The sequence below is a fragment of the Ohtaekwangia kribbensis genome (assembly GCF_042676245.1).
Taxonomy (GTDB): Bacteria; Bacteroidota; Bacteroidia; order Cytophagales; family Cyclobacteriaceae; genus Ohtaekwangia; species Ohtaekwangia kribbensis.
In genome coordinates this window covers 346,029-576,714 of the sequence record NZ_JBHTKA010000001.1, presented here as the reverse complement: position 1 = coordinate 576,714, position 230,686 = coordinate 346,029, and the positions used below count along the sequence as shown (strand labels likewise).

Genomic DNA, 230,686 nt, shown 5'->3' with positions numbered 1-230,686 from the left:
GCTTTTTTAGCAGTCTTTTTTGCAGACTTCTTTGCCGCTTTCTTCGCTGATTTTGCCATAGCGTTTTTAATTTTATGTTTAAACTATACGAAAAGTAGTAACAAAAAATTTATCTGCAAAAATTTTTCGTAAAAAATTTTTCGAAGCAATAATTTTTACCGAGTGATGTAGTGATGTGATGTCATCATCAACACATGTTGATGTGATGATTGATGTAGTGAACGGAGTAAATATTACATCATCAATGCTCATATAACATTTACTTCGGGATGTAGTGTGATGTTGAATTTATCTCGAACACTTGCCTGAATATTCATTGCTAACTCCCATATCTTTTCTCCTTCACCACCTCCGTAATTCACTAATACAAGTGCCTGCAGTTGATGTACACCAATGTTGTTGAAGCGTTTTCCTTTCCATCCACACTGTTCTATCAACCATGCTGCCGGTACTTTTATCATATCGCCTGCAGGATAACTTGGAATAGTTGGATATGTTTTCTTCAAAGCTTCAAATGTATCGGCATGTACTGTCGGATTCTTGAAGAAGCTTCCGGCATTACCGATCACAGCAGGATCTGGTAATTTACTTCTGCGAATGTGGATAACAGAATCACTCACTGCGCGTACAGAAGGTACATCGTGTCCAAGTGCTATCATCGTATCGTGTACAGCACCATAGCTGCAATTGAAGTGATGATCTTTTGTTGTAAGTCTCAACGTAACTCCGGTGATGATAAACTTATCTTTCGCTTCCTGTTTAAAAATACTTTCACGATAACCGAAGCGACATTCAGCATTGGAAAATGTTTTGATGTTGCCCGTGCTGATCTCTACCGCTTCCACTTCTTCAATCACATCTTTGATCTCCACACCATACGCGCCAATGTTTTGCATCGGTGCAGCACCCATGGTGCCGGGTATAAGCGAAAGATTTTCAACACCGCCCCAGTTATTTTCAACGCAATACATCACGAGTTCATGCCAGTTTTCACCTGCACCAACTTTTAATACTACATGCGCGTCATGTTTGTGGATAACTTTTTTTCCGGTGATCGCGATGCGCGCTACCAGACCATCAAAGTTTTTCGTCAGCAGTATATTACTGCCGCCACCGAGCAACAACACGCGTTGTTTTTGAAAAACACCCGATGCAATGAGTGCCTGCGCTTCTTCAACGGAGTGGATGGTGGTAAATTCTTTTGCTGTTGCCTCCAATCCAAATGTATTGAACGATGCAAGGCTTATGTTTTTCTGAATGGTCATGCGTTATGAAGTATGAGGTTCGTTGAAGAAAAGTTTGTTCCCGAAAGGATCGGTCACCGTCATCGTTAAAGAATTCCACGGTGCTTCCTCAAGTCCGGGCCTGTTATAGACGTAATTCTTATCGATGAGTTGCTGATGATACGCGCGAAGACCGCTATAGCGAATCAACGCTTTACTGCCCGGTGTACAATCTCCATGATGTTCGGTGAGGTGAAGTACTATACCATCGCGTGATATTTGCATATAGCGCGGAGCACCGGGTTCGAAGGTATGCTCCCAGTCTATAGAAAAACCAAGCCATTGAATGTAGAATTCAATGGCTTTGGTATAATCAAATATTCTGAAAATGGGAATCACTTGTGATTGCATGAGCAATCTTACACACTACTTCACGTTCGATGCAACTTCTTCCTTCGAAAGTTTAAAGATACAGAGTCGCGCGAAGCGTCCGGCCAGGTAAGTTGTACCGACTACAGCAATGCCTCCGTCTTCGGTGTTGATGAGGTTTCCGATCGTAAACGGATTGGAGAAGCCCAGGTATTTACTGCCGATGAATGCACCGGTTGCTTCATCGTAGAAATATAGTCCGATCTGTCTCGTCTCCGTATCCGCAGCATAGATCAATACATTTTTCTGATTTATGGTGGAGCGCAGGATCTTTACTTTCGTTTCCGAGATCAGCTCGGGTATAGTAAGTCCTCCGAGTTGTGTGCTGGGAATATTCTGACTTGTTGCAACGATGGTTGTACTGGGTAAGAAGTAGTTTTCACCAAAGTTGAATCGTGCTGCTGCATATTTGCTCGAGCTTAACGGAACCAGGGCACTAAAACCTCCGTCATCATTTTGTCCGGCCGTAATGCCGATCGGATCATCACTCGTCATGTTGGTAAAGATCAATGAGAATGAATAATCATAGAACCCGTTGAAGTAATAGACACCTGGTGAAACTACACCAACATCAAACGGAAATTGTTTCCCTTGCTTGAGAAAATGTTCGCTCAAAGGTTTCTCACTGTCATCACCATCACCAAATGTAAATCCTTTATCACGGATTGTACCGCCATCCACACCGATCTGTGCAATGATCGTTTGCTTTGAATCGGTGTTAACACTTAGAAGTAAGAAACCATTTTCGAGTGGTGCAGATGCGGCCGGATTGGTATAGGCTACATCGGCAATTGAAAAATTATCGAGAGTCTCATCGAATGATGCCAGTTTCGCATCGGTATTGTTCATGCAAAAGAAGTAATACTTGTCTGCAATCTTGCTGAGTCGCCCGACAGGATTATTAAGTGTATCGGCTTTAATAAACTTTACAAAGTTACCATACTTATCAGCCTTCAGCAGATATACTCCGGTGAGTTGTGTATCGGGTAATTCACTTTCTGCCAGCACCACATAACCACCATCGGTAGTTTGCTGCATGTCGATGGGATAAAAACCATCGGTGAACTGGTTGCTGTCAAATATAGACGTGAAGTTTTTTGTTTCGGTAACCGGATTGGAATCTTCTCCGCAGGCAAAAACAAAAAGTGCTGTCGATAAAATATAGAGTGAGGTTCGTATTGTTTTAAGCATAGGAGAGGATCATTTTCGGTTTAATGATTTGAAACCACTTTCGAGGAAGCGCAGCGGGAACAGACAACCCAGGGATATATTGATGTTGTCCATATCAAGGTCATCCATAGCATCGCCTACACCTGCTAGACGATCGTTGCTATACCGGTTCTCGGCCGAAACGATGTTACTCATGCCGTGTTTATACTGCACATCGAAGTTTAACCGGACATTGTTGCCTAAATTATAGTATAGACCTGCGCCACCAAGTACACCCCAGTATTTTTTTGCAAACAGATCGCGTGCGCCTACGGTTATCGGTTCATCTTCAAATTGATTTTGTCCACCGGATGCCTGATCTATTCCGGATACAGTAACTTCTTTGGTAGCTCCAATACGGAATGCCTGAAATATACCGATCTGCAAATACGGACGAAGCCTGGTCGTGGCCATGAATTCATATTTCACTACAAGCGGAATGAGGAGGTGATCAACTTTCTGTTCCTGCTTGTAATTCAACTCTACGTTGTTGTTGCTTCCCTCGGCACCATCTGTCCAGCGATACTGGTTGGTATAGGCAAAGCGACTGTGTTGAAATGTAGGTTGCAGACTGAAGGTAAATTGTTTGAAGTAGAACGTTGCTTCCATCGTTATGTGACTTCCTACCAGGCTGAAGTTGTCGTACTTCTTGCCGCTTTCGGATGCATCGTAGTTGGTTGGCGAAAGAACGGAAAATGTAGTGGTAGGATCTACTTTAGTGAGTGTAACACCACCACGTATACCGAGCCACCATTGTTTCTCCAGAAACTTCTCGTTCTCTTTATTTTGTTTGTTATAGGCTGCCGGCGATTTTTTCTTTTTGCTGCTTTGCGCCAATGCTCCATTGGCCGCCAGCAGTAAGCAGAGCAGCATAAGGTATAGGTTTTTCATAAGGGAGGGTTGGTAAACGTCTATTTCACAATGATCAGTTTCTTGGCTTCTTTGTAAAATCCTGTCTTCAATTCGTAAATATAGTTTCCGGCCGGCAATCCGGTAAGATCGGTTTCAACTTTATACTCACCCGGATTATATACCCCGTCTACTATGGCTTTCACTTTTTTACCATCGTTGGTAAACAGATTTATAGTTACCTGGTAAGCACTGTTCACTTTGAAGTGTACGGTAGTTTTATCTTTTGCCGGGTTCGGATAGCAATCTTCCAATGAGAAACGATCGCCTATAAATCCTTCGTTGCCGGTAATCACCTGTTGTGCGAGTGGCAGTTGTTCGAATACAGTTCCATCAGATGTACCAGTGGTCATCAAGCCTTTGCTGGCATCATTGGCATCGCGCGCGTCCGGGAATATTTTATTAAGACGTGTATCATCCACCTGCATCCAGTCGCGCATGATGTTCGCATATACATTTCGGTAATCGTATTGCATCGCGAGGTTGTTACCGGAGTCATTCGTCTTGAATGCTTCACCAAGTACACCAGGCTGTGCACCTTTACCGAAAATAAACATCGGACCAGCCGTGCCATGGTCAGTACCATAGCTTGCGTTGGAATTTACTCTTCGCGAGAATTCAGAAGTGGTAAGGGTTAATACGCGATCTTCCAATCCGCGTGCACGCAAATCATCCTGAAATGCTTTCATGCTGCTTGCCACGTGATACATTAACGCTGCGTGACCACCCATGGTAGGATCATATTTCTCTACCTGGTCTGCATGTGTATCGAAACCTCCGATCTTTACCAGGAATACTTTTGTTTTACAACCACCGGCTAACAAACGCGCTACGAGTTTTAACTGGTTGCGTAATCCGTTGGTAATACTTCCCGAAGGAGCGTTGTACGGATATTTCTCCGGGTAATTTATCGTAGTGGCAGAACTTTTACTCAATACCTCCTGCAGGCGCTTGGTATAGTCTTCTGTTTTATCTTCCAGGTCGAGTATCCATTTCAACTCTTTATAGTATGCGGAATCTTTCAGATACTCCGGAGGTATACCGCGCGGGTCCGTTGCCTGGTCTTCAAAGAATCCTTCAAGATCATCAAGGTTGTCCAATCCTTCCTCCGAGAGGGTAAAGGATGTAGGTATATTTCCTTCCTGGTGGAAGATGAGGGATACATCGCCACCAATTTCAATAGCGAGCGGATCGATCATTTCATTCTCCGGTACATTCGGATTCAAAAAGTCTTCCGGGTATTTATAGGGAGCGTATTCACCTTGCAGGTAACGGCCGATCCAGCCAGACTGCATATAGTCATCATACGATCCGCCCATGAAGGTTATATCTCTTCCACGAAAGTGAGAGCCGTTGTTATTCTTATACGACACACCCTGTACCACCGTCATGCGTCCCTGGTCATACAGGTGTTTCATCGCGATCATATCCGGGTGCAGACCGATCTGGTTGATCTCTGGTAAAGTACTGTCCAGCGGTATATATTTCCGCAGACTGTTCGCAGCCGGTATAGCTATGTTGGGGCGTTTATTATAGTAGTCACCGTATTGAGCTACGGGTATACAGCAGTTCAGTCCATCGTTACCTCCGTGCATCTGCAGAATTACCAGTACACGATCATTCGTGGCGGCAGCGGCCGCCATGCGTGTTAAAGGATTTTGTTGTCCCATTACCCGCATGGATATACCCTCGAGTGTAAAAGGTATACTCATGGCCAACGGAAGTTTCTTTAAAAAATCTCGTCTCGATTTATTCATATATAGCAGGATAGGAGGTTAAGCAAGTTGGTATTCGGGTGATTGCAGTAACGCGTTGAACAAGCGGTTAAGCCATTCACGCAATTCAGATAATTCAGTTCCCTGGTTCCAGGTAGTGGTCCAATAACCTTTCGGATCCATGTTCACATCGGTGAGGAAGCGATTAAGAAAATAATTCAGTCGCTTTACCGTGAGACTGGCATTGAATGTATCCGGATTATCATTCGGATCTATATACGCGAGGAAGTCGTGATGCGGCAGTAGATACGTGATGAGTGTTTTTACCAGCTCTTCTGAATTCGGTGCTACACCGGCAAAATTAGCGCGCACATAATCGTAGCTGTTTACATTGAAGAGCATCGTTCCCTGCGGATCGAGCAACGTGCGCACAAAGTCGTAACGCTTAGACAGTGAGTTGGTGGTAATCCAGAAGCGATGATAAATCGGATACTGGTGATAGGCTTCATATCCGGCAACATCATACGGGTTATAGAAATTCATACCCTGATCAACTATGTGACTAAGTATCTCACCTGTTGCCTCGTAGTATTGATCGGTTTGTGTAGCGAGGTCGGGTAATTGTATATTAAAGAATTTCAATGTTCCGATCACAAGATCAATGGGTGATTTGATCAATCCGCCAAATGCATCATCGGTTACACCTGCGGCTGCATCGTAGAAATGCTGACTGCGTAAGAGGTTCTCAATAACCGGTTGCATCTTGAATCCGCCATCGCGAAATGTTTTCGCCATCTCATCGATGATGTCGGCTTCGATGGGTAATGTCTCTGCGTTGGTATGCGGTGCCCAAACATAGAAGCGGTATAGCTTGCGACATATATTCTTCGCGGTCTCTTCCTGCTCGTATATCAGGTTAATGAGCTTGGTGATTTCATCCAATGCACTCTCGAGGGTTGGTACACCCGCTGGCATGGTTAACGGATCGGGTGTAATGGTATTATCCGGGTAGAGTGTGCTTACAAAGCGATTGCTGAATTTCTTTGGTTTGCTCGCATCGTTATCGTGAGCCGATGCATTGGCATTACTTCCCTTTACTTTACCACGTGGTAAATTTGTGTCGGGATCAATGTTTGAAAACTGATCATCAACGTCCCAGCCGGTTAATATACGTGCGGCTGTTTTTACATCTTCTTCGGTATATACTCCGTAGTCACCTTCTTCACCGGAAGTTGGCGGAGGTGCAGCTTCGAGTCCGCGACCTATACTATATAATTCCAGGAGTTCGCGTGCATAGTTTTCGTTAAAGCTTCCTTTTACATTGAGTCTGCCATCGAGTAATTCGAGCATGGCATTGTCAACGCTGGCTTTAACGGTTAGCATTTTGAAGTTTACATCTGTGTCAGCATTCAAAGCATCGAGTGCAAACTGTCGGAAGAGTTGATTCTGGAAATATAGGGCGCGCGTGTTGTTAACTTTTTCGGTACGCATGGTGAAGTGCGTATGTAAAAAGAGGACAATTTTTTCGCGTGCCGAATAAGACAGTGAGCTGTTCATCATCTGGCCGATGAACCAATTGAGCAGGTATTGCATCAAGTCGCCACCTTCACTGTTGGCACCCGTTATACCCGACACAACCCACTCGGTACCGGTTTTCGGATCGATGGGTAAAACGGGATCAGGTAGTGTTTGCCGGAAGAGTTGCGTAACGGCTTGTGCAGGCGTGAGTCCTGCAAAGGAATCGATTTGTTGCTTGGTAGCCCCGAAGGTTGCTCTGCGCAATAAATGCGCGGCTCGCTTTTGACCCAGGGTTCCTGCATATTCAGGTAATGGCATAGATAGTAGGGTGGTTTTCGTATCACTATATAGTGATGAATGCTATAAATTTATTTAAATGGGTGATAAAGTGCATTAGCTTCCGATAACTGAAACTATTTTACTACGGTCAAGAGTTACTTAAATCAGGTGAGGAGTTGATTTCTCCTCCTAAAATGGTAATCTTGGCACCAATCAGTGATGCCCTGCATCAGGTGCGTTGCACTGGTATACCATTCGATTATTATACTCGCATCTATTATGAAAATCATTGAATGTCCGCGCGATGCCATGCAAGGCCTGGAGCAGTTTATACCGACAGAACATAAGGTTCGCTATATCAATCAACTGTTAAAGGTAGGCTTTGATACGATAGACTTCGGCAGCTTTGTGTCACCGAAAGCGATACCGCAGATGCGCGATACTGCAGATGTACTGGCGCAACTCGATTGGAAAAAAAGTAAATCAAAATTATTGGCTATCGTGGCCAACACACGCGGAGCCGAAGATGCTGCACACTTCGAAGCGATAACGTATCTCGGTTTTCCGCTTTCTATATCGGAAACATTTCAACAGCGCAATACCAATAAATCTATAGCAGAAGCGCTTAGTACGCTGGATGAAATTCAAAACATCTGTGTACGGTCCAATAAAAAACTGGTAACCTATATCAGCATGGGTTTCGGTAATCCATACAATGATCCGTACGATGTGGAGGTAGTTGGTAAATTTGTAAACATACTCAACACGATGGGGTGCGAAATCATTTCGCTTGCTGATACCATTGGCGTGTCTACTCCGGAGAATATCAGTTACCTGTTCACATCATTGTCCAAACTATATCCGGCGCTGGAGTTGGGAGTACATCTACACTCCACGCCGGCAACAGCCTTGGAGAAAATTGAAGCTGCATACCGTGCCGGGTGTAAACGCTTTGATGGTGCTATACGCGGGTATGGTGGATGTCCCATGGCGAAAGACGACCTGGTGGGAAACCTGGCAACGGAGACAGTACTGTTTTTCCTGGGGCAACAGGGAACAAATACGGGGCTCGACAGCGATGCATTTGCCGGTGCGCTGCGACTGGCAGATGAAATTTTCCCAAAGCATTGAAAATATTACTTTGAGGGGCCGGGGCGGTAATAAACGGTTACTTTTGTTTAAATTAGATTATATGAAGAACCTGGTTATAACGGCTTGCTTTATTCTCCTTTCCGGAGCGGCCTTTGCGCAAAGTGCTAAAGAATATACACAGAAGGGGCGCGAGCTATACGAGAAGAACGAGTTCATGGAATCGCTTCTGAATGTAAACAAAGCTATAGAACTTGATCCTAATTACTCAGTTGCATACTACCTGCGTGGCAATATAAAAGATCGCTTTGATGATCGTCACGGTGCGATGAAAGACTATAACACGGCTATTGAAAAGAACGGTAAGTTTGCGGATGCATTCTTCGCGCGCGGCAATGTTAAAATGAAACTGCAGGATTACTACGGTGCTATTGCCGACTTCTCTTCTGCTATTGCTGTGAACGAAAATTATATCGAAGCATACTTCAACCGCGGAAAAGCAAAACAGTTTTTACAGGCGTATGAAGATGCGATCAACGATTGCTCCAAGATCATCCAGATCAATCCTAAAAATGTAGATGCATACTATATGCGCGGCATTCTTCGCATCGACTTCGGTGATGTAAAAAATGGTTGCCTCGACCTCAGCAAAGCCGGTGAACTCGGTGACCTGAAAGCCTACGAGGTAATCAAAGAAAAATGCAACCAGAAGACACAGGACAATGATGGAAGCTATTAGATGTGTTTAGGTGTTTACGTGTGTATGTGTTTAGGTTGAAAAAGCTGTGAGTAGCGCTTTGAGCGATGAGAACGTGATAGCGTATATAGTTGAACCTACACACGTACACACCTAAACACCTGAAAACGTACACACCTAAACACGTAACTTATATATTTTGCCGGGTAATGTTGAGATCATTCCTTTGAATTCCAAGCCGAGAAGGATGGAGGCGAGTTTGCTTACGGATAAACCGGAGCGCCAGCTGAGTTCATCGATCATTAATTGATAGTTGTTGGTTAACAGTGTTTGGAGTACGGTTTGTTCTTCGGGCTCGTACGAGGCTATATCTATAGTTTGTTTTTTCGGAACTGCTTCTTCGTGTGCTGTCCAGCCCATGATATATTCTAAATCTTTTACGGTGCTGATCAGGTGAGCTTTGTTTGCCTTGATCAGGTTGTTGCATCCTTCTGAAAAGCTTTGCCCTATATTTCCCGGAAACGCGAATACATCTTTGTTATAGCTGTTGGCAATCTCGGCTGTAATGAGTGCTCCTCCTTTTTCTGCGGCTTCTACTACAATGAGCGCATCGCATAGTCCTGCGATGATACGGTTGCGTGCCGGGAAGTTATGCGCATCCGGTTTGGTGCCGAATGGATTTTCACTGATCAGTCCTCCGTTCGTTAACATCTTGCGCGCAGTCTCTGCATGTATAGCGGGGTAAATTACATCAATGCCGCTGCCCATGACGCCAACCGTTGGAAGGTTGTGCTTCAGTGCCTGTTTGTGTGCCTGTATATCGATGCCATACGCGAGTCCGCTGATGATGGATGCCTGGTGAGCCACCAGGCTTTCCACGAGTTCTTCAACGCGGTGTTTACCATAGTCGGTTGATTTACGCGTGCCTACAATCGCTACTGATTTTGTATTCTCGAAGTTTACATTTCCTTTTACATACAGGAGCGAGGGCGCATCGTTGATGTGCTTTAATCTATAGGGGTAATCTTTATCAGTATAGAAGATGAGCTTTGTATTCTCCTTCTCAGCAATCTTCAGTTCACGCTCGGCACTTTTAAAGGGAAGTTCGTTCGCGATCGTATCGGCAGTAACTTTTCCAATGCCGGGTATCTTCAATAACTTTCCTTTGGGTGTCTTGAAAACTTTCTCTGCCGAGCCGCAATAGCTCACGAGTTGACGAACTGTATAATCTCCTATACCGGGAATGAAATGCAGCGCGAGAAGCGCCAGCCTGTTTTGATCCATAAAATAACTATCACACAACTTTGCTCAAAAATAAAAAGCCGATGTGAATATCATCGGCTTTTTAACAAAATCTATATTTCTTTTTTTAATGAAGCTTATCGCGCATCTCCAGGAGGAAACTTCGAACACGTCTCAATGAATCGAGCATTTCCATTTTATCTTTCACGGCTTGTGTATCGTTGCGTAACATATCTTTTGCACCCTGCAGGGTAAATCCTTTTTCCTTTACCAGGTGATAGATCGTTCTTACATTATCTATATCTTCTTTGGTAAACTGGCGATTACCTTTCCGGTTTTTTTTGGGTTTGATCAGATCAAACTCAGATTCCCAGAAGCGAATAAGGGAAGGGGCAACGTTGAACATCTCCGCTACTTCTCCAATGGAGAAGTAAAGTTTTTCTATTTCCTTTTCTTTATAAGCCATGTTACTGAGCAATATAAGTAATTAAACCATTATCATCAATGCGCACTTTCGATTCAGGGAGATCTTTTTTGGTAAGTTCCTGTATCTTTTTGATCACTTGTTTCTGCGGATCAATTTTCACGCCCGTGCCATAAGACTGATAGGTAGGCGTAATTTCCGCCTTGAAAAGTTTTCCGGTGCGGTCGGTATACACTTTCATGATCGGAGCCAGACCATTCACGCCTGTTACACTAATACCTCTATACGTACAGAAGTTACCCATGCTATACGCTATAAAACGATCTTTATATACATCTACTGCGCGGGTAACGTGCGGCCCGTGTCCGAAAATTATATCGGCTCCCGCATCAATCATCAGTCGGGAAAATTTATACACATCACCACGATTTTCTCCGTGAAAAAGTTCATTCGTGCGGGGTACATTCTGATACTGTGCACCTTCGGCTCCTCCGTGGAATGATACTATAATTATATCCACCAATGAGTCAAGATGTTTAACCAATGCTATAGCAGCGGCATGATCGTTCAGTTGAACACAGTTACTATTGGGAGCTACTGCGAGCAATCCGTACCTGATACTATCTTTTTCAAAGATCACGGTCTTCTGTTGCATTTGCCCGGCATGAAGAATACCGGCAACATCAAGTGTCTTCATACTGCTGGTGCGACCGGCATCACCAAAATCACCTGCGTGATTGTTCGCCAGGCTCATCATATCAAAACCAGCGCTGATCAGATTCTTTACATAGCGTGTTGGTGTTCTGAACACATAGCACACTTTCGGATCTTTACAATTCTTGGGTGTACCGCCTGCATCGAGTAGTGTACCTTCCAGGTTGCCAAAAGTTACATCGGCATTTCGAAGCACAGGTTCTACATCGCGCATCAGAAACGCTCCGTCATTCGGAGGCAGTTTATCTTCGGGGTAACTTGTACCCATCATAATATCACCAACACCAATAATGGTGAGCGTATCTTTTCTCACGAAGGCAACGGTGTCGCGTTTTGCTACCGTAATTGAGTCTTGAGGTGAAGTAACTGTGTCCTGTACCTGAGCTATTGCAAGAGTAGAAGCAAGGGATAAAATGGAAAGGAATAAAATACGCATCATCAACGATTTATAAAGTGCAAAGAAAAACAGTTTTCACAACCTCACAAAGCTTTATAAAGAGCTTCTTTCTGACATTCATCGAGTATATACCCCATTCCTTTTTATTTTTGCGGCATGAAAAAATTGAAGCGTAGAATGAGGGTGCTGAAGATCGTTATGTATAAGGAAACGCTTATCGATTTTAACGAGCACCTCTGGACTTTTGTTGGTTCGTTTGTAGGTATTGGATTAATCGGATACTTACAGAGCAGATCGTTTTCGGAGTTGGACAATCTTTTTCTGATCGGCTCATTCGGAGCATCTTCGGTGCTCATCTATGGTGTTATTCAATCACCGCTCGCGCAGCCGCGTAACCTGGTAGGAGGTCACCTCATCGCGGCATTTGTTGGGGTAACGATACGGTATCTTATACCGGAAGTATGGCTTGCCTGTGCGTTGGCTGTTTCCATCTCGATCGTGTTAATGCAGATAACCCGCACGTTGCATCCGCCCGGCGGTGCTACGGCACTCATTGCTATTATCGGTTCTCAGAAAATCAGAGACCTCGGGTATATGTACCTGGTGAGTCCGGTGCTTACCGGTGTTACGATCCTGTTGCTCGTTGCATTGTTCTTCAACAACATAACATCACACAGACGCTACCCGGTTAACAGGCATTGGTATAAAGTCTGGAGACGAAAGTATCTTTCGAAATAAAGCTATAGATTAATCCAGCGGGTGTTCCTGCTGACTTCCGATCTCGATCAGCTTTTGGTATTCCTTGTTGCTGAGATCGCGCTGGAAAAAATTAATCGGGTTTACGTGCTCGCCTTTGAACAACACTTCATAGTGCAGGTGCGAAGCAACCGAGTTACCAGTGTTGCCTACATAGCCGATCACCTGTCCGCGTTTTACAGTTTCACCTTCTTTTACAGCAAACGCTGAAAGATGCGCGTAACGTGTTTCGAAACTATAGTGGTGATTGATATATACTACATTTCCGTAAGAACCGGAGAAGTATGCTTTATCTACTTTACCATCGCCAGTCGCATATACCGGGGTTCCTTTTGGTGCAGCAAAGTCAAGTCCTTTGTGCGACATATACTTATGGAAGATCGGATGGAAACGCGATCCGTAGGTGAGGTGTAATTTTGAAAGTTCCTTGTTGCTGATCGGTTGAATGGCCGGCCGCGATGCCCATGCTTCCAGTTTCTCTTCGATCATCGCCTTGAGTTTATCGTACGATTGTACTTCAACATCAAGCTGACGTTTCAATTGCAATACCGAATTATAGTTGTCAAGTACCAATGGAAATTCAGCAAAAGCCTCGGTGTCTAACTTAACACTACCACCGACACCGGCCTGGCGCTCGCTGGGTTGCAGCGGATCAGTATCCAGAATTACTCTGTAATTATGATCATCTTTCTCAATGAGTGTGCGCAATTCTGCATTGGCCTTGCGCGTACGCTCCTGCAATAATTCCCACTCAACTTTCAGGGTATGATTTCTTTGCTTCAGGATAATCTCATCGATCGATCCTACATATTGTGTATAAACACTATAGGCACCGAGTGCGAGTACAAGCGATATACTGAAGAGTACAAGCGTGCGAATGCGAAGCGACTTACCTTTCAAACGCCATGGTTCATAGCGCAGCGTTTCAGGATTATATTGATACTTGATGCGTGCCATTTAATCGAGCGACTGGTTTTGGGTTTTACTGCGTTCGAGTAACTGATGATATTGTTTGCTGGTGATCCCCTCCATAAAGTATGTTACAGGGTCAACATGCTCGCCCTTGTCCATAACTTCATAGTGAAGGTGAGGCGCAACGGAACCACCACTGCTTCCTACGGTGCCGATCACCATACCTTTGGTTATTCTTTGTCCGGGCTTTACTTTAATTTCTTCAAGGTGTGCATAGCGTGTAGACATACCGTGGCCGTGATCAATCACGATGGAGTTGCCATAACCCGCCTGCAGATCGTTGAGATTTATACTGTTAACAGTACCGGGTGCAGTTGCCAGCACTTCGGTGCCGCGTGCAGCAACAAAGTCAACTCCCTCATGCAGATACATACCTTTATGAAAAGGATTTACGCGCTTGCCGAATCCGGATACAAGCTTTTCGGCTTCCAGATTGGCAATAGGTAAAATGGCCGGAAGTGACGCCAGAATGGTTACATCCTCTTTATTAATATGCAGATGTTGACGCGTGCTTTCTTTGCCATGAATTGCTTTTTTCGACAGTTCATCGGAGCGATCTTTCAAAACATCCAGCATGGATTCGAAGCTTGAAGCATCGGCCAGTAAAACTTTTTCTTTGGTAAGTGATGCCTGCGCAGCCGAAGAAGCGGGCGGTTCGGCATTAAAAAGCTTGGTATACAGATCTTTTTCTTCAGCCTGAAGCTTTTGAAGTGTTTCCTCGATCTTGCTCAGGTTTTCTTCCAGCACAGGTTTGTGCTCTTTCAGAAGTTTGTTCTCTGCGCGAAGGGTTTGCTCAAACTCCGTTGTAATGAAGCGGTTATGAAGAAAAACGATACCTATAAATAAGAGTCCGGCAGTAAAAAGTACACCACACGCAGTCACCGCTGCATCACGCCACGTAATGCGCGCACGCTCGTATTGACAGGTTTTAGGGTTGTAGATGTACTTGATGTCCTTCATTAAGTCAGGTCAGGTTCAATTCTTAAAAGATGTTTCAAGCCAGAAAAAAATATCTATTACCTGCTTAATCTCTGTCATCCGCTCTTAATTTTGTGGCTTGCCTGTTATTTTTTGCGGGCTAATATAGTAAAAACCCTTTCCCTGCCAAACCCGGTTACGATTAAACGGAGTTGGACCACAGGTAAGGAAAAGCGCACTTTAAACATTTTATGTAATGGATTCCGGTTCGATCAGACGAAAATTTCTAGAGTTCTTTGAGAAAAAAGGCCACACCATCGTGCCTTCAGCTCCCCTGGTACTGAAGAACGATCCCACACTGCTGTTCACCAACTCAGGTATGGTGCAGTTTAAGGATTTCTTTTTAGGAAACGCCACACCCAAGTCAAGCCGGATAGCCGATACACAAAAGTGTTTACGCGTGAGTGGTAAACATAACGACCTGGAAGAAGTAGGTATCGATACCTATCACCATACCATGTTCGAGATGTTGGGTAACTGGTCGTTTGGAGATTACTTCAAGAAAGAAGCACTTGCATGGGCGTGGGAGTTACTTACCGAAGAGTATAAATTACCGAAAGACAGACTCTATGTGAGTGTGTTCGGTGGCGATAAAGATGATAACCTGCCGTTCGACCAGGAAGCATTCGATATATGGAAGAGCTTTGTAAGCGAAGACCGTATTATACTCGGTAACAAGAAAGATAACTTCTGGGAGATGGCCGACCTCGGTCCATGCGGTCCTTGTTCAGAGATACACGTTGACCTTCGTTCCGAAGAAGAACGTAAAAAGATACCGGGTAAAGATTTAGTGAACAACGATCACCCGCAGGTTATTGAGATCTGGAACAACGTGTTCATGGAATTTGAGCGCTATTGGAATCCGGAAAAAGGTGGAGCCGGTGAACTGGTGAAGTTTGACCTTGAATATAAAGGTGACGATAAAAAAGTAGCGCGTGAGAGATTGCGTTCCAAGCTTACCTTACTGAAGCCACTTCCGAACAAGAATGTGGATACCGGTATGGGCTTCGAGCGTCTTTGCATGGCGATACAGAACAAGACTTCGAATTATGATACCGATGTATTTACGCCATTGCTGGATTTCATCAGCCAGACGTCCGGTATAAAATATAAAGCTGACGAGAAGACAGATATAGCAATGCGTGTTATTGCCGACCACGTGCGTGCAGTAGCCTTTGCAATAGCTGATGGACAGTTGCCATCGAATACCGGTGCAGGGTACGTTATCAGACGTATACTTCGCAGAGCGGTTCGCTATGGATTTACCTTCCTCAATTTTAAAGAGCCATTCATTTATAAACTTGTTCCTGTACTCGCGAACCAGTTGAGAGATGTATTTACAGAACTCAAAGCGCAGGAGGACTATGTTGGTAAAGTAATTTTCGAAGAAGAGGCATCGTTCCTGCGTACACTTGAAAAAGGATTGAAGCGCATGGAAGGTTTGCAAGCTATAACAGGCGAGCAAGCTTTCGAACTATATGATACGTACGGCTTCCCACTGGATCTCACATCACTCATAGCACGCGAACGAGGCTTCTCGGTAGATGAAGAAGGTTTCCGTGTAGAGATGGAGAAACAGAAGTCGCGATCCAAAGCAGCGGCTGCCAAAGAAACCGGCGACTGGGTTATTATCGGGGACGATGTTAAGTCTGAATTTATAGGATACGATCACCTGGAGGCTGAAGTAAAGATCACCAAGTATCGTAAACTGAAACAGAAGAATAAAGAGCTATACCAACTTGTATTTGATCGCACACCATTCTATGCAGAGAGCGGTGGACAGGTAGGTGATACCGGATATATAGCGAGCGCGAACGAGAAAGTATATATTACCGATACAAAGAAAGAAAATGAGTTGATCGTTCACTCAGCTGATCAGCTTCCTGAAAATTTATCAACGGCATTTACTGCGGTGGTCGATAAACACAAGCGTCAGTTGAGCATGGATAACCACTCGGCCACGCACTTGCTGCACGCAGCATTACGCACCGTGCTCGGTAAACATGTAGAGCAGAAAGGTTCATTGGTAAATGATAAGATTCTTCGTTTCGACTTTTCGCACTTTGCTGCCATGACACCGGAAGAAATTCAGAAGGTGGAGGATATGGTAAATGCGAAGATTCGCGAAGATATACACCTCGATGAAAAACGAAATGTGCCGATCGATCAGGCGAAAGCGTTAGGAGCGATGGCGTTGTTCGGTGAAAAATATGGCGACTTTGTCCGCGTGATTACATTCGATCCGAAATATTCCGTTGAACTTTGTGGTGGTACACACGTAAAGTCGACCGGAAATATAGGTTTGTTCAAGATTGTATCCGAGAGTTCAGTGGCTGCGGGTGTTCGCAGGATTGAAGCGATTACCGCGGAGAACGCAGAGCAGTTCGTGCGTACAGAGATAGCGTTGCTCGATGAAGTTCGTGCTCTGCTTAAAAATCCCAAAGACCTGTTGGCCTCGCTGAAGAATCTTTCCGAAGAGAAACACGCGCTGGAGAAAAAGATAGAAGCCTTCAACCAGGAGAAAGCAAACCTGATCAAAGATGAACTTGCACGCAAAGCAGTGAAGTCAAACGGGTATAGTCTTGTGCTTGAAAAAGTATCCGTACCCAATGCAGATGCACTCAAGAATATAGCGTACGCATTGCGCAATCAGTTTGATGATCTGTTACTGATTCTCGCAGCCGATGTAGATGGCAAACCGCAGGTAACGGTAATGATCGGAGAGAAGCTTGCGCAGACCAATAAATACCATGCCGGTAACCTGGTAAAAGAACTGGCGAAGGAAATAGACGGTGGAGGAGGTGGTCAACCTTTCTTTGCTACCGCTGGTGGCAAGAACCTGAATGGATTGGATGCTGTTATAGAAAAAGCACGTAAATTGATTCAGTAAAGATTGCCATCCGGGTGAAGCCGGCTGTAAAGAGTAAGTATAAATTTTGAGTAAGCGTTACGCTTAACTATATGAGTAAATCGAATCGCGATAAGTATACACTGGTAGTAGGGTTGGAGGTGCACGCGCAGCTTCTTACAAAAAGTAAGATATATAATACAGACTCCACTGCGTATGGAAGCGCTCCCAACACCAACGTGAGTGTTATTACCCTCGCGCATCCGGGTACACTGCCGAAGCTGAACAAGAAGGTAGTGGAGTACGCTATTAAAATGGGATTGGCGTGTCACTCGGAAATATCACGCTTTCAGATATTCGATCGTAAAAATTACTTCTATCCTGATCTTCCGAAAGGATACCAGCTTACGCAAGACAGAACTCCGATCTGCAAGGGCGGGTATGTAACCATTACTACAAAAGAAGGCGAGCGTAACGTTCGCCTCAACCGCATACACATTGAAGAAGATGCCGGTAAATCTATACACCTGCCAACGGAAGCAGACACGCTTGTTGACTTTAATCGTTCTGGTGTACCGCTCATCGAGATTGTAACCGAACCGGATATACGCACATCCGATGAAGCGTATGCTATTCTCACCGAGATACGCAAGCTGGTACGTTACCTCGAGATATGCGATGGCAACATGGAAGAAGGTTCACTTCGCTGCGATGCCAATATCTCGGTGATGTTGAAAGATGCTAAAGAATATGGCAAGAAAGTAGAGGTTAAAAACATGAACTCAATCCGGAATGTGCAGCGTGCTATCGAACACGAGTTCGATCGTCAGATTGCATTACTGGAGCAAGGTATCCCCATCATCTCAGAAACGCGTACATTCGATGCCGATGATGGCAAAACGTATGGCATGCGTACAAAAGAAGAGCTGAATGACTATCGTTATTTTCCTGATCCGGATCTGAGTCCGATGGAAGTATCCGAGCAATGGCTCAACGATATTCAAGCATCCATGCCGGCACTGCCACGTGAGTTGTACGAAAAATATATAACGGTATATCAATTACCCGCATACGATGCACAGGTACTTACCGACTCCAAAGATATAGCGCTATATTTCGAAGCAGTATGTAAACTTACCAGTAATCTGAAGGCGGCATCCAACTGGGTAATGGGCCCGGTAAAATCACACCTGAATGATCTCTCGCTTTCGGCTGACGAATTTCCGCTTACACCGAACATCATTGCCGAAATCATCGGTCTTATCGATCAGGGTAAAATAAGCTATACCATTGCTTCGCAGCGAGTGTTCCCCGAGTTATTAAAGAATCCGGGTAAAACTGCCCTGGAGGTGGCACAACAATTGAATGTTATACAAGACAGCAATAAAGATTCAATTCTACCTATTGTGGAAGAAGTGATCAAAGAGTTTCCGCTGAAAGTGGAAGAATATAAGAACGGAAAGAAAGGCATCATCAGCATGTTTATGGGCGAGGTGATGAAACGCAGTAAAGGGAAAGCCGACCCGAAAGTGGCAACTCAATTATTAACCAAGAAACTGGAAGAAGTATGATAGAGCAAACAAAAAATGCAATGCAGAACGCTGCAGGCTTTCGTATCGGTAGTAAGATCAGGGCTTTCAGCTTTATGCTATTAGCGTTAGGCTTCTCGTGTTCTTCTACCAGCCGCGAGGAGGCCAATGACCAGGCTACTGAAAATGCAAGTGTCAATACATGGACTGTAACCGTAAGTGGTAAAGTAGGACATCCGCAGCAGGGAGGACAAATTATTATACAAGAGATCAAGAACGGTTCATTCGGCTGGCAGGACACTGTGAAGCTGAAGAGTAACTATACATATTCCAAGGCTATAAAATTATCAGAGCCGGGATACTATAAAATAAATTTCTTCAACCGCCAGGTGGTTGATTTTATACTGTTCAAGAGTAATGTACAGATCAACGTAGATGGTAATGACCCGCGTGGCTTTGTAGAAGTACTCGGTTCACCGGAAATAGAAGTGATCAAGAAAGCACAGACGATCATGCAGGAAGCGGAGCGCTCTCCGGTGATTGTGAAATTGAATGAAGACTTTGGTAAAGCTGCGCAGGCACGGGATGAAAAGAAGATTGCTGAATTGCAGGCAGCCTATCAGACTGAAATCAAAAAGACACACGATAAACTTGCTGAGTTTCTGAAGAGTCAGCCGGCATCACTGGGCACCATTAACCTGTTACAGGGAAATATACTCGATCGCGATCAGTACTTCGATACCTATTTAGCGGTGTCTGAAAAACTGAAAAAGGAATGGCCTGACTATGCAGTATCGAAAGAATTTGTTTCGTCTGTTGATCGCATGAAGTCGCTCGCGATTGGTCAGCCCGCACCCGAAATATCACTGCCCGATACAACGGGTAAGGTAGTAAAGCTTTCGTCTATGAAAGGTAAATATGTACTGCTTGATTTCTGGGCGAAGTGGTGCGGACCATGCCGTCAGGAAAACCCGAATGTAGTACGTGCTTACCATAAGTATAAAGATAAAGGCTTCACCGTATTTGGTGTGTCACTCGATCGCTCCAAGCAAGACTGGATGAACGCTATCCAACAGGATGGTCTGGTATGGACACATGTGTCTGATCTCAAATACTGGCAATCAGAAGCAGCCAAGACTTATAACATTACCGGTATACCTTTCTCGCTGTTACTCGATCCCAACGGTGTGATCATCGCCAAGAATTTGCGCGGTGCTGCATTGGATAATAAGCTGAACGAGATCTTCAGTAAGAAAACCAACTAGGTATATATGCGCAGCTATATACTGGCAGCCGGAGTTGTGTCATTACTTTTTGCTTCGTGCGGAAAGAAAGACGCACAGCAGGAAGAAAAGCATGAGCCGATACCATTCGAGCTGAAGAACTACAAGTTATATTCTGATAATTGCGCAGGTGACACAGCTAAATGTGCTTCGTATGAAGTAAGCTATCCGGTATTTGCCGGTATAGATTCCGCGGTCAGCAAAGCAATCCGGTATAAAATTGATTCCGTTTTATCCATCGGGTTTTCAGAAGGTATGGTTCAATCCTTCGAGCAGAACGGCAGACTCTTTATTGACCAATACAAGGAGTTTACAGGAGAAGACCCTGAAGCTGCCGGTGCTGCGTGGTACTACTCAGCCAATGTTAACGTAGAGAATAATGCTGATTCATTAATCTCACTATCCATCTATACCGAAGATTACTCCGGTGGAGCACACCCCAATGCAGCCACTATATTTCTGAATATACAGGCACAAACCGGTGCCCGTGTTCAATTGAACAATGTGCTGAAGCCCGGGTATAAAGATGCATTAACAAAGATAGGAGAGCGAATCTTCCGCGAGCAACGACAACTGGCTGATACAGCCTCCTTCAAAAGTAACGCGTTCGATTTCCCGGACGATAAATTTCAGTTGAATAACAACTACGGCTTCACCAAAGAAGGTATACTCTTCTACTATAACAGCTACGAAGTAGCCCCATACGCAGCCGGCCCCACAGAAGTATTGATACCCTATACCGAAATAAAAGACTGGCTACAATAAACCAGTCTTTTATTTTATTTATACTTCTTACTTCTTACTTCTTACTTCTTACTTCTTACTTCTTACTTTATTCCCCCAAAGCAAAATTCACCGGCAACACAAATTGCTGACGTATAGCTTTACCTTTCTGTTTCCCCGGATTCCAGTTCGGCATAGCTTTTACAACCGCTAAGGCAGCATTGTCCAATTGCGTATCGATACCTCTCTTGATTGTAGGATCAGATATAGAGCCATCTTCATTAACAATGAACTGAACAAAGACTTTTCCCTGTATACCTTTTGTACGGGCTTCTTCCGGGTATACCAGGTTCTCACTGATAAATTTGCCAAGACCGTCCATGCCGCCATTAAACATTGCTGATTCTTCCACGATCGTAAACACTTCTCCTGTTCTTGACGACATAGCAACCTGATTGGTAGCCTCGTTGTACTCGATGATGATGAAAGAACGCACATTGCCTTGTTTGTCGGTAATGTTTTTCATTACGTTCATGGTACTAATCTGGGAGCCGTCAATATCCTGGGTTTTCTTTTGAAGATCGGTTAAGCCATTTTCATCTTTCCGGTCAGGCTCAATCACAATAAACTTTTTATCCGGTGCGGCAGCCTTCATTTCATTTAGTTTGTTGGCTACTTCTTCCGGAAGATCAAATGTCATTGTAGCGTTTTGGGCAATAGCACTGGCCTCTTCGCTGAGCTGATCCTGACAGGCCACAACAAAGAAAAATGCAGGAAGTATAGCCGCCACGGCAGCGATCTTCCAGCGTTTTATTTTGGATTTGATAGTTCGCATCATTTCAATTCGTTTTACAGTTAATGAATTACTAAAGTGATTGGCGAGTGTAAAGTCGGCCGACAGTAAAGCAACCTTCGCCAGCAGGCTGCAGTAGTCATTCATATCCCGGTTAGTAACAGCGCGCGCATCTGCTTCAAACTCGTGGAGCTGAACGAATATCTTTTTATATACTTTCATGCAAGGGTTAAACCAGAAGAATATACTCAGCAGGTTAACCACTAAAATATCGATGGAATGAAGTTGTTCGACATGAACACGTTCGTGATCGATGATCTGTTGTTTCTCGTCCGCAGAGAGCTGCTGTACCTGACCTATAAATATGAAGCGGAAGAACGAGAATGCAGACCTGTTTTCTTTCGATTCGATGATGATATACTTTTCATAACGGTACGATGCAGCCGTATAAATCATCCGTAACAACCGAACGAGCTGAATGACGAACAACGCCAGAAACAGAATCACGCCAATGTCATATAGTATATAAGCATAAAGCCACACATCAAAGGTACTCGTTGTGTTTTGTACTGCGGCCGTACCGTTGGCGCCAATGGTTACTTCCGGAAGCCAGCTGGGCGGAACAAAATCCTTGAGTGATGGCACAACATTGCCCGAACTGCTGAAGTGAAACAACGGCAGTATAACCGAAGCTGCAAGAGCTGTAAGCAAGTAACCTCGTTTTAGTTTAAAGTCAGTTTCGTGCTTTAACAGAACGATATATAGCACCAGGAAGAAACATAGTCCGATGTTGGCTTCCAACAGATAATTAAGATATACGTTCATGGCGTTCAGTTTTGTTCTTTATTTATTTAATATACCGGTAGTGCGTGGCGCAAGCGCCATACACGATTACTGCTTTTGATTCTTTATTTCATTCAGCAATTTCTCCAGGTCGTTCGCATCCATTTTATTCTCTTTGGCAAAGAAGGAGACAAGATTTTGAAACGACCCGTTGAAGTAACCTTTAATCATGTTGTTGAGATAAAACTTGGTATACTTCTCTTTGGTAATAGCAGGGAAGTACTCGTGTGTTTTACCATACGCTTTATGATTGACGAATCCTTTTGTCTCGAGTATGCGCACGATCGTTGACACGGTATTATAAGCAGGCTTCGGATTGGGCATCTCCTCAACAATGTCCTTTACAAAAGCTTTTTCTAGTTTCCACAAAATTTGCATGACCTGATCCTCGGCCTTGGTCAGTTCCTTTAAATCTTTCATTGACTATTTGTTTAGGTATAAAACTAAATAATTAGTTATTAAGAAGCAAATTTTTTTTCATCTGTGCTGATGACAATTGTATCGGCACAGATGAAAATTAAATGTAGATTTTGCGCTGGCTTATTGTGGGGGAGCAATGCATATAATCTATACGCTATAACAAAGAGATTTCGAGACAGACTCTTTGGTATAAGTACATCTATAAGGTCAGCTTGAATACTATAAAGCTGATACGAGCGCGTTCTTTTTCAGGATTTCAGATTGAATGGAATTCCATAAGTTAATTCTTGCCAGGAGCGAGTCTTTAACCGACTCTGTTGCTTCCTTCCATTTACCTTCGTCCATTCCACAAAGGTGTATTGTCATTTCCTGTGCGAGGTGCGAATGATGATCTCCGTCTACTTCAATATGACGTTCTAGATAATACTGGAAGATTGAGATGCGATCTTTTGTCTGCTTGTTGATTTCTTTAACAAGCGATATAAACATTCCGGGAATCAGATCTTCCCTTCCAAATGTAAAAACGGCTGCCTGTAAATGAGATTTGCCTGAATTGATGGTATCAAATGTATTCTGAATGAAATCCAATGCAGGCTGCGGTATGGTGCTATCCTGCAAGGCCACAGGAAGCGATAATCCTTTTTGCAGTTTATCAGTTAAACTTGTTATGATTGACGTATTGCAGCCCGCCTGCTTCATCGCCTGAAGGTATAGTTCGAAATGGCTGACCCGGTTTCCCTCCTGATCAACATCGCTTTCCTCTCCCGTTACAATTTCGTTAATGAGATACCGCGTGGCGGCATTGCCTGTGGGTACCCATGGAATGTCAATACAGGTTAACTGGCGTTGCAATGATTTTAACAACGACATGAAATCCCATACGGCAAATACGTGGTGCTCCATAAACACATTCAGGTCATGAAGTGTTTTTATCTGGCTATAGATGCGATGATTAATTAATTGTTGACGTAAAGGCTCAATCTCCTCTTGCAATCTTCTCAGGTTATTGTTCATACTGTTTCGTAGTACTATATGTGACGACCGGGGGCCAAAATTAAGTGTTACTTGTGAAATCCCGATCAAAAAAATGTTACTGGTTTCCGGAAGCCGTTTTCAGCCTGATGGCAGGTAATCAGTTCAGCTTGTTTTTTAGTAACAGGATCGAAGTCTTGTCGCGCATCCATTGTTCCAACAGGGTGCGCGGAACATCGGAATCAAAGTCGAGGGCGCCCAGGAGTATATCTATATCTTTATCCTGATCGATATCGGATGTTTCCATGGTGAGCCAGCGTCCCGTGGTTGCAAGGGGAGTAGTTTGCGCTGTAAAGCCATTGCCCGTATTCTCAAAGTAAAAGAACCCGTTTTCAGGATGATGTTTAAAGTCGGGAAAGAACGATATGGCCGCTATATCTACATCACCATCGTTATCATAATCCGCAGCGCGAACCTGCGAGGCTCCGTACATATCGTGAAACCACGATTGGGTAAAGTGGTTGGTACCATCATTCATATATATACGAATGCCGTGATAGGGTTTGAAGGTAATGGAGTAATCAGCGTTGTCGCCATTGCTATAGAGTATATCCAGTTTACCATCGTTGTTGAAATCGATCAGCTCAAAATAGCTGCTGCCATATACCGGTGGAAATTGCACCAGTGTGTTTAATCTGAAGTTGAAACTTCCCTGGTTCAGCAGCATTACAATCTTCTCATCGCCTTGTGTCATCAGTGCTGCGATATCCGGTAAACCGTTGTTGTCGAAGTCACGCACAATGGTATTGCGCGCGCCCGGCATGCCGAGGAGCACGTGTTTCTTATAGGTATCTTTTCCCACGTTCTCATATACCTGAAGAGCACCGGTATAGTTACCAAAGGCACAGACTATATAATCCGGCAAACCATCGTTGTTCAGGTCAGCCTTTTGAATATGTACCGGACGTTGCAACGATTCAAGAACAGGTTTTTGGGGTTGATGAAGATTTACCAGCTTGCCGTGCGCCTGATCATTCGGATCCATTATACCCATCAGCAGGAGCAGGGCATCGTCCTTTTCAACATGCATGTGCGAAGGCGGACTTTCCAGCTGAAGTGAGTCCTGCAGGATAAAGGCGTTCGTAAAAGTATATAGTTTGCCGTAGCGATTGCCGATATATATCTTCTGGTGTAATGTGTCAGCCTTGATCAGCGTAACCAGCGGTATACCTTGTACTGGTAATTTTAGTGGCGTGATCTCAAACTGCGTAATAGGTTTTGTAACGGGAGGAGGGAGTAGTGTGAGGGAGTCGGGAGCCATCCGCTGGTAATATTTCCGGATGAGTTCGAACTCTTCTTCCGAGAGCATGGGTTGTGGGGGCAGCGTCTGCACAACAATTTCGCGATCGGCATCAGACATTTGCATCAGCATCTGCATGTTGCTGAAGCCCATGCGAAATGCCATCTGCGGAAGCACCTTATCCGTCCATGTTTTTTTGTCGAGTAGGGCAGGGTCCGGAAACGTGTGGCAACTGCCGCAGTATTGTTTGGCAAGCCGTTCTTCTTTTTCAGGTTGAGATTCGCAGCCGGCAAAATATAGTATACCGATACAGGCTATAATGATTACGAGAACAGAGCGCTGCATTTCGGATATATACTTATAGCGAGTTGGTAAAACAATAGGCAATGATGTTAGCCCCCATGCGCAATGCCTGCAGGCGTTTTTCTTCCGGGTCGTTGTGTATGCGCTGATCTTCCCAGCCGTTGCCTAAGTCACATTCAAATGTATAGTATACTACGAGTCGCCCCTGGTATATAAGTCCTAAACCCTGCGAGGGTTTACCATCGTGTTCGTGTATTTTGGGTAAGCCTTTCGGGAAATCGAACTTCTGGTGGTATATCGGGTGGTCGTGGGGTAAATCTACCAGTTCAAGCTCCGGAAATACTTTCTTCAGCTCAATGCGTATAAATTTATCAAGACCGTAGTTATCATCAATGTGCAGAAAACCACCACCTGTCAGGTACTTTCGTAAATTACTTGCATCAGCATCGGTAAATACTACATTGCCGTGGCCGGTCATATATACATAGGGATATAGAAATATATCGCGACTTCCGGTCTCCACTACATCTTCTTCTGCGGCAATAGTCATGTTCAGTTCGCGGTTGCAGAACTCAATCAGGTTGGGCAACGCGGTTTTATTGGCATACCAGTCGCCACCGCCCTGGTATTTCAGTTTGGCGATCTTTACCGGTATCTGTCCAATCGCTACACCCGCCACACATAAAAGGAACAGAAGTATTATAAATCTTACTCGCATAGTTATCCGGCCCGTTTACCAGCCCTTTAGATGTCAAAAATAATTTTTTTTAGGTGTTAAACCTTCACACCCGTACAGAATCTAAGCCTAAACATTCACTTGAAATTCACTATTAAAATGAAAATTGCAAACCACCTTACCCGATTTTCCTCCAGCGGCCTGATGGCAGCAGTTCTGCTCATGGCTTCATGCCAGGACGATGAAAAGAGACTCACCGTACAGGATACGCAGGATATCTCTGAAGAAGCACTCACTGATTCATACTACCAGGATATGGATGATATGGGAAGTGTTGCCATCGGAACACCCAGCGATACCGAGCTGAGTGGCGGACGAAAAGCTTCTACCATTGTTATTGATGACGATCGCTTTGACTGCAATGGCGTAGTGGTAACGATCGATCCGGATGAGACCTCTACAGTGGATATACCGAAAGGTACAATTACCGTTGATTTCGGAACACTCGGCTGTGCCGATGCAAAAGGAAATGTGCGCAAAGGAAAAATTATATTCGCATACTATAAGAGACGTTTTCAGCCTGGTTCCACCGTTGTTGCAACGACTGAGAATTACTATATAAATGGTATCAAGCTGGAAGGTGTTCGTACATCTACCAACATCACCGGCAGCACCGAAGAGGCTCCTAAATTTAACGTGGTGCTTACGGATGGCAAGGCTACCTTTACCGATGGCACTGTTGCCACACGTGAGTCGGACATAACGTGGTCGTGGGAGCGCGGTGCAAGCGCGAGTCTTGATAAACTCGTGATCGACAAAGTAAGTACAGCCTCCGGTACAACGCGTGGCGGAAGAACGTATGAAGTTTCGCTCACCGAAGACCTGGTTTACAACCGTGGTTGTTTCTTTGCTGTAGACGGTGTGAAGCGCTATATCATTGACGGAAGCAAAGAGATTGTGATTGATTATGGTGTTGGTGATTGCAAAACCATTTCGGTAACGGTAAACGGAATTACCCGCAGCCTTACCGTTAACTAAACACAGTCAGAAGGTTATATAAAAGCGACTGCCCGGTTAGCGGGGCAGTCGCTTTTTGTTTTTGTACGATATTCGAACGGTGCACATTATTATCGTTTTAATTATTATTTTGGACGCACCTAGACCGAATCTATGAGTGAAGAACTGCTCAAGGCGATTATACAACTTTTTGCCATCGTTGCTCGCGAGCGTATTACAGAAGATGAGCGTACGAAGATCAAGGAGTTCCTCAGTGTGCACCTGAACCGCGAGGCTACTAATTACTATCTTAAACTTTTTGATGAGTTCTGCCAGACGCATGAGATCAACACCCGGCAGGAACTGAGTTCGCTGGATGAAGATACACAGCAATTTGTAGACGACTGGGCGCGCATCATGCAGATTGTAAAGCAGGTGAACCAGGCGCTCACCATGCAGCAGAAGATGGTGCTCATCATCAAGATCATTGAGCTGCTGTTTGTCGACAACGATATATCCGATCGCCAGGGCAATCTTATCTTTTATATAGGGCAGGCACTCAAGATACCACAGCATGATGTGCACGCACTGCAGAATTTTGTTACCGGTCAGGACATCGATGAACTGTCATCCAAAGATGTACTCGTTATTGATGAAGGTTCCGGTGAGTATGAAGGACCGCGCATCATTGAAAAAGATCTCACAGGCCTCATTGCTATATTACGACTGTCGGATAGCGAAACGTATTTTATAAAGTATCTCGGCATCACTACGGTATACCTCAACAGCATTTTGTTGAAAAGCCGGAAGATCGATGTATTCCCTACGGGAAGTACCATTCGTGGGGACAAGGTAGGACCGATTTACTATAGTGATGTTATTGGCAAGTTCCTAACAAAAGAGCACCAGACCTCGCTGACGTTTACAGCCGATCACCTCTTTTATCATTTCAAAACCGGGCGGGCGGGTATCCAGAACGTTAATATAGCGGAGATGGGAGGTAAACTTATCGGGTTGATGGGCGCCAGTGGTTCGGGTAAATCTACATTGCTCAACGTACTGAACGGAACCGAGAAACCTTCGAGTGGCCGCGTACTCATCAACGGTATAAATATTCATGAGAATCCGAATAAAGTAAGCGGTATAATCGGGTATGTGCCGCAGGATGATCTGCTGATCGAAGAGCTGAGTGTATTCGATAACTTGTATTATGCGGCCAAGCTTTGCTTCGGGCAATACGAAGAGAAGCAGATCATTGAACTTGTGATGCGAACGCTGATGAACCTCGGTCTTACCGAGATCCGTCATTTGAAGGTAGGCACTCCGTTGAATAAAACGATCAGCGGTGGCCAGCGCAAGCGTCTGAATATAGCACTTGAACTCTTACGCGAACCCGCGATCCTGTTTGTGGATGAACCTACTTCCGGTCTGTCATCACGCGATTCGGAAAATATCATGGACTTGCTCAAGGAACTTGCCTTGCGCGGTAAAATGGTATTCGTAGTAATTCACCAGCCGTCATCGGATATCTTCAAGATGTTTGATACGCTCATCATCCTGGATGTAGGCGGATTTCAGATATACTATGGCAACCCGATTGAAGCGGTTATATACTTTCGCGACATCATGCACGCTGCCAATAAAACGCAGGGGGCGTGTCCGGAGTGCGGTAATATAAACCCGGAACAGATCTTCAGTATCATTGAGACCAAGATTGTAAATGAGTACGGGCGCTTAACCAATACGCGTAAAGTATCACCGGGGCAATGGTACCAGTTCTTCAAGCAACGCATCAAGATACCGCGTGTTACCCACGTGCAGGAAAAACTTCCGGTGGCCCAGGAGATCCCCAACTGGTTCAACCAGTTTAAAGTATTTATTACCCGCGATGTGCTGGCTAAACTGGCGAACCGCCAGTACCTGCTGATCAATATACTGGAGGCCCCGCTGCTGGCCTTCTTCATTGCATTTATGGTAAAGTACTATAATGTATTGGAGGGGGATCCGAAATATACTTTCTTCAATAACAATAACATACCGGTATACTTTTTCATGAGTGTAGTGGTAGCGTTGTTTTTCGGACTGACCATGAGTGCCGAAGAAATTTTTCGCGACCGGAAGATTCTGAAGCGCGAACAGTTTCTGCATTTGAGTCGCAGCAGTTACCTCGTATCCAAAGTGGGCGTCATGTTTGGTATATCTGCTTTTCAGACATTGTTGTTTACGCTGATTGGTAATGCGATACTGGAGATTCCCCTCACCGAGATCCGCTACTGGCTTATACTCTTCAGTTGTTCGTGCTTTGCCAATATGCTCGGACTTAATATCTCGGCTTCGTTCAATTCTGCTGTTACCATTTATATACTTATACCGGTATTGCTTATACCGCAGCTTTTGTTGAGCGGTGTGGTGATCAGCTTTGATAAATTCAATCCAAGCGTTGGTAAACCTATCGGTATACCCATAGCCGGAGAGGTGATGGCATCGCGCTGGGCCTTTGAAGCCTATATGGTGACGCAGTTTAAAGACAACCCGTTTGAACGACAGTTCTATAACTTTGACGAAATAGCAGCCGAAGCTGATTACAAACGCGTATACTATATACCGGCCCTTGAATCAAAACTCGCGTATTGCCTGAACAACCGCAGCCAGTGGCGTAACCGTAACAACGAAGAGATGAATAATGCGTTTGCGTTGCTGCAAAATGAAATCCGACACGAACTTGCATGGACCGGTGCCAGTAAATTACCGGAGGTGGAGAAACTCGCTATCGGTAAATTTGACTCCACTGTATTTGCAAAAACAATGGCGTACCTGTCTACTCTGAAGCGCTACTACCGCATGCAGGCCGATGATGCTGCCCGCAGGAAGGAGCGACTCATTGCTACCCTCACGACTACACCGGAACGAGCGCGTGAATTCGAGGCTATGCGACTCGCATACGTTAATAAAGCGGTAAGCGATGCTGTGAAAAATATAGCGACCTCCGAACGCATTGTCGAGTACGATGGCCGGTTGGTTCAGAAGATATACCCGATCTACGAAGACGATCATCAGCCTGCACACTGGTTTGACTTCTCTGCAAACCTGCATCAGCCGTCCAAGTATTTTCTAGGGCGTACGTTTGATACATTGTATTTTAACCTGGCGGTGATCTGGAGCATGACCATCGTGCTGTTCATTACCTTGTACTACGATGTGCTGAAACGCTTTATACGCGTGCTTGAAAATCAGCGCAAATACAGGCGGAAGGAGCGATCGTAAACAAGAGTTTTATATTTTTGCCGGGCCGGTCGCGCATCTTGTAAGTATATACTTTGTGAGATATAAAGTATATGTTACAGCATATAAATATCGAGGCGAACCGGTATAGATCTGAAACTATAAAACAGACATACATGAAAATGAGAATCTTATTGTTTTCAACCTTGCTGGCGGCCGGAGTGTTGGGTGCATGTTCAGGCAAGAAAGATGGTCATGACGAGCACGGCCATGATCATGAACACGAGCATGCCGCTGTCTCAAAAGATGAATGGAAAGAAATGGATGATTTCCACTTACTGATGGCTGACGCATTCCATCCCTATAAGGACAACAAGGATCTGGAGCCCGCCAAAGCCAAGGCAGCAGAATTGGCAGCCGCCGCTGAGAAGTGGGCCAATGCACCGCTGCCGGAGAAAGTAAATAATGAAGAAGTAAAGTCGAAGCTCCAGCAGTTAAAGACGGCTACGGCATCGTTCGTTGAGACCGTGAAGAGCGGTGATGATACGAAGATTGCAGATGAACTCACCAGCCTTCATGATCAGTTCCACGAGATACAGGAAGTTCTATATGTTGGTGGTCATGACGAACATCATCATTAACCGATAGTGACATCACGACAAAGCCGGTCTTGTAAAAAGGACCGGCTTTTTTTATAACAGTCGCTTAATAAGTACCATGCCTGTCCGGTAATTTTAAATTTGTCTGTATAATTTGTGTAACGCTGTTATCCTTTTTGCGACATATTGCGTAATCTAACCCGTATGCCAGAGAAAAGCAGTGTTTTTGATATGATCGGTCCTGTTATGATAGGTCCCTCGAGCTCTCATACAGCGGGTGTTGTGAGGATTGCGCGTGCTGCCTACAAGTTGCTGGGCGGCAGACCGGATGAAGCCGAGATTACATTCTATAATTCTTTTGCCCGCACCTACGAAGGACACGGAAGCGACCGGGCTATAATAGCCGGGTTGCTCGACTTCAAGACTGACGACAAGCGAATAAAGGAGGCGTTGGATATAGCGCGTGCCGAAGGACTTCAGTACAAGTTCAAGTCAGTAGGCAATGCGTCAACGCTGCATCCCAATACTATTCGGCTGAATCTGAAACGTGGTAATGATATCCTGGAAGTAGTAGGCGAGAGTCGGGGCGGAGGGTTGATCAACATCAGTGAAGTAAATGGTTTCAAGGCCGACTTCGGTGCCAACCTGCATACCATTATAGTTACCGCTGAAGATGTAAAGGGAAGTATAGCATTCATTGCCGATGTAGTGGCACACGATGATTGTAATATAGCCACCATGTCGGTATCGCGAAAAGGAAAAAATGATGTGGCATGTCTCGTAATCGAAATGGATTCAGGTATAAAGCCTGTAACATTATCGTACCTGCAGAGTCTTAGCTGGGTTAAACAAGTGATTTACATACCGGATATAGATCGTTGATTCATGAAAAGAGTAATTACAGGAATTTTTATTTTACTAACCGTATCGGTCATCAGCCATGCGCAGATTGATACGTTAAAACAACAGGAGCAGACACCACCTGCTGTAGAAAAATGGTCGCTTCAGAAGTGTATAGATTATGCACTGACTAATAACCTTACTGTACAAAGGAGTACATATGATGTAGCCACCAGTGAAGTAGGATTACGACAAGCGAGGTTTTCAAGATTGCCTAACGTCAGTGCGAATGCGTGGTATGGTTATAACTGGGGACGGAGCCCGGACCCAACCAGTAACGCCTTTATTATAGATCGATATCGCTCTTCGAATCTTTCTGCCAATGCATCGCTTCCAATATTCAATGGTTTCAATATTCATAATACAGTAAGGCAAAATCAAACAGCCGTTAGTGCATCAGAACAGGATTTAGCAAAGGCAAAGAACGATCTGATATTAAATGTAGCAAGTCTCTTCATCAATGTTGTTTTTAACAAAGAGCTTGTTGACAATGCCAGGTTTCAACTTGCATCCAGTCAACAGCAATTGGAAAGAACTCGCAAGCAGGTAGCTGCAGGTGCCCTCCCTAAATCTGAAGAACTCAATTTGGATGCGCAGGCAGCAGGTAATGAAGTAACACTGGTACAACAAGAGAATGCTTTGGCACTCTCTATCCTGCAGTTAAAGCAAGCTCTCCAGATTCCTGCTTCTCAAGGATTAGACGTTGAAGTACCTTCTCTAAATCCTGAAGATCTTATTGTAGATCAATCGCGTGATGAGATATACGAGATCGCGAGACAAGTAATGCCTGAAATAAAAAGCGCAGAGTTGAGAATTCAAAGTAGTTATCATGCGGTGATGGCGTCTCGCGGAAATTTATATCCTCGTCTTAGTTTAACAGCGGGTATAAACTCTACGTATGCCAGCAGAAATGAAGCTGTACTTTATGAGGACGGAACCTTCAGAAACTCGTCTAATCCTATAGCCTTTGTAAATGGAGACTTTGCACAGCCGGTATATACCAAAATTCCGAATGGAGTATATAGAAATACATATGGTTATTTCGATCAGGTGAAGGATAATATATATCGCTCTCTCGGTATTCAATTGGTCATCCCTATATTTAATAACTACACAGCACGCGCTTCTGTACAGCGTAGCGTCATTCAGAATGAGCAAGCAAAGATTACGGCACAACTCACAGCGCAAACGTTACGTCAAAATGTAGAGACTGCGTATAATGATGCCGTTGCAGCGTCTAAAACTTATAACTCGTCTTTGAGACAAGTAAATGCCCGCGAGGAAGCTTTCCGTATGATGGAGCAACGTTATGGAGCAGGCTCTGCCAACTCATTTGAGTTTCAGGTATCACAGAATGATTTGTTCCGCGCCAAGACAGACCTGACGCGTGCTAAATACGATTTCATTTTCAAGAAGAAAGTTCTCGACTTTTATCAAGGTAAACCTCTGGAGTATTAATATCACCGCAATGGCAAAACAAAAACGAAAATCAAACAAACTGATTTATTGGCTTATAGGAATTATAGCCTTTCTGGCCCTCTTCCTGATCGTTGGAAAATCAGCCGGCTGGATTGGCAAGCCCAAAGAAATGGAAGTTGAACTGGCAAAAGCCAAGCGTGTAACCATTGTTGAAAAGGTGAGCGCATCCGGTACTGTACAACCCGTTACCGAAGTAAAAATAGCGCCTGAAGTATCAGGCGAGATCATCGATCTGCTCATTGAAGAAGGTGATTCCGTAAAGAAAGGTGAACGACTGGTAAAGATTCGTCCGGATACATGGGAGAGTCAGCTGGAGCGTGCACAGGCCGGACTGAGTCAGCAACGTGCAAACCTCGAGCAGTCTAATGCAAGTTTATCACGATCACGCGCACAGTTCATTCGTGCAGAAGCAGAGTATAAACGCCAGGAGAAACTCTGGAAAGAGAAAGTTATATCCGAAGCTGACTGGCAACTCGCTCAACAGAATTATGAAGTAGCGAAGAATGATGTTACTTCTGCCGAGCAATCGGTGGAAGCTGCACGCTACGTAATTCGCAGTACAGAAGCATCGCTTCGTGAAGCACAGGAGAACTTCCGCAAGACAACGGTAGATGCTCCGATGACCGGTATAGTATCAAAACTCATTGTAAAGAAAGGTGAACGCGTAGTGGGAACAGCAACGATGGCCGGTACTGAAATGCTTCGTATAGCGGATCTTAACACGATGGAAGTACGCGTGGATGTAAATGAAAATGATATAGTACGTGTACATCTGGGCGATACCGCGATCATTGATGTAGATGCTTACTCAACACAGGGTAAAGAATTCAAAGGCATTGTTACACTCATCGCCAATACAGCAAAAGATAAAACATCAGCCGATGCAATCACTGAATTTGAAGTGCGTATTCTGATCCTGAGTTCTTCGTACCAGGACCTGGTGGCTGCGGGAAAAAAATATCCCTTCTTACCGGGCATGACGGCAAGTGTTGATATACTTACCAATCGCAAGAGCAATGTACTTTCGGTACCGCTGTCGGCTGTGACCACACGTAACCCGGAAGAGAACAAAGCTCCGGCTGAAGGTCAGGATGGTCCGAAGCAAACCAGCAACAATCAGAACAACCAGAATAAACCGGCCGCAAAACCTGAGAACAAAACCGTGGTATTTGTAAACAGCAAAGGCATAGCGAAGATGGTTGAAGTAAAAACCGGCATCAGCGACTTCGATAATATTGAAGTTTTATCCGGAATAAATGATAGCACCGAAATTATAGCAGGTCCGTTTTTGGCTGTATCCAAACGTTTGAAAGACGGTGATATGGTACGTGCAGCTGAAAAGAAGGAGCCAGAGAAGAAAGAAAAGTAACAAAACAGAAATAGCAAACCACAAAAGCCCTGACCGCAAGTCGGGGCTTTTTGCTAATATTGCGGCCGAAATAAAAATTATTGAACGAATTATGGTAAAACATCCGTGGCACGAAGTATCGACTGGATCAAACCCTCCTGATCATGTAAACGCATTTATCGAAATTCCGAAAGGCTCTCGTGCAAAATATGAGATTGATAAAGACAGCGGTCTTATCAAACTTGATCGTGTTATCTATGCATCGATGTACTATCCGCTGAACTATGGTTTTATACCACAGACGCTTGGTGAAGATCATGATCCGCTGGATATAGTTGTATTGACGCAGGTAGCGGTTGTTCCGGGATGTCTCATTCCTTCAAAAGTTATCGGTGTTATGCAGATGATCGACCGTGGCGAGGCTGACGATAAGATCATTGCTGTTGCTGAAGATGATCCAAGCGTAAGTCACATTTCTGATGTAAAAGATTTACCGGATTACCTGCTGGCCGAGCTCAAGCACTTCTTCGAAAACTATAAATCGCTTGAGAACAAGGTTGTAAAAGTAGATGAATTCCTTTCGAAGCCTAAGGCAGAAGAAATCATCAAGGCAAGTATAGATCGTTATAACGAGCACTTTAAAAAATAATGCAGGTTGGGTTCGAGGCCAAACGACTCTTCACCAACTTTACAGGGCTGGGTAACTATTCACGTTTTATAGTCAACGCCCTGAGCGAGTTTGCTCCTGAGAATACATATATACTATATTCTCCGAAGATCAAATCGCATCCTGAAGTAGATCCTATTCTGGCGCGACCCAATACAAAAGCCATCGGTCCAACCGGTGGCTTTACTTTCTTTAAAAGCCTGTGGCGTTCATGGGGTATACGCTATAATAAAAGCGTTGCCGATCTCGCTATATTTCACGGACTAAGCCAGGAGCTTCCGGTTGGTTTACCAAAACACGTTAAGAAAATTGTTACGGTTCACGACCTGATCTATATCCGTTACCCGCAATTTTATAATCCCATCGATGTAGCCATCTACACTGCAAAAGTAAAGTCAGCATGTCGCAGGGCTGATAAGGTTATCGCCATCAGTCAGCAAACGGCTAACGACCTGATCGAATTCATCAAAGTAGATCCCGGTAAAATTGAAGTAGTATACCAGGGCTGTCACCCTATATTTAAAACAAAAGCATCAGCTGATATAAGGGCCGCTGTAAAGGCAAAGTATAACTTGCCCGACAAGTTTATTCTGAATGTAGGAACGATCGAGCAGCGTAAGAATGTAAAGCAACTCGTGGAGGCATTGGCGTTGTTGCCTGCGGATGTACAGCTTCCGGTAGTTATTGTTGGCCGCGCCACCGATTACCTGAAGGAAGTTATAGCCTGTGCACAGGAGAAGAAGGTGATGGACAAGATTACCTTTATACACAAGGCCTCGTTCCAGGACTTACCGGTGATTTATCAACTGGCTACGGTGTTTGTATACCCTTCGTTGTTTGAAGGCTTTGGTATACCGCTGATCGAAGCGATCGAGTCGGGTGTACCTGTGATCACTTCGCAGGGATCATGCTTCCGGGAAGCGGCCGGTCCGGATGCGCTTTATACCGACCCACACAATCCCCAAATGCTTGCGGATGCACTGAACCATGTTTTAACAGACGCCAGCGTTGCTGAACACGTGGTGCGATCATCGGCTGCCTATATCAAACGGTTCGAGCCGGCCGTGATAGCTTCTGATATTATGCAGGTTTACCGGAAAGCATAGCAGTGAAGCGCACGATCATCGCATGAATTATTAGATTTTGATTTCTTCCCGTATTTTGCAAGCCTATGGCGTCAGATTCATTTCACTTTTCCATCATTATTCCTACCTGGAACAACCAGCCTTACCTGGAGCTGTGTATTAATAGCATCCGGAAGAATTCGCACTTCAAAAACAAGATCATCATCTATGTAAATGAAGGTAAAGATGGAACGGCAGACTGGCTGAAAACGCAACCCGATATCGAGTTTTTACACTCCACTAAAAATGAAGGTATATGCGTAGCCATGAACTCGTGCCGGGCGCTGATCCGCACGGAGTATATGGTATACATGAACGATGATATGTATGTGTGCCCGGGCTGGGACCTCGCACTATACAACGAGATGCAACGCATCGGTCATGACAACTTTATGCTTTCTGCTACCTTGATTGAGCCGTATGCTACAACCAACCCCAGCGTGGTATCGATCGTGAAGCATTATGGTGATAGTCTTGAGACATTTAAAGAACAAGAGTTGCTTGCGACCTATAACGATATACCGAAGAAAGACTGGTCGGGTTCATCGTGGCCTCCGAGTGTAATCAGTACACGCGTGTGGGATGTAGCAGGTGGATATAGTATAGAATTTTCTCCCGGTATGTATTCTGATCCTGACTTCTCCATGAAACTGTGGAAATATGGCATACGCATCTTTAAAGGTATAGGAAGCAGCCGGGTATATCATTTTCAATCCAAGTCTACCAAGCGACTGAAGAAGAATAAAGGAGCTGATACATTCCTGGTGAAGTGGGGCATTACTGCACGCACATTCTATCGCTATTACCTGCGGATGGGAGAGGACTATGATGTTGCCGGTGAAGCCCCACAAGCTATACCTTCCATGCAACAAACGCGTGGCAAGCTGAAGCGCGCATTCAAAGTATTGTTTTCATAAAGCGTAATTTTCATTCGCATGACCTTTGCAGCGATTCTTCCTCACACCAAACTCTATGGCGGAGTAAAACGCTTTTTTGAACTGGGCAATGTATTCCTCGAACGCGGCTATATCTTTATTGTATTTACACCCGATGGTGTGGCGCCTGGGTGGTATGTCGGTAAAGTACAGACTGTAAAACTAAGCGAGCTGCCTGCATACGAACTCGAAGCTATATTTATAACCGAAACACAATTTCTGCCGGAAGTTGATAAAGCAAAGGCCAAACATAAAGTACTATACTTTGTAAGGCCTTCCGACAATCTGAAAATACTCAGGCAATACCCCTCTGTGGAATTGTTTGCTAATTCTACCAACGCTTACGAAACTGCTAAGTCGAAGTATAACATCGAAGCGTTCAAGGCGTTCGGTGGTATCAATACAAATACCTTTCAACCCAAGCCATTTGTTAAGAAAGCTCTGGGCGAGCCATTTGTCATCATGACCTACGGACGCCTGGTAGAAAAGAAGAAAGGAACACGTCTGGTTGTAAAAGCCTGCGAACGTCTCTACAAAGCAGGCTTGCCAGTAAAGTTGCTCTTGTTTGATACACCGGTAAATGAAAAGGCACAGAAAGCTATTGATGATTTCAAGACGAATGTTCCGTTTGAGTTTGTGGTGAATCATCCTGTTCATAAAAATCAGGAGTTGTTTCATCGTGCCGATATATATGTGTCCGCAGAGAAGAAGGCAGGTCATTCCAATACTACGGCTGAAGCGATGGCGTGTGGCATTCCTGTTATTGGTACGAACTCTGGCACCCGCGATTTCCTGATTGATTCGGTTACGGGTATTGTAATCTGGCGCTGGTCGTGGAGTATATCAAAAGCAATACGCCTGCTGATGCAGAACGAAGAACTTCGCCAGACGCTGGCTAAGAATGGTCGCAGAAAAATTGAAGAGTTTAGCTGGGAAGCACTGACCGATCGCATCCTGAAACACTTCGGTCACTGATACATCTATACTATATTCTTTTTGCAAGCTCTGTCTTCCTGCTGAAACGTACGGTAATTGATGTACCGTAGAAAATGGAAGAACGATGTGAGTACAGAAATTACAAATCCATAGTATCCATCCAGGATGCCTAGCTGAAGTATATATTTCTTAAAAAAGATTACCCACGGCTTGAATATACCATGCCACAGCAAGTTGTAGCGTTTGCCTTTTTTATAGCGGTTCTCGGCAGTGAGTCGCGCGTACTGCATTACTTTCTTCACGTGACTGTCAACAGTCGGGTAGGAGTAATGGTATAGATCGCCCTGAAGCTTTTCAATTTCAGGTTCACTGGCAAAGACAAGATCTTCGTGTACGGCGCCTTTCCAGTGGGTGCCCTCGCGTTTAAAGATGCGCAGTTTATACTCCGGGTACCAGCCACAGTGGCGTATCCACTGGCCACAATAATTCGTGATACGATTAACCATATAGGCATTAGCCGGATTACGCGCTTTCAGTTGCCGTATGCTCTGCTGTAAAGCAGGCGACAGTTCCTCATCTGCATCGATCGAAAGTATATAATCACCAGTCGCCTTGGCGTTGGCGAAGTTCTTGGCATCCGAGTAATCCGTCCACTCGCGTTGATGGTACGTTAACCCTTTGCCGGTAATGATCTCCAGCGTCTTATCCTTCGAGTACGAATCCAGTATAATAATTTCATCCACCACCGGCAGCAGCGAGTCAATGCACCGCCCGATGTTCTTTTCTTCGTTGAAGGTTATTATTACTGCTGATAAATTCATCGTTATCCGTTAATAAGTGAATCGTTATCCGAAAACAACCACAAGGTTACAAAATGCCAAAGTATGCCACAAATTCCCGCCTTTCTTGTGTTGGTGATGTGGAGCATTTTAAGGGTTTGATCCATTATAGGGTTGTTGTGTTTCTGTCTTATTACATTGAGAGCAAACGCTTCAACCATCATCGCAGAACGACACTGAACCACCTTAAAAACTTTATGGAAGATAGGCCGCTTCCTATCAATCGCGTGACTACGGAATGGATGAAATCATTCGAAACGCATTTATTGAACACGGTTAGTGAAAATACAGCATTAAACTATCTGACCAATATCAATGGTGCCTTAAGTCAATTGGTTCGGGAACAGATCATCCCACGTAATCCCTGGCATGCCGTTCCTAAGCATGAACGAATAAAAAAGAAAGATGTAATGCGCACGGCATGGACACTGGAGCAACTTCAACTGTTGGCTGATACACCGTGCGATATAAATCCTGAATTCAAACAAGCTTACTTCTTTGCCTGCTTTACCGGGCTTCGTTGGAGCGATGTTCATAAGCTGACGTGGTCGAGTATAATTCAAAAGAATATAGGCAATCACGATGATTGGTTTATATACTTTGAGCAACAGAAAACCGCAGCAGTGGAATACTTCCCGTTGTCTGGCTGGAACCAAGTTGTCATCATCTCGTGAGTCCTTCTCAAATCCATCTGCGATATATTGCTGTTTTCCTCCAGTATAGCTGTAAGAGGCAGCTCAGGAAATCTCTCAAGTATATGATCAGGGATCGCTACAAACACAATATGAAGATAGAATCTTTTTAAAGTAATCATACAACTATAGTATGGCTATTTGAATTTCTGAATATTCTATAGTTAGGCCTGATGTCAAGCTATCCGCGAGGCTCTATAGCTGCTTCTTGCTTGAGTGCTTATAAAGAAGCTCAGCGTTTCACCTTTGAGCACAATCTAATGATAGCAGCGCACAATCGCTGCTCGTCATTTTCTCCGCGATAAGCAGAATAAACAATTGATATAATATAATGTTAAAATCACTGTGATACGACATCAAGGTCACCGTTATACAATATTGAATTAAGTGTAATACAGCATGAAGTATAATTATACTACATTAAAGGCAAGCTATATTTCGATAATACTTCATTGATTTTCTTTATTTTTCAGATTACAAAATGATGATTATTAATCAAAAACTATAAGGTTAAACAGATTGTTGGATTATTTTGATTTATACTTTACTATTCCAACCTGAAAAGCTATATTTAATAAGCGGCTAAATTTAGAGCTGCCATTTCGTTATAGGTTATTTGATATTCTAATCCTAACGCTATTCTGCATGAGTCTCCCAAAGTCAACACCGGATTTTAGGAATTTGTTTGAGTCGGCACCCGCGCTATATTTAGTCCTATCGCCGAAGCTGGAAATTGTTTGTGTCAGTAATGCTTATTTGATGGCAACCAAAACAAGCCGGGATGAAATTGTAGGCAGAATTATTTTTGATGTATTTCCGGATAATCCTGACGACCCGACGGCAACGGGTGTAGGCAACCTGAGAGCATCATTAAACCGAGTGCTTGAAAACAAGGTGGCGGATACGATGGCTGTTCAAAAATATGATATACCTATACCGGCTTCGGAAGGTGGTGGATTTGAAGAACGCTATTGGAGTCCTATCAATACGCCTGTGTTCGGGGCATCGAACCAGATAGAATATATTATTCACAAGGTTGAGGACGTTACCGAGTTCATCAAGCTAAAGCAGAGGCGAAACGAGCAGGATCAGCTTACAGAGGAACTCAAATCGAAAGCTGATACGATGGAGACTGAGGTATTCAAGCGCGCTCAGGAAATTCAAGAGGCAAATCAAAAACTGAGAGAAGCTGAGAAGGCAAAAAGCGAATTCTTCGCAAACGTCTCGCATGAACTTCGAACACCACTATCCCTCATACTCGCACCACTTGAATCCATTCAATCCGGTAAGTATGGTGCGGTACCAGAGAAACACCAAAAATTTCTTCAGACTATACACAATAATGCAATTCGCCTTCTACAGCTAGTTAATGGTATACTTGACTTTGCTAAGTATGAAGCGGGTAAAATGAAAGTACGGCTCGAATCTACAAATGCCAAAGTTTTATTAAGAGCAGTGCTTAATGATTTTGAATCGATGCTCCGAGGAAAGAAAATTGAACTGGTATATGATATTGATAGTGTAGACAGACTCATAATGACAGATCGGTATTTGTTGGAGCGAATCATGTTCAATTTACTTTCCAACGCAGCTAAGTTTACGGAAGAAGGTGGAAATGTACGGGTAACAGCGGATTGGCAAAACGATATACTGACCGTGTCGGTACAGGATACCGGCATAGGTATACCTGAAAATGAAACTGCAAATCTCTTTAAAAAATTTAATCAGATAGAAGGTTCATCAACACGAAGGTTTGAAGGTACGGGGCTTGGACTTGCTATGGTTAAGGAATTCTCAGAGCTCCTGGGAGGATCAGTTCACGTTCAGAGTGCCACAGGGGTTGGAAGTACCTTTACATTTACCTGCGCTGCACCGGTAACGATCGATGAACCTCTTGTCCATACAGGAAACAATACCGTCTCCCTTGTTCCAAAATATAAAGTTGAAGCTACCGAAGAAAGCACAATTGCACCTAATGACAGTTCATTTCTTAAAGTATTGGTATGTGAAGACAATGAGGAACTTCGTATATATATAGTTTCGCTATTACAGGATATGTGCCACATAAAAACGGCAAATAATGGAGTGACCGGGCTTCAACTGGTTGCATCGTGGAAGCCTGATCTTGTCATCAGCGATGTAATGATGCCTGAAAAAGATGGAATATCCGTTTGCATTGAAATTAAATCTAATCCCGATACAGCTAAGATAATGGTCGTGTTACTTACTGCTTTAACCCACCGGGATGCAATGCTCAAAGGATGGGAAGCGAAAGCTGATGAATACCTATTCAAGCCATTTCACCCTGAGGAACTACGGACAAGAATTGCCTCTTTACTAACGATAATAAAAGAACGTAGAGAATCTGATTACCAACTTGAACTAAAGAATGATCAATTAACTAAAGCATATTCGGACATGGAGTCATTCAGCTATTCCGTGTCACATGACCTGCGTGCTCCGCTTCGCTCTATAAATGGTTTCGCTCACATATTAAAGGATGATCATATAGATGCTTTTAATGACAAAGGAGAGGCAGCCCTTAACGCTATTTTTCGCAATGTAAGCCGAATGAACGATCTCATTGAAGGACTATTAGCTCTTTCCAGATATGATCGGAAAGTACTTGAAAGATCAGAGGTCAACACCAACCAACTTGTACGAAGTATTATTAATGAAATCAGTCGAACGACTGAACATAAGGCTGTCATTAAAGTGCATGAATTGATGCCAGCTTCTGCAGACCGGACTTTACTGTATCAGGTATGGACTAACTTAATTTCAAATGCAATTAAATATTCTTCAAAAAAACTTTTTCCGGAGATAGAGATCGGTTGCTCGCAAGGGGACGGTGAGGTTATATACTATGTAAAAGATAATGGTTCAGGATTTAATATGGAATATGCCAATAAATTATTTGGCACCTTTCAACGTCTCCACGGTGTCTCAGAATTTGAGGGAACCGGAATAGGACTGGCTATAGTCAAACGAATTATCTCCAAGCATGGTGGGCGAGTTTGGGCAGAAGGAAAAGTAGGCGAAGGAGCTGTTTTTTATTTTTCGTTACCAGTTTGACATCAGTAGTTCAACTGTCGAAGCGACTATTCGGAAAAATATTCGCGTTGTTCGGAAACAAAACTATACCCTTCGGAAAAATTTCGATAAATAAAAGTTCAGTTCGTTTACCTTGTGAATGCAAACATTAAAACCCGTTAGCTCACTAAGATTTGGGCGTTACAGTAGGTATTACAGACTGACAATGCATGTTACATGCATTGTCAGAACTGCTTCTTTACTGAAACTATTCAACTATTTGATCAGTCCTTTACCGCGAAGGTATTTCTCAATTTTACTAACGCTATCACTTTGAAGTGCTCGTTTCGCTCCACCAATTTGCAACCCTGAGACTTTCCACTTCTTCATCCAGAATGGTAGATCTTCGCGTAATACCTTCGTTGTGTTAGGTCCTTTTTTTACTTTCTTTTTTGCCATTATAATTTTATTTAGGCAAAAATATATTCATTTAAAACCAGTATTCAATTTTCCATTCAAAAGAATCCCGTTTTTTAACACACATTGTTCGATAAATGAGTTGGAGCTATATTACAGAAACAATCTCGATACGCTAAACTTTTATCAGGTAAGTGAAACAACCGGGTTGACTGTAGTTCGAAATCTCGGAGGCAAAGAGAATCCTCAAAGTATAAAGATCAATTCAAGTTACCGGAAGGCGAGCGATCAAGCGGATTACGAAGGCGGAGATCAACAGTCTAATTTTATTACCGGAAACATTTCATATAGTTATTCACTGGTGCCATCCAATACAACACTCGCCTTATCAGGAAATATATACAAAAACGATGCTGCCGGTGTAAAAACGATTTATTGGGGGCCGACTTTGAGCGTTACAAAGGGCTTTATGGAAAAGACATTACGCGCAACACTCACGGCCTCTTATAATGAAACATCGGGTGATGTAGCGTCCAGTCCTGTGCTGAATAATCGGTTGAACTTTATCTATACTCCTAAGGGAAGTGAAGGAAGTGCTTCTAAACATAACTTTTCATTTGGGGCTAATTTTCTGCGGAGATTAAAGGGGACTGAACAACAATCCGTGTATTCGGAGTTAACGGGGATGTTTAATTATACATACTCATTTTAATAGACTAGAAGTCACGCAAAGAGCGTATTACAACTCCGCTCTAAACAACGTAGTCCAATCTTTTTGCTTTGATAATACAATGGGCATCTCACTTTTTTTAACACTGTATATTCCTATTCACCGTATTGGATACTGAAAGTAAGGTATATAATACGAGCCTTGTTGTATCTACATAAAAATATACCGTATTCTATTGTGAACTTGTTCAATGCTTCTCTATGTAGCTTTTACTACCATTGTGCTATATCGTATTCAAAATTTAAAACCAAAACGTTAAGAGTAAAATGAAAAAATGTAGACTAAATTCGAAATTGCAAAGGGAAAATGAGCAATCAATCCACAGTGTTGCTACCGTTTTATGTATTATGATAGCCGTATGGTTAATGGTTACAGGCTGTGCGAATCTTGAAAGTGACCTTACAGTGGAACCTTCTGAGGCAAGTACAGAGACCTCGATCGAATCAACTCAAGGGAACAAACCTGCCACTGAAAAATGTGTATCGATAGGGCAGGAAATCACAGATCGGCTCAAAGCTTACAACGCGGCTTTTGTTGCAGAAGATGTGGACCTGCTATATAATGACTTTTGGCCGCTAGATCACCACACGTTTGTTCCCAATTGGGATAAAGATCGGGAGGAGATGCGTGCACAGATGACTTGGTTTTACGAAAGAGGAAATTTATATTCTTATAACCTAAAATCATTAGACCGATATGTGTATAAAGATGTGGTCTATGATTTTGGAGCTGGTAATAGTACTGGTGAAATGAATGGCACGCTGTTTACAAGTTATGATTACTATTTTATACGATGGACAAAGGAGAATGACGGAGTATGGCGCGTTGACAAGAACGTTGGGGGCCCGAGAGGAAACTCTTCTGAAGTTATACCGACAACGAATGAAGGTCCGGTGGTTTGTTTCAATAAGAATCAGTCGGACCAACCTGCAGTCAATAGCGAAATTACGGACAGGTTTAATGCATATATAAATGCGCTTACTACAGGAAATATAAACCAAGCTTATGAATTCTGGTCGCAAGACATCCACTTCTATGGCACAGGACTCAATGCAGATCGCGAAGGGTTGTACGAGCACTATCGTCAATTTTTTGAAACGGGACAGATATTATCGTCAAAGCCGACATTGTTTTACAGGTTTGTCCATGGTAATGTGGCCTACGACATTGGACAATCGGATGATACGATTGTAACGGACGATGTGCAGTCTACAAAAAAGACCAATTATGTTATACGTTGGGAGAAGGGGCATGGCGGAGTATGGCGCATTACCCGGATCATGGAGGTGTTCCGCCGATAGTTTGACCGTGTGGCAATCCATTCGCAGAGAATAAAAAATTAAAGCGTATGGGGGGAATGCCTTTTCAGTGCAGTGATTATGTTCTGAGAAGGCATTTTAACAGCGAGTAATAACTACTCAAAAATGTTTTGTTACTCTCCTTGGGTATAATCTTATGTAATCTTTTATATGGGAATCAAAGTATATTATCTACTTTCAGAATTTATCAAGGAGGCCTATGATTAACATTAACGTGACATTGTCAATTCAATGAACTTCGATACTCAAGCGGAGATATACCCACGTATTGCTTGAATACCCGCGTAAAGTGTTGAGGATACTTAAAACCCAATTCGTAAGCAATTTCGCTCACAGATTTGTTGGTGTCATATATTCTTTGCTTGGCTACGTCAATCAGTTTAAGTTGAATATACTCGTGGGCTGATTTTCCAGTTTCTTTTTTTATCAAGTCTCCGAAATAGTTTACTGAAAGATTAAGTTCATTTGCACAATATGCAACCGAAGGAAGGCCTACTGTCTGCGGTTTCTCTGAAGAAAAGAAATTATTGAGTAAGGCTTCAAACCTCTCCACAATTCCTCGGTGTATAGTTTCACCACGTGTTATAAATTGCCGGTCATAAAATCGCACGCAGTAATTGAGAAATAATTCGATGTTAGATGCGATCAATTTTTTACTATGCTTATCTACGGAATACTCCAATTCAAATTTGATTTTGGAAAAACAATCGAGGATAATTTGCCGCTCGCGCTCCGATAAATGTAGCGCCTCATTCGCTGCATAGGAAAAAAATGAGTAGTCACTGATGTGGCGACCAAGCACAGTGCCAAGTAAAAAGTCTGAGTGAAATACTAATGCCAAACCTTGTGGCTGATAATACTCCTCACCTGTAGATCCAATTACCTGACCTGGCGCTAGAAAAACAAGTGTTCCCTCATCATAATCATAATTACTACAACCATATCGGAGATCTCCACATTTAATCTCTTTTAGAAATATAGTATAAAAACCATAACTCATGCGCCTCAGTCTTCTGGGATCGGCCTTCGAAAGATCAACCACACTAACCAGTGGATGAAGTGTTATATTTTTATTGAAGGCGTTGTATTGATTGATGGTGTCAAACTTTAGTATTTCTTCCATATTTCTCTTTGTTATTATCCCAAAATGAAGGTGTTCTAAGATTCCTCCCCCAAATAGACCTGTGAATCAGTGAATTTGGTAGATAAATCTGTAATCTGTATAAGTGCTAGGCTATAAAATAAAAACACTTTTGTAGCATAAATAGATTCGGATAAATACAATTTGATTTGAAACATAGAGAGTTTAGTGAAAACGGGTTGGGACTTGGTCTAACTAATATGAAGTAGCAATCAAGTTGATAAAAAAAGGTGCATGACTTCGATGTCAATCTTTTCAAACAGGAGGAGCTTGGCAGAAGAAAAAATGATTAAGAGAATCAACCTGATCATATAGATATATACTACATATAAGAATATACTAACCAAAAACAGAAGAAGATGCAGACAGTTAAATTGAATAACGGAATTGAAATGCCGTTGTTGGGCTTTGGTGTATTTCAGGTCCCTGATCCGAAAGAATGCGAGCAAAGTGTATATGAAGCAATACAGTGCGGCTATCGCTTGATCGATACAGCGGCAGCCTATTTTAATGAAGAAGCGGTAGGTAAAGCAATCAAAAAAAGCAGCATTAAAAGAGAAGATTTGTTCATTACAACAAAACTCTGGATTCAGGACGCAGGATATGAAAAAACAAAAAAGGCTTTCGATAATTCGCTAAAAAAACTTAAGCTTGATTACCTCGATTTGTATTTGATTCATCAGCCCTATAGTGATGTTCATGGGGCATGGAGAGCCATGGAAGAGCTATATCGTGAGGGCAGAATAAGAGCCATTGGTGTAAGTAATTTTCATCCCGACAGAGTGATGGATCTGATCTCTTTTAATGAGATTGTTCCGGCAGTGAATCAAATTGAGACGCATCCATTTCATCAGCAGATTGAAATGCAAAAATTTCTTAAGGAGAATGGTGTGCAGCACGAGTCCTGGGCGCCTTTCGCGGAAGGTAAGAATGACCTTTTTAAGAGCGAGTTGCTCGCATCTATAGGTGAAAAATATAGTAAGTCCATTGCACAAATAGTGCTTCGCTGGCTGACACAGCGTGGTATCATTGTTATTCCTAAATCTGTTCGCAAAGAACGGATGGAAGAGAACTTAGACATTTTTGATTTCCTGTTGAACAGCGAAGATATGCAGACTATTCAAACCCTTGATCAGAATACAAGTGCATTCATGGACCACCGTGACCCGAATGTCGTAAAATGGCTCGCCAGCAGGAAACTTGATTTATAGTCTATCGCATATTGCTTATGATATTGACGAATGGAAGAACTATAAAGTTGAATCTTCCTATAGCTTTTGCATACCGTGTCCGACAAGAAGACATTGAGTTAATAGTCATCAATCGATTTACCTGCAAAACTAGGGTGCCTGCTAATTATGCAGGCATCAGCTTTACTCAATGCTGAAGCTCAAATTAGTTACTCATTCTTTAAATGTTTGAATCGCTAAAGCAAAACATCGCCAAACATATATCGATTTCGGATAACGAGATAGAAGACTTTTGCCGTTTGTTTGAAATAAAATTGATAAGAAGAAAAGAGCGTCTTTTAGAGGCAGGACATGTGTGTACTTTTGAGGGATTTGTTGATCAGGGGCTTTTCAGAGTCTATCATATAGATGCCAATGGCTTTGAACAGATTCTTTACTTTGCTGCCGCTGACTGGTGGATTACTGATATTGACAGTTTTACAAACGAAAAGCCATCCAATTTATATATTGAAGCACTTGAAGATAGTAAGGTATATATTATTAAGAAGGAGAAAAAAGAATACGCCTATGAACATTTTCCAAAGATTGAAAGACTTTTCAGGATAATGACTCAGAAGACACACGTTGCTTTGCAACAAAGAGTAATTAATATATTAGGTAAAACTGCTGACGAACGTTATCTGGATTTTCTTCAAAAATACTCTCATCATCAGCACCTGTCCAACAGTATGATTGCTGCCTACTTGGGCATCAGTCGCGAATTTGTAAGTAAAATAAGAAGGAAGCTTTCCCAGAAAAAATAATCCAGATTGCATTTAGTGAACTTGTTCACTACCTTCTCATACCTGAGGATTATAGCTTTGTGGTATTGTTTAATATAGTAGAAGTGAGTCACATTATTTCAATCGTCTTATCAAATTAAAATTTCTAATCTCTATGAATGATGCAGGAGAAATTAGCAAAGAATGTATTTCACGCATTGGAAATAGTTTGGCGCAAAGTGTCGGTAGATTGTTGTCATTCGAACAGTTTGTTGACAGCCAGCAAGAGTGAGATGATATAATATGTGGTAAAATGGTTTTTTAAACTTAGAGACAAACAGCAATGAATAAACAATCCGCAATAACTAGACTACATACACAGGAGTATGGAACACTGGGTTTCGATCCGTCCGTTCCGTGCATTATTGCAACTCATTTTGGATTTGCGACAGATGATGAATTTAAAGATCTTCTCAATCTCGGATTAGATTACGCAGTTGAAAAGAAAAAAGAATATTCAAAAATTGGCTGGCTCGCTGACACTTTGCAAATGGATGGAAATAGCACAGCAGAGTGGGCTGCTTCTCACTGGAACCCAAGACTTCTTGACGAAGGTATATATCATTTATCGTTCGTCTTACCGAACGAGGTATTTGCAAACATGCAAATCAGTGACTACGTTACCCTCAGCCCAAAAATAGAAACAGCATCATTTGAAAATATCGAAACAGCTAAAGGGTGGCTTCGTGAATCTCTGTTGCAAGTTTAACTCCTATTTTCGTAAATACTGGATATGAAAGAAATTCTTTATGCCACTCGAGGTGTATCCACTATCGAGTATGAACCCCGAGTCCCGTGCTTAATAGATACAATCACAGAGTTTTTATATAGTGACGAATTCAGAGAACATTTGAACAATGGACTAAAGTTACTGATAGAGAAACAAAGGATACATGGAGCAATTGGATGGCTTGCGAATACAAAATATCTTGGCGCGATTCCAGAAGATGATACGAAGTGGGTCATTGAAGATTGGATGGTGCGTGCTGCTCAGGCGGGCATTCGATACGTTGCCACGGTTTTGCCTGATGATGAAGTTGTGAGAGTGGGAAATGATTTTTTTGATGGAGATTTCGTGGTTCCTAATACAAATGGACTAATTCTTAAACATTTTCATAACTTGGAATCTGCTTGCGAATGGCTCCAAGGGTCACTGATTAAAAGCTGATTTTGAGATTCAACTATTTGATCAGTCCTTTGCCGCGAAGGTATTTTTTTAATTTTACTACACTATCATTTTGAAGTGGCACGTTTTGTTCCTCCAATATTAAGATCAGTCTAAATCGTTTACTCTAGGTCATTTAATGAATAACAATTGAACGCATTTGCCTTGCTATCTATACACTCTTGCCTTGTATGATGCTATTTTTTTACGACAACACCATATCTCAAACAAAGAATTTTCTGACATTCCGTTTCTTACATTCCAATAGGTATAAATACTTTAAATCCATTCTAAATGCTGATCTAGTAGAGGTTCGGCCTCCTACAAGTCATATTGTAAAAATGTATTGCTACAAGTTTCTTTGTTTTAAAAAATCAAGAACAACGTTAGCATCTATTCTCTTTACAGTGTAAACATCTTTATGGTACAAATTAATACATTTACACTGTAAATATATTATACAGTGTAAATGTATATCTTCACAGCGTCAGACATTCAGTTAAGGGCTAGCCTTGACCCGTTGGGAGAAATTCTAAAGTAATTTTCTTTGCTTGTATTCATTTTTTTTCTTTATCGATATCACCCTAAACCTATATATATGACGGTTGGTAATGTATATAATATATTACAACATGCCACTATTTATACTATATAGTATTAAGCAATTGCGGTAGCACCCCTGATTTATACGGTTGGTGATGTTTATATCACTTTTGCAAACAAAACAAATGTTGAAGATTGCATCTTTGACGCCAGGAGTGCTAGCCTCCTATGTGTTGGTAGTTCTATACCAACATCGAATAATATAATATATTTCTAAGTTCAATTAAACGTTAAAAGCGATGAAAAAATGTAAACAAAATTTGAATCAGGACAACAAAACACAGTATAATATTTGCGTTGCCAAATGCGTCAGTATCGTAATAATGGCTTTTTGGTTAACGATCACGAGCTGTTCAAATTTGGAAAGTGACTTGAGTCTCGAACGTACAGATATAAGTACTGAGACTAACTCAAGTTCATCCACTATAGATGATAAACAGGTTAGTGCAAAATGTGTTTCAATCGGGCAGGAAATTACTGATAGGAACGTCACATATTCAACAGCTTTTATCACTAAAGATCTAGACCTGTTATACAATGACTATTGGACAACAGACCATCATGAGTTTACCCCGAATTTTGATAAGGATCGTGACGGGATGCATCAACAAATGACTTGGTACTATGGAATTGGAGGAACTGTGGATTCATATGACTTGCAATCATTAGAAAAGCATGTATATAACAATGTGGTTTATGACTTTGGCGCCTATGATAATGTTAACCACGTGAATGGAACTCCGTATATTATTAACGGCTATTATTTCATGCGCTGGATAAAAGGACATGACGGATTGTGGCGCGTTGATAAGTCAGTTGGGGGATCACGAGGTAGTACATCTAAAGTTACTCCAACAACTGACGAGGGGCCTGTGATTTGTCACAACAGGCATCTGCCCGACAATCACCAAGTGGGTGATGATGCTATTAGCCAAAAAATTACAGACCGCTTCGAAGCCTATAGAGAAGCACTTATATCAGGTAATCTAGCCACCGCCTCGCACTTTTGGACAACAGACGTTCATCTTTATGGAGAGGGACTTGATGTGAATCGCGAAGGTCTATATGAATACTACCGCGTTTTTTTTGAATCCGGAAGTATAGTCTCGTCTACCATAAAATTGCATGCTCGGTTCGTGCATGACAATGTGGCTTTTGATATTGGACAGTCAGAAAATACAGTGGAGATTAACGGTGTGCAATCTGTAAAGAAAACTAACTATGTTGTTCGTTGGGTGAAGGGACATGACGGAGTTTGGCGTATTAACCGTATTATGGACTTACCTCGCAATTGAATCCTATAGTTATGAAGTAAATATTTCCTATAGAAAATAAGCTCACTTTTGAACCTTATTATCGAGCCCATCCGCAAAAAAGTAGAAGTAAATCTGCTCTTGCCGATGGGCTTTTATATTCAGTCTACGTTTGACTAAGCATCCTATGTGTACTTTGTCTTTGAAGCCTTAAATGGTCTTTGCACTAAATATTCTATACAGTAATCTTGAAATGCATACCACTTGTTATGACATCAATTAAAGGAATGTTCTCATAGATTTAAGAATTTAATTTAAAAAAAAAACACCGTTTCGATGACTGGGCACAAGTATATCCCGGTGTTGTTATATAGTTCCTGCTAATTGTTTCAGAATCCCACAATCATCCTTCTTGTAAAAATATACCATGACATATAGTACATTTTTACCATCACAGATTGATTTCAGTGCGCTACAGCTGCGCTTCATTGTATTTTAGAATGAAAAACATAGCAGAGTTTTCTGCTTCTTGCATGTATAAGTGTTGAATGAACATGTATTGCTCGAAAATAATTTGCGCATGGAATGGACATCCTGTCCATAATAAGAATGATGCTCTAATTGAAACGAACAAAAAAGAGAAATGTAAACTATATGCACTATATATGGTGTGTGAAAGCAAGTAGACTTGCGTTAAGATATATATCTGTCCACTTTCAAATGTATATACCGGTTACGGTTGAGCCACCCGTAATAGTCTAACTTTTTGATTTCAGGATTTTAAATGCTGAGTAGACTGGAGGAGGGCACTATTTCGAGCCTTTTCTTACCAGATTTACTTAAAATTGGCTTTTGGAGTATGGCCTACTCAAAATAATAATCTCTTCATCCACAAAATTCCTCTTTACAAATCGAATAGCAATTCGATTATGTAGGTAAAATCGTGTATATACATGCAAAAAATAAGGGGTTTGTTTTTAGGTACACGATATAGGAATACTATGACTTCTCATTTCGATAGCTACTAAAGAAATCCAGGAAATGAAATTCTTGCTAATCTATTTACCGAAAATCTGTTTTCTATGATTAGCCCCCCAATCTCTTAACGCAAGTATTACTTTCTCCAAAGTTTCAGCGTACGGTGTTAAACTATACTCTATAACGACAGGCGTTTCGTCATACACAGTACGATTAATAAGCCGGTGTTCCTCCAGGTCTTTTAATTCTTTCGCAAGGACTTTGGGAGTTATTTTCGGGGTGTTTCGTTCTATCTCTTTGAACCTCTTGTAGCCGGCCGCAATAGAAATCAATATCAATAACTTCCATTTTCCACTTATTACATCCAAAGCATCACGAACGGGGATGACGCACTCTTGATGATCTATTTTCCTCATAGTTCTAGTGTTTAATGCTTTCCAAAAGGATACCACTTTCCTTTTGGAAACTAGTATACTTTGGAAAGCAAATATAGCTAATTTTGCCAAGTCGAATTAGAAATTCGAAGGTGTATTGATTATTAAAGTAAGCATATATAAATGAAATTTCATGTAGTTATTGGAGCAAGCGCTGTTGGTGTAGCCACGGCTGAATTGTTAGCAGAACGCGGAGAGCAGGTAATTCTTGTAACACGAAGTGGCTCGGGACCAAATCATCCTCGAATTAAAAGAGTGGCAGCAGACGCCACCAATGCTGATGTATTAAGTAAAATTGCCGAAGGCAGTTCTACAATATATAACTGTGCAAGTCCGCCCTACAATACATGGCCGAAAGATTGGCCGCCCCTGGCATCTGCACTCTTGATCGCGGCAGAACGAACTCATGCTGTTCTGGCTACTTATAGCAATCTGTATGGCTACGGTCCTGTAAAAGGTTTGATGTCGGAAGATACACCTCTTGCAGCAACGGATCCGAAGCTTCGTGTTCGAGCCGATATGTGGCGTAATGCTTTGACTCTTCACAACGCAGGTCGAATACGAATGACAGAGATACGCTCCAGTGATCACTTGCAACCAAACTCTATGTTTTCATTGGCATTGTGTAAACCACTTTTGGAGGGTAAGACTGTTATGTCGCCAATACCCCTTGATGTTCCGCGTAGCTGGACTTCGGTGAACGATGCTGCTAAGCTATTAGTAACGGTGGCCGAAGATTCTCGTGCCTGGGGCAAAGCCTGGCATGTTCCAACCAGTAAACCAATGACTGCGCGCGAACTCATTCTTCGTTTCGCTGAAGTGAATGGACTAGAGCGTCCTAAGTTAATAGTAATTCCATACTTTATACTCTGGATTGCCGGACTGTTTGTATCAATGATACGTGAGTTGCGGGCAACACGCTATCAGTTCGATTCTCCGTTTCTAATTGATTCCAATGCAGCAACAGCAACATTTGGTCTCAAGCCAGAACCAATCGATGAAGCACTTCATGACACCGCTCGCCTCCTTAAAGCGAAATCCTAAACTTCATATCTGATATATAAAAAAGAAAAACAAAGCGTATGTCGACATCAACTTTATCAAGCAAAAAAAAAATCAAAGGTCTTAACATTGCATTATGGGCAGTGCAAGTAATTCTTGCTGCCGCCTTTGGAATGGCCGGAATCATGAAATCAACTTCACCGATACCAGACCTTGCAGCGCAATTAGTTTGGCCGGGAGACATCCCAGTTTTATTCGTGAGAATTATCGGCGTTTCAGAATTCTTAGCTGCGATCGGGTTATTACTTCCATCAATACTACGCATTCGGCCTTCCCTTACAGTTGGGGCCGCTCTTGGTTTGATAGTAATGATGATTCTTGCTCTTCTTTTTCACATTTCACGAGGAGAAATGCAAGCGCTACCAATCAATTTGATCTTTGGATTATTGGCAGGCTTTGTAGCGTGGGGAAGATCTAAAAAAATCATAATCCTTCCTAAGCACTTATAATCAAACTATATCTATGATGGTGTGCGCATGACGCTCTTCAATCTCAGACTGCCCTATCAAAAACAAATTAGTCCTAAAACAATATACTTCAAATTATGAGAAAAGGCGTTTTACTATTGAGTTTCCTGTTCACCACTGCAAACCTGTTTGCACAGACTACTTCTGAAATCGACAAAGTATTAGGTGTATGGCTTAATGAAGATAAGGATGCAAAAATGGAAATTTTCAAGTCAGGCAATAAATATTTTGGCAGACTACTTTGGGGCAGCGAGATCTACGAAAAAGATGGTAAGACTCCCCTGAAGGACACTAAAAATCCTGATCCGAAATTGCGAACCAGAACAAGGTTAAATATGGTGTTTATGTCAGACCTTTCTTATGATGACGGAGAATATACGGGGGGAAAATTGTACGATGCACGAAGTGGGAAAACTTACGGTGCAAAATTGACATTGAAGAAGCTGAATAACCTTGAAATGCGAGGATACTTTGGACTTTCCTTGTTTGGACAAACAGTAAAATGGACACGAGTATCAGAATAGAAAATTTATTCCACTGGTGCAAGATACGCTTGTCGTTGTGCGACTGAACTATCTCTCTCTCTATATATATATGCTTGTTTTTATAGTAAGCATGTTAGAGATACAGAGGTTATAATATTTGATAAAATATTATAGCCTCTGTATAATAAAGTAGTAAGAGGAAAAGAACTGCATTAAGTTTTAGATCACCGTAATTTTTAAAATAAATGAATATCACAGTATTTGGCGGAACTGGAGCAACAGGGCTTCTGGTGATAGAGAAAGCATTACAAAGTGGCCATACTATAACCGCGTATGCAAGAACACCAACCAAGATCCCAATTCAACACAAAAATCTTCGCATTCTAAAAGGTGAATTGGTCGAATTCAATAAAATTGAAGAAGCGATGAAAGGTGCTGATGTAGTGATAAGCATCTTGGGGCCGACACAGCATACGAAAGGACTTGTGATTGCTGAGGGAATTAAAAACATTGTGGAGGTCATGAAAAAGGCGGAAGTTAAAAGATTGATAGCGATTGCAACACCAAGCTTTCGGGACAGTAACGATAAATTTCAGTTCGGTTTTTCGCTTAGCGCTTTTATGGTAAAAAACCTGCTTCGGGATAGTTATGATAATATTGTTTTAGCAGGAAAATACATTGCTGAAAGCAATCTTGATTGGACTATAGTTCGAATACCAATGCTGAGCAACAAAACAGCAACTGGAAATGTCAATGTCGGATATCTGGGAGATGGAACGATAAATCTGTTCTCACTTTCACGAGCTGATTTAGCAGACTTCCTATTGCAACAAATCAACAACCGAAAGTATATACATAAAGCCCCTGCGATTAGTAACTGATAAATGTGATCGGGTTGTGTGCCTATATATAGGTACTTTGGAAGTCTCAATAAGGAAGACCTATATTATGGTATTACTTCTTTAAGTATCACGATACTAATTACTCTAGGTGATACTTAAATATAGTTACTTAGTGGTCATAATGATATATATAGTTGAATAATGTTTAAATATACTTGGACGAGCAAGCGGAATCTTGCGGAATTGAATCAAAGGGCTGACAAGGCAGAAGCGGAACTGCGCGCAGCTTTAGAGCAGGTTAATGGTATTAAATCAGGTGACCTTCAAAGCCATAACTATATTGCAGATACCGAGCTTCTCAAGTCTCTGGACGCAATGCGTCAACAGATGCTCAGGCTACGGGTGGAGGAACAACAGCGAACATGGACGAACGAGGGAATCGCGAAGTTCGCGTATCTGATTCGCATTCATCAACACGACAATACGCTGTTCTATGACAGGCTTATCAGTAATCTGGTCAATTACCTACAGGCTAATCAGGGGCAGATTTACGTGAGGCGTAAAGAAGAGTCAACGTACCTCGAACTAGCCGGATGTTACGCCTTTGGCAAGAAGAAATTTATGACAAATAAATTAGAATGTGGTGAGGGACTTGTAGGCCAATGCTTTCTGGAGAAAGAAATTATCATGATGACACAAGTGCCGGAGAATTACGTTCGGATTACTTCTGGCCTAGGAGAAGCTTTGCCGCGATGCATTATTCTTTTCCCGCTCTTATCCGAGAATATACCTGTAGGTGTAATCGAGCTAGCCTCCTTCCGGAAATTTGAAGAGTTCGAAATCCAATTTGTGAGAAAGGTAGCTGAGGGTATTGCATCGGCCGCGGTCAGCATCGGAAATTCTGAAAAAACGAATCAGTTGCTGCGGGAAAGTCAACTTCAGGCAGAGCAGCTGAGAGCGCAAGAAGAGGAGATGCGCCAGAATATGGAAGAGCTCTCTGCAACGCAGGAAGAGATGAAGAGAGTTCAAATGGAGATGCTCGCACAGACAAACATCATTAATAATATAGCCATTGTTTCAAGAACTGATCGGCAAGGGAACATTACCTATATGAATGACGAATTCTGTAAATGGGCAAAATACTCACGCGAGGAATTAATTGGCAAAAATCATCGGATACTCAAATCTGGTCATCAGCGGGACGAGATTTTTAAGGATATGTGGCAAACAATTAACGGAGGAAGCATCTGGCGCGGTGAAATTAAAAACCGGGCGAAAGATGGAACTTTCTATTGGGTCGATGCAATCGTAGCTCCGGTCCTCGGAGATGATGGAATGCCAAAAGAATATCTCGCGCAGCTCTTTGTTATCAACGACAAAAAGGAGCGAGAAGAGCAAATGATACGAAATCAAAAGAAGCTTGAGGAAAGTGAAGAGGCAATAACAACGATTTTAAATAGTAGTCCTTTTGGCATTATTCGGATGAGTCCGGATGGTGTATTTGTTTTTCTGAATAAACAGATGGAGCAGTTATTGGACATTCAATCGGGCAATTCGATTAATTATCAATCGGTATTTAAGGTTTTGCATCTGGATAAGATTAAGCAAGGCGGAAAGAAAAGGACAAAAATATTTCCTACTAATGGAAACCCATTTATGGGCGAAGTGATCGTCATCGGCTTGAAGGGCGATTTTTTGTTGTTCGTGCGTAATGTGACGAGTGAGATTCAGCAGGAGCTGGAACTGGTGAAAAGCCTCGAGCAGGCGGAAATGCTAAAAAATGCGTGGTTGCAAAAGGAAGATGAATACAAAAAGCAACTTGGTCTAGTCTAAACTTTAATCAATTATAACAATGGCACAAGTCAAGGGTAAATTCATAACACTTACAGGAATGCTCGCATTTAACTCAAAGGGATCAATAGAGAAGATTGATGACTATTTAGTAAAGGAAACAGGGTTGACTCATTGGGAACTTGACCCGGAAGAATTTTATGATACCACAACATGGCAGGAGGTACTGACCATCTATTCACAAGACTTTCCAGATCCAAAACAAGCAATATTAGATTTGGGTAAAAGAATCTATCCTACTCTTAAGCGCACTGTGGGGCTTCCCAGCCATCTAAAAACTCCCAAAGACTTCATCCTCTTTGAGGCCGAAGGATTCAAGTTGAATCACAGCTCCGATGTGGAGCCAAGAAAAGTACTTGAAGCTACCGAGACCTCGGTTACGATGTATGTCCCCGCACTCGGTTACGATGAAGCGTTATACATCGGTGTTTGGCTGGGTATACTTGAAATAATTTCTATTCAGACCGGAAAAGTTGAAAATGTTGGAAAAAGCACTTATAAAATAAGTTGGTAGACGTAGAACCCCAGCCTCTAAGTAATTATTTAAGAGGCTGTCTCAAAGAGGCAGCCTCTTGTTCTGTTCGCCCATTTTTCTTACGGTTATAGTATATATAGGGTAATCTCTTCTCTGCAAATCGGCAAAACCGGTCTTGCCATTTTTCAACAGGAAAATAAGAATATGCATCGTCCATTTTCCCGATAGTAATTCCAAAGCGCTCCTAATGGTAGATATATGGATCATCAACGTTTTGAGAAACAGTATTTCATTTATTCCATTGTATTATAATGATCATTGGTATAAAGGCGTTCAGGGGAGTTGACAAGATAATTCAATAGCTAAAGCTCCTGCGAAATAACAGGACAAAAGAATAATCCAATCTCCATTTTTTTTGGAATAGCAAACAGGATGGCGAAAGCAATCAAAGCAAGTCCTAACCCATAGTATATATGACAGGTAAGCCCACATTTTTAAGTACCTCGGTGATTGCCGGATTTCCTGTTATTTCATTGAACCGCTTAGGAGGGGCATTCCAATCGTATTGTGCAAATTATAGTAATTATTTTTGAACTTCATATATTTTTTGAATTGTCTTAAAATAAAAGTCAAGGCTATAGTATATTCGATTATAATATGTTACTTGTCACCTAAAGGTTAGTGACTAGCATTTTGGAAGTATATATATATATATGAAAAGTAAAAACAGGAAAACAACAGTTAATAAAGAATTTACTGACGAGTGCACAAAGATTCTCTCGGCGGTAAGCGATGCTTTATATGCAATTGGCGGCAAATGGAAACTCATGATCATCATCGCGATGGCAAGGGGAAATAATAGATTTACTGAACTTCAAAGACAGGTTAAGGGAATTTCCGCAAGGGTGCTTTCCAATGAATTGAAAGAGCTGGAATTGAATGGCTTTATTGTCAAAAAAGTATCGGTTGGATATCCCGTTACAATTGAGTATGAACTATTACCATATAGTCATACTCTAGAAGAGGTTGTAAAAGCAATGACTAAATGGGGAATCCAGCATCGACAAAAGATCAAGACGGATCTTGCTTCCGCAAGTCATTATGGTAGTAAGAATCTTAAAAAGATATAAAATGCCGCCTCGAATTAAGATGCGGCATTTTAAAGGGTTGATCTAATCAATTATTTATTGGTCTGGCATCTATAATTAGAAAGTAGCCAAAACGCTGTTTTATTAACCACTTCCCATTTTGATAGATGTACTTGTCATCATATTTTACACTATAATCTGTAATGATGTTTTTGCCGCCCGATTCTCTTATCATTTTTAGTTGCGAAAAGGAAACACCTAACGCAGTATCACCATCTATGCTAACAGTATGTTGCCCGTTCATTGTAAAATAAGTCTTCACCTCAGAAGCATGTTTATTAAATTCTTTTTCCAAGCTTTTGGTACCGGAAACATCTGCTGCTAAAAGGTCGCCTATATATACTTTATATATAGCATCTGGTGTAAATAGCTTCATTTGCTCTGCGATATTTTTCGCATCGCCTAAATAGGCATAAGCGTCTATTAAGTTTCTCAATTCTTCTTTAGTGTTCAAAATATCAAGTGTCATAATCTATTGTTAAATGTTTTTTTAATTCTTTGTTGTTGGATATCCAATAGCAAAGTTACAGACACTTTAGTTACATTTTATTAGTAATATTCAAAAGGTTATTCACTAACCTTTTATTACCGATATCATTTTGTTTAGCCTGAATCTATAATTAATTCAGTTGTAATATAAAAGGGTCACGTTAAATGCCAACTGGTGATTACCTATCCGGAACAATTATCTTTATCGTTGCATACTTCGAATACTTTATTTGCTAGTGAATATTGACCTGCCCTTTACCCAAATCGATTTATAGTATACCCGGACTGAGTGGTTCGAACAAGCTTGATTAATCAAGCTAAGAAACCTTGAAATAATGAGAATTTCGAGGTCGTAATGAACCGAACAGGATTTCTTCGAAACCCCTCGGTAAGAAGCCAATGGTTAAATGCAGATTATAGACCTATTGATGGTTATGATTTGATATGGTATATTTGAATCTACTTCTTTGAAATGTTGTCCGGTATGCAAGCGCAGAAAGCGCTATAACCTTCGAAAAGGCATCACATAGTATCTTACGAAATCCTGTCTTGTTACTGATCCTATCTAAAAAGCGGCTTTTTAGCTTCAAATTCCACTATTTTGGCTAGTTTAACGGAACGTGAATCGTTATCCGTTTCTGTATTCACTATTAACTGGTAACTATTAACCGATAACAATCAACGCCTAATGCAATGCAGCCATACCCTCCATCAACCAAGCTATACCCACATGCACAATAATCCCGCCCCATATACTCTTTGTCTCATAGGCTATAACACCTAATATATACCCACCGAAAATGGAACTGATGGCTTCGCCTGCGGGTTTGCCAAAATGTAAAAAGCAATATACAGCAGCCATCGCCAATATAGCGTTTCTGCCGGTATGAGATAGCAAGGCGATGACAAGAAATCCACGGAATACAAATTCCACCGAAACAAAGTCAACGGCATAGGCAAGTTCGTACGAGCACACCGTGATCCATTCCGATATACCCAGGTAGTCTGCAGCCCCGGCCCCGCGGTACATCGGGTATTGTTTCAGGAACGAAGGAAGAAAAGATGCTGCGATGATCAGCGGCAGCATAATGCCCAGCATAGTAAAATAGGGGCGGGTATCAAAGTGCTGCGGTCTTAGTCCATAGATGTGTTTCTCCCGCCGGTCGTATAGAAAATAGTATAGCAACAAGGGTATAATGATGGTGAAGACGCTGATGAGGTTAACGGTTACTTTATATATCCATATATATAGTTCAGGAGCAAACATCTGTGTGATGAGCGGCTTCAGAAAGGGGGCGCTCTTGTCGAGGGCCAGCACAAATAGTACCAGTATGCTTTTGATGTGAAATTTTTTACTGATCCAGAACGACTTTTCTTTTTTGAATATCGAAACAGAGATCAGCACTGTATAGTATGCGAGCGCAAAGAACGCGAAGTATGCGATCAGCTTGTTAATACCCGTAATGTTATCAAGTATACTATCTTCAAAGTCGAATGTATAGTTTGCGAAAAGACAAACAGAAAGAAAGATGGCAACGAACAGGTAATGCTTCCACTCAAAATCATGTTGAACATGATTCGTGAGGTACCTCCATATTTTCTTCATCTACCAGTTCTTTAGATGCTGGTATACTTTGTGAATGGGGAGTCCCATCACGTTAAAGTACGAGCCGGTTATTTTGTCGATGGCTACCATACCAATCCAGTCCTGTGCACCGTATGCACCGGCTTTGTCGTATGGTTTATAGGTATCAACGTAAAATTCAATTTCAGCAGGCGTGAGTTTTACAAAGGTAACTTCGGTGGTATCATCGAAAGTCTCTTCGCGTTCTTTGGAGAGAATGCATACACCGGTCATTACTTTATGTGTTTGTCCGGAAAGATCAGATAACATCTTTATTGCTTCCGCACGATCCTGCGGTTTGTTCATGATCGTGTTGTTCAGTATTACCACTGTATCGGCAGTAACGATAATTTCATCGTGCATCTTCAGGCGAAAGTATTCTGCTTTTTTAGCTGCGAGGTAGCGTGCTACCTGCTCGGCCGGTAACGTAGCGGGGAAGTCTTCTTCCACATCAGGCTTTTCAATCGTAAAGGTAAAGCCCGCTTCTTTCATCAGGTATTGTCTGCGGGGTGAGCTCGATGCCAGGATGATGGAACGTTGTGTAGCCATAACTAAAAGGGAGAATATACCGGTGTTGAAAATTCGTTTTCCTTAATCGTACTGAATAAAAATCCACCAATTACTTTTGGGTAAAAGTATGTGGATTTTTGCGGCATGGTATAGCCACTCGCGCAAACCTTCTTGATATCTTCGATGGATACTTCGTTGGTGATGATGGCCAGCTGCGCTTTACCTTGTATCACTTTATTGAGACAATCCGAGAAGCTTCTGTCGAATGTTATGTTTTCAGATGCCCGTTGGTCTTTGCCCGGTATACCCAATGCTTTTTCAATCACGAAGTAATGCATCACCGTAAGGTCGAGTGCTTTTACGACATCCGGAAAATGCCATTTGATTTTTGGTAATGATTCAGGTTTCAGCCTGATTTTGTAGGCGTTCTCCCGGAAGATCAATCCGAAGGCCCATGGTTTACCAACGATGACCTCGTTAATTGTATCCGCATCGTCAATCGGTTTGATGATGAAGTCTTCTTCGAGTTTTTTAAGTATCGTTTCTTCATCGAAGTTTGCTATACCCTGGATCAACCGGTGTGTTGGTAAAATCTTGAGATCGTCTGCTTCGGTATTGGTGAGATACATCAGGTGATAGTTGTATCCTTCTTTACCCGTATGCAGCGGATTTTGCTCCTGTTGTTTGTGTTTATAGTATAGCGAGCCTTCATAGCGATGATGACCATCTGCCAGAATGATTGTCTTGGGTTCGATAAAATCCAGGAACTGTTGTATAACACCCTTATCGTGTATCGCTGCCAGTACATCGCGCACACCCTGGTAATCTTCTGTTTCGTATAGCGGACTCTGAATAGCTTCATCCATATACTTCTCCAGTGTAAACGAGCCGTCTGTATAAAGCCCATGTGTTGCGCTGGCGTGGAGCTCTATTTTTTCGAGTAGTTCGATACGATCGTTAACGGATTTAGGAATGGTATTCTCATGGCGCAGTATAACGCCTTCGTTCCAGTCGTAGGTGCGTATGTGACAGATAAATCCTTTACGACAAAACTCTTTCGCTATACCCTGTACTTTAAAGTATTGATAGTATACATAGATGGCCGGTAATTTGTCTTGCAGTATAACACCCTTCTGTTTCCATTCTTCCAGCAGCAGACCCGCGCGGTCGGCTGCATACGGTGGCTTTGGTACGGACAGATGTATGCTGTTATAGGGATTTTGATAGAGCGCAGCTCGCTGCTTTTCAGTTACTACGTCAAAAAGCGGAGAAGCAAGTTCATCGATACGTTGTGACAATTCGTGGTTGTAGCGCCAGGGACGAATCGGTATAATTTCTGCCATTCGTTATATATAGTGTCTTGTTTATATGTTGATATATACTGGTGTTCTGTCTTTCTGATTAAAGACGATTTTTCTTCCACTTGCTTACCGGTGTAGCGATCGTGGTTTCTTCAGTTGCTTTACCATTGCCATTCAGCAGGGTAGTGGCGAGCAGTGATGCAATGAGTTCTTCATCCTCGTTTGCTTCCGGAAGAAGCGATGCTGGTGTAAAGTAATTTTCAACAAAGCGTGTATCAAAATTACCGGAGCGGAACGCTTCATGCTGCATTACAAATTTGCAGAAGCCAAGCGTTGTCTCAAGTCCGGTGATTTCGTAGTCATCTATAGCACGAATTGTTTTTTCAATTGCACCGGCACGGTCTTCCGCGTGGCAGATCAGTTTGGCAATCATCGGGTCATAGTAGAATGGTATACTCATGCCTTGTTCAAAACCATCATCCACGCGTATACCATGTCCCTGCGGACGGTTATAGGTTTGCAGTGTACCGATGTCGGGTAAGAAATTGTTCGAAGGGTCTTCCGCATATACCCGTACTTCAACGGCATGTCCGTTTATTTTTAGTTCGTCCTGTTTGAAAGGTATAGGATTACCTTCTGCTATTTTGATTTGCAGTTTAACAAGATCGAGTCCGGTAATTTCTTCTGTTACCGGGTGCTCCACTTGTAAACGCGTATTCATTTCAAGGAAGTAGAAATTCAGTTTGTCATCGAGAATGAATTCTACAGTACCCGCACCATAATAACCGCATGACTTTGCTACGTTGATTGCAGCTTCGCCCATCGCTTTCCGTTTTTCAGGTGTAAGGATAGAGGAGGGGGCTTCTTCTACAACTTTCTGGTGTCTTCGCTGAATAGAACATTCGCGCTCGAAGAGGTGTACTACATTTCCATGCGTGTCACCAAAAATCTGAAATTCGATGTGACGTGGTTTGGTAATATACTTCTCTATAAATACAGAGCCATCGCCAAACGCAGATGTAGCTTCACTGATCGCGCGCTCCATCTGTTCTTCAAAACTTTTTTCGTCTTCAACAATGCGCATACCTTTTCCGCCACCACCGGCACTCGCTTTGATCAGCACCGGGTAGCCAATCTCAGAAGCAATCTTCTTTGCATTGTTAACATCCGTAATTGGTTCACTTGTACCCGGCACCAACGGCACATTGAATTTTGCTACTGCAGCTTTCGCAGCAAGTTTACTTCCCATCAGCTCAATGGCTTTTGCTGACGGTCCTATAAAGATGAGGCCTTCATCTTCCACCAGCTTGGCAAAGTCTTCGTTCTCGGAAAGAAAACCGTAACCGGGATGTATAGCATCCGCTCCTGTTTTACGTGCAGCATCAATGATTTTCTCCATGCGCAGATACGATTCGGCAGAAGGAGGTGGTCCTATAAAAACAGCTTCATCAGCGAAGCGCACGTGCAGTGCGTGGCGATCGGCTTCACTATATACAGCGACAGTTTTTATTCCGAGTTCGCGTGCAGAACGCATTACGCGTAAGGCAATTTCACCACGGTTAGCAACAAGTATTTTCTGAATGGATGGCATACGTTAAAATATAGGATTGAGACTTAGAAGCGTGAACGCGTTTGAGAAAAAGCACTGTAAAAACGTAAGTAGTTGTTATGACAGATGTTAGGGCTGCAACTTCTTTCGGTGCTGTATTTATGGCGAATAGCTTCCATTTGTAAGAATTTAAACAAATCTAAGGCTTTTAAACCAACTTATAAGGGCATTCCTGTAAGTGATGAAGGAAGCATATTTATGAATTTTCCTTATTTTTGCCGGCAATTAACAGATCGAGAAATGGTAGATTTATTTGACAAGCTAAGAATGGAGGCCGGTCCGCTGGCCAAGTACTCTCATCTTCCGGATGATTATTTCTTTTTCCCTAAGCTGGAAGGAGAGATCGGTCCACGCATGAAATTCAATGGTAAGAACGTCCTGAACTGGAGTTTGAATAACTACCTGGGATTAGCGAACCATCCAGAAGTGCGCAAGGCTGATGCAGATGCAGCTGCTCAATACGGTTTAGGTTTACCGATGGGTGCGCGTATGATGTCGGGTAACTCTGTTCACCACCTGGAGTTCGAGCGTCAGCTCGCGGAGTTTATTATGAAAGAAGATGTTATGCTTCTGAACTTCGGCTATCAGGGTGTGGTGTCTATTATCGATGCATTGGTAGATCGTAAAGATGTTATTGTATATGATGCTGAGTCGCATGCATGTATCATCGATGGTGTTCGCCTGCACATGGGTAAACGCTTTGTATATACACACAACGACATGGAAAGCCTGGAAAAACAACTTCAGCGCGCAACAAAACTGGCTGACGAAACCGGAGGTGGTATACTTGTTATCACAGAAGGTGTATTCGGTATGTCAGGTAAACAAGGCGATCTGAAAGGCGTTGTTGAACTGAAGAAGAAATATAATTTCCGTTTGTTTGTTGATGATGCTCACGGCTTTGGTACCATGGGTAAAACCGGTGCCGGTACAGGTGAGGAGCAAGGCATACAAGATGGTATCGATCTGTACTTCTCTACATTTGCCAAGTCGATGGCAAGCATCGGTGCATTTGTAGGTGGCGACAAGAAGATCGTTAAGTATCTGCGTTACAGCGTACGCTCTCAAATATATGCGAAGAGCTTACCGATGCCGTTGGTTATCGGTGGTATCAAACGTCTCGAGTTGTTACGCACAAAACCTGAACTGAAAGACAACCTCTGGAAAATTGTTCATGCTATGCAGAGCGGTTTGAAAGAGCGTGGCTTTAATATAGGAACAACAACTTCACCGGTAACACCTGTATTGTTTAAAGGGGGTGTTGGTGAGGCGGCCAACATGGCGATGGACCTTCGCGAGAACTTTGGTATTTTCTGTTCGGTGGTGATCTATCCGGTTGTGCCTAAGGATGTTATCATGTTCAGAATCATACCAACAGCAGCGCATACATTGGCCGATGTTGAGGAGACTTTGGCTGCATTTTCGCAGCTTAAAACGAAGCTCGACAGTGGATTTTACAAGCAGGAAGTTTTAGTGTCAGTAACCAAATAATCAAAAAAACCGCTTTTTGAGTTGTTTTTTAAGGTTTTTACTTAAATTGGCAGTAAGAAACTAAATTATTAAATCCTAAAACTCCAAGACAATGCAAAAGTTTCAAGAGCTTAAAGATCTCATCGCTTCCTTAGAAGGAGATATCGACAAGTTTTATAACAAAGGAAACAGTGCTGCCGGTACCCGTGTAAGAAAGGGTATGCAAGATCTTAAAAACCTGGCTCAGGCTATTCGCTCTGAGGTTCAGGATATTAAGAACAAGGCATCATAATATTTCCCTCTATATTCTTGACTGAAGAATTTTACGAGACCATTCCGAATGGAGTGGTCTCTTTTCTTTTTTGAGTACGCTTGCGATAGAGTCACTTTACTTTAAAGCCACCTCGAGCGTGCGCTTTTAATTCATATAGCTGAGCGTCCCGCGAGAAGCCCGCTGGTCGGAGCAACGTAAACGTTGAACAAAAAGTGCATTCTATCGGCTTCGTGTTCGTGCATCACATTGAATGAAAATATTGACGAGGGGTTTTCTCGGTAATGCGCATTCCATAGTAAACTTCGCTCGCTCGAAATGACGTTACTTTTTCTTGCGCGCAACCTTCGCCTGGGTTTTCGCAACGGCTTTCTTGGCTACAGCCTTTACGGTTTTCTTCGTAGTTTTTGATACGGCTTTTTTCGCGGGAGTTTTTACGGCAGGTATATCTTTCAATATCTGGCTGGTGTGATTCTTTGTATCAACTTTTGACACGATATCTTCTATAATACCGTTTTCATCTATAATAAAAGTGATGCGCGCGGTGCCCATATACTTTCTCCCATACATGGATTTCTCCACCCACGTGCCGTATAGCTCGTGAAGTTTTTTGTCGGTGTCGGCTAACAAACGGAATGGAAGTTTCTCTTGTGCTATAAATTTCTTGTGAAGCTTTTCGGAGTCTGTGCTTACGCCCAATACTTCGTAGCCTCGTTTTTGCAGCAGGGTATAATTATCGCGCAGGTCGCATGCTTCGGCTGTGCAGCCCGGGGTCATGTCTTTCGGATAAAAATAGAGTACAACTTTTCTGCCTTTGAAGTCGCTTAGCTTTACAGATTTTCCATCCTGATCGTTAACGGTGAAGTCAGGTGCCTTGCTTCCGATTTCTAGTGCTGCCATGGGTCAGGGAATTTTTTGTGTGAATGTACTCGTATTCCCCGCATTATCCTTTACTGTAAGTATAAATGTTCCCCTGATCGGGGCTTTCTTGTCGAGTCGTTCTGACCAGATGGAGGCTGTTTTGCTATCGTAGTGCATGAGCAACCATTCGCCATTAACCGTGGCTTCGAATGAAGATATACCCGACAGGTTATCGCGAATCTTGAAACGAACAGCCTGGTTGTTAATTGTTACGGCACGAATAGAAGGAGCTTCCAAGTCTTGAAGAATGGTAAACTCGCCAAACTCACGCGTGTTAAACTGCAGGCGGCCGTTAATCCATTCGCCTCCTAAAAATGAATGTGCTCTTCCCGTGCTGCGGTATACATTGTATTTACCATCGGCCGGATACGTACGATTGGTCTTTACCGATACGCGAATGCTTTTGTTGAGCGGAACGGTTCGTGTGCCAATGGTAAAGATTTCGTTACCGGTTGTCTTATCAATGGTGTAATCAGTATTGAGGTACAGCGTATCGTATATAGCGTTAAGCGGAAAGTCGATATCCATGATGTCGCTATAGTATTTGTACTCCGTGGCGGAAGGTATGGCAATTTTAATTTTCGGGCGGATCGTCTTGTTGTTTACCAGGATGGAATCGGGGATGCTCTTCCGCAGATCAAACAAATATACTTTCCGGTTAATGTTGTGATAGGTAGGATCAACTTCCTGTGATACACCTTTCGTATATACAAGGGCACGTGCCCCCAGATCTTTACCGGCTTTTGCCGTAATCATCATCGTGTTATCGGTGATGTCGTAAAGCAGGTCGGCTGTGGCGGCCATCGGTTCCAGTGACGTAACTTCTTTAATTACCGGATTCGGTTTCAGCTTGAACGATATACTGCTTACGTTGCTGTAGCTGTCCTTCATCCGGATCTTTACATTCGATATCTTGTTCGGGTTAACCTTAATCCGTCCATCGGTAGGCGACTCGTTGTAAAACTTAAGCTGGTTGCCGTCATCAATATATAGTTTATAAAAGCGAGTGCCTTTACTGCGCATTGTTTTGAAATCCATCAGGGTATAGATGGCGCGTGTTTCGGCAACGTTCAGCTTGTCGATAGATTGCCGGAATACGAGCGCGCTGTCTACATATACTTCGAGGAAATTTACACCGCCATAAAAAGGACTCTTAAAGGCAAGTTTGTCTTTGGCGAGAATCTCAATGCCAATCGATCCGTTGGCCATGATCGGACTGGCGATCACATAATTACTTCCGACTTTATTGCCATAGAATTCAAATCGGCCGAAGCGGTCGTTGATGCGTGAGTCGGTGTTGAGTGTTACGAGTGCTATCTTTTCAGGAGCAGGAGGGAAGTTATCAACGATCTCCGGAAACGCTCCGATCTTGAGCGGATCCAATGCATAGTTATTCGAATCGCGTATATCAAAATGCAGGTGAGGCCCGGTAGAGCCTCCTGAATTTCCGGAGAGTGCAATGGTATCGCCCTGCTTTACCCGGAACAGATCTTTCTCAAAGAATAAATCGATCTCGCCCGATTTCAGTTTGTATTGCTCCTGTAATACATGTTTGGCAACTTCACCTTTAAATTCATCGAGGTGAGCATAGAGCGTGGTGTTGCCATCGGGATGTGTGATATATAGCACATTGCCATAACCAGAACCGCCCATGCTGGCGCGCGAAATATAGCCGCTCTTGGACGCCAGTACCGGAAACCCGATCATGTTGTTAGTACGTATATCTATACCGGAATGGAAGTGCGTGCTACGTAACTCACCCATGGTACCTGCAAGCGAGCCGGGCTGTCCGGGCTTGATCGGGTAAAGATATTTTTCTCCGTTTGATTTTTTTGATACAGTAGCAGCATCCTGCTTGCTGAACTGTGCAAGCGAGGCAAAAGGATGTATAGCTATACAAACTGCAACACCTAGTTTACTTAACTTCGAACTCCAATAGTTTCTCATCTTCTATATATGCCGATAACACATTTCCCACCTTTACCGCGCCTACACCTTTGGGTGTGCCCGTAAATATCAAATCACCTGTTCGCAGCGTAAAAAATTTCGACAGATACGAAATTATAAAATCGAAATTAAAAAGCATAAGACTTGTGTTGCCTTGTTGCTTAAGTTCACCATTAATCGTCAGGCTGAAGTTAATGTTCTTCAGATCGCTGATGGACGTTACCGGAATAAATTTATCGCTGATTGGAGCAGAGCCGTTGAAGCCTTTCGCTATATCCCACGGTAAACCTTTTTCTTTTGCTTTCTGCTGCAGGTCACGGGCCGTAAAATCTATGCCGATACCGATTGCATCGTAATACTTGTTTGCAAATTTCTCCTGTATATTTTTTCCTTCCTTGCAGATGCGAAGTACAAGTTCAACTTCATGATGAATATCGTTGGAAAAATCCGGAAGATAGAACGGAGCGTTGTTTCGTAGTATGGCTGTGTCGGGCTTGGTAAAAATTACAGGCTCGTCTGGGCGCTCGTTGTTAAGTTCCTTAATGTGCTCAGCATAATTTCGTCCGATGGCAAAAATTCTCATAAAGTGCTATCTTTTAATTGATGGTTACAGGGTATATAGTTGTGGAGAAAATGCAGCGATGCTGAAGTGGTGTCTGATGCCTGATCAGAATTACTGTTCATCGTGCAAAATTCATTTCTGCCTCAATATGAATAACTTTTGGCACGAATTTATAAAACAATACACGAGTGGTTTTGTATTTTTGACCAAAATAAATTCACCTAGTATGTGGAAGAAAATATTCATTTTCTCAATTGTTAGTTTAGTAATTTTTGCCTGTGCTAAAGTTGCCGTAACAGGCCGTAATCAGTTAAGTCTTGTATCTAACTCCGAGATCATCCCGATGGCCGACCAGCAGTATGATGAAGTGCTGAAGAAAGGTCCGCTCTCTACCAACCAGGAGCAAACGCAAATGGTAAAACGGGTTGGCGCACGTATACAAAAAGCTGTTGAAGAGTATATGGCGATGAACAATGCATCGTCTGAACTGGCCGGCTTCGCGTGGGAGTTCAACCTCATCGATGATCCTAAAACTGTAAACGCCTGGTGTATGCCGGGTGGTAAAGTTGCTTTTTATACCGGTATTATGCCGATCTGTAAAGATGAAACCGGTATAGCGGTGGTAATGGGGCATGAAGTAGCGCACGCTATAGCAAACCATGGTCGCGAGCGCATGAGCCAACAAATGCTCGCGCAATACGGACTGAGTACATTAGGCGCTGTGATAGGACAAAACCCTACGGCTGGTAAAGAATTACTGATGCAGGCAGTCGGTGCCGGTACAAATATAGGTATGCTGAAATTCAGCCGTGAACACGAGTCTGAAGCCGATCATATAGGTTTGATCTTCATGGCAATGGCTGGTTACGATCCGAATGCAGCACCTAAATTCTGGGAGCGCATGACGGAGGCAAGCGGTGGCCAGGCTCCTCCTGAGTTTCTTTCAACACACCCTTCGCACGCTACGCGTATCAATGATCTGAAAGGATGGATACCGGAGGCGCAGAAGTACTATAAGAAATAGAAAGCAAGAAGTCAGGAGTAAGAAGTAAGAAGCCTGGCGGAGAACGTAACACGTAATTAACTTAAAATAATAGCATGGTATATCGCGCTATAGTAGGGCTGACACTGGTTTTTGCAGTGTCAGCTTTTTCTTTTCAGGTTGTTGCCCAGCAGGCAGATGATGCTGCGTTGAAAGAGATTAACGAGCACCGGAAGAAACAGCAAAGTGAATTTCGCGATCCGGATAAATCTCCGTTGGACAAGAAAGAGCGCAGGAAGTTTAAGGGACTTAATTACTATCCGATCGATCTCAACTTTCGTGTAAAGGCTACATTCGTGAAAAATGAAGCTCCGGTGTTGTTTAAAATGAAAACAACCACTACGCGTTTACCCGACTATGTAAAGTATGGCGATATATACTTTCTGCTGGATGGTGAAGATTATAAGCTGGAAGTATATCAAAGCCAGGATTTACTAAAGCGTCCGGGGTATGAAGACTATCTCTTTATTCCATTTACGGATGAGACCAACGGAAAAGATACTTATGACGTAGGTCGTTACCTCGAGTTTCGTATACCCACGGGTGAAGAGGTGATTATTGATTTTAATAAGGCGTATAACCCGTACTGCAGCTATAGCGACAAGTACTCATGCCCCATACCTCCGGAAGTAAATCATTTGCCGCTGGAGATCAAGGCAGGAGAGAAGAAGTATAAAACTGGTTTACTGCACTGATTATTTTTTGAACGAGCGGAGTTTTATCTCGGTAAGCTTACGCTTGGTGTCCATCGGGAAATCTCCGTTCATCATCCAGTCGTAATAGCTTGGTTCTTCCTTGAACACTTGCGTTACGACTTTATTTTTATGCTTGCCGAAGTTGAAAACTTCCAGACCTTTATCGTTCATCACCATGCGCCCCGCGAGGTCAACCAGATCGGAAACGGTAAGTTTACTCAACGTGTCAACATCGTTTCGGATCTCACCGATCTTGCGCTCCAGACTGTCCGTTACATCTTTACCTTCGTAGCGTTCAATCTGCGCCAGCAATACTTCCATGGTGGCTTCGGTATCGGCTTCAGCCGTGTGTGAATTTACGAGGTCTTTGGTTGTATAGAATTTATAGGCCGCAGAAAGCGTACGCTTCTCCATCAGGTGAAATATTTTCTGCGCGTCAATGATCTTTCTGCGGCTGTAATCAAACTCTACATCGCAGCGCAGAAATTCTTCTACCAGCATCGGTATATCAAACTTCATCACGTTGAAGCCCGCTAGATCAGCACCTTCCATAAAGCGGGCGTAATCTTTTGCTACCTCTTTAAAGGTGGGCTTGTCTTTAACATCTTCATCGCGCAAACCATGAAACACCGTTGACTCTGCGGGTATGGGAATCGTAGGATTCAGTACGTTGGCTTTGCGTAATACTTCACCGTTCGGCATCATCTTGATAACAGCGATCTCCAGTATGCGATCTTGTGTTATGTTCGTGCCGGTGGTTTCAAGATCAAAGATGCAGAGCGGGTTGCGTAGATTTAATTTCATGGTTATACAGGTGAGTGCGTGTTACCACGCACTCCAAAATTTTCAGGTATAGTTTTAAGGAAGCAATCAGGATAAGATTTTTTCCGACAAGGCAGGAATATTAATTCCGCCAAAATTACCGGAGCTCATCATGAGCAGGTTCTTGTTCTTCCAATTTTGTTTTTCCAGGAAGGCCTGAAGTTCATTGGCATCGGTAAATACCTGCATGCCATTGGAAGCAAACGCTGAACGTACATCGTCTACGGATATAGCTTCCAGGTTTTTATCTTTTACTTTATCAGGGTTGAAGTATACCACCTGTGTTTGCGCAGCTTTCATGCTGTCTTTATACTGGGGAAGAAACTTTTTGTTCAGACTGCTATAGGTGTGCAACTCCAGGCAGGCAACGAGGTCGCGCGAAGGATAAAATTCCTTCATCGCTTTTACGGTTGCTTTCACTTTGGAAGGTGCATGTGCAAAGTCTTTGTATACTGTAGACGTTGTGTTGTCGAATACTTTTTGCAGTCGGCCGGCAGCGCCTTCAAAGCTTGCTATAGCTTCAAAGAACTGTTCCTGAGTTATACCAATTTTCTTCAATACCTCCTTAGCTGCGCTGAGGTTCTGGAAGTTATGGTTGCCGAAGACCTTGATCGGTGTACGTTCCTTGCCATTGGTAAGGAAGAAATGACCGTTGTTATCCGAAGCGTGTCCGTGACTTTTATAGGTTATCTCCTGTACATCAGCGCGTTCTTTCTTACCGATCATCAGCGCCATGGAATCCTGCTCGCAATATATCAGAATTCCTCCTTTCGGAGTCTGGTCTGCAAACAGATCGAACTGGCGTACATACTCTTCTTCCGAAGGGAATACATTTACGTGATCCCACGCTATGCCGGTAATAACACCGATGTGATGTTGGTACTTGAGGAATTTAGGAGTAGGATCAAGCGGTGAACACAAATATTCATCGCCTTCAATAATAATAATAGGAGCGTTGGAAAGACGAACGGTGTATTCTATACCCGGCACCTTGGCTCCGATAATATAATCGAACTTACGCTTGAAATAATTGAGTACGTGTATGATAATTGCCGTGGTAGTAGTTTTACCATGACTGCCTGAAATAACAATACGTTGTTTATCACGCGACTGCTCGTAGATATATTCCGGGAACGAAAGAATTTTAAGTCCAAGTTGTTGGGCTTTAAGTAATTCAGGGTTGTCTTTCCGGGCGTGCATGCCGAGCACGACTACATCTAACGAAGATGTTATTAACTCGGGGAACCAACCTTCTTTCTCAGGAAGTAATCCGTGTTTTGTTAAAGTTGAACGTGAAGGCTCGAAGATCTCATCGTCAGACCCGCTTACATCATGACCGGCCTCCTTCAAAGCAATGGCCAGGTTGTGCATAACACTTCCTCCAATCGCTATAAAATGTACTCTTTGCTTTTTAGTATGCATCTGGAAAGCATGAATTCCGGTTTTAAAATAAAGGAAAATGTTTGTTCTTTAAAAATCCAATTGATCAACGCCCGCTTTGTGACCGCTATATATAATTATTTTTTTTCAATCAGTCTAACACACACAGCACAATAAACTTGTTACTTGTACACAATTAAATTGTTAGTACTTTGTTAATAGTTTGTGTAGATAGTGAATGCGAAGGGTTGTACGTTTGTCGCCCCTAAATAAAAAACACGTACAACAACCACTGTATGGAGCAAGGAAGATCAACGTCCCTGAGGCTAGGTAGCAAGGCCAACAAATTATTACCGAGAGATATCTCGGAAAGTTTAGGAAAGTTACCGCCTCAGGCACTTGATCTTGAAGAAACTGTATTGGGTGCTCTCATGCTCGAGAAGAATGCACTCAATGCGGTGGTAGAATTCCTCAAGCCTGAACATTTTTATAAGGATGCGCATAAAGAAATATATGCTGGCATCATTGAGTTGTTCAAGGCATCCGAGCCTGTGGATATGCGTACCGTTGTACACCAGCTCCGGAAGAAAGGTAAGCTTGAGATCCTGGAAGGTAACGGTGCATACTATATTGCAGAGCTTACTTCCAAAGTCAGTTCGGCTGCCAACGTAGAGTATCATGCTCGTGTTATTGTAGAGATGGCAATCAAGCGCGAGCTTATTCAGATTGCTTCGCAGATTCAGCACGATGCGTATGAAGATACAACGGATGTGTTTCAGCTACTTGACAAGACTGAGCAATCTGTTTTTGAAATCTCCGAGTCGAACCTGAAGAAGAACTACGACAACATGCGAAACCTGATGGCACGTGCTATCCAGGAATTGCAGGTGTTGAAAGAACATAAAGATGGATTGACCGGTGTGCCCAGCGGATTTACCGAACTCGATCGTGTTACTTCCGGATGGCAACGTTCTGACCTTGTTATTATCGCGGCCCGTCCGGGTATGGGTAAAACTGCATTCGTGGTTTCTGCGTTGCGTAACGCAGCCGTTGAATTCAAGATACCGGTAGCGATCTTCTCGCTGGAGATGGCATCGATTCAGCTCGTAAACAGGATGATCTCTGCAGAAGCAGAACTTGAAAGTGAAAAGATCAAGAAAGGTAATCTGGCCGATCATGAGTGGAAACAGCTCGTACACAAAACAACCAAACTTACTACAGCACCAATCTTTATAGACGATACCCCGGCTATATCTATACTTGAACTTCGTGCGAAGTGCCGCAGGTTGAAAGCTGAACACGGTATACAGATTGTGGTGATCGACTACCTGCAGCTGATGAAAGGTGATCAGGGCGGTAACCGCGAACAGGAGATCGCTTCCATCTCGCGTGCTTTGAAAGGTATAGCCAAAGAATTGAATGTGCCGGTGCTCGCACTGTCGCAGTTGAGTCGTAGCGTGGAAACCCGTGGTGGTGATAAACGTCCGCAGCTTTCTGACTTGCGTGAATCGGGATCTATCGAACAGGATGCCGATATCGTAATGTTCTTGTATCGTCCTGAATACTATAAAATTACTGTCGATGAAGATGGTATGCCGACACAAGGAACCGGTGAAGTAATTATAGCCAAGCACCGTAACGGTTCTACCGCCAACGTGAAGCTGAAGTTCATTGGTAAATATACCAAGTTTGCAGACCTTGACGGTCCTGCTTCGTACGACAATCCTTTCGGTGGTATGATCACCCGGGAGAGCCGTCTCAATTCGTTCAGCCCGGATGATGCGCCACAACTTCCACCTCCGCCATCCGCGAATGACGATGAAGCTCCGTTTTAACAGGCAGGCTTAATGCCGCCATGTAAACAGATTCTCGCTTCTTGACTATTTTTGCTTGTATAGTATAGCGTGTCAAGAAGCCTGCATGAAAAACCTGTCTGTCCTTATTGTTCCTTTTATTTTACTGGTTTCGTGCGTAAGTCATGATCTGAACAAGACCGTTGACTGCAGTTTGTCTGATCTCAGCATAGAGCTCAACTCTGTTACCATGGCCACCAGTTGCAGCACCACCGATGGCAGTATTTATATAGAGGTGAGCGGTGGTAAACAACCCTATGCCTACCTGCTGAACAACGAAGTTCAATCTTCCGGAGCCTTTACCAATTTACACGCAGGCATTTATAGTGTAGGTGTGCGCGATGCCAACGGCTGCGATACTGTTCTCACCAATATCACGGTGATGGCAAAAGACTTTTCCTTTACCACGCAGTTGGCAGCAGACGATCAATGCCTGTCGGATAACGGATCGATCGTGATCGAAGTATCCGATGGTAATCCACCCTATAATTATAGTATTGATGGCGGAGGATTTTCGGAGACCAATTCATTTTCAGGTTTGTCCAATGGCGATCATGTCATTATCGTAAGAGACAACCAGGAGTGTACCATCGCGCTGAACGTAACCGTACCCAGAGGGAGCACAGGCGTGAGCTGGACATCAGATATAAAACCGATCATTGAAAAGTCCTGCGCCATCAGCGGTTGTCATAATGGTATAACGCGCACCGATCTTCGTATCTATAGCAACGCTAAAAAACACGCAGCCGAAATAAAATCATTGACACGCAATCGCGACATGCCCTTCGATGGCTCCATTTCGCAGAGTCAGATCGACTTGATCAGTTGCTGGGTGGATGATGGTGCACTTGATAACTGATAACGTCTATCGGAGGATATTTAATTTTATAGCCATGATGCTTTAAGGTTGATTATTTATCTTTAAGGCAAAATCCCTGGTATGCTCCGATACTTTACCCTTCTCATTTGTGTACTATTTCTGTTACTGGGTGCGGCTCACGCGCAAGACAATCCGTATACCGATAGCGTTAAAGTAAATCTGAAAAATGCATCCTCCGCCCGTGAGAAGATCATCTGGCTGGGCGAACTCGCAAGATTCTACCTGGTGGCCAACAGGCCGTTGTCGGATAAATATACCCAGGAAATGCAGCAGATAGCAGAAGAAAGTCGCGATCGTGAGCTTATTGTTCTATCACAGCTAAATAACGCCAGAAGGTTTAGTAATTACACGGGCCAAGTGGAGAATATTAATGTCGCCCGGAATTTTTCGCTGAAAGCTGTTGAACTCGCAAAGGCAAATCACCTGCCCGAGTATGAAGCGTGGGCTTATATATACCTTGCACTTTGTGAACGGGAAAATTCAGACTACGACAAAGCACTGAGTTATAATAATCTTGCGTTGTCGCTGGCCTCTAACTCCAGTAATGATTCACTGCGGGTAAATACCTATATATCAATGGGCAACACCTATCTGGGGCGGAACGACAACATGCTGGCATTCCGGAATTATCTGCAGGCGCTGGATATAGCGGAGACAGAAACAAAGGATAATTTCGATTTGTTATGTGACGTATACCATGCTTTATCTGCATTTTACAGTAGTCTGGACGAGTGGGAAAAAGCAAAAGACTATATCTACAAAGCCAATGCTCTTACCTATAAATATAATAAGCGTTATGAACGGTTGAATAATTATAATATGCTTGGGCGTATTTATTCGAAGAGTAAACAGTATGATCTTGCTCAAACTTTTTTTGATAAATCGCTGGCGCTTGCGGATACACTCAAATTCGAACTTCTGAAACTTAATACATACGGTGGATTATTAAGTATGTATATAGCCCAGAAACAACCTGCCAAAACGTTAGAGTTTCTCCGGCAGCGTCCTGAGTTCCAGCGATTCTTAAAGAAGGCTGGCCTCGATTATGTGCTCGACCAGATACGCGGCATGGCCTATATAGATTTTGGTAAACTTGATTCTGCAGAATACTACCTGGCGAAAGCAGCACCTTTCTTTGAAAGTAAAGCCAATCGCATTAATAAGTACTGGTTCTATGATAACATGGGAACCCTCTATGAAAAAAAGAAAGACTATCCGAAGTCATTGTTCTATTGGAAGAAGGCCGAGGCGATGAGCAATGAGATCGGAGACCTCGAACTGAAGATGGAAATATCCCAGCGACTGGACAGCCTGTATCAGAAAAGTCAGGACTTCAGGAATGCCTATATATATAATAACCGATACCAGGTCTATAGCGACAGTCTGAGAACTCTGGCAACCGAAAAAGATCTGATGGTTCTGGAAGTTGAAAACGAAAATAAACGCAAGGAACGCGAAGCACTGCAGGCAGAAGAAGATACACGCACACGCCACAATATTCAATATATGGGTATAACGGTGGCGATAGCTTGCGTATTTATATTGCTTACCATGTTTGGTATATTCCGTGTATCATCCACCACCATTCGTATACTCGGTTTCTTTGCCTTTATCTTTTTGTTCGAGTTTATTATTCTGCTGGCCGATCATGAAATACATCACTGGACACACGGTGAACCATGGAAGATCATGGCGATCAAAATCGTATTGATATCCATTTTGTTACCCCTGCATCATTACCTGGAAGAAAAAGTTATTCACTACCTCACGTCACGCAAGATGCTGGAGCTGAATAAAGCTGCGTTGTTCTCCAGACTCATGCCGAAACGTGAGCCGGTGGAGGAGTAGACTTTCTGCTGACATACTATAGAAAAGGATTAGTCGTATAGCAACTCATCGAGCACGGACTGAAGTTCGCGCAATGTTTTATACTGTTGCTGCTGCTTGGCCAGGGCTATACCTTTTTCGAAGACAGCAATGGCTTGTTCGCGATTACCAACCGACTCAAAAAGATTACCCGCCTGGTAGTAGGCTGGCAGATAGTCAGGGTAATTTTGCATCAACGCTTTAAATTGTGTGATAGCCGTTTCAACATCAGACTTGGCATATTCCAGTGCCAGTGCATAATGGTTAAACGGATCGTTCGGATCATCGTGTATAAATTGGCGGAGCTGCTCAAGTCGGTTCATGGCGCTTTCAAGACTTCATCGTGTCGGCATAAACTTAGAAAAAGTTTAGCAATACCGGTCTGCCTTATACTACCACATAAATTCTATACATGCAAGCTTTATATAGCTCCGGTTTATACTTCTTTGGGTTTGTGGCGGGTTGTATACTATAGATACATTATGAAGACTGCTAAATTTTAAAATTTTGGCGTTCGGTATTCGGTTTTTTGTATCTTGAGCCCTGTTTCCAAAAAACACTTTTAAACTTATTGATTTAGAGTGAGATGAAGATTTTAGTTTGTATTACACACGTTCCGGATACTACATCCAAAATCAATTTTACAGATAACAATACCAAGTTCGATCCCACCGGTGTCCAATTTATTATAGGACCCTACGATGATTACGCATTGGCGCGTGCGATCGAAATCAAAGAAGCGAATGCCGGCACAACGGTAACGGTTCTGAATGTTGGTACTGCTGATACTGAACCCACCATCCGCAAGGCATTAGCCATTGGTGCTGATGATGCTGTTCGCGTAAACGCAGAGCCGACAGACTCGCTGTTTGTAGCAACGCAGATTGCCGAACATGCTAAATCTGTAGGATACGATCTGATCCTGATGGGGCGCGAGTCCATTGACTATAACAGTGGCGTAGTGCATGGTATAGTAGGAGAGCTGCTCGGCATGCCGTCTGTTTCTCCGGTAATGAAACTTGATATCGAAGGTACCAAGGCAAAACTGGCACGCGAGATCGAAGGAGGTAAAGAATATGTGGAGGTAAGTCTGCCGTTTGTAGCAGGTTGCCAGGAACCTATAGCCGAATGGAAGATACCCAACATGCGCGGTATCATGTCGGCCCGCACAAAACCGTTGAAAGTAGTTGAGCCTAAAGCTGTTGACAGCGGAGTGAAGCTACAGCAATTTGAATTGCCGCCACCAAAAGGAGCTGTGAAAATGATTGCTGCTGATAACGTAGCTGAACTTGTTTCATTACTGAAGAATGAAGCCAAGGTAATTTAATCATCCGTCCAACAATCCATCATTTTTAAAACACACGCAGATGTCAATACTTGTATTTGTTGAAAGCGCAGAAGGACAAATAAAGAAAACGTCACTGGAAGCGGTAGCGTATGCACACGCATTGGGAAGCCCGGTAACTGCTATAGCATTAGGTGCGGTAGATCAGGGAGCACTCGAAGCTCTGGGTAAATATGGTGCACAAAAAGTACTGCACGCCAGCGATGCGCGTCTTAACGAAGGTGTTATTCAAGCCTATACTTCTGTACTGGTAAAAGCCATGCAGGATGAAAATGCAGATATACTGGTACTCGCCAACTCATCGCTCGGTACACCGGTAGCAGCACGCGTTGCTATCAAGACTGGTGCGAGCCTGGCAACCAACGTTACGGATCTGCCGGAAACATCATCGGGTTTTGTGGTAAAGCGCAGCATCTATACCGGTAAAGCGTTTGCCAAAGTAGAATTAAAGAATCAAAAGAAAGTTATAGCACTGAAGAAGAATGCTGCTGAAGCAAAAGAAGTAGGCAGTAATGTAACGGTAACACCGTATGCTGTTACACTTTCAGACGCAGACTTTGCTGTGAAGATACTCTCTTCCGAGAAAGCTACCGGTGAAGTATTGCTTCCGGAAGCAAACATTGTTGTATCAGGCGGTCGTGGTATGAAAGGTGCAGAGCACTGGGGTATACTCGAAGAGCTTGCTAAAACTTTACATGCAGCTACTGGATGTAGCAAGCCGGTATCGGATATGGGCTGGAGACCTCACCACGAACACGTTGGTCAAACCGGTGTGAAAGTAGCTCCCCAACTTTATATTGCAGTGGGCATTTCAGGGGCCATTCAACACCTGGCGGGTGTGAACTCCTCAAAATATATCGTAGTTATCAATAAAGATGCGGATGCACCATTTTTTAAAGCAGCAGACTACGGTATCGTAGGCGATGCTTTTGATGTGGTTCCTAAACTTACGGAGGCTCTGAAAGCGGCAAAATAATTTTAGATTGACTAATGCGCAGTCAGGTGATTTGTGTAAGTTGTATTACAAACGCAGAAGAGATTAAAGCAGCGTGAAAAAAATCAAACTCGAAATATTAGGTCTGTCATCCAGTCAATCAACAACAGGCTCCTTTGCGCTGGTGTTGGGAGAGACCGAAGGCAACCGAAGACTTCCGATTATCATTGGCATGTTTGAGGCACAGGCCATTGCTATTGAAATCGAAAAGATCATTCCGAACAGACCGATGACCCACGATCTGTTCAAGGCGTTTGCCAATAATTTTCATTTTACGGTAGAAGAGATCATCATCTCTGATCTGAAAGAAGGTGTATTCTTCGGTAAGATTGTATGCTCGGATGGTTTGAAGAAAACCGAGATCGATGCACGACCATCGGATGCGATCGCGATCGGCCTGCGTTTTGACTCACCGATCTTTACGTATGAAAACATACTGGCGGAAGCCGGCATCGTGTTAACCGATGAAGCCGAAGAAGAAAAGCCGGAGCCGAAGATCGAAAAAGCAAAAGTTAAAAAAGAAGCCACTCGCAAGGACGACTTCAAAAACTATACAGTAGATCGCCTGAAAGAATTGCTGAAAGAAGCAATCGATAAGGAAGATTACGAACGGGCTGCGAAAATCCGCGATGAGCTCGGAAAAAGAAATTAGTACAAAGCGTAACGCTTAAGTAAAAGCAGAAAGTGAGTTGAATCGCTTTCTGCTTTTTTATTTTATAGCAAATTCATAGCTGCGAACAGCTTCTGTTATACTTTGAGCGTAAGGTATAAAACGTTAACTTTAATTATCCACCAAAAGTTGTCGTTATGAAAACCCTCGCCACCATTTTACTGTGTGGTATGTCTGCATGGGCATACGCGCAAAAAGACATTCAGAAAAAAATACAAACGCAATTTATAGAAGCTGAGAATGGCTCGGTGATCGAATTACCGGAAGGACGCTTTCAGTTCGATGCCAGTCTGTGGCTCGATGGTAAAAAGAATGTTACCATCAAGGGAGCAGGTATGGATAAAACTATTCTCAATTTCAAAGGACAACTGTCCGGGGCGGAAGGCATTAAAGTGACCAACGCTTCCGATATAACGATACTCGATCTCACGGTACAAGACACCAAAGGCGATGGTGTTAAAACACAATTGGTAGAAGGTATAACATTTAAGAATATAAAAGCCGAATGGACCAACGGAGGCGAGGCCGATAACGGTGGCTATGGTTTATACCCGGTACAATGCACCAATGTGCTTATCGATAATTGCGTTGCCGTAGGTGCCAGCGATGCCGGTATATATGTAGGGCAATCAAAATATATCATTGTAAAAAACTCGAAGGCTTATCAAAATGTAGCCGGCATTGAAATAGAGAACTCGCTCTATGCCGATGTTTTTGAGAACGAAGCCTATAACAACACCGGAGGAATTTTAGTATTCGATTTGCCTGACCTCATTCAAAAGGAAGGTGGCTATGTGCGGGTTTTTAAAAATCATATACATGATAACAACCATATCAACTTTGCACCGAAAGGTAATACGGTAGGTAAAGTTCCGCAGGGTACAGGCCTGATGGTTCTCGCTACGCGCAATGTAGAAGCGTTCGAGAACAAGATCGTGAATAACATCTCTGCGGGTACTGCGATTGTGAGTTACTACATTACAGAGAATCCCATCAACGATAAAACGTACAAGCCGTTCCCATCCAATGTATATATACACGACAATTACTACGAGCGTCCAAACGTAAAAGCAACCAGTAAAGGTCGGTTGGGTAAGATGTATAAATTCAAACTTCGTTTTGGTAAAGATGTCCCACATATACTATACGATGGCATCGAAGATCCCGCTATGAAGGATCGTAAGATCTGTCTGAAGAATAACACCAACGCTACCTTCGCCAACATCGATGCCGGTAACAAATTCAGGAACAAGTCGCGCGATATGAAACCACACGAGTGCGATCAGCAACCGATCAGTCCGGTGGTGTTAACCCGAAACTAATGCTTTGCTATATGAGAGGATGGCTGGTTGGTGTAGTGGGCGTGATGCTGGTTCTTTCGTTTCGAACCGACAACAACGTAGTGCGTAAAGAGAAACTTTCGGAGTACGGTTTTTATAAAGGAACACTCGCCAATCTGGAGCCGGCAGACGATGTAATTCCTTACGCATTAAATACACCGCTGTTCAGCAACTATGCCGAGAAACTTCGCTTTGTAAAATTACCCGCAGGTACGAAAGCTATATATAATGATTCCACCACATTCGATTTCCCGGTAGGGACCATACTCATCAAAAATTTTTATTACCCGAATGATTTTCGAAAACCCGAAAAGGGGAGGAAGATCATCGAAACAAGATTGCTCGTTCACCAGGAGAGTGGCTGGGACGCATGGCCCTACCGCTGGAATGATGAGCAGACGGAAGCAGAATACGACCCGGCAGCCGAAGCTACAACCATACAGTATATAGATAAGTCTGGTAAGAAGATCACCACCCCGTATCTTATACCGAATAAAAATCAATGTAAAGGATGCCATATACGCAACCAGAAGATGATGCCCATCGGTACATCAGCACGTCAGCTCAATCATGACGTTACCTATACATCCGGAAAAGCGAATCAACTTATATACTGGCAGCAACATAATTTACTGGAGCAACTCCCTCAACAAACTTCATCTATACCCGAGCTGGCTATATGGGACGATGCTACAACCGGTGACATTAACCAACGCGCCCGCGCTTACCTCGATGCTAACTGCGCGCACTGTCACAGTCGCCCGGGTCCAGCCAACACTTCCGGACTCTTTCTCGATATACATGAAAATGACAAAGCACATCTCGGTATACGCAAGGCACCGATCGCAGCCGGACGAGGAGCAGGCGATTTACAATACGATATAGTTCCGGGCGACCCCCACAAATCCATTCTCGTCTTCCGCATGAAAACCAACGACCCTGCTATTGCCATGCCCGAGATCGGCAGAGAGCAAGTGCATAAGGAAGGTGTAGCGTTGATTGAGGAGTGGATACGCTCGATGAAATAGCTGCAGGCTACTGGCAGCTAGCTGCGGTGGCATAACGTTATCGTTGCTAGTGATGATATACCTTAGAGAGCCGCGAGCTGTCAGTAAAACTGGCCCCTGGCTACAGAATGAGCAAGATATATTTACGATTCTTACTCCTTACTTCTCATCATTTTCGCCCAGATAGCAGAAACATAGATATAACTCAATTTTACTTGTAGCCAGATGCCAGCAGCCAGTTGCAATCTTCTTACTCCTTACTAGCAGCTCGTAGCTCAAAGCTCGCAGCTATTTCAAAAAGTGTTATCTTTCGAGCTCATCAGCACGTGGTTAATTATCAATGACCGACAAGGACTTCAAAGTACTAGACCATCTTTCACAGTTCGTTTCTGATCATAAAAAGGAATTTGTTGAGAAAGTGCTCAGCAACCGGACGCATCATGTTACCGTGGTGCTGGAAGATATTTTTCAGTCGCAGAACGCCAGTGCTGTGATTCGTACATGCGAGTGTATGGGGTTGCAGGATATTCATATCATCGAGATGATCAGCAAGTATGAGATCAACCGAAGGGTGTTGAAAGGTGCTAACAAATGGATGAACCTGCATCGCTACCGAACGCGTGACACCAATAATGTTGAAGCGTGCTTTCAATATTTACACGACCAGGGGTATAAAATATTAGTGGCCGATCCGGATGAAGATGGAAAATCCATTCACGATATAGATGTCACTGAAAATAAGGTCGCGCTTCTTTTTGGAAATGAGTTACGGGGTGTTTCATCGTATGCGCTGCAACATGCTGACCAGAAGATACGCATCCCGATGTATGGGTTCACGGAAAGTCTGAACATCTCCGTAAGCGTTGCTATTTGTTTAAATGCATTGATCACAAAACTTCACGGATCATCAACCGCGTTTGGATTATCAGATGAGGAGAAAGAAGCCATGCGGCTGGACTGGTATAGAAAAATTGTGAAGCGATCTGATTTGATTGAACGCGAATTTCTGAGAACTATTCAGTAGTTTTGGTTCAATGTCTATTAAGATGCGCTGGCTGAAAAGGATCGTACTTGCGTTAATTATACTCCCGCTGTCGTTTTTGATTGTTTGTAATGTGTGGGTAGTACTCAGCACGAGAGACAAAGTGTATACCAACATCGAAGAGTTGCCACCTCATCGCATTGCACTTGTATTAGGTACCAGTAATAAATTGGCAGGCGGTAAAGCAAATCCGTTTTTTGAAAAACGAATCGAGACAGCAGCAAAACTTTTCAAGATGGGCAAGATCGATCACTTTATTTTAAGTGGCGACAACAGCACGATCTTTTACAACGAACCTGTTGCCATGCTCAAGGCACTGGTAAAATTAGGTGTACCTGATTCTGCAATTACACTTGATTATGCAGGCTTGCGCACATTGGATTCAGTGGTACGCAGTCAGAAAATTTTCGGACAAGATGAAATTACCATCATCACCCAACCGTTTCATAGTTATCGGGCACTGTTCATCAGCGAATATTATAACATGAATGCAGTAGCCATGGTAGCCGATGAGCCCGGATTCGAGTATTCTATCAAAGTACGTTTGCGCGAATACCTGGCACGCACAAAGGCTGTATTGGATCTATACGTATTGAAAACCGTTCCCCGGCACCTCGGCCAGAAAGAGCAGTTAAACAGCCATTGATTACGGCACGGTTTTCAAGGGGGTAGTATAATTAAGTATCTTTGTATAAATCCGAACGTGTGCCTACTGATAAGAAGCGATTATTCTTTGGTTTACTCTGCTTGTGCAGCATGCTGTTGGCAAGCGTTACAGGCTTAGCACAGGAAACCATTGTTAAAGGAAAAATTACCGATGCATCTTCAGGCGATCCAATCCCCTTTGTAAATGTTATCTATCCGGGCACCACAATAGGTACTACTACTGATTTTGACGGAAATTATACTATACGGACATCTACACCAGGTGATACACTGGTAGCTTCCTATATCGGTTATAAACCGCGTAAAAAAGCTGTCGGGAAGGGCGGAACGCAGATCGTGAATTTTCAATTGGGTGAAGATGCTACACAGTTACAGGAAATCGTGATCAATGCCGGGGAAAACCCTGCCTATGCTATTCTGCGCAATGTTATGCGGAATAAATCCAGGAACGATAAACGCAGACTTACTGCTTACGAATACGATACCTATACCAAGGTAGAGATCGATGTTGATAACATTACTGATAAATTCCGCGAACGAAAAATTATCAAGAAGATCACACAGGTGTTGGATAGTGTTGAGCGCATGGCGGGTGAAGACGGTAAACCTATATTGCCTTTATTTATATCCGAGAGTGTTTCTAAATTTTACTACCGCGATAACCCGCAATTACGTTACGAAAATATTCTCAAGTCCAAGATCAATGGTGTGGGTGTAGACGATGGTACGCTGGTAACGCAGTTGATAGGTTCATCTTTTCAGGAGTATAATTTTTATCAGAACTGGCTCAATATAGTTACCAAGGAATTTGTATCGCCTATTGCTGAGGGCTGGCGCCTATACTATGAGTATGACCTGACGGATAGTGTATATATAGGTGATGATTATTGCTATCGGTTAGATTTTTCACCGCGCAGTCCGCAGGACCTGGCCTTTACCGGAACAATATGGATCACCAAAGAAGGTTACGCTTTAAAGCAAATTGATGTAACGGTTAACAAACAGGCTAACCTGAATTTTGTAGAAAAAATAAAAATACAGCAAGAGTTAGAGCCCACCGCAGAAGGAGCATGGCTGCCCGTAAAAAACCGTGTGTTGATTGATATTGGTGAACTTACCAATACATCGGCCGGTATGCTGGCTAAATTTTATACATCCAACAAAAATATAGTTGTTAACAAACCGCATGAACCGGCATTCTATCAACATCCGATTGTGATGGCTGAAGACGCGAGGCTTCACGAAGATGAAGAGTCCTGGGATACCCTTCGCCACGAGCCCCTGTCAGAGTCGGAAAAGAATGTGTATAAAATGATCGATACGCTGCAGAACATTCCGATCGTTAAGACTTATATAGACCTGGTGAAAATTTTTGTAAATGGATATTTTGATGCCGGTAAAGTATATATAGGTCCCTATATCGGTTTTGTGGCTGTGAACAACATCGAAGGATTACGACTTCAGGCCGGGTTTAAAACCAGTATGGATTTTAGTAACAAGTGGGTGTTACGCGGTCAGCTAGGGTATGGCTTCCGCGATGAACGTTTCAAGTATGCGGGGTCTGTTCAATATATAGCCTCACGTGAGCGGTGGACAACCGTGAGCTTCCGGATGCGCAGTGATATTGGAAGGGTAGGAGTGGATGATGAAACGCTGGCCGACAACTATATATTTCTGGCTGCACAACGCTGGGGTAATTATAGGAGAGGGTATTACTTTGATGAAGCGCGTTTTAATTTTCAGCGAGAGCTGTTCAGAGGTTTTACACAACGCTTTGCTGTAAAACGATTAACCTTCCGCCCGGAGTTTAACTTCGGATATACTCAACCCGAAGATGTTGCAGGCGATACACTATCAAGCTTTGAGACATCAGAACTCGTCATCGAGTCGCGCTTTGCCCGTGATGAGATGTTTATACAGGATGATAACGATCGAATCAGCCTCGGAGCACTTAAGTGGCCGATCATAACCCTTCGCTATACCCGCGGTTTTAAGGGTGTTATGAATAGTGATTTCGATTATACCAAGTGGCGGTTGTCTATATTCAAGCGTATCAAGTTTGGTCCGCTCGGTGTAGCCTATCTCAATACAACAGGAGAATATACTACCGGGGCAGCACCCTACCCGTTGTTAACACCACACCTCGGTAACCAGAGTCCGTTCTATACCATCATTACTTACAACCTGATGGACTACGGAGAATTTGTAAGTGATCGTTACGCATCACTTCAATATCAACACCACTTTGAAGGTTTTCTATTTAACCGCATTCCGCTGATGCGAAAGTTGAAGTGGCGCCTGGTTGGTTCAGCCAATGTTATTTATGGGGGGATGAGTGAAACAAACAAGAAACTCATTCCGCAAGAGACCAGTGAAACACCGAAGTATCTTCCCGTGCGCACCTTCGATCGTAACAAGCCTTATGTTGAACTCGGCTACGGTATAGAGAATATCTTCCGCTTTGTACGCGTAGACTTTGTTCATCGCCTCTCATACCTCGATAAGACAGTTAACCCGAACGTGAGGAAGTTCGGAGTGTTTGTGAGCTTCCAGTTTGCTCTTTGATTCGTTAACTGTCTGTGCAACTCTGCGTCTCCTCGGTGTTCTTTGTGTAATTGGATTTAAGATTTCAGAAAGGAGTATAATCGTTGTCTATACCTTCATCGCTCCAATACTCTTAAACTAATAACGGATAACGGTTAACGACTTACCAATCTTTTAACCATATTTGCACCTGAATTAATTTTGTATTTTAATTCTTGATTTCATGAATGTAAAAATTTCTCTTCCGGATGGAAGTGTGCGGGAGTACCCGCAAGGTGTTAAAGGTTCGGAGATAGCATCAAGCATCAGTGAAGGTTTAGCACGCGTTGCCCTGGCAATTGAAGTAAACGGTGAAGTAAGAGACTTGGCCAGACCTATTGACCAGGATGCATCAGTAAAGATTCTCACGTGGAATGACAAGGGAGGTAAATCTACCTTCTGGCACTCATCAGCTCACTTACTGGCAGAAGCGTTGGAAGCACTCTATCCCGGAGTTAAATTCGGTATAGGTCCTGCGATCGACAATGGCTTCTACTATGACGTTGATCTGGGAGATCGTCCGTTCGGTGAAGAAGATCTGGCGGCTATAGAAGCCAAGATGAAAGAGCTTGCCAAGAAGGAGAGTATATACTCCCGCAGGGATGTAAGCAAAGCCGAAGCACTGGATTTCTTCACGAAGAAAGGTGATGAATACAAGCTTGAACTTATCAACGATCTGAAAGACGGAAGTATAACTTTTTACGAGCAAGGTAATTTTACCGATCTCTGTAAAGGTCCGCATATACCCAACACCGGTTTTGTAAAAGCCGTAAAACTTCTCAACGTAGCTGGTGCATACTGGCGCGGGAACGAGAAGAACAAAATGCTGAAACGCATTTACGGTATAACTTTTCCAAAGCAGAAAGAGTTGGAAGAGTATCTCCATGTACTTGAAGAAGCGAAGAAGCGTGATCACCGTAAACTCGGAAGAGAACTTGAATTGTTTGCTTTTTCTGAGAAAGTGGGCATGGGCTTGCCGCTGTGGCTTCCGAAAGGAACCATTCTTCGCGAGCGCCTTGAGCAATTTCTGCGTAAAGCACAGATCAAAGCCGGATACGATCCGGTTGTTACACCGCATATTGGTGGCAAGTCACTCTATGTTACGTCAGGTCACTACGAGAAGTATGGTAAGGATTCTTTCCAGCCTATACATACTCCGGATGAAGGCGAAGAGTTCTTGTTGAAACCGATGAACTGTCCGCATCACTGTGAGATATATAAAACGAAGCCGCGTTCTTATCGCGACCTCCCGGTACGTCTGGCGGAGTTCGGGACAGTATATCGTTACGAACAGAGCGGTGAGCTTCATGGCTTGACACGCGTGCGCGGATTTACCCAGGATGATGCACACATCTTCTGTCGTCCGGATCAGGTAAAAGAAGAATTTATCAAAGTTATAGATCTCGTGTTGCTGGTTTTCAGATCACTTGGGTTTGAAAATTATACCGCACAAGTATCACTTCGTGATCCGGAGAATAAAGTAAAATATATAGGTGAAGATCACCTGTGGGAGAGAGCCGAACGCGAAATACAAGAGGCTGCCGATGAGCGCGGTCTGCAAACTGTAGCCGTGCAAGGTGAAGCTGCATTCTACGGACCGAAGCTTGACTTCATGGTGAAAGATGCATTGGGTCGTAGCTGGCAGTTGGGTACCATCCAGGTAGATTATCAACTTCCGCAGCGCTTTGAACTTGAATATGTAGGTTCTGACAATCAGAAGCACCGCCCGGTAATGATTCACCGTGCTCCGTTCGGATCACTGGAAAGATTCGTTGCCGTTCTCATAGAACACTGCGCGGGTAATTTCCCGCTGTGGCTGGCACCTGATCAGATTGCTGTTCTTCCTATATCCGAACGCTTCAATGACTACGCGAAGCTCGTTTATGAAAAATTGAAGGAGCAGGACATCCGCGGTATATTGGATGATCGCGATGAAAAGATCGGTCGGAAGATACGCGATGCAGAAACTAAAAAGATCCCGTACATGCTGATTGTAGGGGAGAAAGAGGTGGCCGAAGAGAAAGTTGCCGTGCGTAAACATGGCCAAGGAGACCAGGGAAGCGTGTTATTGGATGAATTTGTGAGCAAATTCAGGACAGAATGTGCTGCACCCAATTGATCCTTTTATAAGTACTTGTATTTTTGATGTAAATAGCGATATTTGCACCCTGTTTTTTGTGGACTTAAACATTTAGAATTATTAACAGCAGTAATACCAACAGACCTAGCAATTTTAGCAGGCCTCCACGCAGAGGACCTCAGAAACCTGAGGAACCGTATCGAATTAATGAAAGAATAACGGCACAACGGGTTCGGGTAGTAGGCGAGAACATCAAGGTAGATGTATATCCTATACAGCAAGCCATTAAGTTGGCGCAGGAGCAGGGATTGGATTTAGTTGAAATTTCACCTAATGCAGACCCTCCGGTATGTAAGGTTGTTGACTACTCGAAATTTAAGTACGAACAGAAGAAGAAGCAGAAGGAAATTAAGGCGAAGACCGTGAAAGTGGTGATCAAAGAGATCCGCTTCGGTCCGAATACCGATGATCATGATTTTAACTTCAAGTTGAAACATGCCATTTCGTTTCTTCAGGAAGGTGCCAAAGTAAAAGCTACTGTATTCTTTGCCGGCCGATCCATTGTGTACAAAGAACGCGGAGAGATTCTCCTGCTGAAGTTTGCACAGTTGCTCGAAGAACATGGCAAAGTAGAGCAGATGCCTAAACTTGAGGGTAAACGCATGAGTATCATGCTGATGCCGAAGGCCAAGAAGTAAGTCTTGAAAGTTTAATTTTTATACAATGCCTAAATTAAAAACAAAATCAGGAGCCAAGAAGCGCTTTAAAGTGACTGGCACTGGTAAGATTAAGCATAAGCGTGCTTTCAAAAACCATATCCTGACTAAGAAGGAGACCAAGCAGAAGCGCAGGCTGAGCAACAAGTCTCTGGTGAAAAAGTCAGACATGGCGAATGTAAAAGCAATGCTTGTTCTTTAATCTCAGGTTCAAATGTTTAACCCGGATGCTGGCCTAAAGATTCACAACTAAAGTGGACGCCATCAGCCAAAAAATGTAAAGTAAAATGCCAAGATCAGTCAACAATGTAGCCTCAAGAGCAAGACGTAAACGCATCTTGAAGCTGGCCAAAGGTTTCTTTGGTCGTAAAAAGAATGTTTGGACGGTAGCAAAAAATGCCGTTGAAAAGGGTTTAGGATACGCTTACCGCGATCGTAAACAAAAGAAAAGAGAGTTCCGCAGCGTGTGGATCGCTCGTATCAATGCCGGTGCTCGTATTCATGGATTATCATATTCTGAATTGATGGGTAAACTTAAGAAATCAGGTATTGATTTGAATCGTAAAGTATTAGCTGACTTAGCGATGAACCATCCTTCTGCATTCGAAGCTATCGTGAAGAAGGTGAAGTAATTGCTTATCAAATAAATATTTAAGGGGGACTGATAGTCCCCTTTTTTGTTTTATCAAATTTAGCCTATATTCGGGGGAGCTGATTTTTTAGACTATAGAATGGTTTTTTTTTAGATAAGTTAACAGAGTGCCTACATTCAGCATCAATTTCCTAACTTTCAAGTCCTGTCAGGGTAACTATGCATAACCAACCCTACCATAAGCAGAGGCTTGAGAAAGACTCATCAGAGATACCGAATGTTCAGGTTGAGGTAGAAAATCCTTTTCCTGGCCTGCGCCCTTTTTCAATTGATGACAGTCATCTTTTCTTTGGTCGCGAAGGACAAATTGATGAGATACTCTTCAAGCTGGCACGTAACAGGTTTGTTACGGTAATGGGATATTCAGGAAGCGGTAAGTCTTCCCTGATGGCGTGTGGTCTTGTTCCGGTTTTATACGGAGGCTTTGTTACTGAATCGGGTACAGAATGGAATGCGATAACGGCACGCCCGGGTTCAGCACCCATCCATAGCCTGGTTGAGGCTATACTCGAATACATGGTGAAGCATCACCATATACCGGTATCCGAAGCATCGGTGCACCGGCCGATGATCAACTCTATACTTCGCAGCGGTCCGCAGGGATTACTCGAAGTATCCAAGTATATTCAGCGAAACACATCCGAGAATATTTTCTTTCTCATCGATCAGTTCGAAGAGATATTCCGCTATCGCGATCATGTCGACAGCGACATACAGAATGATGCACAGCTATATGTAAGTATGTTTATGACAGCCGTGCAGCAACGCGAAGTGCCTATATATGTAGCGCTGGCGATGCGCTCGGATTTTATAGGAGAGTGTTCCATTTTTCCGGGACTAACCAAACTCATCAACAGCAGTAACTATCTTATTCCGCAGATGATGCGGGAGCAGAAGAAAGCTGCCATCGAAGGACCTATAGCAGTAGCGGGTGGTAAAATATCGCAGCGATTGGTGAAACGATTGCTGAGCGATATGGGCGCAGACCAGGATCAGCTTCCCATCCTTCAGCATGCGCTGATGCGTACGTGGGATTACTGGCTGAAGAATCACGAAACCGGTGAGCCGGTAGATATTCGCCACTATACGGCTATTGGTAAAATATCAGAAGCACTTTCGCAGCACGCCAACGAAGCCTTCGATGAACTTTCGTTGCGCAGTAAAGCTATAGCCGAAGTACTTTTCAAAAGTATAACAGAAAAAAATCAGGAGAATCGCGGTATGCGCAGGCCCTGTCAGCTGGCACTCATTGCACAGCTGGCAGAAGCGAGCGAAGAAGAAGTGATCGAAGTGGTGGAACAATTTCGAAAGCCCGGTCGCTCATTCCTGATGCCGGCTGCACATATACCTCTCAATGGAGATTCGATCATCGAGCTGTCGCACGAAAGTCTGATTCGTATCTGGAACCGACTCGAAGTATGGGTTGAAGACGAGTTCGAATCAGCAACGATGTATAAACGCTTGTCCGATGCAGCGGCCATGTATCAGATCGGTAAGACAGGTTTGTGGAGAACACCCGATCTGCAACTGGCATTAAACTGGCAGAAGAAGCAGAAGCCTACACGCGAATGGGCACAACGATACGATGAAGCATTTGAACGTGCTATCGTTTTTCTGGATACGAGTCGGATCACATACGAAGCCGAATTAAAAAATCAGGAGATGATGCAGAGACGTGTTCTTCGAAGAACGCGTGCCACGGCTATCATTCTCGGTATAGCATTTCTGATCGCTATACTTTTCTTTGTGTATGCCTACTTGCAAAAACTTCAGGCTGATGCCGATCGCGAGTATGCTGATATACAAAAGAACGAAGCGCAGGTTCAGCGCGAAGAAGCACTCAAGCAGAAGAAAGAAGCCGAGAAGCAGCGCACCGATGCTATTGCTGCGCGCGACCTGGCCGATGTATATAACAAGGAACTACAATCGACCATCACACAGCTTGAAACAGCCAAAGGCGATGTGGAACGCGCCCTTGTAAAAGCAAGAAGCGAAGAACAAAAAGCTATACTGGCCAACGAAGAAGCACAGCGAAATCTTGACTTCGCCAATCTTAAAAAAGATGAAGCGGATTTGAACTGGTTGTTTGCCAAGAACCAGCTTATGCTGCGTGTAGCCCAGGTGTTGGCAACAAAGTCGGTACAGGAAGACGATGATAAAGATCTCGCGGCATTGCAGGCTATGCAGGGACACATCTTTCATAGAAGATATAGCGGTAAAAAGTATGACCCCTATATATACCGCGGACTGTATAGCGCTCTTACCAAAATTATTGGCTCCAGCTATAACGCCATGAAAGTTCAAGGGCCGCCACGCGTACACATGCGCTCGCTGGTGGTATCTGAAAAAGATAACAGCTTCTTTGTATCCGGGGCAGATGGTCGCATTTATCGTGGTGACTATGACAAGCTCAACAACTCGGCAACCGGGTTTGCTACACCGTATCCAAGTAAAGTTATAGCACTCAGTAAAGATGAAAGTTTCCTGGTGAATGGAAGTGATTCTTCCTTTGTACAGATCTATAGTTTGCAAAGCAAAGCGAAACCGAGAGTGATCAAAGGATTTAAGGGGGCAACGAACGATATGGAATTTCTGCCGGATAACTCGGGCTTTATTATAGCCAGTGCTGATAAGACGTTGTCGTTCGTGAATCATGTTACAGGGGATATAAAAACACTCGTTACACTTCCGTTCGAACTCAAATCGATCAGTATACATCCGAATGGTAAATCGTTGATAGGAGGTACATGGTCCGGGTTGCTTATACAGGTAAACCTGGCAGACAACTCATATACCACGCTGGCAACAGAAAGCTCCAGCAGGATTTTATCTGTGAAATATAGTCCCAGTGGAAATCTTCTCGCGTACGGAGTGGATGTCTTGTCAAACAAACGCGGCATTGTAAAGCTGTATGATTTTACAACACAGGAGACGCGGCAGTTCTCAGGACATCGTGCCGGTGTTTACGATGTGGAGTTTAGTCCCGATGAAAAATTACTGGCGAGTGCCGGACTCGATAAACGACTGCAGCTATATGTATTGGACAACCCGGAAGATCTGCCGGTGGAGATGGAAAATAACAATGGATTTGTGTGGGATATAGCCTTTGCCAAGGGATCGAATCTGTTGATAGCAGCATGCTCCGAATCTGAGATACGGGTTTGGCCAACCGACCCTTCGCTGCTGGCCGATCAGATTTGTCCGAATATCACCCGGAAGAATATGACGCAGGATGAGTGGACGAAGTATGTAGGAAATGATGTTGAATATGAAAATACTTGTACCGGTTATTGATTGTTAACAGCGAATGATAAGACCTATACCTAAATTCTTATTCAGTTGTGCATTGTTCTGGAGTGCATGTTTTTCAGCATCGGCTCAGAATGAATGCGAGCTTGTGTTGAATCGGGCGATCGAAGAATTTAATGCCGGTCATCACTATGGTATACCGGCTATGCTGAGTGAATGCCTGGAGAAAAATCAGAACCGGGAGTGGCGGCAACGGGCGTATTTATTGTTAGCGGAAACTTACTTGTTACTCGAAGATCCGTTTGGTTCTGAAAAAAGTTACCTGGAAGTATTACGAGCCAATCCCGAATACCTGACGGATGAGAAACGCGATCCCATCGACCTGGTATATCTCAGCTCTAAATTTACATCAACCCCTATATTTTCACTGTCCGTAAAAATTGGCCCAAATATCTCGATCATCCGGAAGCTGGCAGATCGCGGTACGTATGCTGACGATGTACGCAAACGCTATATATTAAAGCCCGGCTTTCAGGCTGGTGTAGGGCTGGACTGGCACTATAACGAAAACCTGAGCGCGGTGCTCGAAGGTAATTTTGTGTTCTCATCTTACAAGCAACGCATCAACGGGCAATTCGGTCGCGATGAATCTTCTTTTCACGATCGCCAGACGTGGATACGCATGCCGCTATCCGTGAAATATAGTGCTTCACAAGGACAGTACAGACCGTATGGCTATGCCGGTGTTTCATTTGATCTGTTGCTTGGCGATCGGGCTACCATCCAGTATAAAGATCAGAACTTTAATCCGGAAACGCAGCGCGTGGAGAGTATAGATCGCGAAAGTCCTACGCTCAAGTATAAATCAAAACGCAATGCTGTAAACTACTCCCTGTTTGTGGGCGGTGGTGTGAAGTATAAGATCAAGCTCGACTATATCTTTGCTGATCTCCGTTACTCGTTCGGCATGACCAACATCGTAGACGATAACAACAGTATATTTGATTACAACAAAGGAGAGAATCCCACATCCGAAAGCTTTCAGGATTCCGGAGATGGTTCTTTTCGCTGGGCCCATATAGATGATCTTTTCAGAATGGACAATCTTTTTATTTCGGTAGGGTATATACGTCCGCTATATAAACCCCGTAAATTGAAGAATGCCCGTTCCAGAGCCGTATTGCGTTCCATTAAAAGACAAGGCGATGAAGTTAAGGTTGATTAGCATTATAGGGTTGTTCTTCGCTTTTCTTTCCTGTGACTCCAAGAAGGATTTTGAAGACGATAATAGAGATTACTTCATCAAGTATTATGGTGAGGACGGTGATCAACGCGCAGTGGACATGGTTGTAAATACCGATGGTACCATCATGATTCTGGCCAATACCACCGTGCCAGGACAGTCACAACGTATACTCATGATCAAAACCGATGCAGAAGGCAATATACTGTGGCAAAAGAAATTTGGCAGTGAACTGGATCTGTTAGGACGTGAGATCGTATCCGAGAATGCGCAGGACTTGGAGCCAACCGCAGACGGTAATTTTCTGATACTGTCCAATATGTATCGTGGTGTAGATGTAACTACTAACGAAGATCAGTATGATTTCAAAGTGATAAAGATAAATGCAGCAGGAGATTCGATCGGAGGGATGGAATTTGGTAACAACGAGCAGAAGTGGAGCACACAATTTGCCAGGTCGATCACCGCATTATCGAATGGCGGATTTATAGTTACCGGTAATTCTACTGATGAATCGATAGCCGTTGATCCGGAGCTAACGCCTCCCGACCAGGAAGATATATTCTCGATCGCCTTCAATAATGATTTTAAAACGGTTGCCTGGACAACGATAGAATTGGGAACACCGGTGGGTGCTACCGGTGAACACTTTGGCTCCGGTATAAAAGTATTTGAAGCATCATCGAACGTCTACTATGTATTCTCGTATTCGGATCGTCAGCTAAAAGGCGAGACTGACTTCGAAGCAAATTTTGAAGTGAACAGTTTCTCGGGAAATGGTATACCACTTGGGGTATCGGATAATGCCGGGAAAGAAACGAGCTGGGAGATTCTGTCCTTTGTTTGTAAAGTGCCCGCTTTGCTGGGAGGAGGTTATTATGAGTTTGGTACATCCGTACCCACGGCAACGGTAACCAGCACCGTAGGGCAGCTATATTTCTGCAAGCGAAACGAGAATTTATCCAAGCAAGGTGAAGGAACCGTGAGCAGCATCTCCGGCCAGTTCACTGCAGTAAGTGTTACACCTTCTGTTTTTTCAGAGGGATTTTTGCTGCTGGCCAACGAGAAGACTACAGCCGGAACAACCATACGACTGATAAAAACGAATCTGAACAGTGAGGCACAATGGTCGGTGAATATGGGATCATTCGATCAGAACAGTATGGGGGCGAGTGTTTCAGAATTACCCGATGGACGCATCCTGATTTTAGGGACAATCGATCTGGAAACCCAGACTAAGATCGGCCTGATGAAGGTAAATTCCCGAGGTGAGTTTTTGAACTAACTATTTACCGAAGCGTACTGTGAGGTTACATTTTCAACCGGAAGTCAATATACTAACCAACTGCCTCTCTGCCATGGCGTTAAGAAAGACATTATTATATACTATCTGGACGCTGTCGTTGGCGGTAGCCCTACCGTTAGGTCATGCCTTTGGCCAATGCAGTATCACTAATCTCAACGCAGTATATTGTGCTGATGATGCTTCCGTAGCACTTACGGGCGGCACAAATTACTATGGACCCGGTATAAGCGGCACAACATTCTCGCCAGCTTCAGCGGGTGCAGGTACACACAAAGTCTATACTACCGATGGAACAACATCTTCTTATACTGTAAACACTACCGGTACATTTAGTCCGGTAACACTTACCAGTCCTACAACACTAACCATCGGAGTAAGTATATCGGTACCCATTGGTATAGGATTCAATTTCAATTTTTACGGAAATACCTTTTCATCCGTTCGCGTGTTTGATAACGGGTTTATCCGTTTCTCCGGAACCAATGCTACTCCGGTACCACAGACTATTCCCAACACCGTTCCCCCAAATGACATCGTTGCTATTGCCTGGGCCGACCTGGATGCATCTACCGGAACCATACGATACCAGACGATGGGGACAGCACCATTGCGTGTGCTGGTGATCGAGTATAACAATGTACAGTTCACGAACAACACGTCCGACTATGTTACGTCTCAGATTCTTTTATATGAGACAACAAACATCATTGAAATACACTCTACGCATATAGGTTCCGATGGCAGTGCCCAGACCATGGGGATTGAGAACGCAGCCGGTACGGCTGCCGCGACAATCGCATCACGTAACAACCAGATATTTACAGCCGATAATGATTATGTAGGATTCTTTCCATCCTGTACATCCGTTCGATCAGTAACGGTTAATGCTGTTCCGAATACATCTCTGGCAGTATCTCCGGCAACAACATCGATTTGTCCCGGAGCAACAGTAGGAGTGACCGTTGCTAATTCAGAGGTAGGTGTAAACTATCAACTGCTTAACAGCGCAGACAACACAGTATTAAGTACATCACAGGCAGGTACAGGAGGAAATCTTGTGTTAACCAGCAGTGCGCTATCCTCAAGTGTTACTCTTAAAGTGAGAGCAACGAATGCAACTACCAGCTGCGATTCAGATCTCACCAATACAGTAGGTGTTACTGTAAATGCTCCACCGGCCATAACAGTGCCTCCGGCAACACAGGCGGTGTGTACAGGTTCTTCGGTAACATTTAACGTTACGGCTACTGGCACCGGACTGAGTTATCAATGGCGCAAAGGCGGAAGTAATATCTCGGGCGCGAACAGCAGCAGCTATACCATAGCGAGCACAGTGGCGGGCGATGCCGGCAGCTATGATGTAATTGTGAGTGGAACGTGTACCCCACCCGTTACAAGTTCAGCAGCTACATTAACAATCAATGCTTTACCAGCCATTACAGCGCAACCAGTAGCAAGCCAGGCAATCTGCGAAGGCAGTGCTGCCAACTTCAGTGTAACCGCCACAGGCGCAGGTTTAACGTATCAGTGGAAGAAGAACGGAATAGATATATCCGGAGCGAACGCAAGTACCTATAGTATACCAACAACATCAACATCCAGTGCGGGTACCTATACTGTTGTGGTAAGTGGTACTTGTTCACCAGCCGTGACAAGCTCGGCATCAGTACTGACCATCAACGAGCAACCAGAAATAATAACGGGTCCATCCAACCAAACGGTTTGCGCGGGACAAAGTGTAACGTTCAGTGTAAACGCAGGCGTAACAACCGGTGCAACCTATCAATGGAGAAAAGGTGGAACTAACATTTCCGGAGCCAACAGCAGCAGCTATACGATAGCAACTACTGTAGCAGGCGATGCGGGAAGTTATGATGTTATTGTAAGTGGAACCTGTACTCCTGCAGTAACAAGTTCAGCCGCTACATTAACAATCAATGCTTTACCCACGATTACGGCACAGCCTGTAGCAAGTCAGGCTATATGTGAAGGCAGTGCGGCTAACTTCAGTGTAACGGCTACCGGTACAAGCTTAACGTATCAGTGGAAGAAGAACGGAGTAGATATATCCGGAGCGAATGCAAGCACGTATAGTATACCAACAACATCAACGTCAAGTGCAGGTACTTATACCGTTGTGGTGAGTGGTACTTGCTCTCCATCAGTAACCAGCAGTGCATCTGTACTAACCATTCGCGAGCAACCAGAAATCATCACCGGCCCATCCAACCAAACGGTTTGCGTGGGACAGAGTGTAACCTTCAGTGTAAACGCAGGAGTAACAACGGGTGTAACGTATCAGTGGAGAAAGGGAGGAAGCAACATCTCGGGAGCGAACAGCAGCAGCTATACGATAGCAAGCACCGTAGCGGGTGACGCAGGAAGTTACGATGTTATTGTAAGTGGAACGTGTACTCCGTCAGTTACAAGTTCAGCAGCTACCTTAACGATCAATGCTTTACCCGCGATTACGGCACAGCCTGTAGCAAGTCAAGCTATATGTGAAGGGAGCGCGGCCAACTTCAGTGTAACTGCCACGGGAGCAGGCTTAGCGTATCAATGGAAGAAGAACGGTGTAGATATATCTGGCGCCAATGCAAGCACCTATAGTATACCAGTAACATCAACATCAAGTGCAGGTACTTATACCGTTGTGGTGAGTGGTACTTGTTCGCCGTCCGTGACGAGCTCAGCTTCAGTACTGACTATAAGAGAACAACCGGAGATTATAACAGGTCCGTCCAACCAAACCGTTTGTGCGGGACAGAGTGTAACGTTCAGTGTAAACGCTGGTGTAACAACCGGGGTAACCTATCAGTGGAGAAAGGGCGGCAGCAATATATCCGGGGCGAACAGCAGCAGCTATACGATAGCAAGCACAGTAGCGGGAGATGCCGGAAGTTATGATGTTATTGTAAGTGGAACCTGTACGCCATCCATTACAAGTTCAGCGGTAACCTTAACGATCAACGCACTACCAACGATCTCCGCACAACCAGTAGCAAGTCAGGCGATCTGCGAAGGCAGTGCAGCTAACTTTAGTGTAACAGCCACGGGCACAGGCTTAACCTATCAGTGGAAGAAAGACGGTATAGATATATCCGGTGCCAATGCAAGCACCTATAGTATACCAGTAACATCAACATCAAGTGCAGGTACTTATACTGTTGTGGTGAGTGGCACATGTTCGCCTTCCGTGACGAGCTCAGCTTCAGTACTGACTATAAGAGAACAACCGGAGATTATAACAGGTCCGTCCAACCAAACCGTTTGTGCGGGACAGAGTGTAACGTTCAGTGTAAACGCTGGTGTAACAACCGGGGTAACCTATCAGTGGAGAAAGGGCGGCAGCAATATATCCGGGGCGAACAGCAGCAGTTATACCATAGCAAGCACCGTAGCGGGTGATGCCGGAAGTTATGATGTAGTTGTAAGCGGAACGTGTACGCCTCCCGTTACAAGTTCAGCAGCAACCTTAACGATCAATGCATTGCCAGCGATCACAGCACAACCTGTAGCAAGCCAGGCGATCTGCGAAGGCAGTGCGGCCAACTTTAGTGTAACCGCTACCGGCACAGGTTTAATCTATCAGTGGAAGAAGAATGGAGTAGATATAGTGGGGGCAAATGCAAGTACCTATAGTATACCTGTAACATCAACGTCAAGTCCAGGAACCTATACCGTTGTGGTGAGTGGTACTTGTTCTCCATCGGTAACCAGTGCGGCATCTGTGCTTACCATCCAGGAGCAGCCGGAAATTATAACGGGCCCGGTAAGTCAAACGGTTTGTGTTGGACAAAGCGTAACCTTCAGTGTTAGTGCAGGTGCAACAACCGGAGTAACCTATCAGTGGCGTAAAGGTGGAAGTAATATAGCAGGAGCCAATAGCAGCACCTATACGATAGCAAGCGCTGTAGCCGCAGATGCAGGCAGCTACGATGTAATTGTTGGCGGAACGTGTACGCCAGCGGTAACAAGTTCAGCTGCTACTTTAACGGTAAATACTTTGCCAGCCATCACAGCGCAGCCAGTAGCAAGTCAGGCGATCTGCGAAGGCAGCCCGGCCAGCTTTAGTGTAACGGCAACTGGTACGGGCATAACGTATCAATGGAAAAAGAACGGAGTAGATATCTCCGGAGCGAATGCAAGCACCTATACTATACCAACAACAGTAACTGCCGATGCGGGTACGTATACCGTTGTGGTGAGTGGTACATGTTCACCATCGGTAACCAGCAGCACATCTGTACTGACTATCCGCGAGCAACCTGAAATTATTACCGGTCCGGCAAGTCAGACAGTCTGCGCAGGTCAGAGTGTAACCTTCAGTGTAAACGCTGGAGTAACAACAGGCGTAACCTATCAGTGGCGCAAGGATGGAAGCAACATCTCGGGAGCAAACAGCAGCAGTTATACAATACCAGCCACGGTTGCTGGTGATGCCGGTGACTACGATGTGGTCATTTCAGGAACCTGTACACCTCCCGTTACAAGTTCGGCAGCTACTTTAATTATCAATGCTTTACCGGCTATTACAGCACAACCTGTAGCAAGCCAGGCCATCTGCGAAGGCAGTGCAGCTAATTTCAGTGTAACGGCTACAGGCACAGGTTTAGCTTATCAGTGGAAGAAGAACGGAGTAGATATCTCCGGAGCGAATGCAAATACATATTCAATAGCAAGTACTTCTGCATCTGATGCGGGTACCTATACCGTTGTGGTGAGTGGCACCTGTTCGCCATCGGTAACCAGTACCGCATCCATACTCACGATTCAGGAACAACCTGAAATTATAACGGGCCCGTCAAGTCAAACGGTTTGTGCCGGACAGAATGTAACCTTCACTGTAAACGCAGGTGTAACAACCGGTGTAACATACCAGTGGAGAAAAGGCGGAACGAATATAGCAGGAGCAACCAGCAGCAGCTATACCATAACCGGTACCGTTGCTGGCGATGCCGGTAATTATGATGTGGTGATCTCGGGAACCTGTACACCTCCCGTTACAAGTTCGGCAGCTACTTTAATTATCAATGCTTTACCTGCCATTACGGCTCAACCTGTAGCAAGCCAGGCGATCTGCGAAGGCAGTGCAGCTAATTTCAGTGTAACGGCTACTGGCACAGGTTTAACCTATCAGTGGAAGAAGAACGGAGTAGATATCTCCGGAGCGAATGCAAATACATATTCAATAGCAAGTAGTTCTGCATCTGATGCGGGTACCTATACCGTTGTGGTGAGTGGCACCTGTTCGCCATCGGTAACCAGTACAGCATCCATACTCACAATTCAGGAACAACCTGAAATTATAACGGGCCCGTCAAGTCAAACGGTTTGTGCCGGACAGAATGTAACCTTCACTGTGAACGCCGGTGTAACAACCGGTGTAACGTACCAGTGGAGAAAAGACGGAACGAATATAGCAGGAGCAAACAGCAACAGCTATACCATTACAGGTGTTGTTGTCGGTGATGCAGGAGATTACGATGTAGTTGTATCCGGAACGTGTACACCTTCCATAACAACTTCAGCAGCTACATTAACCATAAACGAACTGCCTGCGATTACCGCACAACCTATAGCAAGTCAGGCTATCTGCGAAGGTAGTGCAGCTACGTTTAGCGTAACGGCTACCGGTACAGCCTTGACTTATCAATGGAAGAAAAACGGAGTAGATATAGCAGGCGCAAATGCAAGCACCTATACGATATCAACAACTATAACAGCTGATGCGGGTACCTACACCGTTGTGGTGAGTGGTGCATGTTCACCAGTTGTAACCAGCACAGCATCTGTACTCACAATACAGGAACAACCAGAGATTATCACGGGGCCTGTTGGTCAGACCGTTTGCGCGGGACAGAGTGTAACGTTCAGTGTAAACGCAGGTGTAACAACAGGTGTAACGTATCAGTGGAGAAAGGATGGAACCAATATAGCCGGAGCGAACGGTAGCAGTTATACAATAACAAGCACCGTTGCAGGAGACGCGGGCGACTATGATGTAGTGATCACCGGAACCTGTACACCGCCTGCTACAAGTTCTGCGGCTACACTGATCGTAAATCCGAATCCGGACGCTTACGCGGCCGATGCATCGATCTGTAGTGGAACAACAACGAACATCGCCATCACCAATCCGAATGGTGTTTCAGGAACTACATTTACCTGGACGGTTCAAAGTACATCGAACGTAACAGGTGCAGCAGCCGGCAGTGGCAACCTGATCGCACAAGCACTGACAGTTACGAATGGTGTCTCAACAGGAAGTGTTACGTACCTCATCCAGCCTGCAGCAGCAGGTTGTAACGGTATAGCGTACGCAGTAAATGTTACGGTTAAACCTATACCAACCGTAGCAGCATCCGATCAAAGTATATGCTCCGGTAATGCTACCAGTGTTGCCATTACCAATCCGAATGGTGTAGCAGGAACTTCTTTCAGCTGGACGGTTCAGAGTACATCCAACGTATCAGGCGCAGCAGCGGGAAGTGGCTCAACGATTGGCCAGGTGCTTACAACAACCGATGGTATAAATGCAGGTAGTGTAGTATATCGCATCGTTCCGACAGCCAACGGCTGTTCCGGTAACTATATAGATGTTACGGTTACAGTTGAACCGAAACCGACTATCACAAATCCGCCAACAACATTGATCCAGGAAATATGCAGCGGTACAGCGCTTAACTTCCTGCCGACTTCTTCCATTACGGGAACAACCTTCAACTGGACATCGTCTGTGATCGGAACACTTTCCGGTGTCAGTGCTTCCGGCAGCGGAGCCATTACGGATACACCGGTGAATGCCACCAACACGAATGCAGTTATTATATATACCATTACACCTTCGGTAGGAGGTTGCTCGGGAACACCGGTTAACCTGGTAGTTACGGTAAGACCATTGCCTACTGTTACGGCAAATCCGCAGACTATATGTTCCGGTCAGACAACTTCGATCGCTATATCCAATCCGAATGGCGTAACCGGAACAACCTATACCTGGATCGTTCAGGGTTCATCGAATGTATCCGGAGCTTCGGCTGGCAGCGGCTCGACCATCAGCCAGGCGTTAACCAATGTTGACGGTGTTACCAACGGAACAGTAACCTATAGAATTACAGCATCATCCAACGGTTGCCCTGGAGCACCGTACGATGTAACCGTAACCGTTAAACCCGTGCCGGTTGTTACCAACGATCCCATCGAACTGGCGCAACAATTATGTAGCGGACAAGCGCTTAACTTTATACCGACTGCAAGTATTGCAGGGGCATCGTTTACATGGACAAGCAGTATAACCGGTCCGATTACGTCAGGCGTTACAGCATCAGGTGCCGGTAGCATTACCGACACGCCGGTAAATACGGGTAACGTTTCTGGAACCGTGACCTATAGAATTATACCGAATCATAACGGTTGTGACGGGCAGGCTGTAAACCTGGTGGTGCTGGTGAAACCATTGCCTTCAGCATCGGCTAATGATATTACGATCTGTAGCGGGGAAACAGCTGTTGTTACTATACTTCCTTCACCACAAAATGTATCGGGTACAACATTCCAGTGGACCGCAGCACCAACTACCAATGTAATCGGTGCGGCTAACGGAAACGGTTCGGTGATAAGCCAGATTCTGAGTACTTCAAATGCGTCTATCGGTACCGTTGTATATACGATCTTACCTTCAGCCAATGGCTGTGATGGTCCAACCTCTACGGTTACAGTAACGGTGAATCCGAAAGTTACGGTTAACGCGGGCGCTGACTTTGCAGTTTGTGAAGACGCTACAATGCCCATGGCTATACCGTTGAACGGTACGATCGGAGGCAGCGCATCCTCCGCCAACTGGTTTATCAAGACTGGTGATGGTTCCGTTTCAGTAAGTATAACTTCAGGAGGCAGCGTTACGGCAACCTATACCGCAGTAGACTCTGACGTGACCAATGGATTTGTAGAATTATACCTGGTGACCGATGATCCGGATGGAGTATCCGGTCCATGTTCATCGTTGTCCGACACATTAACAATATTCCTGAACAGACGCGCGCGAATTTTACCGCTGGCAGACCAGGTGGTGTGTGAACCTTCATTGATTAACCTCTCGGGCGACATCAGCGGAAGCGCAACGTCAGGTTCATGGAGTGCCGTTACAACGGCAGGAGGTACATTGTCTATCAGCAGTGTTACCGGCAATACCATTACGGCTAATTACGGAGTACTTGCTGCCGATGTAGGTAATACATTAACGTTCCGCCTCTCTACAAACGACCCGGATGGCGCGGGACCTTGTACGATTGTTACGGAAGACCTAGATGTACATATAAATGAGTCAGCTAAAGTATCAGCTGGTGCGGACTTTGAAGTGTGTGAAGACAAACAGGTTAACCTGAACGGTAGCTTCTCCGGCACCACATCATCGGTTACGTGGAGCGGTGGTTCCGGAAGCGCGCAATTTGCTGACGTAAATAATCCGACTACAGTATATACATTAACATCTGCCGACAGAGCTGCCGGAAGTATAGTGTTGACTTTAACAACGAACGATCCGGATGGCGTATCAGGTCCTTGTACCAGTGTATCGGATGATGTGCTCGTTAAAGTAAATCCATTACCACAGCCACTCATCTTCGGTCTGGAAAGTTCGTATGCAGAGAATGATGCTCCGGATCCTTTATCAGGTGTACCATCGGGAGCCGGATACTCAGGCGTGTTTACCGGTTCGGGTATTCAGTCGGGTACTAACATCTTCGATCCTTCTATCGCCACCATCGGTTTCAATACTATATATTATACGGTTACCAATACCACCACCGGATGTATTGGTGTAACCAGCGCGACAACCGTTGTGAACCCGATCACGGATATTGACTTTACTATTGAAGACGCTATCGAAGACGGAACCGGTGCATTGAAGATTTGTGCAGAGAATGGGTTGAAGCAACTGATCGGTATACCGGCTCACACCACCGGTTTCCCTACGACAGAATTTACCAGTCTCACGGCCGGTTTAACTGTGAACCTGGTGGATGAAAATTGGTATGTGAATACCGACAATGTAATTGCCGGTTCCTACTTTGTAAAATATACCTATACCAACGGGTTGGGAGCAACGTCTGAATTTATACGCAAGATCGTAGTGTATGCAGCTCCGCGTGCAATCATCCTCACCAACAACGCGTGCGTGACCGATGCTGCCAAGTTTGCCAGTATATCCGATATTCCGAACAATACATTCAATAGTAAGATCATACAGTATCTGTGGAATTTCGACTTCGGTGGTTTGACCAGTGCAGACTCTGCTACTTCGCTGGTGTATAACGAGCCGGGTATATATGATGTGGTACTGACGGTAACAACCGATGAAGGATGTTCAGACAACGTAACACACAGTATACAGGTAGGTCCGCAGCCGAAAGTTGATTTCGACTGGACAAAGATTTGCAGCGGACAGACTACACAGTTCGTAGACAAGTCCAGTATATCACTGGGATCAATCGTACAGTATGGCTGGGATTTTGACGATGGCGATGTGTTGCCGCTTGGTAATAAAGATACCATGGTTCCGCCAGACCCTCGCACGTCCAACACCTATAACAATCCACACCACAAGTATGCATCGTTTCAGGCGTACAATGTAACGCTGAGCGTGAAGACCGATGTAGGTTGTTTAAAAGATACGACCCGCCAGATTTATATAGTAGACTATAACCAGCCAGTATCGGATAACGGATACGAAACTGATTTTGAAGCCGGCCAGGGTACATGGATACGCGTGGAGGAAGCCAACCAACAGTCAAGCTGGATATTCGGTGCAGTTGATGGACAGAATATCAACCAGGCTTACTCGGGAACCAATGCTTGGTGGACCGGTGGTAATACCGTTGCGGCCAACAATTATATAAGTACCTATTATCCGAATGAACAGTCTTATGTGATTGGTCCGTGCGTGAACCTCGAAGGATTGAAACGTCCGATGGTTGCATTGAAATACTGGTCTGATTCCGACAAGAACTTTGACGGTGCCGTGTTACAATATTCATCCGATGGAGGTCGCTCGTGGGAAACTGTTGGTACCGATAATGGTGAAGGTATAGAATGGTATAATGGTTCTGACCTGAGTGGTGAGCCGGGCGGACAGGACAACTATGCATGGACCGGCACAACCAGCGGCTGGAAAGATGCACGCTTCAACCTGAACGAACTTCCGAAAGATACCGTGGTGTTCCGTATAGCCTTTGGTAGTAACAGCGATAACAACCCGGGTACCGTATCAAACGGTTTTGCCTTCGATGATATATATATAGGAGAGAAGAACCGGAACGTATTGATAGAGCACTATACCAACGATGGCAGTTCGTCCTTCCAGTTATCAGAAGAATATATAGATGAGCTTCCATCGAATGACTTCATCAAGCTGCAATATCACCTGGAATCACCAGGGCTCCAGGATGCCATCAATGCCGCGAATCCGATCGATAACAACGCGCGTGCGCAGATCTATGGTATACGACAACCGCCAGCTACCATTATGGACGGTATATTGAATGAGTACTATGGAAAAGACTTCAACGGCTTTACCGGTAACATCACCACGGTAGACATCGACCGCAGATCACTCGAAGATCCTTCGTTTGATATTACGATCGACATTGATGGTACAACGGCAGCCGATGTATTGAAAGCCGATATACAGTATACCTTTATCGATAAGATCAACTCGTTTACACCTCCGGTAATTTTGCAGGCAGCGTTGGTGGAGAATGGTGTTAATGGTAACAAGTTCTCGATGCGTAAACTGTTATATGGTCCGGAAGGATTTATTATAACCGATCCGCTGGTTGCCGGTACATCCGTAACCTATAGCAAACCGGATGCGGAAGAAACACACCAGCTGGCAACTCCGATCGCGAATGGCGACAGCCTGTATATTATCGCTTTTGCTCAGGACAAGCAGACGCGCAGAATTCTGCAGTCGGTAATTATGAAAGTGGAGCAAACAAAAGCTTCGCAGACTCCTGTCGGTATACCAGATGATCCGGCTGTAGCGGCTTTGCAGGATCTGAAAATATATCCGAACCCGGCTTCGCAGAATATCAAGTTATACCTGGGCGATAAACTGAATCGTGATTATACCTGGAAGCTGATCGACCAGCGCGGCATAACAATATTGAACGGTGATGTGAACCGCGACCTGACGTCACCACAACTGATTGATGTTACCCGCATAGCCAACGGTATATACTTCATGGCTATACAAACCGGTGACAGATCGGTGCTCTATACCAAAATAGCGGTAATGAATCAGAACTAGATAAACTGTATCACGCTGCCGGCAGTCCTTCTTTGGATAACTCCGGCAGCATGCTATAGCATTGATCGATAAAATCGTTGGCGATACGTTCCACTTCAACCAGGTTTGTTTCCTGTTTACTGTTCTCTTCAATAAACACAATATCACTGCGAAGCGAGTCGAGTCCCATCAGGATGAACGAAGGTTTGATCTGGTGCGCCAGTCGCGAAAGCTTTATCCAGTCATGGCCATCCATGGCAGTCTTCATATCTTCCAGCACCTGCGGTATAGTTTGAATAAACGTGAGTACCATCTCGCGGATAAACTCTTCGTTGTTTCCGGATACGGACCGCAGATAGGCCAGGTTGTAAGTAGGAACCACCTTCATGGCGGCAGGCCGCAGCTCGGTAGAAGGTTTTATCTTCAGATCATCAAATAACTTTTGGTACAGGTCTTCCGGAGTAAACGGTTTCGGAAGGTAATCGTTCATGCCGGCCGCTATACATTTCTCAACATCTTTGGCAGTAGCATTAGCCGTAAGCGCAATGATCGGCAGGTTGGCCGATTGCTCCATCATGCGGATCGCCTTGGTAGCTTCGAAGCCATCCATCACCGGCATCTGCACGTCCATCAGTATAACATCAAAGTAATTGTTCTTGATCTTCTCGATGGCTACCAGTCCGTTCTCGGCTTCATCAATAAAGCATTGCCATTTCTTTAATATACTCTTGGCGTAGAGCCGGTTTATATCATTGTCTTCTACCAACAGCACCCGCAGTTGTGATGTGTTGGTATCTTTCAACGTCTTGTCTTTACGAGGTATAGCCTGCGTGATATCATTTACTTTTCCGATCGCATACGGAATGGTAACCATAAAAGTAGAGCCCACGTGCTCTTTACTCACCACGTGTATCTTTCCATTCTGCAACTCAACCATTTGTTTAACAATGGTAAGACCAAGTCCCGTACCTCCATAACGCCTGGTAACACTGGCATCGGCCTGGCTGAAGCTTTCGAAAATCGTAGTGAGTTTTTCTTCGGGTATACCTACACCCGTATCAGTAACTTCAATGCGTACCCAGCACACACCACGTTGTTCCCGCTCAGCCGTACATTTTATCTGGATGGAACCGGTGTGCGTAAACTTTACTGCGTTGCTGATCAGGTTGATGAGAATCTGATTTAAACGCACCGGGTCGCCCAGCAATATCTTGTTTAACTTTTCGTCAATGCGATAGTCGAGCGCGATCTTCTTCTCCTTCGCCTGGTACATAAAGGTACTGATGAGCGAGGGGAGGAGATCTTTCAGGTTGAACGCTATCTTTTCAAAGCGGAGTTTTCCCGATTCGATCGCTGCCAGGTCCAGAATGTCATTGATAATAACTTTCAGGTTTTCAGCAGAGTGTTTGATCGCATTTAAATAGGTTTCGCGTTCTTCCGGACTCGGGCTCTGACTCAATAGGTTCGCCATCCCCGCTATACCATTGATAGGCGTGCGTATTTCGTGACTGATGTTGGCGAGGAATTGCTCTTTTGCTTTTTGCAGACGCACCAGTTCAGACTCATTCTCCTTGCGTTGTGTTACATCACGGCAGTCGAGTATAAATCCTTTAAGTCCTTGCTTGTGTCGGAGATTTATAGCGTTGAATTCCAGGAATCTATAGGTAGTATCTTTACAGAGAAACTGGAACTCTACTTTTTCAGTATACGCACGCTTCTGACTTTGTTTGAGTTTCTTCTGGAAGTCTTCGCGTGTGTCGGGAAGTATATAGTCGAAGAAGTTTTTTCCGATAAGACTTTTGGAACGATAGCCGAGTGTTTCACTGGCAGAGGCATTGTGGTAATGAATCTTACCGCCATAGTCTACAATGAAGATGATATCGGAACCATCTTCCACTACGGATTCATAGAATGATCCTTTCTTAACGTACTGCTGTAGGTTCATGTCAGATGCCGATCGTCTCCATCTCCTTCAGATACCGGTATAAAGATGACTTGCCGATGTCGAGCCTGCGCGCGACTTCCAGCACATTGTTATCATATTTATTCAGGTAGTGTCGGATTATGCGATACATAAATTCCTGCATGGTCATCTCTTGGTATAGGAATGATTCCATGCGGGTCGTGCTGTTAAAGCTTATGTCCTGCGGGCGTAACTCTTGTCCTTCAGCCATTACGGCTGCAAGTTCGATCACCGATTTCAGCTCGCGTATATTGCCGGGGAACGGATACTGCAATAACTTCTCTTGTGCCTCCGGACTAATCTTGAGTTTAGCCATCTGGTTATCATGTGCGAATTGATCCAGGAAATGTTTCGCCACCAGGATCACATCTTGTCCGCGTTCACGAAGCGGAGGCAACACAATCGGCAGCCCCAGCAAGCGATAGTATAGATCTTCGCGGAAGCGTCCGGACTTTACTTCTTCAGCAAGGTCTTTATGTGTTGCAGCAATAATTCGTACATCAAGTTTAATTACCTGGTTTCCACCGATTCTGGTAATCTCACGTTCTTGTAAAACACGAAGTAATTTTGCCTGCAGGTTCGGATCCATTTCACCGATCTCATCAAGGAAAATAGTACCGCCTTCAGCCTCTTCAAACTTTCCGATCCTGCGCGTAACGGCCCCGGTAAACGCTCCCTTTTCATGACCGAAGAGTTCGCTTTCAATCAGGTCTCTCGGTATAGCAGCAATGTTTACTGCTACAAAGGGTTTGTTCTTGCGTTTGGAATTATAGTGTACAGCCTTGGCAACAAGTTCTTTTCCGGTACCCGTTTCACCGGAGATACTAACGGATATATTCGTCTGAACAGCTTTTTCAAGCAGCGAGAATACACGCTTGATCGCGGGACTTGTACCCACAATGCTCTTTTCGAAAGTATATTTTTCAGAGATCTCTTTCTTGAGGTGATCGATCTCTTTGATGAGCGATGTACGGTTGCGCGCGTTGTTGATCGAGTTCAGAAGTCTGTCCTTCGTCTCATGATCTTTCGCGATATAGTCATAAGCACCGAGCTTCAGAAGTTCAACCGCGGTATGGATCTTCTCTTGAGCCGACACAATGATCACGTTAATGTTGGGATCATGACTGCGTATCTGGCTTAATACCTTTTCGCCCGGCATATCGGGTAACGAATAGTCGAGGGTAATAACCGCCGGGTTCTTGTAGAGGTTCGCCAGACAATCCTTGCCCGAGGTATAGAACTGAACTTCATAATCCGGATTGAGTTCAAGCACATACTTCAGAAACTTGGTATATGCCGGATCATCTTCGACAACAAATATCTTAACGGGATCTTTCTCGTACATGCGCAGGGGTTTGAAAAGTAAATATACAGGTATAACGGCCATTAGCCAAGCAGTTGCAGACGCTGCCGGGGCCGTGATAAATCGTATTCATTTCCGTCAACTTCAGACTATTCAATGTCTCACTGGTAAAAAAATCATTCATGTTGCTCCGCGGAGTAATGGTACATTTTTCCGTATCGTATACCAATATAAAAAATGATAATAGGTAATGTTAAAAAAAGTTTAACGGATTACCGTGAGCATGTATGAATTTTATTGTCTTAAAAGTTTATCAACTTGAAATAATCTGCTTACTTTCGATAGCGAAGCATAGCATACATGATACCTGAATTCCAGACATTAACCGATAGTGAAACTGAACTGATGCTAAAGGCACCGATACTGGTCTGCATTCTTATAGCAGGTGCTGATGGCGACATCGACCGGAAGGAAATAAAGGAAGCGATCGCGATTGTGCGCAAGGAGAAAAAGAACCACACGTTGCTCTCCGGATTCTTTCGCGAGATGGCGCAGGATTTTGAAGACAAGATCAAGATACTCATTCAGAGTTACCCGTTCGAATTGTCCAAAAGAACGCCCCTGATCATTGAAGAGTTGAAGAGCCTGAACCTGCTCTGGAAAAAAATCGATCCGGAATTTTCCATCGCGTACTACGAAATGTTGAAGAGTATCTCCGAACGCATTGCATCTTCATCGGGCGGACTGTGGGGAATAAAAACAGTGGGCTCGGAAGAAGCGCAGTACCTTCACCTTCCGATGATCACTGATCCTGCTAAAAAATAAATCGCTTTTGCTTTTTACTTGATGATCGTTACCGGACAATTTACATCTTTGTACCGGTCTTTGCTTTTTGCCATAAAGTATGTCGTCATCACAATCTTCGCTGTTTGGAAGTTCGGTTATACCGTTCCGACTGGTGTTTCTAATGTGGGCTTCTTTCTATCTCGAATTTGTTTTTGCTTTACCGATAAGCGTGTATGGTATTGAGCCGCGAACCTTTCATGGATTGATCGGCATCTTTACGGCTCCGCTTATTCATGGAGACCTGTTACACCTCATCTCCAATACTATACCGATGCTCTTCCTCGGGTCGGTGCTCTTTTTCTTCTATGGTAAAATAGGAGGGCAGGTATTTTTTCGTTCGTACTTCTGGACAAACATCCTCGTGTGGTTGTTCGCGCGACCGGCCAATCATATTGGTGCCAGTGGTGTAGTATATGGACTCGCGTTCTTCCTGATATCGTTCGGTTTTTTCAGGCGCGACTTTCTTTCCATTATTATATCAGCGATCGTGTTGCTGCTATACGGTGGTGTGTTTTATGGTGTCCTTCCGACTGATCCGCATATATCCTGGGAGTCTCACTTTGCCGGGGCGCTGGTCGGCATTACCACAGCCGTTACTTTCAGCAAGCAGAAGACTGTGAACTGACCCGCACAAGCCGCTAGCTTACACGTTGTACGTGAAGGTATTACAGATTCAACAGTGCTTCTTTTTAAAATCAAAAAGTATTCGTTTCGCATCTTGATTTTTATTTGATATTTGCGCCTCCGGAAATTTAGTGCGCCATGGATGCAAACGTGAAAAAGATACTGGCTGACCTCAAGAGCAAAAAATATGCACCCGTTTATTTTCTGCAGGGAGAGGAAACTTTCTACATCGATGTTATTGCCGACTATATAGAAGCAAATGTACTCGCTGATGCCGAGAAGGGATTTAACCAGGTGGTAGTATATGGTAAAGATGCTGTGATGGCAACCATCCTCACGCACGCGCGCAGGTTCCCCATGATGGCCGAGCGACAGGTAGTGATTGTAAAAGAAGCGCAGGACATTCCTGATCTTGGTAAAGATACCGGGGCACGTTTACTACTCGATTACCTCACCAAAGCAGTACCGAGCACCGTGCTCGTGTTCTGTCACAAACATAAAAGTCTTGATAAGCGTAAAGAGCTCGGCAAGAAGATCGATCAGTATGCTGTAACCATCAACACCAAAAAGCTATACGATAACCAGTTGCCTGAATTTGTATCAGAGTACTGTAAAGATAAAAAGGTACCGATCGATGACCGGGCTGTTCAGGCCTTGTGCGAGTTTGTTGGTAACGATCTTCACCGCCTCGCGAACGAAGTAGACAAGATTGTTATATCGTTGCAACCGGGCGAAAGTATCACGGCCGAGCGCATCATGAACCAGGTGGGGATCAGCAAAGAGTATAACATCTTTGAACTACAGAAGGCCATTCTGCAGCGCGACACCGTGTTGGCCAACCGCATTGTAAATTACTTTGAACGCAACACCAAGAAGAACCCGATGATACCGGTGGTGGCGTATCTCTTTTCTTTTTTCAGCAAGCTATTGATGGCTGCCAATGCTACAGACAAGAGTGAGAAGGGACTGGCTAGTGAATTGAAAGTGAGCCCGTATGCCGTGCGTGATTATAGTTTAGCTTTACGACAATTTCCACTTGCAAAGATCATCGATAATATAAGTTCAATCAAAGAAGCAGACCTGAAACTGAAAGGTGTAAACACAGGCTCTGCCGATGAAGGACAGATCTTTCGCGAACTTGTATGGCGCCTCATGAACTGATATATACTATATCCACCAGCCACTAAAAATACTTTGAGACAGTATACCTTCAAGGTACATATCAACCTTAATATGGTAAGCTTTAGGCCATAAGCTTTACGCTTTACACTTTATTACCTACCTTTAAGTCCATGCAAATTCATCCGCGCGGATTTTTTTTAACTCACTTTTTTGGTTCTTTATTTGCAATAATTTTTCAGGTGCGCTGTTTTAAACACAAATCGTATTTACAGTAATGTACAGATTTATCGCTCTTCTATTTTTGATTTTCACCGTTCAACGTATGTATGCGCAGGATCAACTGTCGCAGAACAAAGTTGAAAAGCTTTATCATCGCGGAACAGAACTTGTTCAGCATGCTAACTACGGTGCAGCTCGTGAGGTCTTCTCAGACTTTCTGGCGCAGGCATCGCCTACCGATGCGCGCAGGGGTGAGGCGGAATATTATGTAGCCTTCAGTGCATTGAACCTCGGTCATAAAGATGGTGAAAAGCTTATTGATGATTTCATCGATAACAATCCATCCAGTCCAAAAGCTTCTACAGCGTATTACGATCTTGCCACATTCTTCTATGCAGAAGGTAATTATACCAAAGCCGCCAGCTATTACAAGAAAGTAAATTTCCCGGCACTTACTACCGATCAGCAAAACCAGGGACACTTCAAATGGGGCTATAGCTATTTCAACCAGAAGAAACTGGACGAAGCGCTGGAGCAATTCAACTTTGTAAAGAAGCAAACATCAGCCTATACACCGGCAGCAAACTACTATGCCGGGTTCATCGAATACTCCAAGGGACTATATGATGAAGCACTCACCGATCTGAAGAAAGCAGAGTTGAGTCCTTCGTATGCACCGATCGTTCCGAACCTCATTGCCAATATTTACTATAAACAGAAGAAGTACGATCTCCTCATGGAGTATGCAAACAGTCTGAAAGGTCGCACCGATATAACCAATGCCGATGAGATTGCCATGCTGGTGGCCGAAGCGAGTTACTATAAAGGTGACTTCAAGAAAGCTGTTGAGTCGTATCAAAAATACTTCGACTCGAACGCTAAAGCGGAGAGCGGTCTCTTTTTCCGTGCAGGCTATGCCAACTATGTAACGGGCAACACCGAGCGCGGCATCGAGTACCTCGATAAAGCTGCCGCTTCAAAAGACACCGTGAGTTACTATGCATCATACTACCTTGGTATACTACATTTGAAGAAAGGCAACAAGCCGCTCGCCCTGAATGCATTTGACTATGCCCGCAGAAATCCGAAAGATAAAAGCCTGGTAGAGGAGAGTTCGTTCCAGTTTGCCAAAGTATCGTACGATGTAGGTAAAGCTGACCAGGCGATCAGCGAGTTTGAAAAATTCATCAAGACCTATCCAACCAGCGTGCATGCCAACGAAGTAAAGGAGTTACTCGTGCAGGTATATGTAAATGGTAACAACTTCAATAAAGCGATAGAATATATAGAAGCGTTGCCATCGCGCAACCAGTATATCAACCAGGCATACCAGAAGGCTGCCTACCTGAAAGGAGCAGAGCTCTTTAATAAGGAGCAATACCCCGAAGCCGTGGAGTACTTTACGAAATCGCTCGATCAACCCATTGATAAGAACTATGTAGCATTGGCCAGCTTCTGGAGAGCCGAAGCTTACTCCATGGGAAGAAAGTATAACGAAGCCATCGGTGATTATCAGCGCGTGGTGGGTATAGGTTCATCCATCGATCCGGAGATACTGTTGAAGACCCGTTACGGTTTAGGCTATGCGCACTATAACCTGGAAGCGTATGATAAAGCGCTCTATAATTTTAAAGAGTTTGTTAACAAAGCCAACAAAAACACACCGAACTATGCTGACGGACTAGTGCGTCTTGCCGACTGCTATTATGTAAGCAAGCAATACGATGAAGCGCTTGCTACCTATAACAAAGCGAAAGCTGCGGGTACAGGCGATGCAGACTATGTATTGCTGCAGGCCGGTATCATGAGTGGTATACAACGCAAGTATGCAGAATCACGCACACAGCTTACGGAGTTGATCCGTAATTATCCGAAGTCTCAATACCGTGACGAAGCTATGTTCCAGCGTGCGCAGTTCGAGATTGAACAGAGTAATTACCAGGGAGCAGTGGAAGCACTGTCTCAATTGATCCGCGAAAGCCCGAATTCAAAATACCTGCCGCTGGCGTACGAACGCAGAGGTGCCGCCAACTATAACCTGAAGCAATATGATCGCACGATAAACGATTACCAGACGGTGATCCGTTTATTTCCGACACATCCTATTGCCAAAACAGTATTGATACCGTTGCAGGAAGCATTGAATGTAGCCGGACGTTCGGGTGAATTTGAAAACAACCTGTCTCAATATAAAACCGCGAACCCTGCTGATGAAAGCGTGGAGAAGCTTGAGTTTGAGACCGCGAAGAACCTGTATTTCGATCAGCAGTATCAAAAGTCAATCAGCAGTTTTACAACGTATATCAGTTCCTATCCCCAGTCGGCTCGGGTACAGGAAGCGAAGTACTATATGGCTGAGTCTTATTTCAGATTGCAAGACTTCAATAAAGCATTGCCGATCTATACCGAGCTCAATAAAGACATGACCTTTAACATGGGCAGCAGGGTAGTGGCTCGTCTTGCCGAGATATACTTCAAGCAGGGAAGTTATGATAACGCGATTACCAACTTCCACCGTCTTGAGAAACTCGCTTCCAATAAGAAAGAGCAGTACAATGCCTGGGCAGGTTTGATGGAGTCATTCTACCTGAAAGGTCAATATGATTCTGTTGATGTATATGCTCAAACGATCATCGAACGTGGTAACATCAACGCAGGTGCACAGAACAAAGCATCGCTGTATTTGGGTAAAACGGCTTTAGCCCGCGGTGATTTCGAAGGTGCTAAAGATGAATTCCTCAATACGCTGAATGCAGCCCGCGATGAGTTTGGCGCGGAAGCGAAATACCTGCTGGCAGAGATATTCTATAACCAGAAAGAGTATAAGCAGTGCTATGAGACATCGATGGGACTGATCAACGACTTTGCTACGTATGACCAGTGGGTTGGAAAAGGATTCCTGTTGCTGGCCGATAACTTCGCAGCGCAGAACGATATATTCCAGGCACGCGCTACACTGCAGTCGCTCGATAAGTTTCCGCTTCAGTCCATTAAAGACCAGGCCAAGACTAAACTGAAGCAACTCGAACAGGCTGAACTGGAGAAGCAAAAACAGCAGGAAGCTGATACATTAGACAATTGATTCGTATACCATTTTTTGCGATGAAAAAATTAATAACCCCTAAATATATACCGGTGATCACACGCTTGTCAGGCTTATTGATAATGATTGGAGCGTTTTCCGTTTCATCATTCGCACAGCAAACCAACGACTGGGAAGGTGATGGCGAGATCGAGTCGATGGAAATCGAGATCGTAAAGGAACGAGAGATTAAACTGCCGAAAGCCAATCGTAACTTTGATAAGATACCACCGAAACCTTCGGATCCATCCATCAAAGCTCCGGTAACATACGACTTCCGTTCATTCAGTTTCCAGGCTCCGCAGATCAACCCGGTGGTGCGTCCGCTGAAGTTGAAAGCCGAAAGTCCTTCGGATATATATGCTGGTTTCCTCCGTATAGGCTATGGTAACTATGCATCGCCTTTACTCGAAGGGTATATCAACAACAAGCGCGACAAGAATAAACTATACGGTGCACGCTTCTATCACCACAGCTCAGGCAAAGGTCCGGTGGATGGCAAGAACTCCGGCAGTGGTAACACAAGTCTCTCGGTATACGGCCGGTCGCTCAGCGATGCGCTGGCACTTTCCGGAAATATAGGTTTTGAAAACAGAACCACACACTTCTATGGCTATCCGCAAGGCGAGCCTATAGGTAAAGATTCACTCAAGCAATCCTTCAACCTCATCAAGTTAGGAGGGGAGTTGACGAATTCACGGAACTCTGACTTCTCCTATAAATTAGGTGCGAACTTCAGTTACCTCGCGGATAAATATGATGCACGCGAATCGGAAGTTGGACTTGCATTCAAATCCGGTTATGAAATTGATGACGACTCGCGGATCGATCTCAAGGCAGACTATACCGTGATCAGTCGTAAAGACAGTAGGGTAGATGCAAAGGCAAGAAGCCTCTTTACCGTAGCGCCTTCCTTTGAATTCCTGCCGATTGAAGACCTGAAGCTGAGCATCGGGTTGATCGCTGCGTTTGAGAATGATACTATAGATTCCAAGAGTGTACACGTATACCCGAACTTCAAGGCAACCTATCCGCTTAGTCCTTCCGTTGATGCAGTGGGGTATATCAGTGGCGGTATGGATAAGGTGTCACTGCAGTCATTGTCCAATGAAAATATGTGGCTGGCTCCGAACGTTGCTGTCTTCCACACCAACCGTGTACTTGACTTCGGTGCCGGACTTAATGCCCGCCTGGGTAACAAAGTGTCTGCGCATGCAGGGTTATCCACAACGCTTCTCAAGAACTGGTACTCGTATGTAAACCGTCCGGAAGACCCATCGAAGTTTGTTACCGTATATGATCGTGGTACGGTAAGACGCAACAACCTATATGTAGCGTTAAGCTATGTGCAGTCGGAACTTGCCAAGTTTATGGTGCGCGGAGATTTTTACGGGTATGATGCCGATGATCTTTCCGAAGTATGGCATCGTCCTACCACCAAACTTACCGCGAATGCATCCATCAATGTATACCAGAAGCTGATCTTTACGGCTGATATTATTGCGCAGGGAGGTATGAAAGCACTCGATCCGGAGACAGGCGCTACCGTAAAGCTCGATGGTGCTTTCGATCTGAACTTCAAGGCTGAATATTTATTCTCTCCTAGTTTCTCTGCCTTCGTTCAACTCAACAACATCACATCAAACAAGTACCCGGTATTTTTGAATTACCCCGTGCGTGGTTTTCAGGCACTGGCCGGTATAACCTGGAGCTTCTAGCTGAAGGAACAGTACCCTAAATTATAGTGAAAGGATGAGGTATATATATAGTGTCTCATCCTTTTATTTTTATACGCGCGGGCATACCGAAGTAACGATGATCGGGTACATATCAGGCTGTAAGTATACCCATATTCATACCCCTCAACCCCGGTGTGGATAACGATAACAGGCACGCCCCTTTGTATAGGTCAAAATTTAGCTTATTTTTGTATAATGACCTTTTTCTTAAAACCCTAACACAGCGCTCATGGCCAGAAGAAAAAAGCAAGACGAAGAAGAACAGGAGAATATAAATAACGAATCGGATGACAGCTTTGGTCTTCCTGAAGTTGAGTATCAACCATTAAACCGGGAAGAACCTCCGACAACTACTGTTGAGACAGAGACAACCTATACTTCATCGACATCAACATCAGAGCCCGAACCGGTTCGTGAAGAGTATGCTGAAAGAGAAGAGCATGTCGAGCGGGAAGAAGAGGTGATCGAAGATCCTCAGTATAATGATCCGCAACCATCGTATGTAGAGGAAGATGAAGAATCATCTCCGATATGGCCGAAGGTATTGATCGTTATCCTGGTGCTGGCAGTAGCGGGGGCTATCGGATATTACTTTGCATTCTATCGTCCGGAGCAGATCGCGAAGGAAGAACGTGCAAGACAAGAGCAGCGCGACCGCGATGCTGAAGCAGCACGTAAAAAGGCTGAAGCAGATGCTGCGTTAGCGCGTGAAGAAGCTGAGAAGAGACGTGCCGATTCATTGGCAAATCTTAAGCCGGAAGTTGGTACCATCGAGGCACTAAGCGAGCGCACCGGACGTTATTACGTTGTGGTAGCCAGTGCTATTGATGATGATTTGATTCACGATCACGCACTAAAACTGAGCAAGGCAGGTGTTACCTGCTGGATTATACCTCCGTTCGGTAAAACTAAATTCAGCCGCCTTGCTGTCGATTATAAAGACAACTATGCAGATGCGCAGGCAACTGCCGATGGCATGAAAGGCGGAGATTACGGGAACGAAATTTGGGTAGTGAAGTACTAACGAAACAGATATAAACATGACGGACCAGCAGGTAAAGCACAATGAACGTTTAGCCCTTCTTACATCGGTAGGGATACACGCAGCCGCTTTTCTGCTGATGTTCTTCATCGTGGTGTGGCGCCCGATGAACCCTCCGCCAGGAGAGTATGGCGTTGAACTAAACTTTGGTCTTGATACCGAAGGTTATGGTGATGTTCAACCGGAGAGTCCGGTAGGCTCAGGCGGTACGCAGGAAGAAGAGCCACAGAAGAGTGAACCACAATCCACACCTCCCCAGCAAACACCGCCTCCTGCAGAGGAAGATAAAATGCTTACCACTGATGAGGAGGATGCACCGGTAATAGAAGAGAAGAAAAAAGAGGAGAAGAAGGTCGAGGTAAAGAAAGAAGAACCGAAGACCGAGCCAACCAAGGTAATCGAGAAACCGAAAGATACTCCGAAGAAGCAGGAGGAACAGCCGAAGAAGGAAGAACCGAAAGCGGTATATAATCCGAATGCCCAGAAGACAGAATCATCCAACAAAACATCCGAAGGTAAAGCAGGCCAGCCTGGCAACCACGGTGATGATAAAGGTAAAGTAGGAGACAAAGGAAATCCGGAAGGAACACTTGACTCGAAAGCGTTGTATGGCACACCGGGTGGCGGTGGTGGTAATGGCACAGGCTCCAGTCTTGCCCTGGCAGGATGGGAGTGGGATGAAGTACCGCGCCCGCAGGTTCCGAATAATGAATCCGGAAAGATCGTGTTTGAGATCGTAGTAAATTCTGACGGGGAACTTGAAAAGATTTCCATTACTGAAAACAGTCTGAGCGCAGAAGCTGCACAAGCGTGTAGACGCACCGTTGAACGACTCACGTTCACCAAAACAGGAACCAACGTACCGTCTCAGTCCAAAGGTAAAATCACCTTTGTTGTTCGTGCCAGATAAATAGCCTTCATTATGCGGAACCGCTATGTTGAGTTTGTGCAGGATGTACTCATCACCCTGCATGCCAATATACGCGATCTGAAAGAACGCAGGAGCTTTGCTGATCCGGAAGAGCTTACACACATCGAAGCAAAACTGTTGGCCTATAACGAAATGCTTTCTATACTTCGCGCCAGCGCTGACGATGTTGGTCTTGATCGCAAAGAGCTGGGCCTTTAAACACAAACGTCATCGCGTAAGGCGCATGATCTCAATTTCACCGATAGCACGATTGCCGATCGCCACAACATCAACCACAGTAATCTTTCCTTTATACTTCGCACCAGTCGATAACATCACGATCAACTCCTGATCTTGTTGAAGAACATCTTTCGCGGCTATAGCAACACGGCAACGCACGGAACGGCTGCTGAGAAACTGCTCGTCCATGGCTTTGTTTTCCAACTGGTAGTAATTCATAATAGTACAGCAATAGTAATCAACCCGGAGTGTATATCGCAAGTGTTGTGTAAGAGATACACAATGGGCGGTTTTATCGATTATTAAACCTTTTTGGTCGAAAAGATGGTCACCGGCATCGTTTTTTTTGATGAACGGGAGTATGAATTGAGGTATCGTACGTTGTAACACAATAACTTTACTGCTGTCGATTAGATATGAGAAGTGAGATGATTGAGACATTGCGCCCGGATGGCAAGAAAGGCGTGGTTATGACGGAAGCACATTACAAGATGTTGTCCTCCTATATATTGGCGGCCCTTGATACTGAAGAGCCGTTTACACTGAGCCGTCTGTTGGAGAAAGTGCTGGAAGATTTTACAGAAACAATTGATAGCGACATCAACTGGTATGTGCTGCAGGTAAAGCTTGACCTGGAAGCACGCGGCTATATACGCACCATTACACCTGCCTACAAGAAGCGACTCTTCCTGTTGAAATTAACACGTCAGGGACAAAAACAATTGCAGCGCCAAAAGCTCATGGCCGATTGGTCGGCCGAGTAAAGCGACCTTTTCTTGTAGCCGCTATATTTGTTTCCCTTCGTAAAATTGCTTCTCTTTATGCAGCATGAAGCAATCCATCAAAGTGTCCGTTGATGCCGTTGTTTTTGGATACGACCAGGAACAGGAAATTTCTATTCTCCTTATCAAACGAAAGTTCGAACCTTTTCAGAAATTCTGGGCTCTTCCCGGAGGTCTCGTGAAAGATGATGAAGCACTCGAAGATGCCGTAAGACGCGAACTGAAAGAGGAAGCCGGTATAGATGTAAATTACCTCGAACAATTATATTCCTTCGGCAAGCCCGATCGTGATCCGCGTAATCGTGTAGTTTCTGTTGCTTACTTTGGTCTGGTGCGTCCTGCCGACTACCAGTTATCTGCGCAAACCGATGCCGAAGATGTAGCATGGTTTAGCATCAAGAAACTTCCACGACTCGCATTTGATCACAAAGCTATACTGGAAATGGCGATCAAGCGACTTCGCGGTAAACTTGCCTACGAACCGATTGGCTTTGAGTTACTCGACAAAAAATTCCCGTTCTCCGACCTGGAGAAACTATATCAGATTCTGCTTGATCGTGAACTCGACCGCAGAAATTTCAAGAAGAAAATTATGAGCTATGGCTTTCTGGAAGAACTGAACGAGATCGTTCAGAAGAAGTCAGGAAGGCCTGCCAGACTTTTTCAGTTCAATAAAAAGAAGTATTTCGAGCTGAAAGAGAAGGGCTATAATTTTGATATTTTCTTCTGATAACCAGGTGATTATATAGTTAATGTAAAAAATACGCAAATTGAACGTGTGGCGCACCAACTTTATAGATACATTTGCGTATATAATACACAAATAGATAAATATTATGAATCTGGAACGTTATGAAGAAAGCAACAACCGTTTGCCAAAAGAGGGGAGACATATTTTAGGTTCCTTGTCCAACAACACCATCGTAGTTTACCAGGCCTATCGTCAATCAATTGCAGATTATGCAGTAAAGCATCAGCACTTTGGCGGGGAATTCAGCTATAACCGGATGTCATGGATCAAACCGAATTTCTTGTGGATGATGTATAGAAGCGGATGGGCAGAAAAAGAAGGACAGGAGAATATACTTGCCATCACACTATCAACCGAGCATTTCGATGAAATTCTGAACAAGGCTGTAATATCATCTTTCAATAAGGAGTTTTACAACACAGAGGATGCATGGAAAAAAGACCTGACGTTGAAGGATGTTCGATTACAGTGGGACCCCGACCATGATCCGTGGGGAAATAAGCTCGAACGAAGAGCTGTACAATTAGGTCTCAAAGACGATACACTTAAAAAGTACGGCAAGGAATTCATCCTTAAGATTGAGAATATAACACCGTTTGTAAAAGAGCAGCATGAACATTTAAAAAGTGGAAGGATCGATATGCTTCAGGTGCCTTATGAAAGTATATATGTTCCGAAATCAAAAGACCTCGCTTCAAAAATAGGATTATCATTATAATAAATCAGTATGAGTAAAATCGGAGTAATTATCGCACGCTTTCAGTCGCCTTACCTGCACGAAGGGCACAAGAACCTGGTTGAATCGGTAAAGGTGAAGCACAATACCACAGTGATTGTATTAGGCGTATCGCCTGTGCGCGGAAGCAAAAGAAACCCGCTGGATTTTCAGACACGCGAGCGGATGATCAAGAAAGTATATCCCGATGTAGTGGTGTTGCCGTTGTCCGATCACCCGCTGGATACAAAATGGTCGCAGAACCTGGATACATTGCTGGCCAACACATTTCCCGGATCAAGCTTTAAACTCTATGGAAGTCGCGACAGCTTTAAGAGCTATTACTCCGGCAACAACGAGACTATTGAATTACCCGAGACCGGAAACTATAGCGCCACGTTGATACGCGAACAGATCAGCGATAAAGTAATGGACTCTGAAGAATTCAGAACCGGTATCATCTACGCATACTCCAATACATACCTCAAAGTATACCCTACAGTAGATATTGCAGTATTCAAAAATGATCGCACCGAACTGTTGCTTGGCAGAAAAGACATCGATAACAAATGGCGATTGCTGGGTGGATTCTCGGATCCCACAGACAACAGCTACGAAGAAGCCGCAGCACGTGAATTACGAGAAGAGTGCGGAGACATCGTAACAACACCCATGCAGTACGAAGGCTCCTTCCGCGTAGCCGACTGGCGCTACAAAAGTGAACAAGACAAGATCATCACCACGCTCTTCTCAACTGACTATATAGAAGGCGAAGCAATAGGAAGTGATGACATAGCCGAAGTACGCTGGTTCACCCTCGAAACCATTCAGAAAATGATCGAAGCCGAACAAACCGCCCCCGAACACACCAAACATCTCAAAGTTCTTTTGAACAAATACATCACGAATTGATCTCAAAAACTCGCAGCTCACAGCTTATCCAATCAGCATACAAATTTCCAAGTATCTAAATGAAGCACTATGAAAACCAATCTTCTCTTACTCGCAGACGCTTACAAGTATTCTCACTATAAATTATACTATCCGGGAACTACAAAAATATACTCTTACCTCGAAAGTCGGGGAGGAGTGTTTGATAACACCATGTTCTATGGATTGCAATACTATCTGAAAGAATATCTGCAGGGACAGGCATTCACCCAGGCCGACCTCGATGAAGCAGAAGAACTGATGCATGGTGTATTTGGAAGAAGCGATGTGTTTAACCGGGCAAACTTCGAGTATATATTGAGTCAACACGGAGGAAAGTTACCCGTAAAGATCAAAGCCGTGCCGGAAGGAACAACAGTACCCGTAAGCAATGTGCTGATGACGATCGAGAATACTGACCCGCGCTGTTTCTGGCTCACGAACTTCCTGGAAACACTGTTGATGCAAGTATGGTATCCGAGCACAGTAGCCACTATATCGGCAACGATTCGAAATATAGTCGAGCGATATTTTGCAGAGACAGCCGATGATACTTCTGCCGCAGCGATCGATTTTGTTCTGAACGACTTCGGCTTCCGCGGTGTAAGCTCAGTAGAGAGTGCAGGTCTGGGAGGATCAGCTCACCTCGTGAGCTTTATGGGCAGTGATACGGTAGAAGCTTCACGCTTTGCCAGGCGATACTATACTGCACAGCAGGTATACGGGCTATCTGTACCGGCAACTGAGCACTCCATCATGACGCTGTTAGGACAGGCCGGTGAATCAAAAGTCTTCGATCACGTACTCAAAGCATATCCCGAAGGTATACTTTCCTGCGTGTCTGACTCCTACAATATATTTAATGCCGTAGGCGATTTGTGGGGTGGTAAGTTCCGCGATGAGATCTTGCAACGCAACGGGCGACTGGTGGTACGACCTGACTCCGGTGATCCTGAAAAAACATTGCTAAAGGTATACGATATACTCTTTGAGAAATTCGGATTCACCGTAAACTCCAAAGGATACCGTGTATTGCCATCACAGATACGTGTAATACAGGGTGATGGCATCAACCACGAATCTATACCTCAATTGTATGAAAGTCTCAAGAGTAAAGGTATATCAGCCGAGAACCTGGTGCTGGGTATGGGCGGAGCGCTGCTGCAGAAAGTAAATCGCGATACACAGAAGTTCGCGCTGAAATGTTCATACGCAGAAGTAAACGGTGAAGCCGTTGATGTGCAGAAAGCACCCGTGGAAATGAATGAGGGAGGTGAGATGATCAAGTCGTTCAAAACATCAAAGGCTGGCAAGCTGAAACTCGTGCAGGAAGATGGTAACTATAAAACCGAACGTCAGGGTGAATCGGATAAAGCAGATGTATTACAGACGGTATTTGAGAACGGCGTGATAACCCGGGAATATACTTTCGAAGACATCCGCGACCGTGCCAAACAATCACGCGAAAGCGAACAAAAGAAACTCGCCTTGACTATAAATTGATTATCATTGTTGTCCATGGAAAACTCAATCAAAATCTACGCTACCCCGTCAGCTGTAGCGCTTGGTAAAAAGATAGCCGCACAGTTACAGTTGCCGCTTCACCAGGTACACACCGAAAAATTCTCGGATGGTGAATTGTTCGTCAGGTTCAATGAAAGCGTACGCGGACAAACCGTATTCCTCATCAGCAAGGTAAATATGCCGTATGAGAATTTCTTCGAGATGCTGATGACGGTAGATGCCGCGAGACGATCATCGGCACGCGAAGTTGTGCTGGTGATACCGTACCTGCCGCACAGCCGGCAGGAGCGGAGAGATGGTCAGCGAACCTCGATATCATCGCGTATGGTGGCAGACATTATTCAATTAATGGGAGCCGATCGCATCATCACACTCGACTTGCACACCAATGCGATCGAAGGATTTTACAAAGTGCCACTCGATCCGTTATCGTCACTGCGGTTGTTTGTAGATCACATCCGCGATTGCAAGCGTGAACATCTTTGCTTGTGTAGTCCTGATTTCGGAGGCATCAAACGCATCAAGCAATATAAAAAACACCTGGACTGCGAGATGGTGGTTATCAATAAAGAACGTCTCAAGGCAAACCAGGTGGCACACATGGAAATCATTGGTGATGTGAAGGGACGCAACGTTATCATTATAGACGACCTCGTGGATACCGCGGGAACACTTTGCAAAGCCGCTGATCTTTTGATGGAACATGGAGCCGAATCAGTTTGTGCGTATTGTACACACGGTATATTAAGCGGATCGGCCCTGAAGAACCTGGAGCAGTCGAGAATTGAAAAACTATATATATCCGATACCGTGGTGGAAGAACTCGATCATCCGAAAATAGAGATCGTAAGCTGTGCCGAGTTACTTGCCAAAGCGATGGAGAACCTGATCAACAATAAAAGTTTAAGCCAGATATGATTACGCGTGCGATTGAAAATTGCTTCCGGAATGCGGAGGAAAAAAATTGGGACAAGACGTATTGGGCGTTTGATATACACGGAACCATTCTACGACCGAATTACCAGCGCAATGCTATCTCTACGGAGTTTTACCCTTATGCGAAAGAAGTAATGCAGATGCTGAGCAAACGCAAAGACATTGTGCGTATACTCTATACGTGTTCATACCCGCATGAGATTGAACAATATATAGCATACTTTGCGCAGCATGGTATATACTTCGATCACATCAACGACAACCCGGATGTAGGCTGCGGTGCCTATGGATATTACGAAGATAAATTTTATTTCAACGTGCTAATGGATGACAAGGCCGGCTTTGATGGTGAAAGCGACTGGAGCGCCATTCTCGCAATTCTTCAAAAAAGAGAAATACTGGATGAGGTCAAAAACTGAAAATATAGCCGGATGTTTTTTAGGACTGGCCATAGGCGATGCACTGGGTGTGCCGGTTGAATTTAAGAGTCGCGCAACGCTGAAAGTAGATCCGGTAACAGAGATGATCGGATATGGCGTTTGGGATCAGCCATCCGGAACATGGTCAGATGATAGTTCATTGGCATTCTGTCTCGCAGAATCCTTACTACATGGATATGATCTGAATGATATAGCACAAAGGTCTGCGCGATGGATGCAGGGCGGATATTGGAGTGCACACGGAGATGTGTTCGATATAGGCGGAACAACACGTGTGGCACTGAGTAGAATTCTGGAGGGAGAAGATGCCCGGTTTTCCGGTGAGACTGAAGAGCGCAGTAATGGCAATGGATCATTGATGAAAATTGCACCAGCCTCCCTGTATTTTGCAAACCAGCGTGATGCTGAACTGTATACTTCGATAAAGGCTATATCATCCATCACCCACGCTCACTTTCGATCAGTGTTCGGCTGCTTTATATTCTCAATCTATATAGGCGAACTGCTGAAAGGAGCGGAGAAGAATATAGCACTGAAAAACACGGCCGTGCGTGCACGTGACTTTGCAAGGAAGCAAACGTTCAATGAAAGAGAAGTAGCGCTCTTTATACGGATACTGGAAGGTATGATTCCTTCCCTGCGTGAAGAAGAAATTTATTCCGGTGGTTACGTTATCCATACATTGGAGGCAAGTATATGGTGCCTGTTGACAACAACCAGTTATAAAGATGCCGTGCTGAAGGCTGTGAACTTAGGCGATGACACCGATACAACGGCCTGCGTAACCGGTGCACTGGCAGGTCTTTACTACGGATATAGCAGCATTCCCTTTCAGTGGTGTGAACTCGTTGCCCGCAAGTCAGATATTATTAAATTGGCAAACTCGTTTCAAGATTGCCTGCAGAAGAAGATATTCGCGTAAACTATTCGCGAATGATTCTTCTTTTCCCGGGACGCCATCAGCTCCTTACCAATTTTCAGTTTCAGTATATCGAAAGGCTGTTGGATCGCACCAACGCAAATCCGGTCACCGATATCAATGGAAATATAGTTAAGACTGATGCTATCGAGGCTATTGTGTTTGCTGTCACCTCCGCGAACCATAGTAATACCCGCAGAAACCCGTTGCCGTTTTACCTGCGGGCACTGGCCATCCAGGAATTTTCAGAAAAGTTAAATATACCAACCTATATTTATGGTATTGATGATGTAGGAAACCTTTCGAGCTTTGCCAGTTATACCATCAAACGGATCCGGCACGAGAGCGAAGGCATGCTGGATATAACTCCGGCCAATACCTTCGTGATCTGTTCTACGCCTGTGCTCGATATGTACCAGGCGCTTGGCTTCACCATTCTTCCGGCAGAACTCGTTGACAAGGCATCCTGGAAACACAGCACACCATTGCCGTGGGACATTGTCGAGAAAATCGCTGCCGATGATGCGTGGGACACCAACCCTGCTATAAACGAGTATATACATGCTTCGTCTTTTAACATCTGGAAAAAGTACAAGCTTGCCTCCAAAGTCCAATTGCTCTTCAAAGACCGTATGATCAGCGAAGATGGTGACATCACCGGCACACGCGACTATAACACCTACGTGCGCCAGATGGACACCATTGCTGAATTGAAATATACCGAGACTGCTCCCTATATCCGCTCGGGACGTATTGGTGATATAGGTTGCGCGGTAGGTTCATGGATTAAATTGGCTTGTCAGGATGAACGGCTGCGGGAGTCAGACTTCTACGGTATCGAAGTGGCGCGACACCTGTTTGATATATGTCAGCAGCGCAAGCATAACGGAGAGTTCAGAAATCCGTTTGTGTTCTTCTCACAGCGCAATGCCGTAACGGGATTGGTCTTCGATCGTGAGTCGATGAATACAATTCATACATCATCGCTTACGCATGAGATTGAATCGTATGGAAGTCGACAGGATCTGCTGGCCTTCATCAAAAATCGTTATGATGAACTGACCCACGGGGGTGTTTGGGTAAACCGCGATGTTGTGGGGCCGGTAAATAAAGATCAGCGTGTACTCATGCAGTTGAATCGTGAGGATGGTATACATACCGAAGTCGACAAGACATTCGTCAGTCGTGAAGAACTGGCGCAGCATCTTAACAAGCTTTCTACCTATGGAAGATTTCTGCGCTTTGCCAAGGACTTCCGCAAGCATGAAGGGTATATATTGCGCTATGCGATAAAATCAATCAACGGCAAAGAATATATAGAGCTATCACTCAGCGATGCATGTGAGTTCATGAGTCGCAAAGACTACACCGATAACTGGGAAAGTGAAATGCACGAGACCTTTACGTTCTGGAGCATCGATGACTGGAAAGCAGAGCTCGAAAAAGTTGGCTTTGTAACAGCTCCCGAATCACAAGCCTATACCAACACCTGGATTGTAGACAACCGCCTGAAAGGAAAAGTAGCACTATATATTGAAGAGAGCGGTAAGCTTGAAGCGCTTTCATATCCGGTTACGAATATGATTTTGATTGCTGAAAAGCGGTAAAAATTAGCCCCTGGCTTCAAGTTACTAGTTGCAGGTTACTATTTTTTACGGTTGGCGTATAATTGCTCGTTGTGAAAGACACTATAATTTAATTTGGAAATGAACGAACAAAAAGTAAATGCTGGCACGAGACTGGCGGCAATGTTTTTAGATCACGTTATCATGACATTTGCAATGATGATATTGGCGATTCCTGGGATGGTAGCGACTTTTAGTAAAGCCTTCAATGTAGGGCATGATCGACCACAGGCAAGTCTCTTTGGAAATAGTGTTTATATTATGTTGATTGGTTTTGCAGTTTATTGGTGCAAGGATTCAATAAATGGAAGAAGTCCGGCAAAGCGAATTTTAAAACTTCAGGTTGTGGATAATACTACAGGTATAGCAGCTTCGCCTATTAAATGTTGGATTAGAAATATCTTTTTAGGTTTTTGGCCGCTGGAAGCTATCGTAGCTTTGATAAACCCCAGCAGAAGAATTGGTGATTTTGTAGCAGGCACGAAGGTCGTTCCATTTCCTGCCGGTACAACGGAACAAAAGGTGAATTGGAAAGCAGTTGTAATCTCATTGGCGTTGGCGTACGCAGTTATCGGCATCCCTTTCTACCTAATGAAGTCAACGTTAGAAGGTCGCGAGATTAACTATGTTGAAAACTCATTTAACGAGTCAGAGAGTAGAGCAACGGAGCAGCTATTCGCAGATAGTTTAGAATCTGAATTGGATGCTGACGTAAGAGTTTATGATAAAATCGAAAATGAAGATTTAAAATATGTGTCAGTTATTTTTCGGATAAAGGAAAGTTACTTACCCAGTGAGGAAGCTTTTGAACAGTTGAAATCAAAGACCATCGCTTTAGCTTTGATTAAGTTTCCGGAGAAGACATTTATAGGCAGATTCCGATATGTTTATAGAATGGGAGGAAGTGTACAAACGAGAGATGTAACACTTGACTGGCGCGATCCTGTTGAAAATGAATAGTTAATAGCTATAGATGAATTCCATTCTGCCTGGCAAGCCTTAAAATGTCTTCCTTGTACGCGGCCATGTAGCCGTGTTGCAAATCGTTTACCAGTTCTTCAAGGGTATCTTTGTAAAGTTCGGCAGGATAACTTGAGAGGTACCTGATCAGCTCGTGAATGGCATCTTCGTATTGGGCCAGTTCAATATACGCTATATATAGCCCGAGGGATGCGAGCTCCGACTTCGGGTTCAGATGTGTTGCTTTTTTGAAGTCCTCAAGTGCCAGGGTATGATCTCCCAGGTCACCATAAATACCACCCCGAATGACATAAACCTTATATATACTTTCGTTACCAGGATAACGGTCTAATATTTTTGATAAGACTCCAATGGAGTGGTCCAAATTTCCGCTGTCCCGAAGCTCAATGGCTAACTCGAACAAGCTCTCGATGGTCGGCATTCTCTGTCTGTCGCTGAATACTCAAATATACGAATCCCGATGAATTTACCAGTGATCATAGCTTGCAGTGTATAATACCTTTGTCGTTAACTTTAACAGCGTTATATTTACCGACAGTACCCTAAAAGCCGTTAAGTAAGAAGTGATGCGGGAGTATTGAATCATCATAATAAAATGAACACAACAAGCCTTCTTGTTCTAGGAACATTTGTTAAATCAATAATTTGTCTGGCAGGGATCGTCATGACTATAGTGTATGCTGTATCGGGACTCTCTACGAAAAACGATGAGAAGCTAAAGAAAGCAGCGTTTTTTTTTTTCGGTACGATAGGTGCTATCGTTGCACTCAGTTTATGTGAATTTCTTTTTTTGATGCAATAAGACATTAACAGAGTAAAAATCGGTGTCAAGGCTATGTCTTTTCAGAGGACTCTGCAAGTTAGTCCCATATTCCGCTGTCCGGATTCGACTGAAATGAAATTCAGCCGGTATGTTCTGCGTGTAAATTTCTTATATATTTGTGTTCCCCTTACGTATTGGCAAGCTCAATAGATACCTAACTACCTGGCCTTCGAATGAAAACGGTATTACCATTTACAATTTCTCTTTCTCTTCTTCTTGTTCACAACGTTTCCTATGGATGTTTTAGTGGTGAGACCAGGTTCTCATCGGAGTTGTTGTTGCCATTGCAATAGGTTTGGTTATATACCGGATGAGAAAAAAATAGAGTAAAATAAAGTGCATATACATGAAAGTTTATAAAAACAACCCGGACGGATTCAAAGAGATCAGGGTAAAGATGTTGTTCATATTTATACCGCTGTTGCTGATTATGCTAATAGCAGGTTCATGGGCAGGTTTCATAGATGTTGATGCAAATGAGATTAGTCCCTCATCATTCGTGTCTGCGATATTATTTGTCGTCATATTTGCCTTTACTTTTACAAGAAATCTTGCCAAACAGCGAAAGATATTTAAAAGTTACCTGCTGATGATCGATGATGAGGTTATTGTACGCGAGCAGGAAATGATGCCAACAATATCGTTAAGGAAGGACACGATTAAGGAGATTGTGAAATGTAAAAATGGAAACATTTTAATAAAGGGCCAGACGAGACAAGATGTTATTATTGTGAGCAATAATATAGCGAATCGCGAAGCTTTGGAATCGGATCTTCACGCATTGATGGAAGTAAAGGTGCAGGCAGGCAAAAGTATACTTGAAAAGATGGCGCTGTTCATTGCGCCTGCATTGCTGGGGTTAATGGCTGCTATAATTGTCTCCACAAACAAATACCTGGTATTGATAAGCGCTGTTATTGTAACGATAACATTTGGTTGGACTTTGTACGAAATACAGATAAATAAAAATATTGACGTGAAAACCAGGCGAAGCAGCTGGGCGATGATTATCGTGATTCTTGTCATTATAGCTATAGCCTATTCAAAAGTGCTTAACTAAATATAGCTATGGTATTTATAGTATCGTGTTCGCGTGGGTAAAACCGGAGACAAAATTCTGGGGAGGGATCGTTTTTCTGCTCATCGCAGCACTTGGTTATCTGGCTGTTAAAGCAACGCGTGGTTATGCCATTGGCTATACGAAATATAAAATCAGCGGAGGAGTCATGGCAACACTGGTATTTGTGCAGGGATTCGGTTCGTTAATTCTTGCACTCATGTTGCCTAACAATTATTTTAATGAGATCGACTCGGTTAGAGAACTATACGAACAAAACGAACTATGGATAGCGGTAACAATAATTACGTTGTTATTTACTTTTATAATCTTGTTCGGGACAATATTTACTTTAGCCGCACGGCTGGTCGGGGCCCGGCAAGACTCATTCATAATAGAAATAGATATATACTGTTATGCGTAAGGAGACTGTTAAGAACCAAAGCAAGCTATTTACGGGTTGGAAGATATTTTATTGCTTAGCATTTATAACAGGAGCGATACTAAGTATTTTCGAAGTATATCTATACAGACTTACTATTATTAGCGTAACAATACCGATATCAATCATTTTGACAGTCGGGGTGAGCACATTCCTGTTTAGCAGAAGTCACTATAAAAGGAATTTCAACACGCGGGGTATATTCTTTCCGTTGTTTCAGAATATTATCTCCTGGGGTTTTATTTCCTGCTATATATTCATGGCTGTAAATTATTACGGAGCAGATAGTGAAGTCAGGCGTATAGAATTTGAAATAAAATCTAAAAGCTCGATGCCGGGCTCTAAAGGGAACAGGGATAAACGCTCACCGTTGGTCACTATTAACTACTTTGGAATGGACAAGGAATTGGTTTTCAAGTATGTCGATACAAAGCGTGTTCATGCTGCTACGAAAGTGACGGTGACAGTAAAACGCGGGCTGGTCGGGTTTGATGTTCTTGATCATTATGATGTTGTGGATTGATAGCATAATTGGCGATTGCAAAGTAGGTATACAATTGAATTACATAACCATCTTACAACTTGAAACCTTTACCGAAAACGGACAGACTGAAAGACTCAATCTGGGGTCCTGAGCGTAATCGTGTATATAGTATCACTGACACAGCCGGCTATAGTATATAACGATTATGATGGACAAAAGACATTTAGTTCTGCCTCCGCATTGCTTATGGGAGCGATCTCATTTTTGGGTGGAGGTGCGCTGGAGTGGATTATTTGGCTTGCAAATCCGCTATATATCTTTGCGCTATCCCTTTTTTATCGGGTCCAATCGCTCCAGCATTCTGATTGCGACAATGGCAACCGCTATAGCCCTGTCATTTTTAGGCTGGCATAAAATACTCGTGGCCGAGAATGGAAGAATGGCTTCCATCGTTGGTTTAAGTGCCGGTTATTGGCTTTGGGTATCAAGTTTGTTGATATCAATGATCGGAAGTATAGGTTACTTTCGTAAACGTTGAGAGGGTTGGGGTTTTCTTGGAATAAGTTGTTAGCTGTATTAGACTAAGAAGTAAATCAAGTGTTATGTTAGTAGACTATGCTTCAAAAATTAGTTTGTGAGGAATGAGTCAAACAAAATATGGCCGCGTTTGTTCAATATGGGAGTTTCTTATATCGTTGCTTAAGCTGTAAGGTTCCGGGACCAACCACAAGTTTTGTATCTGTCAAGCGGTGCGTAGCAGGTTCTTAAGAAGTGATCAAAGTTGATAACAGTTCAGCTACCGAACGAACTGTTTTCAGAGGTAATATAAATGAAGGACTCAATGCGATTGTGGAGGCCGCCAATTCTGGTAAACTGATTTTATTACGGAAGACTATGTCAATCTGACAACTTCCAAGTCTCTTATATCTGCTAAATATTTGATTCTCAGGTACTCGCTATAAAATGTTCACTACGCCTATATATTTAAAGAGTATATCCTTCTTAACTCAAATCATGGAAAAAATTACACAGCCTTTTAAGGTATATATGTACAGGCAATTGGCGGTAAATAAAACGTCAATTGGGCGATCATTTTAGTATACTTGTCGTCTTTCGTCCTACCGTTCATCAGGTTATAATGTATTTTATATATATATTTACCTCTAGATGTTTATTACACCCTAACCTGTTAAACGTTGACCAAAATGAATACACTTTACTACCCTTATCATCATTCCATTGCAATTTACTTGCCGTTGAATCGCTAGCTGCTATACATCACTACGCCTTTATTAGTCAATAACATTACACTTCCATGTGTTTTAAGAGCTTTTTTGTGTCTGCACAGGCACGCTGTCTAATCCTGTTGCTCCTGGTTTCTGGTCTGCAAGTCTTTGGCCATGAGAAAGATTCTACTTTGGTTACTCCGGGTCGGGTAGAAAATGATGCTGCGCTATACCGGATTTTTCCGGTAGGTACGGGGTATACCGAACGGAATTTTTCGATACAATCATCAGAAAGTGAATTAACGGATGCGTATCTCAAACAATATATAGGCGATGATGGTGAGGCTGCCTTTACGCGCGAGCAGGCCAAAGCTGCTATCGATAAACTTAACGAGTTAGGAACGTTTGTGACATCATTAACCAGCGACAAGCTGCACGAACTTCCCATAGGTTTCAAAAAGGTAATCAACAGTACTACGATCACCATTGCCATCAGCGAAGTAAAGTTTAAAGCGGGTCATGCCGAGTTTACTGCGTTTGCCAAACTGGACATCCCGCAGGAACCTCGCGAACTATATTTCGGTCTGGAAGGAATCAAGCTCACGTACGAAGGAGGTATAGTCGGTGATGCCAAGCTTGTTTTACTCGGAGATATACCGATCCGCTTCAATGGCGGGGCCAGCGTGCTGATTCTCAAGGGAAGCAGCAATACCAAAGTAGCAGCTCCAGAGTCCAAAACGTATCTCAGTTTTGATTGTAATGGTTTTAAAGAAGTAGGACTTGCTGCCGATATAGAATTTCCGCGAAGTCTCTTGATACCCGTAGACCCCAATGGCAAACGTTACGAGAGTGCCGATAAACGGGTAAAGGGTTCTTTCACCACGGTTGTAACCGATTGGAATGATATACTGGTAGAATTTACTCTGCCCGATTTTGAAATGCCGCTGATCAAGGATATGCGCTTCAGCATTGAGACAGCCGTTCTTGATTTCAGTGATTTGCGCAATAGCCCGTCCGTTGTTTATCCCGAAGGTTATGAAGCTGAATATCTAGAAGCCGGTCATACCGAGTTGTGGCGAGGTGTATATGCCAAGAGTGTAAAGATTGTGTTGCCGGAAGCTTTTGAAGACAAGACGAATCCTGATAAAAGAATTTCCTTCATCGGGGCAGATATGTTGATCGACAACAACGGTCTGACAGGATCTTTTACCGGCAAGAATCTTTTGCCAATTGAAAAAGGTACAGCGTCTGGCTGGAAATTGTCGGTTGATGAAATGCAGATCAAACTGGAGGCGAATAACCTGACGGGGGCATCGTTCAAAGGTATGCTCGGACTCCCGATTGCCGAGAAAGATACATTCGCGTATGAAGCCGTGATGATGCCGGATGAATACCTGTTGAAAGTAACTGTACGCAATAAGTTTAGTTTCTCTGCGCTTAACGCAACCGTTGAGATCGATCCGAACTCATACGTGCAACTGAAACTTAAGGATGACAAGTTCAGACCGGAGGCAATGCTTCACGGCCGCATGAGTATGAAGGTGTCCAGGAACGAAGATGGTTCGGATGCCATGGGCGAGTTTAAAGGCATAGAGTTCAAGTCACTTCACATCATGACGGAGACTCCCTATATAGAAGTGGAGTACTTCGGATATAAAGGCGAATTGAAGTTTGCCAACTTCCCGGTATCTATAAATGATATAGGCCTCACAGCACAAAACGGTAAAGCCAAACTTGGTTTCAACCTGAAGCTCAACCTGATGTCAGGACAATTCGGGGCGACTACACGCCTCGAAGTAAAAAGCAAACTAGAGAAACGTGATGACGGAACACAATCGTGGAAGTATGATGGCATCGGCATCAGTGCTATCCAGATCAAGGCAACCATCAGTGGAAGTCTGGAAATAGAAGGTGCCCTGAGTATACTGGACGATGATCCGATCTATGGCGATGGTATAGCCGGCAAGTTACAGGCTAAATTTATTCCGGTAAAAGTAGAAGTAAAGGCACAGGCCATGTTTGGTTCTACAACTTATCGCTACTGGTTTGTAGAAGGTTCTGTTTCGTATGGTGATGGAATACCGGTAGTGGGACCGTTGCGGATTCATGGTTTTGGTGGTGGTGCTTTCTATCACATGAAGCGTCATCCGAAAGGAGTAGAGGCAGGATCTTCGTTAACGGTAATGGATTATGTGCCGGATGATAAAGTACATTTCGGTATCAAGGCAGCTGTACTCTTCAACGTAGCCACACGAAGCGTTGTAGATGGTGAAGCTTCTTTTGAAATCGGATTCACGAAGAGCTTTGGTATAAGCTATATCGGTTTCTTTGGCGATGCACGATTCATTGGTAAAATCCCGGGTACGGAAAATATTGAAGGCTTCGTTACGGAACAACAGAGCAACTTTGCCAAGTATGAAGATGCCTTTGTAAAAGATAACCCGGTACTTGCACAAACTTTAGAGACACTCAAAGTAAATGAACCTTCGCAGGCGGCTTCAGCTTTATTGGGCGATGCCAAAAAGATGGGCGAGAGCGGAATGATATCAGCGCACGTGGGCATGATGATGGACTTCGCTAACAAAAGCTTTCACTCAACTTTTGATGTATATGTAAATGTTGCCGGTGGTTTGTTACGCGGTATTGGAAATAACAACCGTGCCGGTTGGTCAGTCATGCATATAGATTCTGATAGCTGGTATATCTACATGGGTACACCGGTTGATCGCATGGGCATTCAGTTTGGTATTGGAAGCTTTAGTGTGAAGACCGGTGGCTACTTCATGGCCGGTAGTAAAGTTCTCGATTCTCCACCGCCTCCGACAATCATTGCCGATATGTTAGGTGTTGAGATGGCCAAGCTCGACTATATGCGCGATGCCAACGCACTGGAAGACGGAAGAGGTTTTGCCTTCGGAACAAACTTCTCGGTGGACACCGGTGAGATGCGTTCATTTATACTATATGCCAGCTTCAAGGCCGGAGCAGGTTTCGATATTATGCTTCGTGATTATGGCGATGCACACTGCGTGGGACAAACAGAACCGATCGGTATAGGAGGATGGTATGCCAACGGACAAGCCTATGCCTATATGCAGGGTGAAGTAGGCGTGAAGATCAAGATCTTCGGTATGAACAAGAAGTTCTCCGTGTTACGCGGAGGCTCTGCTGTACTCTTGCAGGCGCGACTGCCAAACCCTACGATGTTTAAAGGATATCTCGCAGTGAAAGTAGATATACTCGGTGGATTGGTAAGCGGTAACTTCCGTTTGAAAGTCGCATTGGGTAAAGACTGCGAAATTGTAAATGATTCAGGAAGTCCGCTGGCGTTAAATGTTATCGCGGATCTGAAGCCGATCGATAAGGCAAAAGATGTTGATGTCTTCGCGGCACCGCAGGCAGCATTCAACATGCGCATGGAACATCCGTTCTATGTGGAAGATGATCAGGGCAGCAAGTCGTACAGAATAAAGCTCGAAGAATTTACAGTAACCGACAACGGTACGGCTATACCGGGCAAGCTGGTATGGAATAACAACCGCGACCTCGTTACCTTCTATTCAACCGAAACGTTGCCGCCACACAAAGAACTGAAGGCTGTTGTAAAAGTCAGCTTCGAACTGCAGCAAGGTACTACCTGGCAGCAGGTATATGAAGAAGGTAAAAAAGCACTGGAATTTAAAGAGATAACGTTTACCACGGGCGATGCACCGGATAATATACCATTGTCCAATATCGAGTATGCGTACCCGGTGGTAGATCAACGCAACTATTATCGTGATGAGAGCAGAGAAGGGTATATCCAGTTGAAGCGCGGTCAATCGTATCTCTTCTCGGATGCATGGCGTTATGAGATCGGCACAGGCAAAACCGGGCAGGTAGCGAAGAAACAGGAAGTAGTATACAACGTTGCCGAGAAACGTATTGACTTTACACTCGATGCCTTAGATCTGAACGCAGCCTATACCATCGGTATGCTGGCAACGCCGCGCGATGCTTCGTCAACGCAGCAGGGTGCTGTAGAGCAAGTGATCAAGAATGATGCAGGTGATCTCACGGTTCGACAAAACCAGGCATCGGATGTTCAGCAGACTGATCTTGGAAAAAGTCTGATCGAATATACCTTTCACACCAGCAGACATACTTTGTATAGCGACAAGATCAAAGGTATAACCATTGTACAGCCTTTGATCGGAAAGATATCCTCGGATGTGATCAGTCTTCAGCCCCAGGTAGCCAGCTACGAAGGATTTGATGTGGCGGAACTTATCGGTACACAATATAGTGGTCATCAGCCCTTGTCAACGGTAGCAGCGCTTCCGGAGGATGCTTACTACAAACAGGATATATACCCGTTGTTATACCGCGAGTACCCGGTAGCGAATGAGATCAGATTGCACCGCGATACGGCAGCACTTGGTTTCTATCCGTCAAGAGCATTACCAATAATGTCGCTATACCAGATGCAGGCAGAACTTTCGGAGCCGGGTGGCATAACCACAACACGTGTTCCCTATATATACAACCTGCCGGATGTATACCACCAGGACTTCATCGATCTGCAAACACAGGTGGTGAATACATTCCTGGGGACGGAGCAACAAAACCGCTATGCATCCATCATTATGGGCGGCTACCCGATGATCCGTGCAGGCAATTACCCGGTGAAGTTCCAATATATACTTCCGAATGGAAAACGGGGATCATCAGCCGTGTTCATTTATACTAATCCGATCCGATAAGACATCATGAGAAAAGATCGTCTCTATATTGTATTTACGTTGCTGTTTCTGTGCGGCACAGCCCTGACCAGCTATAGCCAGCGGACGAATTATGTTAAAGCACTCGGCCGCGCACAGAAGAAACAGATCCTGATCCGCTGGGCAGTAAACCAGCCGCGCGCATGGAAGTTGTCCAATCAACATGGTTTTGAAGTGGTTCGCTATACCGTTATCCGCGATAGTGTTATTCTCAGCAAGCCGGAACGTAAATATATAGGCATCATTAAACCGGCAGAACAAAGTCAGTGGATCGTGCCTGCCAACAGCAACGAGTATGCAGCTATTATAGCACAGGCGTTGTATGGTGAAAGCTTTGAAGTAAGCAGCACCGACAAGGAAAGTATATTATCATCCATTAACAAAGCGCAGGAACTCGAACAACGTTTTGCCCTCTCGCTATATGCGGCCGATCAGAATTTTGCCATGGCACAACTCGCGGGCTGGGGACTGACGGACACGGATGTAAAGGAAAATGAGAAGTACCTCTATCGTATCAAATCAAAAGTACCTGCAGGTCAGTTAGCGATTGATTCAGCGGCAGTATTTATAGGACTCAAAGACTACAAACCGCTTCCGGAACCAACTGAAGTCGCAGCACAATTCAGTGACAAAACAGCAGTGATCAGTTGGGACTATAATTCGCTGAAAGATTACTATAACGCGTACTATATCGAGCGCTCATCAGACGGCAAGAATTTTTACAGAATTACCGAGCGTCCCATCATGCAGATGAGCGAGAGTGATGCCGCAAAACCTACCGGCAGAATTCACTATGTAGATGCACTGGGGATGAATGATGTTACCTACTACTACCGCGTGCGTGGTGTAACTTCCTTCAGTGAACTGGGGCCGCCTTCTGCAAAAGTATCCGGGGTAGGTCAGAAGATATTGGAGTATGTGCCGCACATCGTAAAGGCCGCTGTAAACGAAGCCGGTGAAATGGAACTGAGCTGGTCGTTTGAGCGCGCGGGCAATGGATTGATCCGTGGTTTTACCCTGAGTCTGTCTCAAACCGAAGCAGGTCCCTATATACCGGTGGTGCAAAATATACCCGCTACTCAACGTACGATCCGCTATACTAAACTCTTTCCGACCAATTACTTTACCATTACAGCCGATGCTGTGAATGGAGCGTCACGGACATCCATGTCAGTACTGGTGCAGCCGGTGGATAGTATACCCCCGCAGGCTCCGCAGGGTGTGAAAGCCATCATCGATTCACTGGGTGTCGCCACGATCAGTTGGACACCGAATACCGAGAAAGACATATATGGCTATAAGATATTCCGCACGTATGTAAAGGACGCAGAACCTACACCGCTCACCGATACAGTTTATACCGGCACCACCTTTACCGACAGTGTAAGCATGCGCATTACCAATCGCAAGGTATACTATATCGTTACGGCATTGGACCAGCGCTATAATCAATCCGCCTTCACGGCACCGGTGGCAGCAATAAAACCAGATATCGTTCCTCCAACCAGTCCGTTGTTTACCAAGTGCGAGCTGACTGGAAATGAGGTACTGTTACGCTGGTCAGACAGTCACGATGATGATATAGCATCGCATACCATCTATAGAAAGGCCCAGGAAGAGAAAGACTGGAAACGCATCAAACAATTCGGTCCCCACACCACCGGTGAGTATAAAGATTCCGATGTAACGGGGGGCATTGTATATACCTATACGTTGGTGGCCGGTGATTCCAGCGGGCTGGAGTCAAAGCCTTCTACACCGGTAAGTATAAAAGTAATTCGCAGACCGGGCGATCTGACGGTAAATGCTTTTGATGTATATATCGACCGTCAGAACCGCTATATCGAATTATTCTGGCGTGATACGCAGGATAATGTTGAGGAGTACCAGTTATACAAGGCTGAGAAAGGTTCGCCCGCTACACTCTGGCGTGTACTGAAGCGCGAAGAGAAGCGCACAGTAGATGAAAAGCTGACCGTGAATACCGAGTATAGCTATGGTATACGTGTGGTTACCCGAAAGGGAGAAGTGAGCAAGATCAAATGGTTGGAGGTTAAATATTAGTACGCACTATTTCGTAAGGATCTATGAAAAGACTTTTACAATTCTGTTTGTTGTTAGTTTTTTACCAGACTGCTGCCCAAACGGATTTTTCCAATGAGTATATGATCACCGTATCCGGTGGTGTATACTATGGCGGTGACTTGAGTTCCGGCTGCGGAAGCCGCTACGATGTTATCCTGGAATTTGAGGATGGCTCAACGCAGACCATTGTAAGCAACGGACACGGTGGGGGGGGTACGGTATCCTTCTATCGCAAGTTCTCATTCCGAAGCGACAACCGCGTAAGACGTGTTATTGCGTTTGGTAAAGCACACCGTCAAAGTCCCCGATACCGTTCGTGTGGGTATAGACGAATTGATGAAGGAAATATATACCTGCCGTTGGATCTCAATACCGATTATCCCTGCGTGAACAGGCTATACCGGAATGTTTTCAGAGGTTTTAACAGCAGTGATATAACAATTGATATACAGCCGGTGGCACAACGCCTCACCACAACGTTGTCCATGCCGAACAATGCAACCAACCGCAGAAGAACATCCTACGCACTGGACGCTATGTTTACCAGCGGTGGCAGCGATCGTGTCTTCTCCGGCTATCTCGATTCATGGGGGAGAAGCACAACCGTGAACAGAAAAGACTCGATCGTTTTGTTGAAGTCTGATGTGCGTTCGGTTTTATTGACTACGGCTGGTCAAACGGTTAACGGTCGCATCGTTCGTAATTTTAACACCTCGCATTCGTTCGATCTTCCGGCATTTACCAACACCCTTGATGTTACTTACCCATTCAATCTTTTCCCGGACGCACCTGCGGGTAGCCTTCGGGTTGTATACCGGAAGATAAAATTCCCGTTGAAGTATGGGCCGAACACCTCCTATATATTGCCTTCGGATACGAGCAATCGTGTTGTTTTACTCGGGCCTCGCGGAAACCCGGCTTCGTTCTACCATTGGGTATATAGCTGGGATGGTGTAAACTGGACAAACCTTCCGGCTAAATTTCAAGGCAGAAATAGACTTGAGATATCCGGCTATGATATTCTTGGAAATGAATTCTGGAAATATCACAACAACAATATCTTCTTCAAGATCATTGTCGATTGTAACGGAGCGGAATCAGAAACGCTTACACTGTCGGCAAGACTTTCGGCTCCCAACATAGTTTCGGTTACACCGGATCCTGACCGTTGTTATGATAAACCTCAGGATGGATCATTCAAAGTAGTTTTCGACAGACCTTTGCATGTGAGTGAAGCCGGAGAGCCTGAGCGTCTCACCATCCTGGTTACGGATGCTGCGGATAATACCGTAACGATCGATCAGCTCATTGATGTTACCCTCGAAGCAGACAATAGTTTCTCCTGGCCACGCAGACTTTTTTCAGACCGGAATTACCAGATCAGGTTACTCGGTAAATTTAAAGAAGTACCTACGTTTACTGATAACCCCGTTAACCATGCGCGCAACGTGGAGTTGATACGGCCGAGACCGATCACATCAACACTTACACCGGAGGCTGTACATTGTTATAATGGTGGCGATGGTAAGATTCTTCTCACAGCAGATGGTGGTGTTGGTAATTATCGCTTTCAATATTTACCAGTGGGCGCTACGGATTCCGTGCTGGTAACATTCAGCGAAGCAACTACGCATACGTTGGAGTTTCTTCGCTACGGTGTATATGGTTTTAAAGTGATGGATGGCAATCAGTGTATGGATGCCGCGCGTGCCAAGGCCGTGCTGGTAAATCAACCGACCGATTCGCTGCACATCGGATTTTCAAAGACGACTGATCCTCTTGCGTACCACTATAAAGATGGATATATAGAGACTATATTGGTAGGCGGTACACCATTCCCGGATCAAAGTTATGCCGTGCAGTGGTTCGATCCGGTAAACCTGTTGCCGGATTCACTCTATAACAACGCACCGTTGGCACAAGGTTATCAGGCGAACATTGATAGTCTGGGTGATGGACGTTATCAACTCCGTGCTTATGACAGTCAATATACAGTAGCACATCCTGATCATCGTAAGGGGTGTATGGTGGTAAGTGATACGTTTCGTCTCATCGAGCCGCCACCCATCGTAGTAGCAATAGCTGAATGGCATTTTGTAAGCTGTCATGGATACGATGATGGCGAACTCGTGGCGCATGCAAAAGGAGGTGTGCCCTATACGAGCGATCTTCCATACCGCTACGAATGGTTGAAAGATGTAAACGGTACACCGCAGTCAATCACTCAGCAGGACAGTATAGCCACGCAGTTGCGTACGGGTATATATCGAGTGCGCATCCGCGATAAGAATAATATAGCCAGGCTGTCCGATCCGTTTCTGTTGGTAGAACCGGATGTATTGACGGCAGCGGTAACTACGACACCAATCAGCTGTAGCTCCGGAACCGATGGTACAGCGCAGGTTGCATCGACCGGTGGTACATTGCCTTATACCTATAGCTGGTCGGATGGCGCAACCACGGCCTTGAACGTAAACCTTATTGAAGGTCGGTACTTTGTGCTGGTAAAGGATGTGCGCGGCTGTACTGCTACCGCGAATGGAAGTGTTGTATCACCTTCACCGCTTCAGGTAGATAGTCTGCTTACTAATCCGCAATGCTTTGGTTATGAAAACGGAAGCATCAACATAACCGTGATACAGGGAACGCCTCCTTACCGATATAGCTGGAGCAATGGTGCTGAGACAGAAGATATAGATCAATTGCCGGCCGGTGTCTATACGGTGAGGATTACAGACGACAATGATTGCGTAAACTATAGAAGATATGAATTGATCGATCCTGCTCCGGTGCATGTAGATCTGGGTAAAGATCGTACGCTATGTACCGACCAGGTATATATCGCTGATGCAACCATCGATGATCCGGGCGCGCAATATCAATGGAGTGGTCCGAACGGCTTTATCGCGCAAACCAGTATAGTAACCATTTCGGAAGATGGAACCTATACTGTGCACGTTGTGGATTCTCGCGAATGCCACGGTGAAGATGCCATCGCGATAAGGCGTATACAGGTAAATATAGGTGCCGAGTTTATTGTTACTACGCAGGCGTTTAAAGATAAACTGGTGACACTGGTTAACATCAGCGACCCGCAACCCGACAGCGTAGCGTGGTGGGCTTCCGAGGGCGATGTTCAGTTTGCATTATCGCTGATCAACAAAGCTGAATTAACCTTTGCCGACACCGGTACCTACACAGTGTACATGCGTGCCTACAGACAAGGTTGTGAAAAAGATTTCTCGAAGCCGATCGTAGTGGTGGCAGGTACATTTGATGAGGGCACCAAAGACGAGTCGCCTTTCCTCGAAGAGTTTACAGTTTTCCCGAATCCATCCGATGGTAAATTTTCAGCCATCATCGGGTTGCGCGAGCAAACTCCGATTCGCATACGGATGATCTCTGTGGCAAGCAATGTTATTGTAGACGATCGCGAAGCACTGGGCAGTCAGCGTTACGAATTGCCATACGATCTGAACCTGGCATCAGGAGTATATTTCCTGCTGCTCGAAACTGCCAAAGGGAACTATATACTTCGCGTAACGATCTACTAGTAAATTTTTCTGATGTCGATGAACTGGATGCACATGCTATATATACCGAAAATCGTTAACGCTATCCCGGATATCCTTACAAGGAAGATGCTTTCGAAAAGTATACTCCTGTTGTTGTTGATGCTTTGCCAGGCGGCTTGGGCACAGTTTCCCGTGCAGGTAAACACACAGCTTCGTCCGCCCTATACACTTCAGCTGAGTGAGTATTATGCAACGGGTCGTGAGAAACTTGTGGTAATTCTTACCAACCGCGACTTGAACAAGCCCGTGGTCAACGTAAAGCTTCGCATGATCATTGAAAGTCAGACGGTGCAACTGCGAACCCGCACGTATGCAGATGTACCGGTTATAGCATTGGATGCCGGTGTACCCGTGCGTTTATCGTTGTCTGATCTTGCTCCGTATTTCAACCCGGAGAACCTCGACTTCTCAGGCATTACGCGACAACAGTATATGCAGCAGGCTCGCTTGCCCGAAGGATTTTATCAATTCTGTTTCGAAGCCGTTGAAGTTTCATCCGGACAGGTAGCAAGTGCTAAGGGATGTGCCATGGCATGGATAAGTCTGAGCGATCCGCCATTATTAAATGTACCGCGCAAGGGAGAAGCCATTGCCTATAAGGAACCTCAGAACATTATCTTCCAATGGACACCACGTCACCTCAATTCTCCGAACTCTGCTTTTCAGACCGAGTATGATTTTCAACTGGTCGAGTTATGGGACACATCATTAGCTCCCGAGATTGTTTTTCAATCGGCCGCTCCGCTATATGAGACAACGACACGTTCTACCACGTTGCTATATGGTCCGTCACAACCGTTGCTGATTGTAGGTAAACGCTACGGATGGCGTGTACGTGCCCATGCCCGCAGTGGTGTAGAAGAGGTAGATGTATTCCGGAATCAGGGCTATAGCGAAATATATTGGTTCACGTACCAGGACACATGTCCACCACCCGCAGGTATAGCAGCGACACCCGGTACCTTTGGTAATCTTGAATTTAACTGGGCAGCCGATCGCAATCACCGGTCATTTGTAGTTACGTATAGACAAAAAGGTAAAGATGATGGAGCCTGGTTCGATCAGAAGACCGAGCAGGCCATGGCATTGGTATACGATATGCAGGCGGGACAGGTATATGAATATCGTGTCGGTGCATTCTGTAATACCGATCAGCCAACGTTCAGCGAAATAAAAACAGTAGAAGTACCCGCGAGGAATTCAGAGACATTTGTCAACTGCAGCATTGTACCTGATCCGGATATATCCAACAAGCAAGCTATACAAAACCTGAAAGTTGGAGATGTATTTCGTGCCGGTGATTTCCCGGTAAAGATACAGGAGGTAAGCGGCACCGGCACATTTACCGGTAAAGGATATGTCATGGTTCCTTTCTTAGGCAAGGCCAAGGTAAGTGTAACGTTTAGTGGCATACAGGTAAATACAGGCTATCAGCTCATCAGCGGAGAGGTCGTAACAAAATACGGATCGAAAGGCGAGGGGATAAAAGATATAGATGAGACACTCGATCAGTTCCGCGGATACGAAGGATTAGTATCACGACTGAAAGGCCTCACGGTAACGATGGACTCTTCTTCGTTGAAAAGTCTTACGGACAAGGTTGTAAAGGAGGCCAAAGAAGAATTACCGGCTGAACTCGCCAATGAAATTACACAGGATGTAAAACAACTGAAAGAAGCGAAACAAGCTTACGATAAAGCGGATGCCGCTTATGCCGCAGCAACCTCACCGGAAGAGAAAGAAGCCGCGAAGCTGAAACGCGATGAAGCAGAAAAGAAATTCAACGCTATACAAGAGAAGTTTGAAGGTAAAGCCGAGGATGCTATTGATACCGAAGCGTATACGATAGCCTTTGCGCAGGCTAAAGACGCCAATTATGGTTTCGACAACTTACAGGATAAGTATAGACCGTATCATGAATCGAACTATGAGACGAAGCAAAAAGGCAAAGAACTATACTATATCCCCTGGAAGGCTGTGGCTACCGGATCGTTTGATTGGGTAAAAGCATATTCAACGCCTTCAGGTAGTCCATTACCGCAGAACCTTATCTTCCGTTCTACAACGGGGACTCTGCAGACCCAGCCCGGCACTAATCCGCAGGAAGTAAATATACGTGTGCATGGCTATGGTGCAGGAGAGAAGAATGAAGTTATAGCCTATATCCGGGCGACCGGTGCTGATGGTAAAGAGACATTAACCGAAGCAGGAAGTCTGAATGTTGTCAGCTATAGTAAAGTTATTCGCAAGCTGGTATTGGTGCCGGTAAATACAACAACGCTTGATATATCTATTCAGGAGATTCAATCTCAACTAAATGCTATATATGGCAAAGCAGTTGTACAGTGGACGGTGCAGAAGGACCAGCCGTTTACCAGTTCGTATGACGTAGACAACAACGGACTCGATGATGGAGACAGCGAGTTTCTGTCCAATTATACCGCGGAGATGGAAACGCTCATCAGCGAGTATGAAGAGAAGAAAGCATTGGAAGATGATACATACTATCTCTTCCTCGTATCCGGTTCGGAGAGCAAGACCAAACTCGGCTATATGCCCCGAAAGAAAACAGCCGGATTCATCTACATGGATTTAGCGAGCGGCCAGTCACTGGTAAAAACTATCGCCCACGAATTAGGACACGGAGCCTTCCGACTCGAACACACCTATAAGACATACGCCTCACTGGCAAACGGCACTACCGATAACCTGATGGACACGCGTCCGGATGGTGTAGCATTGCATAAGTATCAATGGGATTTAATACACGATCCTGCTTTAGTCATTCCTATACTGGAGAATGACGAAGATGGTGAGTTGGTTGCACAGGTAGTACAATGTTTGACAGGAGCGAGTCTTGACTTCGCCATGTACTATACCGCTACGTGGATGACCATGCAATTCGATGACGAGGTAGCAGAAGCAAATAAACCTTCCTTCGCGGATTTTGGAAGTGTTACGAGCTACAAAGAGTTCAGCAAAACCGAAGCCCTTGTATCGGCCGGTATATCTTGTGTAACGGCAAACCTGCCAGCCTTTATTTCTCCCATCGCAAGCAGAAAATTGAAATCCGGATTATCTGCATTGGGTGGCGCAGCTACTGGCTTTGCCACCGAAGCAAGTAAGCAATATGAGCTAGCCTATACTAAAATAAAGAAGCAGGGTAAAGATCCAGGCATGGCGGATGTGATAACGGAGATAGATTGGAAGCCTATCATTCAAAGTTCTGCAGCCAGTGGATTGATGACCGGTACAGCGACCTGGATAGCATCGAGTCCGAAGTATAAAGCTTTATTGGAAAAGATAGAAGATCGCCTTGGTATAAAGGATTGGACAAGGGATGCGAAAAAAATGGTCGATTACCTTTTAATAAGGAAACGAATTCCTCCGGCCTTTATGACTGCCATGAAGAAGTTTGGAAAAACAGAGGGCGAGATTGCCACATATTTTACGGAGTATCATTACTCAAGAGCAGGTCAAAAATTCCTGAGGGACATGGAGTATTACCTGGCTAACAAGAACGCCTATAGATTAACCTCTGATGAAGCTTTTGCATTGTGGGGTTATACAACGAAACTTTTTTATAAGGAATTAAATGCCAACCTGAGGAATGGTGTAAATGCAGATAAGACAAAAGAAGTCACCGAATTGATAAACGGAGCACTTAAAAAGCTTCCAAATTATAGTGGTGCGAAGGTTTATAGAGGTATTGCAATTGAGCCTTCCATGCTGCAAGCTTTTATCAAGGATTACAGCTTGGGAAATACTAAACTGTGGAATGATTTTACTTCTTGCGGAGGTTCTCTTGGTGCATCGTTCAGTGGCCGTTCGGATGTGAATGTTATTTTTGAAATTGCACATACAACGGGCAAGGAAATATCAGATTTGGCGGATGGCGTTTTGTATGGAGGTATGCCGAGACCTGAGATTCTCATTAAAGCAGGTAGTCAGTTTAAGGTAATTGCAGCTCCTCTTTTTGATCAGTCGCTGCAAAAGTGGGTAATTAGAGTTCAGCAAATTCTTTAGTATATGGAGCTATCGGAGGCTAGACAATTTTTTAAAGATCGACTTAAACTTGCGTTGAGCGATGATCGGCAGCCGATGCCGGATATACTTGAAGTAAACAAGGTATATGAGTCTATATATTATCGTGAGTCACAGCGTGGTTGCAGAGATCTTAAATATAAACTTGTGAAAGATTCAAGTGATCGTTACGTTTTGGATTACTATTTAAAAACGGATGATTACTCTATACATAAACGGATTGATGCAAACGGTAACTCAATAGAATTGGAAAATTTTGAAGCACAGTTTGGGTGGCCGGTATACGAAGATAAAGCTGAAACGGAAAGGGAACATCAGCGAATCAAAGAGCATAACCAAACGGTATATGCTATTCTAAAGAACAAAGGATTTGAAAAGTAAGAGCGCAGTGAAAAAATATATAATTGTAATTCTGTTGCTATCGGGGGCTGTGTGTTATGCGCAGCAGAACGTTCAAGCTTACTTCAATGCTATAGCCAATCAACAACCCACAAGCCCCTTCACATTCGATCCGGCGGTAGGAGAGAGTCGCTATATCCAGGCATTGTCTCCTTATCTGACAGATACGTTGGTAACAGTTCGTTCGGAAGCATATCTTTTAATAAGCCGCCTGGGACAAAATAGCAAGCAGGCGAAGATTCGCAGGGAAGTAGTTAAAGTGCTTTTGAAAGGATGGCGCGATAAAGATTCGGGCATAAACGGGCAGGTAGCCAATGGGTTGTTCCGGTTTAATAAAGAGGATTTTGATAAGACTGCATTGGAAGATGTTCGAGAGCTTAATAGCGCAGTAAAGCCCTATATAGGTAAACTTTTCAAACTCATTGGTAAACTCGACCTGCGCGATCAGTTAAATGCTATAAAGGTGCATGTACAGAATCAACAAACTCCTTTGTCACGAAAAGATATATGGTCAGGTTATGTAGCCATGGCACGTTTGGGAGACGCATTGTCCGAGCAGACGGTTATGGATAAGGCGAACAAGCTTGGCTCCAACGATGATACTATATATGAATTGTACCCTGACCTGGTATATATAAGATCACGGACTACGATTGATTTTCTGATAAAGGAATTATACAGTGAAGAAAATAATTGCTCTTCTCCGGATGCTGAGTCGGATCGTCCAATCAACTGTGCGTATCGCATTATGGAGATGCTGGGGCCTGTTATTAAAGATTACCCGATTGCTGTCAGTGCGAGTGGCGACCTGGTTGAGAAAGATTATCCTAAGGCGTTGGCTACAATCCGCAGATGGTTCAATGAACGCAACGGGAATTATACGATCATGAACCACTGATAAACATTTGTGCGCTATATGAAGAAGATTTTTACAAATACAGGTTGGCGTAACATAGGTGTGCAGGTGAGCTTCCTGCTCGTTGCATTTGGTTTATATGCGTGCTTCCAGGAGGAGACTATTCCTGTATCGATTGATTTTTCCTATACCATCGGGAATGAAAATTATACTACACCGGCCCGCATCAGTATAACGAATAATACTACCGGAGCCGAAAAATATCAATGGACATTTGAAGGCGGACAACCTGCTACATCTTCATTACGTGATCCCGGTATCATTACGTTTACGGAAGCAGGTCCGCACGCCGTTACACTGGAAGCCTGGAGCGAAGATGATCGCCAAAGTAAAACGATTTCCATTACAGTATACGATGGTGTCATACCAGATTTTTCTGCAGAAGTGTTGACGAATAATATATCACCGGTAACAGTTCGGATCACCAATAAGACTGAAGGAGGTACTGGTTTTCGCTGGGTGTTCGAGCAGGGGAGTCCTGGGGAATATACCGGGGAGAATCCACCGGATGTTCAATTCTCAGAGCCGGGAGATCATCGTATTATACTCATTGTAGAAAATGGTCCTGCTGTTGATTCCCTGATACAAACTATATCCGTAGCGGCTGCATTATCTCCCGGGTTTGAAATCATTCCTGATTTCGAGGATGATGACTACGAAGCACCCTTACATGCTACACTACAGAATAACACAGTCGGAGGACTGCAGTGGCAATGGTCATCTACCGGTGGACAGATCAGTAACAAGACAGCACAGCAACCGGGTATATATTTCGCTCAGCCCGGCACCTATAGCATCACGCTACAGGCATCCAACGGTAAAGAGACCAAAACAATTACAAAAGATATAGTTGTAAAGCCTAATACGGGCCTTCGCACTTTTACGGATGTTAAACTCGGAATCAATACTGCACATGCTACTATCGGCAGTTATTACTCTACCACGTTACGCAGGGTGATCAGCAAGAATGATCCGGACTCGTTGTTTCAATATGTAGATATAGCATACTTCGGGCTTAACGCTACGTTTACTTTCAACAAGTTCACGTCACCGGATTCTGTTGAAGAGTATACCTTCGAAGCAATACCGCAGCCGCAGGTAACGCATTTTATTAATTCTCTTGATAAATGTGCCTGCGGAATTGCACTGTCAGAAAGTGATTTTGACCAGATGACTACGGATGCACTTTTGCAGCCGCTGAATATAACTTCAACCGCGAAAGGATTACAACCTTTTGATGATGTGCAGGTACCACGCATCGTTCTGTTCAGGACACAAGACAATCGTAAAGGTGCTATCAAGATCAAGTCCTATCATCGCGATGGCTTGCAGTCTTATATACTCGTTGATATTAAAGTTCAGAAAAAATGAATCCTCTCTACACGTACCGTTGTCTGTTAGTTCTTTTGGCGCTCCTGGTTGGGCCGTGGTCGTATGGACAGTCCATTCGCCTCGACAACCTGCGTGATCAGTTCGGTAAAGGCAAACCTTTCAAACTGAATGGAGCTTTGTCTGCCAATGGTATATATTATAATGGTAATGGAGGCTACGGCCGCGATCCGTTCTCATATTTTGTGAACGGTAGTATGAACCTGAATTTGTATGGTTTGGTAAATCTGCCGTTTTCATTTACACTCACAAGTTTTGGCAGCGATTACTCATACCCTGTACCGCCCAATCGCTTCAGTATACATCCATCCTATAAATCTGTAACAGCACATATCGGAAATATAGCAGCAACGTATTCTCCCTATACATTGAATGGTTATTTGTTTACCGGAGTGGGTGTCGATGTCGAGCCGAAAGACAGCGGACTAAAGGTAAGCGGTATATATGGTCGCTTGCAGAAAGCTGTTGAGTATGACACCGCCAATCGCATAACAGCGGCTGCCTACGAACGCATGGGGTGGGGAAGCAAGATCGAATATCAAAAGGATAATTATCGCCTGGGGATGATTGCGTTTCATGCCTGGGACGATGTGAACTCTATTCAGAACAAACCTGATAGTTTGCAGATATACCCAATGGCCAATACGGTACTCAGTGTAAATGCCGGCACACGACTATGGCAGCACATGGATATAGCGATTGAATACGCTACGAGTGCTGTAACGGAAGATGTACGCGCTGCCAATGCGGAGAGCGACAACCTCTTCGGGCGTATGCTCAACAATAAGGAGTCGACTGGTTATTTTCATGCTATTAAATCATCGCTACAATATACATTTACCAGTACGATACTCGGAGTTGGATATGAACGCATTGATCCGGGCTACAGAACACTCGGGGCTTATTACCTCAATAATGATTTGGAAAACATCACCGTGAATGCAGCGCAGCCGTTGTTCAAGAGCAAAGTACAACTGGCCATGAACATGGGCTTTCAGCGCGACAATCTTGATCATGCAAAGTCAGGATCATCGACACGATTTATAGGATCAGTGAATGTGTCATACACTCCTTCTGATAAACTGACTTCGGCATTTACCTATTCGAACTTTCAAACCTTTATGCGGATTCGTCCGCAGTTCGTAAACATAAACCGACTGGATAATTTCCAGAACCTTGATACGCTTGACTATACACAGGTGTCACAAAATGCAACGGCATCTGCAAGCTATATGTTTTCGCAGACAGACGATGAAATGAAGGGTATCAGCGTTGACCTGAGTTTTCAGGAAACAGCCGATGAGCAGGGTGGTGTAGTGCGCAATGGAAACCTGTCGCAATTCTATAACGCATCTGTTTTATATACCTTGTCACGAATGTCGGTCGGGAGAAATTTTTCTACCGGATTTAACGTGTCTTATAATACAATCGGTCGCGATGACTTTATCACACTGGGGCCGATAGCGAGTATAAGTGCCAGTATACTTCAAAAGAAAATTACCACAGGAGCCAATCTGTCCTATAATGCCAGTCGCACAACAACCGAATGGGACAATCATGTCTTTAACGTGCGATGCCACGCTATATATAAAGTCCAGCGCAAGCACACCTTTAACCTGAATGTGCTCAACCAATGGCGTAGTACCAGCGAGGCTTCCACTAACGATGTCACAGTTACGGTGGGGTATAATTTTATATTTGGCACTTGAGTTCTTGCCTGGAGGGGAGGGACCGTTTTTGCCGGCAGGTTTACAATAACATGATATGAATAGAAAGATACTTTTAATAACTGTGACCTTTATTCTGTTTCTCGGAATATTCTTGATAGGAATTTACTTTATCAAATCAAGAGACTTGGAGGAGAGAGAGGAATCAGAGTGGTATAGTAAACAACTTGATTATCAATTTTGTGGGATTGTTGTCGATAAGGAGTCTTTGAAGCAAAAGTGGGGATATGGTTACATTACTTGTATTTTGAACACTGGGATAATTATTAGTACTGCGAAGGAAGATAGTCTACAGAGCTACTTGCATAGTAATCAATCGGTACGATTTATAGTAAGTAAAGAGAAGGATCTGGTAAGATTTTTAGTCCAAAATATTAATGATCACGAGAGGGACGACTCCTTGTGCATTGATGCTAAGGAAGGCGAAATCAATTTTTACAGAAAGGGAAGGTACATCTGTAAGCATAGTATAGCATCAAGTCTTAAAACTGATTGGTTTAAATAAGAATATCCATTATTCGCAGATTTACTTATATCAGACTATCTGAAAATTTCGATCATCAATTTGTTGTTCGCTATTCCTTTACAAGGAGTGACTCTTGGGCTCAAAAAATAGGGTACGAGGGGGATAAACAGAATTTAGAACTTCAAGTTACAAAGTCACTGTTTATTATGTTTTTACGAGACCTAAGAAAAAACTTAACGGACTATAGTAATAATACTTTATTCGTTGTTGGTATGTAGAGTGGTTTACCTGTACATAAGATATATACAGGCAACTGTTTCCATATTATTCGTAATACTCAAACGCATCTATGATGTCGAGGTATACACCATCGAATCCGGCAGCAAGGATTTTGTTTAGATAGGAATCGTTGTTCTTGTAAATGATATTCTGCCAGTCAGTTTCCCAATATTTTACTTTATAGTTACCGGGCCAGTCAGGGTTCTCTGCGTCCATCCATGAAGGCTTCGTGCTGTTCCATGAACTTTGCCAGTAGTAGCGATAGTTTTCAGCTTCTCCAATCGACATATAGGCAATTACTTTTCGTTTGCCGCCTCCGTTCTTTGTTTTTAGCTGAGCAATTTCGTCAGCAGTAAAAGAAGTGCCATCGTGAAAGAACAAGTCGATGATCATGACATCATATCGCGTGTTTTTCAAAGCTTGCACAAAGTCAGCGCGCGTGGCATAGTTATCGGGATTGAGCAGGTAAAGGAAATTTTTGGCATCAGCTAACGAATTAACATCACCACTATGCACCTGGTACGGTTCGCTTGTCGGGATGATATCAAGTTCACGGTGTTCTGCAGCATACGACAAGTAACCATAAGTGTTATTGGTAGCATAGGATGCTGACTTCTTGCTATCAGTAGAACAATAGTCGGTAATGAGAATGGTGTTGCCGCTACTGTGTGAGCGATCGAGAAAAGCTTTCAGGTAACTGGTAACATCAGACGGAGTTGCTACATCGTCCTGATCATATCCATATAAGAAGTCTTCCTGGCCATGAGCATCAATCGCATCCAGGTAAGCGGTGTGAAGCGCACCATCCTCTTCACCATTTTGTGTAACGAGTTGAATACCGTTCTGCGGGATGATCGCAAAATCAGCGGAAGTACTTTTTGCCTTGCTACTGATGTTGATCACCAGGTTGCGCATCTCTTCTTTGTAGTCTACGGCTGTTGATGATGTTGATTTATCATCGTCCGATGAACAGGCAGAAGCCAGCGCGATAGCGCCAACAATTGGATAAAGGGTAATTTTCATAAGGGATTTTGTGATTCGAAATATAAATAGTTCAACAGAGCTAAAACGATCTATGTAAGAGATTATTCATTTCTTGATATTTTTTTTCTGAACGTATATATTCCAGTATATATTGTGTTTTATATATACCTAAACTTGTTGATTTATGCTTATTTGACAAGCAATATGGGGTATAAATAAATCATTAAGAATCACGTGTAACTATAACTATATATTTAACAGAGAAAAACAGCAACTAACCGAATAATAGGTAGCGATCGGGATATGAAGCCGGCAATTGAAAAGATTTTCGTACAAGCGGGTAGTAATACAGGAAAAACAGCTGTTGTAAAGACAGAATTTATTGTGGATTATTCTCCATCCAAAATGCAATAACTGCAAGAGCTACAAAACCAGCTACAGTCATAGTTAAATAGTACCTGTTTTGTTTCCTTGCCTTCTGAACAAAATTTGCAAATTGCTCATTGGAATAAAGTACAGAATAACTCTCTCTGTCCGGAAAAGGCTCATAAAGACGGGTTATCCCGGAATATCTATTTACCAACTGTTTATAATCCTTTTCTCCTAAACTACTTCTTTCTTCCTCGATAAAATTCAATAATGACTTTAGAGTATTAAATCGGGTCTTCATGAGTAATGAGGCATGGATGAAATGCACGATCACAATAATTAAAACAATGATGGCCATATAATTTTCTGTAATGGTATATTATTTATTTACTTCCAGAGTGATTCATTATTCGCCCGCTTGCTATAATGAATGACTTTGGCAATCATACTATATATATACTCATTTTCTGTTTGTGCACTACTGATTAAAGAAAAGAGGATACACAAAGACAAACTTCATGTATCCCCCGAAAGCGTTTGACAAAGCGCAGATATTAATCAGCATTCATCTTGCCGGAAACGCGCGCAGCGTATGCAGCAAGTTTACCAACTTCCTGATCGATCATCCACAGACCAACACCTTCTTCACCAATGATGTCAAAAATCTCAACGGCTCTGCGGGCAAGTGTTTCTTCTTCACGTTGCTCGTTAACGTACCATTGCAGGAAGTTAAACGTTGCAAAGTCTTTGATCTGTAGGCACTGATCAACAATGTTGTTGATCGATTTGGTTACTTCGATCTCGTGGTGAAGCACCGATTCGAAAACTTCACGAAGAGAATTGAATGAATGTTTTATCCCCGAGATCTCAGGTTGCAATGCATGGCCACCGGCAGCATTTACATAGCGGAAAAGTTTCAGCATGTGCTGACGTTCTTCTTCAGAGTGTTTGTACAGAAACTCGGCAGAAATTTCAAACCCCTGAGTATCGCACCATGATGCCATGGAAAGATACGCTGCAGAAGATTTACCTTCCATCACGATCTGCTGGTTCAATAAGGCTTCAATCTCTGTGGTGATTGACCGGGCAGGAGTATACGACTGTTTTTTCATAAATCTTGAAATGCTTTAATGAGTTGTAAAGACAGCAAATGTACATGGATTGAAATAAAGGTAATCACGATACCTGCCAAAGGGTATAAATTATACCGCCTCCAGGCTAATTTAAATCTGGTCTAGTTATCCCGTAACGCTATTGAAAAGAAATACCTTGAAATGGGGTTGTAACTTTTAATGGTTCTTGACTTGTATAGCATTGGTGCTTACTTTTGTTTGGAATTAGTCTAAATAATTGGCGAGTTTTTCCGCTTGATTATCAGGATTTTGAATGAATAATGACTGCACCGATTAGAATTTTATTAGCGGATAAACAGCCTCTGACCTCGGCAGGACTCGTCCATTTCCTGTCGTCACGGCAAGATGCTACCATCCTGGATGAAGTCTCTGAACGTGAGCATCTTGAGCAAATGCTGAATCGGCATAAGCCCGATTTGCTCATCACAGATTACAACCTGCAAGGGTATATCACGAAGGATGATCTTCGTTCTGTGAAGGAAATTTCTCCGGCCACCAATGTCCTCGTCATCTCTGCTGATAATAACAAAGGAAGCATACTTGATGTACTGCAACTGGGTATAAAAGGGTATCTCACGAAAGAATGTAGCCGTGAAGAAATCATGATGGCGATTCAATCCACGGCACGCGGCGAGAAGTTTTACTGCCATAAGATTCTCGACATCATCATGGAGAAGCATTTCAATCCGGAGCCGGAAAACTTTGATGCTGCCGTACTTACATCGCGTGAAACAGAGATACTCACACTGATCGCACAAGGTAAATCCACCCAGGTTATCGCAGACGATCTTCATCTAAGTCCGCATACGGTGCAGACCCACCGAAAGAGTATCATTCGCAAACTCAACATCAAATCACCAACCGAGTTTGTTATCTACGCCATCGACTTCGGCCTTATCAAACCCAAGTAGATATCCGTTATCACTTCAAGATTTTTATACTATAAAGTGTGGTATACCTACGTGCTATATACCGCCATACAGCTATAGCTATACTATCTCGCGGCTGGCACCTCACAGACAGCAGCTATTGAACCTACCCGCTAAAAGGTAGTACGAGTCTAACCTGTACTACATCGCTATATAGTCTTATCTAGGTATAAAAAAAATGCCGGCTAGAGGTGATTGACGTACGATGATCGTTCGCTCTACTTTTGTTTAGAATTAATCTAAACAACAAATGAAACGATTTCCTATTCTTCTCTTATTTATATGTATACTTTCCTATACTAATATAGTATATGCGCAACGCATCATCACCGCAGGAAGCGCACTGACGGAAACAGTATGTGCACTCGGTGATTGTGATAAAATTATAGCATCGGACCGTACAAGCCTGTATCCGGCACACATTCAGCAATTGCCTTCGATTGGTTATCGCGGGGGTATAAATGCAGAAGGAATTCTGAGTCTGAAACCAACCCTTGTTATAGCCGAGAAAGATTATGTAGAAGATGCCGTGCTGCAGCAGCTCACAGCCAGTGGTATAAAGCTGGTGATCATTGATCGTAAATATACTTTTAACGATACAAAGAAATTCATTGTACAGATAGCCACTGCATTGAATCGAGATGCTGAAGGAAAAAAGCTGATTGCCAAAATTGACGGTGAACTTGCCGAGGCGAATGACATGCTTAAAAAGACAACCTCTGCACCGAAAGTATTGAGTATATATAACAGAGGTACATCCACCATAAGCGTAGCCGGTAAAAATACATTCGGAGAAATTCTATCGTATGCCGGTGCTACCAGCGCGGTGAGTAATGTAGAAGGATACAAGCCACTAAACACCGAAGCATTGATTGCGGCAAACCCTGATTATCTGTTAATGGTGTCGATGGGACTTGAAAGTCTTGGTGGTATAGATGGCGCTTTAAAAATTCCGGGTGTAGCACAGACTACTGCGGGGAAGAAAAAGCAAATCGTTTCCATCGAGAGTTTGAAGCTTACCAACTTCGGTCCTCGTTTTGGCGAGGCGGTAAAGGAGCTTGTCCTATTGATACATCCTGAACTCCGCGCGAAATAAATCAGCATGAATCTGGCGCTTTCCATACGGGAATATCGTACTGCTATAATTCTTACTGCACTGGGCATCGGTTTGGTAATAGCCATATTGCTTTCGCTAACCATTGGTGCCGTGTCTGTTCCCGTAGCAGATGTAGCCATCATTATACTACAGAAGGCCGGCTTGTTTCAAAATATAGCGGTTGACAGTATGCATGAAGTAGTACTGTCTACGATACGTATACCGCGCATTGTCATGACGATACTGATCGGTGCTGCGCTCGGTGTAAGCGGTGCTTCTTTGCAGGGCCTGTTCAGAAACCCATTGGTAGAACCAAGTTTGACTGGTGTGTCCGGTGGTTCTGCTGCAGCTGTAGTGATAATGATCGTATTTGGTGGTTTTGTTATACAGGCCGATGGCTGGATGTATACTATACTCTTGCCGGTGCTGGCATTTGCCGGTGGCATAACGGCTACATTTACTGTATTACGGTTGAGCAACCAAACCGGTCGCACCAATATAGCGGTGCTGGTATTAACAGGCGTTGCCATCAATGCACTGGCCGGTGCTATTATAGGACTCGCTATATTTTACGCAGACGAAAATCAATTAAGAACTTTCACTTTCTGGACCTTGGGCGACCTGGGTGGCGCAACGTGGGACAAACTCATGATTGCGTCACCTTTACTGATTCTGTCTTCGGCCGGATTGATATTTTTCTCACCAACACTCAATGCCCTTGCACTCGGTGAAGCCGAAGCCTACCATGTAGGTGTAGATGTAGAGTATACCAAGCGCGTGGTTATATTCCTTTCCGCATTGGCAGTAGGAGTGAGTGTATCGCTGTCGGGTATGATTGGATTTATAGGTTTGATCGTTCCGCATGTTATACGTGTGTCCTTCTATGCAGATAACAGACTTGTATTACCCGGTTCTGTTATCGGAGGTGCATTGCTATTGGTGTTGTCCGATATCGTGGCGCGCACGGTGGTGAGTCCTTCTGAACTTCCTATCGGTGTTGTAACCGCGCTGATCGGTGCTCCCTTTTTCATCGGATTACTAATGAATGCCAAACGCAAAAACGAATTGTAATGTACCAGGCGAGTAATATATCCTTTCGGGTTCGCGATAAAATTATTCTGCGCGATATCAATCTGAGTATTGAGCCCGGTGCATTTACAGCGATTGTGGGGCCGAACGGTGCCGGTAAAAGTACGCTGCTCAAAGTAATGGCACACGAGCATACGGAGTATCATGGTGACGTAACGATCAACGGTAAGGCTGCACGCAATTATAGTCCCAAGGAGTTAGCATGGGTACGCGCGGTGTTGCCACAGACCACCACGGTGCAATTTACTTTTACGGTAGAGCAGATCGTAATGCTCGGCAGACATGGTCATAAAGCTACGCAGAAAGAAAATGCCGCGATACTCGATGAAGTGATGTCGCTTACGGGCATCGATCATTTTCGTGGACGCAATTACCTGACGCTATCCGGAGGCGAGAAGCAACGTGTACAACTGGCCCGCGTACTGGCGCAGGTATGGGAAGAAACAGTATATCCACGCTATATATTACTGGACGAACCTACCAGCAGTCTCGACATAGCGCAGCAGCAACTCATCTTTAGCCTGGCCAAGCAGGTATGTGAACGTAACATCGGTGTGATGGCTATCATTCATGATCTGAACCAGGCTGTACAGTTTGCTGATCATCTATACTTTTTACGCGGTGGTAAAATAGTAGCCTCGGGAGAAGCGCAGCAGGTATTTACCAAATCAAACATTGAAGAAACATTCTGTTGCCGGGTAAATGTATACCACGATCCCTGCAACAACTGTCCTTATATAATTCCGGAGCGAACGATGCAGCAACCTCTGAGCATCAGTTCGAAACGATAGTCAAGTGAAACTATATACCTATAAATATACCATATAAACATCTATAAAATGAGCACGATAGTAGAAAGCAAATCGTCATCCTTACGCGAAGCCTGGAGAGGCATTCAAACTGCCAAGCCTGGCATCAGAATACGCGAAGCTGCCCGCGACCTTGGAGCAAGTGAAGCGGAGTTACTGGCTACAAGGATCGGAGAGGGCGTAGTACGGTTACAAGGGCCCTGGACGGAATTGCTGAAGAGTTTCAAAACGCTTGGTAAAGTAATGTCGCTTACACGCAATGATGCCTGCATACTGGAACACAAAGGTCCTTTTCAGGACGTGGATGTAAAAGGAGAAGGTGCACGGGCTATGGCAACAGTGATTGGTCCCGTTGAGACACGCGTATTTTTCAGCGCCTGGAGTTTTGCATTTGCTGTTACTGAAGAGAAATCAGATCGCACACTCAAGAGTATACAAGTATTTGATAAGGCCGGTGAAGCTGTAACAAAGATATACCTGCAGGAGAAAAGTGATGAAGCAGCTTATGAGAAACTCGTGGAAAAATTCCGCGCTGCAGATCAAAGCGCAGAGCTTGAAGTAGAGCCGTACGCGACAGAGGAATTGAACGGTCCGGAAGATCGTGCTGCTTTTCTGCAGGAGTGGAGTGAATTGAAAGATACGCATGACTTCTTCGGCATGCTGCGCAGACATAAAGTACATCGCTATCATGCCTTGGAACTGGCGACCGGTAAATATACCTACCAGGTAGATGCCAAGCTTACACCGAAGCAGATATTAGACCGTGCATCAGCTACAAAATTACCGATCATGATCTTCGCAGGTAATCGTGGTAATCTTCAGATACACCAGGGCAAAGTAAGAACGATCCGTGTACTCGAACGCGGTCATGCAGGACCAGAGCAATGGTTAAATGTACTTGATCCTGATTTCAACATGCACATGCGTATGGATGTTGTACACACTGCATGGGTTGTACAGAAACCTACAACGGAGGGGCTGGTGACTTCGGTTGAGCTTTTCGATAAGGGCAAGAACATGATCGCACAATTCTTCGGACTGAGAAAACCCGGTATTCCAGAAAGAGAAGAATGGAGAGAAGTCGTGAAGAATCTTCAGGCGCTTTAAAAATGAAAACTGTCTATATACTTCGGAACGTTCTGCTATATATCGGCAGACACTGCGGCTGCAATCCTGTCGCTATAGCAACCGGTATCATGCTGATGGCCGGTATACATGCACAGGCGCAGGACTCCCTTACCATCAAGCAACTGGCGGAGATCGTAGTAACCGCTACGCGCAGTGAACGTGCGCTCGCAGAGTTGCCGGTTCCTGTAATCGTAATTCAGCAGAAGCAGATTGCCAGCATGGGATCGCTTCGTCTGAACGATGTACTGGGCGAACAAACCGGTCTCGCAATAACAAGTGATCATGGTACCGGAGTGCAGATGCAGGGCTTTACACCTGAATATACTTTGATACTGGTGGATGGAGAGCCGCTGATCGGTCGTACGTCTGGTACGCTCGAGTTGAACCGCATTGCCGTGGGCAACATCAAGCAGGTAGAGATCATGAAAGGTCCGAGCTCAAGCTTGTATGGATCAGAAGCGCTGGCCGGTGTGATCAATATCATTACAGATCGTCCGAATGGTGTGAACGGTACATTAACGTCACGCTATGGAACAAATGAGACATCGGATTTTTCTGCAACGCTGAACTATCAGAAGAACAAATTCGGACTCTATGCATTCCTGGATCGCTATAGCACCGATGGCTATGATCTGTCTCCCGATACAGAAGGTAAAACGGTAAGTCCGTTCACGAACTATACCTATCAGTCGCGCCTCACATACGACTTCAGTGATCGCATGAAATTCTCCGTGTCGGGGAGATACTTTACCGAAACACAGAAGAGTGTTACGGATATCGGTACAACCGATGCCCCCGTATTGCTCAACGGACGCGGTGACGTGGAGGACTGGAATGTAAACCCGGTGCTGAGCTATAGCTTTTCGCAAAAGTTCAAAACTACATTCAGACTATACGGATCGAAATATAGCACTACATCTCTGATGACTTACCAGGGCGATGGCTCCACGTATGATGATACATACTTTGATCAGACATTTACTCGCCCGGAGATACAAACGGAGTATTTTCTGAGCGCTAAAAATATAATCACACTCGGAGCAGGAAGAATCTGGGAAAGTGTGGAAGCTACGCGGTACGATGATAAGATGAAGTACCAGACTAACTATGCGTATGCACAGTACGAATGGCAACCGCTGTCCAAACTCAACCTGTTGATTGGCGGCCGTTACGATGATCATAGTGCATATGGTTCTCAATTCAGTCCTAAACTTTCAGCACAGTATGATGTAAACTCGTGGCTGGCTGTACGTGGTTCGTTTGGCGTAGGCTTTAAGGCTCCCGACTTTCGCCAGCTATACCTGAACTTTACAAACGCAACGGTTGGCTATACGGTGCTCGGTTCCAATGAGCTGGCTGCAGGTATAGCACGACTTCAGTCGGAAGGGCAGATAGATGAGATCCTGGTAGATCCGTCTTCTTTCGGTGAGATCAAGGCCGAGACATCCCGAGCCTATAATATAGGTCTGAAGCTTCAGCCGTTCAAACGCTCCTTCTTGAACATTAATGTTTTCAGAAATGATGTGAAAGACCTGATTGATACCAAGCCGGTAGCACGTAAAGTGAACCAGCAGTATGTATATAGCTATTACAATATAGCGAAGGTGTTTACGCAAGGTGTTGAAGCAGAAGCCACACACATGCTTACCAACCAGATCAGTCTTTCATTAGGATACCAGCTTTTGATTGCAAAAGATAAAGCGGTGATCGAGCAGCTGAAAGCAGGGGAGATCTATGCGCGCGATCCTAAAACCAACATCACCAGAAGAGTAAAAGAAAGTGAGTATGGCGGTTTGTTCAATCGCTCACGCCACATGCTGAACGCGAAGGTGTTTTATGAAAATGCAGCAAACGGTTGGACCGCCAGTGCACGCGCTATATATCGCGGCCGCTATGGTTTCTCCGATGCGAATAACAACGTCATACTCGATGATGACAGCGAGTATGTCGATGGTTATGTAGTATGCAACGTATCAGCCGGTAAAACATTTATGAATGTTCTGAAGGCACAAGTTGGTTGCGATAACCTGTTCGATTATACCAACAACCAATATATACCATCCTTGCCGGGCCGGTTGTTATGGGCCAGTGTGTCTGTAACGCTCACGGGAAAAACAAATCAGAAAATTAATTGATCAATAAATAATAATTACATGTTAAACATAAACCCAATAGTAAAAATGAAATACGTATTGAATGTAAAAGTTGCGCTTCTTCTCTTCGCTTTTGTAGCCGTAGTAGGATGTGATGATGACGATGAGAAAGAAACGGTGACACTTGAAGCCACAACGACATCAGACCTCGATGCTGTAAGCACCTCAAAGTATACTTTGTTCAGCTTTAAGAATAATGCTGTAGTTGCTAACTCCGACAGCGCTACTGCTAACTGGGATATAGCATTCCGTGGTACAACCATTATTCTGAACAGCGGTGTAAGCGGTCCTGGTACAGCAGCCGGTCAAACCGTGTCTGGTATATTTGATGAACTGGCAGAAGCGCCTGCATCGGGCTATGCGTCAGATTCAGAAAGTGCAAAGGCTATCGTGGGCAGTGGCGGATGGTATACCTATACCGGAACAACAGCGACTCCCAACCACGCTATACTTCCGATCGCAGGTAAAATTCTGGTGATCAAAACAGCTGATAACAAGTATGTGAAGCTGGAGATCATCAGTTACTACAAAGGAAACCCGGATACAACGACTGCTACTTTTGCAGATCTGGCCACACGTCCTGCTTCCCGTTACTATACCTTCCGCTTTATCTACCAGCCGGATGGCACCACTAACTTCGCGACTACCCAGAAATAGGTATATATAGTTAGACTAAAAAGAAGACCCTCTTAATAAATAGTTATAGTAATCAATATAAATATGTAATGATGCACCAAAGATCAAACCTGGAAATAATCGCAGAGTCACTCAACGGTTATGTGAGTCGCTGTCTGTGTTGTCATGAATATAATATTGGCTATAAAAATGTGTTACTCGTTTTTGATGAAGATGCCATGGTGCGCTTTTTCGAATGGGTGATCGCCAATCGTCAGTCGCTTGATAATTTTCATCCGCTGCCGCATGGTCGCAACCGGATATTCTCGAGTCCGCACAGCAACCTCTTCCTCGTGTATAGTGATGAAGAGATTGAAGATCTTGCCGACCTGTTCGCGGAAGTACAGATCGTACTTGAAGCACGAAGGCTGGTGAATTGTGATAAAGGCAATACGGAAGCGGCTGATCAGGCTTGTGGGTTTGATTGTTGAGTCAACGTTGACCGTTAATCGTTGTCTGGAGTCGTGTTCGTTTGGTTGGGTGTTATGAAAATTGGTTAGGTGTATAAGATTTAGTGTGCTTGTGCCGTTCTGTGGGCGGGTCGTTAGTATGGATTTAATAATTTGATTTTCAATTGTTTGAATTTTTTTAGACTTGTGAAGGGGATGTATATATACCCTCTATAGGGTATATCATTCGCTTCTCAAGGCGATTGCAGGAGGCTTAAAACAGACGTTATTTTGAATTTAAAATGATTCTAAATAATTAGTTTAAGTCTGTATTTTAATGAGCATTCAGTATTCAGTTTTGAGAAGGTTTTTGACCATCGCTTTCGTTGGAATTTCCCTTTTGACTTTCGCGCAGCAGCAACATGGAACGGTTAGTGGAGCGATTACTACTTCGGATGGAAAGCCGGCCGAGTTTGTAAACGTAGTTCTGAAAGGAACAAACAAAGCTACCAACACCGATTCGGGTGGTAAGTTTGAATTTAAGAGAGTTACTCCCGGCAGCTATCAGTTGCTGGTGAGCTTTATAGGTTTCGATCCGAAAGAACAAACTATAGAAGTAAGTGCCGGTCAAAATACTCCGGTGCAATTCTCATTGAGTGAGACATCGGAGCAGCTTCAGGAAATTGAAGTACGCGGTGAACGACTGAATAAATTTTCCAGAACCGAAAGTGCATACGTATCGAAGATGCCTTTGAAAAATCTGGAGAATCCGCAGGTATATACAACCATCACACGTGAGTTGATGGCAGACCAAATGGTGTTCTCGGTAGACGATGCTATCAAGAATGCTCCTGGCATGACAAAAGTGTGGGATGCTACCGGAAGAAGTGGTGATGGCGGAAGTTACTATAACATCCGCGGCTTCCTTGTTCAGAGTCAATTAAGAAATGGTATAGCAGGAAATGTGTCGAGTAAAATTGATGCGGTAAACCTGGAGAGAATTGAAGTGATCAAAGGTCCTTCGGCTACGTTATTTGGTAATGCATTGACATCCTATGGAGGATTGATCAACCGCGTAACCAAGAAACCATACGCAGGCAAAGGTGGTGAAGTAACGTATGGTACCGGCAGCTTCGGCTTCAATCGTATCAGCGCTGATTTCAATACACCGCTTGATGAAGAAGAAAATGTACTGTTCCGTTTAAACACTGCGTATAGTTACGAAGGCAGCTTTCAGGATAACGGTTTTACCAAGAGCTTCGCGTTCGCTCCGAGCTTATCGTATCGTGTAGATGACAGACTATCCTTTAACCTGGATGCAGAATTCTATACCGGTCAGAATACAGGCTTGTCGGTATACTTCTTCCCGTGGGGACAAACTATCGCTTCGATGGGCGTTGATCGTGCCGATGAGTTAAGCGTTGACTACAAGCGTTCTTACGCAAATGAAGATCTATACCAGACGTCACGGAATATAAACTTCTTTGGACAGATGGACTATAAGATATCCGAGTCATGGCGATCACAAACCAACCTGACGGTAACCAATAGTTACTCCGATGGTCCTTCGCCTTATTTCTACCTGTTGGCCAATTCAACAGTAACGGGTGATCCGAATGATATCGGTACAGACTATATATCGCGTAACGATCAGTTCACCGACAACAGCACCGATAAGGTATTTGAAATGCAGCAAAACTTCATTGGTGAGTTTACCATTGGCGATATGAAAAACCGCCTGGTGGCTGGTCTTGATTTCTTTTATAAAAACTCTGATCAATATTTCTCAGGCGGTACATACGATACCGTGAATGTGACGCAGCCTATATTGAACTACCGAAACTTCAACAGAACTTCGATGGATGCTATCTATATTAATGGTGGCTTCAGCTTTGTATATCCGGCAATTTACAAGACCTATACATACAGTGCCTTTGTATCGGATGTACTTAATATCACTGATCGCCTTATGGTATTGGCGGCTTTGCGTGTTGATCGTTTCGATAACAAAGGAAACCTGAATGAGACAACAGGCGATATCATTGACGGAACTGCTTATGACCAAACAGCATTAGCGCCTAAGTTTGGTGTTGTCTTTCAACCGGTAAAAGATAAAGTATCATTGTTTGCCAACTATCAGAACGGGTTTACCAATAAAACAGGAACTGATTTCAATGGCAAGGCATTTACACCCGAGCGTGCCAATCAAATTGAAGGTGGTGTGAAAGTAGATTTGTTGGGAGGAAAATTAACGGGTACGGTGAGCTATTACGACATCGAGGTTGTAAACCTGGTGCGTTCAGATCCACAGCATCCTAACTTCTCAATACAAGACGGAACGCAAGTAAGCAATGGCGTTGAGACAGAACTGGTAGCCAGTCCGTTGCAAGGTCTTAACCTGATAGCCGGTTTCGCTTATAATCATTCTGAGTTTACCAAGTCAGATGAAGATGTAGCAGGTCGCAGACCCGCCACAGCAGGAGCTCCGTATGTTGCAAACTTCTGGGCAAGCTATACTTTACAGAAAGGAGCCGTAAAAGGATTAGGCTTTGGCTTCGGAGGTAATTACGCCAGCGATAACAAAGTGGTTAATAGCGCCAGCATCGGAGTGTTTACATTACCTTCGTATACTGTATTGAATGCATCTGTATTCTACGATCATACGAAGTTTCGCGTAGGTTTGAAGGTTGATAACCTGACAGACGAGCATTACTGGATTGGATACTCGACCGTGAATCCGCAGAAACTGAGAAGTGTTACAGGAAGCATAACCTATAGATTTTAATTCATGACTTTAAAGAAAGTTATAGGAAAAATTCACCTCTGGCTCGGGCTTTCATCCGGACTGATCGTTTTTATCATTGCTATTACCGGGTGCATCTATGCTTTTCAGGCCGAGATACAGGATGCCACGCAACCGTATCGTTTTGTGGAAGCACAGAACAAGCCGGTGTTGCCTCCGTCTCAACTGAAAGCTATTGCCGAGAAAGAACTGCCGGGTAGAAAGATACACGCTGTACTTTATGCCAAGCCGGGCAAAGCTGCGCAGGTCATCTTCTATAACTTCGAACCAGAGTATTATTACCTGGTATATATGAATCCCTATACCGGTGAGGTGCTGCAGGTACGCGATGAGAATGCCGGGTTCTTCCGATTCATCTTGTTAGGACACTTCTATCTGTGGCTTCCGTATGAAATTGGTCAGCCGGTAGTAGCGTCAGCAACGCTTGTGTTCCTGGTGATGTTGATTTCCGGAATTATACTTTGGTGGCCTAAGAATAAAGCAGCGGCTAAACAGCGCTTCAGTATCAAATGGAGTGCCCGCTGGAGAAGAAAGAACTATGACCTTCATAATGTACTCGGCTTCTATGCCACCTGGATTGCAATCATCCTGGTGGTAACGGGTTTGGTATGGGGCTTCCAGTGGTTTGCCACGGGACTATATACCATAGCCGGTGGAGAAAAATCGCTGATGTATGTTGACCCGGCTTCGGATACAACGCACAGGGTACTGGCCAGCGCTCCGGTTATTGACCAGGTATGGGACAAGATAAAAATCGAACATCCTGTCGCTGAAGTTGTAGAGGTACACATACCGGAAACATCAGCATCTTCCATCGCGGTGACGATCAACTCGGATGAGAATACGTATTGGAAAACGGACTATCGCTACTTCGATCAATACTCATTAAAAGAACTTTCGGTTGATCATGTTTATGGTCGCTTCGGGAAATCTTCGGTTGCCGATAAACTTATCCGCATGAATTATGATATACATGTGGGAGCGATCTTTGGTATTGCCGGAAAGATATTGATGTTCTGCATCAGTCTCATTTGTGCGAGTCTGCCCGTTACCGGGTGCTACATCTGGTGGGGCAGAAGAAAGAAAAAGGCCGATGAACTTGAAGATGATGTTGTGCCCGTTGCAACACCTGTAAAGACAACGCAGACATTTTCACGCCCGGTTATCAGACCCGTGAATCGCGGTGCTGATATAGAAGTATAAAATTGTTAAAAGGATAAATGAGATAAGGGGAGCTTCACGGCTCCTTTTATTTTAATACCGTTGTTCGCGTTGACGTAAGAAACATCCTTTGAGGATGTAAGAAGTTTGTACGGAGTTTCCCAAACTGCAATTTTTTTAGTTGGTTTTGTCTCCTTTTGGGCAAGATGATAACGCTTCTGTTGGTGCAGATTTTTTGCAGAGGCCTGATCCGAAGAAGTTGATAAGAAAAAATCCTGTCAGCAGGGTCTGCTATGCAACAATGGTATCAAATGAAATGCCGCATGGTATACACATTTGGACAAGGATTGTGCATAGCATTTCTGATGCGTAAGATATTGTCTGATTTTTAACATTTGTAAAACTGGCTGACTTCTTGCAAGAACTGGCTGATGTACCAGAAAACGTTAAAATTCAAACATTTTATCCTATGGACGAGCATATTTTTGCATGCTTATCAAAGAAACAGTATAATTACCGAAGCATGAAGAGATCTTTAGTCATTTTGCTTTTCCTACTGATTCAGATAGCTGGCTATTCCCAGACGCATAAGTTCCAATCAGTCTTTATCTACAGCTTTACACGTTATATACAATGGCCCGATGCCTACAATCAGGGGGACTTTGAGATTCTTGTGCTGGGAGATACGCCTATTCTTGATGAGTTGAAGAACATGGCGCAAACCAAAAAGGTTAACGGAGATCGTACGATCAAAGTCACCAAAATTAATAACGTTAACGACATCAAGAAATGTAATATTCTATACGTCCCGTCAAATAAATCTTCACAAATCGACAATATACTGACCAAGGTAAACGCCTTGTCCATTCTTATTGTAACCGAAGAACCCGGCTTGGGTGTGAAGGGAAGCAACATCAATTTTATCGTGAAAGATGGTAAATTGGCGTTCGAATTAAATCAGGCAGCGATTACAAAGAAAAACTTAAGAATAAGCAATGAGTTGTCACGTCTGGCAATCATGATCTAATACCTACCTATGGAAGAAAAAGAAAAAAGCAGATTTCGCTTTCGGTTGACCATCGGGAATAAAATACTCGGTGGTTTTCTCATTCTGATAGTATTGTTCATTGTTAACGGTACTATTATTTTTTGGAAAGGAAACGAGATTAACAATGTAGTTAACAGCTCGAGTGAAGTCTATCGTCCTTCGCAGGATGCTATCAAAGAATTCATTCTGCTGGTAACGCGATCCAAAATGTTGGTTACCAACTGGGTTTACCTGCAAACCAACCAGGAAGACAAGAACGCATTGCGCCAGCTGCAAGACTATGATTATCCTGCGTTGCGTGATCGCATCACGAAACTGATGCCGACCTGGGAAAGCGACAGCCAGCGTGCCTGGATGGATACGGTGTTCATGAAGTTTGATACACTGGTTAACGAAGTGCAGAAGAAGTCAGTAATGGCCAACCTCCAGTCGTTCGAGAACTACGAAGATCCATTGACCAAGCTGCTCGCAGAAGATGCTGTGGAGAGCCAGGTTATACCACGTACAACCGATCTTATCAACCGACTCAATCGTATAGCTGCAAAGCAGGTTGATGTTACAAAGAGATCAGATCAGGAGATCAAGGATTCCATATCAAGTCTGCAAACCTATACATTGGTATTAGGATCAACCATTATCCTGATCGGATTGTTGAGCGCCTTGTTCCTTCGCAGAAGCATTACACGTCCGGTTAACTTTCTCAAGAATGTCGTTATCAAACTTGGTAAAGGTGAACTGGTGGAAGAGAAGCGAACCTCCTTCAGCAATGATGAGATCGGAGAGATGGCCGTTGCTATGGATAGCCTCGTTACAGGTCTGAAGTCAACCAGCTTGTTCGCAGAGAATATCGGTAGCGGTAATTATCAAACCGACTTCAAGCCACTCAGTGAACACGATGTGTTGGGTAATGCGCTGATAAACATGCGTAACAACCTGCAAAAGGTTTCGGAAGATGATAAGAAACGTAACTGGGCTACAGAAGGTCTTGCTAAATTCGCGGAGATACTCCGTACGAACAACACCGATCTGGGTAAACTTGCGGATGAGATCATCGGTAACCTGGTGAAGTACCTGAAAGCAAACCAGGGTGCGCTATATATAATTGATGATGTTGCTGCTGACGAAGAAGCAACCATGTCGATGAAGGCGTGCTATGCATGGGATAAAAAGAAATTCCTCAATCATAAGATATACAGAGGCGAAGGTCTTGCCGGCCAGGCATGGCAGGAAGGCGACACCGTATACCTGACGGAAGTGCCACAGAACTACGTGCGCATCGTTTCGGGGCTGGGTGATGCCAACCCTACCAGCGTATTGATAGTGCCGCTAAAAGTAAACGAGCAGATCTTTGGTGTGGTTGAAATTGCCTCTTTCACCGAGTTCCGTGATTTCGAAATCGAGTTTGTACAGAAGATTGCCGAGAGCATTGCGTCTACAATTTCTTCTGTGAAGATCAACGCCCGTACACAACGTCTGTTGGAGGAATCACAAGAGATGACCGAGCAGATGCGTGCACAGGAAGAAGAAATGCGTCAGAACATGGAAGAGCTTCAGGCTACACAGGAAGAAATGCAGCGTAGCCAGGCTGAAACTGAAAGCACATTGAATGCAATACACAGTTCAATGGCTGTTTCCGAGTACAGCAACGATGGATCGATTGTGAAGGTAAACAGTAACTTCCTCGAGATATTCGGTTATACACAGGATGAAGTGGTAGGAGAGCACCACAGGATTCTGGCGACCAAAGAAGAAAAGAACAGCGAAGAATACCGCCAGTTCTGGAAAGATCTGTCAGCAGGATATCCGAAGAAAGGAACCTACAAGCGCATCAACCGGAAAGGCGAAGTTATTACGATACGTTCGAGCTTCTCACCGATCAAGAGCCGTTCAGGCGAAGTGGTTAAAGTGATGGAGATCGCTTACGAGATTCGATAAGCCTAATCAAATGCAATAACTAACAAAAAAGGGAGCCGTAGGTTCCCTTTTTTAGTTATTAATATTTGGTGCCAGCGATAAAGTATAGATGTGCTATATAAGCAGGACTGAAGAATATAACTTAATAGAACGAAGTGATGCGCCTAATTGTATTTGGTTGTCTGAATATTTTATAAAATAATATACAGATACTATACGATGCATGAAGCTATATATAGGTATATATAAAAGCAAAAAAGCCCAGCGTCTCTGGGCTTTTTTGTTTTACCTAAACCTAAACCTATGAGAAGAATTACTCTACTCACTGTATACTAACGGGGCTATAGCGTTCAGGTTTCAATGCGTGAAAATATTTTCTAAGATTTTTTCAACTTGTGTTTAAACACTTTGCGAAACTTCTCAAGCTTCGGTTGAATCACATAAGAACAGTATGGAGCATTGCCATTCAGGTTATAGTAATTCTGATGATAATCTTCCGCTTTATAGAACTCAGTATAGGGACTTATCTCGGTAACAATCGGATTATCAAATGCACCTGATTTGTCAAGTTCCGCTTTATACTTTTCAGCCAGTTTTTTCTGCTCTTCATTGTGATAGAAAACTACTGAACGGTATTGTGTACCTTCATCAGCACCTTGCCTGTTCAGTGTAGTGGGATCGTGCGTTTTCCAGAATATCTCTAATAGTTCTTCAAATGATACTTTAGCAGTATCGTAATGTACCTGGATAACTTCAGCGTGCCCGGTGAGACCGCTACACACTTCTTTATAGGTAGGATTTTTTACTTTACCACCGGAATATCCCGATTCAACTTTTTCTACTCCTTCAACGTTTTGAAATACAGCTTCGGTGCACCAAAAGCATCCGGAGCCGAAGGTAGCAATTGCCAAACCTTCTCGCGCAGATTCATTTGCCATAGTTGTTGTTGATGTTGCTTGTTTACTTTTTTGTCCGCATGAACTGCCGGCAATCAGAAGTATAAATGCCAGCATACTTAAACCAAACTTCATGTGTAATGGGTTTATATCTGTACTAACCTAATTGCAGGTAAAATGGTTTAAGGCAGGTATACGATTTGTCAGCCAGCTAACATATCGAATATATTTAGCTGGCTGACAGTATATATATTAACAGAATTAAGCTGTTAATAATTCTGGTAGAAAGATCGGATGGAAGGTATAAGTTGATTGTAGATAGGCTTGGTAAACTCCAGGAACAGATCCTGTGCAACAGGAGGCTGCTGTTCGCGAAGTTTGCAGAGGGCGAGTTGCTGATCGGTTAACGCACGGTCATCTCCATTAAAGCGTGCCCACTGACTGACCCATACATACTCGCCATTGAACTTACGATGCGTGAGCACACCGTTAGTCTTACCATCCACGATAACCATGCTGAGTAAACCAGCCGATATAATTTCCTTGCGATAGGTGGTGAACTTGGCTTTTACAGTGTTGTATACCGGAACAACTTTACCATCTACTTTGGCTTCACCAACCTTTACACTGTCTTTGGTAAGGGTTTCTTCTTTTTCTTTTAACACCGAATTACCAACCGAAAAATCATCGAACTGAATACGCATGATATGGTCTGCATACGGTAAGTTAACCGACTTTGCTTCATCCGGAGTAAAGAACTTGATAAAGCTTTGCTCCGGATAATTGGTGTGGAGGAACTCTTCCACTTTATCCTGGAAGAAACCACCGCTCAGGTTATAGCGTGCCGGCACTGGTATCTGTTCAACCACTACTTTGAGTGTAGCTACATCTTTAGCCTTGTCCAGGTATTCAATCACATCTTTGTAGCCGGGTACATAACTCTGTGCATCTGCGAAATTATAGTAAGCACGTTTGGCATCGTTCCGGTTTCCTTTCATCAAGGCATCTATACCGGCATTATAGCTTTCTTCAGCAGCTTTCTCTTTCAGCGGACCAATCTCGGAGTAATAGTTGGCAGGTGTCTTAATAACCTTCATACAACCAGGGCATTGGCGGATGGCTTCATACATCTGGTTAATGGAATTGTACGATTGAATAGCGCTCTTCCAGCGGAACTGTGCGTTGGATGCGATATCGTTCTTGGCCTGCGTCTCAAAGAACTCTACAGCCAGTGGATACGCGTTCTTCAGCGTTTCCTGTGACTTGGAATGATCCGGATTCTGGCGCAGCCTGGTTACGGATTTCATTACGGCCTCATAGTAGTCGCCCCGCTCGTAAGCTTTTTTGCCTGAGCTGCAACCTGCAAAATGAAGAACTGCTGTAACAATGAGGGTCAGGGAGATAAGTAGACGTACAAACTTCATAGTTAACCGGGTAGAGATTATGCGTGCAAATTTAATCAGTTGACTCGGAAAAAGCCGGGAAAAAATAAATCAGGATGTCATCCGTAAGGTCGCGCCAGTTTCCCCACGAATGTCCCTGGTTAACTTCCTTAAAGCCGTACTGACAAGTGTTTCGGTTCAGGATGGCTGTCATTTTTTCCACGCCTTCCCGGGTATCATGAATAGTGCCAGTTGTCAGGAAAATCCTGACAGCAGGATTCGTGGCATTGTTGCACAAAGTATATATCTCCGGTTTGAACCAGAATGCGGGCGATTGGATCCCCGCCAATCCAAAAAGATCAGGTTTTGAAAAGGCAAAATAAGCAGCCGTAAGTCCACCCATCGAAGTGCCGAGGATACCGCGGTGTTTCGGATCATGTGAAACCGTGTATTGTTTCTCAACTTTTGGAATCAGTTCCGTAGTAACAAATGCACGGTATTGCTCGTTCATGGCCAGCTCTTGCATTCTGCGGTTGTTCGAACGGTTAACAGGTTCGCGATGATCGATAACACAACAACAATGGGTTTGATCTTTTTGGCCTCGATGAGATTGTCGAGTACTACCGGCATATTGCCCATCTGCTCGTGCAGGTATTCGTAGCCATCCGTTACATATAGCACCGGGTAATGTATGTTGGAAGCGCTGCTATAGCCTGGCGGAGTATAAACGCTGTAGGTTACCTGGTAGCCCAGCGCTGCACTATGCATAAGTACATCTTTTGCAATTTTGCCGTGCGGTATATTTTCGTTGAATTGTGTTATAGCTTCCGGTTTCCACGCGGGCATGCGCAGCTCTGAATTCGGACTGCCACCGCCAACGCCCGACCATTGCTGATGGGGATTGACCGGATCGAGCAACAGCGTAGTGCCATCCACTACAATCTTATAGTCAAGCCGTGCATCGGAGGGAAAGGAAGTTTTCAATAGCCACAGCGTTGTGCCGGGTATGCGCTTGCCCTGGTTGCTGAACTTACTGTCATAACCCCAGCCATTAAAATCCCCCGTCCACGCTACAGATTTCGCTTCTCCGCGATAGAGAAATGCCACGGAGTCACCTATGGCAAACGGTATTCGTTCGGTATCCACAAGTGTATTCCATTGCTTTTCAGCTTCAGCGGGAGAAGCGTAGAACGAGCGGACTGTCTTGGTGAATAATGTATAATCTTGCGCATAACAAGTACTACCTGCGACAAAGAGTATACTTAGCAGGATGTTTTTGGTCATGGCTATGCCTTTACAATATCATCGTTGTCTTCCACAAAGCGTACGCAGAAGGCTGCGATGAGCAGAAATATACCCGCCATCACAATACTATAAATAGCATGCGATCCGTAAATATACTTCACGATCGGCCCTCCGATAATACCATTGACAATCTGCGGAAGCGTAATGAAGAAGTTGAACACGCCCATATATATACCCATTTTATAAGGTGGGATAGAACCCGCCAATATAGCATACGGCATTGCCAGGATGCTGGCCCAGGCAAAGCCGACACCGATCATAGAGAAGATGAGTAAATCCGGATCGTGAATGAAATATATAGAGATCAACCCTATACCACCTGCGGTTAATGACAGGGCATGTGTGAGCTTTCGCCCGATCTTATACGCAATTGCCGGCAACAACAAAGCATAGAGTGCAGATACACCGTTGTAAGTTCCGAACAATACACCTACCCAGTTACCTGCGTTCTGATAGGTTTCGGAAGATGTATCCGTTACAGGTAAACCGTATACATGTGTAGCAACAGCCGATGTAGTGAACACCCACATGGAGAATAAAGCGAACCATGAAAAGAACTGCACAATGCCGAGTTGCTTCATGGCTTTCGGCATGCCCGTGAAGTCTGCCGCTATCTGACGCATTCCTTTATGAGCAGATTCTGCATGTTGCCCTTCATCCGGCGGATATTCCTTCGTACTAAAAACAGTCCAGAGTATAGCGGCAAGAAAAATGATAGCTCCGATGTAGAACGATAGCGTTACGTTATAGGGCACTTCACCAGCAGGTGCGGTCTTCTCCACACCAAAAAACTCTGCAAAAATATAGGGCAGCGTGGAGCCTAATATAGCACCTAGTCCAATCAGGAATGTTTGTATTGAAAATCCAAGTGTACGCTGATCGGAGGGTAGTAAATCGGCAACCAAAGCGCGAAACGGTTCCATCGCCACATTGAACGAGGCATCCATGATCATCAGTATACCGGCACCTACATATAGCGGGGGCAACAGATGCACCAGTATATCTGCGTTCGGCATAAAGATCAATGCCGTGGAGGCAAATATAGCACCCGCGAGAAAGTATGGACGCCTGCGACCAAGTGAAGTCCAAGTGCGGTCACTATAATAGCCAATGATGGGTTGAATGATCATACCCGTTAGCGGAGCTGCCAGCCAGAACCAGGAGAGGTGTTCGACATCGGCGCCAAAAATTCCAAGTATACGGGAAGCATTTCCATTCTGAAGCGCAAATCCGAATTGTATTCCGAAGAAACCGAAACTCATGTTCCAGATCTGCCAAAACGATAAGCGCGGTTTATGCAAAGATGCTGTACTCATTTACGGGTAGGTTAGTTCAATCGATTGTTGGTTGCTAAAGTCAATAAAATCTGACGCATTTGCCAGACTTTATTGACTTAAGAAGTACATGGAGGGAGGGTTACCAGCGAATTACGATCTGGCTAGTAATGTATTCGGTTTCGAAGCTGTGTACGTTTTCCTGTGGTGCCGGCTCCGGATCGAAGAACGGATCGAATTTTTCAAGCGCCATAAAGAACTGGTTGATGTCGTTGTGAAGGACGAGCTTCGTGCCGTTCACTTCAACCTGTGCAGGCGTGTGCTCCAGACCATGCAGTATAACTTTCAGCTTACGATGCGGTGAGCCATAGCTTCCTTCGGTAGCACCGATGATCAACGTGTTATCAGCTGCTATATATTCCAGCTGGCGCTTGGCATATTCACCTTGCTGGTAACGGAAGGTTGTGCCGTCATCTTCATAGAACAGGAACGATGAGCTTTGCTTGCCGGTATATACATGCAGAATGATTTCGTCATTCAATTCTTTTGTACTGGCGAGTACGGGTTTCATGGGTATAATCGCTCCGCTCTTTACAAATACAGGAAGGCGCTGTACCGGGCATTCGATTACTACTTCTGAATGTCCCTGGTATTTCTGGCCATTGTATAACAAATGCCATTCGCCTTCCGGCAGATAGGCTTTCACAAAGTCTTTGGTACTTTCTACAGGTATTACCAACAACGAGGGGCCAAACATATATTGATTATGAAACTGGCCATCGTATACTTTAAAGTCGTGCGTATAGTCGAGGGCAAGCGAGCGCTGCACCGGCATACCGGTTACACTGGCATCGTAGAAGAGCGAGTATATATAAGGAAGTAACTTGTAACGGAACTTGATATAGTTGCGCGAGATCTGTTCCACCTCTTCGCCATAGGCCCACGGTTCGGAGTCGCGACTGTTAATCATTGAGTGTCCGCGGAAGAAAGGAGAGAGCGCACCCAGCGATACCCACCGCGCAAATAATTTGGAGTTAGCATCACCAACAAAACCGCCTACATCATACCCGGCAAATGCTATACCGCTTAAGCCCATGCTGTTTACGAGGCGCACACCGAGTAACATGTGCTCATCGTAGGCAACGTTATCCCCCGTCCACACAGCAGCATAGCGTTGAACGCCTGAGAAGCCCGAGCGCGTCAGGTTAAACGGACGTTTACCTTTCAGCAGTGCTTTGGTTCCTTCGTAGGTTGCACGTGCCATCTGCATGCCGTATATATTCCTGCCTCTGCGCATGGATGCTTTATTGCCTTCGAAGTCGAGTTCGATATTCTCCGGTATCATTTGTCCCCACGTAGCAATCTCGTTCATGTCATTCCAGAAACCTTCAACACCTATACTCACATAGTCGTTGAATTGCTTCTGCCACCACAATCGTGTTTGTGGATTTGTAAAGTCGGGGAAGTGACACCATCCCGGCCACACTTGCCCGGTATAGTTTGTGCCATCCTGGTATTTGATGAATACATCTTCACGTATACCTTTCTCATAAGTATCATATCCTTCTTCCACTTTTATCCCCGGATCGCACATCACTACTACATGAAAGCCGAGTTGTTGCAGCTGCGCAAGTAATTCTTTCGGATCAGAAAAATCACGCTGGCTCCAGGTGAATATTTTATACTGATCCATATAATGTATATCAAACACGATGGTATCAGCCGGTATATCTTTTTCGCGGAAGGTGCGCGCGAGGTTCAGTACTTCTTTATCCGGATAGTAACTATAGCGACATTGCTGATAGCCGATGCTCCACATCGGAGGCATCTCCATGCGGCCGGTAAGATGTGTATACTCCTGAATAATTTCGGCAACTGTGCTTCCGTATATAAAGTAATAATTCATTTCTCCGCTATCAGCATAGAAGCTGGCGAAGCGATTGTTGGAAGCTCCGAAGTTGAAAAATGACTTATGCGTGTTGTCAAAGAATATACCGTAAGACAATCCGTTGTGGACACCGATATAGAAAGGTATAGAACAGTATAGCGGATCAGAGCCTGGTGAATAGGCAAAGCTGTCGGTATTCCAGTTCTGATAACCGTTTCCTTTACGATCAAGCGGTCCTGTTTTTTCTCCGAGACCGATGAAGCGTTCCCCGGCCTGAATCTTTTTATACGTTGTTACCTGTTCGCCATTCCAGCTTGTACCAAAGGCATGGTCATCTTCATTGATGGGTTGGCCATCGTGTGTATAAAATCCAAAACGTACCGGGCCTTTGGAGATACGAAGTATATATTTCGATGTTTTTATTTCGAGTTTGTCGGCATGCTCTTCAATAAGCGGCTCGTAGGAGGGAGTCGCCACTACTGAATACGAAAAGTCTTCGAACCTATCGGCTTGTGTAGCACTGATGCGGACGATGCCTTCGGTATAAAATTCAACCCGGAAACTTCCATACGTAGTTTGCCCGAGTATAGCGTTGTTATCTTTTTTCCACTGGACGAATGTTCCTAAACTTTTACTGAGAGGTGAGTTAATGGTTCGTGACATGTTGTTTGTTATTCCTTAAAAAATCGTTTCAAGTAAACTTAATTCAAAACATTTAACCTACAGGGAAGCTGTACTAAAAAACAGAAATCGATTGCGGCAACTGGTTAGGATCGAAAGTTAATTCAAAAAAATAGCCTTGAGACAATTACTTTGCTCAAGGCTATGCTTTATAATGGAAAGAGAAAGACTATTTCTTCTTGCCGGATTTCAATGATGAATCGCGCACGATGAGACGTGTTTTCAATACTTTAGTCTCCGGAGTGGGATCAGTATTATCTTTTGATTTCACCTCGATCTGACGGATCAACAGCTTCGCAGCTTCTTGTCCCATTTCAAAACCAGGCTGATCAACCGAAGTCAATGGTGGATCTAACAATGCGCTGAAGAACCAGTTACTGAAACCAACCACCGCTATATCCTGAGGTATTTTAAGACCGGCTTCTTTTATAGCCTGCATCGCACCCATCGCAGCAGGGTCGTTGGTTGCAAATATAGCATCCGGACGATTGTCCATTTGCAGTAGCTTCTCCGTTGCAGCTTTACCTTCTTCTATAGTTCCCAGCGGACAAGACATGATGATGTCTTTGTTAACCGGAATGTTGCTTTCATTCAATGCTTCGAGATAACCTTCTAAACGTTGCTTGGTAATACCCAGATTCGGAGGTCCTTCCAAGTGTGCTATACGTTTACATCCCTGTTCAATTAAATGAAGTGTAGCATCTTTGGCACCGCTTAAGTCATCAACAATTACTTTGCTTGAAGTAGGCGTATCATATACCCGGTCGAAGAACACCATCGGTACACCTTTGGCCAGTGTAGCATCGATGTGTTCGAAGCTGCTTGTTTCACGCGAAAGCGAAATCAACATACCATCAACACGGCTGTTGAACAGCGCTTTGATGTCAGTCTTTTCACGTTGCAGTGATTCATTGGATTGGGTAATGATTACGTTGTACCCGGCACTATACGCTACATCTTCTATACCACTAATAACAGTAGAGAAAAAGAAGTGAACGATCTCCGGTATGATGACACCAATTGTGTTTGTTTTACTCTGGCGTAAACTAAGCGCAACTATATTAGGTTGATAGTTTAGTTTTTCCGCCAGCTCGTTAACAGCTTTCTTAGTTTCAGGGCTAATATCGGGGTGATCCTTTAGTGCCCGTGATACGGTAGATGGGGAGATGCCCAGCTCGCGGGCAATGTCCTTAATGGTGACCTGATTATACTTCATACTGCAATGTTACAAACTATCGGTTTAACTCCGCAACGTTTGTGCAACTTTTTTCGCAACTTCGCAAACGAATGCGACCTCGATTACGACTCCGATTTCGTGAATTTTTATACTCGTTTTTGAATTTCGAATATCTCTTTTCCGATACCTTTTCACGCAAAGTAGGGTAAGTAACACTCCCTAACTCAACCATAAACCCAAAACAATCTATGAGGAAACTTTATCAAGTAACCCTGAAAGTTTTTGTCATTGCTATGCTCTTCACCAGTGTACAGGCGCTGGCGCAGAGTACCAGAATTACCGGCACAGTAACTTCTGGTGATGACGGAACAGCCTTGCCTGGTGTAAGCATCGTGGAGAAAGGAACAACCAACGGAACTGTTACAGATGCCGAAGGTAGATACTCTCTGAATGTATCTGAAAACGCAATACTCGTTTTTTCATTTGTCGGCTTTCAATCGCAGGAAATTTCGGTAGCCGGAAAATCGGTTATAGATATACCCTTGAACAGTGATGTTACTGCGCTCACCGAAGTGGTTGTGGTTGGCTATGGTCAACAAGAGAAGAAAGATGTAACGGGCGTTGTAGCAGCTGTTAATGAACAAAGCTTTAACAAGGGTGCGATCGTTTCACCCGATATGCTGATAAGCGGTAAAATTGCCGGTGTACAGATTACTTCCAACAGCGGTGAACCCGGAGGTCAGTCATCCATTCGTATTCGCGGTGGTACATCGCTCAATGCAAGCAACGAACCGCTCTATGTAATCGATGGTGTACCGATCGATAACTCAGCATTCAACCCAGGAGGTTTTTCAAGCGGAAGAAACCCGCTCAACTTCATCAACCCGAATGACATTGAGACATTTACTGTGTTGAAAGATGCATCGGCTGCTGCTATATATGGATCGCGTGCTGCGAATGGTGTTATCATCATCACTACCAAAAAAGGCAAGAGTGGTTTACCCACCGTGTCGTATGACGGCTGGTTTTCAACCGGAAGAATTGCAGACCGACTTGATGTATTCACCGCTGATCAGTTTCGAGAAGTAATTGCAGCGAAAGCGCCACAGCATCTTAACAAACTGGGAACTGCAAACACCGACTGGCAGGATGAAATATACCAGAACGCAACAGGACAAAGTCACAATATAACGTTCTCCGGTGGTACAGAGAAGACAACCTATCGAGCTTCGGTAAGTCACCAGAAACAGGAAGGTATCATAAAAACTTCCAGCACCGAGCGCACCAGCTTCTCGATGGGACTTACACAAAAAATGCTCAACGATGATTTGAGTGTTACCGCGAATGTAAAAGGTGCTCGTACACAAGATCGCTTCTCTCCCGGAGTTGTAGGTGCAGCGATGGAGATGGACCCAACACAACCTATATATGATGCAACCAGTCCATGGGGTGGTTACTTCGTATGGAAAAATGAAGCCGGTGATTATGAACGTCAGGCAACTATAAATCCTGTATCAACGCTTAACCTCGTTGAAGAGCGTGGAACAAGTAATCGCAGCATTGGAAATGTACAATTCGATTACAAGATTCGCCCGATAAAAGGATTGAGTGCCAATGTAAATCTTGGTTATGATCTGGCTACAGGTGATCGCGATCGCTTTCAACCTTCCAATTACTTTGCTGTAGCGTCTGACACAGGCGAAATCAAAATCGAGAATTATACCCGCGTAAGTCAGTTGCTCGAAAGTTATCTGAATTACAAACGCAGTTTTGAAAACATCAGCAGTACATTAGACTTTACCGCCGGTTATTCGTGGCAGGATTGGAACTCCGAATATCCAAGCCTTCGTGCTACACGACTTACTGATAACGGCTATGGTGTCAGCAACCCATCGGTTGCCAAGAAAGTAGAAGCCTTCAACAGTGTGCTGGAGAACCGACTCATCTCGTTCTTTGGAAGATTGAACTATGGCTATAAAGATAAATACCTGTTAACAGCATCGTTGCGCAGAGATGGATCAACACGTTTTGGTGCGGCCAATCGCTGGGGTACATTTCACTCGGCAGCATTTGCATGGCGCGTGATTGACGAAAGCTTCATGGAAGGTTTGACCGATATATTTACCGATCTGAAACTGAAAGTGGGATATGGTGTAAACGGTAACCAGGAAATTGGCGACTATAAATATTTAGCCACCTATACTCCGAGTACATTAACGGCACAATATCAATTAGGAAATTCATTTGTTACAACGGTTCGTCCGAATGGTTATGATGCTAATCTGAAATGGGAAGAGACTACATCGTATAATATCGGTCTTGAATATGGTTTCCTGAACGGACGCCTCTCCGGTAGTCTTGATTTTTACCGGAAGGATACAAAGGATCTGCTCTTTGAACGCGCGGTGCCTGCAGGCTCTAACCTGACTAACATCGTTCTGTCAAATATAGGGGAGATAAAAAATACCGGTGTTGAATTAACGATCGATGCCGTAGCAGTTTCGAAGCCTGATCTCACCTGGAATATATCGTTCAACACATCCTATAACAAAAACGAAATTGTTGCGCTGGACGGAAGTGATGAGCCAACCTTCAAAGGATATGAGACAGGTGATATCAGCGGAGGTGTAGGTAATTATATACAGATTCTGAAAGTAGGACAGCCTGCGTATTCATTCTATGTATATAAACAGAAATACGGTGCCGATGGTAAACCGCTTGTAAACGGAGTTGACCACAATGAAGACGGTAAAACGGATCTGGCCGATATGTATGAAGACGTAAGCGGTGATGGTGCCGTTAATGATCAGGACAGAAGACCATTCCAGCAACGTGCTCCTAAAGTTATGTTTGGACTTACATCGCAGGTGAACTATAAAAAGTTTGATCTGAGCTTTACCCTGCGCAGCAGCCTCGGTAACTATGTATATAACAACGTAGCTTCCAACACTGCGAACTTCATTCGCGCGAACGACAACTTCGTGCCGCGCAACATGCTCACGTCAGTGCTGGAAACAAACTTTACATCGCCTCAGTATTTTTCAGATTACTATGTAGAGAAGGCTTCGTTCCTGCGTATGGACAACCTGTCGCTGGGATATACTGCTACCAACCTGTTCGACACGAGTGCCAAGTTCCGCCTCTATGGAACGGTACAGAATCTTTTCGTAATCACTGATTATTCAGGACTTGATCCGGAAGTATTCAGCGGTATTGATAACAACCTGTATCCGCGGTCACGCACGTTCATCGTAGGTGTAAATGTTACTTTCTGATCGTAAACTTTTGAATTGACTAACGTATGAATAAAAAATATATCATAACATTTCTGGTGGTGATACTCGGAGTGTCTGCATGTACAGACCTCGATGTAAAACCCAAGAGCTCTGCTACCGGTGACGTTATCTTTAACAACTCACAGGCATATCTTCAGTTTCTCGCCAGACTATATGCGGGACTTGCCATCAGCGGACAGCAAGGTCCTGCCGGTAATCCGGACATCAAAGGTATAGATGAAGGGTTCTCCAATTACCTGCGTCAGTATTGGAAGGCACAGGAGTTGACAACCGATGAAGCGGTGATCGGCTGGAATGACGGAACACTGCCAACCTACCATTTACATACATGGACAGCGCAGAATGAATTCATCAACGCGATGTTCAACCGGATATACTTTCAGGTATCCATGACCAATGAATTCCTTCGCGAAACAACGGATGGTAAACTTGACGAGCGTGACGCAACGGATGCCATACGCGCAGATGTAAAAGTATACCGTGCAGAAGCCCGCTTTTTACGCGCACTCAGCTACTGGCATGGATTGGATATGTTCGGATCCATTCCGCTGGTAACCGAAGAGAGCACGGTAGGTACGGAAGCTTCGGAGCAAGCTACCAAACAGGAAGTATTCGATTTTATTGAAAGCGAACTGAAAGCGATCGAGACAGAACTTGTAGACGCACGCGCCAATGGCTACGGCCGTGCTGATAAAGCGGCTGCCTGGACATTGCTTGCTAAACTATACCTGAATGCAAAAGTATATACCGGGCAGGATAAAAATACAGAGTGTATTGCGTATTGCCAGAAAGTAATTGATGCAGGCTTTGAACTGGATAGTGACTACGCCACGCTCTTCACATTGGACAATGTAAATTCTGATGAAATTATATTCACCATAAATTTCGATGGCAATTATACGCAAACCTATGGTGGTATGACGTTCCTCGTGCATGCTTCAATTGGTGGTGCGATGACCGCTACAGATTATGGTGTTAACACAGGTTGGGCCGGACTTCGTACAACCAAGAACCTGGTAAATCTTTTCCCGGATGAGACAGGCGCAACGGACAGTCGTGCTATATTCTATCGCAATGATCAGTCGAAAGAAATTCCAAATACGCCCATCACAACCTTCAAGGAAGGATATGCCGTTCCGAAATTCAGAAATATAAATTCCGATGGTGAATCCGGATCAAGTCTTGAATTTGTGGATACAGACTTCCCGGTGTTCCGTCTGGCAGATGTATACCTGATGTATGCGGAAGCGGTCGAACGTGGAGGAACCGGTGGCAGTGAAGCATCTTCTGTAAGCTATATCAATGCCCTGCGCCAGCGTGCGTACGGCAACGCTACGGGAAATATTGATGCTGACGACATCACACTCAATTTCATTATTGATGAACGTGCCCGTGAATTATACTGGGAAGGACACCGCAGAACAGACCTTGTTCGTTTTGGATTGTTCACCGATAGCGAAGACAACAACCTGCGGGCCATATGGCCCTGGAAAGGTGAAGTAGCTGCCGGTAAAGAAACAGAATCTTTCCGCGATGTTTTTCCTTTACCATCCTCACAGATTATTGCTAATCCGAAGCTGGAACAGAACGATGGTTATTGATCATGCCTAACGAATGAATACTATGAAAAAATTATATATATACTTTTTGATCGCCTCGATGCTGGTTCAACTCTCAGCCTGTCGTGACGAAGTAGATGTAGATAACCTGATGAACTTTCCGCCAACCATTCTGAGTGTTACTCCGAAGACAGGTGTGAAGACGGGGGATTTTGACATCAAGGTTATACTGGTGGATGGTATATCTTCTCCACTCAACACAGCAACCGTAACGCTGAAAGATGCTGATGGTAATGAACTGGCATCCGTTACGAAAACACTCAGCGGTGTAAAAGATTCTGTGTTGATTGAAGGATCATCGTTCAATGCAGAGTCGCTTCCGCTGGGCGATTACTCAATCTCGATTGTCGCAAAAGATAGCAAGAACCAGGAGAGCACGCAGGTGTCCAGTTTCAAAATTGTAAACCAGTTATACCTGGCAAACTTTGAGCGCATGTTTATAGCCGGTGGCTTTAACGGGTGGAGTGCTTCCGAGCTTGAACTTGTTGCCGACAATACCTGGGAGATTAAGAATATAGATCTGCAGGGTGGTCCGTGGAAGTTGAAAAACACCGAAGACTGGTCTGATCAGGACTGGGGTGATACCAACTGCGATGGCACTATGGAGCCTAAAGGTTCCAATGGTGATACGAACTGCGATTTCTCCGGAGCGGTAAATGTTCGTTTCAATGATGAGACATTGAAATATACGGTGTTGCCTGCGGTGAATTATGCCACGAATCTCGATGGACTATATTTACTAGGAACGTTCAACGACTTTACGGGACCGCAGCCTCAATTTAAACTGGTGGCCGATTATACCTGGGAAGTAGCTGAAATACGCATGCAGGCAGGTGATGCGTTTCGATTCTCGGAAGGTGCAACCTTCGAAGGAAAGAACTATGGCGATAACAACCTCGATGGAAAGGCAGAAGAGTATGGCGCTAATATCAAGCTTGATAACAGCTATAAAGATGCATACTATAAGATCACGTTCAACGATGCAACAAGGCTATATACTATAACCGTAGTGCGTTACCCATTCCCGTCTGAACTATATTTGGTAGGAGGATCGACTTCGATAAGCTGGGAACCTGGCAATTCTATACCATTCCGAAAAACGGCTGATGGTAAATTTGAAATATTCGCGTACCTGAAAGTTATAAGCGGTGATGGTAACGGTTTCAAACTTTTACAAACCAAAGACTGGCCGGGTGATTGGGGTAAGGGAGATGAGGGTAAACTTCTGCAGGAAGGAGAGGCCAACATTACCGTAGCGGAGGATGGCTTCTATCGCATCATGGTTGATTTTACAACAGGCTCCTATACGATAACAAAAACAAACTGGGGAGTGGTTGGCTTTGCCCGCACCGGTACGGATGCTGGCTGGAATGCCGACACCAACATGACGTTTGACGGTGATTGGGACAGCTATACCTGGCGTGTAACAACGCATCTGTACGCCGGAGAGTATAAATTCCGCGCGAACGGTACATGGGCTATAAATTTCGGTGACAACGGTCGCGATGGTAAACTGGAACTGGATGCCGGCACGAATATGATCATCGCTTCAGAAGGTGACTATGTTGTCGAGATGATACTCGATCCGGTGAACGGATATACCTATACAGTAACACCTCAATAATTCAGTAACCTAAACAGCAATATAGCGTGGAGTAAATGCTTCACGCTATTTGCATTTCATGAAATGCTTATGAAAAAATTGATTTTTTTTGTGGGGTGGATGACTGCAGCAACGTGGGCTATGGCGCAGGTTACAACAAGTCCTGTGTTCCCGGTAGCAGATCAGCCCGTTACCATCACGGTAGATGTAACCGGTACGGGACTTGAGAATTTCAATTGGAACAACACAACCAACCCGGTATATATATGGGCATGGCTTCCGGATTGTTCAGCATCGTGTGATGCTCCTACAAATGTGAATCCGGCAACCACAGCGCAGGAGGCAGCGAAAGCATTCCGGATCACGACAAATAAATTTCAGATCACATTAACGCCCACCGCATTCTTTAACAAGCCTGCTGCTGAGATAACACGCATGGGTTTCTTGTTGAAAGCAACAGACTGGGCAGGCGGTAAAACACCAGACTATATTTTGCAGATGACTACCCCTGATGATTTCATCGTATCATTTGCAACGCCGACATCGTCCCCATTGTTCAAGAGCCAGGGAGAACAACTTCCGATTACAGCCAATGTTTCTGAAGCGGCTGACCTGGTGTTGAAGATTAACAATAATACTGTAGCCTCTGTTGCAGATGCGACCACGCTGAGCTATACACACACCATCGCAGAAGCACCTGGTACGTATGATGTAACCATCTCTGCTGACAATGGTGAAGCTGTAAAGACGAAATCATTTCAATACATAGTTCGGAAAGCAACGGTAACAGTTGCACGTCCTGCCGGTATTGTAGATGGTATAAATTATGGCAGTGATCCCACGAAAGTGGTGTTGAGCTTGTGGGCTCCGGGTAAATCATCGGTATATATCCGTGGTGACTTCAACGATTGGAAACTGGACCCGGCATACCTGATGAATAAAGATGGTGAACATTTCTGGATCGAGCTTACCGGACTTACAGCAGGGCAGGAGTATGCCTATCAATACCTCGTGGAAGAAAGCGTGTGGATTGCCGATCCGTATGCCGATAAGATACTTGATCCGGATGATCAATATATACCAGCATCCATTTACCCGAACCTGAAGATGTTTCCTTCTGCTGCGCTTCATTCGCAATGGTACTTCAATCGCCTGGCAGTTTTTCAAACCGGGCAGGTAGCCTATACGTGGCAAACCACGAATTACGAACGCCCGGCAAAAGAAAAACTGATTGTTTATGAATTACTCATTCGCGATTTTTTCAGCAGTGATGAACGCAGCTATCAAAATCTGATCGACACCATTGGTTATTTCAAACGCCTTGGCGCCAACGCCATTGAGCTGATGCCCATTATGGAATTTAATGGCAATGATAGCTGGGGATATAACCCGGCATTTATGTTTGCACCCGATAAATATTACGGCCCCAAAAACAAGTTGAAAGAGTTTATCGATCGTTGCCATGCACAGGGTATAGCGGTGATATTTGATATAGCGATGAACCACCAGGACATGCCGAATGCATACGTGATGATGGATTTTGATTTTACAGCCAGCAAGCCCACTGCGAATAACAAATGGTTTAATACAGACGCAAAGCATCCGTTCAATGTGTTCTACGATATGAACCACGAGAGTAGTTATACCAAGAAGTATCTGGACACTGTAAATTATTACTGGCTGAACGAATATAAGATTGATGGTTTTCGTTTCGATCTGTCAAAAGGATTTACGCAAACGAATAACCCCAACGATGTGAACGCGTGGTCGGCATACGATGCATCGCGTATAGCCTTGCTCAAGCGCATGGCGGATGAGATCTGGTCGCACAGTCCGGAGACCTATATTATCCTGGAGCATCTGGCGGTGAATGACGAAGAAAAGGAATTGGCTGAATATCGCGCAGCCGAAGGAAAAGGCATGATGCTCTGGGGAAACCTGAATTATGCCTATGGTCAGAATACAATGGGCTATGCATCCGGCTCGGATATCAATACTATATACTACGCTAATCGCAATTGGACAGTGCCGCACCTGGTAGGCTATATGGAAAGTCACGATGAAGAGCGCATCATGTTTAAGAACCTTCAATACGGAAATTCTTCCGGGGCCTACAGTATAAAAACAGAAGTTACAGCACTCGACCGTGTTAAAGCTGCTTCGCTGTTGTTCTATACTATACCTGGACCCAAAATGTTGTGGCAGTTTGGAGAGATGGGCTATGATGAAAGTATAAATCGTTGTCCTGATGGGACAATAAGTGATGATTGTCGCGTGTCGGCCAAACCGGTTAAGTGGGAGTACCTGGAGGAGCCGTTACACGCAGCACTGTTTGATCACACCGCTGAATTGATCAGTCTCCGAAAAACATACGATGTATTTACGGAAGGTGCCGTTACGATCACGGGAGGTGCATCGCTGGTAAAGCAGGTAACGTTGAAGAATAATCCCTATACAGAAACACCGGCAAGTACTTCAGAAATGAATGCACAGCTCACGGTAAATTTTGAGCTTACTTCTAAAACGGTAAATATAGCATTTCCGCATACCGGCACCTGGTACGATTATTACGATGAAGGTAAACCGGTGCAGGTAACAAATGCTACATTGCCAATGTTGCTACCAGCAGGGAGTTATAAACTGTTTACAGATGTACCATTGAAGGAAGTACCGGTTACCGGCATAGAGGATTTAATCCCGGGGGCTGGCATCCATCCAAATCCAACGGCTAATACATTTCGCATTGAGTTAGCCTCGGGTATGGTCCGTGAAGTAAAGTTGTTTGATACGAAAGGAGCCGAGCAACCGATACGCGTTTCTGGTGATGAAATAGATATGGCACACCTCAACGCGGGCTTATACCTGCTGCGCGTTACCACCAGCACAGGAAAGCAACTCTCTGGCAAGGTAATTAAGAAGTAATGGTAAATTATAATCTTCCGCAGGCAGTGTTTTCGCCTGCGGAAGAAATATATTCTACTTTGAATTTATACCGGCATCTTTCAGCGAGCGGTATATCTGGTAGCGAACTTCACTCTTTGTCTGTTCTTCTTTGTAAACATCTTCACACCAGAAGAATATCTTGAGCTGAATGTCGTTGTCTTTAACACTTTCTATCAATACAGCTGGTTCTCGTTTTTTAAGAACACAGTCTTCACCTTTAATAACTTCTTTGATCTGATTGATCACTGCGTCCTTATCGTGGTCACCAAGCGTCAGGGTAATATTAAAGTCGATACGTTTGTATGTGTTACCCAGCGTCCAGTTCACAATGTGTTGCGAGAGTACATCTCCGTTGGGTATAATTACATCTGCACCATCAGTTGTTACCAATGTACTGGAGCGAAGTCCGATCTCCTTCACACGACCGGCATGACTGCCCACTTCAACGGAATCACCAACCTTCAGCGGGCGATCGAAAATGAGAATGATACCCGATACAAAGTTGTTGACTATATTTTGCAATCCCAATCCGATACCGACACCCAACGCACCCAGTACAATCGTAATTTTATCAACCGGAAGTCCCGATGCAGATACGGCCAGTAAATATCCTGCGCCCAGCAACACGAGTTTGGTCATCAGCAACCGTGAGCGATGCGCGAGACTTTCTCCTTCATCGTCTCCTATATCTCCCAGGAAATAACCGATGTAGCGTTGCAGAAAATGCGCCAGCCAGATAATGAGAAAAAACAGCAATATACTGCCAGCCGTGAATGACGTGTTGCCTATATTTTGTTGAGCATTGAGTATATTACTGATGCCGCTAAATAGTGCATCGTATATATTCAGGTTGGCAGTGAATACAACCAGCCATATTAACAACACTACGCCGAGCAACGGCTTGCGAAAATCGCTCACGATAGGAGTGGGATCGAACGTATTCACCAGCGATTGCTGTATGCGACTTGTGTGGATCTGAAGGAGTACAGCCTCTACCAGTATCTTTACCAGAGCAGACAGGCCAATCACTTGCGTCACCCCGATCACAGACGACATGCTGAGCATGTTTGCTAGGGTCAATCGTCCGCTGATGTTCGCGAGAATTGCGAGCGCATTCATCACCACGAGGAGTATAAATACAATGCGAATGAAACGTCCCAATTGATGATCGCGTGGTAATGCCTTCCGGAATAATAATCCAAGTACGATAGCACCCACATTCAGTCCAATGATAATGCAACGCTGCCAGAAAGAAGGAACGAGTATATGGTTGGTAAGACTGAAAGCTATAAATAGCGCAACGATAGCAATCCAGTATTGGAACAGGTTTCTCGGCCATTGCTTTCTGTATAACAGCGTAAGCGTTATTACCAGCAAGAACTGCACGAACTGCATATATACTGCAGGAGCCTGTAAATCGAACAACGGCGCAAGACTAAAAATAACAGCGAATGCCGAGAGCACCGGGTGCAATGATAAATGCGAAATGTTATAGGTTTGAAGCGAGTCTGTCCTACCGGTACGCTTCAATATGCGAAGGTTACGCATCACCCACCACAAGAATGCTATACCGAGCAGCCAGCGTATGAATCGCGTACCCGATGAATTGCTATAGTAGAAATTGAAAGCTTTCTGTTCTTCATCAAACGCATGCTTAAAATCATCACCACCTGCAACCATTCGTTTTTCCCAGATATAGTTGAGTTCTTTTTGAAACACTTTTCGTCCGGCCATGTTTAGCCTGTAATTCAACTGACTCATCAGTTGGGCTGCCTGTATCGATCCGGCAGAAGCCTGCGTTTTGTATTTGTTTACAGTAGAAAGACTGTTTGTTAAAACGCTGTCGGTATATCTTCGTTTCTGACGCAATGCTTTTAGCTGCGGTATAAATTTCTTGCGTGCTATACTGTCGCGGTATAGTTGTCTCAGGATAGAATCTTTGCGAAGCGAACGTATCTCTGCTCGAAGCTTGGTCAGCTTCTCATTGGAAGTCTTGAAGCTTTCGTTGTAGCGTTTCAGATCGTGTTGTGTACTTTCCAAAAGTGTTTTTAAAATCTCCAGGTTGCGCAGGTTCAAAGTCTGGTCATACTTCACCAGACTTTGGTCAACAAAGCGTACAATGGAATCGCTTTCACTCAGACGTTGTCCAATCAGTAATATTTCAGGACTCAGTTTGCACTCTGTCTGAACGGAGTCAATCTTCTGGTATGCCATCTCCAGGTGAAGCATAAACTCGGCAGCTGTTGCAGTAGCCGAATCGGTAAACAACATCAGTTGCTGACTTTTGTCGCGCCTGGGTCTCCAGTTTTGTGCCCATGTTAACGAAGTAGCAAGTAGTGTAAAGAGAATCAACGCGACTGTATACCGCGTGTAATGTTTTAAGGTGTTCATGTAGAATTTCATAGCAACCCCGAAGTCGCTCCCGGTTAAATACAATACAAAATACAAAAGAGTAGTTAGTGCAAAATGGAAATTGAAAAAGGCTCGCTATCTCTTCGTTGTGGTGTCGTCAATCTTAAAAAATGATCTCGATGGTCATCGACTAAACATCAGTGTATATAAATGAAAAACAGCCTCTTGGCTGCAAATCTCAAAATGATTTTCGCTGCCGACAAGCCGGCCCGGGGTTTTAGTTTTTTTGGTTGAATCGCCTGATGAGGTCGCTATTTTCTGCCATGGTTTTGATCGATATGTATAAACGATTTTTACGGGAAGGATAAGATTTTACAGTGGTTATATGTAAGATATATTCGGGAAATGCCGAGGCAACAACGTCACCTCGAGCGTGCCAATTTTAGTTCATGTCTCTGCACTCCGGCGAGGCCTTGTGGTCAGAGCAACGTTACGTCATACAGGATTTCGTTTTGCCAGTGCAATGCATCTCCATTATGAAAAATGTTGGCGATGGGGTTTCTCGCGGCGCTCGTGCATTTTACAGGAAGAATAGCTCGCTCGAAATGACGACTAAAACAAAGACAACTGAAACTCTGAGCTCGCTCGTGTTCTTGCAGGTTTAACTGCATACCCGAGCCTGCTTAAATTACGAATGTGATATACTCTTGTCTCTTCGTAGCGGGAGGCGATGATGATTTCGGTTTTGCCGGCTTTTTTTGTGAAGAGATCTTTCACCAGTTCAGGCCGATTGTTGTCGTGGGAGAGATGCGATAAGAACAGGTGACTCATAAACGCAGGCTTGTGTCGCAGAAAAATTTGAAGCGCCTGATTGTTGGAGAGATGTCCTTTGCCACCGCGGATTCTATCCTTTAAAAAAAACGGATATCTTCCCGTATTCAACATCTCTTCGTCATAGTTTGCTTCCAGGAAGGCAGCGTTGCATTGCTTGAAGTGATTCGTTACGTGTTCACAAGCTAAACCGATATCGGTAAACACTCCGATCTTTACTGAATTACCAGCAACAATAAAGCTATGCGGATCACACGCATCATGAAATTTAGGGAAGCCTGTTATCGTAAGATTGCCAATCGTTACAGGTTCGTACGCCTTAAACGAACGCACCAGATGCTCCTGAATTCTTAACGCTCCGTTTTCTAGAGTAGGCTGAGTAATATATACCGGTAGCTGATGTCGCTTCGAGAGTTTTGTTACGCCTGAAATGTGGTCGCTGTGTTCGTGGGTTATGAAGATCGCTTTTACTTTTCGCATAGAGAGGCCCAGTCGGTCCATGCGTTTCTCGGTTTCGCGACAGGAGATACCTGCGTCCACGAGTATAGCCTCATCATTGTTGCCGATGTAGTAGCAATTGCCGTTGCTGCCCGAGTTTAATGAGGAGATATAGAGCGACATGATGTACGAAAGTACGTGTTATTCTGCTATTCGGTTTGGAATTTTTTGAAGTAAAAAATGAGGCTAATGGTAAATCCGTGTGCGTTAACATTCATTGCCGCGTGTTGTTAAATAAATTCTTTAAGTCACTTGAGCGCTGTCTTTCAAACATGTTTTCAAGTTTGCAAAGAAGCGCACATCAACGGTCAGGCTATCGGTGAAGCCTGGAACCGTATCTGGAATGAAGCGCATGAAATAGTCTTTTTCCGGGATGGTGAAATGCCTTAAATCTGTTCTGCGAAGGCTGGTTTGAGGAAAATCAAATATGGCAACATGTTTGCATATACCCTATGCAGGTATTAAACCAAAAATTCTATGAAGCCGATCTTTGTTATTCTGTTACTGGTGATCGTGTTATCGTCATCAGCCTTTGTAATGATCTATAATTACTGGAAAGATATAGTAGAAGCGAATCCAATTCTTTTCGCCGCTGGTCTCATCAGTATTGTAATGAGTGGTGCAATCGGAATGCTATATATGATCATATCACGTCCGGCTTTACAGCCTGTACGCGTAACTAAATAAAGGTTTTTTTGAGGGGGTATTTTTTAATCCAGTCAGAGGCGACTCTGACTGGATTTTGGCTTTTATACAGGTTGTATATTATTTCAATTCCAACACCAGAACATATTTTTGAGGTACCGTTAGGGTAGCCTCTACGTTGTGAATGCGATCTGTCGTAACTTCTCTTCCCTGTTTAAAAGTTTTGATGCGTTCAGAAAAACGTTTCGGATCGATCTCCATCGGTTTGTCCTGCGTATTCATAATACACATTACCGTTTGCTGATCGTCATACCGGAAGTATACATATACACCATCTTCCGGAACATACTGCATCATCTTGCCGGTTTTTATAGCCGATGAATTTTTGCGGAAGTTGGCAAGTTTCTTCGTCCACTCGAAAGCTTCGTTTTCTTTTTCGTTTCTTCCTTCACGGGTAAACTTGTTTGCTTTGTCACCGGGCCATCCTCCGGGAAAATCAAGACGCACCCAGCCATCCGGGTTGGATATACCTTTCATTAACACCTCTGTTCCATAATACATCTGCGGTATACCGCGGCAGGTGAGGAGCCAGGCCAGTCCCATCTTATGTTTATCCAGGTCTTCATTTACAACCGAGTAGAAACGACTCATGTCGTGGTTATCGAGGAAGATAACGTGCTTCATCGGATCTTCATAAACAAAGTCTGCTGCCAGTGTCTGGTATAGTTTGTTAACTCCGTTCGTCCAACCGAAAGGTTCGTTCACAGCATTCATGATTCCATAGAGATTTGCCTGGAAATCGGTAAGGCCCGGCAGATTACTTTTGAATGGAATGTTAAAAGTATTACGCGTGAAGAATGCCTGACCGGCCACACCATGTACCCACGTCTCACCGAAGAGCGATATATTGGGATACTCATCCAGCAACGCCTGGTTGCATCGGTTCATGAATTCAAGATTATTATATATATAGGTATCGATGCGCCATCCGTCAACACCAAATTCTTCTACGCTCCAGAGTGCATGCTGTATCAGGAAGTTTGCAACGTATGGATTATTCTGATTTACATCCGGCATGAAACGCGTAAACCAGCCATCGCTCATACGTTGTTGATCGGTTTTTGCAGCATGAATGTCGAAGAGAGGCTGATCTTTATAGTTCGTGTTGGTATAGCTTGGCCACTCGTGCAGCCAGTCGTGTGTAGGTTTATCCTGCACAAAGAAATGATAAAGGCCAACGTGATTATAGACAGCATCCTGTATAAGCTTCATGTTACGCTTATGCAGTTCATCGCTCAACTTTTTATAGAGCGCATCACCGCCCTGGCGCGGATCAACTTTATAATGATTAGTGATAGCGTAGCCGTGTTCGGTACGATCAGGCATGTCATTTTCCAGCACAGGCGTTAGCCATACTGTTGTAATGCCCAGGTCTTGCAGGTAGTCAAGGTGATTGATCAATCCTTGTAAGTCTCCTCCATGACGATGAAATATGGAATCGCGATTCAACGACTGATCGCGCATGCCTTTTATTTTATCATTCGTAGGATCACCGTTGCTGAAACGGTCAGGCATCGCGAGGTATATAAAGTCAGCAGCCGTTACACCTTGCGCGTATACACGATTCCTGTCGCGGGGTTTAAGCGGGAAATTTACCTTTTGGGTTTTCTTGCCGCTTTTAAAAAGTATAACAGCATTACCGGCTGTAGCCTCCGGAGCTATAGCGATGTCAAGCGCGAGATACTTCCCGTTCTCAAGTCGGTTTACTTTTGTGAGCGTAACACCATTGTATTGAATCGTAACGTCACTTTTACCAAACTGTGGGTCGGCTGACTTCACCAGCAGTTGTATAGTATTATGTTTCATGCCAGTCCACCAGTGTGGAGGATAAACTTCAGGAGTCTGTGCCCGCAGACCGAGCGTAGCGATACATGCAAAAAGAGTTAGGACGCGGTATTTTAATTTCATTTAGAATGGGTTTGGTTGATTGGTTAAGAGCTCATCTGCCCGTTGGCAAAAATTCAAAAAGCACATTAACACGCCTAGCGAAATTGTAGATTTACTTTTTGGAAACGATTGCGAAACCGTTTCCTGTTAATTTTTATGATATTTGTCATGATATTATGAGAAATATCTTCCTATCTTAATAGTTGATTTCAAACGTGTGCATTGGAGCGAATGATTTGCGTTAGGGATCAGATAGTTTTTTAACCCAAACCAAAAATGTATGACAAAATTTTATCTGTATGTAAGCAGGTATCTTACGGTTCTACTTTTTCTGATTACCACCGTAGCGTGGTCTCAGAGCACTGTAACAGGAAAAGTTACTTCGGCTGACGATGGATCAGGATTGCCCGGAGTAAACATTATCGAAAAGGGAACAAGCAATGGTACAGTAACGGATGCGAACGGTAGCTTCAGCATCAGTGTTCCTGAAAATGCTGTCCTTGTATTTTCTTTTGTAGGGTATACTTCGCAGGAGGTTGCTGTGGGAGGAAGATCAAGTTTTAATGTGGCGCTGGCCTCAGATGTAACGGCATTATCGGAAGTTGTTGTTATAGGTTACGGACAAATCGAGAAGAAGGACGCCACGGGTGCACTGGTTTCATTGAAGCCGGGTGATTTTAACGCGGGTGTTATCAACTCTCCGGAACAATTGATACAAGGTCGTGCTGCCGGTGTGCAGATCACGTCTGCCAGCGGTGAGCCTGGTGCGGGTATCAACATCCGTATTCGTGGTACATCTTCAGTGCGCAGTGGTAACAACCCGCTGTTTGTTGTAGACGGTGTGCCGTTGAGTGGTGATGATGTAACAGCCAGTGGTTCTGGTGCAGGTCTCGGAAGCAGCTCTGCCCGTAACCCGCTTAACTTTATTAACCCGAACGACATAGCCAGCATCGACATTTTGAAAGATGCATCGGCTACTGCAATCTACGGTTCACGCGGTGCGAACGGTGTGGTGATCATTACTACCAAGACTGGTAAAGGAGCAAGTTCAGCGCTTGACTATTCCTATAACTTCAGCGTTGGCAAGATCACAAAGAAATATGATTTGCTGAATCGCCAGGAGTTCCTTGATGCGTATGAGTCATTCAACGGAGCTGCCGCTGTAGCAAATGTGGATGGTGGTGCTGATACAGACTGGCAGGATGAGATCCTGAGGACAGCGATTACGCACAATCATAACCTCGCGTTTGGTGCCGGTGATAAGACCAGTAACTATCGTTTATCATTAGGGTATATGGATCAGGAAGGTATCATCAAGATATCAGGTCTGAAACGTTATACTGCGCGCTTCAACGGATCAAAAAGTTTTATTGACGATCGTCTGAAAGTGTCTACGCAATTAACATTGGCAAGCACGCGCGATAATGGAGCACCCGTAACCGACAACTCTGGTTTTGAAGGTGACTTGATAGGTTCTGCACTTAAAGCAAACCCTACATTACCGGTTCGCAATGCGAATGGAACATTCTACCAGGTAACAACGAACGAGCCGAACCCGGCTGCGATTCTCGCGTTCTCTAAAGACTATACAAATACAATCAGAGGTCTTGGTAACGTAGCTGCTGAACTTACCATCGTTAAAGGCCTTACTTTCAAAACCGTGTTGGGTTTTGATAAGTCGATGTCATCTCGTAAGACTGCATTCTCCCGCGACTTGTTCGTAAGCGGTATCAAAGATAAAGGACGACTATATCTGAATGATATTGAGACCAGCAACACACTGTGGGAAAACTATTTTACCTACGATAAAGAAATCGGTACTACGGCCAAGTTGAACGCCCTCGTTGGTTATTCATACCAGAGCTTCTCGAGATTTGCCAAGGGAGCTCAGTATACAAACTTCAGAACCAGTAACCTTGATCAGATGATCAACAACCTGGCTTCGGCTGATCAGACTTCAGGTAAAAACTCTGCTGCCGGTTCAAACTCTTCAAACGTAACAGACGAACTCCAGTCATTCTACGGACGTTTTAATCTTACGTTGAAAGACAGATATATAGTTACCGCGACATTACGTGCTGACGGTTCAACTAAATTTGGTGGTGATAACAAATATGGTTATTTCCCTTCTGCAGCCATAAAATGGAGAGTTATTGAGGAGGGATTTGTACCCGAAGTATTCTCTGATTTGAACTTGCGCGTTGGTTATGGTATAACCGGTAACCAGGAAATTCCACACAACCAATACCAGGAACGCCAGCGCTATAACGACTGGAATATTACCAATGAAGGTAATATGGACGGTGGTGCCTTGGGTGGTGTTGCCTTCCAGAACCCGGATCTGAAATGGGAATCTACTTCTCAGTTAAACGCTGGTATAGACTATGGTTTCCTCGATAACAGAATACGCGGTTCTATTGACTATTACTATAAGAGCACAAACGACCTGCTGATCCAGGTTACCAGCGCGCAGCCTGCTGTGCAGCCATTCGTTTGGAGAAATCTCGATGCTCAGGTAATCAACCGAGGACTTGAACTTGCATTGGAGTTTGATGCGATTTCACAGACAGACTTCAGCTGGACGATCAACGGTAACGTTGCTTTCAACAAAAACGAAGTGAAAGATTTCAATGGTCTGATCAACACCGGTAGAATTCACGGTCAGGGTTTGTCTGAAGCATACGCACAACGTATAGCAGGCGGACAATCTCTATATGCATACTATCTGCGTCCGTTCATCGGCTTTGATGAAAATGGCCTTCAGCAATACAGAGATGATCAGGATATTCAGGAGTTTACAGGCGACAGTCCACTTCCTAAAACAATCGCTGGTCTTACCAACAACCTGAAGTATAAAGCACTCGATCTGAGTTTCTTCTTCACCGGACAGTTCGGTCAGAAGATATATAACAACACTGCGAACGCATTCTTTACAGCCGGTGCTCTTGCCAGCGGTAGAAATACAACACGCGATGTAGTGGGCAGTGGTGAAAGCCGCGTAAGCTCACCGGACGTTTCTACCCGATTCCTCGAAGACGGTTCATTCGTTCGACTGCAAAATGTAACGCTTGGATATAATGTAAACACATCGAATACATTTATATCTTCTTTGCGCTTCTTTGTTACCGGACAAAACCTGTTTGTAATTACAGATTACTCCGGTCAGGATCCTGAAGTTAACACGAACAAGTCAATTGATGGAGTTCCTTCTGCGGGTATCGATTATACATCTTATCCGCGTGCAAGGGTATTTACATTAGGTGTTAATGTGTCGTTTAAATAAAAATTAAACTGGGTTATGATATATAGTAAATTTTCAAAACGCTTTTTAGTCGGTAGCCTCAGTGCATTATTTGTTCTTTCTTCCTGTACAAACCTTCATACAGATGAAGTTGATTCAATCGTGATTGATAACACAGGAGGTACAACAACAGGTAATCCCACCGAGTTGCTTGCCGGTACGTATAGTGACTTAAGTGCATTCACAGATCAGGCTGGTGTGTATTCTTTGTATGAGCATACGACAGATGAAATGATACCACCTACACGTGGAACAGACTGGGGTGATAACGGTGTATGGCGCCAGTTATACCAGCACACCTGGGACCCTACCCATACATACGTGGTAAACTCATGGAATATTCTTAACCAACGTGCTTACAAGTGTAACCAGGTTCTTGCTTCAAACCCTTCTGAACAGGAAGCTGCTGAAGCTAAATTCCTGCGTGCATTCTTCATGTGGCACGTAATGGATTTGTTTGGCAAAGTTCCGTTCCGCGAAGTGGGAGAAGGTGTTGATGTTAATCCGAAAGTGATGACACGTTCGGAAGCATTTGATTTCATCGTGAAGGACCTCGAAGAAGCACTGCCCGATCTGCCAAGCCCTGCGCCCTCTGCAGAAAATTCAAAGGCATCAAAAGCAGCAGCCTATACGTTGCTGGCCAGACTATATCTGAACAAGGCGGTATATAAAGCATCAAGTCCGGAGGGACCTTATACCTTTGATGCCGCCGATATGGATAAAGTTATTGACTATGCCGATGAAGTAGCCGCACTGGGATATGCGTTGGAAGATCAGTACTTCGTGAACTTCACAACAGCAGCGCAGTCAGAAATTATCTTCACCAGCCCGACTGGTACCCCTGAAAACCGCTATAGAATGACGCTGCACTATAACAACAACCCCGATGGTTGGAATGGTTTTGCAACACTGGCTGACTTCTACGCAACATTCGAGGAAGATGATATTCGCAGAGGTATACCGGCAACTCCGAATGGAAGCCAATACTCTGGTCTAGGAAGAGGTTTTCTGTTAGGACAGCAGTATAAAGATGATGGTTCAATCATCATCAACGCACGTAACAGCAAGCCGCTTGCCTTTACGAAGGAAGTACCGCTTACCGGTGCCTCTACAGAAGCTGGTATACGCGTAATCAAGTATCACCCGCTGGACAAAGGAAAGTATATCTTCATGCGCTATGCAGATGTATACCTGATGAAAGTGGAAGCATTGTTCAGAAAAGGAAGTACAGCAGAAGCTCTGGACGAGATCAACGATCTGCGTACACTTCGTGGTGCATCTGTACTGGGCTCGCTTGATGAAACAAGTATATTGGCCGAAAGAGGTCGCGAATTATACTGGGAAGGTCTGCGAAGACTTGATCAGGTCCGCTTTGGTACATTCAACAACACATGGCAGGATAAGTCTAACACCGAAACATATCGCGTGTTGTATCCGATTCCGCAGCAGGCATTGGATTCAAACCCTAACCTGAAGCAGAATAAAGGTTATCCTGGATACGTAGGCGACTAATTCAAATTTCTTCTAAAGAAAAGAAGGCAAGCGATACGTTACTTGCCTTCTTTTTTTATTTTTCAGCCGTGTTATATAATCTAAGCATGCATCGATTTTTTCTGGTAGTTCTCGCGTTGGTTGTTGTGGCATGCAGCAAAGACAGAGAAGAATCTGCCCCTGTAAAAAATACACTTTTTCAACGCCTGCCTTCCGCGGAAACGGGAATTGCATTTGAAAATAATCTTATACTCCGGGAAGACTTTGATGTTTTTCGGTATCGCAATTATTACAACGGTGGTGGCGTTGGAATAGGTGATTTCAATAACGATGGTCTCGCCGATGTATACATCACTTCCAACATGGGCGATAACAAATTATACCTCAACAAAGGCAACTGGAAATTTGAAGATATTACTGAAAAGGCCGGAGTAAAGGGAAGCAAGATTTGGTCTACCGGAGTGAGCATTGCCGATGTAAATGCAGACGGCTTGCTGGATATATATGTCTGTAACGCAGGCGATGTGAATGGTGGTAAACGGGAGAACGAACTCTTCATCAACAACGGCAACTTAACCTTTACAGATCGTGCTGAAGAATACGGATTGGCCGATCGCGGCTTTTCTACGCACGCAGCGTTTTTTGATTATGATAAAGATGGTGACCTGGATTGTTATGTGCTGAACAATTCATACCGCCCCGTATCATCACTCGGCTATCGGAACCTACGGCACATCCGTGATGAGTTTGGCGGACATAAACTATATCGCAATGATAAAGGCCATTTCACCGATGTGAGCGAGTTTGCCGGTATATATGGAAGTGTTATCGGGTTTGGTCTGGGGGTTACGGTTGGTGATGTGAACCAGGATAACTGGCCCGACATGTATATCTCCAACGACTTCTACGAACGCGATTACCTGTATATAAACAATCACGATGGTACATTTAAAGAATCGCTCGAAGACTATATGGGGCACATCAGTATGTTTTCCATGGGAGCAGATCTTGCTGACCTGAACAACGATGGCTACCCGGAAATCTTTTCGACCGATATGTACCCCGAAGACGATTATCGTCTCAAGACTATATCTGCATTTGAGACATACGATGTATACCAGCTTCGCCTTCGAAACGGATATTATCATCAGTTTATGCGCAACATGCTGCAACTGAATAACCAGGATGGAAGCTTCAGCGAGATTGGAGAACTGGCCGGTGTTTCTGCAACCGACTGGAGCTGGGGTGCTTTGATTGCTGATTTTGATAACGATGCCTATAAAGATATATATGTATGCAACGGTATCTACAAAGATGTAACGAACCAGGATTTTGTCGAATTTCTCGGAAGTAGTGAACAGATGCGCGCTGCCATAGAAGGAAAGAAAATCGACTTCAAAGAATTTGTGGAGAAGATGCCTTCTGTGAAACTAAGCAACTATATGTTTACGCAACACGGTAGTCTGCAATTTACCAATGTGTCTAAAGACTGGGGATTGGATGATCCGAGTTTCTCCAATGGTGCTGCCTATGGTGATTTGGACAACGATGGTGATCTGGACCTGGTAGTGAACAATGTGAACGAAGAAGCATTTGTTTATCGCAACCAGTCGCGCGAGCAAAATAAAAATCATTTTCTCGCTCTTACCTTTAAAGGCACAGCCGGCAATGTGTTCGGGCTTGGTGCTTGTGTAAAAGCATTTATAGGGAAGGATGTTATTCAAAGTGATAACATGCCGATCCGTGGATTTCAATCCAGTATGGATTACAAAATGACACTCGGCTTAGGCACGCATCAGCAAGTAGATAGTGTCGTGATCACCTGGCCGGATGGAAAGATTGAAACAATGAGCGCTGTTAAAGCTGATCAGACGCTGGCTATCGACTATGCAAACGCCAATATATATACGGCACCGGAACTTGTAAAGATAAAGCCACTTCTTCAGGAAGTTGCCTACACGGAGGTCCGTCATACAGAGAACGACTATAATGAATTCGATCATAACCGTTTACAGTATAGCATGCTGTCTACCGAAGGTCCGGCTTTTGCCACGGCTGATCTGAATAACGATGGACTCGATGATTTTTACCTGGGAGGTTCTGTAGGAAATCCCGGCAAGGTATATATTCAGAAACCCGGCAATAAATTCGTTTCAGTCGCAGATGCTATTTTTGTTGCTGATTCACTCAGTGAAGACATCGATGCAGTGTTCTTCGATGCCGATAATGATCATGATCTCGATCTGTATGTCGTTACCGGTAGCTCGGAATATTCAACGCAGTCTCAACCCAACATCGACAGGCTATATGAGAATAAAGGATTAAAAAACGGTATACCTGTATTTGAGAAAACCGTAAATCGTATTCCTTCACTATATCAGAGCGGAAGCTGTGTTCGTCCGGCAGATGTGGATGGCGATGGTGATCTCGATCTCTTTGTGGGCACACGCGTAATGTCTTCTTATTATGGTTTGCCGTGTGATCAATTTATATTCATCAACGATGGTAAAGGTAATTTTACCGAAGCACCACCAGCATTTGCTCCTGAGCTGAAACGACTCGGCATGGTAACGGATGCTCGCTGGTTCAAATACGATACTGATAATTACCCTGATCTGTTGCTTGTAGGCGAGTGGATGCCGGTGACTATATTTCAGAATGATGGCAAACAACTTAAAAAAGTACCGTCAGTAAAAGGTCTGGAACAATCAGAGGGCTGGTGGAATTGTATTCAGGCCGTTGATCTTGATAATGACCATGACGAAGATTTTATACTCGGTAATTACGGTCTCAACTCGAAGTTTCAACCTACACCAGAGAAACCGGTTACACTCTACGTAAATGACTTCGATCAGAATGGTTCGGTCGAGCCGGTCTTTGCATTCATCAGAGATGGCAAAGAATACCCCGTGGCTTTGCGCCAGGACATCATCAAGCAGATGAGTTCGCTCAAAAAGAAATTCATATACTATAAAGACTATGCGGATAAGTCTGTCAACGATATATTCGATCCGAAACTGCTGGAGCGTGCTACCATGCTCAAGTTTTACCAGCCGCATACTTCAGTGCTGATCAACGAAGGCGCCAATGGATTTACGCTAAAGCCATTGCCAATACCGGCACAAGTGTCTCCGGTATATAGTATAGAAACAATGGATGTAAATCACGATCACAAACCAGACATCATTCTCGGGGGAAATCTCTTTGCAGTAAAACCTGAAATCGGTCGGTTGGATGCGTTGCACGGTTTGGTACTTACCAACGAAGGCAACGGAAATTTTACACCACTCAACTCGTTGCAATCCGGTATAAAGATAAAAGGTGAAGTGCGCCACATTCAGGTGCTGAACAACAAAGGCAAAAAAGTTATAGCCTTTGTGAGGAACAACGATTCCATTAAATTTTTTAACGCACAATAAACTTTTACAATGAATCAGTTTTTAATAAAGGTAGTAACAGCCATGATTTGCATTGCGGGAGTAATGGCGTGTGCTCCGAAAGAAGATAAAAAATTCAGGTTGGTTCCCTCGAGTGAATCCGGTATAACCTTTAAGAACGTATTAAAGGAAACCGTAGAGTTTAACATCTTTAACTATATGTATTTCTACAATGGGGGAGGTGTTGCTACCGGTGACGTAAATGGCGATGGACTGCCCGATATATACTTTACGTCAAACCAGGAAGATAATAAACTATATATTAACAAAGGGAACTTCAAGTTTGCAGATGTTACCGAAGCTGCCGGTGTGGAGGGTTTCAAGGGCTGGACTACCGGTGTAACCATGGCCGATGTAAACAGCGATGGTAAACTGGATATATATGTGAGCAACCTGGGAGATTACCTGATCTACAAAGGAAAGAACCAGTTGTTTATCAACGAAGGGAACGATGCGAACGGTGTTCCGAAATTTACTGACCGCGCCATGGAGTATGGACTTGACCTCGTAGGCTTTTCAACACAGGCTTCGTTCTTTGACTATGATCGCGATGGAGACCTGGATATGTTCATGCTGAACCATTCCCTGCATGAGAATGGTACTTTTGGAAAATCAAGTCTCCGAACAAAAAGTCACCCGCTGGCAGGCGATCGTTTACTGCGCAACGACAACGGGAGATTCATTGATGTTACACAAGGCTCGGGTATATATAACAGCGTGCTGGGCTACGGTTTGGGTGTTGTAGTAAGTGATGTAGACCTGGATGGATGGCCGGATATATATGTCGGTAACGATTTTCATGAGAACGACTATCTCTATATAAACCAGGGCAACGGTACTTTTAAGGAAGTGCTCGAAAAATGCATGATGCATACCAGCCGGTATACCATGGGTGTTGACTTTGCTGATTTCAACAACGATGCTTATCCGGATTTGATCGCGATGGACATGCTGCCGGAAGATCCGCAGGTATTAAAAGCATCGGCAGCGGAAGATACCTATGATGTATTCAATTTTAAGATCAACTATGGGTATAATCACCAGTTTGCCCGGAATACGTTGCAGTTGAACAACCAGGATGGAACGTTCAGTGAAGTAGGACTAATGGCCGGTGTCGCGGCTACAGACTGGAGCTGGTCTTCGTTGTTTGCCGACTTCGACCTGGATGGTCGCAAAGATATATTTGTATCCAACGGTATATTACGAAGATCAAACGATCTGGACTATATCAACTTCATTACGATTGATTCCGTGCAAATGCGAATGAAGTACGATATGTCGGAACGAGAACTGATGTATATTGAGAAACTTCCGAAGATCAAGGTTCCGAATTACCTCTTCATTAATAATGGAGATTCCACGTTTGCAAACCAGGCGCTGAGCTGGGGACTTGAGTCGCCTTCCTATTCACATGGTACCGCGTATGCCGATCTGGATAACGATGGTGATCTTGACCTCGTAATCAATAATGTTGAAGACGAAGCATTCGTATATGAGAACAGAACGATTCATAAGCCTGTCGAGGAAAATGTGGAACAACCGCACTACCTGCAAATTGCATTGGCAGGTGATATAGGCAACAGCCAGGGTATAGGAGCAAAGGTATTTATATACACCGGTGGTAAATTGCAGGTGCAGGAATGTATGCCTACACGTGGTTACGAAAGTTCTGTAGACAGCCGGCTTACATTTGGCCTTGGTAAAACAAAACAGATTGATTCACTGGTTGTGATCTGGAATGACGGGAAGTTTGAGAAGCAGGTGAATATACAGGCTGATCAGCAACTGGTACTCAGGCAACAAAATGCAAAGGGTAATTTTAACTACACCATTTTTCACAAGCCGCAGCATCTGTTTGTAAAAGATTCAACGGCCTTGGGTATATCTTTTAAGCATACCGAGAATCGTTTCGTGGAGTTTAATCGCGAAGCATTACTTCCGCACATGCTCTCGGCCGAAGGACCCGCTGCTGTTACCGGAGATATGAACGGTGATGGTCGCGAAGATATATTCCTGGGCAACGCCAAATGGTCAAAAGCAAAAATATACCTGCAGACATCAGCCGGTACATTTACAGAACAAAAGCAACCCGCGCTGGCCATCGATAGTACATACGAAGATGTTGATGCCGCCTTATTGGATGCTGACAAAGACGGAGACCTCGATCTGCTTGTTGTGAGTGGAGGAAACGAGTTTACGGGTAAATCTATATACCGCCAGCCAAGGTTATACCTCAATAATGGCAAGGGTAATTTTACACGATCACCTGCGTTAACCGATATATACCTCACCGGTTCCTGCGTTAGTGTTCAGGATATAGATGCCGATGGTGATGCCGATATATTTCTCGGTGCGCGCGCCAACCCGTGGCGGTATGGCTTAAAACCGGATAGCTATATTTTACTTAACGATGGCAAAGGTAATTTTACCGATGCAACGGATACAGTGGCACCCGTGCTGCGCAAGTTCGGTTTTATCAAGCATGCTACATGGGCTGATATGGATGGCGATAAAGTGGCGGATCTTGTGTTGGCCGCGGAATGGTCGCCCATTACTATATTGCTGAACAAGAATGGTAAACTTACACCTATACCCGCAGAGGGTTCCGGACTTGAAAAATCAAACGGCTGGTGGAATATAGTACAGGCCGCAGACTTTGATCAGGATGGTGATCTGGATTTGATCGCGGGTAACCTGGGCCTTAACTCCCGTCTGCATGCGTCAGAACAGGAGCCGGTAAAAATGTTTGTAGCCGATTTTGACAAGAACGACAGTACCGACCAGGTGTTAACACATTTTATTCACGGCAAAGAATACCCGTTCCATACACGCGATGAAATGACCAGGCAGATGCCTTACCTGAAGAAACGCTACCTTTCGTATCATAAATTTGCAGAAGCTACCGTGCACGATATGTTTACCGATGATGTGTTGAATGCCTCCGAGAAATATATAGCCTATAATTTCCGCACATGCTATATTGAAAATATAGGACAGGGTAAATTTAAAGTACGCCCGTTGCCAAATGCCGCGCAGCTTTCAACTGTAAATGCTATACTGGTAGATGACTTTAACAACGACAAGAAACCAGATGTGTTGCTGGCCGGAAATTTCTATCCCATCAATATACAAATGGGACGCAACGATGCGAGCTATGGTTTACTGTTAACCGGAGATGGTAAAGGTAATTTCCACCCGGTGCCCGCGATCCAATCCGGATTCTCGGTGGCGGGAGAAACGCGCGCTCTTAAAACAATTCATGTAAATGGAAACGTATACTATATAGCCGTGCGCAACAACGATACCCTGGTGGCTTTTTCAGTTCGTAACGCAGCTGCAGATAATAGCAAGATCGTTCCTTAAACAAAACGTATCGTCTATGAAAACAATCCTGTACTACTTTGTATTTTTTATTCCGGTGGCAGGCTTTGCACAAGATGCAGGATGGACCATCGAGGCGAAAACAATCGATCCGAATAATTACTATGGCGTAACGGTAGCGAACGGCATGGTAGGCATCGTATCGTCTCCCGAGCCGATGAAAGTAAAGGATGTTGTGTTGAACGGAGTGTATGACTATTACCAGCGCGGTCGTGTCTCCAATATACTCAAGACATTCAATCACATTAACATGAACCTCGATGTGGATGGCCAGCGCATCGGGCTGAAGCATATTCGAAATTACCGGCAGGTGCTCGATATGAAAAAAGCAGCACTCACTACTACGTTCGAAGTAGGAGATAAGCTTATGGTAAAACACACCATTATGGCGCTGCAACATTTACCCTATACGGCCCTGGCAATTATCGAGGTCAAAGCGAAGCGCGCAGTGAAAATTACACCCATGAGTGTAATCGAAGCTCCCAATCACCTGGTGGACGTCAGGAATCTGTACAGTGAAATCGATCGTCCACATGTAGTCATACCGTTGCTTACTTCGGTGGGGAAAAGTCCTTCCGGCAAGCATACCGTTGCTGTGAGTAACAGTATAATTTTTACGGAGCCACACGGCCAGGAGCCCGACTTGATTCATGAGGACTGGGACTATAACATGCATCTTGTGAAGTTCAATAAAGATATGAAGGCGGGAGATACCTATACCTTTAGTGTTGTAGCATCAGCAACATCAACCGAACACTATAAAGATCCGCTGAATGAAGCGGAGCGCCTTACCATTTTTGCAAAGCTTGAAGGTACACAACGTCTGCTGCAACATCATGAAGCTGCCTGGGAAAATTTATGGAAGAGTGATATTGTAGTGGAAGGCGATGTGCAGGCTCAGAAAGATATACGCTTTGGACTCTATCATTTATACTCTTTTGCCCGTGCCGGTACTGCTTATAGTTTATCGCCTATGGGACTATCAGGTCTTGGGTATAACGGCCATGTGTTCTGGGATACGGAACTCTGGATGTACCCGCCACTGCTGGTATTGCAACCCGATATAGCAAAGTCATTACTCGAATATCGCTTTCAACGATTGGAGGCCGCGAAACAAAATGCATTTTCGCACGGGTATAAAGGCGCCATGTTTCCATGGGAGTCATCAGATGAGGGAACAGAAGATACACCGGTGTGGGCACTTACCGGACCTTTTCAACATCACATCACCGGATGTGTAGGTTGGGCCTTCTGGAAATATTACCAGGTAACAAAAGATAAAACCTGGTTGCGCGAACGCGGCTATCCTGTGCTGAAAGAAGTAGCTGATTTCTGGGCGAGCCGTGTTGAACGCAAAGGCAGCGGACGATATGAGATCAACAATGTTATAGGCGCCAATGAGTGGCAGGAGAATATAGATAACAACGCATTTACCAATGGTATGGCAATCACGGTACTGCGCTATGCTACACAGGCTGCAAAAGAATTAGCACTCGAACCGAATGCTGATTGGGAACATGTGGCACAAAATATTCCTATACTGAAATTTCCTGATGGCACTACAAAAGAAAATGCTACCTATACCGGAGTGGATATAAAACAGGCCGATGTTAATCTGCTGGCGTATCCGCTGGAGATTGTTACCGATCGCGCACAGCTTGAAAAAGATCTGAAGTATTATGAACCACGCATGTCGCCTGAAGGACCTGCGATGGGTAACTCGGTGCTTGCTACACTATATGCGCGACTGGGGCAATCGGAAAAAGCATACGAGCTTTTTGTAAAGACCTATAAGCCCAATGAAGTGCCACCCTTTGGTGTACTTGCTGAAACAGCCGGAGGAACCAATCCATACTTTGCTACCGGTGCAGGTGGAATGTTGCAAGCTGTTATTTTCGGATTCGGAGGTCTCAGTATTTCAGATAACGGAATTGTGCAGAGCAGCAAACCTCTTCCTAAAAAATGGAAATCGGTTCAGGTGAAAGGCGCAGGCGTTGATAAGAAAGATTTTATAGTGAAGCAAGGAAATTAAACCGTTTGTTATTATTGTTTTCCTTCTAAATTTGAGAACCATACTTACCCGGATTGTTATGAAATTTTCTTTTGGGAAGATTGCGGTCATTTGCATGTTGCTCGTGTCGTGTTCTTCTGATGATGCGTGGCGTACAAAAGTTCAGAATGCCGAATACCTGCACCGCTCTATCAAGCAAGTAACTGATGTTATTGTTCATGATATATTTTCACCTCCGGTAGCGAGTCGTATTTATACTTATGTCAGTGTTGCTGCATATGAAGCAGCACGGCACCAGGATTCATTGTGTGTGAGTTTTGCCGGACAGCTTCACGGCCTCGGACAAGTACCTCAGCCGGATAAAGGTAAAGAATATTGTTACCCGCTGGCATCGGTACAGGCAGCATTGAAAGTAGGAAGAGCATTGGTGTTTTCGGAAGACAAGATGGATGCTTTCTATGAAGGCATCATGCAGGAATTTAAAAATGATGGCGTACCGAAAGATGTATTCGAGCGCTCGGTAGCATACGGAACACAAGTGGCCGATCACATCATTGCATGGTCACAGAAAGACAACTATAAACAGTCGCGTTCATTTCCCAAGTATTCCATCAGCGAAGATCCTGCCACCTGGAAGCCAACACCGCCTGCGTATATGGATGCTGTTGAACCACACTGGAACAAGATCAGAACTTTTGCACTCGACTCAGCTGCGCAGTTTAAACCGGTATCACCAACAAAATTCTCTACCGATAAAGAGAGTGGTTTCTATAAGGAAGCATTTGAAGTATATACCGCAGGTGTAAAGATGACAGACGAGCAACGACAGATCGCTTCGTTCTGGGATTGCAATCCGTTTGTGATGAATGTGAAAGGACACGTGATGTTTGCTACTAAGAAAATATCACCCGGAGGTCACTGGATGAACATTACCAGTGTTGCCTGTAAAAAAACAAATGCTGACATCGTAAAAAGCGCAGAAGCGTATGCCCGTGTTGCTATAGGGCTGGTGGATGGATTTATATCCTGCTGGGATGAAAAATACCGGAGCCGTCTCATTCGTCCGGAGACCTATATAAACCAGTATATAGATGAAAACTGGACACCGCTCTTGCAGACACCGCCATTCCCGGAATATACCAGTGGCCACAGCGTTGTGTCAGGAGCATCAGCGATGGTATTGACAAAACTCTTTGGTGATAACTTCAGCTTTACCGACTCCACTGAAATTGAATTCGGATTAACAGCGCGTTCATTCAAATCGTTTATACATGCTTCCGAAGAAGCAGCAATCAGTCGTTTATACGGGGGAATTCACTACCGCCCTGCGATTGAAAATGGTATGATTGAAGGAAGGGCTGTTGGCAATTTTATCAATGAAAAAGTCCGGACGAGAAAAGAAGGAAAGAAGCTCGCGGACGGAAAATAATCTGTAGCAGAATAAATATTGGCAGGCTAATCCATACACTATATGACTCCTTACCTGGCAGAATTCTTTGGCACCATGTTATTGATTTTACTGGGCGAAGGCTCGGTAGCAGGAGCGTTGTTAAAAAACTCGAAAGCTGAAAATGACGGCTGGCTGGCGATTGTTGTTGCCTGGGGACTTGCCGTTACTATTTCTATTTATGCTGTTGGCAGCATCAGCGGTGCGCATCTCAATCCGGCTATAACATTGGCCTTGTGTGTATCCGGAGATTTCCCGGTAGACCAGGTGCCCGGGTATATATTGGCTCAACTGGCCGGAGCCTTTGCCGGTGCTATACTGGTATGGCTGCACTATATGCCGCATTGGAGCAAAACGGATAATGCGTCTCTGAAGCTCGCTATATTTTGCACGGCACCTGCTATACGATCCGTACCGGCCAACCTCTTCAGCGAAATGCTGGCTACCCTGGTATTGGTCATGGCCATTTTATTTATAGGCGCCAACAAATTTGCAGACGGATTAAACCCGCTCATCATTGGCGGACTGATTACATCCATCGGCTTGAGCTTAGGTGGTACAACAGGCTTTGCGATTAACCCCGCCCGCGATCTTGCTCCGCGATTGGCCCACGCAATACTTCCTATACCCGGCAAGGGTTCTTCCGATTGGTCGTATAGCTGGATACCCGTTGCAGGCCCCATCATAGGAGGTATAATCGGAGCCTGGTTATTTAAGGTGCTCTTTGGCTGATAGGCTGATTTTTTTCAGTATACAGTACGAAGTTTTTACCCGTCCCGCTATCTTTCTTTAGGTTGTAATCTCTATCTTCACCGCGCTGTGTCATGTGTGCAGCGCCAACAACCAGAACCATAGATGAGAACTTTTTTATTCTCAGTCGGTATTATTATTCTGATCGGTGCAGAGATACTCAGAGTATACTTCATCATGCCCTTTCCCGGAAGCCAGCATGACGAAACCATTAACGTTGCGTACTTTCTTCACACCAACATCAATATCATACGCGTTATCGGTCTGGTGCTCATTGCGTTTCCGGTTGTATCGTACTTTCGCAGCGGCTCGCCTACATCAAAAATTATAGTCACATTGTCGGTGGTGGTATACCTCGTGGTATTCTACTTCTTCAACTTTCGCTTTCTGGCCGACAAGATGTTCTATCAACCCGGTATAAAAGTCTTTACAAAAGCGAATGCCAATAAAATTCCAACGACAAACCTGGTGATTGGTGTTTCCGTTAACGGTGCATCCAAAGCATATCCCATCGAGATCATTGGCTATCACCACCAGGTACGCGATACTGTGGGTAATACTCCTGTTATGGTAACGTATTGTACCGTATGTCGTACCGGGCGGGTGTTCAGTCCATTGGTGGAAGGTAAAGCAGAGACCTTCCGGCTGGTAGGTATGGATCACTTCAATGCTATGTTTGAAGACACCGCTACCAAAAGCTGGTGGCGACAAGTGACCGGAGAAGCAATTGCTGGTCCAATGAAAGGAAAACAATTACAGGAGATAGCAGCCGAACAGATGCGACTCGATGCATGGATAACCCTGCATCCCGACACCGAGATCATGCAACCCGATACAACCTTCAACAAACAATATGAAGGCATGAAGAATTATGATGAAGGAAGGAGTAAAGGAGATTTGACGCGTGCTGATTCACTTTCGTGGAAAGATAAATCGTGGGTAGTAGGTGTACAGACCGGTATGGATGCACGTGCCTACGACTGGAATGAACTCGAACAGGTAAAAGTTATACAGGATACACTCGGAGGTATACCACTGCTGGTTACACTGGCATCAGACAGTGCTTCGTTCCATGTCTTTAAACGCGATACACTTTCCTTTACCTTCGACCCGGCAACGTATATACTTCGCGATGCACAAACACAATCGACCTGGAATATACAGGGTCGCTGCACCGAAGGTAAATTACAGGGAACACAATTACCGGTAGTACAATCGTACCAGGAGTTCTGGCATTCGTGGCGTACATTCCGGCCGCAAACCACGGCTTATCATTATGCGCGTGAAGATGAAAAGTGAACTATCGATATAAGTAAAAATAGAAGTACAGACTATTATGAGTAAAGAGAAAAACAGTGCCGCGGGCAATGAGAGTCTTTGGGGAATTGACCTGGGAGGAACAAAAATAGAAGGCGTTATACTGAAGTCAGTAAGCGATCCGGAAATATTGTTTCGCGACCGCGTGCCAACGGAAGCTGATCAGGGATACGAACATATTCTGGGACAGGTAAAGTTACTGGTAGACATGATGGAAAAAACTACCGGTATAAAACCCAACGGTATAGGTTTTGCAACACCCGGCACACTCGATCCGAAACAAGGCGTAATGAAGAACTGCAACACCGTAGCCATGAATGGTAAACCGATGAAGAAAGATCTTGAAAAGATACTCGGTGTAAAAGTAGAAATGGCGAACGATGCCGATTGCTTCGCGCTGGCAGAGACACGTTACGGTGTAGTAAAAGAACGATTTCCGGATGCGCGCGTAGTGTTCGGTGTAATCATGGGCACTGGTGTAGGCGGAGGTATCGTGATTGATGGTAAAGCGATTGTAGGTCTGCAAGGTATAGCAGGCGAATGGGGACATAATTTCCTCGATGAATCAGGCGGCCCATGCTATTGCGGAAAGTCAGGCTGCGTGGAGATGGTGATCTCCGGTCCGGCATTACAACGATACTACTACAAAGAAACCGGCAACAACAAACCACTGAAAGATATAGTGGCGCTGGCCGAATCGAAAGTAGATCCTACAGCACAGAAGACTATACAACGGTTGATCGAATTCTTTGGTAAATCACTGAGTGTCATCATCAATATACTCGATCCGGATGTTATCGTGATCGGAGGTGGTGTAGGTAATATAGATCTGCTCTACGACCGTGGTGTAGACTCGGTGAAGAAATATGTATTTAACAACCGACTGGATACACGCATTGTGAAGCCTTCACTGGGCGACAGTGCCGGTGTGTTTGGCGCAGCATTTCTGTTAGCCGATCCGCTTTAGTATAGCGAACGAGGGGACGACACGTGTGCCGGTATGATTTTGTTTGAAGGTTTAACGCTAACGATATAACAGCAAACGTCTATGAAACGAATTGCAATACTTGGACCCATACCACGCGATCACATCGTTACACACCAGGGCGATCTGATACAAAAATGGGGGTGTGTTACACATCCGGTAATTGCGCTGTCAGTCATGGCGGGTGAACAGATCGAAATTGTGCCGGTAAGTCACTTGCGGCAGGTTGACCTGGATAATGTGGTGGAAGTATTCAACGGTTATCCCGGTATAAATCTCAAGCACCTGACCACGAAAAACGACCAGGGCGATATCATCAGTCTCAAGTTCATCGACATGAACAACCGGCTTGAACGACAAACCGGTTTCATGGACCCCATCATGCCCGATGATGTAAAGAAACTGACAGACTGCGATGTGTTTGTTTTTATACCCATCAGCGATTACGAGATCTCCCTCGAAACCCTTAAATACCTGAAGAAGAAAAGTGAAGGCACTATAATATTCGATGCGCACGGTCCAACTACAGCATGTCTCATCAACGGAGAGCGTATGCGCAAATTCTGGATCGACCGGGATCAGTGGCTTCCCTATATAGATGTTCTCAAGATGAACCTCGAAGAAGCGCACGCGTCATGGTTCAAAAAGGAATATGAAAGCCAGGATTTCCTGGAAAGTGAAGATGTAGACCGCGATGTACTTCGTCAGTTTGCAGTTCACTGTCTGAGCAAGGGAGTGAAGTGCCTGTATATTACGGTAGACTCACGCGGATGCCTGGTATACTATAATGAACGTGGCAAACTGAAAGAAGAAATGGTGCCGGCCGTAAAAGTGGAAAATGTAATTGATACCACAGGCTGTGGCGATTCATTTGCCGGTGGCATAGGCTTCGGCTTGCTGCAGAAGCCCCGCGACTATATACAGGCCGCACGCTACGGCAATGCACTCGGTGCACTGCGCACGCAGGGTAAAACCTTTGCTGTTTTTAAATCGCTGGATGAAACCAACCAGATCATTCGCGATACGTACAGCTGATCGGTATATATATACCCTTTGGCAATAATTTAATTCAAGACCCTAAATCCCGACCTTTGATTAAAGCAGTAATATTCGACTTGGACGGAGTCATTGTAGATACAGCGCGCTATCATTTTCTGGCATGGAAGCGATTAGCCGATGAACTCGGTATCAAATTCACCGAAGCAGACAATGAGCGCCTGAAAGGAGTAAGCCGCATACGCTCGATGGAGATACTCATGGAGCTGGGTGGCATCACCCTGAGTCAGCATGAAAAGGAACGACTCGCCAATAAAAAGAATGCATGGTTTGTTGACTATGTAGAGCGCATGTTGCCGGAGGAAATATTTCCCGGTGTAACAGCACTTATAACAACGTTCAAGCAGCATGGTATGCGTATAGCACTTGCCTCCAGCAGCAAGAATGCAAAGACGGTGATACAGCTTTTGCGCATCGAGCATCTTTTTGAAGTGGTAGTTGATGGTACCATGGTAGTACATTCCAAGCCCGATCCTGAGATATTTTTACTCGCGGCAACGAAGCTGGGCGTGGAACCGAAAGAGTGCCTCGTATTTGAAGATGCAGAAGCAGGCGTGGAAGCCGCACTCGCTGCGGGTATGCATTGCGTTGGTATAGGTACACCGGAACAACTGTTCAAGGCGATGCGCGTGATACGCACGACCGGGGAATTTACCATGAGTATGCTGGACGACTGCAATGCTGCGATAAAATTGAAAGCCAACGGCTAGAGATATATAGTAACGTTAAATATATACGTGTAATGAAAGAGTATTTAAAGCACCACGAATGGCAGATTATAGAAGAAGGATTGGATCCGCACTATAACAAGATATCTGAAAGTGTGTTCAGTATCGGGAACGGGCGCATGGGACAACGCGCTAATTTTGAAGAAGAGTACTCCGGCGAAACACTTCGCGGAAGTTATGTGGCCGGAGTATATTATCCTGATAAGACACGTGTTGGCTGGTGGAAGAATGGTTACCCGGAATATTTTGCAAAAGTATTGAACGCTCCGAACTGGATCGGCATTCACGTTAGCATTGATAACCAGAAACTCGATCTTGCCAAATGTAAAGTAGAGGATTTTAAACGCGTGCTCGACATGCGCACCGGTTTACTCTCCAGAAGCTTTGCCGCAACATTGGGCGATGGTAAGAAAGTACGCGTAGAATCAAAACGATTCTGCAGCATGGCCCATGGTGAAGTAGGAGCGATCCGCTATGCTATAACTCCGCTTAACTTTTCAGCGAAAGGTTTGCTCTCTATCTATGTAGATGCCGATGTAGTGAACAAGGATTCCAACTACGATGAAAAATTCTGGGAAGAGGTATATAAAGACGCTTCTGAAGGAAGAGCCGTTGTAACCGCACAAACCAAGAAGACCAATTTTCATGTAACTACAGGCATGCGCTATCACATCGAAACCGATGGTAAAAAAGCGAATGCCGATCGCATCAACACTGAATTGCGCGAAAAGTTTGCCGGTAACGTGATACAGGTTGCTTTGCAGGAAGGTAAAGAAACTGTAGTATATAAATATGCTGCTATACTTTCATCAGAGAATCATCCGAAGGACCAGTTGGTAACAGCAGCCAACAAAGTACTGGACGAAGCGTTTCACAAAGGCTTCGATGCGTTGTTTGACGAGCACGCCAAAGTATGGCAACACAAATGGGAGGAGAGCGACATTACCATAGAAGGCGATATAGCCGCACAACAAGGTATACGCTTCAATATATTCCAGTTGATGCAGACCTATACCGGTGAAGATGAACGCCTGAATATAGGACCAAAGGGATTTACCGGTGAGAAATATGGCGGAAGTACCTATTGGGACACCGAAGCATACTGCCTTCCGTTTTACTTAAGTACAGCAGAACCGAAAGTTGCGCGCAACCTGTTGGTATACCGCTATAAACATTTGGGTAAAGCGATCGAGAATGCAAAGAAGCTCGGCTTTAAAGATGGAGCTGCATTCTATCCGTTTGTTACCATGAACGGTGAAGAATGTCACAACGAGTGGGAAATTACTTTTGAAGAGATTCACCGTACCAGTGCCATGGCATACGCCATCCGCGACTATATAGAATATACCGGCGACAAGAATTATTTTACGGAATACGGACTCGAAGTACTCATCGGTATAGCACGCTACTGGTCGCAACGCGTAAACTGGTCGGCCGAGAAAAGTAAATATGTGATCCTGGGAGTTACCGGTCCAAATGAATACGAGAACAACGTAAACAACAACTGGTATACTAATTACCTCGGAGCCTGGACACTGCGTTTTGCGCAGCAGGCTGTTGACTATGTGAAGAACAACAACCTGAACCGCTACAATGAAATTGTAAGCAAAACTTCGTTCAGGGAGAAAGAAGAGACCGATCGCTGGAAAGAGATCGTAGAGAAAATGTATTACCCGGTCGATGAGAAACGCAATATCATTTTGCAGCAAGACGGGTTTATGGATAAAGAGATCCTTCGGGTGAGCGAACTTAAAAAAGAAGATCGTCCGTTGAACCAGAAGTGGTCGTGGGATCGCATCCTTCGCTCATGCTTCATCAAGCAGGCAGATGTGCTGCAGGGTATATATCTCTTCGAAGATGATTTTGATATCGAGACCATCCGCAGAAATTATGACTTCTATGAGCCGCTAACGGTTCATGAATCATCCTTGTCTCCTTGCGTGCACGTTATACTGGCGTCAAAGTTAGGGTATAAATCAAGTGCATACGAATTATACTTACGCACCGCCCGCCTCGACCTCGATGACTATAACAACGACACCGAAGAAGGTTGTCACATCACGTCAATGGCTGGTACATGGATGAGCGTAGTAAAAGGATTTGGCGGCATGCGCGTGCGTGACGGAAAACTACATTTCAATCCGTTCATTCCGGATCAATGGAAATCCTATTCCTTCCGCATTGAGTTCCGCGGTCGCGTACTAAAAATAAAAGTGAGCAAAGACGGAGTCGAAACAAAACTCGAATCCGGAGAGCCATTGGTTATTGATGTGAAAGGCGAAGACGTGCAGTTACGAAAATAGCTTCTAGCTACCAGCTGCAGACAAGTTACGTTTTTGATTCGTTATACTATACCAACACCGTGTTGGATAGTATAATGAAACCTCAGCACCAACAGCCTGCAGCCAGTAGCTTGCAGTCAGCAAGCCACAAAGTGTAAAAAGTGAATCATACTCATTTGAGACGTTACGTACTAAGCGCAGCAATGCTTCTCCTGTGGAGTGTTTCTGTTGAAGCAAGCCCCGTGCAGTTTATAGGTGCCGATCATCCGGATATACAGTATACCGGGCGCATTGACTTTTCGAATACCAAGCTGCCACGCTTTTGGGCAGCCGGAGTATATATACAAGTGAAGTTCAAGGGTACTTCGTGTTCCATTATTGTGAACGATGAAGTGTTGTGGGGTAAATCGCATAACTACCTGGAAATTTCGGTCGATCAGCAGAAACCATTCAGAATTCAGACAACCGGCAAAACGGATACGATTACCGTTGCAACCGGCTTGCAACGGGGAGCCCACACGCTCACCATCTGCAAGAACACAGAAGCACTCATCGGTTATCTTGAATTTGCCGGAGTCCTCTGTGAAGGTATACTGCCAATGCCCGCGAAGCCTCAACGCAAGATCGAATTCATTGGTAACTCCATTACCTGCGGTACCGGTAGCGACCTGTCGGTGGTGCCGTGCGATAAAGCAGAGTGGTATGATCAGCACAACGCATATTTCAGCTACGGACCTACCGTTGCCAGGGAGTTGAAGACACAATATCATTTAACATCCGAGTCAGGTATAGGACTCATGCATAGTTGCTGCGATAAACCGTATGTAATGCCGCAGGTATTTGATAAAGTAAATTTCAGTACCAATACGATACCCTGGGATTTTTCAAAATATATACCCGATGTTGTTACCATTGGCCTTGGCCAGAACGATGGTATCCAGGACTCCGTCAAATTCTGTAACGCGTATGTTGAGTTTATTCGCACCATTCGTAAACACTATCCATCGGCACAGATAATATGTCTTACAAGTCCGATGGGCGATGCTGCTTTGACAAAAGCCCTGAAGAATTACCTTACCGGTATTGTAAACTATACCACCGCGCAAGGCGATAAAAAGGTGAGTAAATACTTCTATTCGCGAAGCTTCAATAGCGGATGTGGAGGACATCCCGATCTGAAGGAACATCAACTCATCGCGAATGAACTGGCGGAATATATTCGTAGTGTCATGAAGTGGTAGCTTTGTAAATAGCGTAACCAGGAAGATAGCGTTAATCAGGAAGATATAGAGCACATGCAAATTCAGATCGTACCCTATCAGAAGCAATATGCTGAAGCCATTGCGAATCTTATTATATCCATACAGCAACAGGAGTTTAATATAAAGATTACGCTGGCAGATCAACCTGATCTGCAGGACATCGATAATTTTTACCGGAAGGGAAGCGGTAATTTCTGGTGTGCACTCTCCCCGGAAGGCGAGCTGATCGGCACCATCGCATTGATCGACATCGGCAACAACATGGGCGCCATCCGCAAGATGTTTGTAAAACACGAATGGCGCGGAAAAGAAAAAAATGTAGCGCGTTTGCTACTGCATACACTCGAAACATGGGCACAGCAACATGCTGTATCGAAACTATACCTCGGCACCGTAGAAAAACTGAAAGCAGCTCAACGCTTCTACGAGCGCGAAGGATTTACACTGGTAGATGTCGAAGCCTTGCCAACACAATTTCCCCGAATGGCAGTAGACACCATCTTCTACCAAAAAACACTTTATAGTGTATAAAAAAATGCGTCAGCTTTCGCTAACGCATCTCTATAGTAGCATATATAGCATTGTTACTTCTTACTTCTTAATCCTTACTCCTCATTTCCTCACAATCACCGTCTCAAACTTCGTCCGCTTACCCTGCACCACACGCACCCGGTAAACACCATCAGGTATATCATCAATCGCGAACGTAACAATAGCATCAGCGTTTGGTATTGTTTTCACGGCACGACCATAAATATCAATCAATGTTACTTCGAAAGCGTCTTTGTTATCGGTGTCCGGAGCAATACTCAGTTCTTGTTTGGCAGGATTCGGATACACCTTGAACGAACAGTGACTTTGCCTGCCGGATTCATCTTCATTCACTGCGATCGCTGAAGCCTGAGTTGCACTACTGATCACCAGGTGATCGAGATTCGGACCGCTGCTGCCAATGGCGGTGGCGCGAATCAGGTTGGTACCGGCTATCAATGTTGCCGGTATAGATATAGTCGTCCAGGTAGTCCACGTGGTTGTGCGCGGAAATGTAAGCGAACTGTTTATCGTTGTACCATTCACGCTGATGGCCAGTGCGCGTGGCGTGTTGCCCATCGAATACCGGAAGGTAAGCGTATAATTACCGGCCATTGGTATAGCAGTTGACCACTGTACATAATCGTTTGATGCATTCTGATAATCTGCGAAACCGCTTCCGGTATAGCCTGCCTGGTTGTTCAATACAATCGCACCGGAGAGTGTTGCATTCTCGGCTTCCAAGGTAACAGGAGCGAAGGTTGTTGTCCGGAATAAGGCCGATGCCGGAATAACCTGTTTGGTTATACCCGGACCAGCATAACTTGCTGTGAGCACAGCAGAACCTTGTCGTTCGAAGAATGTAACGGTAAGGCTATGCTTGCCTCGCTTGAGTCCAATTGTTCCGGAGGCTTCTTGCGTTGCATGTAAACCATCGTTGTTAACGACCACCGTTGATCCTATTAATAACTGGCTGCCGTCATCCGAACTGGTATAAAAGGTATAGGTACCATCGGTAGGCACATCGATATACCCGGTATACCGGAAGGCATAATCGTCTTCGCGATTGCGCGGTGTAAGATTGATCGTAGTAAGATTGCCGGTCTCAACCGGAGTAAGCGCTGCAAAGTTCGGGAGTGCTGACCACACACCTTCATAGTATGCGTAAGCTATACCGGCTATCGTGTTTGCAGGATTGTCCGGTTCACGTAACGAACTGGTTCGGTACACAGCCGTATAGGTTATATCATCAATCGGGGTGGAGATAGTTTGCGTTGCACTGCCACCGTGTAACCACCGATCAAACTCGTATGTTATACCTCCGGAAGTTTGAGGCGACACTACACCAATGGTGCGTTGTATACCTTCAACACTCAGATCCGAAGTTGGTGTAGTAACCGGTTGGCCATCCAATGTTACTTGTAAACCAGTCGGTTGTGTTGCCAGGTTTATAGTAGACTTACGCGGAAGTATATCACGCTGTACGGTATCTTTCAATCCTTGTGAATCGGTAACGATCAGGTATAATCGATACCATACATTGTCTGCGACTTCACCACTCGCAGGTATGGTGAACGATCCGCTCTTTACACCTGATGCTATAGGAGGTCCATCGTGATGGTGTGTGTCATGATGGAAATGTACCAGCCAGGTAAAGGCACTTGCGGGCAATGTACCATCTTCTGCATCGGTAGCATCTCCGGAAAAATTGATTACATCACCACCACGGTATAGTGTACCGGCTGCTGGTGTTGTAAGAGTAGCAACGGGGGCTGCATTAAAGGTTGTAACCGTGAGCGTTGCTGAATTACTCGTAGCAGTGCCTGCTGCATTGTACACAATAACACGATATGAACCTGCATGTGAAGTTTGCGCACTGGCAATGGTATAGGTTGATGATGTAGCACCTGTAATATTTACATTGTTTCGCTGCCATTGATAGGTGAGAGGTGCAGTACCGGTAGCGGTAACCGAGAACGATGCGGGCTGTCCGGCAGATACCGTTACATTCGCAGGGTGTGTAACAATAGCCGGTGCTGTGTTGACAGTATATATAATTCTGAACAAAGCACCTGTACTTCTTTCGAGATAATATAGGTTTCCGTCATTGCCTACATCTATACTTAGCGCATCACCGCCTAGTCCGGTAGCGAATGGAAGCCGTGTAGCTGTTGATCCGGACAGACTCAGCATGTTGATCCAGCGGTTGCAAAGATCCTGGAAGAAATAGCGACCGGTATATTCTGCCGGGTAATTTGTAGTAGCAGGATTGAAGAATACGCCACCCGTGATGGCACAACCAAGTCCATCACCAGAGCCGTGCTGGTATGCATATACCGGATTGGTATAGGCGGGATTGGTGCTAGTACCTTCGGCAGCAGGCCATCCGAAATTCAATCCACCGGTTGTGGCATCATTGATCTCTTCCCACGTACCTTGTCCTACATCATTCACAAAGATTCTTCCTGTTCCAGGTTGTACATCGAACGTATAAGGGTTCCGCAGTCCATACGCCCAAACTCTTCTGCGTTGTTCAGACCCGGTGGTGTACGGATTACCTGTCGGTATAGATCCATCCGGATTGATGCGAAGTATTTTCCCATGGTAAGTATCCAGGTTCTGTGCGTGGGCCGAGTTTGCATTCTCGCCAATGGCAACATACAATAAACCGTTTTTGAAATGCATAGCCCCACCGTTGTGATTAGTAGCGCTGCTCAGCGGATCCAGGTTTAGTATAATAACTTCACTGCCGGGCACCACCACATCACCATTGCCGGTAAAGCGACTGATGCGATTCCGCGAACCATCGGGCAATGTATAATAAAGATATATATACTGATTGGTGGCGAAGTTGGGATGCAGTGCTATACCAATAAGACCGCGCTCACCACTTGAGTTTACGCTCAACTGAAGGAACGGTGTAGGGAGCAACGCACCATTCTTGATCACGCGAAGGGTTCCGTTTTGTTGGGCTACAAAGATTCGTCCATCAGGAGCGAAAGCCATTACGGTAGGATTGCTGATGCCATTGGCAACTTGTACACGGCTGAAACCGGCCGGGAACGTTTGGGCAAACACAGGTGTACGGAGTACACCAAGGAGCAGAAAAAAACAGAGTGCAGTTCTTTTTGCTAAAGTAGCGTTAAAGTTTTGCATGCAGATGCGTGTTTAAAAGTGTTATCATAAGCAGATATATAGTTGTAGAGAATCGTAAAGCAGTTATGCTGCAGATAGTGTATCCACAGTAAACCGTTGACTTTGTTTTTATTTTAATACTGCAATGGTTTCGATAACAATTCAGAAACATTCATTGTATACCGTGAAGAACTCCACGATTCACACGCACAAGAGCGGTATAGAATGGGTTGCTGTGGCCAGTGTAATAGCAAATGGCGTGTGATAGCCTAAATAATAGTGCCATCCTCCATAGATGAGAATCTGCCGTATACTGACGGGGAACCGATGGGAGGGGTAGAGAAAAGTAAGCAAAATGAAAGTAGTCACCCGGGCGGATGACTACAACTATATATATCTTTTTCGGAGCGCAAGTTTCAACGTCTATTCCGCTTTTTGAAAAAGCTTCACATCGATTTCCGGGTTGCTGAGTACAACCACATCGCTAATGTCGCCTAATACTTCATCGATGAGACCGAAGTCTTTTGCTTCGGGGGCGCTCATAAATTTGTCGCGTAAGAAGTACTCTTCAATCTCTTTCCAGGTATGTCCTGAATGTTTGCCCATTAAGTGAAAGAGCTGTGCCTGTATGCGCTCCTGTTCACGCGTAGCAATGCGTACATCTTCGGTATAGCCTTGTGCCCCGCCACCGGTTGGGTGCATGTGTATGGTAGCATGCGGCAATGCATACCGTTTACCTTTACAACCTGAGGTCAGCAAGGCGGTGCCCATACTGGCCGATACGCCTACGGCTACTGTTGAGACCGGTGCCTGTATCATTTGCATGGCATCGTATATGGCAAGCCCTGCATATACACTTCCTCCCGGACTGTTAATATATAGGCTGATCTGTCTTTTTTGATCAATGCTATTCAGGTAGAGCAGCTGTGCAACAATAACATTGGCGACAGCATCATTTATACCGGTGCCCAGAAAAATAATGCGTTCTTTCAACAGCAGACTATAAATGTCGTAAGCACGTTCGCCCCGCGCGCTGTTGTCGATCACCATCGGTATCATATTCGCTTGTATCATCTTTGCTTCATTTATATAGTTTAACAATTTCTTCTTTCCACTCTGCGTGCTGCGATTCATGGAAAAGTTTGTGCTGGACGTTCAGTGCCTGCTGTTTTATTTTTCTCCGGTGATATAGCTTTGTTAATGTGTATACTTTCTGCTGGACAGATACATTGCATCGCAGTAACGGACTCGTTAGCAGGCGCGCTTCAAACACAAGTCTTTCTTCCGGGGATAACTGACCCTGCAGGTATTTTTCCGTGAGCGCTATTTCATTCAATGAAGTCCTCATACGAAATGGATTTTTCTTTGATGGTATTTCTGATCTTTTCGATGCACTTGTATTTCTGAACGGTAGCGGAACGTCCCGTGCCAAAACCAAATTTGCCGGCCAATAGCTTCATGGATATTTTTTCATAATAGAAAGCCTGCAATAACTCCATGCATTTCTCTCCTGTCGTGGCCAGAAGTTTTAGTAGTTGTAGACTGTCTACTTCCGGAGTATAATCATTCGGAATTGTAATGGAAGCTTCTATCATATCCAGTGATACCTTCTTATGATCGTGTGTATACTTTCGCATCCACAGGTGTTTGGTTATACCGAGTATATAGGCTTCCGGTGATGTATACAGCGTGAAGTCAGCATCGTTTGATTTTTCATAATAGATTACGAGTGCATCCTGAAACAGATCGGATGCGTCATCCAGGGATCCGTTCATTTTGCGTACGAACCTGGCAACAACGGGAAAGGCTGTTATATAAAGTTCTTCAAACAGCTTATCGCGTTCTGCGTCAGAAAGTGTTTGGGTAATCTCATTGAGCATTACAGTTTCCATACAGTACGTTTTAATACCATGTGCAGAAAAATGAAAAGATATCACCTTTAAACCGGTGATTTTTTTATTCTCTTGTAAAGTTAGAGGATTATGAAAATATCCAATGAAACAACGTCAGCGTATGGAACGCAGGGGAGAAGAATAGATGTGATTGAGACAACGGTGTGTAACTGAGCGTGTAAGCCAGGCGATTTAGTCACCACCACCGCATCCGCCACAACCGGAGCAACCACTGTCTCCTGAGCTACAGCCACTGTCTGAACTGCAACTACTGGAGTGGCTGTGGCTATCAAAGGAAGACCAACATCCGGAAGAACTGGAGGTTGGCCAGTAAGTAGAGCATCCGCTGGTATCGGTGCTTGCTCTTCGATCAAATTCCTGCTGCAACTCTATTTCTATTTCTTTCGCTAGCGTTGTATCAAAAGATGCCAGCAGAAAGATGTTGCCACCAATGGATTTCAAATTGTCCAATATGCGCTGGTCTTTGTTCTCCCTGTACGCGGTAACAAGTTTTTCCAACGTTTCGAATTCAAAGTCAATGGCTGCCTTTGTAGATATACCACCGGATGTATACGAGAAACCACCGAATAGTCTTTGCAGCCAGTTTCGCTTAACGATGTCTTGCAGTGTATATGACTTAAGTATCATGGACACGTATCTTGTTTGTGAGCCTGCATTTTCGTAACCGATTCGTACAGCATTGTCAAAAAGTAATTTCAGTATATTGTTTTGAAGGAATGGCGAGAGGAAAACATGTTCGTGCGCCAGGCCGGTATATTCGTGAAATCTTTTTCCAATGCGTATATACCGGTACGTTTTAAAGGAATTCGGGAGATCTGTTTGCAGTTTCATTTCTTCGATTTCAAGCACTTGCTTGTACAAGAGATCCATCAAGGTATATTTCAACAGATCTTTCAGTGGCGCTGCTGGTCCGCTTCGGATGAGCAGTGTTTCCGCCGGGGTTAGTTTAGTTAATTGATTCATAGTATAAATGGTTTTTTGATAATCCAGTTTTTGTCAAGATTTATACGTTGATAATTGATTTCGCTAAATCGCTTTTGATTGACCGGCCATATATCAGCAGGTGGTGGTTCTTGGAATATAGCGGTATAGGTGTCCAATGTTTTGGTATACCAGTCGTTGAATTTCTCGCCTTCCTGTTTGCCTCCTTTTGTAGGACCGTGATGAACTTCACGCTTCAGTACGGTAGCGCAAAATTCTTTCCAGTACGAGTATGTATATAGCAGGTGTAAGTGCCATACCTGGTCAACCTGATCGGAAGGAGTGAGCGGATATCCTGCCACACAAATGAGGAACATGAATTTCTTATACTCCTCAATGGTGCGCAAGGTATATTCCAGTGTCCATCCGTTTTCGCGCGCCAGTCTGCTGCTAAACGGAAACGCGGATTCAGGATCGTCCAATTCAAACGCCCGTACTTTTAGCCAGAGCGCCCGTTGTTCTTCCGTCATAGTATAATTACAGATTTTTTTGATTTATAGTCCGGGGAGAAGATTTCCGGTATGTCGCGATGTGAAACAATGAAGCGTGAAACAGTAACGATTGGCGTGAAACCTGGATTTGTTTGCTTGCTGAGGTTGTTTGTGTTTTTGGTATCAGATATATACTTGTTTACAATAGTATAAACGTCATTTCTTCCGCCTGGTTTCTGCCGAAAACGATGTACTGTAAAATATTTTTTTAGGAGATAACCAGTAGTACACCGCAGATAATAAATATAGCACCCAATGCGGTTTTTAGGGTAAGCGATTCATTCAGGAATAGTACCGAAAGAATAATCGTAAGGGCTACGCTTAATTTATCCACCGGTGCAACCTGTGATACCTTTCCCAATTGCAATGCTTTGAAATAAAACAACCACGATAAACCGGTTGCAATACCGGAGAGAACAATGAAAATGATGTTGTTTTTGTTAAGTGAACTGGTGAGTAAAACAACATTTCCTTTGAGGAATACAAGGGGCCATGTAATTACCATGATGACCAGTGTACGTGTAGCGGTTGCCAGATCGGAGTCAACGTCTTTTATACCAACTTTGGCAAAAATGGCTGTGAGCGAAGCAAACAACGCTGACAGCAGTGCATAGATCCACCACATATATAGTGTATTAGTTTATATACAAGGTACAAAGACGATGTGAAAGATCAGATCCTTGCCTGCGAATCTTTGGAGAAGCGCCAGATGAATCCATCCAGAACGTAGTGGGTAATCTGCGGCAAGACCAACAAGGGTACAATCACCGAGAGTATAAAAGGATTGTCTAAGGGGTCATGCGCTGTAAAGAATGGAAATATATCCGGATGATCTTTCCACACCAGGATGTCCCACAAAGTCTCTTCGAAATAGGCGAGACCCAGCAATATAGTCATGAAGATGGCGATACCCTTCCAGCCAAATGAAAAGCCCGGAGCTTTCTTTTCTCCGTGAATCCAGATCAAACCCATATAGGGTATACCGTGCGCCACCACGTTGAGCAATGTAAAAATCAGGTCCCCCTGAAAGGTGATGATGCCAACGTACCACGACAAGTATGTACCCAGCATGATCATATTCTTAGGTATATTCAGTAATTTGTTCTGATAACTAACCCACGCTTCTTTGAGCATATAGAAAACGATGATTACTATAAATATACCCTGAACTATATCTGAGGCAATAATGGATTTCAGGGCCACAAAATCACCCTGCACAAACCAGCTCAATTTGGATGTGAGGTGCAGGTGCCAGTATAAAAGCGGGTATAGCGTAGCATTGTAGATGGCCACCGTATCAATGGTTCGAAATAATTTTGAGGCTGCTTCTTTGCGAGAGTATAATCGTATAAAGCCGTATTGCTGCCGCACAAAATGGAACGCTGCTACATAAGCGAGTATTCTCCAGAACAACATGGAGTCGTAGAAGTGTAGGCCCGCGCCTATCAAGAATGCTGTTACCGGTATCGTGATCAACAGACTTTTATACTTTACGAAAGTAGGCTTGTCCCAATAAAAGCGGAATAAGGTGCTATATACGTGGCTCACGTCAATGCACAACACGAGGAGTACCCACCAGAAGCTGGAGACCTCGTGACTTATAAAGTAATCCTGAAATATAAAAATGGCAACCACGGGCAGGAGCGAAGGGGCCAGTATCAAGCCAATCTCTTTCTGCGGATCGCTAAGCCACGGTTGCTTCGTTGTCATATACCTATATTAATCGGTTATGAAATTTTAAACAGGTCACGCTCCAATATCCTGCGAATGGCCGTATGGCCGCGGTAAAATGCCTCTTCGAAGATTGAGACACCACTCATGTCGGAATGTGCAAAGTATATTTTATCTTCTACAGGTACAGCTGCTTGCAGGCGTGTTTCTCCAGTTATAAAGCCGGGGGAAGGTTTAATCATGCCGTGTCCCCATACCCACGCGTCAAACTGCTTGATATAATGCTCAATGTCCTTGTGCGGTCTACGAAGGTCTTGCAGCGTTGTAGTTTTCCAATCCTCTATGGTGGCACGATAGGCTTGTTCGCGAAGCTTTTTAATATCACTACCCAATAGCGGCTTGTAATACGTTACAACGTTCTGGTTACCGTGAAATCCGATCTGCTGATGTGTAGCGTTCACATAACCGAGTGAATCACTTCCGTAAATTACATTGTCCCAGCAAAGTTTTTCGCCTTTGCGTTCTTCCAGTGTAGCATCGAGCGTGATGTTGGCTACCATCCATGGTGCGTATTGAAACGCAGTGTAATCGAGCGCGCGGTTCAACGAAGGTTTCAACAACCGTTGATTGATGAACTGCGGTGTTGCCAGCACAGCAGCATGAGCTGTGATTTGTTTCGTCTTGTTTGTGGCAGCATCAAAATATAGCACCGATACGCCCGTGGCTGTTGTCTCAACCGAATATACCAGTGTATTGTTTTTTATTTGAGACACTACATCTTTTCGTAATTGTTTTACAAGCCAGTAATTTCCTTCGGGCCAGGTGAGCATCGTGTCGGAAGATGCGTTTGCAGCTTTGCCTTTTCGCGAAGCAAAGTAATGAATGCCGGCCCATGCCGATGTGTCGGCTAATGACGAACCAAAGTCATCGGCACAACAGTAATTTACGTACCAGCGCAAATATGGTGAAGTAAATTTGTTCTGTGCGAGAAACTCCTCCATGGAAATGGAATCCAGCACGCGGTACTTTTTATCCTGTGATGAATGATCAACCGGTATGGCAAATGCTTCCCGGCCATCACTACCTCGCTGATCTTTATAGTCATGCATCAGTGCAAGGAAGCGTTCAATTTCCTGGCGATCTTTCTCCGGTACGCCTTCGCGCGGTGTCAGACCTTCCTGCCAGAAGTTATTGATATATAGTCTTTCTTTCGGATCAAAACAGAGATGATATTCATTGTATACCGGCAGCCCGTTTTCAAAGCCGGTTATAACATTGGCTTTCTGCAGAAAAGCAATGAGCTCCGGATCGTTGTTGCCC

At 44.3% G+C, this 230,686-nt stretch carries 174 protein-coding genes (1 of these 174 running past the window's edge); 117 read left to right on the top strand and 57 right to left on the bottom strand.

Going from position 1 to position 230,686, the window contains the following annotated elements:
- Positions 1-248: 248 nt before the first annotated feature.
- From murB to ACFQ21_RS02375, 6 genes are read right to left on the bottom strand one after another with little or no spacing between them, the layout of a single operon-like run.
- On the bottom strand, positions 249-1,265 hold the full coding sequence (murB, locus tag ACFQ21_RS02400) for a UDP-N-acetylmuramate dehydrogenase (RefSeq protein WP_377574310.1): 1,017 nt from the start codon (positions 1,263-1,265) through the stop codon (positions 249-251).
- 3 nt (positions 1,266-1,268) lie between these two features.
- On the bottom strand, positions 1,269-1,634 hold the full coding sequence (locus ACFQ21_RS02395) for a glyoxalase superfamily protein (protein WP_377574307.1): 366 nt from the start codon (positions 1,632-1,634) through the stop codon (positions 1,269-1,271).
- Between the two features lie 15 nt (positions 1,635-1,649).
- Positions 1,650-2,843, bottom strand: coding sequence for a hypothetical protein (locus tag ACFQ21_RS02390; protein WP_377574304.1), 1,194 nt, complete (start codon positions 2,841-2,843; stop codon positions 1,650-1,652).
- Between the two features lie 9 nt (positions 2,844-2,852).
- Complete coding sequence (locus tag ACFQ21_RS02385) at positions 2,853-3,734, bottom strand: outer membrane beta-barrel protein (protein ID WP_377574301.1); 882 nt, start codon at positions 3,732-3,734, stop codon at positions 2,853-2,855.
- Between the two features lie 38 nt (positions 3,735-3,772).
- Complete coding sequence (locus ACFQ21_RS02380) at positions 3,773-5,527, bottom strand: DUF1501 domain-containing protein (protein ID WP_377574298.1); 1,755 nt, start codon at positions 5,525-5,527, stop codon at positions 3,773-3,775.
- A gap of 18 nt (positions 5,528-5,545) precedes the next feature.
- Complete coding sequence (locus tag ACFQ21_RS02375; protein ID WP_377574296.1) at positions 5,546-7,321, bottom strand: DUF1800 domain-containing protein; 1,776 nt, start codon at positions 7,319-7,321, stop codon at positions 5,546-5,548.
- Between the two features lie 240 nt (positions 7,322-7,561).
- Here ACFQ21_RS02375 and ACFQ21_RS02370 point away from each other — a divergent pair, with 240 nt between their 5' ends.
- Complete coding sequence (locus ACFQ21_RS02370) at positions 7,562-8,413, top strand: hydroxymethylglutaryl-CoA lyase (protein WP_377574293.1); 852 nt, start codon at positions 7,562-7,564, stop codon at positions 8,411-8,413.
- A 61-nt stretch (positions 8,414-8,474) separates the two neighbouring features.
- Positions 8,475-9,110 carry a tetratricopeptide repeat protein gene (locus ACFQ21_RS02365; RefSeq protein WP_377574290.1) on the top strand — a complete coding sequence of 212 codons (636 nt, stop codon included), beginning with the start codon at positions 8,475-8,477 and terminating at the stop codon, positions 9,108-9,110.
- Between the two features lie 135 nt (positions 9,111-9,245).
- Here ACFQ21_RS02365 and dprA read toward each other — a convergent pair whose 3' ends face one another.
- The 3 genes from dprA to ACFQ21_RS02350 form a co-directional block, all read right to left on the bottom strand.
- On the bottom strand, positions 9,246-10,352 hold the full coding sequence (gene dprA / locus ACFQ21_RS02360) for a DNA-processing protein DprA (RefSeq protein ID WP_377574287.1): 1,107 nt from the start codon (positions 10,350-10,352) through the stop codon (positions 9,246-9,248).
- A gap of 85 nt (positions 10,353-10,437) precedes the next feature.
- Entirely contained in the window at positions 10,438-10,776 is a 339-nt protein-coding gene (locus tag ACFQ21_RS02355; protein WP_377574284.1) for a MerR family transcriptional regulator, read from the bottom strand.
- Position 10,777: 1 nt separating this feature from the next.
- Complete coding sequence (locus tag ACFQ21_RS02350; protein ID WP_377574281.1) at positions 10,778-11,887, bottom strand: CapA family protein; 1,110 nt, start codon at positions 11,885-11,887, stop codon at positions 10,778-10,780.
- A gap of 114 nt (positions 11,888-12,001) precedes the next feature.
- On the opposite strand from ACFQ21_RS02350, the gene ACFQ21_RS02345 reads away from it, so the two are divergent.
- Positions 12,002-12,583 carry an HPP family protein gene (locus tag ACFQ21_RS02345; RefSeq protein WP_377574278.1) on the top strand — a complete coding sequence of 194 codons (582 nt, stop codon included), beginning with the start codon at positions 12,002-12,004 and terminating at the stop codon, positions 12,581-12,583.
- A 9-nt stretch (positions 12,584-12,592) separates the two neighbouring features.
- Here ACFQ21_RS02345 and ACFQ21_RS02340 read toward each other — a convergent pair whose 3' ends face one another.
- Both ACFQ21_RS02340 and ACFQ21_RS02335 read right to left on the bottom strand, forming a co-directional pair.
- Positions 12,593-13,558: a M23 family metallopeptidase gene (locus ACFQ21_RS02340; RefSeq protein ID WP_377574276.1), complete on the bottom strand. Its 966-nt coding sequence runs from the start codon at positions 13,556-13,558 to the stop codon at positions 12,593-12,595.
- Complete coding sequence (locus ACFQ21_RS02335) at positions 13,559-14,533, bottom strand: M23 family metallopeptidase (RefSeq protein WP_377574273.1); 975 nt, start codon at positions 14,531-14,533, stop codon at positions 13,559-13,561.
- Positions 14,534-14,747: 214 nt separating this feature from the next.
- Here ACFQ21_RS02335 and alaS point away from each other — a divergent pair, with 214 nt between their 5' ends.
- From alaS to ACFQ21_RS02315, 4 genes are all read left to right on the top strand, one after another.
- On the top strand, positions 14,748-17,441 hold the full coding sequence (alaS, locus tag ACFQ21_RS02330) for an alanine--tRNA ligase (RefSeq protein WP_377574270.1): 2,694 nt from the start codon (positions 14,748-14,750) through the stop codon (positions 17,439-17,441).
- 71 nt (positions 17,442-17,512) lie between these two features.
- Positions 17,513-18,970 carry an Asp-tRNA(Asn)/Glu-tRNA(Gln) amidotransferase subunit GatB gene (gatB, locus tag ACFQ21_RS02325; RefSeq protein WP_377574267.1) on the top strand — a complete coding sequence of 486 codons (1,458 nt, stop codon included), beginning with the start codon at positions 17,513-17,515 and terminating at the stop codon, positions 18,968-18,970.
- Positions 18,967-20,193, top strand: a complete 1,227-nt coding sequence (locus ACFQ21_RS02320) for a peroxiredoxin family protein (protein WP_377574265.1) — start codon at positions 18,967-18,969, stop codon at positions 20,191-20,193. Before gatB ends, ACFQ21_RS02320 begins: the two co-directional genes overlap by 4 nt.
- 6 nt (positions 20,194-20,199) lie before the next feature.
- Positions 20,200-20,976 (top strand): DUF3298 and DUF4163 domain-containing protein, encoded by a 777-nt coding sequence (locus ACFQ21_RS02315; RefSeq protein ID WP_377574261.1) that lies wholly within the window; start codon positions 20,200-20,202, stop codon positions 20,974-20,976.
- Positions 20,977-21,043: 67 nt separating this feature from the next.
- Here the strand turns inward: ACFQ21_RS02315 and ACFQ21_RS02310 are convergent, their stop codons facing one another.
- The 5 genes from ACFQ21_RS02310 to ACFQ21_RS02290 all read right to left on the bottom strand — a co-directional run bounded on the left by ACFQ21_RS02310 (position 21,044) and on the right by ACFQ21_RS02290 (position 26,283).
- On the bottom strand, positions 21,044-22,552 hold the full coding sequence (locus ACFQ21_RS02310; protein ID WP_377574259.1) for a TonB family protein: 1,509 nt from the start codon (positions 22,550-22,552) through the stop codon (positions 21,044-21,046).
- 66 nt (positions 22,553-22,618) lie between these two features.
- Positions 22,619-22,990, bottom strand: a complete 372-nt coding sequence (locus tag ACFQ21_RS02305) for a BlaI/MecI/CopY family transcriptional regulator (RefSeq protein WP_377574256.1) — start codon at positions 22,988-22,990, stop codon at positions 22,619-22,621.
- 219 nt (positions 22,991-23,209) lie between these two features.
- Positions 23,210-24,004, bottom strand: coding sequence for a DUF3050 domain-containing protein (locus ACFQ21_RS02300; protein WP_377574253.1), 795 nt, complete (start codon positions 24,002-24,004; stop codon positions 23,210-23,212).
- A gap of 118 nt (positions 24,005-24,122) precedes the next feature.
- Positions 24,123-25,607, bottom strand: coding sequence for an FG-GAP repeat domain-containing protein (locus ACFQ21_RS02295; RefSeq protein WP_377574251.1), 1,485 nt, complete (start codon positions 25,605-25,607; stop codon positions 24,123-24,125).
- Between the two features lie 13 nt (positions 25,608-25,620).
- On the bottom strand, positions 25,621-26,283 hold the full coding sequence (locus tag ACFQ21_RS02290; protein ID WP_377574248.1) for a DUF4159 domain-containing protein: 663 nt from the start codon (positions 26,281-26,283) through the stop codon (positions 25,621-25,623).
- 117 nt (positions 26,284-26,400) lie between these two features.
- On the opposite strand from ACFQ21_RS02290, the gene ACFQ21_RS02285 reads away from it, so the two are divergent.
- The 10 genes from ACFQ21_RS02285 to ACFQ21_RS02240 all read left to right on the top strand — a co-directional run bounded on the left by ACFQ21_RS02285 (position 26,401) and on the right by ACFQ21_RS02240 (position 38,486).
- Entirely contained in the window at positions 26,401-27,279 is an 879-nt protein-coding gene (locus ACFQ21_RS02285; RefSeq protein WP_377574245.1) for a hypothetical protein, read from the top strand.
- Between the two features lie 132 nt (positions 27,280-27,411).
- Positions 27,412-30,501, top strand: coding sequence for an ATP-binding cassette domain-containing protein (locus ACFQ21_RS02280; RefSeq protein ID WP_377574242.1), 3,090 nt, complete (start codon positions 27,412-27,414; stop codon positions 30,499-30,501).
- Positions 30,502-30,635: 134 nt separating this feature from the next.
- The gene (locus ACFQ21_RS02275; protein WP_377574240.1) at positions 30,636-31,100 is read left to right on the top strand and encodes a hypothetical protein; all 465 of its coding nucleotides are present in this window, start codon (positions 30,636-30,638) and stop codon (positions 31,098-31,100) included.
- Positions 31,101-31,262: 162 nt separating this feature from the next.
- Positions 31,263-31,940 (top strand): L-serine ammonia-lyase, iron-sulfur-dependent subunit beta, encoded by a 678-nt coding sequence (sdaAB, locus tag ACFQ21_RS02270; RefSeq protein ID WP_377574237.1) that lies wholly within the window; start codon positions 31,263-31,265, stop codon positions 31,938-31,940.
- Between the two features lie 3 nt (positions 31,941-31,943).
- Positions 31,944-33,416 (top strand): TolC family protein, encoded by a 1,473-nt coding sequence (locus ACFQ21_RS02265; RefSeq protein WP_377574235.1) that lies wholly within the window; start codon positions 31,944-31,946, stop codon positions 33,414-33,416.
- Positions 33,417-33,426: 10 nt separating this feature from the next.
- The gene (locus ACFQ21_RS02260; RefSeq protein ID WP_377574233.1) at positions 33,427-34,806 is read left to right on the top strand and encodes an efflux RND transporter periplasmic adaptor subunit; all 1,380 of its coding nucleotides are present in this window, start codon (positions 33,427-33,429) and stop codon (positions 34,804-34,806) included.
- 91 nt (positions 34,807-34,897) lie between these two features.
- A complete protein-coding gene (locus tag ACFQ21_RS02255) occupies positions 34,898-35,434 on the top strand; it encodes an inorganic diphosphatase (protein ID WP_377574230.1) in 537 nt (178 codons plus the stop codon).
- Positions 35,434-36,558, top strand: a complete 1,125-nt coding sequence (locus ACFQ21_RS02250) for a glycosyltransferase family 4 protein (RefSeq protein WP_377574228.1) — start codon at positions 35,434-35,436, stop codon at positions 36,556-36,558. Before ACFQ21_RS02255 ends, ACFQ21_RS02250 begins: the two co-directional genes overlap by 1 nt.
- Positions 36,559-36,623: 65 nt before the next feature.
- On the top strand, positions 36,624-37,493 hold the full coding sequence (locus ACFQ21_RS02245) for a glycosyltransferase family 2 protein (RefSeq protein ID WP_377574225.1): 870 nt from the start codon (positions 36,624-36,626) through the stop codon (positions 37,491-37,493).
- Positions 37,494-37,511: 18 nt separating this feature from the next.
- Positions 37,512-38,486 (top strand): glycosyltransferase family 4 protein, encoded by a 975-nt coding sequence (locus ACFQ21_RS02240; protein WP_377574222.1) that lies wholly within the window; start codon positions 37,512-37,514, stop codon positions 38,484-38,486.
- Between the two features lie 5 nt (positions 38,487-38,491).
- On the opposite strand, the gene ACFQ21_RS02235 is transcribed toward ACFQ21_RS02240, so the two are convergent.
- On the bottom strand, positions 38,492-39,268 hold the full coding sequence (locus ACFQ21_RS02235) for a glycosyltransferase family 2 protein (protein WP_377574219.1): 777 nt from the start codon (positions 39,266-39,268) through the stop codon (positions 38,492-38,494).
- 53 nt (positions 39,269-39,321) lie between these two features.
- Here ACFQ21_RS02235 and ACFQ21_RS02230 point away from each other — a divergent pair, with 53 nt between their 5' ends.
- On the top strand, positions 39,322-39,960 hold the full coding sequence (locus tag ACFQ21_RS02230; protein ID WP_377574216.1) for a tyrosine-type recombinase/integrase: 639 nt from the start codon (positions 39,322-39,324) through the stop codon (positions 39,958-39,960).
- 663 nt (positions 39,961-40,623) lie between these two features.
- Positions 40,624-43,053, top strand: coding sequence for an ATP-binding protein (locus ACFQ21_RS02225; RefSeq protein ID WP_377574213.1), 2,430 nt, complete (start codon positions 40,624-40,626; stop codon positions 43,051-43,053).
- A 234-nt stretch (positions 43,054-43,287) separates the two neighbouring features.
- Here ACFQ21_RS02225 and ACFQ21_RS02220 read toward each other — a convergent pair whose 3' ends face one another.
- Complete coding sequence (locus ACFQ21_RS02220; RefSeq protein ID WP_377574210.1) at positions 43,288-43,470, bottom strand: hypothetical protein; 183 nt, start codon at positions 43,468-43,470, stop codon at positions 43,288-43,290.
- 100 nt (positions 43,471-43,570) lie between these two features.
- Here ACFQ21_RS02220 and ACFQ21_RS02215 point away from each other — a divergent pair, with 100 nt between their 5' ends.
- Positions 43,571-44,140, top strand: a complete 570-nt coding sequence (locus ACFQ21_RS02215) for a hypothetical protein (protein WP_377574208.1) — start codon at positions 43,571-43,573, stop codon at positions 44,138-44,140.
- 365 nt (positions 44,141-44,505) lie between these two features.
- A complete protein-coding gene (locus tag ACFQ21_RS02210) occupies positions 44,506-45,459 on the top strand; it encodes a YybH family protein (RefSeq protein ID WP_377574206.1) in 954 nt (317 codons plus the stop codon).
- A gap of 241 nt (positions 45,460-45,700) precedes the next feature.
- Here the strand turns inward: ACFQ21_RS02210 and ACFQ21_RS02205 are convergent, their stop codons facing one another.
- Positions 45,701-46,600, bottom strand: a complete 900-nt coding sequence (locus tag ACFQ21_RS02205; protein ID WP_377574204.1) for a helix-turn-helix domain-containing protein — start codon at positions 46,598-46,600, stop codon at positions 45,701-45,703.
- A 377-nt stretch (positions 46,601-46,977) separates the two neighbouring features.
- On the opposite strand from ACFQ21_RS02205, the gene ACFQ21_RS02200 reads away from it, so the two are divergent.
- From ACFQ21_RS02200 to ACFQ21_RS02180, 5 genes are all read left to right on the top strand, one after another.
- A complete protein-coding gene (locus tag ACFQ21_RS02200) occupies positions 46,978-47,829 on the top strand; it encodes an aldo/keto reductase (protein ID WP_377574201.1) in 852 nt (283 codons plus the stop codon).
- A 203-nt stretch (positions 47,830-48,032) separates the two neighbouring features.
- Positions 48,033-48,611 carry a Crp/Fnr family transcriptional regulator gene (locus ACFQ21_RS02195; protein ID WP_377574198.1) on the top strand — a complete coding sequence of 193 codons (579 nt, stop codon included), beginning with the start codon at positions 48,033-48,035 and terminating at the stop codon, positions 48,609-48,611.
- 301 nt (positions 48,612-48,912) lie between these two features.
- Positions 48,913-49,338 carry a hypothetical protein gene (locus tag ACFQ21_RS02190; protein WP_377574196.1) on the top strand — a complete coding sequence of 142 codons (426 nt, stop codon included), beginning with the start codon at positions 48,913-48,915 and terminating at the stop codon, positions 49,336-49,338.
- 24 nt (positions 49,339-49,362) lie between these two features.
- Positions 49,363-49,797, top strand: a complete 435-nt coding sequence (locus ACFQ21_RS02185) for a hypothetical protein (RefSeq protein WP_377574193.1) — start codon at positions 49,363-49,365, stop codon at positions 49,795-49,797.
- 839 nt (positions 49,798-50,636) lie between these two features.
- On the top strand, positions 50,637-51,692 hold the full coding sequence (locus tag ACFQ21_RS02180; protein ID WP_377574191.1) for a YybH family protein: 1,056 nt from the start codon (positions 50,637-50,639) through the stop codon (positions 51,690-51,692).
- Positions 51,693-52,708: 1,016 nt separating this feature from the next.
- Here ACFQ21_RS02180 and ACFQ21_RS02175 read toward each other — a convergent pair.
- Positions 52,709-53,044: a winged helix-turn-helix transcriptional regulator gene (locus tag ACFQ21_RS02175; protein WP_377574187.1), complete on the bottom strand. Its 336-nt coding sequence runs from the start codon at positions 53,042-53,044 to the stop codon at positions 52,709-52,711.
- Between the two features lie 141 nt (positions 53,045-53,185).
- Between ACFQ21_RS02175 and ACFQ21_RS02170 the strand changes: the two genes are divergently transcribed.
- The 7 genes from ACFQ21_RS02170 (at position 53,186) to ACFQ21_RS02140 (ending at position 59,374) form a co-directional block, all read left to right on the top strand.
- Positions 53,186-54,106: an NAD-dependent epimerase/dehydratase family protein gene (locus tag ACFQ21_RS02170; protein WP_377574184.1), complete on the top strand. Its 921-nt coding sequence runs from the start codon at positions 53,186-53,188 to the stop codon at positions 54,104-54,106.
- Between the two features lie 38 nt (positions 54,107-54,144).
- Positions 54,145-54,573, top strand: coding sequence for a DoxX family protein (locus ACFQ21_RS02165; RefSeq protein WP_377574181.1), 429 nt, complete (start codon positions 54,145-54,147; stop codon positions 54,571-54,573).
- Between the two features lie 95 nt (positions 54,574-54,668).
- The gene (locus tag ACFQ21_RS02160; RefSeq protein WP_377574178.1) at positions 54,669-55,115 is read left to right on the top strand and encodes a DUF2147 domain-containing protein; all 447 of its coding nucleotides are present in this window, start codon (positions 54,669-54,671) and stop codon (positions 55,113-55,115) included.
- A gap of 206 nt (positions 55,116-55,321) precedes the next feature.
- The gene (locus ACFQ21_RS02155; RefSeq protein WP_377574175.1) at positions 55,322-55,957 is read left to right on the top strand and encodes an NAD(P)-dependent oxidoreductase; all 636 of its coding nucleotides are present in this window, start codon (positions 55,322-55,324) and stop codon (positions 55,955-55,957) included.
- A 162-nt stretch (positions 55,958-56,119) separates the two neighbouring features.
- Positions 56,120-57,751 (top strand): PAS domain S-box protein, encoded by a 1,632-nt coding sequence (locus ACFQ21_RS02150; RefSeq protein WP_377574172.1) that lies wholly within the window; start codon positions 56,120-56,122, stop codon positions 57,749-57,751.
- A gap of 19 nt (positions 57,752-57,770) precedes the next feature.
- A complete protein-coding gene (locus ACFQ21_RS02145) occupies positions 57,771-58,283 on the top strand; it encodes a hypothetical protein (protein ID WP_377574169.1) in 513 nt (170 codons plus the stop codon).
- Between the two features lie 674 nt (positions 58,284-58,957).
- Complete coding sequence (locus ACFQ21_RS02140; protein WP_377574166.1) at positions 58,958-59,374, top strand: winged helix-turn-helix transcriptional regulator; 417 nt, start codon at positions 58,958-58,960, stop codon at positions 59,372-59,374.
- Between the two features lie 46 nt (positions 59,375-59,420).
- On the opposite strand, the gene ACFQ21_RS02135 is transcribed toward ACFQ21_RS02140, so the two are convergent.
- From ACFQ21_RS02135 to accC, 5 genes are all read right to left on the bottom strand, one after another.
- A complete protein-coding gene (locus tag ACFQ21_RS02135) occupies positions 59,421-59,861 on the bottom strand; it encodes a nuclear transport factor 2 family protein (protein WP_377574163.1) in 441 nt (146 codons plus the stop codon).
- A 705-nt stretch (positions 59,862-60,566) separates the two neighbouring features.
- Positions 60,567-61,487: a CPBP family intramembrane glutamic endopeptidase gene (locus ACFQ21_RS02130; protein WP_377574160.1), complete on the bottom strand. Its 921-nt coding sequence runs from the start codon at positions 61,485-61,487 to the stop codon at positions 60,567-60,569.
- Positions 61,488-62,054 carry a Maf family nucleotide pyrophosphatase gene (locus ACFQ21_RS02125; protein WP_377574157.1) on the bottom strand — a complete coding sequence of 189 codons (567 nt, stop codon included), beginning with the start codon at positions 62,052-62,054 and terminating at the stop codon, positions 61,488-61,490.
- A gap of 2 nt (positions 62,055-62,056) precedes the next feature.
- Entirely contained in the window at positions 62,057-63,358 is a 1,302-nt protein-coding gene (locus tag ACFQ21_RS02120; RefSeq protein WP_377574154.1) for a DUF1015 domain-containing protein, read from the bottom strand.
- 58 nt (positions 63,359-63,416) lie between these two features.
- Entirely contained in the window at positions 63,417-64,907 is a 1,491-nt protein-coding gene (accC, locus tag ACFQ21_RS02115) for an acetyl-CoA carboxylase biotin carboxylase subunit (protein WP_377574151.1), read from the bottom strand.
- A gap of 258 nt (positions 64,908-65,165) precedes the next feature.
- On the opposite strand from accC, the gene ACFQ21_RS02110 reads away from it, so the two are divergent.
- Together ACFQ21_RS02110 and ACFQ21_RS02105 are read left to right on the top strand one after the other, a co-directional pair.
- A complete protein-coding gene (locus tag ACFQ21_RS02110) occupies positions 65,166-66,416 on the top strand; it encodes an aminotransferase class I/II-fold pyridoxal phosphate-dependent enzyme (protein ID WP_377574148.1) in 1,251 nt (416 codons plus the stop codon).
- Between the two features lie 91 nt (positions 66,417-66,507).
- Entirely contained in the window at positions 66,508-66,687 is a 180-nt protein-coding gene (locus ACFQ21_RS02105; protein WP_377574145.1) for a histone H1, read from the top strand.
- Between the two features lie 303 nt (positions 66,688-66,990).
- Here the strand turns inward: ACFQ21_RS02105 and bcp are convergent, their stop codons facing one another.
- Genes bcp through ACFQ21_RS02090 form a run of 3 tightly spaced genes read right to left on the bottom strand, consistent with a single transcriptional unit; the run spans position 66,991 to position 70,117 of the window.
- Positions 66,991-67,566, bottom strand: a complete 576-nt coding sequence (gene bcp, locus ACFQ21_RS02100; RefSeq protein ID WP_377574142.1) for a thioredoxin-dependent thiol peroxidase — start codon at positions 67,564-67,566, stop codon at positions 66,991-66,993.
- 3 nt (positions 67,567-67,569) lie between these two features.
- The gene (locus tag ACFQ21_RS02095) at positions 67,570-69,534 is read right to left on the bottom strand and encodes a M23 family metallopeptidase (protein ID WP_377574139.1); all 1,965 of its coding nucleotides are present in this window, start codon (positions 69,532-69,534) and stop codon (positions 67,570-67,572) included.
- Positions 69,503-70,117, bottom strand: coding sequence for a fumarylacetoacetate hydrolase family protein (locus ACFQ21_RS02090; RefSeq protein ID WP_377574136.1), 615 nt, complete (start codon positions 70,115-70,117; stop codon positions 69,503-69,505). The genes ACFQ21_RS02095 and ACFQ21_RS02090 overlap by 32 nt, the downstream gene beginning before the upstream one ends.
- A 205-nt stretch (positions 70,118-70,322) precedes the next feature.
- On the opposite strand from ACFQ21_RS02090, the gene ACFQ21_RS02085 reads away from it, so the two are divergent.
- Both ACFQ21_RS02085 and ACFQ21_RS02080 read left to right on the top strand, forming a co-directional pair.
- Positions 70,323-71,120: a M48 family metallopeptidase gene (locus tag ACFQ21_RS02085; RefSeq protein ID WP_377574133.1), complete on the top strand. Its 798-nt coding sequence runs from the start codon at positions 70,323-70,325 to the stop codon at positions 71,118-71,120.
- 74 nt (positions 71,121-71,194) lie between these two features.
- On the top strand, positions 71,195-71,833 hold the full coding sequence (locus ACFQ21_RS02080; RefSeq protein ID WP_377574130.1) for a DUF1684 domain-containing protein: 639 nt from the start codon (positions 71,195-71,197) through the stop codon (positions 71,831-71,833).
- Here ACFQ21_RS02080 and ACFQ21_RS02075 read toward each other — a convergent pair whose 3' ends face one another.
- The gene (locus ACFQ21_RS02075) at positions 71,834-72,637 is read right to left on the bottom strand and encodes an exonuclease domain-containing protein (protein ID WP_377574128.1); all 804 of its coding nucleotides are present in this window, start codon (positions 72,635-72,637) and stop codon (positions 71,834-71,836) included.
- A gap of 66 nt (positions 72,638-72,703) precedes the next feature.
- Positions 72,704-74,077, bottom strand: a complete 1,374-nt coding sequence (locus tag ACFQ21_RS02070; RefSeq protein WP_377574125.1) for a UDP-N-acetylmuramate--L-alanine ligase — start codon at positions 74,075-74,077, stop codon at positions 72,704-72,706.
- A 254-nt stretch (positions 74,078-74,331) separates the two neighbouring features.
- On the opposite strand from ACFQ21_RS02070, the gene dnaB reads away from it, so the two are divergent.
- The 3 genes from dnaB (at position 74,332) to ACFQ21_RS02055 (ending at position 78,616) form a co-directional block, all read left to right on the top strand.
- Positions 74,332-75,870, top strand: a complete 1,539-nt coding sequence (gene dnaB / locus ACFQ21_RS02065; protein WP_377574122.1) for a replicative DNA helicase — start codon at positions 74,332-74,334, stop codon at positions 75,868-75,870.
- An 85-nt stretch (positions 75,871-75,955) separates the two neighbouring features.
- Positions 75,956-76,747 (top strand): SprB repeat-containing protein, encoded by a 792-nt coding sequence (locus ACFQ21_RS02060; protein WP_377574119.1) that lies wholly within the window; start codon positions 75,956-75,958, stop codon positions 76,745-76,747.
- A gap of 81 nt (positions 76,748-76,828) precedes the next feature.
- Positions 76,829-78,616 (top strand): tetratricopeptide repeat protein, encoded by a 1,788-nt coding sequence (locus ACFQ21_RS02055; protein WP_377574116.1) that lies wholly within the window; start codon positions 76,829-76,831, stop codon positions 78,614-78,616.
- Positions 78,617-78,645: 29 nt separating this feature from the next.
- On the opposite strand, the gene ACFQ21_RS02050 is transcribed toward ACFQ21_RS02055, so the two are convergent.
- Positions 78,646-78,957: a tetratricopeptide repeat protein gene (locus ACFQ21_RS02050; protein WP_377574113.1), complete on the bottom strand. Its 312-nt coding sequence runs from the start codon at positions 78,955-78,957 to the stop codon at positions 78,646-78,648.
- A gap of 263 nt (positions 78,958-79,220) precedes the next feature.
- Here ACFQ21_RS02050 and ACFQ21_RS02045 point away from each other — a divergent pair, with 263 nt between their 5' ends.
- From ACFQ21_RS02045 to ACFQ21_RS01970, 16 genes are all read left to right on the top strand, one after another.
- Positions 79,221-79,961, top strand: coding sequence for an electron transfer flavoprotein subunit beta/FixA family protein (locus ACFQ21_RS02045; protein ID WP_377574110.1), 741 nt, complete (start codon positions 79,221-79,223; stop codon positions 79,959-79,961).
- A gap of 40 nt (positions 79,962-80,001) precedes the next feature.
- The gene (locus ACFQ21_RS02040) at positions 80,002-80,955 is read left to right on the top strand and encodes an electron transfer flavoprotein subunit alpha/FixB family protein (RefSeq protein ID WP_377574107.1); all 954 of its coding nucleotides are present in this window, start codon (positions 80,002-80,004) and stop codon (positions 80,953-80,955) included.
- Between the two features lie 73 nt (positions 80,956-81,028).
- Positions 81,029-81,625, top strand: coding sequence for a bifunctional nuclease family protein (locus ACFQ21_RS02035; protein WP_377574104.1), 597 nt, complete (start codon positions 81,029-81,031; stop codon positions 81,623-81,625).
- A 155-nt stretch (positions 81,626-81,780) separates the two neighbouring features.
- The gene (locus tag ACFQ21_RS02030; protein WP_377574101.1) at positions 81,781-82,965 is read left to right on the top strand and encodes a parallel beta-helix domain-containing protein; all 1,185 of its coding nucleotides are present in this window, start codon (positions 81,781-81,783) and stop codon (positions 82,963-82,965) included.
- Positions 82,920-84,011, top strand: coding sequence for an SO2930 family diheme c-type cytochrome (locus tag ACFQ21_RS02025; RefSeq protein WP_377574098.1), 1,092 nt, complete (start codon positions 82,920-82,922; stop codon positions 84,009-84,011). The genes ACFQ21_RS02030 and ACFQ21_RS02025 overlap by 46 nt, the downstream gene beginning before the upstream one ends.
- 319 nt (positions 84,012-84,330) lie before the next feature.
- Complete coding sequence (locus ACFQ21_RS02020; RefSeq protein WP_377574094.1) at positions 84,331-85,014, top strand: TrmH family RNA methyltransferase; 684 nt, start codon at positions 84,331-84,333, stop codon at positions 85,012-85,014.
- Positions 85,015-85,036: 22 nt separating this feature from the next.
- Positions 85,037-85,678, top strand: coding sequence for a SanA/YdcF family protein (locus ACFQ21_RS02015; protein WP_377574090.1), 642 nt, complete (start codon positions 85,037-85,039; stop codon positions 85,676-85,678).
- Positions 85,679-85,719: 41 nt separating this feature from the next.
- Entirely contained in the window at positions 85,720-88,263 is a 2,544-nt protein-coding gene (locus tag ACFQ21_RS02010; RefSeq protein WP_377574087.1) for a DUF5686 and carboxypeptidase-like regulatory domain-containing protein, read from the top strand.
- Positions 88,264-88,465: 202 nt separating this feature from the next.
- On the top strand, positions 88,466-90,400 hold the full coding sequence (thrS, locus tag ACFQ21_RS02005) for a threonine--tRNA ligase (protein WP_377574084.1): 1,935 nt from the start codon (positions 88,466-88,468) through the stop codon (positions 90,398-90,400).
- A gap of 80 nt (positions 90,401-90,480) precedes the next feature.
- Positions 90,481-91,059, top strand: coding sequence for a translation initiation factor IF-3 (gene infC, locus ACFQ21_RS02000; RefSeq protein ID WP_377578244.1), 579 nt, complete (start codon positions 90,481-90,483; stop codon positions 91,057-91,059).
- Between the two features lie 25 nt (positions 91,060-91,084).
- Positions 91,085-91,279, top strand: a complete 195-nt coding sequence (gene rpmI, locus ACFQ21_RS01995; RefSeq protein WP_377574081.1) for a 50S ribosomal protein L35 — start codon at positions 91,085-91,087, stop codon at positions 91,277-91,279.
- Between the two features lie 85 nt (positions 91,280-91,364).
- Entirely contained in the window at positions 91,365-91,709 is a 345-nt protein-coding gene (gene rplT, locus ACFQ21_RS01990) for a 50S ribosomal protein L20 (RefSeq protein ID WP_377574078.1), read from the top strand.
- A 179-nt stretch (positions 91,710-91,888) separates the two neighbouring features.
- The gene (locus ACFQ21_RS01985) at positions 91,889-95,023 is read left to right on the top strand and encodes an nSTAND1 domain-containing NTPase (RefSeq protein ID WP_377574075.1); all 3,135 of its coding nucleotides are present in this window, start codon (positions 91,889-91,891) and stop codon (positions 95,021-95,023) included.
- 13 nt (positions 95,024-95,036) lie between these two features.
- Positions 95,037-96,203, top strand: coding sequence for a porin family protein (locus tag ACFQ21_RS01980; protein WP_377574072.1), 1,167 nt, complete (start codon positions 95,037-95,039; stop codon positions 96,201-96,203).
- A complete protein-coding gene (locus tag ACFQ21_RS01975) occupies positions 96,184-97,506 on the top strand; it encodes a hypothetical protein (protein ID WP_377574069.1) in 1,323 nt (440 codons plus the stop codon). The genes ACFQ21_RS01980 and ACFQ21_RS01975 overlap by 20 nt, the downstream gene beginning before the upstream one ends.
- Before the next feature lie 19 nt (positions 97,507-97,525).
- Positions 97,526-108,835, top strand: a complete 11,310-nt coding sequence (locus tag ACFQ21_RS01970) for an immunoglobulin domain-containing protein (protein ID WP_377574066.1) — start codon at positions 97,526-97,528, stop codon at positions 108,833-108,835.
- Between the two features lie 10 nt (positions 108,836-108,845).
- Here ACFQ21_RS01970 and ACFQ21_RS01965 read toward each other — a convergent pair whose 3' ends face one another.
- Both ACFQ21_RS01965 and ACFQ21_RS01960 read right to left on the bottom strand, forming a co-directional pair.
- Positions 108,846-110,759 (bottom strand): PAS domain-containing hybrid sensor histidine kinase/response regulator, encoded by a 1,914-nt coding sequence (locus tag ACFQ21_RS01965; RefSeq protein ID WP_377574063.1) that lies wholly within the window; start codon positions 110,757-110,759, stop codon positions 108,846-108,848.
- Position 110,760: 1 nt separating this feature from the next.
- The gene (locus tag ACFQ21_RS01960; RefSeq protein ID WP_377574060.1) at positions 110,761-112,122 is read right to left on the bottom strand and encodes a sigma-54-dependent transcriptional regulator; all 1,362 of its coding nucleotides are present in this window, start codon (positions 112,120-112,122) and stop codon (positions 110,761-110,763) included.
- A 318-nt stretch (positions 112,123-112,440) separates the two neighbouring features.
- On the opposite strand from ACFQ21_RS01960, the gene ACFQ21_RS01955 reads away from it, so the two are divergent.
- The 8 genes from ACFQ21_RS01955 (at position 112,441) to ACFQ21_RS01920 (ending at position 121,883) form a co-directional block, all read left to right on the top strand.
- Positions 112,441-112,905 (top strand): hypothetical protein, encoded by a 465-nt coding sequence (locus tag ACFQ21_RS01955; RefSeq protein WP_377574057.1) that lies wholly within the window; start codon positions 112,441-112,443, stop codon positions 112,903-112,905.
- 79 nt (positions 112,906-112,984) lie between these two features.
- Entirely contained in the window at positions 112,985-113,551 is a 567-nt protein-coding gene (locus ACFQ21_RS01950) for a rhomboid family intramembrane serine protease (protein WP_377574054.1), read from the top strand.
- Positions 113,552-113,688: 137 nt separating this feature from the next.
- Complete coding sequence (gene holA / locus ACFQ21_RS01945) at positions 113,689-114,711, top strand: DNA polymerase III subunit delta (RefSeq protein ID WP_377574052.1); 1,023 nt, start codon at positions 113,689-113,691, stop codon at positions 114,709-114,711.
- A gap of 283 nt (positions 114,712-114,994) precedes the next feature.
- Positions 114,995-117,973 carry a tetratricopeptide repeat protein gene (locus tag ACFQ21_RS01940; RefSeq protein WP_377574049.1) on the top strand — a complete coding sequence of 993 codons (2,979 nt, stop codon included), beginning with the start codon at positions 114,995-114,997 and terminating at the stop codon, positions 117,971-117,973.
- A 20-nt stretch (positions 117,974-117,993) separates the two neighbouring features.
- The gene (locus tag ACFQ21_RS01935; protein ID WP_377574045.1) at positions 117,994-119,691 is read left to right on the top strand and encodes a hypothetical protein; all 1,698 of its coding nucleotides are present in this window, start codon (positions 117,994-117,996) and stop codon (positions 119,689-119,691) included.
- Positions 119,692-119,941: 250 nt separating this feature from the next.
- Positions 119,942-120,736: a hypothetical protein gene (locus tag ACFQ21_RS01930; RefSeq protein ID WP_377574042.1), complete on the top strand. Its 795-nt coding sequence runs from the start codon at positions 119,942-119,944 to the stop codon at positions 120,734-120,736.
- Positions 120,737-120,752: 16 nt separating this feature from the next.
- Positions 120,753-121,664, top strand: coding sequence for an energy transducer TonB (locus tag ACFQ21_RS01925; protein WP_377574039.1), 912 nt, complete (start codon positions 120,753-120,755; stop codon positions 121,662-121,664).
- 12 nt (positions 121,665-121,676) lie between these two features.
- On the top strand, positions 121,677-121,883 hold the full coding sequence (locus ACFQ21_RS01920; RefSeq protein WP_377574036.1) for a hypothetical protein: 207 nt from the start codon (positions 121,677-121,679) through the stop codon (positions 121,881-121,883).
- A gap of 9 nt (positions 121,884-121,892) precedes the next feature.
- Here the strand turns inward: ACFQ21_RS01920 and ACFQ21_RS01915 are convergent, their stop codons facing one another.
- Positions 121,893-122,123, bottom strand: a complete 231-nt coding sequence (locus ACFQ21_RS01915) for a hypothetical protein (RefSeq protein WP_377574034.1) — start codon at positions 122,121-122,123, stop codon at positions 121,893-121,895.
- Positions 122,124-122,320: 197 nt separating this feature from the next.
- On the opposite strand from ACFQ21_RS01915, the gene ACFQ21_RS01910 reads away from it, so the two are divergent.
- The 10 genes from ACFQ21_RS01910 to ACFQ21_RS01865 all read left to right on the top strand — a co-directional run bounded on the left by ACFQ21_RS01910 (position 122,321) and on the right by ACFQ21_RS01865 (position 131,486).
- A complete protein-coding gene (locus ACFQ21_RS01910) occupies positions 122,321-122,668 on the top strand; it encodes a DUF6958 family protein (protein WP_377574031.1) in 348 nt (115 codons plus the stop codon).
- A gap of 64 nt (positions 122,669-122,732) precedes the next feature.
- Positions 122,733-123,416: an NUDIX hydrolase gene (locus ACFQ21_RS01905; protein WP_377574028.1), complete on the top strand. Its 684-nt coding sequence runs from the start codon at positions 122,733-122,735 to the stop codon at positions 123,414-123,416.
- Between the two features lie 106 nt (positions 123,417-123,522).
- Positions 123,523-124,155: a DUF4291 domain-containing protein gene (locus ACFQ21_RS01900; protein WP_377574025.1), complete on the top strand. Its 633-nt coding sequence runs from the start codon at positions 123,523-123,525 to the stop codon at positions 124,153-124,155.
- Positions 124,156-124,164: 9 nt separating this feature from the next.
- On the top strand, positions 124,165-125,064 hold the full coding sequence (locus ACFQ21_RS01895; RefSeq protein WP_377574022.1) for an NUDIX domain-containing protein: 900 nt from the start codon (positions 124,165-124,167) through the stop codon (positions 125,062-125,064).
- A 69-nt stretch (positions 125,065-125,133) separates the two neighbouring features.
- Complete coding sequence (locus ACFQ21_RS01890) at positions 125,134-126,585, top strand: nicotinate phosphoribosyltransferase (protein ID WP_377574019.1); 1,452 nt, start codon at positions 125,134-125,136, stop codon at positions 126,583-126,585.
- Between the two features lie 15 nt (positions 126,586-126,600).
- On the top strand, positions 126,601-127,524 hold the full coding sequence (locus ACFQ21_RS01885) for a ribose-phosphate diphosphokinase (RefSeq protein ID WP_377574016.1): 924 nt from the start codon (positions 126,601-126,603) through the stop codon (positions 127,522-127,524).
- Entirely contained in the window at positions 127,521-127,961 is a 441-nt protein-coding gene (locus tag ACFQ21_RS01880; RefSeq protein ID WP_377574013.1) for a hypothetical protein, read from the top strand. The genes ACFQ21_RS01885 and ACFQ21_RS01880 overlap by 4 nt, the downstream gene beginning before the upstream one ends.
- Positions 127,945-128,904, top strand: a complete 960-nt coding sequence (locus ACFQ21_RS01875; RefSeq protein WP_377574011.1) for an ADP-ribosylglycohydrolase family protein — start codon at positions 127,945-127,947, stop codon at positions 128,902-128,904. Before ACFQ21_RS01880 ends, ACFQ21_RS01875 begins: the two co-directional genes overlap by 17 nt.
- 11 nt (positions 128,905-128,915) lie before the next feature.
- Positions 128,916-130,508, top strand: a complete 1,593-nt coding sequence (locus tag ACFQ21_RS01870) for a transferase (RefSeq protein WP_377574008.1) — start codon at positions 128,916-128,918, stop codon at positions 130,506-130,508.
- Positions 130,509-130,607: 99 nt separating this feature from the next.
- Positions 130,608-131,486, top strand: coding sequence for an RDD family protein (locus tag ACFQ21_RS01865; protein WP_377574005.1), 879 nt, complete (start codon positions 130,608-130,610; stop codon positions 131,484-131,486).
- 7 nt (positions 131,487-131,493) lie between these two features.
- Here the strand turns inward: ACFQ21_RS01865 and ACFQ21_RS01860 are convergent, their stop codons facing one another.
- Positions 131,494-131,928: a tetratricopeptide repeat protein gene (locus tag ACFQ21_RS01860; protein ID WP_377574002.1), complete on the bottom strand. Its 435-nt coding sequence runs from the start codon at positions 131,926-131,928 to the stop codon at positions 131,494-131,496.
- Positions 131,929-132,676: 748 nt separating this feature from the next.
- Here ACFQ21_RS01860 and ACFQ21_RS01855 point away from each other — a divergent pair.
- From ACFQ21_RS01855 to ACFQ21_RS01800, 12 genes are all read left to right on the top strand, one after another.
- Positions 132,677-133,390, top strand: coding sequence for a hypothetical protein (locus ACFQ21_RS01855; RefSeq protein ID WP_377574000.1), 714 nt, complete (start codon positions 132,677-132,679; stop codon positions 133,388-133,390).
- Between the two features lie 25 nt (positions 133,391-133,415).
- Positions 133,416-133,811: a hypothetical protein gene (locus ACFQ21_RS01850; protein ID WP_377573997.1), complete on the top strand. Its 396-nt coding sequence runs from the start codon at positions 133,416-133,418 to the stop codon at positions 133,809-133,811.
- A gap of 277 nt (positions 133,812-134,088) precedes the next feature.
- Positions 134,089-134,352 (top strand): hypothetical protein, encoded by a 264-nt coding sequence (locus ACFQ21_RS01845; protein WP_377573995.1) that lies wholly within the window; start codon positions 134,089-134,091, stop codon positions 134,350-134,352.
- Positions 134,353-134,518: 166 nt separating this feature from the next.
- Positions 134,519-134,851 (top strand): hypothetical protein, encoded by a 333-nt coding sequence (locus tag ACFQ21_RS01840; protein WP_377573992.1) that lies wholly within the window; start codon positions 134,519-134,521, stop codon positions 134,849-134,851.
- Positions 134,852-135,649: 798 nt separating this feature from the next.
- Positions 135,650-140,281, top strand: a complete 4,632-nt coding sequence (locus tag ACFQ21_RS01835; protein ID WP_377573990.1) for a hypothetical protein — start codon at positions 135,650-135,652, stop codon at positions 140,279-140,281.
- A gap of 6 nt (positions 140,282-140,287) precedes the next feature.
- A complete protein-coding gene (locus ACFQ21_RS01830; RefSeq protein WP_377573987.1) occupies positions 140,288-142,363 on the top strand; it encodes a fibronectin type III domain-containing protein in 2,076 nt (691 codons plus the stop codon).
- Positions 142,364-142,386: 23 nt separating this feature from the next.
- On the top strand, positions 142,387-145,938 hold the full coding sequence (locus tag ACFQ21_RS01825) for a hypothetical protein (protein ID WP_377573985.1): 3,552 nt from the start codon (positions 142,387-142,389) through the stop codon (positions 145,936-145,938).
- 12 nt (positions 145,939-145,950) lie between these two features.
- The gene (locus tag ACFQ21_RS01820; RefSeq protein WP_377573982.1) at positions 145,951-149,985 is read left to right on the top strand and encodes a hypothetical protein; all 4,035 of its coding nucleotides are present in this window, start codon (positions 145,951-145,953) and stop codon (positions 149,983-149,985) included.
- A gap of 3 nt (positions 149,986-149,988) precedes the next feature.
- Complete coding sequence (locus ACFQ21_RS01815; RefSeq protein ID WP_377573979.1) at positions 149,989-150,384, top strand: hypothetical protein; 396 nt, start codon at positions 149,989-149,991, stop codon at positions 150,382-150,384.
- A 7-nt stretch (positions 150,385-150,391) separates the two neighbouring features.
- A complete protein-coding gene (locus ACFQ21_RS01810) occupies positions 150,392-151,300 on the top strand; it encodes a hypothetical protein (RefSeq protein ID WP_377573976.1) in 909 nt (302 codons plus the stop codon).
- A gap of 18 nt (positions 151,301-151,318) precedes the next feature.
- Positions 151,319-152,689, top strand: coding sequence for a hypothetical protein (locus ACFQ21_RS01805; RefSeq protein WP_377573973.1), 1,371 nt, complete (start codon positions 151,319-151,321; stop codon positions 152,687-152,689).
- Positions 152,686-154,416, top strand: a complete 1,731-nt coding sequence (locus tag ACFQ21_RS01800; RefSeq protein WP_377573971.1) for a hypothetical protein — start codon at positions 152,686-152,688, stop codon at positions 154,414-154,416. Before ACFQ21_RS01805 ends, ACFQ21_RS01800 begins: the two co-directional genes overlap by 4 nt.
- Positions 154,417-155,224: 808 nt before the next feature.
- On the opposite strand, the gene ACFQ21_RS01795 is transcribed toward ACFQ21_RS01800, so the two are convergent.
- The 3 genes from ACFQ21_RS01795 to ACFQ21_RS01785 form a co-directional block, all read right to left on the bottom strand.
- On the bottom strand, positions 155,225-156,202 hold the full coding sequence (locus ACFQ21_RS01795) for an endo alpha-1,4 polygalactosaminidase (RefSeq protein ID WP_377573968.1): 978 nt from the start codon (positions 156,200-156,202) through the stop codon (positions 155,225-155,227).
- Between the two features lie 340 nt (positions 156,203-156,542).
- Complete coding sequence (locus tag ACFQ21_RS01790; protein WP_377573965.1) at positions 156,543-156,890, bottom strand: hypothetical protein; 348 nt, start codon at positions 156,888-156,890, stop codon at positions 156,543-156,545.
- A gap of 196 nt (positions 156,891-157,086) precedes the next feature.
- Positions 157,087-157,644: a ferritin gene (locus ACFQ21_RS01785; protein WP_377573962.1), complete on the bottom strand. Its 558-nt coding sequence runs from the start codon at positions 157,642-157,644 to the stop codon at positions 157,087-157,089.
- Positions 157,645-157,925: 281 nt separating this feature from the next.
- Between ACFQ21_RS01785 and ACFQ21_RS01780 the strand changes: the two genes are divergently transcribed.
- The 12 genes from ACFQ21_RS01780 (at position 157,926) to ACFQ21_RS01725 (ending at position 172,880) form a co-directional block, all read left to right on the top strand.
- On the top strand, positions 157,926-158,576 hold the full coding sequence (locus ACFQ21_RS01780; RefSeq protein WP_377573959.1) for a LuxR C-terminal-related transcriptional regulator: 651 nt from the start codon (positions 157,926-157,928) through the stop codon (positions 158,574-158,576).
- 268 nt (positions 158,577-158,844) lie between these two features.
- Complete coding sequence (locus tag ACFQ21_RS01775; protein ID WP_377573957.1) at positions 158,845-159,690, top strand: heme/hemin ABC transporter substrate-binding protein; 846 nt, start codon at positions 158,845-158,847, stop codon at positions 159,688-159,690.
- A gap of 6 nt (positions 159,691-159,696) precedes the next feature.
- Positions 159,697-160,761, top strand: a complete 1,065-nt coding sequence (locus tag ACFQ21_RS01770; protein ID WP_377573953.1) for a FecCD family ABC transporter permease — start codon at positions 159,697-159,699, stop codon at positions 160,759-160,761.
- On the top strand, positions 160,761-161,570 hold the full coding sequence (locus ACFQ21_RS01765; RefSeq protein ID WP_377573950.1) for a heme ABC transporter ATP-binding protein: 810 nt from the start codon (positions 160,761-160,763) through the stop codon (positions 161,568-161,570). The genes ACFQ21_RS01770 and ACFQ21_RS01765 overlap by 1 nt, the downstream gene beginning before the upstream one ends.
- Before the next feature lie 48 nt (positions 161,571-161,618).
- Positions 161,619-162,695 (top strand): hemin-degrading factor, encoded by a 1,077-nt coding sequence (locus ACFQ21_RS01760; RefSeq protein WP_377573947.1) that lies wholly within the window; start codon positions 161,619-161,621, stop codon positions 162,693-162,695.
- 2 nt (positions 162,696-162,697) lie between these two features.
- Positions 162,698-164,851 carry a TonB-dependent receptor plug domain-containing protein gene (locus tag ACFQ21_RS01755; RefSeq protein ID WP_377573943.1) on the top strand — a complete coding sequence of 718 codons (2,154 nt, stop codon included), beginning with the start codon at positions 162,698-162,700 and terminating at the stop codon, positions 164,849-164,851.
- A gap of 45 nt (positions 164,852-164,896) precedes the next feature.
- Positions 164,897-165,526: an HmuY family protein gene (locus ACFQ21_RS01750; protein WP_377573940.1), complete on the top strand. Its 630-nt coding sequence runs from the start codon at positions 164,897-164,899 to the stop codon at positions 165,524-165,526.
- Between the two features lie 68 nt (positions 165,527-165,594).
- Positions 165,595-165,975, top strand: coding sequence for a DUF6686 family protein (locus tag ACFQ21_RS01745; RefSeq protein WP_377573937.1), 381 nt, complete (start codon positions 165,595-165,597; stop codon positions 165,973-165,975).
- A gap of 358 nt (positions 165,976-166,333) precedes the next feature.
- Entirely contained in the window at positions 166,334-168,718 is a 2,385-nt protein-coding gene (locus tag ACFQ21_RS01740) for a TonB-dependent siderophore receptor (protein ID WP_377573934.1), read from the top strand.
- Positions 168,719-168,721: 3 nt separating this feature from the next.
- Positions 168,722-169,939, top strand: coding sequence for a PepSY-associated TM helix domain-containing protein (locus ACFQ21_RS01735; RefSeq protein ID WP_377573931.1), 1,218 nt, complete (start codon positions 168,722-168,724; stop codon positions 169,937-169,939).
- Positions 169,940-170,312: 373 nt separating this feature from the next.
- Positions 170,313-170,924 carry a YfiR family protein gene (locus ACFQ21_RS01730; RefSeq protein WP_377573928.1) on the top strand — a complete coding sequence of 204 codons (612 nt, stop codon included), beginning with the start codon at positions 170,313-170,315 and terminating at the stop codon, positions 170,922-170,924.
- A gap of 9 nt (positions 170,925-170,933) precedes the next feature.
- Positions 170,934-172,880 (top strand): GAF domain-containing protein, encoded by a 1,947-nt coding sequence (locus tag ACFQ21_RS01725; protein ID WP_377573925.1) that lies wholly within the window; start codon positions 170,934-170,936, stop codon positions 172,878-172,880.
- 356 nt (positions 172,881-173,236) lie between these two features.
- On the opposite strand, the gene msrA is transcribed toward ACFQ21_RS01725, so the two are convergent.
- The 7 genes from msrA to ACFQ21_RS01690 all read right to left on the bottom strand — a co-directional run bounded on the left by msrA (position 173,237) and on the right by ACFQ21_RS01690 (position 181,501).
- A complete protein-coding gene (gene msrA / locus ACFQ21_RS01720; RefSeq protein ID WP_377573923.1) occupies positions 173,237-173,890 on the bottom strand; it encodes a peptide-methionine (S)-S-oxide reductase MsrA in 654 nt (217 codons plus the stop codon).
- Positions 173,891-174,024: 134 nt separating this feature from the next.
- On the bottom strand, positions 174,025-175,179 hold the full coding sequence (locus ACFQ21_RS01715) for a hypothetical protein (RefSeq protein WP_377573920.1): 1,155 nt from the start codon (positions 175,177-175,179) through the stop codon (positions 174,025-174,027).
- A 31-nt stretch (positions 175,180-175,210) separates the two neighbouring features.
- A complete protein-coding gene (locus ACFQ21_RS01710) occupies positions 175,211-175,663 on the bottom strand; it encodes an alpha/beta hydrolase (RefSeq protein ID WP_377573917.1) in 453 nt (150 codons plus the stop codon).
- Positions 175,645-176,421, bottom strand: coding sequence for an alpha/beta hydrolase (locus ACFQ21_RS01705; protein WP_377573914.1), 777 nt, complete (start codon positions 176,419-176,421; stop codon positions 175,645-175,647). Before ACFQ21_RS01705 ends, ACFQ21_RS01710 begins: the two co-directional genes overlap by 19 nt.
- A 2-nt stretch (positions 176,422-176,423) precedes the next feature.
- Positions 176,424-177,758, bottom strand: coding sequence for an MFS transporter (locus ACFQ21_RS01700; RefSeq protein ID WP_377573911.1), 1,335 nt, complete (start codon positions 177,756-177,758; stop codon positions 176,424-176,426).
- A 100-nt stretch (positions 177,759-177,858) separates the two neighbouring features.
- Positions 177,859-180,267, bottom strand: coding sequence for a glycoside hydrolase family 31 protein (locus ACFQ21_RS01695; protein WP_377573908.1), 2,409 nt, complete (start codon positions 180,265-180,267; stop codon positions 177,859-177,861).
- Between the two features lie 187 nt (positions 180,268-180,454).
- Positions 180,455-181,501 carry a LacI family DNA-binding transcriptional regulator gene (locus tag ACFQ21_RS01690; RefSeq protein ID WP_377573905.1) on the bottom strand — a complete coding sequence of 349 codons (1,047 nt, stop codon included), beginning with the start codon at positions 181,499-181,501 and terminating at the stop codon, positions 180,455-180,457.
- Between the two features lie 209 nt (positions 181,502-181,710).
- Here ACFQ21_RS01690 and ACFQ21_RS01685 point away from each other — a divergent pair, with 209 nt between their 5' ends.
- From ACFQ21_RS01685 to ACFQ21_RS01670, 4 genes are all read left to right on the top strand, one after another.
- The gene (locus ACFQ21_RS01685) at positions 181,711-184,737 is read left to right on the top strand and encodes a SusC/RagA family TonB-linked outer membrane protein (RefSeq protein ID WP_377573902.1); all 3,027 of its coding nucleotides are present in this window, start codon (positions 181,711-181,713) and stop codon (positions 184,735-184,737) included.
- 26 nt (positions 184,738-184,763) lie between these two features.
- Positions 184,764-186,359, top strand: a complete 1,596-nt coding sequence (locus ACFQ21_RS01680) for a RagB/SusD family nutrient uptake outer membrane protein (protein ID WP_377573900.1) — start codon at positions 184,764-184,766, stop codon at positions 186,357-186,359.
- 22 nt (positions 186,360-186,381) lie between these two features.
- Positions 186,382-188,001 (top strand): hypothetical protein, encoded by a 1,620-nt coding sequence (locus ACFQ21_RS01675; RefSeq protein ID WP_377573897.1) that lies wholly within the window; start codon positions 186,382-186,384, stop codon positions 187,999-188,001.
- A 69-nt stretch (positions 188,002-188,070) separates the two neighbouring features.
- On the top strand, positions 188,071-190,902 hold the full coding sequence (locus ACFQ21_RS01670) for an alpha-amylase family glycosyl hydrolase (RefSeq protein ID WP_377573894.1): 2,832 nt from the start codon (positions 188,071-188,073) through the stop codon (positions 190,900-190,902).
- A gap of 54 nt (positions 190,903-190,956) precedes the next feature.
- On the opposite strand, the gene ACFQ21_RS01665 is transcribed toward ACFQ21_RS01670, so the two are convergent.
- Positions 190,957-193,314 carry a mechanosensitive ion channel family protein gene (locus ACFQ21_RS01665; RefSeq protein WP_377573891.1) on the bottom strand — a complete coding sequence of 786 codons (2,358 nt, stop codon included), beginning with the start codon at positions 193,312-193,314 and terminating at the stop codon, positions 190,957-190,959.
- Positions 193,315-193,887: 573 nt separating this feature from the next.
- On the bottom strand, positions 193,888-194,727 hold the full coding sequence (locus ACFQ21_RS01660; protein ID WP_377573888.1) for an MBL fold metallo-hydrolase: 840 nt from the start codon (positions 194,725-194,727) through the stop codon (positions 193,888-193,890).
- Positions 194,728-195,081: 354 nt separating this feature from the next.
- Between ACFQ21_RS01660 and ACFQ21_RS01655 the strand changes: the two genes are divergently transcribed.
- Positions 195,082-195,291: a hypothetical protein gene (locus ACFQ21_RS01655; RefSeq protein WP_377573887.1), complete on the top strand. Its 210-nt coding sequence runs from the start codon at positions 195,082-195,084 to the stop codon at positions 195,289-195,291.
- Positions 195,292-195,369: 78 nt separating this feature from the next.
- Here ACFQ21_RS01655 and ACFQ21_RS01650 read toward each other — a convergent pair whose 3' ends face one another.
- Positions 195,370-197,217, bottom strand: a complete 1,848-nt coding sequence (locus ACFQ21_RS01650; protein WP_377573884.1) for a glycoside hydrolase family 13 protein — start codon at positions 197,215-197,217, stop codon at positions 195,370-195,372.
- 259 nt (positions 197,218-197,476) lie between these two features.
- Here ACFQ21_RS01650 and ACFQ21_RS01645 point away from each other — a divergent pair, with 259 nt between their 5' ends.
- The 14 genes from ACFQ21_RS01645 to ACFQ21_RS01580 all read left to right on the top strand — a co-directional run bounded on the left by ACFQ21_RS01645 (position 197,477) and on the right by ACFQ21_RS01580 (position 221,175).
- Positions 197,477-200,479, top strand: a complete 3,003-nt coding sequence (locus ACFQ21_RS01645; protein WP_377573883.1) for a SusC/RagA family TonB-linked outer membrane protein — start codon at positions 197,477-197,479, stop codon at positions 200,477-200,479.
- A gap of 15 nt (positions 200,480-200,494) precedes the next feature.
- The gene (locus tag ACFQ21_RS01640) at positions 200,495-202,009 is read left to right on the top strand and encodes a RagB/SusD family nutrient uptake outer membrane protein (RefSeq protein ID WP_377573880.1); all 1,515 of its coding nucleotides are present in this window, start codon (positions 200,495-200,497) and stop codon (positions 202,007-202,009) included.
- A gap of 86 nt (positions 202,010-202,095) precedes the next feature.
- A complete protein-coding gene (locus ACFQ21_RS01635; RefSeq protein ID WP_377573877.1) occupies positions 202,096-205,407 on the top strand; it encodes a VCBS repeat-containing protein in 3,312 nt (1,103 codons plus the stop codon).
- 9 nt (positions 205,408-205,416) lie between these two features.
- Positions 205,417-208,788, top strand: coding sequence for a VCBS repeat-containing protein (locus ACFQ21_RS01630; protein WP_377573874.1), 3,372 nt, complete (start codon positions 205,417-205,419; stop codon positions 208,786-208,788).
- Between the two features lie 16 nt (positions 208,789-208,804).
- The gene (locus ACFQ21_RS01625) at positions 208,805-210,838 is read left to right on the top strand and encodes a glycosyl hydrolase family 95 catalytic domain-containing protein (protein ID WP_377573871.1); all 2,034 of its coding nucleotides are present in this window, start codon (positions 208,805-208,807) and stop codon (positions 210,836-210,838) included.
- 58 nt (positions 210,839-210,896) lie between these two features.
- On the top strand, positions 210,897-212,246 hold the full coding sequence (locus tag ACFQ21_RS01620) for a vanadium-dependent haloperoxidase (protein ID WP_377573868.1): 1,350 nt from the start codon (positions 210,897-210,899) through the stop codon (positions 212,244-212,246).
- 42 nt (positions 212,247-212,288) lie between these two features.
- The gene (locus ACFQ21_RS01615) at positions 212,289-212,996 is read left to right on the top strand and encodes an MIP/aquaporin family protein (protein WP_377573865.1); all 708 of its coding nucleotides are present in this window, start codon (positions 212,289-212,291) and stop codon (positions 212,994-212,996) included.
- 123 nt (positions 212,997-213,119) lie between these two features.
- Positions 213,120-214,313 (top strand): DUF3179 domain-containing (seleno)protein, encoded by a 1,194-nt coding sequence (locus ACFQ21_RS01610; RefSeq protein WP_377573862.1) that lies wholly within the window; start codon positions 213,120-213,122, stop codon positions 214,311-214,313.
- 37 nt (positions 214,314-214,350) lie between these two features.
- Positions 214,351-215,298, top strand: coding sequence for an ROK family protein (locus ACFQ21_RS01605; RefSeq protein WP_377573859.1), 948 nt, complete (start codon positions 214,351-214,353; stop codon positions 215,296-215,298).
- A gap of 81 nt (positions 215,299-215,379) precedes the next feature.
- A complete protein-coding gene (locus ACFQ21_RS01600; RefSeq protein WP_377573856.1) occupies positions 215,380-216,351 on the top strand; it encodes a carbohydrate kinase family protein in 972 nt (323 codons plus the stop codon).
- Positions 216,352-216,407: 56 nt separating this feature from the next.
- Positions 216,408-217,082, top strand: coding sequence for a beta-phosphoglucomutase (gene pgmB / locus ACFQ21_RS01595; RefSeq protein WP_377573853.1), 675 nt, complete (start codon positions 216,408-216,410; stop codon positions 217,080-217,082).
- 32 nt (positions 217,083-217,114) lie between these two features.
- On the top strand, positions 217,115-219,403 hold the full coding sequence (locus ACFQ21_RS01590) for a glycoside hydrolase family 65 protein (RefSeq protein WP_377573851.1): 2,289 nt from the start codon (positions 217,115-217,117) through the stop codon (positions 219,401-219,403).
- Between the two features lie 140 nt (positions 219,404-219,543).
- Positions 219,544-220,623, top strand: a complete 1,080-nt coding sequence (locus tag ACFQ21_RS01585) for an SGNH/GDSL hydrolase family protein (protein WP_377573848.1) — start codon at positions 219,544-219,546, stop codon at positions 220,621-220,623.
- A gap of 54 nt (positions 220,624-220,677) precedes the next feature.
- Entirely contained in the window at positions 220,678-221,175 is a 498-nt protein-coding gene (locus tag ACFQ21_RS01580; protein WP_377573845.1) for a GNAT family N-acetyltransferase, read from the top strand.
- Positions 221,176-221,256: 81 nt separating this feature from the next.
- Here ACFQ21_RS01580 and ACFQ21_RS01575 read toward each other — a convergent pair whose 3' ends face one another.
- The 9 genes from ACFQ21_RS01575 to ACFQ21_RS01535 form a co-directional block, all read right to left on the bottom strand.
- Positions 221,257-224,331, bottom strand: coding sequence for a PQQ-dependent sugar dehydrogenase (locus tag ACFQ21_RS01575; protein WP_377573842.1), 3,075 nt, complete (start codon positions 224,329-224,331; stop codon positions 221,257-221,259).
- A 402-nt stretch (positions 224,332-224,733) separates the two neighbouring features.
- Positions 224,734-225,384: a ClpP family protease gene (locus ACFQ21_RS01570; RefSeq protein ID WP_377573839.1), complete on the bottom strand. Its 651-nt coding sequence runs from the start codon at positions 225,382-225,384 to the stop codon at positions 224,734-224,736.
- A gap of 7 nt (positions 225,385-225,391) precedes the next feature.
- Positions 225,392-225,658 carry a hypothetical protein gene (locus ACFQ21_RS01565; protein WP_377573837.1) on the bottom strand — a complete coding sequence of 89 codons (267 nt, stop codon included), beginning with the start codon at positions 225,656-225,658 and terminating at the stop codon, positions 225,392-225,394.
- Entirely contained in the window at positions 225,639-226,202 is a 564-nt protein-coding gene (locus tag ACFQ21_RS01560; protein ID WP_377573835.1) for an RNA polymerase sigma factor, read from the bottom strand. Before ACFQ21_RS01560 ends, ACFQ21_RS01565 begins: the two co-directional genes overlap by 20 nt.
- Before the next feature lie 192 nt (positions 226,203-226,394).
- On the bottom strand, positions 226,395-227,186 hold the full coding sequence (locus ACFQ21_RS01555) for a hypothetical protein (protein ID WP_377573833.1): 792 nt from the start codon (positions 227,184-227,186) through the stop codon (positions 226,395-226,397).
- Positions 227,183-227,674: a glycine-rich domain-containing protein gene (locus tag ACFQ21_RS01550; RefSeq protein WP_377573831.1), complete on the bottom strand. Its 492-nt coding sequence runs from the start codon at positions 227,672-227,674 to the stop codon at positions 227,183-227,185. Before ACFQ21_RS01550 ends, ACFQ21_RS01555 begins: the two co-directional genes overlap by 4 nt.
- A gap of 229 nt (positions 227,675-227,903) precedes the next feature.
- Positions 227,904-228,320 (bottom strand): EamA family transporter, encoded by a 417-nt coding sequence (locus ACFQ21_RS01545; protein WP_377573830.1) that lies wholly within the window; start codon positions 228,318-228,320, stop codon positions 227,904-227,906.
- Between the two features lie 47 nt (positions 228,321-228,367).
- Complete coding sequence (locus tag ACFQ21_RS01540; RefSeq protein WP_377573828.1) at positions 228,368-229,405, bottom strand: hypothetical protein; 1,038 nt, start codon at positions 229,403-229,405, stop codon at positions 228,368-228,370.
- Positions 229,406-229,422: 17 nt separating this feature from the next.
- On the bottom strand, positions 229,423-230,686 hold the 3' portion of the coding sequence (locus ACFQ21_RS01535; protein ID WP_377573826.1) for an NAD(P)-binding protein. It continues 362 nt past the right edge of the window; the window shows 1,264 of its 1,626 coding nt (coding positions 363-1,626); the start codon falls outside the window, past its right edge — the gene reads right to left on this strand; its stop codon occupies positions 229,423-229,425.

Excerpts from the sequence above, each read along its gene's own strand:
- ACFQ21_RS01845 (WP_377573995.1), top strand. The coding sequence starts at position 134,089 with ATGGCTGTAAATTATTACGGAGCAGATAGTGAAGTCAGGCGTATAGAA.
- ACFQ21_RS02015 (WP_377574090.1), top strand. The coding sequence starts at position 85,037 with ATGCGCTGGCTGAAAAGGATCGTACTTGCGTTAATTATACTCCCGCTG.
- ACFQ21_RS02085 (WP_377574133.1), top strand. The coding sequence starts at position 70,323 with ATGTGGAAGAAAATATTCATTTTCTCAATTGTTAGTTTAGTAATTTTT.
- ACFQ21_RS02165 (WP_377574181.1), top strand. The coding sequence starts at position 54,145 with ATGTCGACATCAACTTTATCAAGCAAAAAAAAAATCAAAGGTCTTAAC.
- ACFQ21_RS02030 (WP_377574101.1), top strand. The coding sequence starts at position 81,781 with ATGAAAACCCTCGCCACCATTTTACTGTGTGGTATGTCTGCATGGGCA.
- ACFQ21_RS02050 (WP_377574113.1), bottom strand. The coding sequence starts at position 78,957 with ATGAACCGACTTGAGCAGCTCCGCCAATTTATACACGATGATCCGAAC.
- ACFQ21_RS01975 (WP_377574069.1), top strand. The coding sequence starts at position 96,184 with ATGAAGTTAAGGTTGATTAGCATTATAGGGTTGTTCTTCGCTTTTCTT.
- ACFQ21_RS02315 (WP_377574261.1), top strand. The coding sequence starts at position 20,200 with ATGCGCAGCTATATACTGGCAGCCGGAGTTGTGTCATTACTTTTTGCT.
- ACFQ21_RS01755 (WP_377573943.1), top strand. The coding sequence starts at position 162,698 with ATGAAAACTGTCTATATACTTCGGAACGTTCTGCTATATATCGGCAGA.
- ACFQ21_RS01605 (WP_377573859.1), top strand. The coding sequence starts at position 214,351 with ATGAGTAAAGAGAAAAACAGTGCCGCGGGCAATGAGAGTCTTTGGGGA.
- ACFQ21_RS02345 (WP_377574278.1), top strand. The coding sequence starts at position 12,002 with ATGAAAAAATTGAAGCGTAGAATGAGGGTGCTGAAGATCGTTATGTAT.
- ACFQ21_RS02300 (WP_377574253.1), bottom strand. The coding sequence starts at position 24,004 with ATGAACAATAACCTGAGAAGATTGCAAGAGGAGATTGAGCCTTTACGT.
- ACFQ21_RS01950 (WP_377574054.1), top strand. The coding sequence starts at position 112,985 with ATGTCGTCATCACAATCTTCGCTGTTTGGAAGTTCGGTTATACCGTTC.
- ACFQ21_RS02305 (WP_377574256.1), bottom strand. The coding sequence starts at position 22,990 with ATGAAAGATTTAAAGGAACTGACCAAGGCCGAGGATCAGGTCATGCAA.
- ACFQ21_RS01770 (WP_377573953.1), top strand. The coding sequence starts at position 159,697 with ATGAATCTGGCGCTTTCCATACGGGAATATCGTACTGCTATAATTCTT.
- ACFQ21_RS01790 (WP_377573965.1), bottom strand. The coding sequence starts at position 156,890 with ATGGCCATCATTGTTTTAATTATTGTGATCGTGCATTTCATCCATGCC.
- ACFQ21_RS02365 (WP_377574290.1), top strand. The coding sequence starts at position 8,475 with ATGAAGAACCTGGTTATAACGGCTTGCTTTATTCTCCTTTCCGGAGCG.
- ACFQ21_RS01905 (WP_377574028.1), top strand. The coding sequence starts at position 122,733 with ATGAAGCAATCCATCAAAGTGTCCGTTGATGCCGTTGTTTTTGGATAC.
- msrA (WP_377573923.1), bottom strand. The coding sequence starts at position 173,890 with ATGAAGTTTGGTTTAAGTATGCTGGCATTTATACTTCTGATTGCCGGC.
- ACFQ21_RS02210 (WP_377574206.1), top strand. The coding sequence starts at position 44,506 with ATGATAGCCGTATGGTTAATGGTTACAGGCTGTGCGAATCTTGAAAGT.
- ACFQ21_RS01870 (WP_377574008.1), top strand. The coding sequence starts at position 128,916 with ATGATTCTTCTTTTCCCGGGACGCCATCAGCTCCTTACCAATTTTCAG.
- ACFQ21_RS01805 (WP_377573973.1), top strand. The coding sequence starts at position 151,319 with ATGAAGAAGATTTTTACAAATACAGGTTGGCGTAACATAGGTGTGCAG.
- ACFQ21_RS02130 (WP_377574160.1), bottom strand. The coding sequence starts at position 61,487 with ATGAAGAAAATATGGAGGTACCTCACGAATCATGTTCAACATGATTTT.
- ACFQ21_RS01675 (WP_377573897.1), top strand. The coding sequence starts at position 186,382 with ATGAAAAAATTATATATATACTTTTTGATCGCCTCGATGCTGGTTCAA.
- ACFQ21_RS02220 (WP_377574210.1), bottom strand. The coding sequence starts at position 43,470 with ATGGCAAAAAAGAAAGTAAAAAAAGGACCTAACACAACGAAGGTATTA.
- ACFQ21_RS01800 (WP_377573971.1), top strand. The coding sequence starts at position 152,686 with ATGAATCCTCTCTACACGTACCGTTGTCTGTTAGTTCTTTTGGCGCTC.
- ACFQ21_RS02020 (WP_377574094.1), top strand. The coding sequence starts at position 84,331 with ATGACCGACAAGGACTTCAAAGTACTAGACCATCTTTCACAGTTCGTT.
- ACFQ21_RS01865 (WP_377574005.1), top strand. The coding sequence starts at position 130,608 with ATGAACGAACAAAAAGTAAATGCTGGCACGAGACTGGCGGCAATGTTT.
- ACFQ21_RS01825 (WP_377573985.1), top strand. The coding sequence starts at position 142,387 with ATGAAAAGACTTTTACAATTCTGTTTGTTGTTAGTTTTTTACCAGACT.
- ACFQ21_RS01780 (WP_377573959.1), top strand. The coding sequence starts at position 157,926 with ATGACTGCACCGATTAGAATTTTATTAGCGGATAAACAGCCTCTGACC.
- ACFQ21_RS02295 (WP_377574251.1), bottom strand. The coding sequence starts at position 25,607 with ATGCAGCGCTCTGTTCTCGTAATCATTATAGCCTGTATCGGTATACTA.
- ACFQ21_RS01955 (WP_377574057.1), top strand. The coding sequence starts at position 112,441 with ATGATACCTGAATTCCAGACATTAACCGATAGTGAAACTGAACTGATG.
- ACFQ21_RS02245 (WP_377574225.1), top strand. The coding sequence starts at position 36,624 with ATGGCGTCAGATTCATTTCACTTTTCCATCATTATTCCTACCTGGAAC.
- ACFQ21_RS02260 (WP_377574233.1), top strand. The coding sequence starts at position 33,427 with ATGGCAAAACAAAAACGAAAATCAAACAAACTGATTTATTGGCTTATA.
- accC (WP_377574151.1), bottom strand. The coding sequence starts at position 64,907 with ATGCCATCCATTCAGAAAATACTTGTTGCTAACCGTGGTGAAATTGCC.
- ACFQ21_RS02090 (WP_377574136.1), bottom strand. The coding sequence starts at position 70,117 with ATGAGAATTTTTGCCATCGGACGAAATTATGCTGAGCACATTAAGGAA.
- ACFQ21_RS01745 (WP_377573937.1), top strand. The coding sequence starts at position 165,595 with ATGATGCACCAAAGATCAAACCTGGAAATAATCGCAGAGTCACTCAAC.
- ACFQ21_RS02055 (WP_377574116.1), top strand. The coding sequence starts at position 76,829 with ATGCTCCGATACTTTACCCTTCTCATTTGTGTACTATTTCTGTTACTG.
- ACFQ21_RS01940 (WP_377574049.1), top strand. The coding sequence starts at position 114,995 with ATGTATGCGCAGGATCAACTGTCGCAGAACAAAGTTGAAAAGCTTTAT.
- ACFQ21_RS02180 (WP_377574191.1), top strand. The coding sequence starts at position 50,637 with ATGAAAAAATGTAAACAAAATTTGAATCAGGACAACAAAACACAGTAT.
- ACFQ21_RS02390 (WP_377574304.1), bottom strand. The coding sequence starts at position 2,843 with ATGCTTAAAACAATACGAACCTCACTCTATATTTTATCGACAGCACTT.
- ACFQ21_RS02290 (WP_377574248.1), bottom strand. The coding sequence starts at position 26,283 with ATGCGAGTAAGATTTATAATACTTCTGTTCCTTTTATGTGTGGCGGGT.
- ACFQ21_RS01590 (WP_377573851.1), top strand. The coding sequence starts at position 217,115 with ATGAAAGAGTATTTAAAGCACCACGAATGGCAGATTATAGAAGAAGGA.
- ACFQ21_RS01815 (WP_377573979.1), top strand. The coding sequence starts at position 149,989 with ATGGAGCTATCGGAGGCTAGACAATTTTTTAAAGATCGACTTAAACTT.
- ACFQ21_RS01920 (WP_377574036.1), top strand. The coding sequence starts at position 121,677 with ATGCGGAACCGCTATGTTGAGTTTGTGCAGGATGTACTCATCACCCTG.
- ACFQ21_RS01650 (WP_377573884.1), bottom strand. The coding sequence starts at position 197,217 with ATGAAATTAAAATACCGCGTCCTAACTCTTTTTGCATGTATCGCTACG.
- murB (WP_377574310.1), bottom strand. The coding sequence starts at position 1,265 with ATGACCATTCAGAAAAACATAAGCCTTGCATCGTTCAATACATTTGGA.
- ACFQ21_RS01575 (WP_377573842.1), bottom strand. The coding sequence starts at position 224,331 with ATGCAAAACTTTAACGCTACTTTAGCAAAAAGAACTGCACTCTGTTTT.
- dnaB (WP_377574122.1), top strand. The coding sequence starts at position 74,332 with ATGGAGCAAGGAAGATCAACGTCCCTGAGGCTAGGTAGCAAGGCCAAC.
- ACFQ21_RS01855 (WP_377574000.1), top strand. The coding sequence starts at position 132,677 with ATGAAAGTTTATAAAAACAACCCGGACGGATTCAAAGAGATCAGGGTA.
- ACFQ21_RS02135 (WP_377574163.1), bottom strand. The coding sequence starts at position 59,861 with ATGACACTTGATATTTTGAACACTAAAGAAGAATTGAGAAACTTAATA.
- ACFQ21_RS02275 (WP_377574240.1), top strand. The coding sequence starts at position 30,636 with ATGAAAATGAGAATCTTATTGTTTTCAACCTTGCTGGCGGCCGGAGTG.
- ACFQ21_RS01725 (WP_377573925.1), top strand. The coding sequence starts at position 170,934 with ATGGAAGAAAAAGAAAAAAGCAGATTTCGCTTTCGGTTGACCATCGGG.
- ACFQ21_RS01735 (WP_377573931.1), top strand. The coding sequence starts at position 168,722 with ATGACTTTAAAGAAAGTTATAGGAAAAATTCACCTCTGGCTCGGGCTT.
- gatB (WP_377574267.1), top strand. The coding sequence starts at position 17,513 with ATGAGTAAATCGAATCGCGATAAGTATACACTGGTAGTAGGGTTGGAG.
- ACFQ21_RS02310 (WP_377574259.1), bottom strand. The coding sequence starts at position 22,552 with ATGAACGTATATCTTAATTATCTGTTGGAAGCCAACATCGGACTATGT.
- ACFQ21_RS02150 (WP_377574172.1), top strand. The coding sequence starts at position 56,120 with ATGTTTAAATATACTTGGACGAGCAAGCGGAATCTTGCGGAATTGAAT.
- ACFQ21_RS02120 (WP_377574154.1), bottom strand. The coding sequence starts at position 63,358 with ATGGCAGAAATTATACCGATTCGTCCCTGGCGCTACAACCACGAATTG.
- ACFQ21_RS02060 (WP_377574119.1), top strand. The coding sequence starts at position 75,956 with ATGAAAAACCTGTCTGTCCTTATTGTTCCTTTTATTTTACTGGTTTCG.
- ACFQ21_RS02040 (WP_377574107.1), top strand. The coding sequence starts at position 80,002 with ATGTCAATACTTGTATTTGTTGAAAGCGCAGAAGGACAAATAAAGAAA.
- ACFQ21_RS01795 (WP_377573968.1), bottom strand. The coding sequence starts at position 156,202 with ATGAAAATTACCCTTTATCCAATTGTTGGCGCTATCGCGCTGGCTTCT.
- ACFQ21_RS02070 (WP_377574125.1), bottom strand. The coding sequence starts at position 74,077 with ATGCATACTAAAAAGCAAAGAGTACATTTTATAGCGATTGGAGGAAGT.
- ACFQ21_RS01985 (WP_377574075.1), top strand. The coding sequence starts at position 91,889 with ATGCATAACCAACCCTACCATAAGCAGAGGCTTGAGAAAGACTCATCA.
- ACFQ21_RS02170 (WP_377574184.1), top strand. The coding sequence starts at position 53,186 with ATGAAATTTCATGTAGTTATTGGAGCAAGCGCTGTTGGTGTAGCCACG.
- ACFQ21_RS01760 (WP_377573947.1), top strand. The coding sequence starts at position 161,619 with ATGAGCACGATAGTAGAAAGCAAATCGTCATCCTTACGCGAAGCCTGG.
- ACFQ21_RS02235 (WP_377574219.1), bottom strand. The coding sequence starts at position 39,268 with ATGAATTTATCAGCAGTAATAATAACCTTCAACGAAGAAAAGAACATC.
- ACFQ21_RS01925 (WP_377574039.1), top strand. The coding sequence starts at position 120,753 with ATGACGGACCAGCAGGTAAAGCACAATGAACGTTTAGCCCTTCTTACA.
- sdaAB (WP_377574237.1), top strand. The coding sequence starts at position 31,263 with ATGCCAGAGAAAAGCAGTGTTTTTGATATGATCGGTCCTGTTATGATA.
- ACFQ21_RS01830 (WP_377573987.1), top strand. The coding sequence starts at position 140,288 with ATGAGAAAAGATCGTCTCTATATTGTATTTACGTTGCTGTTTCTGTGC.
- dprA (WP_377574287.1), bottom strand. The coding sequence starts at position 10,352 with ATGGATCAAAACAGGCTGGCGCTTCTCGCGCTGCATTTCATTCCCGGT.
- ACFQ21_RS02160 (WP_377574178.1), top strand. The coding sequence starts at position 54,669 with ATGAGAAAAGGCGTTTTACTATTGAGTTTCCTGTTCACCACTGCAAAC.
- alaS (WP_377574270.1), top strand. The coding sequence starts at position 14,748 with ATGGATTCCGGTTCGATCAGACGAAAATTTCTAGAGTTCTTTGAGAAA.
- ACFQ21_RS01965 (WP_377574063.1), bottom strand. The coding sequence starts at position 110,759 with ATGAACCTACAGCAGTACGTTAAGAAAGGATCATTCTATGAATCCGTA.
- ACFQ21_RS01545 (WP_377573830.1), bottom strand. The coding sequence starts at position 228,320 with ATGTGGTGGATCTATGCACTGCTGTCAGCGTTGTTTGCTTCGCTCACA.
- ACFQ21_RS02380 (WP_377574298.1), bottom strand. The coding sequence starts at position 5,527 with ATGAATAAATCGAGACGAGATTTTTTAAAGAAACTTCCGTTGGCCATG.
- ACFQ21_RS01615 (WP_377573865.1), top strand. The coding sequence starts at position 212,289 with ATGACTCCTTACCTGGCAGAATTCTTTGGCACCATGTTATTGATTTTA.
- ACFQ21_RS01840 (WP_377573992.1), top strand. The coding sequence starts at position 134,519 with ATGATGGACAAAAGACATTTAGTTCTGCCTCCGCATTGCTTATGGGAG.
- ACFQ21_RS02175 (WP_377574187.1), bottom strand. The coding sequence starts at position 53,044 with ATGAGGAAAATAGATCATCAAGAGTGCGTCATCCCCGTTCGTGATGCT.
- ACFQ21_RS02385 (WP_377574301.1), bottom strand. The coding sequence starts at position 3,734 with ATGCTGCTCTGCTTACTGCTGGCGGCCAATGGAGCATTGGCGCAAAGC.
- ACFQ21_RS02395 (WP_377574307.1), bottom strand. The coding sequence starts at position 1,634 with ATGCAATCACAAGTGATTCCCATTTTCAGAATATTTGATTATACCAAA.
- ACFQ21_RS02370 (WP_377574293.1), top strand. The coding sequence starts at position 7,562 with ATGAAAATCATTGAATGTCCGCGCGATGCCATGCAAGGCCTGGAGCAG.
- ACFQ21_RS02125 (WP_377574157.1), bottom strand. The coding sequence starts at position 62,054 with ATGGCTACACAACGTTCCATCATCCTGGCATCGAGCTCACCCCGCAGA.
- ACFQ21_RS01715 (WP_377573920.1), bottom strand. The coding sequence starts at position 175,179 with ATGAAGTTTGTACGTCTACTTATCTCCCTGACCCTCATTGTTACAGCA.
- ACFQ21_RS01600 (WP_377573856.1), top strand. The coding sequence starts at position 215,380 with ATGAAACGAATTGCAATACTTGGACCCATACCACGCGATCACATCGTT.
- ACFQ21_RS01685 (WP_377573902.1), top strand. The coding sequence starts at position 181,711 with ATGAGGAAACTTTATCAAGTAACCCTGAAAGTTTTTGTCATTGCTATG.
- ACFQ21_RS01580 (WP_377573845.1), top strand. The coding sequence starts at position 220,678 with ATGCAAATTCAGATCGTACCCTATCAGAAGCAATATGCTGAAGCCATT.
- ACFQ21_RS01555 (WP_377573833.1), bottom strand. The coding sequence starts at position 227,186 with ATGAATCAATTAACTAAACTAACCCCGGCGGAAACACTGCTCATCCGA.
- ACFQ21_RS02185 (WP_377574193.1), top strand. The coding sequence starts at position 49,363 with ATGAAAGAAATTCTTTATGCCACTCGAGGTGTATCCACTATCGAGTAT.
- ACFQ21_RS01700 (WP_377573911.1), bottom strand. The coding sequence starts at position 177,758 with ATGAGTACAGCATCTTTGCATAAACCGCGCTTATCGTTTTGGCAGATC.
- ACFQ21_RS01690 (WP_377573905.1), bottom strand. The coding sequence starts at position 181,501 with ATGAAGTATAATCAGGTCACCATTAAGGACATTGCCCGCGAGCTGGGC.
- ACFQ21_RS02230 (WP_377574216.1), top strand. The coding sequence starts at position 39,322 with ATGCCAAAGTATGCCACAAATTCCCGCCTTTCTTGTGTTGGTGATGTG.
- ACFQ21_RS01540 (WP_377573828.1), bottom strand. The coding sequence starts at position 229,405 with ATGACAACGAAGCAACCGTGGCTTAGCGATCCGCAGAAAGAGATTGGC.
- ACFQ21_RS02105 (WP_377574145.1), top strand. The coding sequence starts at position 66,508 with ATGCAAAAGTTTCAAGAGCTTAAAGATCTCATCGCTTCCTTAGAAGGA.
- ACFQ21_RS02340 (WP_377574276.1), bottom strand. The coding sequence starts at position 13,558 with ATGGCACGCATCAAGTATCAATATAATCCTGAAACGCTGCGCTATGAA.
- ACFQ21_RS01665 (WP_377573891.1), bottom strand. The coding sequence starts at position 193,314 with ATGAACACCTTAAAACATTACACGCGGTATACAGTCGCGTTGATTCTC.
- ACFQ21_RS01930 (WP_377574042.1), top strand. The coding sequence starts at position 119,942 with ATGGCCAGAAGAAAAAAGCAAGACGAAGAAGAACAGGAGAATATAAAT.
- ACFQ21_RS02080 (WP_377574130.1), top strand. The coding sequence starts at position 71,195 with ATGGTATATCGCGCTATAGTAGGGCTGACACTGGTTTTTGCAGTGTCA.
- ACFQ21_RS01875 (WP_377574011.1), top strand. The coding sequence starts at position 127,945 with ATGAGGTCAAAAACTGAAAATATAGCCGGATGTTTTTTAGGACTGGCC.
- ACFQ21_RS01765 (WP_377573950.1), top strand. The coding sequence starts at position 160,761 with ATGTACCAGGCGAGTAATATATCCTTTCGGGTTCGCGATAAAATTATT.
- ACFQ21_RS01635 (WP_377573877.1), top strand. The coding sequence starts at position 202,096 with ATGCATCGATTTTTTCTGGTAGTTCTCGCGTTGGTTGTTGTGGCATGC.
- ACFQ21_RS01895 (WP_377574022.1), top strand. The coding sequence starts at position 124,165 with ATGAGTAAAATCGGAGTAATTATCGCACGCTTTCAGTCGCCTTACCTG.
- ACFQ21_RS02250 (WP_377574228.1), top strand. The coding sequence starts at position 35,434 with ATGCAGGTTGGGTTCGAGGCCAAACGACTCTTCACCAACTTTACAGGG.
- ACFQ21_RS01820 (WP_377573982.1), top strand. The coding sequence starts at position 145,951 with ATGTCGATGAACTGGATGCACATGCTATATATACCGAAAATCGTTAAC.
- ACFQ21_RS02285 (WP_377574245.1), top strand. The coding sequence starts at position 26,401 with ATGAAAATTGCAAACCACCTTACCCGATTTTCCTCCAGCGGCCTGATG.
- ACFQ21_RS02265 (WP_377574235.1), top strand. The coding sequence starts at position 31,944 with ATGAAAAGAGTAATTACAGGAATTTTTATTTTACTAACCGTATCGGTC.
- ACFQ21_RS01860 (WP_377574002.1), bottom strand. The coding sequence starts at position 131,928 with ATGCCGACCATCGAGAGCTTGTTCGAGTTAGCCATTGAGCTTCGGGAC.
- ACFQ21_RS01680 (WP_377573900.1), top strand. The coding sequence starts at position 184,764 with ATGAATAAAAAATATATCATAACATTTCTGGTGGTGATACTCGGAGTG.
- ACFQ21_RS02145 (WP_377574169.1), top strand. The coding sequence starts at position 57,771 with ATGGCACAAGTCAAGGGTAAATTCATAACACTTACAGGAATGCTCGCA.
- holA (WP_377574052.1), top strand. The coding sequence starts at position 113,689 with ATGGATGCAAACGTGAAAAAGATACTGGCTGACCTCAAGAGCAAAAAA.
- rplT (WP_377574078.1), top strand. The coding sequence starts at position 91,365 with ATGCCAAGATCAGTCAACAATGTAGCCTCAAGAGCAAGACGTAAACGC.
- ACFQ21_RS01890 (WP_377574019.1), top strand. The coding sequence starts at position 125,134 with ATGAAAACCAATCTTCTCTTACTCGCAGACGCTTACAAGTATTCTCAC.
- ACFQ21_RS01560 (WP_377573835.1), bottom strand. The coding sequence starts at position 226,202 with ATGGAAACTGTAATGCTCAATGAGATTACCCAAACACTTTCTGACGCA.
- ACFQ21_RS02240 (WP_377574222.1), top strand. The coding sequence starts at position 37,512 with ATGACCTTTGCAGCGATTCTTCCTCACACCAAACTCTATGGCGGAGTA.
- ACFQ21_RS01655 (WP_377573887.1), top strand. The coding sequence starts at position 195,082 with ATGAAGCCGATCTTTGTTATTCTGTTACTGGTGATCGTGTTATCGTCA.
- ACFQ21_RS02225 (WP_377574213.1), top strand. The coding sequence starts at position 40,624 with ATGAGTCTCCCAAAGTCAACACCGGATTTTAGGAATTTGTTTGAGTCG.
- ACFQ21_RS02335 (WP_377574273.1), bottom strand. The coding sequence starts at position 14,533 with ATGAAGGACATCAAGTACATCTACAACCCTAAAACCTGTCAATACGAG.
- rpmI (WP_377574081.1), top strand. The coding sequence starts at position 91,085 with ATGCCTAAATTAAAAACAAAATCAGGAGCCAAGAAGCGCTTTAAAGTG.
- ACFQ21_RS02280 (WP_377574242.1), top strand. The coding sequence starts at position 27,412 with ATGAGTGAAGAACTGCTCAAGGCGATTATACAACTTTTTGCCATCGTT.
- ACFQ21_RS01695 (WP_377573908.1), bottom strand. The coding sequence starts at position 180,267 with ATGTCACGAACCATTAACTCACCTCTCAGTAAAAGTTTAGGAACATTC.
- thrS (WP_377574084.1), top strand. The coding sequence starts at position 88,466 with ATGAATGTAAAAATTTCTCTTCCGGATGGAAGTGTGCGGGAGTACCCG.
- bcp (WP_377574142.1), bottom strand. The coding sequence starts at position 67,566 with ATGGCAGCACTAGAAATCGGAAGCAAGGCACCTGACTTCACCGTTAAC.
- ACFQ21_RS01935 (WP_377574045.1), top strand. The coding sequence starts at position 117,994 with ATGAAAAAATTAATAACCCCTAAATATATACCGGTGATCACACGCTTG.
- ACFQ21_RS01750 (WP_377573940.1), top strand. The coding sequence starts at position 164,897 with ATGAAATACGTATTGAATGTAAAAGTTGCGCTTCTTCTCTTCGCTTTT.
- ACFQ21_RS02375 (WP_377574296.1), bottom strand. The coding sequence starts at position 7,321 with ATGCCATTACCTGAATATGCAGGAACCCTGGGTCAAAAGCGAGCCGCG.
- ACFQ21_RS01610 (WP_377573862.1), top strand. The coding sequence starts at position 213,120 with ATGAGAACTTTTTTATTCTCAGTCGGTATTATTATTCTGATCGGTGCA.
- ACFQ21_RS01660 (WP_377573888.1), bottom strand. The coding sequence starts at position 194,727 with ATGTCGCTCTATATCTCCTCATTAAACTCGGGCAGCAACGGCAATTGC.
- ACFQ21_RS02350 (WP_377574281.1), bottom strand. The coding sequence starts at position 11,887 with ATGATGCGTATTTTATTCCTTTCCATTTTATCCCTTGCTTCTACTCTT.
- ACFQ21_RS01785 (WP_377573962.1), bottom strand. The coding sequence starts at position 157,644 with ATGAAAAAACAGTCGTATACTCCTGCCCGGTCAATCACCACAGAGATT.
- ACFQ21_RS01705 (WP_377573914.1), bottom strand. The coding sequence starts at position 176,421 with ATGACCAAAAACATCCTGCTAAGTATACTCTTTGTCGCAGGTAGTACT.
- ACFQ21_RS01630 (WP_377573874.1), top strand. The coding sequence starts at position 205,417 with ATGAATCAGTTTTTAATAAAGGTAGTAACAGCCATGATTTGCATTGCG.
- ACFQ21_RS02255 (WP_377574230.1), top strand. The coding sequence starts at position 34,898 with ATGGTAAAACATCCGTGGCACGAAGTATCGACTGGATCAAACCCTCCT.
- ACFQ21_RS02355 (WP_377574284.1), bottom strand. The coding sequence starts at position 10,776 with ATGGCTTATAAAGAAAAGGAAATAGAAAAACTTTACTTCTCCATTGGA.
- ACFQ21_RS01910 (WP_377574031.1), top strand. The coding sequence starts at position 122,321 with ATGAGAAGTGAGATGATTGAGACATTGCGCCCGGATGGCAAGAAAGGC.
- ACFQ21_RS02110 (WP_377574148.1), top strand. The coding sequence starts at position 65,166 with ATGGTAGATTTATTTGACAAGCTAAGAATGGAGGCCGGTCCGCTGGCC.
- ACFQ21_RS02045 (WP_377574110.1), top strand. The coding sequence starts at position 79,221 with ATGAAGATTTTAGTTTGTATTACACACGTTCCGGATACTACATCCAAA.
- ACFQ21_RS02190 (WP_377574196.1), top strand. The coding sequence starts at position 48,913 with ATGAATAAACAATCCGCAATAACTAGACTACATACACAGGAGTATGGA.
- ACFQ21_RS01620 (WP_377573868.1), top strand. The coding sequence starts at position 210,897 with ATGAAATTTTCTTTTGGGAAGATTGCGGTCATTTGCATGTTGCTCGTG.
- ACFQ21_RS01775 (WP_377573957.1), top strand. The coding sequence starts at position 158,845 with ATGAAACGATTTCCTATTCTTCTCTTATTTATATGTATACTTTCCTAT.
- ACFQ21_RS01915 (WP_377574034.1), bottom strand. The coding sequence starts at position 122,123 with ATGAATTACTACCAGTTGGAAAACAAAGCCATGGACGAGCAGTTTCTC.
- ACFQ21_RS01900 (WP_377574025.1), top strand. The coding sequence starts at position 123,523 with ATGAATCTGGAACGTTATGAAGAAAGCAACAACCGTTTGCCAAAAGAG.
- ACFQ21_RS01625 (WP_377573871.1), top strand. The coding sequence starts at position 208,805 with ATGAAAACAATCCTGTACTACTTTGTATTTTTTATTCCGGTGGCAGGC.
- ACFQ21_RS01885 (WP_377574016.1), top strand. The coding sequence starts at position 126,601 with ATGGAAAACTCAATCAAAATCTACGCTACCCCGTCAGCTGTAGCGCTT.
- ACFQ21_RS01710 (WP_377573917.1), bottom strand. The coding sequence starts at position 175,663 with ATGCAAGAGCTGGCCATGAACGAGCAATACCGTGCATTTGTTACTACG.
- ACFQ21_RS02075 (WP_377574128.1), bottom strand. The coding sequence starts at position 72,637 with ATGAAATTAAATCTACGCAACCCGCTCTGCATCTTTGATCTTGAAACC.
- ACFQ21_RS01645 (WP_377573883.1), top strand. The coding sequence starts at position 197,477 with ATGACAAAATTTTATCTGTATGTAAGCAGGTATCTTACGGTTCTACTT.
- ACFQ21_RS02205 (WP_377574204.1), bottom strand. The coding sequence starts at position 46,600 with ATGGAAGAAATACTAAAGTTTGACACCATCAATCAATACAACGCCTTC.
- ACFQ21_RS01980 (WP_377574072.1), top strand. The coding sequence starts at position 95,037 with ATGATAAGACCTATACCTAAATTCTTATTCAGTTGTGCATTGTTCTGG.
- ACFQ21_RS02140 (WP_377574166.1), top strand. The coding sequence starts at position 58,958 with ATGAAAAGTAAAAACAGGAAAACAACAGTTAATAAAGAATTTACTGAC.
- ACFQ21_RS01670 (WP_377573894.1), top strand. The coding sequence starts at position 188,071 with ATGAAAAAATTGATTTTTTTTGTGGGGTGGATGACTGCAGCAACGTGG.
- ACFQ21_RS02320 (WP_377574265.1), top strand. The coding sequence starts at position 18,967 with ATGATAGAGCAAACAAAAAATGCAATGCAGAACGCTGCAGGCTTTCGT.
- ACFQ21_RS02200 (WP_377574201.1), top strand. The coding sequence starts at position 46,978 with ATGCAGACAGTTAAATTGAATAACGGAATTGAAATGCCGTTGTTGGGC.
- ACFQ21_RS01960 (WP_377574060.1), bottom strand. The coding sequence starts at position 112,122 with ATGTACGAGAAAGATCCCGTTAAGATATTTGTTGTCGAAGATGATCCG.
- ACFQ21_RS01565 (WP_377573837.1), bottom strand. The coding sequence starts at position 225,658 with ATGAGGACTTCATTGAATGAAATAGCGCTCACGGAAAAATACCTGCAG.
- ACFQ21_RS01640 (WP_377573880.1), top strand. The coding sequence starts at position 200,495 with ATGATATATAGTAAATTTTCAAAACGCTTTTTAGTCGGTAGCCTCAGT.
- ACFQ21_RS01550 (WP_377573831.1), bottom strand. The coding sequence starts at position 227,674 with ATGACGGAAGAACAACGGGCGCTCTGGCTAAAAGTACGGGCGTTTGAA.
- ACFQ21_RS01570 (WP_377573839.1), bottom strand. The coding sequence starts at position 225,384 with ATGATACAAGCGAATATGATACCGATGGTGATCGACAACAGCGCGCGG.
- ACFQ21_RS01880 (WP_377574013.1), top strand. The coding sequence starts at position 127,521 with ATGATTACGCGTGCGATTGAAAATTGCTTCCGGAATGCGGAGGAAAAA.
- ACFQ21_RS02195 (WP_377574198.1), top strand. The coding sequence starts at position 48,033 with ATGTTTGAATCGCTAAAGCAAAACATCGCCAAACATATATCGATTTCG.
- ACFQ21_RS02095 (WP_377574139.1), bottom strand. The coding sequence starts at position 69,534 with ATGAGAAACTATTGGAGTTCGAAGTTAAGTAAACTAGGTGTTGCAGTT.
- ACFQ21_RS02155 (WP_377574175.1), top strand. The coding sequence starts at position 55,322 with ATGAATATCACAGTATTTGGCGGAACTGGAGCAACAGGGCTTCTGGTG.